Consider the following 230686-nt stretch of genomic DNA (forward strand, 5'->3'; position numbering starts at 1 on the left):
CACGGCTCAGCTGCAGGTCGGCCTGTTCCAGGTGATTGCTGTACAGATGGCAATCGCCGCCGGTCCAGATGAACTCACCGGGCTGCAGATCACATACCTGCGCGACCATCAGGGTCAATAATGCATAGCTGGCAATATTGAAAGGCACGCCGAGAAAAATATCCGCAGAGCGCTGATACAACTGACAGCTCAGCTTGCCGTCAGCCACATAGAACTGAAACAGCGCATGACAGGGCGGCAACGCCATCTGATCAACCAGTGCCGGATTCCAGGCCGACACCATCAGCCGGCGCGAATCCGGATGGGTGCGGATCATCTCGAGCAACTTGCTGATCTGGTCGATCGACTCGCCATTGGGTGCCGGCCAACTGCGCCACTGGTAACCGTATACCGGCCCCAGATCACCGTTCTCGTCGGCCCAGTCATCCCAGATCGAGACACCGTTTTCCTTCAGATAACGGATATTGGTATCGCCCTGCAGAAACCAGAGCAATTCATGAATGATGGATTTCAGGTGACATTTCTTGGTGGTGACCAGGGGGAAGCCCGCCGCCAGATCAAAACGCATCTGATAACCGAAAACACTCCGGGTGCCGGTACCCGTCCGGTCAGACTTGACGGCGCCGTTTTCGCGCACGTGGCGCATCAGATCCAGGTACTCTTTCATTGCTTGTGTCCTTCACGCTGGTAGGCCACCAGCATCATGATGGCCCCGAGCAGAATCATCGGCAGGCTGAGCACCTGCCCCATGGTAAGCCAGCCAAAAGCCAGATAACCAATATGCGCGTCGGGCTCGCGAACAAACTCGACGAGAAAACGAAAAATGCCATAAAACACGGCAAACAAACCACTGACGGCCATCATCGGCCGTGGTTTGCTGGAATACAGCCAGAGAATGACAAACAGGGCTACCCCTTCCAGGGCAAATTGATACAGCTGCGAAGGGTGGCGGGCAAGTTGCAGCGGATCGGTGGGAAACACCATGGCCCAGGGCACGTCACTGGCACGCCCCCACAGCTCGGCATTGATGAAATTGCCGATTCGGCCGGCCCCCAGGCCAATAGGCACCAGCGGTGCGACAAAATCCATCAACTGGAAAAACGGCTTGCCATTGCGACGGGCAAACCACCAGACCGCCAGCAACACACCAATCAGGCCGCCATGGAAAGACATACCGCCACGCCAGATTTGCAATATCAGACCTGGGTCGTTGAAGTAGGACGCCAGATCGTAGAACAACACATAGCCGAGGCGGCCACCGGCAATCACCCCCAACGCGACCCAGAATACCAGGTCAGACAGCTTGTCCTGGTTCCACTGCGGATCCAGCCGATGCAGCCGCAAGCTGGCCAACCACCAGGCCCCACCAATACCCACCAGATACATCAGGCCATACCAATATATCTGGATGGGGCCGAGACTGAGCGCTACTGGATCAATCGCAGGGTAATTCATCGGCTATCCCTAAAAGAGTAGAAAGTTGATACCTACGCACAACAGCAGTACAGCAAACAGTCGCTTGAGCAACTGTTGCGACAGGCGGTGGGCCAGACGCGCACCAAAACCGGCGAACAGCATACTGGTTGCAGCAATACCCACCATGGCGGGCAAGTATACATAGCCCAGACTCCATTCAGGCAGCGGTGACGCTGACCATCCGGTCCAGATAAAACTGATTGCTCCAGCCACCGCAATCGGCAAACCGCAGGCTGATGAGGTAGCGACCGCCTGTTGCATGGGCACACTGCGCCAGACCAGAAAAGGCACGGTCAAGGACCCACCCCCAATGCCAAAGATGGCCGAAGCCCAGCCAATCACACCGCCTGCGGCGGTCAGACCCGGCTTGCCGGGCACATCCAGCGCGGCTTTGGGCTGCAGCCTGAAACCCATCTGGATCGCTACGCAAATGGCAAACACGCCAATGATTTTTTGCAGCAGAGGACCGCTCAGCCAGGCTGCTGTCAACGCCCCAAGCACAGTACCAAAGACGATCCCCAGCGTCATCCAGACAAACAGCGGCCAACGCACCGCACCCTTGAGGTGGTGCGCGCGAATCGCATTGATCGAGGTAAAGGCAATGGTTGCCAACGAGGTGCCTACGGCCATATGCGTCAACACGCCGACATCGAAGCCTTGCAGGGCAAAACTGTAGACCAGCACCGGCACGATGATCATGCCGCCACCCACGCCAAACAGCCCGGCCAGGGTACCCGCGAAACCGCCCAGAATCAGATACAGCAGGAATTCCACACTCACCTCGGTAAACGCGCAGGCAGCAGCCCGCTAGAGAACAGCCGGTTAGTTTACCTGTTCTGACGGCTTTTGCCTGTACCCCTGAGGCAACCAAAGCAGAGCCCGTGGCGCATCTGGAAACATTATATACAACTTTTGTATAGCTTTTTTCGTGATCTGCACAAGAAAGAAGACTATTTTCGCTAAGGCTGTATTGAAACTTTCCAATCTTGCAACCCTGATCAAGAGGAATTGACAGTGAGAGCCCTTACCCTGTTTCTGGTGGCCACGGCCATCATACTGAGCGGCTGCCTTGGTGGTAGTGGTGGCAGCAGTTCAACTCCGGTCCCACCGGCCGGTGCCAGTGCCGATGTACGCGTTCTGCACGCAGCAGCTGATGCACCGTCAGTGGATATTTACATCAATGATGAACTTGCCATTCCCGATCTTGCTCGCTTCGAGGCCACCAGCTTCACCAGTGTGCCGGCAGAACTCCTGACTATCGATGTCCGCGCCTCAGGTAGCCCGGCGGACTCGGCACCGGTATTCAGTTCTGAGGTCACCCCGACTGCAGATGGCTTCTTTACCCTGGTTGCTTATGGTCTGCTCGACGACGACAGCTTTGACCTGCTGGTGATTGCCGATGACATCCAGACGCCGCCGACGGATACCGCCCGTGCCTTTGTGCTGCATGCCGCCCCGGCAACAGGCAATGTGGATGTGTATGTCGATGCCACGGACGAACTGGGAGCAGAGCCGCTGCTGGCTGATTTTGCTCCCGCTGCTGACAGTGCCGACTACGTCGAAGTCCCGGCCGGGGACTACCGTATCCGCATCACTCCGGCCGGCGACCGCGACACCATAGCCTACGACTCCGGCTTCGTGTCCCTGGAGAGCGGTCCATCGTATTTCCTCGCAGCCCTGGATCGTGCGTCGGGATTTGCCCCGGCCTCGGTGATCGCTCTGCTGGACAATCCGTCTTTTGTCCAGCTGGAAGACCAGCGTACGCGGGTTCGCGCCATGCACCTGTCTCCGGATGCGCCCAACGTAGACGTTCTGGTCGATGGTGCTGCGGCCGTGCCTGATGTTGCTTTCAGGGATGTCAGTGATTACCTGACGGTGCTTGCCGGTGAGTATGATATTGCGGTTGCTGCGGGAGGTAACGAAGTAGCCTCCCTGACCGTCAACGCTGAAGCCGGGGTTGCCTACAGCATTCTGGCAACCGGCTTTGTGTCCGTCACTGGCGAACAAGGCTTTGCCCTGCGCCCCCTGGTGGATGACCTGACCCCCGGCGAAGGTGCCAAGGTTCGGGTAATCCATGCTTCACCGGATGCACCGAATGTCGATGTACTGGTCAACGGTGCCATGTTTGCCGGACTCGCGGGTGTGCCCTACTTCACCGCGTCCGACTACGTTGAAGCACCCGCCGACACCTACGACATCGCCGTCAACGTGGCGGATACCCTGACCACGGTGATTGACCTGCCCGGCACCGGTTTGAACGCCGGTTCGAACTACACGGTCATTGCCATCAACGATGTGGCCAATATCGAACCACTGTTGGTGGTCGATCCCTGATAGACACGTGGCGGAAAAGGGCCAGTCATGGCTGGCCCTTTTTGTTTAACACAGCTTGATTTGCACGAAAGACACGATGCAGCAGCTTGACCAGCAACTGATCTACTGGTCAGCACCCGAGCCCCTTACGGCGTAAACGCCCGCACGCAGCGTGTTCTATTGCTAAGATACTTTAAATTTATAAAACTGTTCCCGTCGACGAAAAATTGAGCCCAGCTAGATAATGCTGGGTCAACGGAAAACTCGCTGGAGCTCCAGTAAAATCCTTCACTAAATCCACCAATAGCCACTCGACTGGTGTAAAGCGCATTCAGCTGATCGCGGGACGGCAGAAACCAGTCGTCATAACAGGCATTGCCGACCTGGCATGGTGTGTTGCCCTGCGAATCCACCTCGAAATCATTGCACTGCTGCGCTGCATAGGGCGTGCCACCATTGTTCCCGAGGGCCACAACAATCGCGGCCGTGTTACTGGCCCCGTCGCTGTCACTCTGTGCAACGACACCGACCGCAGTGCCATATCCGCCCCATTCAATCCCGGTAGAGTTGTCCGCCGCCGCCGCAATCAGATTTTCAAACCCGCCGTTCAGCGCGGCAATGGTGCCACCGAACGCGATTTGCCCCACTGCGGTAGGCTCGAACGTGTAGCCATCGACCAACGAAGCAGGGCCGGCCGGCGTGTCAATAACGACGTCAACCACGCCCGCTGCATGAACGGGCGTCACCGCGGTTACGACGGTGGAATTGACCACATTCACACTGGTGGCGGCGACGCCGTCAAAGGTAATGCCGGTGGCCCCTGTCAGGCCGGTACCGGTCAGGGTAATACCCGTGCCACCCGAGGCAGTGCCCAGCGTCGGGTTGATCGCCGTCAGCGTCGACCCCGACTGCACTTCGATTGTCGCCGTTAACGTATTGGTATTGTCGCCACTGATGGTCAAATCGGTGGCCGGCACTACGGCATTACCCGGGGTAAAGGTCAGGGTGCAGCTGCTGCCCGGCGCTACCGTGGCACAAGTGTTGCCCGTCTCGGAGACAGTGCCATCCAGCGCCGACCCGGTGAGGTTCGCGGCAATGTTGCTGGCGGTGACCTGGCTGGAAGTGTTGGTGATCGTCATTGCCGCCGCCGAGCCGTTGAAGGTAAGCGTCAGCGGCGAGCCGCTGAGCTCAAGCATGGCCAGACCAGCCTCGGCCGCGGCCCGGCAGATACTGTCCACATCCACTCGGCAGCTGGCCCCGTCAGCCAACACCCCGGTACAAGCGCCCGGCGACGCTCCGCCACCACCGCCAGCCGGCAACAGGTTGCCGCTCAGACCGCCCGGGAAACAGTCTTCGAGCACGGGCGGATCCAGGCTGACTATCAGCAAGGGAACACCGGAGTCGTTGCTGAAGTCAGCCAGCTCAAAACCAGCCACATCGCCGCCAGCGGGAATCTGCACAACGGGAATCGGCAGCGTCTCCCCCGCAGGATTGGTGAAGGCTGCCAGCAACTGCGCGCGCAGCGCCGGGCTCTGCCAGGTCGCAGCGACGACCGCTCCGACCAGCAGTAGAGACATCAGCGTGCGTTGTCGCCGCCCCGTGCGCAATATCCACAGCGCCAACGCCAGCAGCAATACCGCCATCAGCACCAACGCAACCGGACTGCTGACGGGTATCGGGGTTGGCTCCGCACCGGTCGTGATGCTCTGCGCAAATACCGGCCCGGCCAGCACCAGCATAAAAGCCCCTACCCCGCGGTGCAATAATCGACCTGATTCCATTCGGTGTCCCCCTTGCTTGTTGTGTGTACTTCGAGTAAGTCATCACAGACTAATCTATACCTCGCCTGAGCGTCGCTACAAGATACAATTTTTGCCATGCGCGACATTCTGCAGAGGCAGAACGCCAAGGTCGTGCCGATGACTGCTAGACTGCAGGCTGAATAAAGGAGCCACCATGTGCCTGATTGCCTTTGCCTGGCAGGTCAATGACCAGCCCTTGCTGTTGCTCGGCAACCGCGATGAATTTCACGCCCGCCCTACCCGTGCCGCGCAGTTCTGGACCGACGAGGGTCACCCCGACCTGCTCGCCGGCAAGGACCTGCAAGCAGGGGGCAGCTGGCTGGGAGTGACCCGAAGCGGACGCTTTGCCGCACTGACCAATGTGCGCGCACCCGGCGCCCAGCGTGACGGCAAATCACGCGGCCATCTGATTCACCGCTATCTGACCGGTGAATCGGGGCCGGAAGATTACCTGCATGAACTGCAGGCCGAGCTCGGCGCCTATGCCGACTTCAACCTGCTGGTCGGCAACCGCGAAGAACTCTGGCATTTGCACAGCCGTGACGGTCAGCTATTGCCAGTGCCACCGGGCATCCATGGTTTGTCGAACGCCAGCCTGGACAGTCCCTGGCCGAAGACCCGACGCCTGTGTCAGGACCTGGAAGCACATCTGGATGCGGATGACGCCAGCCTTTTGCAGCTTTTGGCCCGCCGTGAACGTTATCCGGACAAGCAGCTACCGGATACCGGTATCAGTCAGAATTGGGAACGCATGCTCTCGGCGGCCTTTATTGTCAGTGCCGACTACGGCACGCGGGCCAGCACCCTTGTGCGGCTGCAACCCGGCGGAGCAACAAGCTTCCGCGAGCGTCAATTCAATCCGGCTGGCGAGACGGTAGGCGAAAGTGCCTGGAGCCTCAGCGCGTCTGGCTGAGCACCTTGCCCAGGCCCATATTGCGCAGTGCCATATGCAGGGTGCTTTGCACCAGGAAGGGGTTATCGATTTCCAGCGCCTCGTTGAGCAGCGCCCGGGCATCGCTAAGTCGAATCTGACGCAACAGCCATTTCACCTTGGGCAGGTTGGTCGCGTTCATCGACAGCACATCACATCCCATGGCCATCAAGAGTACGGCCGCCGCCGGATCACCGGCCATTTCACCACAGACGCTCATCGGCTTGCCCGCATCACGGCAAGCGGTGGCAATCTTCATCAGTGCCTGCAGCACCGCTGGATGCAGTGAGTGATAGATATCCGCGACACGCGGATTGTTGCGATCCACAGCCAGCAGATACTGGGTCAGGTCGTTGGTACCCACCGACAGAAAATCAACCATCTGCACCAGTTCGCGCGCCTGGTAAACCGCTGCCGGCACCTCGATCATCACCCCAACCGGCGGCATCGGCACATCAAAGCCTTCGTCGCAGATTTCACTGTGCGCACGATGGATCAGATGCAATGCCTCTTCCACTTCATACACGCTGCTGATCATCGGCAGCATGATGCGCAGATTGTTCAGTCCCTGACTGGCCTTGAGCATGGCCCGCACCTGAACCAGAAAGATTTCCGGATGGTCCAGCGTTACCCGGATGCCGCGCCAGCCAAGGAAGGGGTTATCTTCTTTGATCGGGAAATAGGTCAACGCCTTGTCACCGCCGATATCCAGGGTTCGCATGGTTACCGGTAGCGGATGGAAAGCTTCAAGCTGTTCGCGGTAGGTGGCCTGCTGTTCCTTTTCACTGGGGAAGCGGTCCTGCACCATAAAAGGAACTTCGGTTCGATACAGACCAACGCCCTCGGCACCCCGGTCCAGCGAGCGGGCAACATCGGCAAACAACCCGGTATTCACCCACAGCGGCATCCGATGACCGTCAACGGTAACGCAGGGCACTTCACGGAGTTTTTCCAGCCCCTGGATCAGCTCTTTCTCTTCCTGGACCAGGTCAAGATAATGCCGACGCAATTCAGCCGACGGGTTGGAGTACACCTCGCCCTGGCTGCCGTCAACAATCAGCTCCATGCCGTCCATACGGGTATAGGGCAGGTCGACTGCACCCATCACTGTCGGCACGCCCATGGCACGGGCCAGGATGGCCACGTGGGAACTGCCGGAACCCAGAACCGAGACCAGGCCGACCAGCTTTTCCTTGGGCACTTCGCCAAGCATTGCCGGGGAGATTTCCTCGCTGACAAGAACCGTCTGATCGGGGTAGACACGATCCTCCTGACCTGATTCCTGCAAGTAGGCGAGAATGCGTCGCCCCAGATCCTTCACATCCGAGGCGCGCTCACGCAGGTAGGGGTCATCCATCATTTCAAAGCGATTGACGTGATCGCTTATCACCTGGCGCAAGGCCCCCTGGGCCCATTGACCGCTGCGGATAATGTCCACCACTTCACGGCCCAGCGCAGCGTCATCCAGCATCATCAGGTAAACGTCAAACAGCGCCAACTCTTCCGGACGCAACTGGGTCGAGAGCTTGCTCGACAGGTCCTGCATATCTCCGCGCACGGAACTGATGGCGCTGCGGAACAGTTCCAGCTCGGCAGTCACATCACTGACGGTTTTATCCGGGACGGCACCCAGGTCGGCGGGCGGCAGGATAACCACCGCCTGGCCAATGGCAAAGCCGGGGGCCCCGGGGACAGCGTCAAAGCGGGTATCCTGCACCGCTTCACCACCCCAACCGAGCCCGCCAATCGAGCCGGTCGCTTCGGCATGCGCAATCACCCCGGCCAGCTGGGCGCTCATGGTAACCAGGAACGACTCTTCCCCTTCGTCAAACTGGCGGCGCTCTTTCTGCTGCACCACCAGGACGCCCATGACCCGACGATGGTGAATGATGGGAACGCCAAGGAAAGAGGCAAAACGTTCTTCGCCCGTTTCGGCGAAATAACGGAAGCGCGGGTGCATGGCGGCATCTTCCAGGTTGACCGGCTCTTCGCGCGCGCCAACATAGCCGATCAGACCCTCATTGGAAGCCAGGCTGACAAGACCCACCGCATCCTTGTTGAGACCTTCAGTGGCCATCAACACATAACGTGCAGTATCCGGGTTGTACAGATAAACCGAGCATACCTCGGTCCCCATGGCCTCCTTGACCCGCTGCACGATAATGTCCAGGGCTGCTGTCAGATCTCTGGCAACATTGACTTCCTGAACGATACGACGCAGCGTATTCAGCATATTCAACCGCTCCGGGGACAGTTCAGTGGCAGGCGGGGTGCCAGCTCTTTCATTGCCCGCCGGTAGACATCGCGCTTGAAGGCGACCACCTGACCGAGCGGGTACCAGTAACTGACCCAGCGCCAGCCATCAAATTCAGGCTTGGGCGTGCGTGTCATGCACACCTGCTCGTCGGCCGTTTTCAGCTGCAGCAGAAACCACTTCTGCTTCTGGCCAATGCACACGGGTTGCGAATGATTGCGCACCAGGCGCTGTGGCAGACGGTAACGCAACCAGCCGCGGGTACAGGCGAGAATATCGACATCTTCAGGCATCAACCCGACTTCTTCATGCAGTTCACGAAACAGCGCCTGTTCAGGACTTTCATTGCGCTGAATACCACCCTGCGGAAATTGCCAGGCGTCCTGCCCGATGCGTCGCGCCCACAGCACCTGACCCAACCCGTTGGTCAGGATAATGCCTACATTGGGACGAAAACCATCGGAGTCGATCACAACCGCCACCCTTCTTTTATATATCTTCTGCATTGTTCCACAAAGACGCGCGGCGCAGCAATTGCATATAATGCCCACTGGGTCACAACCTGCGATTTATTCCCCTTCCCTTACCAACGGAGTCTGCCGTGGCGCTTGCTATTTTCGATCTCGACAACACCCTGCTAGGCGGTGACAGCGATCATCTGTGGGGCGAGTTCATTGTTGAACAACGGATTGTCGATCCGGCTGTCTACAAGGAGCGCAATGATGCTTTCTTCAATGATTACCTGGCCGGCCGGCTGGATATTCAGATCTATCTGAGTTTCTGTCTGCAGCCCCTGGCGGAGCACTCCGCCGAGCAACTGGTAGCCTGGCATGCGCAATTCATGCGCGAGAAAATCGAGCCCATCATGCTGCCGGCGGCACGTGAACTGATCCGGAAACACCGCGATGCCGGCGATACGCTGATGATCATTACCGCGACCAACCGCTTCATCACCGCTCCGATTGCCAGGGCGTTCGGTATTGATATCCTGCTGGCAACAGAGTGCGAAAAGGCTGACGGCCGCTATACCGGTCACAGCACCGACATCCCCTGCTTTCGCGACGGCAAGGTCACGCGTCTGGACCGCTGGATGCTGGAGAATAGCCAGTCTCTGGATGACAGCTGGTTCTACAGTGACTCGATCAACGACCTGCCCCTGCTCTCCCTGGTCGACCACCCCGTCGCCGTCGACCCCGACGACAAACTCCGCGCCCACGCTGAAGCCAATGGTTGGCAGGTGTTGAGTTTGCGTTGATCTTCGGTTTTTAGTTTCCAAGCGAACACCGATGACTTCTGGCTTTGTGCCTTGGCGGCATCAGGGCGGGCCCTGGCTGGACACGCGGTGAATACGTCCCTGTAGCTCGTCTGCGGCGTCCCTGCCGCAGACGGTCCAGCCAGGGCCCGCCCCGACACCGCCTTGCCAGATTTGTGCGCGCCGCACCCAAACCCAAGTAGAAACCAGAGCATAACTCCGCGCCTACCTAAAGGTTTAGAAAATCGGCACACAAAAACGATCCGGGTATGGCGGGGTTGCCCACTACGGGACCGTCGATGGCAGGGACGCCATCGACGAGCTACATGGACGTACTTGCCGCGTGTCCTGTAGTGGGCAACCCCGCCATAGCGAGCTCACAAATCAAAACGCCGATTTTCAGCCGGGCAACGACCGGCCGCTTTAAACAGAGGACGACGGAACAAGAGCTAAACCGGCAACACCCGACAAAACAGCGACTTGATATAACCTGTTTCCGGAATAGCCGGATGCAGCGGGTGATCCGGGCCCTGGAAGCCGCGTTCGGTAATGACCAGGTGGCGGTCGAGATGACGCGCTGAGGCATTGAGGATGTCGCGCAGGGTATTTTCTTCCAGGTGCATGGAGCAGGAGGCGGACACCAGAATGCCGTCCTTGTTGAGCAAGCGCATGGCCTGCTCGTTCAGGCGCCGGTAAGCCTGCTCACCGTTGCGCTTGTCCTTGCGTTTCTTGATGAAGGCAGGCGGGTCAGCAATGATCACGTCGAACTTCTCATCGGCCTGTTTCAGCTCGCGCAGGGCGTCCAGCACATTGCCCTCAACCACCGCCATCCTGTCTGCCACACCATTGAGCGCCGCATTGTGCTCCACCAGATCCAGTGCGGGTGCCGAACTGTCCACGCACATCACCTCGGAGGCACCAAAGACCGCCGCCTGCACACCCCAGCCACCGATGTAGCTGAACAGATCCAGCACCCGCTTGCCCTCAACATAAGGCGCCAGACGTGCACGGTTCATGCGGTGATCGTAGAACCAGCCGGTTTTCTGCCCGCTCCAGACTGGCGCCTCAAAGCGTACACCATTCTCTTCCAGCGCTACCCGTTCCGGCACCTCACCATAAGCGGCTTCAACATAGCTGGGCAGATCTTCTTGTGCTCGCGCACCGCTATCGTTCTTGAACAGAATGCCCACCGGCTTCAGCACCTGTACCAAAGCCTCAGTGATCTCGGCCCGCACCCGCTCCATCCCCGGCGTCGCAATCTGCACCACCAGATAGTCGCCAAAACGATCGACGACCAGGCCGGGTAGCAGATCGGCATCGCCATAGACCAAGCGATAGAACGGCTGCGGGAATAAACGCTCGCGCAGTGCCAGCGCCACCTTGAAGCGGTGCACCAGCAACGGCTTGTCCAGCGGGTGACGCACATCGCGGTTGTGCACGCGGGCGCAGATCAGGTTGTTCGGGCTCATGCAGGCCAGACCCAGCGGTTTGCCGCTGGCGGTTTCAACCTGCACTTCCTGACCGGCCGTGAAAGCCGTCAGCGGCGTCTGGGCAATGTCGACCTCATTGCTGAACACCCACAGGTGGCCTCCTTTGAGACGGCGATCGCTGTTGGCTTTCAAACGCAAACTGGGCAAGCTCATAACACACTCCGGAATCTGTCAGACCGAGAAATTCGACTGCATCGGCATTATACAGGGTGCCAAGGCAGTCAGTCTGCGGCTACACTCAGAGGCTAAGTCCAATTCAATGGAAGCAGTCATGATCGAGGACCTGACCGAAGAACAGATCCGCAATGCCCTGCAGGGCATCAGTGTGCCGCCACAGCCCCAGATCATGGTCGACCTGCAAATGGAGCAGGTGATGCCCGACCCGGACCTGAAGGCCATTGCCCGACTGATCAGCCAGGATCCGGGGCTGTCCGGCAGCCTGCTTAAAATCGTCAACTCACCCTTTTTCGGCCTGGCCAACAAGATCAGTTCGATCCAGCAGGCAGTCAATCTGCTGGGCGCCAACAAGGTAGTAAACATCGTCAATGCCCAGTCGATTCGTGGCGAACTGACCGACGAAAACATCGTCAACCTGAACCGTTTCTGGGACAGCGCGCAGGACATTGCCATGACCTGCATGACACTGGCCAAGCAGCTCGGCTGCCTGCCTCCGGATGAAGCCTATGCCCTTGGCCTGTTTCATAACTGCGGCATCCCGCTGATGCTCAGCCGTTTCCCCGGCTATATTCAGGTCGTGGAAGATTCCTATGCCCAGAGTGATGCCCGCATCGTCGATGTGGAGAATCAGCGACTGAACACCAACCATGCCGTAGTGGGTTATTTCACCGCCAAGTCCTGGCTTCTGCCACGTCACCTGTGCGAAGCCATTGCCAGTCATCACAACGCACGACAGATCTTTCTGGAAGAGGGCAGCAAGGATGCGGCACTGAAAAACCAGTTGGCCGTACTGAAAATGGCCGAACATATTTGCCGGGCTTACCGCACACTCGGCAACCAGTCGGTTGACCATGAATGGAACCTGGTCGGCAACAGCATTCTGGAATACATCGGCCTGTCCGAGTACGACTTTGAAAATCTTGAAGCCACTTGCCGCGAGATGATGGCCAGTGGCGACGGCCTTTATTATCAAGACTGACAGCCTACAAGGTTGACTGCGCCCACTGCGCCAAGGAGATATACATGACCACCCCATTGGTACTCACCGTCATATCCGCCGACAAACCCGGCCTGGTGGAAAGCATCGCTCAGGTCATTACCCAACATGGCGGCAACTGGCTGGAAAGCCGCATGGCGCGCATGGCCGGTCAGTTTGCCGGGATTTTGCGAGTCGATATCGCCGCTGATGCCGTCGAAGCCTTGCGGGTCGATCTGGAAAACCTGACCAGCCTGGGCATCAACGTGCAGGTAGCAATCAGTGGTCAAGCGGACGAGCCGGCCCAGCAGCATCTGCTGATGACCCTGCTGGGCAATGACCGGCCGGGGATTGTGCATGAGGTATCACAGGTTCTTGCGCGCCACGGGGTCAACGTAGAACAGCTGGAAACGGAATGTACTGCCGCCCCGATGAGTGCTGACACGCTGTTCAAGGCCCGTGCGCAACTGGGTATCTGGCCGCAGACCGATCTGGACAGTCTGCGCGCTGATCTGGAAGGCCTGGCAGATGACCTGATGGTTGAACTGCTCGATTTCGAACTCGACTGACCTGCTGACATTGCTGGTAGACCCCGGTACGGCCAGACTCAACCCGTTGCGTTTGATCTCGGTCAGTATCGGGTCAGGCACTTTGGTTACCATTAGCAAACTGCTCTGGATTGGCTTGTCAATACCGTGAAACCACTGCTTGCGTTCTGGCACACCTTGCGCCACTCGTTCAACAATCTGCTACCCATCATACTGGTAGTGGGCGTTTTTCAGGCCCTGGTCATTCGACAGGTGCCCGATGGACTGGTCGGCATGGTAATCGGCCTGGGCATTGTAGTGTTCGGAGTGGCGATTTTCCTGCAAGGACTGGAACTGGGGATTTTCCCGGTCGGCAAGAACCTGTCGAACAGCTTTGCTCGTCGTGGCTCGCTGCCACTGCTGATGATCTTCGGCTTCAGCCTCGGCTTTGCTGCGGTGATCGCCGAACCGGCACTGATTGCCGTCGCCGAACAGGCAGAGAGTATCAGTGAAGGACGAATCAACGCCTTTACATTACGCCTGCTGGTGGCTTTTTCTGTCGGTCTGGTCGTGGCACTGGGGGTTGTCCGCACCCTGCTCGGCCAACCCCTGCACTGGTACATGATCATTGGCTACTTGCTGGTGGTCACCGTGACCTTCTTTGCCCCGGAAGAAATTGTCGGCCTGGCCTATGACTCCGGCGGCGTGACCACCAACATTGTCACCGTGCCCCTGATTGCCGCGTTGGGTATTGGACTGGCAACCTCAATCAAGGGCCGCAACGCGCTGGCCCACGGCTTTGGCCTGGTCGCCCTGGCGGTGATGGTGCCCATGATCGCCGTGCAGTTCTACGGCATTGTCGTCTACACCCTCTTCCCGTCAGACCCCGGCCTGGTCAATGCCGCCGGCGGCATGGCACAGGTAAAGGATGTCGATACGGCCGTGCAGACAAACGCCGGCAGCTATATGCTGGGCATGCTCAAGGATCTCGCATTGATGCTGCGCGATGTCCTGCCGATCATCGCTGTCATTCTGTTTTTCCAGTATGCGGTGATTCGCAAGAAGCTGCCTTATCTGCAGCGCACCGTGATCGGTTTCAGCATGGTCATCATCGGCCTCTACGCCTTTGTCGTTGGGCTCAAGCTGGGTTTGTTTCCAGTTGGCACCAGCATGGCCGAGCAATTGATCGAGCTGGATAACCTGCTTTTCGTCTATCTGTTTGCCTTTTGCATCGGTTTTGCCACCACCATGGCAGAACCAGCGCTGATCGCCATCGGCGAGCAAGCCGAGGAAGCCGCCAACGGCAAACTGGCCGGCAGTCATATCCGGCTGCTGGTTGCCGGTGGGGTCGCTATCGGCATCACCATCGGGGTGCACCGAATCATCACCGGTGACTCGATCCATTACTACATCATGGGCGGCTATGCCTTGGTCATCCTGCTTACCTTGCTGGCCCCCAAGTTCATCGTCCCGCTGGCCTTTGATCTCGGCGGGGTAACCACCTCGGAGGTGACCGTCCCCCTGGTGACAGCGCTGGGCATTGGCCTGGCGACGCAGATTGAAGGCCGTAACGTACTGATCGACGGCTTTGGCCTGATTGCCTTCGCCTCGATATTTCCCATTGTGACCGTATTGCTCTATGCCATCATCATGGAGCATTTCAACCCAGCCAAAGGAGCAAGCTCATGAAGTTCTCGGTACTGGTGGCCATGCTGGCCGAGGATCTGGAAGAAGATGCCATTGCCTCGGCCAAAGCTGCTGGCGCGGGTGGCGTGACCATTCTCAACGGTCGCGGCCTTGGCGCAGAACGGAAAAAGACCTTTTTCGGTCTCACCTACGAAGGCAGCCAGACAGTGATGATATTCGTACTCGAGCGCAAACTGTCGCTGCGGGTGATGAAACAGCTGGTCAAGGATCTGGACCTGAAGAACCACACCCGTGGTGTGGTATTTACCCTGCCGCTGGAACATATCGCCGGCATTGACCATTTACAGATTGAGCAGTTCGAAGAACTGATCAAAGACGACATCTGACCCTGGAGAGCCAACCATGCTGGTCAAAGACATCATGAAACCACAGGTAGTCACTATTGCTGCCCGCGCTACTGTGCGTGAAGCCATGACTGCCATGCGCAAACAAGGCATCAAATCGCTGGTAGTCGAGAAGGGCAATGAGCACGATGCCTACGGTCTGATTACCTACAACGACATCCTCAAGACCATCGTCGCCGAGGAAGGTGATATCGACCTGCTCAACGTCTATGACATCTGTGCCAAACCGGCACTGATCGTTTCCCGTGAGCTTGAGGTCAAACATGTAGCCCGTTTGATGGTAAACATGAATATCCACCGGATCGTGGTGACCAATGCCAATGAACTGGCCGGCCTGATCACCATGAACGACATCGTCAGCGCCATTCTCGAGCTTGCAGACGGGGAAGAGTGACCCTCCCCGCGGTAACAAGCCATGACTGACTGATGTTTACTGGCGTCCGATATAGCCCGGGTTGAACACCACATCGTCGCCCTGAATCATATCGAAGATGTCACGCGCCGGGATTGCCGGATCTTCCCAGTTGGCGGCGCGGTCCTCTTCCGGATTGGCTGCAGGACCTACCGAATGCTTGCTGATGTGGGTACGCATGCCTGCCGGAGCAGCCACGAAGACCTTGATATTGTCGTCCGCCACTTCCTGAGCAGTGCTCTGGAACAGACCATGCAAGGCATGCTTGGTCGCTGCGTAATGGCCCATGTTTGCCGGCGCGGCACGCATGCCAAGAATGGAAGAGACGTTGAGAATAGTGCCGCCACCCTGCTCGCGCATGTGCGGAATGACCCGCTGTGCCAGATCGGCATAGGCCCAGTAGTTCACTTCCATCAAGCGCTTGGCCGCATCAACGTCCATCTCTTCCAGCGTGGCCAGGTAGGAATAACCAGCGTTGTTGAACAGGTAATCAATGCGGCCATATTCTTCCAGCGTGCGCTCGACAATCTGTGGTCGCTGATCCGCTTCAGCCAGATCAGCCTCAATCACGATGGCGTCTACACCCTGCGAGCGCAACTGTTCGGCCAGTTCATGCGACGGGTCGGGGCGATAATCCACCATGACCAGTTTCATCTCTTTGGCTGCCGCCAATAACGCCAACTCACGACCAAGGCCGTAACTGGTGCCGGTGATGATGGCCACCTTGTCCTTGAACACATGCTCATCGGCCTGGGCCGGCTTGCTGACAGACAACAAATAGATGCAGGCAACCACGGACATAACCAACAGCGCCAGGCTGCGACGCGAGGCTAACCAACGAATAGACGACATGACAGGGCTCCTTGTGGGATTCACGAGAACAAAAGGGGTACTGTACTGGTAAACAGAGTTACCAATGCAGCATTGAAACATCTCGCAGCAGTTCCATCCACAGGACTATGCCGCATGATTTCTGGCCTGAATGGCCATGACCGGATATACAGCGAATAGCGTAAACTGCGACAGCACCCACAGTACAGGCTTGATCCATGTTCTCACGCAGCTTGTTGGCGTTAACCACGGCTACCTGTGCCGTCGGTACCCAGACGTTTGTATTCGCCGGACTGTTGATCGAGCTGGCCGCCGATCTGGACGTCAGCGTTGCAGTCGCCGGTTATCTGGCCGTCGCCTATGCCATTACCTATGCCTTTACCGCCCCCCTGATTGCGTTGAAAACGGGCCGCCTGGAGCGTCGTCGGCTGCTGTGGATGGCCATGCTGGCGTTGGCAGCCATCAATTTGCTGGCGGCGCTGGCGAGCAGCTTTTCCGGCTTGATCATCCTGCGAATCGTCGCCGGACTGACCGCCACGCTGATCATGCCCGTGGTGCCCGCGGTAATCGGCAGTTTGTTGCCGGTGGAAAAACGTGGTCCGGCACTGGCTCTGGTCACCGGCGGTATGGTTGTCGCCTTTCTGTTCGGCATGCCATTGGGCAGCCTGGTGGGCGCGGCTTTCGACTGGCGTGCGACCTTCTTGCTGGCTGCTGGCATCTGCCTGTTCTCAGCGATTGCCATTCGCATGACCTTGCCGCCCATCCGCAGCGAGGATGGCGTCGGCTGGCACTTGCTCATGCAGGGCTGGAAACCCGAAATCCGGCGCTTGCTGTTGATGACCGCCACGGCCTTTTGCGCCACTTTCTGCGTTATTCCGTTTATTGCCCCGGTGATGGAATTGATCGTCGGCAATACCCGTCAGGTTGCGCTGATCCAGATGCTGGTCGGGGTTGGCGCCTTGCTGGGCATTCTGGTTGCCGGCAAGCTGGGTAGTCCAAGCCACCCGCGGCAGGTATTGATCGCGATCTTTGCCGTACTGGCCCTGACCCAGGTGCTCTATACCCTGGCCATGTTGGTATTGCCGCAACAGGGTGCTATCAGCTGGGTGCTGCTGGGCAGCGCCGTATTGCTCAGTTCCGCCGCTCTGTTTGCCTTGACGCCGTTGATTCAGGCGCAGTTGCTGGAAGCCGCACCCCACGCCCGCCAGGTGGCGATCGCCTTGAACGGTTCGATGATGTTTCTCGGCCAGGGGAGTGGAGCAGCACTTGGAGCCTGGATTACCCAGAGCCTGTCTCTGTCATTCATTGCCCTGGCTGGACTGACCGTTGCCGCGCTTGGCGGCTTCAGTGCCTGGCACCTGCACGACCGCGCGCCGAGTGCGCAGCCTCAAGCCTGATCCTGTACGCTGGCCCGCGGCAAGGCGAGGGAAATCAGTGTTGCCGAGAGCAGGAAAGCCGCGGAAACCCAGAGGCAGGCCTCCAGCCCGTAAGCCTGATAAACCCAGCCGGACAGTACCGTACCCAACAGCCGACCCAGCGCATTGGACATATAGTAAAATCCGACATCCAGTGACACGCCATCAGCCTTGGCATAAGACACAATCAGATAACTGTGCAAGGACGAGTTCACCGCAAAGAGCACACCGAACACCAGCAAGCCCCCGAGCAAGACCACATAGGGATTGGCCCCCTGCCACAGGCCCAGAGCAATGGCCGCCGGCAACAGGGCCAGAGCGCCGGCCCAGGCACTGGCCGCCAGACCACCGGGCACCCGCCCGCTGCGCTTGCCGGTAAAGGCCGGGGCCTGCGATTGCACCACCCCGTAGCCAATCACCCAGACCGCCATAAAGCCGCCGACCAGCCAGAAATCCCAACCGAACACCGAACTCAGATACACCGGCAAGGCAATCACGAACCAGACATCGCGGGCGGCAAACAGGAACATCCGCGCAGCCGAGAGAATATTGATCTGCCGACTCTTGGAGAGTATCTCCCGGAACTTCGGCTTGGCCCTGGCCTTGCCCAGATCTCGCTTGAGCAGAAACAGGCTGGCCAGCCAGACGAGCCCCAATACCAGGGCCATGGCCAGCACCGCACCGGCAAAACCGAGTAGCGCCAGCAAGCCACCACCAAGAAAGAAACCCACCCCTTTGAGCGCATTCTTCGACCCGGTCAGAACGGCCACCCAGTGATACAACTGGCTTTGCTGGTTATCCGGCACCAGTAACTTGATCGAGCTTTTTGCGCTCATCTTGTTCAGGTCCTTGGCGACCCCCGACAAGGCCTGCGCTGCCATCACCCAGACCACCGTCAGCCAGGCCGCCGGCACCGTCAGCATCAAGAGCGCGATCACCTGCAGGGCCAGACCGATATTCATGGTCCGGTTCAGCCCGATGCGCGCGCCCAGATAACCGCCCACCAGATTGGTGATCACGCCAAAGATTTCGTAGAACAGGAACAGCGCCGCAATCTGCAGTGGGCTATACCCCAGGCTATGAAAATGCAGCACCACCAACATGCGCAGCGCGCCATCGGTCAGGGTAAAGGCCCAGTAATTCCCGGTCACCACCAGATACTGGCGAATATCGGGCGACAGATTTTTCAATGCCTGCATCAGGATTCCGCTCAAGATTGTGCGTTAAAGCCTCAGCTCGCGACACCCACCAGGCGCGCCAACTCCACGGTCCGGTTGGCATAGCCCCATTCATTGTCATACCAGGTATAGATCTTCACCTGAGTGCCGTTCACCACCAGGGTCGACAGCGCATCGACAATGGAGGAGCGCGGGTCGGTGCGGTAATCGATCGATACCAGGGGGCGCTCTTCATAGCCGAGAATATCTTTCATCTCGCCTTCAGCCGCCGCCTTGAGCATGGCATTCACCTCCTCCACAGTGGTTGGCTGTTCAACTTCGAACACGCAATCGGTGAGGGAGGCATTGGCCAGGGGTACCCGCACGGCATGACCGTCCAGCTTGCCGCGCAGCTCGGGGAAAATTTCCGCAATGGCCGTTGCCGACCCGGTGGTCGTCGGAATCAGGCTCATGCCGCAGGCCCGGGCCCGGCGCAGATCCTTGTGCGGCTGATCCAGAATGCTCTGGGTGTTGGTGACATCATGAATGGTGGTAATCGACCCATGGCGAATGCGCAGCTTCTCGTGAATCACCTTGACCACCGGAGCCAGACAGTTGGTAGTGCAGGAGGCGGCAGTCACAATCGGGTGTTTTTCCGGGTCGTACAGATGCTGATTGACGCCCATAACCACATTGAGTACACCCGCCTCCTTGACCGGCGCACTGACCACCACGCGTTTGACACCCTGATCCAGGTAGGCCTGCAATGCCTTGCTGGTCTTGTTCACCCCACTGGCTTCAATCACCAGATCACAGCCCGACCAGTCGGTGTCAGCGATTGCGCGATTGGCGGTCAGGGCCAGGCGCTGATCGCCTATGACAATGTCATTGCCCTCGGCTCGCGCCTCATGCTGCCAGCGGCCGTGAACAGAATCGAAGTTAAGCAAATGTGCGTGGGTTGCCGCATCGCCCGCTGGATCATTGATCTGCACAAACGTCAGCTCCGGCCAGTCCCAGGCGGCACGAATCAGCAGCTTGCCGATACGTCCAAAACCGTTGATACCTACCTTGATAGTCATAGTGCTCTCCCAGATTGATTTGCCCTGACCAGCGCAGCGCACATGGTCTGTAAACTTTCAGTATGGCAGCTGGATGCTGCGCTGGTTGACGCGGGCAGACAGCCGCTCAAACGAGTATCAGCAGCAGCGGGATAGTCGAACGGGGCGATCACCCATGTCCTGCAACTGCTGCAGATTAGTGGCCAGCCAGTCGCTATTGGCCGCCAGGCTGGTGTGCAGTACCTCGCTTACCCAGTCCGGCAGATCCGCTGGCAAGCTGTAATACACCCATTGCCCCTGCCTGCGGTCCTGTAACAACCCGCACTGGCGCAGCTCGGCCAGATGCCGGGAAATCTTCGGTTGGCTGGCTTGCAGCGCGCAGGTCAGCTCGCAGACACAGAGCTCCTGCTCACGGGTAACCAGCAGCATCACGCGGGCGCGGGTCTCGTCAGCCAGACATTTGAACAATACCGGTGGGGTCAGAGCAGTTGGCATGGGTCATCATTCCTCTGTGATGACGACAGCATATACGCTATTCCATATATATGGAATAGCGTATATCTCGACAGTCGATTACCGCTCGGTCAGAGCAGGATCAGGGTTGCCAGCCCAAGGAAGGCGGAAAAGCCGATTACATCGGTGACTGCCATCAGCACCATGCTGCCCGCCAGGGCAGGGTCAATGCCAAAACGCTTGAGAATCATGGGGATCGACAGCCCGGCGAGCGCAGCGCACAGCAGATTGATGCAGATAGCCATGGCAATGATGCCGCCAATCGCCCAGCTACCGAACCAGACGATCGCCAGTGCAGCAATAACCGTGGCCCAGAGCATGCCGTTGAGCACCGCAATGCCGACCTCCTTGACCAGCAGGACACGAAAGTTACCGGTTTCCACCTGCCCCAGCGCCATGCCGCGAATCACCAGGGTCAGCGTCTGGCTGCCGGCAATCCCACCCATGCTGGCAACAATCGGCATGAGTACGGCCAGGGCAACGATTTGCTCCAGTGAGGCCTGGAACTGACCGATCACCGATGCCGCCAGGAACGCCGTAATCAGGTTGACCCCCAGCCACACCGAGCGACGGCGCGTGCTGGTCAGGATCGGCGCAAACATGTCCGCCTCATCATCCAGACCGGCCATATTCATCAGCGTACGCTCGGAATCCTCACGGATGATATCGACCACATCATCCACCGTGATGCGCCCCAGCAGCTCACCTTCGTCGTTCACTACCGCTGCCGAGAGCATATCCAGGTCCTCGAACTGCCGGGCGACTTCAAGGCTGGTCATGGTCACCGGCAAGGCGGCAAAGTCGGTATCCATGACCTCACTGATTTTGGTATCAGCGGCGGTAGTTACCAGTCGGCTCAGCCGCAGCACACCCTGATAGCGGTTCTTGCGGTCAACCACCATGACCTTGTCAGTCTGATCAGGCAGGTCTTCCAGCAGCCGCAGGTACCTGAGGATAGAGCCCGCCTTGATATCGGCCCGAACGGAAATATGGTCGGTATTCATCAGGCCGCCCGCGCTGTCTTCCGGATAGGCCAACATGGCCACCAGTTGCTGGCGTTTTATTTCATCCATGGATAACAGCAGTTGCCGGCCCGGTCCGGTCGGCAATGCCTGAATGAGGTCGACCAGATCATCCAGCGCGAGCGTGCGCGCCGCTGTCAGCAGCCGGTCTTCGTCCATCTCCAGCGCCAGCTTGGCACGCACTTCCTCATGCAGGTGCACCAGCACCCTGGCCGCCCGCTCGGTATCCAGTGTCTGCCAGACGGTGCTGCGCTCATCCGGCGGCAAAGCCTCCAAAAGGCCTGCCGCCTTGGCCGGATGCATGCTCCGGAAAACCTTGCCAACACGCTTCAGTTTGCCCGCTGCAAGGGCCTCACGCACGTTACCGGTGTGGGTGAAGACCTGTTCACCCCCTGCGTCCAGCTCTGAACCGACCGCCTCGGCGTCGCGCTGCAGCAGTGCTGCCAGCTGCGGATCCAGGTGACGCAATACGGCTTGCTCTCGCTCATCCGCGACTTCTTGCCATACCGCCTGGCGCTGCTGGCTATCCAGCGCTTCCAGCAGGCTGGCCAGTTTGCCCGGGTGCATGGAGCGCGCCAGTTTGCGCAGCTTCTTGCGCTTGCCCTTGGCCAGCGCATCAAGCACCGCATTCTGGGCAGTGTGAACGTTGTTGCCACTGTCTTTACTGCTCAAGCATGCGTCTCCTGACCTGACGGTTAGAATGGAAGTGCACAGCGCTATGCTGTAAGCACAACACAATCAAGCACTGTACTCGCGAAGTTCATCGGGCTGCCTGATGATCAATCACAGCATACGGGATATTGATGACCGCCGATTGACTATCGCCACCTGAAGCCGGCCGCTGCCTGATTCGCTGTGACCGACACTATGCAGCTTAGCTGACCAGTAGCGGTCGCAAAACCTCAGCAAGCATAGGCGCCATGGCGATGGCATTACTCGGATGGGCAATGCAGTCGGTACTCCAGACCTCACCGACGCCAGCCTCCCTGATGACCACCAGTGCATCGCCGGCAAAGAGCGCGTGAGTCACCGCCACATCCACCGAGGTGGCACCCGCCTCGAGCAGCAAAGTAGCGGCCCCGGCGAGCGTTCGCCCGGAACTGGCAACATCATCCATCAATACCACCGCCCGCCCGCGCACATCCCTATCCGGCAACTGGATCTGCACCTGGGTATCGCCGCTGCGTACCTTGGTGCACACCGCATAGTCAAAGCCGTGCGCCTGGGCAGCGCTTTCCACCCATTGCAGGGATTCGGCGTCCGGGCCCATCAGGATCGGGTTAGCAGTTTTTTCCGCGATCAGGTCTGCCAGGCGCTCGGCGCCCGATAGCGCAATGGCGTGTTCAATGGGTATCGCCTGCTGCAAATGACTGATGCGATGCAGGTGCGGATCAACGGTGATAACCGCACTGAACAGCTCTCCGAGGAAATTACCGATAATGGTCTGGCTGACAATTTCCCCCGGATTGAAAGCGATATCCTGGCGCATGTAGGCCAGATAGGGCGCAACCAGAATCAGCGTCTTGATACCCAGCTGCTGCGCGTGGCGGGCTATCAGCAAGAGTTCGACCAACTTGTCATTTGGCCGGTCGAGGCTGCGATACAGCACCAGAGTGTCCGGTATTGACGTCTCCGTGGCAAAAGGCAGCGTCAATCGCAGCTCATCGTCCGGAAAGCGATGACTCACAACCTGTGCCGCTGTCAGGTTCAGACTGTCGGCCAGACGCTTGGCCGGTTCAGCTTCATCGGCAAAGTGCAGCAACCAGGCAGCCATGATCAGAACTCCACGTTGAGGGTTTGCAATTGTTCTGCGCCGCCAAGGGTGAATCCGCTATGCCGCTCAGAAGCCTGCCGAGCAAAATTCTGCTCTGATCGGTAAGCGGCATAGACCCGATACAACGGCTGCCCTGCACTCACCGTATCACCAATTCGCGCCAGCATATCGACCCCGGCACCGGCGGCCTTGGGCGCACCGGCAACGCGCGCAATACGCGCCAGTTTGAGATTGTCGATGCCCAGCACCACACCATCCTCCGGGGCCAGCACGTCAAAACTGTGCGGTGCCAAGGGTGGATTCTCCGGATCAAAGGGTTTTCCGCCCTGGGCCTGGATAATCGCCTGCATTTTCTCCAGCGCACGGCCGGAATCAAGGATATCGCGGGCAATGGCAAAGCCGTCACCACCGCGCACATCGGGATCAAATTCAAGCATGCGCCCTGCTAGTCGCAGGGATTTCTGTCGAAGATCCATCGGGGCCTCCGGATGATTTTGCAGCACACGCATGACATCACGCGCCTCGAGCACGGGCCCGATACCCCGGCCAATCGGCTGGCGGCCATCGGTAACCACCACTTCGATCACCAGGCCCATACATCCGGCGACATATTCGAACAACTTACGCAAACGCCTTGCCTCGGGCATGCTGCGCACCTTGGCATGCGGTCCAACCGGAATATCCAGCAGCAAATGGGTGGAACCGGCAGCGACCTTTTTTGACAGGATGGAAGCGACCATCTGGCCCGGCGAGTCGATCGACAGCGGGCGCTCAACGGCAATCAGTACATCATCGGCCGGCGACAGGTCACTGGTGCCGCCCCAGGCCAGACACCCCCGGTGCGTGCGCACCAGCGCGTTCAAATCGTCAAAGGGCAACTCGACATTGGCCAGTACTTCCATGGTATCCGCCGTACCGGCGGGCGACGTAATCGCCCGCGAAGAGGTCTTCGGGCAGAGCATGCCGTGGGCGGCAACAATAGGCACCACCAGCATTGAGGTGCGATTACCGGGGATACCGCCAATACAGTGCTTGTCGACCACGGGATGTTCCTGCCAATCCAGCCGCCGACCGACCCGACTCATGGCATCACTGAGATAGAACACTTCTTCACGGTCGAGCTCGCCCTGGTTGCAGGCAACCACAAAGGCGGTCAGTTCGATTTTCGAGTAACGATGCTCGGCAATGTCCTGCACGATGCGACGAAAGTCATCCCGCGTCAGGCGTTCGCCGGCTATCTTGCGGTGCAGGGCCGGAATCGAACTGGCCGGCTCAGCCTGCGAAACGCTGACTGCAAAGCCCTCCTGCAGCCCAAGCTGGGCGAAGGCGTCTTCAGACAGGCCCAGCTGATCGCCCTCGACGATGCTGCTGTCGTCCACCACATTCAGGCTGGCGAGAATACGCTGCCCATTGCCACGCACCTCGACCTTGGCCAGCGCCTGGAAACCTTCAGCGCGATAGAGCGCACAATCACGATGCAGGTAGGCAACATTCTCCCGGTAGGTATCGATACCGATCCAGCGTAAACGCAACGTCTGAGCGGGTGCTTCGTTTGAATTGTTCGAGTCCATTGATGCTCTCCGGCCAATCAGACACCACTCTAACTCCGCCTCCGGACGACGCCAATGACTTCGATCACACAGAAACCACATCAAGGTCACAAACAGCCCGGCGACACTGCATGCGTCAATTACTCAGGGAGATACACCATGCAGACAAGATTCGGATGGCTATTGATCATTGTTGGCCTGTTTGCCGCAATGACGCAGGCACAGGCACAGGAGTCGCGTGCAGCGCTGCGCGACGCAGCAGGCACGGGCGTATTCCTGCTGCGCAGCGATACCCGGAGCGAGTGGGTTCCGGCCCTGCTGCTGAATACCGAGATGGACGTCGATATCAGCGGCCCACTGGTTCAGGTACGCATTCGCCAGGAGTTTGCCAACCCTGGTCTGGCCTTTGCCGAAGGCCAGTATGTGCTGCCGATATCAGAACAGGCGGCCGTGCATGGCATGCTGCTGGAAATCGGCGAGCGGAAAATCCGTGGCCAGGTTCGCGAGCGTCAGGAGGCTCGGGCGCTATACCAGCAGGCGCGCGACAGTGGCCAACGCACCGGCCTGGTGGAACAGAACCGACCCAACCTGTTCCGTACCTCGGTGGCCAATATCGGTGCCGGCGAAAGCATTGCCGTAACGCTCGAATATACCGAACTGCTGACGCCAGATGCCGGGCGCTTCAACCTGCGCCTGCCGCTGACCATGACACCGCGCTATACCCCGCAGCCCCAGCCCAGTGATTCGCCCGTTGCCGCCCCGGGACAACAACACGCCGTGGAGGGCCCGATAGTTGCCAACCTGCGACGGGAGGGTCCGTCACATCAGGCGCGACTGGATATCTACCTGGATAGCGGCATGCAGCTCGACAACGTACATAGCCCCAGCCATCAGATCGAGCATGACTACGATGGGCGTGGCTATCAGGTTGAACTGACCCGAAACCCGGTGATCATGGACAGCGATTTTATTCTCGAGTGGGCATTGCCGGCTGACGCTGGCAACCAGGCCGCTCTGTTCAGTGAAACGCTTGATGACGGACACTACGCGCTGTTGATGCTCTCTCCCGCTGACCGCCCGGTCAGTCAGGAGCGGCAGCCACGCGAGGTGCTATTGATCGTCGACACCTCCGGTTCCATGCAGGGCGAGCGTATGCGCCAGGCACGGCAAAGCCTGATCCATGCTCTGGGCCGGCTGCAACCGGACGATCGCTTCAACGTGCTGGAATTCAATCATCAGCATTCCCTGCTGTTCCGCCAACCGATGCCCGCCACCAGTGATCATCTCGCCGAGGCCCGCGACTGGATCACAGCCCTGCAAGCTGGTGGCGGTACCGAGATGCTGCCGGTGCTGCATGATGCACTGACCCAGCCGACTGAAGCCGGCTATCTGCGCCAGCTGGTCTTCATCACTGACGGCTCGGTGAGCAATGAGCAGGCCATTCTCAATTTGATTCAACGGCGTTTGCACAATGCCCGGGTGTTTACTGTCGGCATTGGTGCCGCACCCAACAGCTACCTGCTGCGCAAGGCAGCCGAAATGGGTCGCGGGCAGTTTACCCCGGTCAATGAGCGGGACGGCGTAGCCGACTCGATCAACCGCCTGTTCGACAAGCTCGAGGCTCCGGTCCTCACCGATTTGCGCATCGAACTGGAAGAGGGTATCCAGGCAGACATCTGGCCCGAGCGCCTGCCCGACCTGTATGCCGGACAGCCTCTGGTGGTGGCACTGAAGCTCAACCGCCTGCCGGAATCCATCACGCTGCACGGTCACCAACCCGAGCCCTGGCAACAACAACTGTGGCTGCCCGAGTCGCAGCAGAACCCGGGAACGGCCAGGCTCTGGGCCCAGCGCAAGATCGATTCACTGATGGACCGCCTGACCCAGGGGACAGCCGAATCAGAGGTACGCGAAGCTGTACTTGACGTGGCGCTGCAGCACCAGTTGATGAGCCGCTATACCAGTTTTATCGCCATCGAAGAAACCCCGGTGCGCTCACCCGATGAGCCGCTACTGAGCCAGCAGGTCCCGAACCTCAACCCGGCGGACCATCATATGTATCCGCAAACTTCTCTGGGCTTGCTGCGCCTGTGGGTTTTGGCACTGGCCCTGTTTGCCGCTGCGCTGGCCCTGCTGCTCCACCGCCGGCCCAGCCATGCGTAAGTTGTTGATCGCCGCCCTGCTGCTCGCGGCTCTGGGACTGAGCGGTCAGGCCCTGTGGCTGCAGGCCAAAGCCGAAGTGGCGCAATGGCTGATCGCCCACGCCTGGCAGCAGCAACTGGTCGAAGGCCGGGTGGTGAAGCCCTGGTCCTGGGCTGACACCTGGCCAGTCGCGCGGCTGACCACCCCGCAAGGTGAAGACCACTACGTCCTCGCCAGCCTCAGCGGTCAGGCGCTGGCATTCGGTCCGGGGCAACTCGACAATGGTGTCGCGCCCGGGCAGCTGGGCACTCTGCTGCTGGCGGGACACCAGGACAGCCACTTTGCTTTCCTGCAGCACCTCCAGCCCGGCGAGGTGCTGCAAGTCGAGGCACTTGACGGCCAACGCTACCGCTACCGGGTCGGCCAGACCGACGTGGTCGACAGCCGCTACCGACAAATTGAATTGCAGCACGCCAGGGCTGAGCTGCGCCTGGTCACCTGCTACCCATTTGCCGCCCTCAGCAGTGGCGGCCCGCTACGTTATGTGGTCAGCGCCTGGCTGGAGCACGAGGAATGATTGCGCGCGTGCCGCCAATAGCGCCACAATCGGGGCTCGCAGTTCAGGATGAGCAGCCCATGGGCGATAGAATACTGATCATCGAGGATGAGCCGGCAATTGCCGATGCCCTGCTCTATGCCCTCGCTACCGAAGGTTTTGACACCCACTGGTGTGCATTGGCCGGTGACGGCATGGCCTGGCTGCAGCAGCAGCCGGTAGACTTGATCATGCTGGATGTGGGCCTGCCGGATGAAAGCGGCTTCGAGCTGTGTCGGCGCATTCGGCAATTTTCCAATGTCCCGGTGATGTTTCTGACCGCCCGCAAGGAAGAGGTCGACCGCATCGTCGGGCTGGAAATCGGCGCTGACGACTATGTCGTCAAGCCATTCAGCCCACGCGAGATATCTGCCCGGGTGCGTGCCATCCTGCGGCGTACCCGCGCACAGTCCCAACCGGAACACGAGCCTGACAGCGCCCTTTTCGAGCATGATGCCGAGCGTCGGCGTATCCGCTATCAGCAGCAGTGGCTGGAGTTGACCCGCTACGAATACCTGATTCTCAGCGCCCTGTTGCGCCATCCCGAACATGTACTCAGTCGCGAGCAGTTGATGGATGCCGCCTGGGAAGATCCGGGCGCCAGCCTGGACCGCGTGGTCGACACCCATATCAAGGGTATCCGAGTGAAGCTGAAAAAGATCCGCCCCGACCTCGACCCGATCATCACCCACCGAGGCCTCGGCTACAGCCTCGACCCACAGGCCGGCAGACAGCATCCATGAGCCTGAGCATCCGCATTCTGGTGGCCTGGTTCGTACTTGCCGGGCTGGCCACGGTGCTGTTCCTCAACAGCATCCTCAACCAGCTGCCATCCTCGGTACGTCAGGCCAGTGAAGAGGTGCTGGTTGACAGCAGCAATCTGCTGGCCGAAGTTGCCGGCCTGCACTGGGATCAGGGCTTTGCCCAGGGTTCACCCTTTGCAGAAGCCGTCCAGCGCTATCAACAGCGTCAGCTGGACGCACTCATCTGGTCGCACCACAAAACCCGCCCCGAACTGCTAGTCTATCTCACCGACAGCCAGGGGCGGGTGCTGTTTCATACCGACCCGGCACTGATCGGTGAAGACTTCTCGAATTGGCGTGATGTTGCCCTGACCCTGCGCGGCGAATACGGTGCCCGCACTACCCGGACCACACCAGAGGACGAAAGCAGCAGTCACATGTATGTGGCTGCTCCGATCTACCATAATGACGAGCTCAGGGGGGTAGTTGCCCTGGGCCAGCCAACCTCCAGCCTGCAACCCTTTATCACTCTGGCGCACGGTTATTTCTGGCAGCGCGGCGGGCTGATTCTGCTCGGCGCCCTGCTACTGGGTGCGGCCCTGTCGATCTGGATCACCCGCTCTATCCGCCGCCTGGTCGAATACGTCGAACGGGTCCGAAATGGTGAACGGGTCAGTGCCCCCAGACTCGGCGAGCGGGAGCTTGATCGTCTGGCTCGGGCTACCGAAGCGATGCGCGCGGAAATTGATGGCAAGGCGTACGTCGAGCAGTACGTGCATACCCTGACCCATGAGATGAAGTCCCCCTTGTCGGCCATCCGCGGGGCCGCCGAATTGCTTCAGGAAGGGGATGTACCGGCTCTGGCACGGGAACGCTTTCTGGCCAATATCGACAGTGAGTCTCAACGCCTGCAGCGGCTGGTTGAGCGGCTGCTGTCGCTGGCCAGCGTGGAAAAGCGACAGCATCTGGAGCAGGCCGAATCACTCGACCTGGCTGAGCTGGCCGCTCGCGAACTGGAGTCCAAGCAACCGTTGGCGGAAAAAAAACAGCTTGCTTTGCAATTGATCCGGACTGATGACTGTCACCTGCGCGGCGAGGCGTTTCTGCTCGAACAAGCCATCAGCAACCTGCTCGACAACGCCATCGAATTCAGCCTGTCCGGCGGCCAGGTGACCTTGCGGATCAGCGCGCACGCTCAACAGTTACGCCTGACGGTCAGCAACGACGGCCCGCCGGTGCCGGACTACGCAATGGATCGGGTGTTCGAACGGTTCTACTCACTGCCGCGCCCGGACGGACAACGCAAGAGTACCGGGCTCGGGCTGAGCTTCGTCCGCGAAGTTGCCCAGCTGCATCAGGGATCCGTTGAGCTGCGCAATCGCCCTGAAGGGGGTGTGGAGGTCTGCCTGAACCTGCCACGCCAGCCACAGCAAGGCCGTCGCTAGGCGGGCAGAACAGACAGCAGCGCCACCCGGCGGATGGCGCTTTGCGCTTCAGCCTTCGTAGGACTCGATCGGCGGGCAGGCGCAGAACAGGTTGCGATCGCCGTAGACGTTATCGATACGGTTCACCGACGGCCAGAATTTGTTGGCCGCCACCCAGGCTTGCGGAAATACCGCCTGTTGCCGGGAATAAGGCCGCTCCCAGTCACCAGTGATGTCGGCCAGGGTGTGCGGGGCATGGCGCAACGGATTATCGTCTTCCGGCCACTCGCCCTGCTCGACCTGGCTGATTTCACTGCGGATGCTCAACATGGCATCGACAAAACGATCCAGCTCGGCCTTGGACTCGCTCTCGGTCGGCTCGATCATCAGCGTGCCGGCGACCGGGAAAGACATGGTCGGCGCGTGGAAGCCAAAATCCATCAGCCGTTTGGCAACATCTTCCTCGGTAATACCCGAGGCCGCCTTGAGCGGGCGAATATCAATGATGCATTCATGCGCTACACGTCCATTTCGACCGCTGTAGAGCACCGGATAGGCCTCGCCGAGCCGCTTGGCCAGGTAGTTGGCATTCAGAATCGCCACTTCGGTGGCCTGGCGCAGGCCAGACGCCCCCATCAACGCAATATAGGTCCAACTGATCGGCAGAATGCTCGCGCTGCCCCAGGGCGCGGCGCTGACTGCGCCATTGCCCGGGTGCGGACCGTCCAGCGGCACCACCGGATGGTTGGCAACGAAGCGCGCCAGATGCGCCTTGACTCCGATCGGCCCCATACCCGGGCCGCCGCCGCCATGCGGGATACAGAACGTCTTGTGCAGGTTCATGTGTGATACGTCGGCACCAATATCTGCCGGACGGGTCAGCGCGACCTGAGCATTCAGGTTGGCGCCATCCATGTACACCTGACCGCCATGCTCGTGGGTTATAGCGCAGATCTCACGGATTCCCTCTTCGTATACGCCGTGGGTCGACGGGTAGGTAATCATCAGACAGGACAGGTTGGCCGCGTTGTCAGCCGCTTTTTGCCGCAGGTCCGCAACATCCACATTGCCCTGCTCGTCGCAGTTGACCAGCACTACGCGCATGCTGGCCATCATCGCTGAAGCCGGGTTGGTGCCGTGCGCCGACGTCGGAATCAGACAGATATTGCGATGCCCTTCCCCGTTTGCCTCATGGAATTTCCGAATGGCCAACAGCCCGGCATACTCGCCCTGCGCGCCGGAATTGGGTTGCATGCAAATGGCATCGAAACCGGTAATCTCGCGCAGCATGGCTTCCAGCTCGGCAATCATCACCTGATAGCCTTCAGCCTGGGCCAGTGGCGCGAAGGGGTGCAACTGACCGAACTCGGGCCAGGTAATCGGGATCATTTCCGTGGTCGCGTTCAACTTCATGGTGCAGGAACCGAGCGGAATCATCGAGTGGTTCAACGCCAGGTCCTTGTTTTCCAGCGACTTGATATAGCGCAGCATCTCGGTTTCCGAGTGATAGCTGTTGAACACCGGATGAGCGAGGAATGCAGACTGGCGCTGCAACCCGGCCGGTATGCCCGGCTCGCCAGTGATCGCAGCATCCAGCTCGGCTACGGCCAGGCCGTGGCTATCACCAACGAAACAGGCCAGCAGGGTCTGGACCGTGCTGCGCGTGGTGCTTTCATCCAGGCTTGCGCCCAGCGTGTCGGCATCGATCAGCCGCAGGTTGATCCGGGCATTGCGAGCGCGCTCGACAATGGATCCGGCACGGCCTGGCACCTTGAGCGTCAAGGTATCGAAAAAGTGCTGATTGACGCGCTCGATGCCGGCCGCAGCCAGCCCCTCAGCCAGAATCGCAGTCAGCCGCTGGACCCGACGCGCAATGGTCCGCAAGCCTTCCGGGCCATGGTAGACCGCATAGAAGCTGGCAATATTGGCCAGCAGTACCTGGGCGGTACAGATATTCGAGTTGGCCTTCTCGCGGCGAATGTGCTGCTCGCGGGTTTGCAGTGCCATACGCAGTGCACGGTTGCCGCGGGTATCCACCGAAACGCCGATGATCCGGCCGGGCATGGCCCGCTTGTAGGCATCACGGGTAGCAAAGAAAGCGGCGTGCGGGCCGCCGTACCCCATGGGCACACCGAAGCGCTGGGCACTGCCAAACACCACATCGGCCCCCAGCTCACCCGGCGGCGTCAGCAGGACCAGGCTGAGCAGATCCGCACCGACGCAAGCGAGGCCTTTCTGTGCCTGGACCTGCTCGATCAATGGTTTGAGATCACGAATGTCGCCCCATGTCGTCGGATACTGGAACAACGCCCCGAAGACCTCATGCTCACCCAGGGTCGACACATCGGCAACCACGGTTTCGAAACCAAAAGCCTCGGCACGGTTGCAGACTACCGAGATGGTCTGCGGGTGGCAGTCATGGTCGACAAAGAACAGGTTGCTCTTGCTCTTGGCCACTCGCTTGGCCAGCGCCATCGCTTCGGCCGCAGCCGTGGCTTCATCCAGCAAGGAGGCGCTGGCCAGCTCCATGCCGGTGAGGTCGATGGTCACCTGCTGGAAGTTCAGCAAGGCTTCCAGGCGGCCCTGGGCAATTTCCGGCTGATAAGGCGTGTAGGCGGTATACCAGCCCGGGTTTTCCAGCACATTGCGCAGAATCACTGTCGGCGTCAGGGTGTTGTGATATCCCATACCAATGCACGAGGTGTACACCTGATTCTTGCTCGCGATCCCCTTCAGGTAGGTCAGCACCTCGGCTTCACTGCGGGGGCCAGCCAAACCGAGCAGGTCATCGCGCAGAATGCTCTGTGGCACCGTTTGTCGAATCAGCTCAGCCAGCGAGGGCGCACCCAGGGTGTCCAGCATGGCTTGTTGTTCGGCTGCATCCGGGCCGATATGGCGGCGAATGAAGTCGTCAGTCTGTTCGAGGTCAGTAAGGCTTGGGGTATGACTCATCGGGGTACCTGCTCGGGGTAATAAATACAAAAGCCCTGAAATAGCTCAGGGCTTTGCAGCAAGATCGGACCATGGATCAGATCGAGGCGCCGTAGGCCTCGGCATCCAGCAACTTGTCCAGTTCACTACTGTCACTGGGCTTGATTCTGAAGAACCAGGCCTCGCCATAGGGGTCGCCATTGACGGCTTCCGGGGCCTCATCCAGGCTGTCATTGATGGCAATTACTTCGCCACTCACCGGTGCGTAGATGTCGGAAGCGGCTTTGACCGATTCCACTACCGCACACTCTTCACCAGCGCTGACCGTGCGGCCAACCTCGGGCAACTCGACAAAAACCACGTCACCGAGCAGATCCTGGGCATGGTCGGTAATGCCGATGGTCAGAGTGCCATCAGACTCTTCGCGTACCCATTCATGACTGCTGGCGTAGCGCAATTCGGCGGGAATAGTGCTCATGTTGATATCCTCGAAACAGTAAAAAAATACTTGGCTCAACCGTGCAACGGTTGCCCATGACGGACGAAACCGGGTTTGACCACCTGTACATCCAGTAATTTGCCGCGAATTTCGACCTGAGCCGTGCTGCCGGTTTCCCGCGGCACACGCGCCAGCGCAATCGAACAGCCCAGCGTCGGCGAGAAGCTGCCACTGGTGATTTCACCCTCGCCAACACCGGGCACAATCACTGTCTGGTGGCCGCGCAAAACCGCGCGCTGCTGCAGAATCAGCCCCACCTGTTTCGGCTGATCACCGGCGGCGCGCTGGGCTGCCAGTGCTTCCCGACCGATAAACTCGCGCTCGGCCGGTTCCCAGGCGATGGTCCAGGCCATATTGGCCGCCAGCGGCGAAACGCTTTCATCCATATCCGACCCGTACAGGTTCATACCGGCCTCCAACCGCAGGGTATCGCGAGCTCCCAGGCCACAAGGGGCACAACCCGCTTTCAGCAAAGCATCCCAGAACGCCGGCGCCTCCTCGGCAGGCAAGATGATTTCCAGACCGTCTTCGCCGGTATAGCCGGTGCGCCCGATAAACCAGTCACCTTCCGGCAGCCCCTGGAAGGGTTTCAGATCATTGATCAAGGCGGCGCGCGCATCAGTCACCACGCTCTTGCATACATCCAGTGCGCGCGGCCCCTGCACAGCCAGCATGGCCAGATCATCCCGCTCGCGCAGGGTAACCGCAAAGCCCTCCGCCTGCTGCTGCATCCAGGCCAGGTCCTTGTCCCGCGTGGCGGCATTGACTACCACCCGATACCCGCTGGCGAACAGATAGACGATGAGATCATCAATCACCCCGCCCTGCTCATTGAGCATGCCACTGTACAGCGCCTTGCCGTCGATGCTCAGCCGCGCCACGTCATTGGCCAGCAAGTATTGCAGATAGGCTTTGGCCTCGCTGCCGCTGACATCCACCACCGTCATGTGCGACACATCGAACACGCCCAGTTCACGCCGTACCTGGTGATGTTCTTCCAGCTGTGAACCATAGTGCAAAGGCATGTCCCAACCACCAAAATCAACCATTTTGCCGCCGGCGGCCAGGTGTTTGTCATACAGCGGAGTGCGCATACCCATTCGGACATCCTTCAGATCGGGGGTCGGAAAGGCGCAATTGTAGCCGCATTCAGGGGGCTTTGTGCAGTCCGGCGTGACAGCCGGCGGTACAAAGCCGCATCCCGGGCCTAGCCGTTGTGCACGCTGCGGCCGGAACGCCGGATCAGAATGATCACCGGCAACAGGCCGACGACGACCAGCGTCAGCGCCGGCAGGGAGGCACGAGCCCACTGCCCTTCCACGGTCAGGCCGTGGATACGCACGGCCAGGGTGTCCCAGCCGAAAGGCCGCATCAGCAGGGTTGCCGGCATCTCCTTGAGTACATCGACAAAGACCAGCAGGGCTGCACTGAGCACACCGGGCAGCAGCAACGGCAGGTAGACCCGCCAGAACACGGCAAAGCCCGACTGCCCCAGGCTCTGCGCCGCCTCCGGCAAAGATGGCCGAATGCGCGCCAGTGACGTATCCAGTGGACCGTAGGCAACCGCCATAAAACGGATCAGGTAGGCCAGCAACAAGGCAAACAGGCTTCCCATCAGCAAAGGGCCGGCTGCGTCATTGCCCAGCCACTGACGCAGCGGAATGAGCAACTGGTTGTCCAGAAAACTGAAGGCAAACATGATGCCTACTGCCAACACAGAGCCGGGTAACGCGTAGCCGAGGTTGGCTACCGAAACCGCGCTCTTCACCCGACGACTGGGCTGCAGGCGCCGGCCAAGCACCAGCAGAGTCGCTCCGAGCACGGTAATGAAGGCCGCAATAGCGCCCAGAATCAGCGTGTTGCGGATCAGTCGCAAATAACGCTGATCCAGCTCCTGCAAACCGCCTTCAAACAGCCAGAAGATCAGTTGCGTCAGCGGAATGACAAAGGCAATCGCCAATATCAGCAGGCAATAGCCGGTAGCCAGCCAGGCTTTGGGCCCGCTCAGGCGATAAAGCACGCCCTGACGAGGCTTGTCAGCTCCGGGGAAACGTTTGCTGCCCTGCGCACGGCGCTCGGCGAACAAGGCCAGGACCACGAACAGCAACAAGACGCTGGCCAGCTGAGTGGCGGTAGACAAGCTGTAAAAGCCATACCAGGTCTTGTAGATAGCGGTGGTAAAGGTATCGAAATTGAATACCGAGACGGCACCGAAATCAGCCAGGGTCTCCATGATCGCCAGAGCCACGCCGGCACCTATGGCCGGACGCGCCATCGGCAAGGCCACTCGCCAAAAGGCTTTCCACGGAGTCATGCCGAGAATTCGCGAGGCTTCCATCAGCCCGCGCCCCTGGGCCAGAAAGGCACTGCGCGCGAGCAAATAGACGTAAGGATAGAACACCAGAACCAGCACACCGATGACGCCACCAGTGGAACGGATCGGCGGCAGCCCGGCCTGCGGGCCAAGCCACTCACGCATCAGGCTTTGCACCGGGCCGGAGAAGTCCAGCAGACCGATCATGACAAAAGCCAGAACATAGGCGGGAATCGCAAAGGGCAGCATCAGCGCCCAATCCAGCCAGCGTCGACCGGGAAACTCACAGAGACTGACCAGCCAGGCGAGGCTGACCCCCAACAGGGTAACCCCGACCCCGACGCCCAATACCAGCACCACAGTATTGGTTACCAGCCGCCACAGCTGGGTTTGCAGCAGATGACTCCAAATCTGGTTGTCCACGCTTTGCCAACTCAGCAGTATCACTGCAATCGGCATCAGCACCAGTGCGGCCAGACCGTATACAGTCAGGCGCCAGCGGCGGTTAGAGGTCAGAGGGTGACGGGACACAGGCTCTCCGCGTTAAATACAATCGCCCGGCGCATGGCCGGGCGAGCAGTATAGCGGAATTGATCAGCGGCTAGCAGCGTGATTCAGTTCCAGTTCAGCCGATCCATCAGCATGATGGCTTCCGGCTGACGGCGACCGGCAACTTCGACATTGATGGTGTCAGCCTTGAATTCACCCCAGGCAGCAACATCTTCTGCAGGCGCCAGCGCCTCATTGGCGGGGAACTCCATGTTGACATCGGCAAAGACTCGCTGAGCCTCTTCAGTAGTCAACCACTCGAGGAACTTGACCGCTTCTTCCGGCTGCTTGGCATGACGGGTAACCCCGGCACCGGAAATGTTCACGTGGACGCCACGGTCATCCTGATTGGGCCAGAACAGCGCGACATTGATATCCGGGTCGGCTTTTTCCAGACGACCGAAATAGTAGGTGTTGACGATGCCCAGGTCACACTGCCCAGCGTCAATCGCCTCCAGCAGAGAGGTATCGTTGGAGAAAATCGGCACTGTCGTATTGGCCACCCAGCCGCCGATCACGTCAGCGGTTTTGTCTTCACCCAGCGTTTCCAGCATGGTGGCAGTCAGCGACTGGTTGTAGACCTTTTTCGAAGTGCGCAGACACAGGCGACCGTGCCACTGCTCGTCAGCCAGGGCTTCATAGGTACTCAACATCTCCGGATCGACGCGTTCGGTAGAGTAGGCAATGGTCCGGGCGCGCAGTGACAGGCCGGTCCAATGTCCGTTGGAAGACCGGTACTGACTCGGGATGTTGGACTCGATCACGTCCGACTTCACCGAACGCAACAGCCCCATTTCCTCAGCCTGCCAGAGGTTGCCGGCATCAACGGTTATGAACAGGTCAGCCGGGGTGTTGGCGCCTTCGGCACTCAAGCGAGCCATCAAAGGCGCCTCGCTGTCGGTGATGTAGTTGATTTCAACCCCGGTTTTCTCCGTATACAACTCGAACACCGGCCGGATCAGGTGCTCCTGGCGCGACGAGTAGACCACCAGCTCCTTGGCTTGGGCAAAACCGGCAAAAGCAGTCAGGGCAAGCGTGGCGGCAGCGACAACAGGTTTGCAAGACATGGAAGAACCTCAGGTCAGATAAGCGATACACAGATGATAATGATTGGCATTAAAATTAGCAACAGCTTATCTTTTTGCAGTTCCGTCAGTTCTACCCATGTTCAGTATCCGCTGGCTACCGACAGTGCCGGGTCCCGCGCCAGCGGCGGCAAATCGCCCTGCAGCCCCATCGCCTGTCGCATCAAACGGGCCTTGACCTGGCTATGCTGATCGACCAGGTTCATCCCCGCGTTGCGCAGCCAGCGCAACGGCAAGGCATCGGCATGAAAGAGTCGCTGAAACCCTTCCATCGCCGCCATCATTGCCAGATTACTGCCCATCCGCTGCCGCTCGTAGCGTCGCAAAACGGCCAGCCCGGACAGTGCTTCGCCACGACGACCTGCCTGCATGAGCACATCGGCCAATACCGCCACGTCGAGAAACCCCAGATTCACCCCCTGCCCGGCCAGCGGGTGGATGCTGTGCGCAGCATCACCAATCAGTGCCAGCCCCGGCATCACATACGTTTTGGCATGCCGCTGGCGCAGCGCAATACGCTGACGCGGATCAGCCGATAAAACCGGTCCCAGACGCTGCTCAAAAGCATCACCCAGGGCGCGGCAGAACGCGGCATCATCCATTGCCATAACCGCATCCGCCGCATCCGGCAACAACGACCAGACTATCGAGCAATAATGCCGGCCGCCACGCGAAGGTAGTGGCAGAAAGGCCAACGGGCCACTAGGCAAAAAGCGCTGCCAGGCAGTCGCCTGATGGGCTTCGGTGGTTTCTACTGTGGTTACCAGCGCGTGATGCAGATAATCCCACTCACGGGTGGCCATGCCGGCCAGGTCCCGCAGGCGCGAACGAGCACCATCGGCAGCAATGATCAGCGGTGCGCGCAGTGATTCTCCGGTCTCCAGATTGAGCCGCCATGCATCGTCCTCGCGCACCAGCGTGATGACCTTGCGCCCGCCCAGCAGGCTGACCCGGGTGTTATCGATACTGGCCTGCAACGCCTGCTGTATATGTCGATTCTCAATGATATGGCCCAGCCGCGGCTCATTCAGCGCCGCCGCGGTAAAGCCGATATGCCCGGTACCCTCAGCATCCCATACCTGCATTTGCTGATAGGCGAAAGCGGTATCTGCCGGCAGACGCTGCCAGGCACCCAGGTGACGCAAGAGGTGCTCCGAGGCAGCGCTCAGGGCGCTGACCCGCGCATCGAATCCCGACGCCACCGCCGGCTCCGGGAAATCACTCGGCAGTGCTTGCGCGTCGAGCAGGGCCACCCGCAGGCGAGCATCCTGCAAGGCACTGGCCAGAGCACTACCGACCATGCCCGCTCCGACAATTATCAGATCATAGTCCGACGCCATACGCGCTCCTTGAGTCATCAGGCTTTCAGCCCCATTGCCTGACGCGCCAGCAGGTGCTTGACCGGCGGCAGCAAATCCAGGCCAAGCAGGCCAAGATTGCGCCCGGCAGTCAGCAGTGGCTGGCGATTGCTGAACAACCGGGTCAGACGATCACTGAAAGCCACTGTCAGTTGCTGGTCGCCTTGCTGCTGTTGCCAGTAGCTCTGCAGCAGGGACAAGTCACCAGGATTTTTTCTTTGGTCAGCGGCAGCCAACAAGTGCTCGGCCAGCGCAAGCGTATCGCGCAGTGACAGATTGAACCCCTGACCGGCAATTGGGTGCAGGCTGTGAGCGGCATTGCCGAGCACCACCAGGTGAGGGCGTACCTGCTCGGCAGCCTCAATCAGGCTGAGCGGATAGGCATGACGCTCGCCAACCCGGATCAGGCCGCCCAGGCGATAGCCAAAGGCTTGCTGCAGCTGCTGCAGGAATTCATTATCCGCCAGCGCCAGGACATCGTTCGCCTGATCTTCCGGCAGGGTCCAGACCAGCGCACTGCGCTGGTCACTGAGCGGCAACAAGGCCAGCGGCCCATTGGGAGTAAAGCGCTCATAGGCTACGCCCTGATGGCCCTTGCTGCTGGTGATATTGGCGATGATCGCGGTCTGACCGTACCGGCGCTGGTGGCGGTGCACACCGAGGCTGTCGAGCAGGCCGGAGCGCCCGCCATCTGCGACGACCAGCAGGTCGGTTTCCAGGGTCTGCTCGCCCTCTGCGGCATTGAGCGTCAGCTGATAGCCTCCCGCCCGGGGCTGGGCAGCAGTCACCTGCATCGGTGCCAGCCATTGAACCACCGAGGTATCCAGCGCCTGCAGCAGCACCTCGCCCAACCAGGTATTGTCCACTACATAGCCCAAGGCCGGCACACCTTCATCACGCGCGGCCAGCCGGGTAATGCCCGGATGGCCCTGGTCAGAGACGTGAATATGCGCAATCGGCTCGACACGCTCGGACAGTCGCTTCCAGATACCCAATTGCTCGAACAGGCGACAGCTACCCTGAGACAATGCCGTAGAGCGGGCATCGTAACTGGGCTGATAACCACCGGCTTTGGGTGGCTGTGCCTCAATCAGATTGATCTGCCAACCTGCATCCCTGGCGCCGGCCTGCAGGGCCAGCGCCAGGCTGGCGCCGACCATGCCGCCACCGACGATACTGATGCTGGTCACGCCGCCACCCCGGCAGCAGCCATGCTGGCCTCGACCTCGTCCGCCGTGCGCGGCAGCCCGCTCGTCAGCAGTTGATAGCCATCCCGGGTCACCAGCACATCATCTTCTATTCGCACACCGATGCCGCGCCACTTGCGCGGCACGGCCGTGTTATCGGGAGAAATATAGATACCCGGCTCGACCGTCATCACCATGCCGGGCTCCAGCACGCGCCACTCTCCACCCACACGGTAGTCACCCACATCATGGACATCCATACCCAGCCAGTGGCCAGCACGGTGCATGTAAAAGGGCTTGTAGGCTTCGCTGGCGATCAGGTTATCCAGCTCGCCCTGCAGCAATCCCAGGTCAATCAGTCCCTGGGTAATGACCCGTACCGTGGCTTCATGGGATTCATTCCAGTGGCGCTCCGGCGCAATGGCCTCGAAGGCAGCTTCCTGGGCTGCCAGCACAATGTCATAGATAGCTCTCTGCTCGGCACTGAATCGGCCGCTGGCCGGAAAAGTCCGAGTTATGTCGCTGGCATAGCAATCCAGCTCGCAGCCGGCATCAATCAACACCAGATCGCCATCACGAAGTTGTCGGGTGTTTTCGGTGTAGTGCAGGATGCAGGCATTGCGCCCGGAAGCGACAATCGAAGCATAGGCGGGGGAGCGGCTACCGTGGTGCATGAACGTATGTTGCAGCTCGGCCTCCAACTGATACTCGAAGAGGCCGGGGCGACAGATCTGCATGGCACGGATATGTGCTTCGACAGAAATCTGTGCTGCCGCCTGCATGACCTTGATCTCGTTGGCGCTTTTGTACAGGCGCATATCATGCAGCAGATGGTCCAGCGCAACGAATTCGTTCGGCGGTTGAGCGCCCAGGCGCGCCTTGCTGCGAATGACATTGATCCAGCCGGTCAGGCGACGATCGAAATCGGCATTGGCGCCCATGGCGTAATACACCCTTTCACGCCCTTCGATCAGACCGGGGAGAATGTCATCGATGTCATTGATCGGAAAGGCATCATCGGCGCCATACTCGGTCACCGCCCCCTCCTGACCAGCGCGATAGCCATCCCAGAGTTCACGCTCAATGTCTTTTTCCCGACAGAACAACACATACTCGCCATGCTCACGACCAGGCAGCAAGACCGCGACGGCTTCCGGCTCGGGAAAACCGGTCATGTACTGGAAGTCGCTGTCCTGGCGGTAATTGTGCTCCACATCACGGTTGCGAATATATACCGGTGCGGCTGGGAGCACAGCAATACTGTTGGGCTCCATCTGTTTCATCAACGCTTTGCGCCGGCGACTGAACTCCTGCTTGCTGATCTGCATGCGTACCTCGGTTTGTTTCAATGCAATGCGGCGGGCGGTTCTGGCTGCCCCTTGTCGGCTGGCTGGCACTCACTGAACAACATCAATGAGGCCATGCGCACGTACTCCATGACTTCCATGTAATCACTTTCATTGGCTTCACTGTCGTCAGCCTCGGCCTGAATCTGTGCTATGGCAGCAAAATCATGCAGCACACCATTGGCCTCTTCACTCAGTTCGGCTTCCCGCTCAACCAGTCCAAAGCCGCCGAGAAAACCATTACACCACTGCCCCAGTGCCTGGCTGCGCAAGGCAATGGGCGAATCATCATCAGGTAACAGCAGAGTAATCTCAAAGCCGCTGCCTGTCAGTTGCGCCAAAGTGGCATCATGTAACTGAATCAGCATGACCTTGCCGGCTTCTGCCAGACTGGCCCGGCCATCCAGCAGCTCTTGCGCCACGCGCAACCAGCTTGCATGATCCAGTCGCGTGCCGGCCGCCAGACGGCCAACCAGGTGGCCGTGCAGCTCGGCCGGGTGACCAACTGCAGCCAGATCATTGCAGAGTTCAGCATAACGGTCATACTCGTAAACGGCGGGCATCAGTGCCATAGGGTGCGGGCCTCTCATTGCCGGATGCATGGATAGGTGGATATTCTATAGGTCTGCCTCAACAATTGGCCAATTCCAGGGAAAACAAGATGGCGCCAACGGATCAACCGGATATCAACACCCTGAGCCTGCGGGTGAGCGAACTGATTGCGCTATGCGATCGTCTGCAACAGCAGAATCAGCACTTGCTGGCGCAGGAACGCAGTTGGCGTGAAGAACGATTGCAGTTAATTGAAAAGAACGATTTGGCCCGCCAGAAGGTCGAAGCCATGATTCTTCGTCTGAAATCTCTGGAGCATGACTCATGAGCGAGCCACAAACCGTCATCCTGCATATCCTCGATAAAGAGTATCGCGTCAGCTGCCCGCCGGAAGAACGCAGCAACCTGGAACAGGCTGCCCGCCACCTGGACCAGACCATGCGTGACATTCGCAACAGCGGCAAAGTCATCGGCGTCGAACGCATTGCGGTCATGGCAGCCCTGAATATCAGCCATGACATGCTCACTGGCGGACGGCAGAAAGACGTTGAACTGAACAGCCAGCAACAGCAGATTACCGACCTGGTCAGCCGTCTGGATCAGGCCCTGGCCCGCCATCAGGCGTGATGCGCACATGAATCCATGGTGAAAATGCTGTACAGTAACGCTTGTCCCTGGGGTGTTTGCCAGTCGGAGATGTCCCTGAGCCGATACTTCTGTACCAGGGGGCTGCTTGCCACAGCCAGTGTGCATGTCCGCATGACGGAAAGCCTTAGGCCTGGCGGCATCCTCCGCCTTGAACTTTCGGGTTCAAGGGCTAACCCGACAGCGGCATTCCCGGGGACTCTTTCATGACTCGCGGCCAATGGCGGCGCACCTTGCGCCAACGCCGACGCAGCCTGAGCAAGGCTCAGCAGGCACGCGCCAGTCGCGACCTGTGTCGCCGCATTGCACAGCTGCCGAGCTTTCAGCGCAGCCGACGCATTGGCCTGTACCTGCCCAATGATGGCGAAATCGACCCCACTCCCTTGCTGTACCTGGCACAACGCCGGGGCAAACACTGCTACCTGCCGGTCGTCTCTGGATGGCCACGCCAGCAGATGCGCTTGCAGCGGTTGCGCCCGGGACAACGCTGGGCGCGCAACCGTTTCGGTATAAACGAACCCGCGTCTGCCCCGCACTGGCAAGTGAAGGCCTGGCAACTGGATTTACTGTTACTGCCACTGGTCGGTTTTGATCGGCAAGGCAATCGGCTGGGCATGGGTGGCGGCTTCTATGACCGCTGCCTGGCCTACAGGCAACGTCGGCGGCATTGGCGGCGCCCACAACTGCTGGGGCTGGCCCACCAATGCCAGGAAGTGCCGCAACTGCCAATTGCCGACTGGGATATTCCGCTGGACGGCATTGTTACCGACCGGTACAGCCTGTTTTTACAAGAATCAGGGTTGGGCACTGATACCCGGCGGTGAGTCATTGCGATCCAGATAACTCTGGGTATATCCGGTTGTCACTACTCCCAGGGTAAAAACCAGTACGAGAATCCACATGGGATCCAACTTACGGCGCATCGCTGCCTCTCCTTGCTAATATCAATGGGCAATCTTGTTGTGAATGCGAATGACGCGTCAAATCAGGCCCGAACAGTTGCTTGCCAGTCAAATTGTCAGGCAACCCATGAGACTATTGACGCCGTTTCGCAAAACACTCTGTTTAAAACATGCAACAAAACATGTCAAATCTGATACAGGAATTTCCCCATGGCCTACTGGCTACTCAAATCCGAGCCTGATGCATTTTCCATAGACGATCTGCACCAACAGGGCGAAGCCACGTGGGACGGGGTCCGCAACCATCAAGCAAAAAACTATATCGCCCGCATGCAACCGGGCGATCTGTTCCTGTTCTATCATTCCAGCTGTACCCCACCAGGGCTGGCCGGTTGCGGCGAAATCATCAGCACGGCCTACCCCGACCTCAGCGCTCTTGATCCGCACAGCCCGGGTCATGACCCTCGCAGCAGCAAGAGCAAATTGCCCTGGTTATGTGTAGACGTACGTTGGCGCGAAAAGTTTCCGCGTTTTGTTTCACTGCAAACGCTGAAAGCATCCAGCGCCCTGCAACACCTGCCACTGCTCAAGCGCGGCAACCGGCTCTCGGTCATGCCTGTCAATAGCGAAGACTTTACCTGCATGGTCGAACTCGCCGGTGGCAAAACCCATGCCTGCTAGCAGAGCCAGCGCTGGCATGCCGACAAGCGATGTGCTATCACATAGGCAGTATCTCTGAGGCCATCCATGCTACTTCGCACCTTTGCACGCAATCCGGGGCTATCCCGGGTGCTGATCGCCACCCTATGCGGGCTGCTGATCGCGGCCAATCTGTTGATTTGGCAAGCCCTGACCAATGCGGAAAAGCAGCAGGCCAAGTCGCGTCTGAAACTTGAGACCCATGCGCTCGCACTGCAACTTGAGGCGCGCTTCGAGAGCCAGGCCAGCAGCTTGCGTCGCCTCGCCAATCGCTGGCCCTACCATCATGACGATTATCAACAATGGTTGCTGGATGTAGAGCGCCTGCTCGATGACGTCGGCAACTATCAGGCAATAGAGTGGCTGGATGCCGATTACCGCATGCAGTGGATTGAACCTCTGGCCGGCAACGAAGCGGTGATTGGCTTCGAGTACCCGCTTGACCATCCTAACTACCCTTTTCTCGAGCGTGTGCGCGGCTCCAGCGAACCAGAGTTGAGTGACAGTTTCGAATTGCAACAGGGCGGTCCCGGCCTTGCCTACTACGTCCCGGTATACCGTGAAATTGACGGTCAGAAGCGTTTTGACGGCTTCCTGCTGGCAGTTTTCCGCGTGGAAGTGCTGCTCGAAGACTTGCTGCGCGACCTGGCTGAAGAGCGTCTGAGCCTGGTGTTCTATGACCAGCGGGCTGAATTGTTCAATCGCCAGCGCCCGGACGCCCTGGAGCTGGACTGGGCGGTTGAAAGCCAGGTTGTGCTGGGCGGGAATAGCGGTTTCGTACTGCGCAGCAAACCCACCCGACAACTACTGCAGGAAACCACCACCCGCTTGCCGGCAATGATCCTTGGGGCTGGGCTCCTGGCCAGTTTTAGCCTTTGCCTGGCTCTGTGGCTTGCCATGCTCAGCGGCCAGCGCTCGCAACAACTGAAACAGAGCAATCAGAGCCTGCAGCGGGAGGTGGTCCGTCGCCAGGCAACCGAAGAGCGCATGCAGCAACAGTCAGCGCGGCTGAAGCTGATCCTCGACCTGACCGATCATAGCCATGATGCCCTCTTCATCATCGGGCTGGATCCGCAGGAGCTGATCTATATGAACCGGGCTTGCTGGCAGACCCTTGGTTATGACCAGAAAGAACTCGCCAGCATACTGGCCATTGCCCCCGAAGACGTAATGCCGGACTACCAGGCCTGGGCCGACCTGCTGCAGCAACAGGTCGAATCACAAGGCAATGCCATTTATCAGCAGAATGCCCGCCATCGCAATGGCGACCTGATTCCGATGGAAATCAGTGTCAGCTATCTGCAGCGTTACGGCCGCGACCACCTGATCTGCGTCGGCCGCAACAACAGCGTGCAACTGGCTGTCACCCATCGACTGGAAGCACTATCCAACCAGGATGGCCTGACCGGTCTGTTCAATCGCCGCTACTTTGACGAGACCCTGCACAGTGAGTGGCGCCGCATGCGTCGCGGCAGTGAGCCCTTGGGGCTGCTGATGCTTGATGTCGATCACTTCAAACCCTTCAATGACCAACTTGGCCACCAGGCGGGTGACGAAGCCCTGCAAAAACTGGCCGTGGCATTGCGGGAGAATCTGCTGCGCGAAGGAGACTGCGCCTGCCGCTATGGTGGCGAGGAGTTTGCGGTCATTCTGCCGGGCGCCGACCTGGAACAGTGCGAGCGGGTAGCACATCACTTGCATCAGGCAGTGCAAGATCTGCACATCAGCCATCCGGAAACAGAGATAAAGTACCTGACCATCAGTATCGGGGCAGCCAGCCTGATCCCCGACGCCGACAACAGCCCCCACGATCTGGTTCAGATTGCCGACCGGATGCTCTATCAGGCCAAAAGCTCCGGGCGCAACCGGACCTGCAGCGCAGATCAGGCGGCCAGCTGATTCAGCCGAGAAACAGGCGGTAAGCCGGGTTTTCCGATTCATCCCAATAGGGGTAGCCAATCTTGTCCAGGGCCTCATCAACCTGGTGGCGCTCGTCTTCCGGCACCTGCAAGCCGACCACCACGCGACCATAGGCCGCACCATGGTTGCGGTAATGGAACATGGAAATATTCCAGCGCCCGCCCAGATTGCGCAGAAAGTTGAACAAGGCTCCCGGCCGCTCGGGAAACTCGAAACGGTAGATCACCTCATCGCGCACATGGTCGGCATGGCCGCCCACCAGATGGCGGATGTGCAGTTTGGCCAACTCATTGTCGGTCATATCCAGCACCGGGAAACCCAGTTCACGCAGGTTGCCGACCAGTGCATCGCGTGGATCAGACTCCGGATGAGTCTGCACGCCGACAAAGATCTGTGCTTCTGCACGGTCGTAAAAGCGGTAATTGAACTCGGTGATCGAGCGTTTGCCCAGCGCCTCGCAGAACGCCTTGAAACTGCCGGGGCGCTCCGGAATGGTCACCGCAAGAATGGCTTCACGCCGCTCACCGATCTCCGCCCTCTCGGCAACATGGCGCAAACGATCAAAGTTGACGTTGGCACCCGAATCAATGGCGATATAAACCTGCCCTTCACAGCCTTCACGCTCGACGTACTTCTTGATTCCGGCCACGCCAAGACAGCCCGCTGGCTCGCAGATGGAACGGGTATCGTCGTAGATATCCTTGATCGCCGCACACATCTCGTCGGTAGTCACGGTGATGACTTCATCCACGTAATGCCGACACACTTCAAAAGTGTGCTCGCCGATCTGAGCCACTGCCACACCATCGGCAAACAGCCCGACCTGACTCAGCACCACGCGCTCGTCCGCCGCCATGGCCGCTTGCAGACAGGCCGCTTCTGTCGGCTCGACACCAATGACCTTGATATCCGGACGCAGGTATTTCACATAGGCAGCAATCCCGGCAACCAGACCACCGCCCCCAACCGGAACGAAAATCGCATCCAGCGGACCCTGATGCTGGCGCAGGATCTCCATCGCCACCGTGCCCTGGCCAGCAATGGTGTCCGGGTCATCATAGGGATGAATGTAGGTGTAGCCTTTTTCTTCGATCAGCTTTCGCGAGTAGGCCAGGGCTTCATCAAAAGCATCGCCATGCAGAATGACCTTGGCACCACGCGCGCGCACCGCCTTGACCTTGATCTCCGGCGTGGTGCGCGGCATGACAATGGTTGCCTTTACACCCAGATGGCGCGCAGCATAGGCCAATCCCTGGGCATGGTTACCCGCTGAGGCGGCCACTACGCCCTTGGCCCGCTGTTCGTCAGACAGCTGCGACAGCTTGTTATACGCACCACGAATCTTGAACGAGAAAACTGGCTGCAGGTCTTCACGCTTGAGCAACACGGTGTTGCCCAGGCGTTCGGACAGAAAGGGCGCGGCATGAATAGGCGTTTCAACCGCCACATCATAGACCGGCGAGCAGAGGATTTTCTTGACGTAGGATTCCAGCATGGGATTTCGGCTTGACCAGGGTGAAAACGACCAGTCTAGCGAATTGACTGCGGTACGACTACACGTTGCCCGCGGCAAACCCGTATAATTCGTAACTTTACTACCGGCCAAGGGGAACATCGGCATGAACCAGGACCAACTCAAACAGGCTGTCGGCCAGGCGGCCGTCGACCTGCTACTGCCTGATCTGGAAGACAGCAGCATCATCGGCATCGGCACCGGTTCCACGGCCAACTGTTTTATTGATGCTCTGGCCAAACACAAGGGATTCTTTGACGGCGCCGTCGCCAGCTCGGAAGCCACGGCTGCGCGCCTGAAAGAGCACGGCATTCCGGTCTACGAACTGAACAATGTATTCGAGCTGGCTTTTTACATTGACGGCGCGGATGAGACCAACCGCCATCTGGAACTGATCAAGGGTGGCGGCGCAGCCCTGACCCGCGAGAAGATCGTTGCTGCGGTGGCGAAAACCTTTATCTGCATTGCCGACGACAGCAAGCTGGTCGACACTCTGGGCAGCTTTCCGCTCCCGGTCGAGGTAATCCCCATGGCACGCAGCCATGTGGCCCGCGAGATCGTCAAACTGGGCGGTGATCCGGTTTACCGGGACGGCTGCGTGACCGATAACGGCAATGTGATTCTGGATGTGCACAACATGCAGATCCACGATCCGCGCAAACTGGAAGACCAGCTCAACAGCATCGTTGGCGTGGTCTGCAACGGTCTGTTTGCCCACCGCCCGGCAGATATTCTGCTGTTGGGCACCAGTTCCGGTGTGGAAACACTGAAGCGCAGTTGAACGTCCTTTATTGCCGCAGACACTCAGTCTGCGGCAGCTTCACCAGCAATTTCAGCCGACTGTTCCAGCGCGCCCGGGATCGCCAGCTCCAGCACATCGCCGGCTTGCAGTTCGCCAACACCTGCCGGTGTGCCGGTAATGACGACATCACCCGGTTGCAGGGTAAACACACAGGCGATCTGCTGCAGCAGGCTGAGGATCGGCGTAATCATCTCGGCACTGGAACCCTGCTGGCGTACTTCGCCATTGACCACCAGGCGCAAGGGCAGCTCAGTCAGCGCCGGGGCCTGTTCAGGACGAATAAATACCGAGAGCGGGCAGGCTCCATCAAATGACTTGGCGCGCTCCCAGGGGTGCCCCTTGGCTTTCAGCTGGTCCTGCAATTCACGCAGCGTCAGATCCAGCGCCAGCCCAACCCCGATGATCGACTGCCGGGCCTGCTCGATGCTTACCTCACCGCGCAGTGGCTGGCCGATCAGCAAGGCAATTTCCGTTTCATAGTGCACCGGACCCTTGCCTGTCGGCAGCTGCAAGGGGGCATCACTGAGCGGTACCACGGCAGTGGCCGGCTTGATAAACAGCAATGGCTCACTGGGCACCGGATTGTTCAGTTCACGCGCATGTTCGGCATAATTGCGCCCGACACAGACGACCTTGCCCAGTGGCAGGTCGATGGTGGTGCCGTCAGCGAAGTGGTGTTGGTAGGACATGCAGACTCCACGCAAGAGATGGGTAGAAACACGGCTTGCTGCACTAGATCTGGCAAGCGGTGTTGCCTGGCCCTGATCTGGACCGTCTATAGCCAAGGACGGCTATAGACGAGCGTACAGGGACGTATTTACAGCGTGTCCAGGTCAGGGGCCAGGCAATACCGCACAACTCAGAACCTTTCCTATCAGTGTTTCTAACCAATAGTTTTACAAACACACTCTTTTAAGCCGCGTAAATGGACGGCATCACCAGGCACCGACCCCTGGGACGGGTTCACGGCGTGTCCGCTGCGGGTGAACCCTGCCTGAGCTGACACGCTGATGACTGGCCAGTTTTTTACAACGTCAGGCAAAAATCTTGCCTGGATTCATAATCCCATTCGGGTCAAATACAGCCTTGACCGCTTTCATCACGGCAATTTCTTCCGGGCTGCGACTGTAATGCAGGTAGTCACGCTTGGTCATGCCCACGCCGTGCTCAGCGGAAATCGAGCCGTTGTATTTCTGCACGATCTCGAACACCCACTTGTTCACGCTGGCGCACTTGCCGAAGAACTCATCCTTGTCCATGCCTTCCGGCTTGAGGATATTCAGGTGCAGGTTGCCGTCACCGATATGGCCGAACCAGACGATCTCGAAGTCCGGGTAGTGTTCCGCGACGATGGCATCAATATCATGCAGGAAGGCCGGTACCTTGGCGACAGTGACCGAGATGTCATTCTTGTACGGCGTCCAGTGCGAGATGGTTTCCGAGATAAATTCGCGCAGCTTCCACAGGTTCTGCAATTGCTGGTCGCTCTGGCTCATCACCCCGTCCAGCACCCAACCCTGCTCCACGCAATGCTCAAATATCTCCAGTGCCTGATTGGCGATATCCTCGTTCAGCGCCTCGAATTCCAGCAACGCATAGAAGGGGCACTCGGTGGCGAAGGGTGCCGGCACGTCGCCGCGAGCCATGATCTTGGCCATCGCCTTGTCAGAGAAAAACTCGAAGGCAGTCAGGTCCAGCTTGCTCTGGAAGGCGTGCAGCACCGGCATGATGGAATCGAAGTCGGCGGTGCCCAGCACCATGGCAGTCAGGTTCTTTGGCGCGCGCTCCAGGCGCATGGTCGCCTCGACCACAAAACCCAGGGTCCCTTCTGCGCCGATGAAGAGTTGGCGCAGATCATAGCCGGTCGCGTTCTTGATCAGGTCCTTGTTCAGCTCCAGCAGCTCGCCAGTGCCGGTGACCACTTTCAGGCCCGCCACCCAATTACGCGTCATACCGTAGCGAATGACCTTGATACCGCCGGCATTGGTGCCGATATTGCCGCCAATGTTGCTTGAACCGGCCGAGGCAAAGTCGACTGGATAATACAGCCCCTGCTCTTCGGCGAACTGCTGCAGTTGCGCCGTGACCACGCCGGGCTGACAGACCACGGTGCGGTCAAACTCATTGAAGGACACAATCTTGTTCATGTAATCGAAAGAGACCACAATTTCGCCGTTGGCGGCGACTGCGCCGGCGGACAGACCCGTGCGCCCGCCGGAAGGTACCAGGGCGACCTGATGCTGATTGGCGAAACGCACGATTGCCTGCACCTGCTCGGCATTTTTCGGGAACACGATAGCCAGCGGAGCGGGCGCAAAGTGCTTGGTCCAATCCTTGCCCCAATTATCCAGGGACTCGGGATCGGTGCGTACCTTGTCCGCATCAACCAGGGTTTTCAATTGCTCGATCAGGGCTTCGGGGGTCATCAACCAGGCTCTCTCACAGAATTCATGCTGCCGATGAATAGAATTCGTGCAGCAATAAGCATCAAAAAGACAGATTATGCTAGCATACGCGGCTTCCGAAACAGGACGCTTTTGTGGCAATTCATGCCCGACAGCGTCGGCACTGCTTCATCGCAGCCGCCCGGAGCACTTAACCCGCGCCCCAGGCGCTACCAGTATTGCGGATACCACAGACCATGGCCAAGACCTCACTGGACAAGAGCAAGATCAAGTTCCTTCTGCTCGAGGGCGTACATCAGAACGCCGTCGATACGCTGAAGGCTGCTGGTTACACCAACATTGACTACCGTACCGGCTCACTGCCGGAAGAGGAACTCAAGGCGGCCGTGGCCGATGCCCACTTTATCGGCATCCGTTCGCGCACCCAGCTGACCGAAGAGATTTTCCAGAGTGCTCCCAAGCTGATTGCCGTCGGCTGTTTCTGCATCGGCACCAATCAGGTGGACCTCAATGCGGCCATGGAACGCGGCATTGCAGTGTTCAATGCGCCCTTTTCCAACACCCGCTCAGTGGCGGAACTGGTACTCGCCGAAGCTATTCTGTTGCTGCGTGGCGTGCCGGAAAAGAATGCGTCCTGCCACCGCGGCGGCTGGTTGAAAAGCGCAACCAATTCCTACGAAGTACGTGGCAAGAAGCTGGGTATCGTGGGTTATGGCTCGATCGGGACTCAGCTGTCAGTGCTGGCCGAGGGCCTTGGCATGCAAGTGCTGTTCTACGATGTCGTCACCAAACTGCCCCTGGGCAACGCTTCTCAGGTTGGCTCCCTGAACGAGCTTCTGAGTCAGGCTGACGTGGTCACTCTGCATGTGCCGGAAACTGCCGCAACCAAGTGGATGATGGGCGAAGAGGAAATTCGCGCCATGAAACCCGGCAGCATTCTGATCAACGCGGCACGCGGCACGGTAGTGGATATCGAAGCCCTGGCTGGCGCCCTGGCCGACAAGCACCTGGGTGGCGCGGCCATCGATGTGTTCCCGGTTGAACCACGCTCGAACAATGACGAGTTCATCAGCCCGCTGCGTGAATTCGACAACTGCATCCTGACCCCGCACGTCGGCGGCTCGACCATGGAAGCGCAAGCCAACATCGGCCTTGAAGTGGCGGAAAAGCTGGTCCGCTACAGCGACAACGGCACCTCGATCACCTCGGTCAACTTCCCCGAAGTGGCGCTGCCATCGCACCCCGGCCAACATCGCTTGCTGCACATCCACCAGAACATTCCCGGCGTGATGAGCGAAATCAACCAGGTGTTCGCGGAAAACGGCATCAACATCTGTGGCCAGTATTTGCAGACCAACGAAAAAGTCGGTTATGTGGTGGTCGATGTCGATGCCGAATATTCCGACCTGGCCCAGGAAAAGCTGCAAAAGGTCAAAGGGACCATTCGCTGCCGCATCCTCTTCTAGCCGGACGTTCCGGTGCCGTCGCCAACCATCAGGCGAACGACGGCACCGGCCTGTCATCTCGTAGAAACCTGGCGCTGGTTTAATGACGACTTCGTTCACAGCCAGTCGCTTACCATGTCCAGCAACAAGACCCTCGCCGACCTGTGCCACAGCGTTGATCCGCTGAGTGCGGAACTGACCATCAACGATGTCGCCGACCGCCTGCTTGAGCCGGCTTACAAAGGCTTCCTCTCACTCCCCGTAGTGGATGCCGACAACCGCCCCCTGGGCCTGGTCAGTCGCTATCGCCTGCAGAACATCTTCATGCAGCGCTTTGGCCGCGACCTGTGGGGCCGGCACCCGGTGACAGAGGCCAGCAACCCGGATTCACTGATCATCAAGGCAAGTACGGCACTGGATCGTGCAGCCAATATCATCACGGGCCAGCTGCAGTATCCGATTACCGAGGACTTCATCCTGGTGGACGGCGACGGCCGTTATCTAGGACTGGGGACGGTGATGGACCTGTTGCGCGCCATGGAACACCGCATTGAGCAGCGCAACCAGGCGCTGCAACAGGCGCTCAAGCAGCTCAAGCAATCGCAAAGCCATCTGGTCCAGGCAGAAAAAATGGCCTCGCTCGGGCAAATGGTCGCCGGTGTAGCCCACGAGCTGAATACCCCCTTGGGCTACATAAAAAACAACGTGCAACTACTGGGCGATCTGGTCAGGCCGGTGCTGGAGCTGGCTGACCAGCAAGATCATCTGATGCAGCTGCTCAATGACCCCCAAGCCAGTGACGAACAACTCGCCGAGTCCTTTGCCGCCACCCGCGTAGCGGCCGATGCCGCCGCGCCGGCGCAATTGGCGGAAGATCTGGGGCCATTGCTTGAAGATACTCAGTTCGGGCTTGAGCAAATCGCCGAACTGGCCATCAGCCTGAAGGATTTTGCCCGGCTGGATCGCGCCATGACCGAAGCTGTTGATCTCAATGAGTGCGTCCACAACGCCTTGGTCATTGCCCGCAATGTGCTCAAGGACAACGCTGAAGTGATCACCCGGCTTGGCGATCTGCCGGTAATTACCTGCACCCCTTCGCAGATCAACCAGGTGCTGCTCAACCTTCTGACCAACGCCGCCCAGGCCATGGAGCGGCCGGGGCAAATCCTGATACGCACCTGGTCAGAGCAGGATCAGGTTCACCTGTCGGTACAGGACAATGGGCGCGGCATACCCGAAGCCGCACAAAAAAGAATTTTCGACCCCTTCTTTACCACCAAGAGTGTTGGCCAGGGCACCGGACTGGGGCTTTCGATCTGTTATCAGATCATTCGCGACCACGGCGGCCGCATCCGTTTCAAGTCCGAACCCGGACGCGGCACGCGCTTTCTCATCAGCTTGCCCATAAGTCAGGACCTGGCCCTGTCAAGGAGCGCCTGAAATGACCCAACCCATCCGCATCATGTTTGTTGACGACGAAGAACGCATTTTGCGCAGCCTGGCCTTGCAGTTTCGGCGCCACTACCAGGTGCTGACCGAGTCCAACCCGCTGCGAGCCTTGCAACGACTGCAGCAGGAACCCGTTGATATCATTGTCAGCGATCAGCGCATGCCGCAGATGAGTGGCAGCCAACTGCTTGCCCAGGTTCAGGAACGCTACCCGCAGACCTTGCGAATTCTGCTCACGGGTTACTCCGACCTGGACGCCGCCGTGGATGCGCTCAATAGCGGTGGTATTTTCCGCTACCTGACCAAACCCTGGGATCCGCAGGCAATGGCGGGAACATTGCGCCAGGCCGCTCAACTGGTGCATGAGCAACGCTCACTCGGGGTCCCTACCAGACCGCAGGTGCCCGCAAATGCAGTGCGCCAGCCTTCCCTGCTGCTGCTGGACCCTGATCCTGACACGGTCAGGCACACCAGCGAACTCTGCCGCAACTGTGGCATTCTGATGCATCAGGCACACAGCCTGAACGAAGCACTCGACCTGTTGAACGACCAGCCACTGGATATTCTGGTCAGCGACATTCGCCTGCGCAATGAAGACATGCGCCCACTGCTGATGAGCCTGGCCCAGGCCCATCCGCGCATGCTGAGCATTATTATCACGCCCTTCCAGGACACTCAGGTATTGCTCAAACTGATCAATCAGGCACAGATTTTCCGCTACCTGCCCAAGCCGATTCGCAGCGGCATGTACGAGCGCGCCATTCGCACGGCAGCCGACAAGGCGAGGCATTGGCAAAACCAGCCACAGCACCGGGTCCAGCGGGCCGCGGAAATCCCCGACCTGGCTGCCGAACAAAGCCTGGTCGGCAATCTGCTGGGCCGCCTGGGTCGTTTGCGACAGCGGCTGATTGCCTGATCAGCGCAGCAAGGGATTGTCCGGTCGGCGACGAAACCAGCCCACCAGACTGGCGCGGTCGCAACGCGCCGGCAGCACTTCATGTTCGATCAGGTCACTGAGAAAGACCACCAACGTGCCCGCACGGGGGGCAACATCACGCACACCTTCCGGCAAATACAGTCGCAGCTCGCCACCATCACCGGGTTGCCATTGCTGGTTGAGGTAACTGACCACAGACACCGTGCGCAGAGGGTTGTCCTGGAAACGATCCAGATGCCGCTCATAGCCAGCACCCGGCGGGTACAGGGCATAATGGGTTTCAAAGGTATCCAGACCGAGAAACAGACTGCGGTTGAGCGTCAATCGCAACACATCCATCCACAGCAAATAGTCATCCTGGGCTGCATGTGGCGGGCAGTCATCCAGCCACCGCGTGTAATCACCGCGTCGCTCGGGGACCACCTGCTGTTCGCTGCCGCGGCCAATGGCTGCCGGCGTCAGATCATCCGCCTGCCACAGAGCACGACATTGCCCTGCCAACTGAGCAACCAGCGCGTCAGGCAGCGAATCGGCCAGCACCGACCAACCACGCGCCACCAGATCATCCGCCACCACCTGAAAAGGTTCGGGCAACGGCACCGACACTTCTGTCATCCTGCAATCTCGTATCAGCAAGCAATTGGAAGGCTCCGCACCCGGGCGGAGGTACTCACTCAAACACCCGGAGGATGGGCGTCTTCTTCGCGGCAACGGGCATTGCCTGCAGCGATGCATTTTAAGAAGCAAGCCCGGTCAGCGACAAGCTTTTAATTCACTATCTGACCGGGCGCTACTGCAGCTCAGGTGTGCAGTCGTGCGTCCAGCCATTGCAGGTATTGCGCACGCATCGAGGCTTGTTCATTGGCCAGGTGATGACGAGCGCCGGGCAGGTACAGCAGCTGTGGCTGGGCAAACTTGTCGGCAAGGACCTGCATATTGTGTTGCCAGTCGACGGTATTGTCGTCCTGCCCCTGGATGATCAGCGGCGAATACACAGACTCCCCGGCCTGTTCGATGCGCGGAATCCAGGCATCCAACGCCTGCACCCAGGCCACCGGCAAGACCTTCGGCTGCAGCGGATCACGGGTGCGAACAAAATCGAGGAACGCCTGATCGGTAGAGTTCTCGGTAAAGCGCCTACCCAGTTGACGCACCATGCCACCGAGCATGCGCAAGCCCATTTGTGACAACAGCCATTGCCTGGGCCGCACCAGCGGGGCCATAAGAATGGTCTGACCGACTTGCTCCGGCACCGGACCATGCAGCAAACGGTCGACCAGAATACCACCCCCGGTGCTTTGCCCGAGCAGATGCCAGGGCTCTGGCAAGGCCCATACCTGCGCCTGTGCAAAGGCCGCATCCAACGCCGTCTGGTAACTGAGAAAACAATCAATGCTGGCACGCTCACCGGATGACAGGCCATGTCCGGGCAGATCCATACCGAGCACGGCCAGCTGCTGATCCAGCGCCCACTCAATCACATGCCGGTAGAGCCCCATGTGATCATAATAGCCGTGCAAAATAAGCAGCGTGCCGCGCGGCTGCGCTGGTCGCCAGACCTGCAAGGCCAGATCAAAGCCTTCAATGGGTACCCGCCCGAGGTGCTGCTGGGCACGGTCGGAGAAATCAATGCCGTAATAGCCCGCATACCTCAACCCCAGGGCATCCAGCGGCCGCCCCGGCTCCAACAGCGGCAAGTCGGTAACAAGTTGATGCAGTAACGCCTGATCCATTGAATGACCACTCTAAAAAGCCCAACTAGCGGCAACAGATCAGCGGCTAGCGCAAGGCGCACAGAATTCCATGCTTTGGGCATGATTTGCAACCGATCATCGTGTAACATGCTGCATCGCTAAATACCACGTCCAAATGCGCCAGTTCACGCGGCGCAACCTGCTCATACTGTGAGGGTTTTCATGACTGAACGCGTACAAGTCGGCAGCCTGCAAGTTGCCAAGGTGCTCCACGACTTTATCAACGATCACGCCATTCCGGGCAGCGGCGTCGACGCCAAGGCTTTCTGGAGCGGCTTTGAAGCCCTGATCACTGACCTGGCGCCAAAGAACAAGGCTCTGCTGGCCAAGCGCGACGACCTGCAAGCCCAGATTGACGCCTGGCATCAGGCGCGAGCCGGTCAGGCGTTCAACTTCCCCGAGTACAAGGCTTTCCTGCAAGACATCGGCTATCTGCTGCCCGAGCCGGCTGACTTCCAGGCCACCACCGAGAATGTCGACGAAGAGATTGCCCAGCTGGCTGGCCCGCAGTTGGTTGTTCCGGTGATGAACGCCCGCTTTGCCCTGAATGCGGCCAATGCCCGCTGGGGTTCACTGTATGATGCCCTCTACGGGACCGACGCCATTTCCGAAGCCGATGGCGCTACCAAGGGCCCGGGTTACAACGAAATCCGTGGTGACAAGGTCATCGCCTATGCCCGCGCCTTTCTTGATGAGGCGGCACCGCTGGCCACAGGTTCCCATGTTGACTCCATCGCCTATGTCATCGACAACGGGCAACTGCAAGTCAGCCTGAAGGATGGCAGCCACACGGGCCTGCAGGACCCGAACAGGTTCGTTGGCTACGTCGGCAACCCGTCCAATCCCGATGGCATACTGCTGAAAAACAACGGCCTGCATTTCGAAATCCAGATCGACCCGTCCAGCAATGTCGGCCAGACCGATGCAGCCGGGGTCAAGGACATCCTCATGGAGTCCGCACTGACCACCATCATGGACTGTGAAGATTCGGTAGCCGCCGTCGATGCCGACGACAAGACCGTTGTTTACCGCAACTGGCTCGGCCTGATGAAAGGTGATCTGGCGGAAAACGTCAGCAAGGGCGGCAGCAGCTTCACCCGCACCATGAACCCGGACCGGGAATACACCGCCGCCGACGGTTCAACGCTGACCCTGCACGGTCGCTCACTGCTGTTTGTGCGCAATGTGGGTCACCTGATGACCAATAACGCCATTCTCGACAAGGACGGCAACGAGGTCCCCGAAGGCATCATGGACGGCGCGGTTACCAGCCTGATTGCCCTGCACAACCTGAATGGCAATACCGCGCGCAAGAACACCCGCACCGGTTCGGTCTATATCGTCAAGCCGAAAATGCATGGTCCGGAAGAAGTCGAATTCACCACCGAACTCTTCGGCCGCGTGGAAGACATGCTGGGCATGACCCGCAACACGCTGAAAGTCGGCATCATGGATGAAGAGCGCCGCACCACCATCAACCTGAAAGCCTGCATCAAGGCTGCCAGTGAGCGCGTGGTCTTCATCAATACCGGCTTTCTCGATCGTACCGGTGATGAAATCCATACCTCGATGGAAGCCGGCGCCTTTATCCGCAAGGGCGACATCAAGGGCGCCGTATGGATTGGTGCCTACGAAAACAGCAACGTCGACATCGGCCTGGCTACCGGCCTCAAGGGTCGCGCGCAGATCGGCAAGGGCATGTGGGCCATGCCCGATCTGATGGCGGCCATGCTGGAACAGAAAATCGGCCACCCGATGGCGGGCGCCAATACTGCCTGGGTACCCTCCCCGACAGCCGCTACCCTGCACGCCATGCACTACCACAAGGTGAATGTCGCCGAACGCCAGAATGAACTGGCCAAGCGCACGCCGGCATCCGTGGATGACATCCTGACCATTCCGCTGGCGGAAAACACCAACTGGAGTGCCGAAGAAATCCAGCAGGAACTGGACAACAACGTTCAGGGCATTCTGGGTTACGTTGTACGCTGGATTGATCATGGTGTTGGTTGTTCCAAGGTACCGGATATCAACGATATCGGCCTGATGGAAGACCGTGCCACCCTGCGTATCTCCAGCCAACATATCGCCAACTGGCTGCGTCATGGCATCTGCACCGAAGAGCAGGTAATGGAGACCTTCAAACGCATGGCTCCGGTGGTTGACCGGCAGAATGCCAATGACCCGGACTACCTGCCGATGGCGCCGGACTTCGCTGACAGCGTCGCCTTCCAGGCCGCCGTCGAACTGTGCATCGAAGGCTGCAAACAACCCAACGGTTACACCGAGCCGGTTCTGCATCGCCGCCGCCGCGAGTTCAAGGCCAAACACGGCCGCTGATCCCGCAACAACCCAGAGCCCCGGCCAGCCTAGCTGCCCGGGGCTTTTTTGTGCTCTGGGCAAGGCGCCGAACAAAAAAGGAATGAATGTTCGGTTTTTATTGACTGCGTTAGCGCGCCTGACTAGTGTAGAGACGCGCTCAAAAATGAGCCGCTTGGACAGATGGGACCACCCCTGGTGCACTTACCCCCTTTGATCCAGTCATATCCAGAATAAGAAATGGAGATAAACCTCATGACGCGCTTCGCATCGCGCAGCTTCCCCGCGCTCGGCCTGCTCGGCCTAAGCACACTGCTTATCAGCGGTTGTTTGTCCGGATCGGGCTCAAGCTCCGACGACGGCCCGCTCAGCGGCCAATTTATAGACAGCCCGGTTGCAGGGCTCTCGTTTCGTACCGACAGCACCAATGGCCTGACCGACGCTGACGGCAACTTCCAATACCTCCGCGGCGAAACCGTCCATTTCGCCATTGGTGATCTCGACCTGGGTAGCGCAACCGGCCAGCCGGTACTCAGCCCGGTGGACCTGATTGCCGAAGCGGATGACAGCAGCCACCCTGCGGCAATCAATCTGGCGCGCCTGCTTCAGAGCCTGGATGCGGACGGCAATCTGAACAATGGCATTCAACTGGATGCCGCCTTGCATGACGCTATCAGTGACTATCTCGCCAACAACCCCGGCTTCGACCTGAGCCTGATGGATAACGGCGACTTTGCTGTCGCGGCCAATGCCTTGCTTGGGTATCTGAACGACCAGGACCTGTTTGCTGCAGGAGACCGCATCCTGCGCGACCGCCTGAATGCCTGGCTGCATCTGCAGGACTCCCTCGATGCAACCGATGGCGAAGAGGTCGACTTTGACAAGCGCCCCGTTGTGTTCGTGCATGGCGGTGCCGGCTCCGCCGGTCAGTTCGAGTCGCAAGCGCAGCGCTTTATCGCCAATGGTTACCCGCGCAGCCATCTGGCCACCTACGAATACGACACCAATCCACCGGATTTTACCCGGACCACAATGGAACTGAATGCCCTGATTGATGCTCTGCGCCAAAGCACGGGTTTCGAGCAGGTCAACCTGATGGGGCACTCCATGGGAACCGAGGTCAGCCGGATCTATCTGGCCGACCCTTCACGTGCAGCCAAGGTCGCAGCCTATGTCAACCTGGATGGCCGTGATGGCGAGGCACCGCCCGGCGGCGTGCCCAACCTGGTGCTCTGGGGGCAATATGTTGATCGCGAGGTCGTCGGTGCCGACAACGTCTACCCGAGTGAGGAAGATCCGGTAGGTCATATTGAAGTGGCTACCTCGGCGGATTCCTTTGCGCGCATGTACCGTTTCTTCAATGACGGCGCCGAACCGGCCACAACGGCCATTCCTGCCGCCGAAGGCGAGCATCTGTGGATCGCCGGGCGCGCCAACCTGTTTCCTTCCAATAGCGGCGCTGCGGGTTCGATACTGGAAATCAGCGAAGTGGATCCAACCACAGGGCGCAGCCTGGCCGACCTGCCGCAACATACCCAGGCGATTGGCAGTGATGGACACTGGGGACCCTTCCAGATCAACAACGGCGGTACTTACGAATTCGTTCTGCGCCGGCCCGATGCGGCCAATGCCGACCACTACTTTTACCGCGAAGCCTATACCCAGCATAGCTACCAGATTCGCCTGAATACCTCCGAACCCGGTGAAGGGCTTGGCGCCCGTCTGGCCCGCAGCCCCAATCACAGCAATCTGTCTATCAGCCGTGACATGGAGCTTTGGGGTGACCAGGGTGACAGCAACGACCAGCTCCTCGTGAACGGCACCAATGTCATTACCGCCCAGACCGGACCACTGTTGAAACGGCTGAGCAATATATTTCTGCATGACCGCAATACCGACGGGGTCAGCAACCTGACCGCACCGGACCCGGTGTTCCACCTCTTTCCCTTTATTTCCGGGCTGGATCTGTTCATACCCGGTGCGGCTGAGCCCGATTCGGTCATTGAGCTGGAACTGATATCGCGCCGGGGCGGCGAACCGCGGCGGGTCAATGTACCCAACTGGTCATCCGACAAGGTGCGTTCAATCTCGGTGCATTTCCGCGATTACGTGGAATAACCTCAACAAGGACCGATGCCACCTGTAACAGCCTGCCCTGCCGGCAGGCTGTTATCTCCCCTCCCGTTCGCCGGCGACCAACGGCAGATATCCAGTGACCGGCTACCCGCTGGCCAAACCCGACCGGCTTGCTTTCATCAGCAGCTAGGATACTATCGACAGGTAATTCAAATTTCCGACTGGCAATGACTGCCGGCCGCCACTTGCCCGGATGCAGAAGATCTCCTGTAAGGGGAGCTGTATGACCAAAAAGCGCGCGGCAGTACCTAGTGATGTTCACCGCCAGCGATTGCTGGCCATACAGGCCAAACTGGCTGAACAGAAGATCGAGATCACCGAAGCCCCGATCGAGGAAGTCGAGCTTTCTCCGATCGAGCAGCGTGAACTGCACTTGTTGCGGGCTCACATTGACACCATGGTCGATCACGGTTGGCGCATCATCAGCCGCGAACCCATCACCCTGAAACGCGGTGCCCAGACCTGCTTTGTGCAGCAGGGCATGCTGATCAGCCCCGACCTGGGCAGCAGCAAAACCGGCTGAACCAGAGCCAGGTCGCGCCAGCCGGCGGTTCTACCCCTGCCCCATTCCACGCTATAGTGACTCCCGCGCGCGACTCTGCGCGCTGCCATCAGTGCTCAAGGAGTCCGCATGTCCGCGCAGGAACTTGCCCCCAAACGGGAAATATTTGGCTGGGCCATGTTCGATTTTGCCAACCAGGGCTATACCCTGCTCATCATCACCGTTATCTACGGTGATCTGTTTACCCGGGTAATTGTTGGCGACAGCCCTGATTACCGTCTGGGTAATCTGCTCTGGAGCCTGGCACTGGCATTCAGCTATTTTCTGGTGGTGGTGGCCAACCCCCTGTGCGGGGCGATCATGGACTATTCGCGCAGCCGCAAACGCTTCCTGTTTATCAGCTACCTGCTCACCGTAGGCGCTACCGCGCTGCTGTATTTCGTCGAGCCCGGCTGGCTGATACCCGCGATGCTGCTGATTGTTGCATCGAATTTTGCCTATGCCATCGGTGAGGGCTTTATTGCCAGCTTTCTGCCTGATCTGGGTCCACGCAAAGCCCTCGGCTGGATCTCCGGGCTCGGCTGGGGCCTGGGTTATATTGGTGGTCTGGTGGCTACCGCTTTCACCCTGTTTTTTCTTGGCGAGGTCTCTGCCGAGAACTATGACACCATTCGCTGGGTCGGTCCTTTTGCGGCCGGCTTCTTCCTGCTGGCCGCGATCCCGACCTTCCTCTGGGTCCGCGAGCGGGGCAGCAAGCAACATTTGCCATCAGGGCAAAGCCTGATTGGCGTCGGCTTGCAACGATTGCAGACCACATGGCGACAGGTTCACCAGTTCCGTGACCTGCGCGCGCTGCTGATTTCGGTCTTCTTTGCCATGGCCGGCATCTATATCATCATCTCTTTTTCCTTTATCTACGGCGCTCAGGTGATTGGCTGGGATGAGCAGGTTCGCATCTACATGTTCATCACCGTGCAGATTACTGCCGCGCTCGGGGCCATCGGTTTTGGCTGGCTACAAAGCCATATTGGTGCTCGTACCACCTACTTGATAACACTTGGCCTCTGGTTGCTGGCCATTCTGGCGATCTGGCAGACTCCGACCCTGACGGCAAGGCTTAGCCACTGGTTTGGCGTCGACTGGCAGGCGCAATACGTATTTCTGTTTGCCGGAGTGCTGGCCGGCGCCAGCCTGGGTTCTTCGCAATCCGCAACGCGGGCCCTGGTCGGGGTGCTGACGCCCAGCGGCAAAGCGGCAGAATTCTTCGGTCTGTGGGGGATGGCGTCCAAACTCGCCGCCATCTTCGGTATTTTGGGACTGGGTCTGATTCAGTGGGGTTTCGGCCTGGCCAACGCCATCCTGTTCTGTCTGGCCCTGTTCATTGTCGCCATCCTGGCCGTGCTACCCGTCGATGAACGGCGCGGTGAACAAGTCGCCGATGGCTGGCGCGACCCGGGTCAGGAATGATCCGCATCGCCCTCATCAGCGGCCAGCGGTAGCTGCAAGATGCTATCGCTGAATACCCAGTCGACCCCACGATTGATCTCGCGATTGAGGATCAGCCGGTTTTCGACGAAGCCGGTGCCGACCCTGCGACCAGCGTCACGAAGTTGCTGCAGGGTACTGGCGCCGATAAGCGCAAAAGAGCCTGCCACGGCGCCATGCCCCAAGGCCAGGTTCTGCCGCACGATATGCGCGGTATTCGCCTGGGCGACATCAACATAGGCCGCTTTGGGTATCTCGCGAAAACCTTCCAGATGCTCTGGTTCCAGACTCAACAGATGAAAGTCGGTCGTCGGTGTCAACGCCTGCAGGCGCTCACTCACCCGTTGCGGCAGTTCGGCACGCTGCTGCCAGGATTCCTTGATTTCGATCATCAGGTGCAAGCGTCCGCGCGCCAGGTGCACCACTTCATCCAGGTGCGGAATCTCCGGCACGGCAGCGCGCAGGTCACGGTAACGGGTCTCTGCAATAACCAGATCGGGACGCTGAAACAACCGCCCGCAATGCGGATCATGATGCACGACCGGTTCGCCATCACGGGTCAGCTGAATGTCCAGCTCGGCTCCCCATACCCCGAGTTGCAGGCACAGCTCAAAGGCCTCAAGCGTATTCTCTACCACTACACCGGCTGGCCCACGGCCGTGCGCCCCCCGGTGCGCCACCAGATTGCTCACCACCGGCACCGGCCGTCGTGCAGCAGGTGACAAACTCCAGAGATAATTGGCCAGGGTGTTCAGGTGTCCGGACAAATCCGCCATGCGCCGCTCCGAATTGTATTGTCATGCGATGTACCTGTCATTCTAGCCTGCTGCATGATCTGTTTATCCAGGTTCAGCCCCGGCCCGGCATGACGACAACCCACGCGTTTCTATGCCGGCGAATCAGCAAGACTGATGCCGCTTGCTTTTCCGCTGCCTGCTCGCTAGCGTCAGGGTTTTGTTTCAGCCCAATCCTGTACGAGGTGTGCTTCCGTGAAAACCCGAATTACTGAACTCTTTGGCATCCAGCATCCGATCATTCAAGGCGGCATGCATTTTGTCGGTCTTGCCGACCTGGCAGCGGCCGTATCCAACGCCGGTGGTCTGGGCACCATTACCGGGCTGACCCAGCGAACGCCTGCCGATCTGGCCAATGAGATCGCCCGCTGCCACGACATGACCGACAAACCCTTTGCGGTCAACCTGACCTTCCTGCCCACGGTCAACGCCCCCGACTATCCGGGTTACATCAAAGCCATCATTGAAGGCGGGGTGAAGTTCGTGGAAACCGCCGGCCGCAGTCCGGAGCAATATATGCCCGCGCTCAAGGATGCGGGCATCAAGGTCATTCACAAGTGCACTTCGGTACGCCATTCGCTGAAAGCCCAGGCGATTGGCTGCGATGCGGTGTCCGTCGATGGCTTCGAGTGTGGCGGGCACCCGGGGGAAGACGATATTCCCAATATGATTTTGCTGCCCCGCGCTGCTGAAGAACTGGAGATCCCCTTTGTCGCCTCCGGCGGTATGGCCGATGCCCGCTCGCTGGTTGCCGCTCTGGCTCTCGGTGCCGAGGGCATGAACATGGGTACACGCTTTATCGCTACTCAGGAAGCGCCAGTGCACGATAACGTCAAACAAGCCATTGTTGCCGCCAGCGAGCTGGACACCCGCCTGGTCATGCGTCCGCTGCGCAATACCGAGCGTGTGCTCAACAATGCCGCCGTGGAGCGCATCATCGAGAAAGAGAAAAGACTGGGCAAGGACCTGCAATTCAGCGACATCATTGATGAAGTTGCTGGCGTCTACCCGCGCATCATGCAGGAAGGTGATATGGAAATCGGTGCCTGGTCCTGCGGCATGGTCGCTGGTCTGATTCACGACGTACCTACCTGCGAACAGCTGATTTCCGGCATCATGCGCGATGCCGACGACCTGATTCGCCAACGCCTTGCAGGCTTTCTGTAAAGGGCTCTGCCCCGCTTAACGTGGCGCCTTGATCTGCTGGACCTCGTGCAACCAGGCCGGGTCCAGCTGATACAGGTCAACGGGCAAGCCGAGCTCATGCAGTGCCTGCTCATGGGCCAGCTTGTCGGCAGCCAGCGTATCCAGGGCTTCCTGATTGCCATCCAGCCGGTACATTTCGCTCAGTCCCAGATGATAGAAACGCTGCAGTTTCATGGCTGCAGGGTGCTGTGCGGTCACCCCGGCCTTGAGCTGATGCTGGCAGTTGGTAATGCGCAGCATGCAGCGCTTGAGCTGCCAGCCGTAGGCAGCCGAGCCCATCCATGGCTGCTGCCAGAAAACCTGGCGGACCAGGATGACTGTCAGCATCAGCGCCAGGAGCACGCCCAGCAGGTTCCAGCGAAAATTACTCATCCCCGGCTGGCCAAACAGAGCAACCAGGCCCATGGACATGAGCATGCCCAGCACGGCAAACAGTACAATCAGGCGAATAGTACTCTGGCGCGTATCGCGCCGGTAGCTCAGCGGGTCACGCTGCTCGATGACAAACATGCTGACAAACTCCGCAGTCAAAAACGGGAAAAAACTGCCATAGCAGACTAGGCTGATCATGGTAGCGCAGATTGCACGGGGCAGGTGCGCGGACATGGAGGGAACCCATGGAAAATAGCGGGAAACGCCTGTTTATCGGTCTGGAGTTACCCGGTAGCCTGCAAAGGCTGCTCGCGCGCCTGACCACTGACTTGCCCGGCGCACGCTGGCACCTTCCGCAAGACCTGCACATCACGGTTCGCTTTCTCGGCCAACTGGACCCGGTGCGTCAGCAGGATATCCATCAATTGCTGAAGCAGTCTGCGATCACCCCCTTCAGCCTGCAGGTCAGCGGCATCGGCCACTTTGACCAACGCATCCTCTGGGCTGGCCTGGCACCCAGCCCATCGCTGCAAGCAATGAAGCAACAACTCGACCAGAGCCTGCAGGCCCTGAACCTGCCAGCGGAGATGCATGACTATCATCCGCATATCACGCTGGCACGCATCAGAGCCGGACATCAGTCCAGTTTGAACGACTTTGTCGAGGCACATCATGAACTGGCATTGCCGGCCTGGGGCGTCACCCATGTCAGCTTGTTTGAAAGTCGCAATAATGGTCAGGGGCGTTATCATGTGCTTGGACGCTATCCGTTACGCCAACCTCATCATGCCTGAGTACGCCTTGCCGCCGCCGGGCAAACCAACCATGTCATTTCTCGAGTACAGGAGTCAGCATGTCGCTGAGCAGTCTGCAAGGCAAACGAATTCTGGTCACCCACGCCGACGCCTTTATGGGACCAGCCATCTGCCAGACCCTTCGCGCGCAGGGGGCCGAGGTCATCGCCGATACGGACCCTCTGCTCGACATTGACGCTCCCGCCCAGCTGATCGGACGGGTTGGCACTCCGGATGTACTGGTGGCCAATCTGGCACTGCCGGCACCCAACACCCGTGCTCCCGACGTCGACGAACAGGAATGGCAGGCCGTGTTCGACACCATGGTTCATCCGTTGATGCGTCTGTGCAAAGCGGTATTGCCCAGGATGCAGTCACGTCAGGCGGGCAAGATACTGCTGATCGGCAGTGCCGCAGCCTTGCGCGGCATGAAGCGAGCATCAAGCTACAGCGCTGCGCGTGGCGCGCAGCTGGCCTATATACAGGCAATCGGCGTGGAAATGGCCCCAGACAACATCCAGATCAACGCCATCGCGCAGAACTTTGTCGACAACCCGACCTACTTCCCACCCGAAGTACAGGCCAACCCCCGCTTTCAGCAGCGGCTGGCCAACGAAGTACCTCTGGGCCGTCTGGTCAGCGCGGAAGAAGATGCCGAATTTGTCGCCTACCTGTGCAGTGACGCCGCCAACTGTTTCGTTGGCCAGGTATTTCCACTCAGCGGTGGCTGGGCAACGCGCTAGAGCTCAGGGCAGGCTAGAGGGCAAAGTTCAGCTGATTGCCGAACAGGCCCACCAGCCCGACGATGATCAGGTAAGCCGCAACAATATAGTTCAGCAGGCGCGGTACGATCAAAATCAGGATACCGGCAATCAGTGACAGCAAGGGTGCAAGGGCAATAGTCATGAACAAACTCCAGATGTTGGTTGGAAACAACTACCAGTCTAGACCATGCCGGGATCAAGCAGTGACCTCATTGGCAGCCGCTGCAGTTTCGGCCTGGTGACCACCCGGTTTGCGGTCATGACAGAGCGGCCTGGCCAGCCTGACTCTCTGTCAAGGGTTCGCACACCACACTGAAGCCACTGATTTTTTTCGCGGCATGCTTGGCATGCGAGGCCCGTTCAGCCAGTTGCGCCGGGTCATAAATACCATGCCCACTGGCCGGCAGACTGACCACACCCACCGATAGTTGCAGCAAACCGTGCTGCCGCCAGCGTCCTTCACGGTCCGGCGCAGAAAAGCCCCCGGCAGCCAGATGCGCCGGTTGGTACATTGACCGGCACAGCTGCTGGAAACGCTGATCCAGAAGCTGCAAACGCTCGCGCCAATCATCACTGCGCAACACCAGCATAAAATCATCACCACCAATGTGACCGACAAAATCACAGCGCGGATCACACAGGCTGCGCAGGATCTGAGCCAGACCCAGTAACACCTCATCGCCCTTGCCATAGCCATAGATATCGTTGAACGGCTTGAAAGCATCCAGATCGACATAACACAGCTGTGCCGCCTGTTGATTGGCCAACAGGCGAGACAGGCACTCCTGAATCGGAATATTGCCCGGCAACAGCGTCAGCGGATTGGCATGCCGCGCCTGGCGTATTTTCAATTCGGTAATCTGCCGCAGCACATCAATCACCCGGCCAAGGCCCAGATACTGACCATTGCGCACGATGATGAAATCCTCTTCCATCCGCTGCCTCGCCCGGCTGGTCAACAGGCGACTGACCCGCTCCAGGCTCTGCTGTACATCAACCACCAGGTAATCACGGTCCATTAACTGGCTGATTGGCTTGCGTCCGTGCAGCTCGGAAGCAAAGGGTTTCAGCATCGTCTGGCTGAGGCTGTGGCAATGCACCGTACCGACCGGTTCACCACTGTCATTCAGCACCGCCAGGCTGTTCAGACTGGCCTGCTGATGAAAGCGTGCCAGTACCGCACTGACCTTTTCGCTCTGATGCACCCCGGGCACCGACAACAGGAGTGAATCCAGGGCCTGCTCGGGCTCCAGCTGTACCTGGTCAACCGGGGCCTGCAGGCGCACGTCCCAGTCCGCCAGTTGCCGCAAGGGCTCAACAGCCGGGCGCCCGAGCAGGTAGCCCTGAACCCAGTCAACTCCCATATCCTCCAGCACCCTGAGTTCTTCCGGCTGCTCGATCCCTTCAGCAATAATATGCGCCTTGGAAGCATTCGCCAGGCTCAGTATGGAGCCGACGAATTCGCGTTTCAGCGGATCACGATGCAAACCATCGATAAAATGCCGGTCGATCTTGACGAAATCAGGGCGCAACTCCGACCACAGGCGCAAACTGGAATAGCCGGCACCCAGGTCATCCAGAGCGATGGAAAACCCCATATCCCGGTAATGGAAAAGGGCACTGTGCAACAAGCCGAAATTATCGATGGGGGCCTGCTCGGTCAGTTCGATCACCACCTGTTCTGGCGACATGCCGACGGCTTTCAACATGGCCAGAGTGCGCCCGGGATAATGCTGTTTTTCCAGCAGGCTTTCCGGTGAGACATTCAGGAACAGCCTGCCCGGCAGTTGCATGCGGCTGAAGGCTTCGACCGCCTTGCCACGGCACAGCATTTCCAGTTCGGTCAACAACCCCCAGTGACGTGCTGCGGAAAACAGGGTCAGCGGAGAATGCAGCGGGCTGTTGGATGGCCCCCGGGTAAGGGCCTCATAACCCATAATCCGCCTCTGCATGGTGGACACGATAGGCTGAAACAGAATTGACACCGCGCCCTCAGCCAGGATGGCGAGTAACGCCTCACGTTGTTCATTGACGGTCATGGAGAGTTCCAGCAGCAAAACAGGGAGTATCAGGCCGCCGCCCTGGCAGGTGATGCTTGTAACTTCCATGCTGACAGTCAGCAATGACAATTCGATGACAACCCGCTCGGCAGATGGCGGGCTCAGAGTCCGCCGGTCAACTGCTGCATTTGCCGTACCGGCACCCCCAGGTCCTGCCATTTGTCAGCGTGGCAGGTAAACAGGAGGATCTGATGCCGCCGTGCGGCATCAAACAGGATTCGCTTCATGTCATCCAGGCGCTGGTTGTCACTGTGCACCAGGGCATCATCCAGGATGATCAGGGTTGGCCGTCCGGCGGCCTGCAGCAGGTCGGCATAGGCCAGACGACTGATCAGCCCCATCTGCTCCCGCGCGCCATAACTGAGTGTTTCCAAAGGATCATTGATCGCACCACCAGCTTGCTGCCGTACCAACTGTCGGGGCTGCAGTTGCTCGTCAACGAGCAAATCCGCCTGCGGAAACAACAAACGCAAATAGTGCTGGATATGCGCCTGCAACGGAGCCTGCAAACGTCTGGTCAACGCCTGTCGCTGCTCGGCAAGCAAGTCTTTCAGAAGACTCAGGGCAGCTACGCGGCGCTCAACCTCGTGCAAACGCTGCACGGATTGTTCTGCGGCCTGACGCGCAACAGCCAACTGCTCCTCAAGGGCTTCTGCATTGAGGGCCTGCAAAGCACTGCGCAAGCCGACAATGACGGTTTTACGCTCGGCAAAGGCCTGCTCCAGCTGCTCAGCCGTGCGAGTAAAACGCAACCGGTCATCCCGCAGAATATCCGGACGTGCCGCTGCAATCTGTTCGGCACGTTCACTGAGCCGTTGTTGAATCGTCTGCGCAATATCCAGCTGCGCCCGCAGCTGGTCGGTTAACCCCTGCTCCTGTTGTTGACTGTGCAGATCGGCAATATGGGTTTGCAATCGACTCAGTTCAGCTTGAGCGGTAGTCTTCTCGCGCTCGGCAGCCAACAACTGCTGCTGAAGGTCGCGGCAACGCTGCTCTGCCTGACGCCACTGCTGCTCGGCTGCGGCAAACAGGCTTTCCGCTTGATGCAGAGAGATATCGGTCAGTTGCCGGGGAGCTTCTGTGGGCAATTCGGGCAACGCAGCCAACTGCTGCTGGCAGTCGGCCAACTCCTGCTCCAATGCGGCCACCCCCTGTGGAGCCAAACCCGCCAGACGGGTTTGCGCTGACGCCAGCTCCCGCTCTGCGAGCTGCGCCTGTTCCTGGCGTTGTTCGGCTGCGTTCAGATCGCTGACGCCGAGCTGCCGACACAGTAACGCATACTCGTCCTGCAGGCGCTGTTGCTCACGCATCAACTCACCCAGATCACTGCCACCGGGCAAAATGCGCAACCGGCCCAGTGTCCCCAGGTCCAGCTCAGCCGACTGCGTCAGCGCCTGGGCACCTTTGCCTTGCAAGGTGTGCCCATTCAGGCTGACAGCCCCGTTGCTCAAGTCATACTCCAGTCGTGTCGCCGCCTGCTGTTGTCGCGCCAGCACCTGATCCAGGGTAATGCGCGACTGGCGAAGTTGCTTGAGGTCCGCACCGGGCAACTGACTCTGCTGCAGCCTGCGTTGCCAGTCAGCCACGTCTGCTGCGCAGCGCATGGCCGTTTCAACTTGTGGCTGCAGTTGTTCCAGCCGTGCCTGCAAGGCAGCACGCTCGGATGCTTGTTGTTGCCGTTGCACCTGTTCCCGCACCTGACTCAGCTGCGCTCGGGCGACGACATGCTCCTGTTCGGCACGCTGCTGGTCGGCGGCGGCTTCTTGCCTGTGCTGCTCCAGGGCCTGACAGTTGGCCGTCGCATTGGCCAGCGCTTGCTCGCGACGCTCACGCTCTTCCAGCTGGTGTTTGAAGCCGGCGATCTGTTCACGAATCAGACGCAAAGTGTTGCCACACTGCTCCTGCAGCTGCAGATCCTGTTCCTGCTGTTGTTGCAAGCGCGCCACCTGATCCAGCGCTTGCTGGGTTTCGCGCTCGCGGCGGCGATACTCCAACCAGGGTTGCTGCTGTTCATCGGCAGCCTGTTGTTGAACCAGCAGACCCAACTGATCGACTTCGGAGCGATACTGCGCAACCCGCTCCGTCAGTACTGCCACTTTTTCCGCCTGTTCCCTGGACGTTTGCACAAGCTGGGCGTAGCGACCCGTTGGCTTGCCGGTTTTTGTCTGCAATTCTGCCAATTGTGCAGTCACGGCATCCACGACACGGTCACCGCCGCTACTGGCCAGCTCACCCAGGGTATCGCCCAGTGCTGCCTGCAGATGCTCACTGGCGTGGCTCACCGCGCCGCTGATTTCATGCCCGCTGCCCTGTTCAATCCACAACAGGCCGGGAATCCCCCAGTGTTCAGCCTTGCTGACCCCCTTGCCGGGGAACTCGTAGCCGAGCAGCGCAGCCAGTCTTTCTTCTGCTTCACTGCCACTCCAGTGCTGGTTTTCTATGTGCAGGTCGCAGCGCTTCTGTTTGAGAAATCGCTTGTGCAAGTGCCAGCTTTCACCTTGCCAGAGAAAGCGCAGGCTGATTTCCGGTGCCGCCGAGCTGTCTCCCCAAGGCTGCAGGTCGGTCACCACACTGGAACCATGCCGCTCGAAGAATGCGGCACGAATTGCTCGTACCAGGGTACTTTTGCCCGATTCGTTGGGTCCGGCAATCACGTTCAGGCCGGGCTGCAATTCCGTCAGCCGCAAGGGCTTGCGAAACTGACGGAACTGATTGACCTCCAGCTCGATCAGTTGCATGTCTTGCTTCCTGCCGGGGCATGATCACGCATCAGAGTGGCCAGAATCATCAACGCTTCTCGAGCCACCTCGGCATCCGGGCCCGCTTGCCGCTGTTGCAATTGCTCCACCACCTCGGCCAGATAGCCATCGGCCTGCAAGCTGACCAGGTCTTCAGCGCTTGGCGCCAGCGTCAATTCCCCCCAATGACAGGCCAGGCTGCGAAAACGGCCGGCAGCCACCGACAACGCTTGCTGCAATCGCTGCAAGCCGCTCAGGTCAGTGGTTCCACGCAAGGCAAGATCGAGTACGCTGGTATCCGGCAGCGCATCCAGGTCTGCGATGCATTGATCGATATCGCTGGCCAGTTGAATATCCCGCTGCCACTGCTGCCATTGATAACCGCCCACCTCATGGGCGCTAACCTGCACCGCAGCCCCCGGCCCGGGAATCTCGACCTTGAGTACCTGACCCGCCCCATTGGCCTTGAAGCGCTCCTGCTCGGGAGTACCGCTATACCAGGTGCGCGCATCAACCTGTTTCAAACCATGCCAGTCACCCAGTGCCAGGTAATCCAGGCGCGCCTGCTCGGCGCGACCTGCTGCAATCGGGTTGGGGGAGTCGATATCAGCCGCCAGAATGCCCTGTACGCTACCGTGCGCCAGCCCGATTCGCAGCAGAGCAGCCGGTGTATCAGCGCTGTCAAACCAGTCGGTCAGGTCGCGGTTGGTTTGGCGCTGGGTCAGGGGGGCGGGCAATACCGCAAAACCGGCAGCGGGAAAACGGTGAACCTCCGGGCGCAACAACAGGTGTACGTTGTCCGGTACCGCCTGCAGACGCACGGCACGGCTCCAGACACTTTCCACCAGCGCAGCATCATGGTTGCCGGGCAGCAGCAACCATGGCCCGGCATAGGCTTGCAGCGCATTGAACAGGCGACGGATGATGCGATCGGATACGGTTTGTGCGTCAAAGACATCACCCGCAACCAGCACTGCATCAACCTGCCACTCGCTCGCCAGGGCAGCTATACGCTCGACACAGCTAAAACGGGCTTCAGCAAGAGCAACCGCATCATCGCTGGCAAAACGGCCGTATTGACGACCGATTTGCCAGTCTGCGGTATGCAGAAAACTGGGCATGACGGGATAACTCCTTGGGTACTGGATCGCAGCACTATGATGTCAAGGCCACACCCTAGCCGCGCCAGGCAGGCGTTGTCCAGCCAGCCGACTAGCCAACCTTGTCCATGGCCTCCAGTTCACGCCACAGTGCATCAGCCTCCTGACTGAGCGTGGAATAGGTCCGTATATCACCATTGCGCTGTGCCGTCATGGCCGCTTCAAGCTTGGCATCATAGGCCTTGCGCAGTTTTTTTCGTGGATCCTGGCGTAAGAAGCCGAACATGGTTTGCCCTCAATTGAATTTATCGCTGGTTATCGGAATGTCCACCTTTGGCGTTTTTGGTCAGCGCATCCAGCAGATCAATGGGTAACGGGAACACAATGGTCGAAGCATTGGTGTTACTCATATCCGCCAGTGTCTGCAGATAACGCAACTGCATGGCGCCGGGCTCACGGGACATCACATTGGCGGCCTCGACCAGTTTTTCCGAAGCCTGCAGTTCGCCTTCGGCATGAATCACCTTGGCCCGACGCTCCCGTTCTGCCTCAGCCTGCCGGGCAATCGCGCGGATCATGTTTTCATTCAGGTCGACGTGCTTGATTTCCACATTGGCTACCTTGACACCCCATTCTTCGGTCTGGGCATCAATGATTTCCTGAATATCCGCATTCAACTTGTCACGTTCGGAGAGCATTTCATCCAGGTCGTGTTTGCCGAGTACTGAACGCAAGGTGGTTTGCGCCAATTGGCTGGTGGCCTCGGAAAAATTCTCTACCCGGATAATCGAGCGCTCCGGGTCGACTACCCGGTAATACAGTACCGCGTTGACCCTGACCGTGACGTTGTCGCGGGAGATAACATCCTGGCTCGGTACATCCAGCGCGACCACACGCAAATCCACCCGGGTCATTTGCTGCAGACCGGGAATCACAATAATCAGGCCCGGTCCTTTGACACCCTGAAAGCGACCGAGAAAGAACACCACGCCACGTTGATACTCGGGCAGGATACGTATCGCCGACGCGATGATGATGAGGAAAAAGACGATGGGAGTGATATAGGGAATTATATCGCCAAGCATACAACCTCCTGTAATTTGAGTGCAGACACCGCCGATAGCGGCTATCCGCTGTTACCGCTCGGGGCTGACCTCCAGCGTCAAGCCGTCGAGATGTCGAATAGTCAACCAGGTACCGGCCTTGACCGGCTGTCCGGCACGGGCATTCCAGCGTTCGCCACTGACTTGCACATGCCCGAGATAACTGTCACCGCCAGCGACAAAATCATCCAGTGCCAGAGCACGTTCACGCAACAGGTGTTCTGCACCACTGGCAGCCGGGCTGCGACGCAACCCCACCAGCCGGTAAAGCGCCCAGAGCATGAAACCCGCCGCTATCGCCGCGACGCCCCCGATGGTAGGCAGTGAAATATCCTGATGACTGCCATCCATGAGAATCACTGAACCGACAACAAAAGCGACAATCCCGCCAATACCCAGAATGCCGAAACTGGGCGCAAAGGCCTCGGCAATAATAAAAACCAGCCCCAGAATGATCAGCACCAGCCCGGCGTAATTGACCGACAACACCTGAAAGGCAAACAGAGCCAGCACCAGACTGATCACGCCGATCACCCCGGGAAAGATACTGCCCGGGTTGGACAGCTCAAAAATGATGCCGTAAAAACCGATCAGCATCAGAAAGTAGGCAATGTTCGGGTTGGTGATTACCGCCAAAAGCTGCGTGCGCCAGTTGGGATCAACGCGGACCATCTCGAGTTCGGCAGTATCCAGCGTCAGCTCTCCCCCGGCCATCGCAACAGTGCGACCATGAATTTGCTGCAGCAAGTCATCAATGTCACGCGCCACCACGTCCACTACATTTTTTTCCAGGGCCTCCTGCGAGCCCAGATTGACCGCTTCGCGCACGGCCTCTTCAGCCCAGTCAGCATTCCGGCCATGCCGTTCGGCCAACTCGCGAATGTAAGCGACCGAGTCTTCCAGCATCTTGCGCTCCATGGCGCTGCCACCCCGACGCGGACTGGACGACTCTTCAGTCTTGCCAGCCTCCTCGGCAGCGTCGTCGCCGACATCCTCTTCGCTGGGGGATGCGGGCTCCGGCTCATCACTGCCGGGCATACCCCCCATCTGGACCGGTGTTGCCGAGCCCAGATGGGTCGCCGGGGCCATCGCAGCGATATGACTGGCATACAGAATATAGGTACCAGCGCTCGCGGCCCGGCTTCCCGAGGGGCTCACATAGGTAGCAACCGGCACCGGGGAAGCAAGTATCCGCTTGTTGATCAGGCGCATGGAGTCAACCAGCCCGCCCGGTGTATCCAGCTCGATTACCACCAGAGCAGCATTGTCAGCAGCGGCCTGCTCGAACCCCCGCACCAGGTAGTCCATGGTTGCCGGTCCGATGGCATCGTTCACGCTGAGCACAATGCCACTGCGTCGCTCACTGCTTTCGCTGGCCATCGCCTGATAATTGTGGACAAACAGCGCCATGAATACACCCACGACAACTGTCATGACACTGCTCAAGGCCAACCAGCCCGAAGCTAGACCCCGGGTGCGACCATGTTGCTTGTACAGGGACACGCCTAGCCCTCCAATACCTGATCTGATGATGTCAGATTAGCAGAGTCGGTTGCTGTCGGCAGACTGCCAAACCTGGCAATACGTGACACCGTATGACCGGGTTCCGGGTTGCACCGCCGACAGGCCATGCTGCATGCGCTATAGTGAGTCATAAAATTGCCATGGAGCACCCAGCGCTTGTCTGACCGTCTTTCCCTCCTGCTTCAGCAGGCTTACCTGTTCTGGACCAGCCCCCTGGTGGTCTATCAAGTAATCATTCTGCTGTTTGCCGCAGGCATTACCCTGTTTTTACGCAAAACGCTGTCGCCACGCCTGGAGTCGCTGGCCGGTATCGACGGCACCCGCCAGTTACGGCACCTGCTCAGCCGCTCCGGGCAACGTCTGCTGGCTCCACTGAGTCTGCTGTTGTGGGTGATGATCGGGCGCAGTCTGCTGCTCGGCAGTGAGCTGGAAACACAATTGCTGGACCTGGCCATACCACTGTTGCTATCCATGGCTGGTGTCCGCCTTGTGGTCTATCTGTTGCGCAAGGGTTTCCCGGTCACGCCGGCACTCAAGACCTGGGAAAACATCATCAGCTTCAGCATATGGACGCTGGTAGCCCTGCACCTGGTAGGTATTCTGCCGCACATGCTGCAGTTGCTGGATAGTCTGGCAGTTACGCTTGGCGAAACCCGTATTTCACTGCTTTATGTGCTCAAACTGCTGTTGCTGGTAGCCTTGATGCTCTCGCTGGCATTCTGGCTGTCCGCGCTGATTGAACGCCGCATGCGCGGCTTCACACATGTCTCGCCGGGACTTCAGGTTGCACTGGGCAAATTCAGCCGGGTTTTCCTGCTTACCCTGGCCGTGCTTCTGTCACTCAACCTTGTTGGCATAGACCTCACCACATTGACGGTTTTTGGCGGCGCACTCGGGGTCGGGCTGGGCTTTGGCCTGCAACGAATAACCAGTAACTTCATCAGCGGCTTCATCCTGATTCTCGACCGCTCGATCAAACCCGGTGATGTAGTCACCATCGGTGAAAGTTTTGGTTGGGTACAGGAACTGCGGGCACGTTACATCGTGGTGCGCAACCGGGATGGTGTGGACACCCTGATTCCGAACGAAAACGTGATCACCAATGAAGTCATCAACTGGAGCTATGCCGACCGTAATATCCGCCTGCGTATTCAGGTCGAAATCAGCTATGACGACGACCCGGAACAGGCCATGGAACTCATGCAGCAAGCTGCCAGCGTGTCGCCACGTGCTCTGCAGGAGCCCCCGGCATTGGTCAATCTGGTCGAGTTTGGTGACAACGGTATTCTGCTCGAACTGCGAGTATGGATTGCCGACCCTGAGGCCGGCGTCGGCAGCGTGCGTTCCGCCATCAACCTGGCTATCTGGCGCGCATTCAAGCAAGCCAACATCACTATTCCTTACCCGCAACGCGACCTGCATATAAAGGGCCCCTTGCCACGCCAGGAATAGCCCGGGGCTCCCTGCAAGCCGATGTGCTTCTGCCCACGAGTGTTCTAGACTCTGGGCAGTAGACGTTTTGCGTACACCACTGTCGAGCCATGCCATGCAGATTGAACTGATCGAAATTCGTGATCACCTGAGCCGTTTTCCACCCTTCGAACAACTCCCCGAAGAGACCCTGGAACAGCTCGCCAGCCAGGTGGAAATCAGTTACTTTCAGGCTGGTAGCGAGATCCTGGCGTTTGATCAACCCATTCATCAACTGCACTATGTGCGCAGCGGCGCGGTCGAGGTTTATCGGCGCAACGGCGAACTCTACAACCGTCTCAGTGAAGGCGATATTTTTGGCCACTTTGGCCTGCTACGCAGCAATCGGGTACGTTTCCCGGCCAAGGCGCTGGAAGACTGCCTGATCTACCTGCTGCCAGACAGCCAGTTCCACCAGCTCTGCGAGCAGTTCGACAACTTTGCCGATTTTGTCGAGGCCGAGGGTCAGAGCCGCCTGCAAAAAGCGGTCGCCGATCAGGATCAGGCCGCCGAGCGCATGCAAGTGCGGATCAGCAAATTACTCAGCCGACGCGCAGTCAGCGTAACCGTCAATGACAGCGTACAGACCGCCGCCCAGGCCATGAGCGAAGCCGGGGTATCGTCACTCCTGGTGATGGATGACAACGTGGACACTCCCCACGCATCCAATATGATCGGGATTATTACCGACCGTGACTTTCGCAACCGTGTGGTTGCGCCGGGGCTGGGCTACGAGACGCCCATCAGCGAGGTGATGACCAGCAACCCGGTTACCTTGCAAAGCACTGATTCCGTATTTGAAGCCATGTTGACCATGTTGCGCTTCAATATTCATCACCTGCCCATCATGCACCGTCGCCGTCCACTCGGCGTTGTCAGCCTGGCAGACATCACACGTTTCGAAACCCAGAGCAGCCTGTACCTGGTCAACAATATCTTCAATTGCCAGTCGGCCAATGAGCTGCAGGCGTTACTGCCCGACGTGCGCGCCACCTTTGCCCGCATGGTCAAGGAAGGCGCCACGGCGCATATGATCGGGCGTGCGCTATCAAGCATCGGACGCAACTTTTCTCAGCGCCTGATTGAGCTTGCGGAAGCAGAGCTGGGCCCACCTCCGGTACCCTATTGCTTTATGGCATTGGGCTCAATGGCGCGGGATGAGCAACTGATCGTCACCGATCAGGACAACGCCCTGGTATTGGATGATCGCTTTGACCCTGCCCGGCATGATGCCTATTTCATTCAGTTGGCAACTCGCGTCAGTGATGGTCTGGCCGCTTGTGGTTACAGCTACTGCAAGGGAGGCATCATGGCCACCAATCGCGACTGGCGACAGCCACTCAGCGTCTGGAAGAACTATTTCCAGCAGTGGATTGCCAAACCCAATCCGCAGACATTGCTGAACAGCTGTATTTTCTTTGATCTGGACGCTGTGCACGGTGAAACCGAGCTGGTCTCGCAGCTGCAACAACAAGTTGCCGATCAGGCCAGCCAGAGCCCGGCCTTTCTTGCCAGCCTGGCTCGCAACGCGTTGAATCGCACGCCACCGCTGGGCTTTTTTCGTACATTCGTGATGGAGCAGGATGGCAAACAGAACAACATCATCAATCTCAAGGGGCGAGGCACAGCGCCACTGACCGACCTGATCCGTGTCCATGCACTGGCCTGCGGCTCCACCACGCAGAACAGCAATGAGCGGCTGGATGCCATCGCGCAGACCAAGCTATTACCCGCCGAAGCCATCGAAAGCTTGCGTGCCGCACTGGAATTTCTCTCCAGCGTGCGCATCCGCCATCAAGCCTGGCAACTGGAGCACGATGATGAGCCAAACAATTATATCGAACCGGAAGCGCTCACACCCAGCCAGAGACACAGCCTGAAAGAAGCCTTTCAGGTGCTCAGCAATGCGCAGAAATTCCTGCGTTTTCGCTACCCACCCGGCGGCGCGGAGCGCAGCCCGTGAGTAAAACCAGGACCGAATGGCCCGAGCTGATGGCTGCCCATGCGGCACATGCCAGCCACCCGGCATTGGCCGACTTTTACCGGGCATTCGATATTGCTCCGGATACGCCGCTGAGCGAGATACCTCTGGTGGCACTGGATATCGAAACCACCGGGCTGGACCCGACGCGCGATGCGATTGTCAGCATCGGACTGGTTAACTGCAGCAGCCAACGCGTGCGCTGTGCCGAGCACTGGTATCAGGTAGTGCGTCCACGCCATCTGAGCATCGACAGCATCCCGCTGCACCGTATCACCCACGCCGAGGTTCGTCATGCCCCACCGCTGACCGACGTCCTGCCCATGCTTTTGCAGCATTTACAGGGCAAGGTTGCACTGGTGCATTACCACCCGATCGAACGTGAGTTTCTTGCGCATGCGGTCAAACAATTGCTGGGGCAGGCGCTGTACTTTCCGCTGATTGATACCATGCAGCTGGAAGCCCGTCAGCACCCACGGCAATCACGCAGCTGGCTCGACCGTTTGCGTGGCAAGGGTCCGGCATCCCTGCGCCTGGCTGACTGTCGTTCGCGTTATCACTTGCCCGCCTATCAACCGCATCATGCGCTGACCGATGCGATCGCCAGCGCCGAGTTGCTGCAAGCCCAATGCAGCAGGCATGTGGATGCCGGCCGCGCGGTCAAAGAGTTCTGGTCGTAAACCAAAACGGGGCGCCATGGTTACCCATAACGCCCCGCGGTTGTGGTGCGATAACTACCTAGCGTGGCTCACTGAGCAAGCCTTTCACAATGGCGATACAACCCACCAGCAACACCACGGTAAAGGGTAGCCCGGTAGACACTGCCATCGCCTGCAAGGCGACCAGGCCACCACCGAGCAACAGGGCAATGGCAATTACCCCTTCGATCAGCACCCAGAATACACGCTGCGGCACCGGCGCATTGACCTTGCCTCCGGCGGTAATGGTATCAATCACCAATGAGCCGGAATCTGACGAGGTGACAAAGAACACAATGACCAGAACGATACCGATAAAGGAGGTAATTGCGGCCAGCGGCAACTCTGCCAACATGGCAAACAGCTGAATTTCCAGCGCCGCCTCCTGAACGCCGGTAAAACCACCGAGCAGCTGACTGATCGCAGTGCCACCAAAGGTGGTCATCCACAGTACGGATACCAGCGAAGGTACCAGCAATACCGCAATCAGGAACTCACGCACACTGCGGCCACGGCTTACCCGGGCGATAAACATGCCGACGAAGGGTGACCAGCTGATCCACCAGGCCCAATAGAAGGCAGTCCAGCCCTGGCTGAAGTTGGCATCTTCACGGCCGATCGGGTTCGACAGGGCCGGCAGGTACTGCAAATAAGCGCCCAGATTGTCGAAGAAACCGGTCAGAATCGCCAGCGTGGGTCCGACCACAATGACAAACAGCAGGAGCAACACGGCCAGGCCCATATTGATCTGTGACAGAAACTTTACGCCCTTTTCCAGACCCGCCAGCACCGACAACAACGCAATGAAGGTAATGCCGATGATCAGCAGCACCATGCTGGCGTTTCCACCACCGATATTGAACAGATGGCTGATCCCCCCGGCTGCCTGTTGCGCCCCCAGGCCCAGCGAGGTTGCCAGACCGAACAGAGTGGCAAACACGGCGAGAATATCGATCACATGCCCGGGCCAACCCCATACACGCTCACCCAGCAACGGATAGAAAATCGAACGGATACTCAGCGGCAAACCCTTGTTGAAGGAAAACAGCGCCAGTGCCAGGGCCACAATGGCGTAAATCGCCCAGGGATGTAGCCCCCAATGGAAAATGGTCGCTGCCATACCCAGCCGTGCGGCTGCTTCCGCATCGCCAATGGCTCCGCCCAGTGGCGCCCAGTCGGTCCGTGCACCTGCTTCACCGACACTGGTACCCCCCATGGCTGCCGAGAAATGCCCCATGGGTTCGGCAACACCGTAGAACATCAGACCGATGCCCATACCGGCGGCAAACAGCATCGAGAACCAGCCGAGATAGGAATGATCTGCCACAGCCTCTTTGCCGCCCAGACGCACCTTGCCCAACGGAGTAAAAATCAGCACCAGACATAGCAACACGAAAATATTTGCGGCGCTGATAAAGAACCAGGCCATATGGCCGGTCAACCAGTCACGGATTGCGGTAAAAATGGGGGCGACTTCATTCTGCAACGCCAGGGTAAGCACCACAAAGAGCAGAATGGTGATTGCCGAGATACTGAATACCTTGCCGTGAATATCCAGTGCGATGGAGAACTGTCCCTTGATGTTGTCTTGCCCGATCACATAATCCGTGTCGATCAGGTTGGCATCACCGGACGGGGCCGGGATCGGCGGTCCGCCATCATGATGCGGGTCCGTGGTGGCCGGTTGGATGGGATCGTTACCCATGGGTTGTGCTCCCTAGCAGAGGTTATGCCTGCACGCAGGCAAATTGGATGATGGGTTGCTTGGCGGGCCAGGTTAGCCCGGCAACACTTCTAGTGAAACTGGCCGCTGGCCAGCGTGCTGTTAGTATGGGAAGCAGAATGTGATTTGGCAAAAAAAACGGGGCAATAAATTACCATCGCCGTTGAATATCGGCATTAATGAACAGAAAAACAGAGTCATCGAACAGAGCGGTATCTAGCTTGCAGAGTGAAGAATCGCCACCACCTCGCGCTTGCTCAGACCATAGGCCTTGATCAGGGCCTTGAGTTCATCATTGAATGCCAGCTCGGCATTGAGCTGGTCATCCTGTTTCAAGGTTTCCAGCTGCGCCAGTTGATCCGCCAGTTGGCGTTCAATCGCGCGAAAATCGGCAAGTTTGGACATGCGGCTCCTACACACGGTGAAATAGAAGAAGTTCGCAGATTATTCTACCTCAAAATGCATGGCAACTATGCTGTACCCGCAGATATATGCACTGCATAAACGACAAGGATGACTGCACATGCACAAATACGTCGCCCTGCCACTGCTGTCCCTGCTTGTCGCCTGCAGTGGCAGCGATCCGGCAACCGATACACCAGCAATGCAAAGCCGTGCCGAACGCGAAGCCAGCCGACACATGATCAGTGCTCCGCACCCGCTGGCCGCCGAAGCTGGACGCGAAATACTGCGTCAGGGGGGCAGCGCGGCAGATGCTGCGATTGCCGCCAAGCTGGTGTTGGGCCTGGTCGAGGCACCGGAAACCGGCATTGGCGGTGGCGGTTTTATCCTGCTGCACGATGCAAACCGAGGCCAAAGCCGTTTTTACGATGGTCGCGAAACCGCACCCCGGGCAGCAACTGCCGATCGCTTTCGTTGGCCGGGATTGAACAAACCCTTCATTCTGGCCATGACCAGTGGCGACGCAGTAGGGGTGCCCGGCATGCTCGCATTGATGGCCAAGGTACATGCCGAGCATGGCCAGCTCGCCTGGGCCAGCCTGTTTGTTCCAGCCATTGAGCTGGCCGAGCAGGGCATTCCCATGCCGTCTCGCTTGCAAAGGCAAATCAAACACGATTGGTCGCTGCGCCTGTTCGCCGATACACGTCAGTACTTCCGCCGTCAGGCAGCTGGCGAGCCACCCCGATTGCACAACCCGAAACTGGCAGCCACCCTGCGGCAACTGGCCGAAGAAGGCCCAGACAGCTTCTATCACGGCGCGATTGGTGAACAATTTGTGCAGCGCGTTCAGGATGCACGCTGGGGCAGCGGTGACATGCAGCTCAGTGACCTGCACGACTATGCTGCCTTCGAACGCCCACCGGTCTGTGCCACCTACCGGCAATGGACCCTGTGCGGCCCGCCACCCCCTTCCTCGGGTGGGCTCACCGTATTGCAGATCCTCGGCATCCTCGAACATTTCCCCATGGACGAACTGTCTGCCGATGATCCCCAGTCCTGGCACCTGATTGCCGAGGCCAGCCGTCTGGCCTTTGCCGACCGCGATTACTACATAGGTGATCCGGACTTTGTACAGGTACCGCTTGCGGAGCTGCTGGAGCGTGATTATCTGGCCCGGCGTGCCCACCTGATTGATCCTCGGCAAGCCATGGCTGAGCCGCTTCCCGGAGTCGCCGGTAGCGCTGCCGAACACCCCGACGCCGAACTGCCGGTTCCGGAGCCGGAATATGGCACCTCGCACCTGAGCGTGGTCGACAGCGCCGGCAACCTGGTCGCTTTTACCGGCTCCAACGAGGCACCCTTTGGCAGCCGCATGCTCAGCCAGGGTTTTGTGCTCAACAGCCAGTTGACCGATTTCAATTTCAATCCGCGCCTGGGTGACCGTGAACACCCGAACGCAGTGGCGGGCGGTAAACGCCCGCGCAGCTCAATGTCACCCTTTATCGTCTATGACGCCGACGACAAGCCCATCATGGTCATTGGCTCACGCGGCGGCAGCCGGATTATCGGCTATGTGGTGAAAAGCCTGGTCGCCAGCCTCGATTGGGAGATGGAACTGGCCGAGGCTCTGGCCATGCCGAACATGGTCGAGCGTCGCCAGGGTATCGAGCTTGAAGCCGACACCTGGCTGGCGGATCACGCCGAAGCCCTGCGGTCCATGGGGCACCGGGTACGCCTGAAATCCATGACCAGCGGCGTGCATGCCATTCAGCGTATCGACGGCGGCTGGCGAGGAGCCGCTGACCCGAGGCTGGATGGTGTGGTGCTTGGCGACTGACACCGGGCTGACACCCCGGTATGTTAAAGTCATTCATTACTTTTGAAGGGATAGTCCATGCCAACTGAATTTCCCATGCCTCCGGTACAGAAAAATACCGATGGCGCGCTACGTCGGGTAGGCGTCGAGCTGGAAATGAACGGCTTGACGCTGGACCAGCTGGCTCGGCTGGCGGCCGACTTTCTCGGCTGCCAGGTCGAGCAGACCAGCCGCTATGAACGCACCCTGGTCGGTGACGACGCCGGCGACTGGGTGGTGGAGTTCGACTTCCGCCTGCTGAAAAAACTCGGGCGCGAAGAGCGCAGGAAGCATGACCTGGGAGACGAGCTGATGAACTCGGCCGAGGATGCCCTCAAGTGGGTTTCCGAGGGTCTGGTGCCAATGGAGCTGGTCAGCCCGCCACTGCCGCTCGACCGCCTCGGGCAGGTGAATGATCTCATCGCTCACCTGCGTCGCGCCGGCGCCAAGGGCACCGGTGACCGCATTACCAACGCCTTTGGCATGCAGTTCAACCCGGAAGTGCCGGACTCGGAAGCCGACACCATCACGGCATACCTGAAGGCCTTTCTCTGCCTGTATGACTGGATCAAGACACGCGCCGACATCAACATTGCCCGGCGACTGACCGGTTATGTCGACCCCTTCCCCAAGGACTATGTGCGCAAGGTAATCGACACCGATTACTGGCCGCCGATGAACCAACTGATCGACGATTACCTGCGTGACAATCCGACCCGTAATCGTGCCCTGGATATGCTCCCCCTGTTCAAGCATATCGACGAAAAACGGGTACTGGCCAGAGCCGATGACCAACTGATCAAAGAACGTCCGACCTTTCACTACCGCCTGCCCGACTGCCTGATCGACCAGGCCGGCTGGGGCTTGCATGTGGCCTGGAATGACTGGCTTCAGGTAGAGCACCTGGCCTATGATCGCCAACGTTTGCAGGCCTGCTGCGAAGCCTATGGCGAATATTGGGACCAGGGTATTGGCGGCCGCTTGCTGGACAATTGGGAACACCGGGTCAGCCGCGACTGGCTGTGCGAGATCAAATGAGCAAACCTGTTGTCGCCATCACCGGCCCGCAAAAGGGCGCCTTTGGCCCACGCTTTCTGGTTGCCTGCGCCGTGCGCTGGTACGGCGCAACACCGTTGCAGGTGCGCCCCGGTGACGACTGGCAGCAGTTACGCTATGACGCTGTCGTCGTCACCGGCGGGCATGATATTGACCCGGTGCTCTACGCGGCCGAACCTGAAGTGCATCCGAAGTACGATCCCGAGCGTGATGCACTGGAAGCTGCGGTGATCGACGATGCACTGAACACCGGCCTGCCATTGCTGGGTATTTGTCGGGGTGCCCAACTGCTCAATGCCCGGCGCGGCGGCAACCTGTTCCAGGAGCTGAAGTCACACCGCAAGATGACCTCCAACCGCTGGACGGTGCTGCCGCTGAAAACGCTCAAGGTCGCTGCCGACAGCCATCTCTGCAAGCTGATGCGCGCCGACAACTGCCGCATCAACAGTCTGCATAATCAAGCCATTGATCGGGCTGGAGACGGCCTGGTCGTCACCGGCCGCGACCTGGATGGCATCGTGCAGGCAATTGAGGACCCGAGTCGCCCCTTCCTCGTCGGCGTGCAATGGCACCCTGAATTTCTGATCTTCAGCCCACGCCAGCGGCGGCTTTTCGGGGCTCTGATCGAGGCGGCCGAAGAGCGGCGGCCGACAAAGCCCTGATGTACGGTCTGACCCACCCTGTCAGTTGCACCCTGGAAATCCGCAAAAGTCGCTTTATCGGCTGCGTGGAACCGGTCAGCGATCGTGCCGCAGCGCAGCAACGGGTTGCCGAATTACGTGCGCAACACCCGGATGCGGCGCATGTGTGCTGGGCCCTGTTGGCTGGTGGGCATAGTGCAGCCGTGGATGATGGCGAGCCCTCGGGGACTGCCGGGCGGCCAATGCTGGAAGTGTTGCGTCATCAGCAGCTGGATGGCGTACTGGCCACCGTGGTGCGCTATTTCGGTGGCACCAAACTCGGCGCGGGCGGCCTGGTGCGTGCCTATACCGAGGCCATTGCCCAGGCCCTGCAACAGGCTGATCTGATCCCGGTACAGCGCATGCGCACCTTGCACTGCCAACTGCCCTTTGCCCAGGAAAGCACCGCGCGGCGCTTGCTCGATCAGCTCGGCGGTGAATTGCTCACGGTCAGTCACAGCGATGGCGTACAGCTGGATGTGCGCCTTGAGGAAAAGGCGGCCGAGGACTTTCTGCAGCAATTGCAGACGACCTGTCGTGGTGATGTTAGCTGGCAGGATGCGGTGGATGAGGATTGAGTCTGATCTAGCGCACAGTGCTCTGACCAAGCCCCTGTGACAGACCGTCGATGCACAAGGACGTGCATCGATGAGCCCCAGGGATGGCTCGTAGCGTGTCTGTCACAGGGGCTTGGTCAGGGCGCAACACCAATATCTGCGAGCTTGATTACTGCGCAGCAGCAATCAGGCAAACACCCAAAACCTTAATTCAACAACAACCCACTGATCCGCCGCACAGGTGTACGCACTGCCTCTTCAAACACCCCGGCGCGGCTTTCCAGCAGGGTGAAGTGCTTGCTGGCGCGGGTGATCGCGGTATAGACCAGTTCCTTGGTCAGTACCGGATTGCGCGCCGGTGGCAGCACCAGCACCGCATGGCTGAACTCCGAGCCCTGGGACTTGTGCACTGTCATGGCAAACACACTGTCCACCTCCGGCAGGCGGCTAGGCAACACAAAACGAATGCCGCCGCTGCCGTCGTTGCGCGGAAAAGCCACGCGCAGGGCCGTGCGTTCGGGGTCGCCCGGTTTCAGCGCCGGCTCGGCGATGCGCAGGGCGATACCGATATCACCGTTCATCAGCCCCAGCGCATAGTCATTGCGGGTGACCAGTACCGGCCGGCCCTCGTACCAGCCCTGCGCCGCCGGCAACAGGCCACGCGCATGCAAAAGACCGGTGATGCGCTGGTTGATCGCGTCCACCCCCCAGTCCCCCTTGCGCACTGCACACAGCAGCTGACACTGATCAAACACATTCAGCACCGCACGCGCCCAGGCCTGCCAGGCGTCACTCTCGGCCGGTGTGTCCGCCGACGGTCGTTGCGACTTGAGCAACTGCAGATAGGCCTGATAGCCCGGCAATGCATCCGTGCCCAGCACGCAGGCGGCAAAGGCCGGATCAGCAGGCTGGTTCAGGCTGCGCTGATGAATATCGGCAAACTGCCCGCTGTGCAGCAGTTGCCGGGCACCAGGCGCATCGCAGCGGTTGACCGCACGCGCCAGCTCACCGATACCGCTGTCACTGCCAAAGCGATGAGAGAAGCGCAGCATGGCCGTTTGTTGCTCGATCAGATGCTGCTCGGCATCGCCGGTTGCCAGGCCGGCCGCGGCCAGTGACTGGCCACTGACCGCTTCCAGCCAGTCGCGGGTTTGCTCACTGTAATAGCCCTGCTCGGCCTGCCGGCACAGATCACCCAGCACGGCGCCAGCCTCCACCGACGCCAGCTGGTCCTTGTCACCCAGCAGGATCAAACGGCTATGGGCCGGCAATGCGGCCAGTACGCAGGCCATCATTTCCAGATCGATCATCGAGGCTTCGTCGATCACCAGCACATCCAGCGCCAGCGGGTTATCGCGGTGGTGACGGAAATGACGGCTGTGCGGCTGGCTGCCGAGCAGCCGATGCAGGGTGCTGACTGCAGTGGGGATGGCATCGCGCAACTCATCCTTCAGTTGCAACTGGCCGACCTGACGGCCAATGGATTCGGTTAGCCGTGCGGCGGCCTTGCCGGTCGGCGCCGCCAGGCGGATGCGCAGTGGCTGGCCGGCTGCTACCGCCGGTGCCTGCAACAGCGCCAGCAGGCGCACCACAGTGGTGGTCTTGCCGGTTCCCGGCCCGCCGGTGATGATGCTGAAGCGCCCGCGTGCCGCCAGCGCACAGGCCAGCCGCTGCCAGTCCGGCGCGTGCTTGCTGTCGGTAAACAGCTGCTGCAGTTGCTCGGCAAAGTCATCGCTGACCGGCAGCGGTGCCTGCAAGCGTTCACTCAGGGCACTCACCACATCACGTTCATAGTGCCAGTAACGGCGCAAGTACAGCCGCTGGCCGACCAGTACCAGTGGCCGCACGCCCTCGGCCGGTTGTTCGCTATCGACCACCAGGCTACGGGCCAGCGCTACCTGCCAGTCGGTTAGCGCCACGCTTTGTAGTAATTCGGAGGGCAGCGGCGCATCGACACTTTCCGCGCCCTCCGGCGGCAGCGACAGGGCAAAATCAGGAGTCTGCAGGGTGGCGGCCAGATCCAGACAGACATGCCCGTGACCCAGTTGGTGACTGACCAGCGCCGCCGCCAGCAGCACCAGCGGTGGGCAGTCGGGCGCCTGCTCGCGCAGAAAACCGGCCAGTGCCCGGTCCAGTGGACGCAACCAGCCGGCGGCCTGCCAGCTGTCAAGCAGCGCCAGCAGCGCGGCGCTGTCCTCCAATTCGGGCCTGACGGGTGTTTCATTCAACAGATCAAATTGCTCAGGCATGATTGATCTCCTGCGGCTGACTGGCAAACAGTTGATCCAGCGTTTCGATCAATGCACGGGACGGGCGCGCCTGCCAGAGACCGCCGCTGGGTGCATCCACACCACGCAGGAACCAGTACACCGCCCCGCCGACATGCTGATCGTAATCGTAGCCCGGCAGCCGCGCCTTCAGCTGGCGGTGCAGCGCCAGCACATAGAACACGTACTGCAGATCGTAGCGGTGCGCCTGCACGCTCTGGTACATGGCTGCCTGGCTGTAGCTGCCAGCATCCGGCCCCAGCCAGTTGGACTTGTAGTCGACCACCCAGTAGCGGCCCTGGTGTTCGAACACCAGATCGATATAGCCTTTGAACAGGCCATTGAGCATGTCCGCGCCCAGTTGCGGATAATCCCCGCCATCCAGCGTTTCCGCACGTACCAGGGCATCAATTCTGGCCGCCTTGACGCCCTGGGCGGCAAACAGAAACTGCAACTCGCTCTGGTATTGCCCCGGCTGCAACTGCGTCAGACTGAAGGGCTCGCCGTCCAGTGACCAGGATTGCACCAGCAGGCGACCGAGCCAGTCCTGCAGGCAGTCGGTCCATTCCTCCCAGTTGCGTCGCTGACAACGCGGGGCCAGCCATTGCAGGCGGCGCTCCGGTTCAGCCGAGCAGGCAAAGCCGTCTTCCGCCATCTTTTCCAGCAGGCTGTGCAGAAAGACCCCCGGCTGCGGACCGCGCGGGAAGTTATGCGGACTGTGCGCCCGGCCAAGGCCCGGCGGCAGAAAAATCGCCGGCACATCGTGATCCAGCGAGTAGCTGTCCTGGCCGTTGAGCAGGGCACTGTAAGAGCCGATCCACCAGTGTTCGAAGGGCTGATGGCCGGGTTGACGTTCACTGATGCTGGTCGGCGCCGGGGCTTCTGCCTGATAGGCCAGTTCGCTGGCCTCGGGGGCCGGCAGTACAGTGATCTCCGGTGGCTGTTGCAAGGCCTGCAACCACTGGCCGAGTTGCTCTGTTGACGGCAGTCGCTCGCCACCCGCCAGCAACCAGGCCAGCGCGCTCTGATGCAGTACCGATGCCTTGCCGTTACCACGTTTCAGGTCGGCCACACCCAGCCAGCAGGCATGCCGAGCCCGGGTCAGGGCTACGTAGAGCAGACGTATATCTTCACCCAGACGTTCGGCATCGGCCTGCGCCACCGCCTGTTCGTCCGGTTTCAGCTGCAGACGCCGCGCTTCACCATCATGCAGCCGCAGCGGGTGCTTGCCATCCTCGGGACGGCTATGGGCGATAAAAGGCAGGAACACCAAGGGGTATTCCAGCCCCTTGGATTTGTGGATGGTCACCACCTTGACCAGCTCGGCATCGCTCTCCAGCCGCAACACCTGGTCCTCGGCGCCATTGCCGGCGGCATCCTCCAGCAATTCAGCCAGATGACGGATCAACGCCTGTTCGCCGTCCAGCTCACGACTGGCGGCCTGCAGCAGTTCGGCCAGATGCAGCAGGTTGGTCAGCCTGCGCTCGCCGTCGGCTTGTTGCAGCAGTCGCGCCGGCAACTGGAACTGGTGCAGCAACTGCTGCAACATCGGCAGCACGCCCTGGCGCAACCCTACCCGGCGCAGGCCGTGAAACTGCTCGACCTTGTTCTCCCAGTAACGCTCATCCTGATTCAGCTGTTCCAGCTCGGCCCAGCGCAGGCCCAGCCCCGGACTGGCCAGCGCCGCGCGCAGCAGGCTGTCGTTGCCGGGATCGGCGCAGGCGCGCAGCCAGCGCAACACATCAGCCGCTTCCGCACTGGCAAACACCGAATCCTTGTCTGACAGGTAGACGCTGCGCACCCCGCGCGCGGCCAGCGCCTGACGAATGCACTGCGCTTCCTTGCCGGTGCGCACCAGGACAGCCATGTCCGCCGGCTTGACGGCCCTGAGGCCCTGCTGCGGATGGGCAAAACCGGCGTCACCGGCCTGCCCGGCGTTCAGCAGCTCGACCATGGCCGTGGCACAGCGCTCAGCCATCTGCTGACGATAGGCATCACCGGTCAGTGGCTTTTCGCTGTCCAGCTGCCACACCGTGAGCGCCGGAGCATCCACGCCCTGATACTGCCAGATGTCCTTGCGCCCTTGCGCCAGCACCGGCTGGAAGGGCAAGGGGTGGTCCTCGCCCTGACGGAAATGGAAAGCGCCCTTGGGGTTGTTCGCCTCGGCCAGACTGAACACCCGGTTGACCGCAGCCACCATGGACTGGCTGGAGCGGTAGTTGGTCTCCAGGTTTTCATGCCGCCCGGTGGTATCGCGCCGGGCCTGGAGATAGGTGTGAATGTCTGCGCCACGGAAACTGTAGATCGCCTGCTTGGGGTCGCCAATCAGCAACAGGGCGCTGTCCTGATCATTGGCGGCGACCTGATAGACCGCATTGAAGATACGGTACTGCAGGGGATCGGTATCCTGGAATTCATCAATCATCGCCACCGGAAACTGCTGACGGATCACCTCGGCCAGGCGAGCGCCATTGTGGCCCTGCAGGGCCACATCCAGACGCTTGAGCATGTCGTCAAAGCCCATCTGCGCGCGGCGGCGCTGCTCCTGCTCGAAGCGCGCAGCGATCCAGTTGGCGGCCTGGGTCAGGCCAGTCTGTTCCGGGGAAGGCAGCTCCGCCAGTGCCTGCTTGAGTGCGATTATTGCTGTCATCGCCGGATGGGTGGGTGGTGGACTGCCCCCCTTCCAGGCTTCAGCCAGCCCCTCCTCGCTGAGGCGATGCCAGGCCGAATCAGTCAGATCGAGTTTTTCCTGTTCCGGGGTATTGGCCCACTCGCGCAGACTGACAAACCAGGGCGCAAAATAGCGGCGTTGCAGCTTTTTACCATTAACCAGTTTTTGCTCGACCGCCTGCTCCAGCAACTGTTCCAGCTCATCGGCCCAAACGGTCCAGGGCGCTTTCAGCGCAGCCAGGGTGTCAGCGCGTTGCTCCAGGGTATCGGCAATCAGCGCCTGCAAATCGCTGCCGGCGTCGGGCAAGGACTCCGCCAGCAAAGGCGTAACCTTGGTCAGCAAACCCTCGGGCGTACCCCAGTGTTCGGCTACCCAGGCCAGCGCTGCGCCCTGCAGCGGGTAGCAATGCTGACGCCAGTAATCCCGCGTCACCTCGGCACGCAGCTCGCGCTGGTCAGTTTCCAGCGTCTGCTCGAACAGGCTGCCACTGTCGAAAGCATGTTCACGCAGCATGCGCTGGCACCAACTGTGGATGGTCGATACTGCAGCCTGATCCATCCACTGAGCGGCAATCTCCAGCCTGCGCGCACTGGCTGGCCAGTGCTCTGTCGGAGTCTGCTGGCAGAGCGCAGTAATGATCGGGTCCGGGTCGGGCAATTCTTCGCGGAAGGCGCTGGCCGCATCCACCAGCCGGGCACGAATGCGATCGCGCAGCTCCTGGGTGGCGGCCTCGGTAAAGGTCACGACCAGAATCTCCGGCGGCAGCAGGGCGTGGGGGAAATCCGCCTCGCCGCCTTGGCCGAGCACCAGCCGCAAATACAGCGCGGAGATGGTAAAGGTTTTGCCGGTACCAGCACTGGCTTCGATCAGCCGGCTGCCACGCAACGGGCAGCGCAGCGCCAGCGGCAGACTGGAATGCGTCATGCATCATCCTCCACGGGGGTAAGCACCAGCAATTCACGGGTCTGCAAATCCAGCAAGGGGCGGTACAGCTGCTCGGCCCAATCGCTGAATCCTGCCGCCTGCAGGCTGGCAAAATCAGGGAAGCTGCGCTGCAGGGCAACACTCTTGTCCACCTCGCCCAACTGACGCTCACTGCCCTCATAGTATTTGCCGGCCTTGTCCAGATCGTCATCCTTGAGCCAGAGCATGGCGGTTTCCAGCGCCAGCGGCAGCGGCTGACAGAGTCCCTGCTGAAAGCCGGCCAGCCATCGCTGCAGGATGTCCTGCGCCGTCTCTGGCTGCAGCGGATATAGCGTCAGGCTGGCATCCTCAGCGATCAGACAGACTTGCGCTGCCGCACCGCTGGCACTGGCCAGCAAGTGCTGACACACAGCCCCCAGTGCGCGCCGCCAACGCAGGCTTTGCTGCTTGCCCTTGCCGCTCAGCAGACGGCCGGTTTCCAGCTGCAACAGCATCTGGCCACCCAGGCTGCTGGCGCTGCGCCAACCGCCCAACCAGTCCTGCAGTTCAATGCCCGGCGCCGCTGCACTGACGGCCAAGGGCTGCTCCAGCGGCGTATCCCACAGTTCCAGCAATTGCTGGTAGCGCACCAGCTGGCCCCGCAGCGGGGCAATCAGCGCTTCCCGTTCGCGCTCGCCAAAGCCGGCCAGCGGCAGGCTGCCGCGCTGGTTCAGGCGCAATGATTCCTGCTCCAGCACCTGCGTCCAGTCTGCCTCGACGCCACTGGCCAGGGTGCGCTGCAACAGCCACTGGCTCAGCTCAAAGCGTTGCAGGCCATCGAGGGCAAAGGGTTCATCATCCTCGGCCTGCAGCTCGGCAGTGCGGAACCAGACCTTCAGACGCTGGCCAAAGAAATGCTCGACCGGGCTGCGCAAGAAACGCTGCAGCGCCGTGACATCAATGGGCTCGCTCAGGTCAGGTGGGGGCAGTGGGTTATCAGCCACGGTGTTCAACGGCGCCTCATGCAGTACTCGCCAATCGCTGGCATAACTGAACAGGCGCGGGTTGCTGCCATCGAAATAGTGCCGACTGAAAGGCTGCAAGGGATGCTCGGTGGTCAGTGCTGCCAGCAGGTCCTGCTCCGGGTCGGCGCAGCGCCAGCCGGCAGCCAGATGGTCACGCAACTGACCGATCAATACCGAGGGCGGGCGTTCGCCATTGTCGCGGATGCTGCGCCCGACCCAGCTGATATACAGACTATCGCGGGCCGACAGCAGCGCCTCGAGCAGCAGGTAGCGGTCGTCCTCGCGTCGCGAACGGTCACCGGGACGGTAGTCATGGGCCATCAGGTCAAAATCCAGCGGCGGCTGGGCTCGCGGGTAGTCGCCATCGTTCATGCCCAACAGACAGACCATGCGGAAGGGAATCGCACGCATGGGCATCAGGGTGCAGACATTGACCGCACCAGCGAGAAAACGCTGGCTCAGTTGCTGCTGGCCTATGCCCTCCAACCAGGCCTCGGCCACCACATTCAGCGGCAACTCTTCATCCAGCCCGACCTCGCTGGTCAGCTCCAGCCACTGATCCAGACTCTGGTGCAACTGGCCAACCAGTAACTGATCCGTTTCGCTGGCGGCAGTAAAGAAATCGGCTAGCAACAGGCGCAGACGCTCCCCCCAGACCGCCGGTGCCGCTGCGCTGGCCAAAGCCTGCTCATGCCGGTCCAGCGTCTGCAACAGCTGGTCCAGCGGGCCAATCAGGGCCGCATCCAGACCACCGACCTCGTCATAGGGTTCAATCTCGCCCCAGGCACCCTGCTGGCCACTGGCATAGCCGAGCAGCATGCGTCGCCAGCCAAAGCGCCAGCTGTTGTGTTCCAACCCGGCGGGCAAGCCGCGCGCCATGCGCCGCTGCTGATCCAGCCCCCAGCGAATGCCGGCGCCCTCAATCCAGCGCTGCAGGGTCGGCAAGTCCGCTTCGGTCAGATCAAAACGGTTACGCAGTGCCGGTACATCGAGCAAATCCAGCACCTCGCTGACCGGCAAGCGGCTGTGGGGCAGCTGCAGCAGATGCTCCAGCGCAATCAGCAGGGGTTCACGACCGCGCTGGTTCTGATCCGCCAGGGTAAAGGGGATGTAGCGCGGGTCATCCGCCGCATACTGGCCGAACACGGCCTGGATATGCGCTGCATAGGTATCCACATCCGGCACCATGACAATCACATCCCGCGGGCGCAGGATTGGATGACGACCAAAGGCATCCAGTAGCTGGTCATGCAGGATTTCCACCTCACGCTGCGCGCTGTGGGCAATATGCATGCGGATCGAGGTATCTGCGCTCAGTTGCGGCGGCGCACCGTGATGGGGTGATTCGCTGGCCAGTGGCGGCCAGACACTGCGCGTTTCTGCCAGGGGGCGCAGTTCAAGAATATCCTGCTGTAGCTGTTGCAGCAGGGTGTCACCCGGTGGCGGTTCAAACAGGTCAACCCGGCCACCGTTAATGGCGGCAAAGCGCTGCTCGTAGCTGGCGCGCTCGTCATGGACATCGAGCAGGTTGATATAGTCACGGCCTTGCTTGCCCCAGGCCGCCAGCAAGGGGTGGGCATGCTGGTGCAGGGTGCTTTCATCCAGCTGCACGGGTGTGTCGGGCTTGGCCGCCTGCCGACGGTATTGATGGCGCAAGAGTTCTCGGTCAGCAACGATATCGCCCCAGTAGAACTGGCAGGGGTTGAGCACGGCCAGCAGCACCTGACTGAAACGCCCGAGCGCCGCCAGGGCCTCCAGGGTCTGGGCTGGTAGCGACGAAATGCCGAATACAATCACCCGCCGCGGCAAGCCTGCAGGGCGTTCATCGGTGTTGAGCAGAGCGTCTAGTGCACGCGGATGAACCCCCGCGCGACTATTACTGACATGCTCGCTACCCACATCGGCCAACACCGCACGCCACAAAGCCGGCTGCCACAGCTCATGTTCGTTCAGTGCCCGACCGCCATTACGCGACAGGCTGATGTAGTCTTGCCCGGCTGCCCAATCATTCAACCAGTCAGCGCGATACACCTGATACTGATCGAACAGGTCGGCCAGGCGTTCGGCCAGTTGGTAGCGTTTGCGACAGTCATCATCGTCGGCAAGAAATCGCTGCAAGGGCGCAAAGGCAGGATCATCGAGCAAGGCGGGAAGCAAACGCAGCAAACGCCAGGTCAGCGGTTGCTTGTCCAGTGGCGAGCTGCCCGGCACGCTCTCGGCACCCAGCACGCCACGATACAATTGCCAGAGAAACTGTGCCGGCAGCTGCACATCCTGCGCGGCAGCAATGCCACAACCGCCCTGCTCCGGGTCGGCCGCCAGCGCCATTTCAAGCCACTGGCCAATACCGTTGCTCTGCACCAGCACCACTTCATTTTCCAATGGTGCCAGGGGATTTTCCCGCATCCAGTCGACCACCAGCTGTCGCAGGCTTTCCAGGCGATTGCCATGCAGAATCATGAATCCGGGGCTGAGACTGGCGGCGTCCTGCATGACTTCTCCCATGTTGAGCGAGACTGCATGCTCGCGATGCAGATCATTCAACATAGTATCAGGGAGCTGTGCGACAGGTCAGGTCGCAGATATAGAATAAGGGAACCTTTGAAAACGTAGGCGACGCAGCTGCGGCAACGCAGGTAGTTTTCAGAAGCTCCCTATACCTGAGACCCAAGAAATGTCCGCTCCCACGGGCTGATCTGCTGCATATAGCTGTCCAGCTCCATGCGTTTGGTGGCAAGAAAGCCGGCAACAAACTCCTCACCCAGCCAGTCGCGGGCAAAGCGACTGCGTTGCAGACGATGCAACGCCTGATGCAGGGTCACCGGCAGCAAAAGCTCATCGGCCGCAACAAATTCGCCGTGCACTTCAGCAGCCGGCAGGCATTCGTCTTCAATGCCCTGCAGGCCGGCAGCCAGGCTGGCGGCAATCGCCAGATAGGGATTGGCATCGGCGCCAGGCAAGCGATTTTCCACCCGACGATCAACCGGACCGCTGTGCGGCACGCGCAACCCCGCCATGCGATTGTCAGTCGACCAGCACAGGCTGTTGGGCGAGGCATAAGGGCTGTAATAGCGCTGGTAACTGTTGACGTAGGGCGCCATCAGCGCCGTCAGATCGGCCAGCCAGGCCTGCTGGCCACCGATGTAATGCCGGAAGCTCAAGGTCGGCTCACCGCTCTGCGGGTCGGTGAAAATATTCTTGCCGGAACTGCGCGCGATGATGCTCTGGTGCACATGCATCGAGCTGCCCGGCATGTCGGCCAGCGGCTTGGCCATGCAGACCGCCTTGAGGCCGTGCTTGAGGGCCAGCTCGCCCAGCATGAACTTGAACAGGAAAGTCTGATCGGCCACCTGCAGGGCATCACCGTGCACAAAGTTCAATTCGAACTGACTCAGGCCCATTTCATTCATGAAGGTATCGCGCGGAATACCCAGCGCATCCATCGCGATTTTCAGCTCATCAAAAAAGGCCTGCAAACCATTGGCACTACCGACGCTAAAGGCAGAAATACCCGCTTCGCGCTGGCCACCAATACCCCGTGGCGCCAAAAAGCCCTGTTGCGGATCGGATGCCGCATCAAACAGATAGAACTCCAGCTCGGTCGCTACCACCGGCTGCCAGCCACGCTCCGCGTAGCGATTCAGCACTGTTGCCAGCAATGCGCGCGATGACAGGCCACAGGCGCTGCCATCCAGCTCTTCCGGTTGGCAAATAACCAGCCCACGGGCCTCAGCCCAGGGCAAGCGATGAATCTGATTCGCTACCGGCTGCATCACCAGGTCGCCGTCATCATGGCCATAGAACTCGGGCTCGGGATAGCCACCCATGATGCACTGCAACAATACCCCGCGGGCCAGGTGCAGTCTTCGTCCTGCCACAAAGCCTTCCCGGGTCATCACCTTGCCCCGAGGCACACCATTCAGGTCAGCGGTGACGCAAGCAATATCGCTGACACCAGCCAGGCGCTGGGCAAGAGAAAGGCTGGATGGTGCAGAGGTCATGGCAGGCTCGCTAACAGGGCTGGGCAACATTGGCAAGTCGACGATGATACCTGAACAGTGCCTGATGTCGATGGCGGGCTGGACCTGCTGGCTGGAGTCGGCTAGCATTCACCTACGAATGAACGTTCATTCAATAACAGCAAACAGGGATTCTCCGATGCTACGACACATCCTTCTCTCATCCGTCTTACTGCTGGGCGCCAGCATGCTCACCGCTTGCCTTGGCGGCAGTGGCGGGTCCAGCCAGCCCACTGCCGAGCCACCCACAGACAAGGCGCAGCCGCCACTGGTGTATCTTGCCAGTGCCGCCATTGGCGTCAGTGACCTTGAGGCATCCCTTGACCTGTATACCCAGGGTCTGGGCATGCAAGAGGTTGAACGACTACAACGCAGTGATCGCACCGAAGTTATCCTGCGCTCGGCGGACCGTCGCGGGTCGCACCTGGTACTGATGGATTTTACCGATGGCGTCGGTCGCAACGTCCAGCAGAACCCCGGGAAACTGGTGTTTTACGTCGCAGACATGGCCAGTTATCTGGCGGACTTTACCGCCCAGGGCGGCCGCATCACCCTGCCCCCGAGCGTGCAGCCGGATCTGGGTAATGTACTGGTTGGCTTCGGTCGCGATACCGACAACAACCTGATCGAGTTTGTCGGTGAACCCGACGCCGAGCATTCTTTTTTCGGCGCCTTCGGTATCGGCGTCAGTGATTTGCCGGCCGCCCGCGATTTTTATGTCGAGCAACTCGGTTTCGAGGAACAACTGTTTCTCGAACTTCCCGGCTTATACGACGAATACGTTCTGCAGTCGCCAGTCCCCGGCGACTCGGCGTTGGTGCTGATGAACTGGACCAATGACGGTAACCAGAATTACACCGACAACCCGGTCAAGCTGCAACTGGAGCTGGATGACCCGGTCACTGCGGCCGAACAGCTGCAGCAGCAGGATGTGACTGTCAGCCAGTTTCCGGCACCCAGCGGCGAACCGGACCTGAATCAGGCAGTGGTCGGCTATGCAGCGGATGCCGATGGCACCTCCCTTGAACTGCGCCAGGGCCTGCGTAGCTATCTCGCCGCCGGCGCTATAGGCGTGGCCGATCTGGACGCCGCTTTGCACTTCTATACCAACGCGCTGGATCTGCAGGAAGTAACCCGCCGGCAACGCGATAATCGTCTTGAGGTGGTCTTGCAAGCGGCTGAAGGGCGTGGTGGCGAGCTGGTGTTGATGGCGTTCACCGATGGCCAGCAACGCCAGTATGACCGCAACCCCGGCAAGCTGGTGTTCTACGTCAATGACCCGGATGCCATAGCCATGGACATTGTCGCCGCCGGAGGGCGCGTTACTCTGCCACCCGCCCTGCAGCCAGGCCTTGGTGCCGTGGTCGGTTTTGCCCGTGATCCGGATAATAATCTGGTGGAAATTGTCGGTAGCCCGGATGCATCTCCAGCCTATCTCAGCGCCTTCGGTATTGGCGTCAGTGACCTTGGCGCCGCAAGGGATTTCTATGTTGAGCAACTCGGTTTCCGGCAACAACTGTTCCTGCCCATCCCCGGCATGTACAACGAATACATTCTGCAGGGCCAGGGCGGCGTGGCATTGGTGCTGATGAACTGGGTTGACGGTCAGCCACGCAACTACGCGGACAACCCGGTCAAGCTGGAAATCCGCAGCATGGCACCAGCAGCCCAATTGCAAGCGATCAGTGACAGTGGCGAGCAGGTAATCCAGACACCCGAGCCAGATGCCAGCCGGGACGATGAAAAGGTTGCCTATGCACTGGATAGTGACGGTAGCCTGCTGGAAATCCTTCATGCTCCCTGGAGACAGGCAGCCGAATAGCTACCCGGACATAAACAAGCCGGCTATCAAAGCCGGCTTGTTTATCAACCTCAGAAGCTCAGGGCTCGATCGCCCTGCTCGTCCCTGATCCGGGTCGGCAGACCCATATCGTTGAGCAGGTTGATAAAGGGCTTGGGGTCCAGCTCTTCGATGTTGACCATCTTGTTTACATCCCACTCGCCCGTCGCGATCAGCAGTGCCGCAGCAACAGGCGGTACACCAGCCGTGTAGGAGATGCCCTGGCTGCCCACTTCGGCGTAGGCTTCGGCGTGGTCGGCAACGTTGTAGATGAACACTTCCTTGTCCTTGCCGTCTTTCTTGCCTTTGACCACATCGCCAATACAGGTCTTTCCGCTGTAGGTCGGCGCCAGCGAAGAGGGGTCCGGCAGTACTGCCTTGACCACCTTGAGCGGCACCACTTCCAGACCCTCAGCCGTAGTCACCGGCTGCTCGGACAGCAAACCCAGGTTTTTCAGCACGGTGAAGACGTTGATGTAATGCTCACCAAAGCCCATCCAGAAGCGAATGTTAGGGACATCCAGATTCTTCGACAGCGAATGCAGCTCATCATGCCCGGTCATGTAGCTGGTCTGGGCACCGACCACGGGCAGGTCATCGGTGCGTTTGACCTCGAACATGCTTTTGCTGACCCACTCACGGTTCTGCCAGGACCAGACGGTGCCGGTAAACTCGCGGAAATTGATTTCCGGGTCAAAGTTGGTGGCAAAGTAACGGCCGTGACTGCCCGCATTGATATCGATAATGTCGATATCGCTGACGCTGTCAAAATACTCGTTCACTGCGATAGCCGCGTAGGCGTTGACCACGCCCGGATCAAAACCGGCGCCCAGAATGGCCGTAACGCCTTTCTCAGCACACAATTCCTTGCGTTTCCACTCGTAGTTGGCGTACCACGGCGGGGTTTCACAGATCTTTTCCGGCTCTTCGTGAATCGCTGTATCCATATAGGCAGCACCGGTTTCGATACAGGCCTGCAATACGGACATATTGATGAAAGCCGATCCGACATTGATGACGATCCGGGATTGGGTCTGCTCGATCAGGGCCTTGGTGGCCGCAATATCCAGCGCATCCAGTGCATGCGCCTGCAATTCCCCTGCAACCTTGAGGCTGCCCTTTTCCTGCACGCTGTCGACGATCTGCTGACATTTCTCGACCGTACGTGAGGCGATATGGATATTTCCCAATATATCGTTATGCTGCGCACACTTGTGGGCAACCACTTGGGCAACACCCCCGGCACCAACAATCAGAACGTTTTTCTTCATTGCTCTTCCTCGAAACGCCTCCTTCAAAGGCTTTGGTGGTTATCAAACCTCAAGAGAGGCTGCCAACAAAATCATCAAACCCGAACTCGCGCACCAGTTCAACCTCACCGTCCAGGCGCTTGACCGCTATGGAAGGCATTTGCACGCCATTGAACCAGTTCTTCTTCACCATGGTGTAACCGGCCGCATCGATGAACGACAGCCGATCACCAATCTGCAACGGCTGATCAAACCTGAACTCACCGAAAATATCACCTGCCAGGCAGGATTTGCCACAGACCATATACTCATGCGGCCCGTCGCAAGGGGCCATGCGCGCGGGCTGACGGTAGATCAGCAGATCGAGCATGTGGGCTTCGATCGAGCTGTCGACAATCGCCAGCTGCTTGCCGTTGAACAGGGTGTCCAGCACGGTGACTTGCAGTGAGCTGCTCAGGGTAATGGCTGCTTCGCCCGGTTCCAGGTACACCTGTACGCCGAAGCGTTCGGCAAAGGCCTTGAGTCGCGCGCAAAAGATGTCCAGCGGATAGCCTTCGCCGGTGAAGTGAATGCCGCCACCCAGGCTGACCCACTCGACCTTCTCCAGCAGTGCACCAAAGCGCTCTTCAATCTGGCTGAGCATGCGGTCGAACAGCTCGAAGTCGCTGTTCTCGCAATTGTTGTGAATCATGAAGCCGGAGATCTTGTCGATCACGCCCATGACCTTGTCCGCATCCCACTCGCCAAGGCGGCTGAATGGCCGCGACGGATCGGCGATAATGAACTCGGAACTGGACACGCCGGGATTCAGACGCAGGCCACGCACGTGCTCACTCGACGCCTGCTCAAAGCGCTCAAGCTGGCTGATCGAATTGAAAATGATCTTGTCCGAGTGACCGAGCACCTCGGCAATCTCGTCGTCCGCGTAAGCCACACTGTAGGCATGAGTTTCACCGGGGAATTTGAGTTTGCCCAGTTTTACCTCGTTGAGCGACGACGAGGTAGTGCCATCCATATAACGGCTCATCAAACCGAACACCGACCAGGTGGCAAAGCATTTCAGTGCCAGTAGCGCCTTGGCTCCAGAGTGTTCGCGCACATAGGCGATCCGCTCAAGGTTGCGAAGCAGCTTGCTTTCATCGATCAGATAATACGGCGTTTTGATCACCAGGATAGTACCCCTCTGCCCATGACGAGGTTCCGGCACTGGCCGGATGAGAAAGCGCGCGATTATAAGGTATAGGGAGCGTCGCTTCGAGCAAAATCACGCATGTGACTTTGCATATGGTAGCAGTTCGGGCTTGGCAAATTGACTACGTTTGAATGACAAAGGGTGACCGTCCGCAACCCCGTCACCCGGGCAGGCAGCGAGCGACCCTGATACCCGGGCAGAAAAATAGTATCAATCCGGCAACCATGAACGCCGCATGTGTTGCAGAAAAAACGCTTTCTCTGCCGCCAGATCAAACAGGTCCGGGGCAAACAACCAGCTTTGGGTAATCCCCATCAGCTGGCTGTAGACCAACAAGGCCAAACGTCTTGGTGAGTCTGTCGCAGGCAGCATGGCCGCCTGCTGAGCCGCAACAAAGCTGTTACGCAAACCGTCGATAATTGTCAGGGTCAATCCACGCTCACGCTCGAGAGTCGGCACCATCTGCTCGGTCAACTCGGTCTTGTTCAACAAAATCTCGAAAGACTGGCGGAACCAGGCATCCTCAACCAGCAGGTCCAGCCAGCGGCAAATGAACTGCTCGATCGCCTGCAGCGGTTGTGCATTGGCGACCTGCATTTCCGCCACCAGCTGTTCAAGCGGCTCCTGAGACACCGCCAATACGGCCTGATAAAGATCATCCTTGTTCTTGAAGTGCCAGTAGATCGGTCCGCGACTGTATCCTGCTTCAGCGGCGATCATGGCCAGGGTAGTATTCGAGTAGCCATTGCGACTGAACAGAGTCAGCGCGGCATCAATGACTTTCAAACGGGTTTTTTCGGCATCTTGCTTGCTGCGACGCATGGAGGCTTCCGTGAGCAGGCGCGGCGGGGCAGGCCCGCCGCGTCGTTGGTATTACAGCTCGCCATCGGCCGCCATCTGCATGTAGCTGGGGTCGAAGCGCAGCTTGATGTTAGCACTGTCACCCAGGATGACGTCACCCGGAAAACTGATGCCGACAAAGTCTGCCGAGGGCGCACCATCACCCAGCAGGCCACGTTCAAAGGAGAACTGGCGTACATCTTCCATGGCCGTGACCGCCTCTTTGCTGGAGATAAAACTCACAGCATCAGCCGGCTCCCAGAACATTTTCATGCCATCCAGCTGCATTTCATAACCCGCCTGATCGGTACCGGACGCTTCACCCAGGAAGGCACGAATCTCGGCACCTTCTTCAGTGTCAGTGCCCATTATCGCCATCAGCTCGAACCAGGCACCCGTCAAGGCTTTGCCCAGTGCCGGGTTGGCCGCCAGAGTCTCGGTATTGACGATGGTCAGGTCCTTGATATGACCCGGAATATGCGAAGAATCAAACACCAGGTTGGCACCCGGCACACTCATCACATCGGTCAGTTGCGGGTTCCAGGCCGCGACATTGCGCACACCGTCGGTATTGAAAGCGGCAACAATGTCAGCGTCACCGGTATTCACCACAGTTACGTCGCGCTCACTGAGACCGACGCTGTCCAGCGCCTGGGCCAACAGGTAATGCGATACTGACAGCTCAACCAGGTTGATCGACTGGCCCTTGAGGTCAGCGATATCGTCGCTGTCTTTCATCACCAGACCGTCATTGCCGTTGGAGTAGTCGCCAACGATCAGCGCCGTGGTATCCACACCGCCAGCAGCCGGAATCGACAGCGCATCCATGCTGGTCGCCACCACACCATCAAACTGGCCAGCGGTGTACTGGTTGATGGACTCGATATAGTCGTTGATCTGTACAATCTCGACGTCAATATCATATTTGTCCGCCCATTTTTCCATGATGCCGGACTCATCAATGTACTGCCAGGGCATCCAGCCCGCATAGATGCTCCAGGCAAGGCGGAAACTGTCACGCTCCTCGGCAGTGGCCGCCGCCGGAAGAATCATGGTACTGGCGGCAATGGTCAGCAAAGAACCGGTCAGCATTTGCTTGCAACGCTGGGTAAAGCGGGTTGATTTTTTCATCGTTAGACTCCTGAAGTTAATAACCGTTGGCAAAGTGACAGCAAGAGTCGCGCCACTTCACCCTTGACTCGCATTCAGAACATTTTCAGATAACGCTTGAGCTCCCAGTCAGACACGTACGTGTGGTAGCTGGTCCACTCTTCGCGCTTGAGCGCGACAAAACTGTCAAACATGGCCTCACCAAAAACGGCTTTCGACAGCGGGTCCTCGGCAAAGGCATCCACCGCCTCACCCAGGTTCTGCGGCAGCATCTCGATACCCTGTTCACGCACTTCGGCATCGCTGTAGTTGTACATGTTTTCGCGCCGTGGCTGACCCGGGTCCATGCCCTCGCGAATACCTTCCAGTCCGGCCGCCAGCATCATCGCTGCGCCCAGATAGGGGTTGCAGGCGATGTCCGCCGCGCGACACTCGACCCGGGCACCCTGAGAGGGAATGCGCAACATATTGGTGCGGTTGTTATTGCCGTAACAGGCGAACACCGGAGCCCAGGTTGAGCCCGACATGGCCCCCTTGCGCACCAATCGCTTGTAGCTGTTGACCGTCGGCGCAATCACCGCACTGATCGCCTGTGCATGTTTGATGATGCCGGCAATAAAGTGATAACCCATGGCGGTGACACCGCAACCGTGGGGATCTTCACCATGTGCCGGATCGAACAGGTTGCGTCCGGTTTCCCGGTCGGCCAGCGACATGTTGTAGTGCGCGCCACTGCCGGTGCGATTGGCCGAAGGCTTGGGCATAAAGCTGGCAAAGGCACCGTGCTTGCGAGCGATTTCATTGGCCATCAGACGGAAGAACACCAGGCGGTCGGCCATGTTCAGCGCATCGGTATAGGTAAAATCAGTCTCGAACTGGCCGTTGGCGTCTTCGTGATCAAAGGAGTACACATCCCAGCCCAGTTGGTTCATCGCATCGACCAGCTCATCAATAATCGGCAGATTATCGAACATGGTGCGCGGGTCATAACAGGGTTTCGCCTGATCATCGCGGTCACTGACCGGCGCAAAGCCACCGTCTTCCGTGTCCTTGAACAGGAAGAACTCGGTTTCTATGCCCAGATTGAAGGTCAGTCCCATGGCTTCCGCTGCAGCAATCTGGCGCTTGAGAATATTGCGTGAGCAAGCTTCGAAGGGAGCCCCCTCCAGGTACAGGTCACTGGCAAACCAGGCCAGCTGCGGGTTCCAGGGACAGATTGCCAGCGACTTTTCATCCGGCATCGCAGCCACTTCATTGTCGCTGATGTCCTGCGGTACACCGTCAAGCGCGGCACCCGTAAACAATTCCGAACCCTTGAACATTCGGTCGAGGTGCTGCAAGGGAACGAACTTGCCCTTGATGATGCCATGAATATCAACATAACCAGCCAGCGCGTGTTTGACGCCTTTGTCGGCCAGGGATTGCTGCAAGGTGTGACTGCTCATCGGGTACTCCTCTGATGGCTGTGAGCCGTGTTCGGGTTGGTACGAATCTTCCATTCAACATACATGCCAGCATGCATGTATAAATTCATTGCCAGCCTGTTTACAGGCTTGCGCACCCGGGAAAACACATTTGGCAGGGGATATTAAATGACATCAAATCAGGCACTTAAGAAGACATTCCAGCTGCATGACTTTCCGCTCGACAGCGGAGAAAAGCTGGCTTCAGGCTGGCTCAGTTACCTGCAGATCGGCGAACTGAACGCCGCTGGCGACAACCTTATCCTGCTGCCAACGTACTATGGTGGAACACATGAGGGCATATTGCCCTGGATTGGTGCAGACTCACCGCTCAATCCTGCGCAGTATTGCCTGGTGATCCCCAACCTGATCGGCAATGGTGTTTCGGTGTCGCCATCCAATGCCGAGCATTTCCAGGCCGGGCCGCACTTTCCGGCCATCAGCCTGTATGACAATGTGCGCGCACAAAAGCGCTTGCTGGAAAGCTGCTTCGACGATGCTGCCCCGGCGCTGGTCATGGGCTGGTCCATGGGTGGCATGCAGGCCTTGCACTGGGGAGCGCTGTACCCGGATCGGGTGCAGCGTCTGCTGAGCATCTGCGCCACCGCACGCTGCTGGCCGCACAACCAGATCTTTCTGGCCGGCGTAAAAGCTGCCTTGACCTGCGATGCCGCCTGGCAGGACGGGGGCTACCAGTCACCGCCCGACAAGGGTCTGAAAGCCTTTGGCCGGGTTTATGCCGGCTGGGCCTACAGTCAGGCGTTTTTCCGCAAACAACTGCATCGCGAGCTGGGCCTGGAGACCCTGCAGGATGTACTCGACTATTGGGAAGAGGATCATCTGCAACAGGATGCCAATAACCTGCTGTGTGTACTGGAGAGCTGGCAACAGGCCGATATCAGTCAACTGCCCGCCTTTGCCGGGGACCCTGAACAGGCACTGGCCAGCATTCGTGCGCCGAGCATTATCATGCCCTCCAGCACGGACCTGTATTTCACCGCAGAAGATGCTGCCTGGGAGGCCGCCCGGATGCCACATGCCGAGTTACGCGTACTGGAATCTGACTGGGGACATATTGCCGGCGCACCGGGCCGCAGCCCGGTTGATCACCAGCAGATCATGACGGCGTGTGCCGACTTGCTCACACGAAGGGGGCTGGCCAGTTGAGCGTTTTCGATTGGCCATCAGCGCTGAACAAGTGGCCCACTGTTGGCACGGCATAACAGCGCTGACCCCGCTCCGGGTGCCAGGCATTGTACTGCGCGTGACTGATGCCCACTTCCCAGAGGTCATCACTGGCCCAGCCAACCGGCTTGAGTTCGATCCGCACTTCAGCGCCAATGAGACTGATCGCCTCTATCTGCATCGGCAGGTTGGCATGACCGGCCGGCGCATTGTGCAAACCCAGCTCATGTGGACGCAGGAAGAGCTGCAGCTCCTCACCATGCTCAGGCTCGGGTAGCTCAACCCAGGCATCGCCCTGGGTGAGCCGCTTGCCGTCAACACGGCCAGTCAGCACATTGACCTGGCCTAGAAAGTTGAACACAAAACGGCTATCCGGTTTGGCATACAGCGCTTGCGGGGCATCCACCTGTTCAATCTGACCGGCGCTCATCACTACAACCTGATCAGACAGCTCAAGCGCCTCCTCCTGATCATGGGTGACGAACACACTGGTAAAGTGCAACTCGTCATGCAGGCTGCGTAACCAGCGACGCAACTCCTTGCGTACCTTGGCGTCCAGAGCGCCAAAGGGCTCGTCCAGCAGCAGTATTTGCGGCTGTGTTGCCATGGCCCGGGCAAGCGCAATCCGCTGTTTCTGCCCACCCGAGAGTTGTGCCGGATAACGCTTGGCGAGATGATCGAGCTGAACCATCTCCAGCAGGTCGGCCACCCGCCGCTTGATGTCGGCACGCGGCGGTCGCTGCTTGCGCGGTAAAACATCCAGACCAAAAGCAACGTTGTCTGCGACCGTCATGTGCCGGAACAAGGCATAGTGCTGGAACACAAAACCAACCCGACGCTCACGTACATGCAGCTTGCTGACATCCTCGCCGTGAAACAGAATGCGCCCCTTGTCTGCTGTTTCCAGGCCGGCGATGATGCGCAGCAATGTGGTTTTGCCCGAACCGGAGGGCCCCAGCAGACCCGTCAGTTGGCCATCGGCAATCTCCAGACGTATATCATCCAGCGCCTTGAAGCGACCAAACGACTTATCGATACCTTGCAGACTGATACTCATTGACGACCATCCACAGTCAGATCCAGGGATTCACGTTGCCGGGACTGGCGCCACTCGACAAAACTTTTTACCAGCAGGGTAACCAGGGCGATCCCGGCCAGTAGCGAGGCACTGGTGAAAGCACCCACCACGTTGTAATCCTGATACAGCAGCTCGACGTGCAACGGCAGCGTATTGGTTTCCCCACGGATATTGCCCGACACAACAGACACCGCACCAAATTCACCGACTGCCCTCGCATTGGTCAGTACCACGCCGTAAATCAGAGCCCATTGAATATTCGGCAGGGTCACACGGCGGAACAGCTGCCAACCTGAAGCCCCGAGAATCACCCCGGCCTCCTCTTCTTCATGACCCTGCTGCTGCATAAGGGGGATCAGTTCCCGCGCCACAAAGGGACAGGTAACAAAGACCGTCACCATGACAATGCCCGGCCAGGAAAACATCAACTGCACATCACGGTCCATCAACCAGCCACCCAACCAACCGTTACTGCCATACAGCAGCAGATACAAGAGACCGGCAACCACTGGCGACACCGCAAAGGGTATATCGATCAGGGTAATCAGCGCCTTGCGTCCGGGAAATTCGAAACGGGTCACCAACCAGGCAAGAAAGACACCGAACACCAAATTGATGGGTACTGTCAGCCCGGCCACCAGCAGGGTGAGCATAATCGCGTGACGGGTATAGCTATCAGTCAGATTATTCCAGAAGGTTTCCGCTCCACCGGAAAACGCCTGAATAAAAATCGCCGCCACTGGCACCACCAATATCAGTGCGGTCAGTGCGGCAGCCAGACTAATCAGACTCCATTTGACCAAGGGGGTGTCGCCGATGCGCAATTTGCCGTGTGTTCGCATTATCCGCTCCTATCGACCGTGCAGACGGCGCAGGTAACGCGCTTGCCAGAGATTGATGCTCAACAACAACACCAGCGAAGCAACCAGTACGACGGCCGCAATAGCGCTGGCCGCCGCATAATCATATTCCTGCAGCCGCACGAAGATCATCAGACTGGTCACTTCACTGACATAAGGCATATTGCCGGCAATAAAGATAATCGCGCCGAATTCGCCAAGGCTGCGAGTAAACGACAGGGCGATGCCGGTCATCAGCGCCGGCCAGATACTTGGAAACAAGATGCGGGTGAACACGGTCAGATCGGAAGCGCCCAGGGTAACAGCGGCCTCTTCGTCTTCCGGGGCAAAATCTTCCAGCACCGGCTGCACCGTGCGCACAACAAAGGGCAAACTGGTAAACGACATGGCGACAATAATACCAATCGGGGTAAAAGCAACCTCGATACCCAGTTCAGCCAACAGCGAACCATACCATCCATTTTGCGAAAACAGTGCCGCCAGGGTGATCCCGGCAACCGCTGTCGGCAAGGCAAAAGGCAGGTCCATCAGGGCATCCATGATGCTTTTGCCGGGGAATTCGTAACGCACCAGAACCCAGGCCAGGAGCAGGCCGACCACCCCATTGAACAATGAGGCTATAAACGCGGCCCACAGAGTCACTTTGTAGGACGCCATCACACGCTCATCGGTAACCACCGCCCAGAACTCGCCCAGGCTCATGTCGGCTGTCTGCATGACCAGACCGGTCAGTGGCAACAACAATACGATGCTGATGAACAGCAACGACATGCCCATGCTCAAGGCAAACCCCGGCAAGACACGTTTGCCGGGGCTACCGAGTCCTGCCAGCTTGCGGCTGACGACTGATTGACTCATTGGACGGGGTTATCCTGTTCAGCGACGCTGCAATTGATCCAGTTTGGCGCCATTGGCAAAATGCTCTTCCATTGCAGTCGGCCAGTCGCCCGCAATCTCTTCGATAGGCAACAGCTGCAACTCGGGAAAGCGCTCGGCAAACTCGGCCTGTACGGTTTCATTGTGAACCCGATAGTTAAACCCAGCCAGCAAGCGCTGGGAGTCTTCACTGTAGAGATACTCAAGGTAAGTCTTGGCCAGTTCTTCATTGCCATTGCGTTCAACGTTGCTGTCTATCCAGGTAACCGGAAATTCAGCCAGGAAACTGACCTTGGGCACCACTACCTGGAAACCATGTTCCGGGTGGGTATCTGCAATATTGTTCACCTCTGACTCAAAAGTCAGCAACACATCGCCAATACCGCGCTCGACGAAGGTAGTGGTAGCGCCCCGACCGCCGGTATCGAATACCGCGACGTTACCCAGCATGGTGCGCAGGAAGTTGTCGATCTTTTCCTGGTCGTCACCGAAAGTCTGCTGCGCATAACCCAGCGCTGCCAGATAGGTATAGCGCCCATTCCCGGAAGTCTTTGGATTGGGCAGCACGGAGCTGACATCTTCACGCGCCAGATCATCCCAGTTCTGGATATTCTTCGGGTTACCTTCGCGAACCATGAAGGCCATGGTCGAGTAGTAAGGAGAGCTGGCATTCGGCAGACGTTCACGCCAGTCAGCCGGAATAAGATTCCCGCGCTCGTGCAAGATATCGACATCAGTTACCTGATTGTATGTGACGATGTCGGCACGCAACCCCTGGATAATTGCCTGTGCCTGACGCGAAGAACCACCATGTGACTGGCGCACTTCCAGCGTCTCACCGGTCTCACCGAGCCAGTACTCGGCAAACTTCTCGTTATAGGCCGCGAAGAGTTCGCGTGCAATGTCATAGGAGGAGTTGAGCAGTTGACGGTCGGCCGCCTGGACCGAGCTCATGGCCGCCCCAGCCAGCAACAACACACCAGCCCAGCGTCCGGAACGTTTGATGAAACCTGACATACAGCCTCCTGTTTGCGGCAATGATCAGCCGACAAAACATCGACTGAAAGAGCAGCAAAGGGTACTGAATTCGGCAGGTTAGAACAATAACTGGTTTAGACGGATTAGCTTATTACTTCAAACTATAACGAATAAGCTACTACTGGCGGGAAGGCAGCCTCGGGGGAGCGGATGCCGCAGGTAGAGGGGTAGTTATCAGGCTTGAGCCTGAGACGGCAGCCAGATATCAGAGCCAATAAAAAACCGGACACTAGGTCCGGTTTTTTACAACTCAGCTAACTCACTCTTCGCCGGCAGCAGCCAGCTCGGGACGGTCAACCAGTTCCACGTAAGCCATGGGGGCAGCATCACCAGCGCGATAACCGCACTTGAGAATACGCACATAACCGCCGGGACGATCGGCATAACGCTTGCCCAGATCGTTGAACAGTTTACCGACCGCTTCTTTGCTGCGGGTACGGTCAAATGCCAGGCGGCGGTTGGCAACCGTGTCATCCTTGGCCAAAGTGATCAGCGGCTCGGCAACGCGGCGCAGTTCCTTGGCTTTCGGCAGGGTTGTTTTGATCATTTCATTCTCGAACAGCGACACCGCCATGTTCTGGAACATGGCCTTGCGGTGTGAACTGGTCCGATTCAGGTGGCGACCACTTTTACGATGACGCATCTCTTAATTCCTCGATGTCGGGACGATCAGGCCGAAACCTTGTCGTCCTTCTTCAAACTAGCAGGCGGCCAGTTATCCAGACGCATACCCAGGGACAGACCACGCGAAGCCAGCACATCCTTGATCTCGGTCAGGGATTTCTTGCCCAGGTTCGGGGTCTTCAGCAGCTCCACTTCGGTACGCTGGATCAGATCGCCAATGTAGTAAATATTTTCCGCTTTCAGACAGTTCGCTGAACGTACAGTCAGCTCCAGGTCATCCACCGGGCGCAACAGGATAGGATCAATTTCATCTTCCTGCTGTTCAACCACCGGCTCCTGATCACCCTTGAGATCAACGAAGGCAGCCAACTGCTGTTGCAGAATAGTGGCTGCGCGACGAATCGCTTCTTCCGGGTCCAGAGTACCGTTGGTTTCCAGATCGATAACCAGTTTGTCCAGGTTGGTGCGCTGCTCAACCCGAGCGCTTTCAACGACGTAGGCCACACGGCGAACGGGGGTGAAGGCTGCATCGAGCTGCAGACGACCAATGGAACGGGTTTCATCGTCATCCGACTGGCGCGCATCCGCCGGCTCGTAACCACGGCCACGGGCAACGCTGATCTTCATGTTCAGAGCGCCATTGTCAGACAAATGCGCAATGAGATGATCCGGATTGACGATTTCGACATCATGATCCACCTGAATGTCAGCGCCAGTCACCGGACCCGGTCCTTTTTTGGACAGAGTCAGAGTCACATGGTCGCGGCCATTCATGATGATTGCCAACCCTTTCAGGTTGAGCAGGATCTCGATGACATCTTCCTGTACGCCTTCGATGGCGCTGTACTCATGCAATACGCCGTCGATTTCCGCCTCTACCACGGCACAACCGGGCATGGACGAGAGCAAAATGCGACGCAGCGCATTGCCCAGGGTATGGCCGAAACCACGCTCCAGCGGCTCAAGAGTGATCTTGGCACGCGTGGGCGAGGATTCCTTTACGTCAATATGACGTGGTGTTAGAAACTCGGTAACCGAACTTTGCATGGGGCACCTTTATGCTGTCTGTCGCTTACTTGGAGTACAGCTCGACGATCAGGTTTTCGTTGATGTCAGCTGACAGGTCACTGCGGCTTGGCAGGTTCTTGAAGACACCTTCCTTCTTGCTGCTGTCGACCTCAATCCACTCCATTTGACCGCGCTGTGCAGCCAGTTCGAGGGCGCTGCTGATACGCAGTTGGTTCTTGGCCTTTTCACGAACCGCAACCACGTCACCAGGGGATACCTGATAAGACGCTACGTTGACGGTCTTGCCGTTGACCATGATTGCCTTGTGCGATACCAGCTGACGTGCTTCGGAGCGGGTAGCACCAAAGCCCATGCGGTAGACCACATTGTCGAGACGACGCTCGAGCAGTTGCAGCAGGTTCTCACCGGTTGCACCTTTGATACGGGCAGCAGCCTTGTAGTAGTTGCTGAACTGACGCTCAAGCACACCGTACATACGACGTACTTTCTGTTTTTCACGAAGCTGTGTGCCGTATTCCGACAAGCGACCGCGACGCTGACCATGTACACCAGGCGGTGTTTCCAGTTTGCACTTGGAATCCAGAGAGCGAGCACCGCTCTTCAGGAACAGATCAGTGCCTTCGCGACGAGACAGCTTACACTTGGGACCAATATAACGAGCCATTTACCGTCTCCTGATTACACGCGGCGCTTTTTGGGCGGGCGACAGCCGTTGTGCGGGATGGGGGTGACATCGGTGATGCCGCTGATCTTGTAACCACAAGAGTTCAGCGCACGTACTGCCGATTCACGACCCGGGCCAGGGCCCTTGACGCACACGTCGAGATTTTTCAGACCGTATTCCAGTGCGGCCTGGCCGGCACGCTCAGCTGCAACCTGGGCAGCAAAGGGCGTGCTCTTGCGCGAGCCACGGAACCCGGAGCCACCAGAAGTGGCCCAGCTCAGGGCGTTGCCCTGGCGGTCAGTGATAGTGATGATTGTGTTGTTAAAAGACGCATGGATGTGCGCGATGCCATCCACGACTGTCTTTTTGACTTTTTTACGTACACGAGAAGCAGGCTTAGCCATATCTGTATATTCCTTCGCGATTACTTACGGATCGGCTTGCGCGGACCCTTGCGGGTACGAGCATTGGTCTTGGTGCGCTGACCACGAACAGGGAGACCCCGACGATGGCGCAGACCACGATAACAGCCAAGATCCATGAGACGCTTGACGTTCATATTGATTGTACGGCGCAGATCACCTTCAGTGGTCAATGAGCCCACCTCGCTGCGCAGCGAATCAATCTGCTCCTCGGACAGATCCTTGATTTTTACACTGGGCTCAATGCCAGTGGCGGCACAGATTTTCTGTGCCCGTGTCTGACCAATACCAAAGATATAGGTCAGTGAGATAACAGTATGTTTGTTATCCGGGATGTTGACGCCTGCAATACGGGCCATCCAATTTACTCCGTCTGACAGCTACCTGACTCAACCCACTCGGGCAGGTTGCGCGAAAAAGGGTGCAGTAGGGTAGCGCTAACAAAAACAAAAATCAACCACCCGGCCATTTTACTGGCCAGGTAGCGGTTATCCTGAGACGTAGTCTGCAATCAGCTAACGGGAAGTATTAACCCTGGCGCTGCTTGTGACGGGGCTCAGCACTGCAAATCACACGAACGCTACCATTGCGGCGGATGACTTTGCAGTTACGGCACAGCTTTTTGACTGATGCTCCAACTTTCATAACGCACTCCTGACATCTGAGTTCAGCGCAGCATGCCGCTGCCGTAGCCCTTCAGATTAGATTTCTTCATTAGAGATTCATACTGCTGCGAAACGAGGTGCGATTGTACTTGCGACATGAAGTCCATAACAACCACTACAACGATCAACAGTGAAGTCCCACCCAGGTAGAAAGGCACATTGGCCGATACCACCAGGAACTGCGGCAACAAACACACCGCTGTCATGTACAACGAACCGAACAGAGTCAAGCGGGTCAGTACGCCATCAATATAGCGCGCGGACTGCTCACCAGGCCGGATACCCGGAATGAAGGCGCCCGACTTCTTGAGGTTGTCGGCCACATCACGCGGGTTGAACATCAAGGCTGTATAGAAGAAGCAGAAGAAAATGATCCCCGCACTAAACAGAATGATATTCAGTGGCTGGCCCGGAGCCAGTGCCTGGGAAATGCCTTGCAGCCAACCCATGCTCTCGTTCTGACCGAACCAGGTTCCCAATGACGCCGGGAACAACAAAATACTGCTGGCAAAGATTGCCGGGATAACACCCGCCATATTCACCTTGAGCGGCAAATGACTGGTCTGCGCGGCAAATACCTTGCGACCTTGTTGCCGTTTGGCATAGTTCACCGTAATTCGGCGTTGCCCACGTTCAACAAAGACCACGAAAGCGACCATCGCAACCGCCAGCACAGCAATCACAATAAGCAGGAAAATATTGATATCCCCCTGCCTTGCCGACTCGAACGATTGCCCGACGGCCGTTGGCAGTCCGGCAACGATACCGGCGAAAATCAGCATCGAAATGCCGTTGCCGATCCCGCGCTCGGTAATCTGCTCACCCAGCCACATCATGAACATGGCACCGGATACAAAGGTCGTGATAGCGATGAAGTAGAAGCCGAACCCTGTGTTGAATGCAACACCCTGACTCGACAGCCCTACCGACATCCCGATCGCCTGGACAAACGCCAGTACCAGCGTCAGATAACGCGTGTACTGGGCAATTTTCCGCCGCCCCGACTCCCCTTCCTTCTTCAACTGTTCCAGTTGCGGATTCACCGCTGTCATCAACTGCATGATGATGGACGCGGAGATATACGGCATGATGCCCAGAGCGAAAATACTCATTCGCTCCAGGGCACCACCCGAGAACATGTTGAACAGGCTGAGGATAGTACCTTCGTTCTGCCTGAACAGCTCAGCAAGACGATCCGGATTGATACCGGGAACCGGGATATGCGCCCCGATCCGGTACACGATGATCGCCAGGAACAGGAAGCGCAAGCGCCCCCAGAGTTCGCTGAGCCCGCCTTGCTTCATTCCGGGAAGAGCGCCTTGCTTAGCCATTTATTCCTCGATTTTGCCGCCAGCTGCTTCGATTGCCGCGCGTGCACCTTTGGTGACACGGATCCCTTTCAGGGTAACGGCCTTGCTCACATCACCGGACAACACTACTTTGGCACGCAGGTAGTTGTTGCTAATGATGTCAGCATCCTTGAGTGCCTGCAGGTCGATGACATCGGCATCGACTGCATTCAACTCGCTGGTGCGAATTTCAGCGGTTACCGCTGCCAGCTTGGAAGTAAAACCAAACTTCGGCAGGCGACGGTGCAACGGCTGTTGACCACCCTCGAAACCGGGAGCAACAGTGCCGCCGGAACGCGAGGTCAAACCCTTGTGACCACGGCCGGCAGTTTTGCCCAAGCCGCTACCGATACCGCGACCAACGCGAAGCTTGTTGCGACGCGCGCCCGGAGCGGAACGCAGATCATTAAGTTTCATGTCTTAACCCTCTACCCGAACCATGTAGGAGACCTTGTTGATCAACCCACGTACGGACGGCGTATCTTCGACTTCAACGGTGTGACCGATGCGGCGCAGGCCCAGACCCTTGACACAGAGTTTGTGCTTGGGAAGGCGACCGGCGCTGCTTTTGGTCTGCGTAACTTTGATTGTTGCCTTAGCCATGACTGCTTACCCCACGATATCTTCAACAGTCTTGCCGCGTTTGGCAGCTACCGACTCGGGCGACTGCATGGCTTGCAGACCCTTGTAGGTCGCCTGGACGACGTTGACCGGGTTGGTAGAACCGTAGCACTTGGCCAGGACGTTATGTACGCCCGCAGCTTCCAGCACGGCACGCATGGCACCACCGGCAATAACCCCGGTACCTTCGGAAGCTGGCTGCATGAATACCTTGGAGGCACCGTGCGCAGCTTTGACCGGGTACTGCAGAGTCGAACCGTTCAGGTCTACCTGAATCATGTTGCGGCGCGCAGCTTCCATGGCTTTCTGAATTGCAGCTGGCACTTCACGCGCCTTGCCACGACCGAAACCCACACGACCTTTGCCATCGCCGACGACTGTCAGCGCGGTAAAGGCGAAGATGCGACCACCCTTAACTACTTTGGCGACGCGGTTAACCTGAACCAGCTTCTCAATATAACCTTCGTCGCGCTTCTGATCGAAATTAGCCATAGACCTGCCCCTTAGAATTCCAGCCCGCCTTCACGTGCGGCCTCGGCCAACGCTTTCACGCGACCATGATACTTGAAGCCGGAACGGTCAAAGGCGACCTGAGTAATACCGGCGGCCTTGGCGCGCTCAGCGACCAGTTGACCAACTTTCTTGGCGGCTTCAACGTTGCCAGTACTACCGCTGCGCAGATTTGCGTCCAGGGTAGAAGCGCTGGCCAGAACGGTGGAACCATCCGCAGAGATCACTTGCGCGTACATGTGCTGCGAAGAGCGGTGCACGCACAGACGTACGGCTTCCAGCTCACGCATTTTCAGACGCGAACGGCGAGCGCGACGGAGACGAATAACTTTTTTATCGCTCATTTGCTATGCCCTACTTCTTCTTGGCTTCTTTACGACGCACCATCTCGTTGACGTAGCGAACACCCTTGCCCTTGTAAGGCTCTGGGCGACGGAAATCACGAATTTCCGCGGCTACCTGACCAACCAGCTGCTTGTCGATACCTTTGATGAGAATGTCAGTCTGACTCGGAGTTTCGGCAGAAACACCTTCTGGCAGCTGATAGTCGATCGGGTGGGAGAAACCCAGGTTGAGAGTCAGAACCTGACCTTTAGCCTGAGCCTTGTAACCCACACCAACCAGCTGCAGCTTGCGCTCGAAACCTTGGCTGACACCTACCACCATATTGTTGACCAAAGCGCGGGTAGTACCGGCCATGGCCATGTTCGGGCTGCCTTCACGGGCATTGAAATGCAATGCGCCTTCTTTCTCGACAACCTCAACTGTCGGATGCAGGTTCAGATCCAGAGCACCTTTGGCACCCTTGACGTTGATTTCCTGACCGTTCAGTTTGACTTCTACGCCCTGTGGCAATTTGACAGGGTCTTTAGCGACGCGAGACATCGTAACCCCCTATCAGAATACAGTGCAGAGTACTTCGCCGCCGATACCGGCAGCACGTGCAGCACGATCTGTCATCACACCTTTATTGGTGGAGACAATAGAAACACCCAGGCCACCTTTGACCTTGGGCAACTCGCCAACCGGCTTGTACTGGCGCAGGCCAGGGCGGCTAACGCGCTTCAGCTCTTCAATGACCGGCTTGCCTTCGAAGTACTTCAATTCGATGGACAGGGTCGGCTTGGCGTCTGCGGTCACATCGTAACCGGAAACGTAACCTTCTTCCTTAAGTACCTTGGCGACAGCCACCTTCAGCTTTGCCGAAGGCATGCTGACAATGGACTTTTCAGCCATCTGGGCATTACGGATGCGGGTCAGCATATCTGCTAACGGGTCCTGCATACTCATGGGCTTTGTGCTCCTGAAACTGAGTAATAGTGGTTTGATCTTACCAGCTGGCCTTGACCAAACCAGGTACGTCACCGCGCATGGCGGCTTCACGCAACTTGATACGGCTCAAACCGAACTTGCGATACACGCCATGTGGACGACCAGTGATACGGCAGCGATTACGCTGACGGACCGGACTGGCATCACGCGGCAACTTTTGCAAAGCAACCTGAGCATTCCAACGGTCTTCAACAGACGCATTGACATTGCCGATGGTGGCTTTCAGCTCGGCACGCTTTTTTGCGTACTTGGCAACCAGGCGAGTGCGCTTGGCCTCGCGGTTTTTCATACTGATCTTTGCCATTGTGCCTGACTCCTAGTTACGGAACGGGAAGCTGAACGCGCGCAACAAGGCGCGGCCTTCTTCGTCGTTCCGAGCAGTAGTGGTCAGGGTGATGTCCAGACCACGCAGGGTATCGATCTTGTCGTAATCGATTTCCGGGAAGATGATCTGCTCTTTCACGCCCATGCTGTAGTTGCCACGGCCATCGAACGACTTGGCGTTCAGACCACGGAAGTCACGTACACGCGGCAGCGAGATCGCCAGCAGACGGTCGAGAAACTCGTACATCTGTTCGCGACGCAAGGTCACCTTGACACCGATCGGCCAGCCGTCACGGATCTTGAAGCCGGCAATCGACTTGCGTGCATAGGTAACGATACCTTTGCGACCAGTGATCTTTTCCAGATCGGCCATTGCGTTCTCGATGATCTTCTTGTCACCGACTGCCTCACCAAGGCCCATGTTCAGGGTAATCTTGGTGATCTTCGGAACCTCCATAACGTTCTTCAGGCCCAGCTCTTGCTGAATCTTCGGAACCAGGTTGGTCCGGTAATGCTCTTTCAATCTTGCCATGGTAAGCACCTAGATTCTCAAGCGTCGACGGCTTTTTGGGTCGACTTGAAAATACGCACCTTCTTGCCCTCTTCCACCTTGAAGCCAACACGGTCGGCCTTGCTGGTCTCGGGATTGAAGATAGCCACGTTGGAGACGTGGATTGGCGCCTCCTTTTCAACAATACCACCTTGCTGACCAGCCATGGGATTTGGCTTGGTATGCCGCTTGATAATGTTGACGCCGGAAATCAGCAGACGATTATCGGTCAGGACCTTGAGGACCTTGCCGCGTTTGCCTTTATCCTTGCCGGCGATGACGATGATATCGTCGTCACGTTTGATCTTTTGCATGACCGGGCTCCTTACAGCACTTCGGGCGCGAGGGAAACGATCTTCATGAACTGATCGTTACGCAGTTCACGCGTCACTGGCCCAAAGATGCGGGTACCGATCGGCTCATTCTTGTTGTTGAGCAGAACGGCTGCGTTGCCATCGAAACGAATCAGCGAACCATCGTTACGACGAACGCCGTGACGGGTACGCACGATGACTGCATTCAGCACCTGGCCTTTCTTTACTTTGCCGCGGGGAATCGCTTCCTTCACGGTCACTTTGATGATATCGCCAATGCCAGCGTAGCGGCGGTGAGAACCGCCCAGAACCTTGATGCACATCACACGACGTGCACCACTGTTGTCAGCCACATCCAGCATGGATTGAGTCTGAATCATAACTTTCTCCGACCCTTAAATAATCCGCTAAATCGCGCGGGGCTTATACTTGCGCCGCGCGCTCGTCAACCTGCACCAGGGTCCAGCTCTTGGTTTTAGCCAAGGGGCGGGTTTCCCGGATGGTGACCAGGTCACCGATGCGGCATTCGTTATTCTCGTCATGCGCATGCAGCTTGGTAGAGCGGCGTACGTACTTGCCGTACAGCGGATGCTTTACCTGACGCTCAATGAGCACAGTGACGGTCTTGTCCATCTTGTCACTGACCACCCGGCCGGTGACGCTACGTACTGTCTTGTTCTCGGCCATGATCAGTTACCACCTTTCTGGTTGAGCACGGTCTTTACTCGGGCGATATCACGCTTTGCCTGCTTCAGCAGGTGGCTCTGACCGAGCTGACCAGTGGCTTTCTGCATGCGCAGATTGAACTGATCACGCAGAAGGTTGAGGAGCTGCTCATTGAGCTGCTCGGCACTTTGTTCACGAAGTTCTGTTGCTTTCATCACATCACCGTCCGCTTGACGAAGGTGGTTGCGAGGGGCAGCTTGGCAGCAGCCAGAGCAAAGGCTTCACGTGCCAGCTCTTCCGGAACACCTTCAATTTCGTACAGGATCTTGCCCGGCTGAATCTGGGCAACCCAGTATTCAACGTTACCCTTACCTTTACCCATCCGCACCTCAAGGGGCTTCTTGGAAATCGGCTTGTCCGGGAAAACACGGATCCAGATTTTACCGCCACGCTTAACGTGACGAGTCAGAGCACGACGGGCGGCTTCAATCTGACGTGCAGTCAGACGGCCACGGCCAACGGCTTTCAATGCATATTCGCCAAAGCTCACTTTACTGCCGCGATGCGCCAGGCCACGGTTGCGGCCGGTCATTTGCTTGCGGAACTTCGTACGCTTGGGTTGTAACATGTGCGTACCCCTTACTTAGCAGCTTTTTTCTTGGGAGCGGCGGCTTTGGATTCTTCCAGCTGGCCACCAATGACCTCGCCTTTGAAAATCCAGACCTTGACACCGATCACACCATAAGTGGTGTGAGCTTCTGCCGTCGCATAATCAATGTCGGCGCGCAGGGTGTGCAGCGGCACACGACCTTCGCGGTACCATTCAGAGCGGGCAATTTCTGCACCACCCAGACGACCACCGACCTGAATCTTGATGCCCTTGGCGCCCAGACGCATGGCGTTCTGTACGGCACGCTTCATGGCGCGGCGGAACATCACACGACGCTCCAGCTGCTGGGCAACGCTCTGGGCAACCAGGGTACCATCGAGTTCCGGCTTGCGGATTTCTTCGATGTTGATGTGCACCGGCACACCCATCTGTTGCGTCAGATCCTGGCGCAGCTTCTCGACATCCTCGCCCTTCTTGCCAATCACGATGCCCGGACGGGCCGTGTGAATGGTAATGCGGGCGGTTTGTGCCGGGCGCTGAATTTCAACGCGGCTGACCGAGGCGCTTTTCAGTTTTTCCTGAATGTACGCACGTACCTTCAGATCAGTGTTCAGATAGTCAGCGTAAGTGCGACCATCCGCATACCACACCGAAGTGTGGTCCTTGACGATTCCGAGGCGAATACCCGTCGGATGTACTTTTTGACCCATGATCGACTCCTACTTTTCAGCAACCTTGACCGTGATATGGCAAGATCGCTTGATGATGCGATCAGCGCGGCCTTTGGCACGCGGCATGATGCGCTTCAGGGAGCGACCTTCGTTGACAAACACGGTGGTGACCTTAAGGTCATCCACGTCTGCACCTTCGTTGTGCTCAGCATTGGCAATTGCCGATTCGAGCACTTTCTTCATGATGCTGGCGGCCTTTTTGTTGCTGAAAGTCAGCAGATTCAAAGCCTCATCCACCTTTTTTCCGCGGATCTGGTCGGCGACCAAACGCGCTTTCTGGGCCGAGATGCGGGTGCCCTTGAGAGTAGCGGCTACTTCCATCGTCATACCCCTTAGCGCTTGGCTTTCTTGTCTGCAACGTGACCTTTATAGGTACGCGTGGCAGAGAATTCGCCTAACTTGTGGCCGACCATGTCTTCGGAAACCATCACCGGAACATGTTGACGACCGTTATGAACTGCAATGGTCAAACCAACCATTTGCGGCAGGATCATTGAACGGCGCGACCAGGTCTTGATTGGTTTGCGATCGTTCTTCTCAACTGCCACTTCGATCTTCTTGAGTAGGTGAAGATCAATAAAAGGACCTTTCTTTAGAGAACGCGGCACTGTCGTATCCCCTCTGATTACTTGCTGCGACGACGGACAATCATCTTGTCAGTGCGCTTGTTAGACCGGGTTTTAGCACCCTTGGTCGGGAAGCCCCACGGCGACACTGGATGACGACCACCAGATGTACGACCTTCACCACCACCATGTGGGTGATCAACCGGGTTCATGACAACACCACGAACGGTTGGGCGTACGCCACGCCAGCGCTTGGCGCCAGCTTTACCGAGGGAACGCAGACTGTGCTCACCGTTGGACACTTCGCCCAGGGTGGCGCGGCATTCTCCGAGCACCTTGCGCATTTCACCTGAACGCAGGCGAACTGTCACATAGGCACCTTCACGGGCCACCAGCTGTACGGCGGCACCAGCGCTACGAGCAACCTGGGCACCTTTGCCTGGCTTGAGCTCGACAGCGTGGATAGTGCTACCCAGCGGGATGTTGCGCAAAGGCAGGCAGTTGCCAGCCTTGATCGGCGCATCGGCACCCGAAATCACCTGGTCGCCAGCACTGACACCCTTGGGTGCAATGATGTAGCGACGCTCGCCGTCGGCATACTTCAGCAGAGCAATGTGAGCGGTACGGTTCGGATCATATTCGACGCGCTCAACAACGGCCTTGATGCCATCCTTGTTGCGACGAAAATCTACCAAACGGTAATGCTGCTTGTGACCGCCTCCACGATGACGCGTGGTGATGCGACCGTTGTTGTTACGTCCACCTGACTTGCCTTGCTTCTCGACCAGAGGGGCATATGGAGCACCCTTGTGCAGACCGTCATGAACGATCTTGACGACAAAGCGGCGGCCAGCGGAAGTAGGTTTACACTTAACAATAGCCATGATGTACCCCTCTCTTATTCAGCGCTGGCGAAGTCGATGTCCTGACCCGGCTCAAGGCTTACATAGGCCTTTTTCCAGTCAGCACGTTTACCCAGGCCACGCATGGTGCGCTTGGTCTTGCCCTTGACGTTCAGGGTCGCGACAGCTTTTACCTTGACATTGAACAACTGTTCAACGGCCTTTTTGATTTCCAGCTTGGTGGCAGTGGTATCGACCTTGAATACAATCTGGTCTTTACCGTCAGCCAGCACGGTAGCCTTCTCGGATACATGCGGGCCAAGCAGTACTTTGAAAATGCGCTCTTGGTTCATCCCAGCATCTCCTCGAACTTCTTAACAGCAGGTACGGTAATCAGTACCTTGTCGTAAGCGATCAGGCTGACCGGGTCCGAACCCTGTACATCACGCACATCAACGTGCGGCAGGTTGCGGGCCGCCAGATACAGGTTCTCGTCGACATTGTCAGTCACGATCAGCACGTTGCCCAGGTTCAGCTCATTCAGCTTGCCAACCAGACCTTTGGTCTTGGGGGCATCAAGGCCGAAGCTCTCAACCACAACCAGGCGCTCCTGGCGCACCAGCTCGGACAGAATAGAGCGCAGCGCGCCGCGGTACATCTTGCGGTTCAGCTTCTGCTCGTGATCACGCGGACGGGCAGCAAAGGTAGTACCGCCGCCGCGCCAGATCGGGCTGCGAATGGTACCAGCGCGGGCGCGGCCAGTGCCTTTCTGACGGAAAGGCTTCTTGCCACCACCAGAGACATCAGAGCGCGTCTTCTGCTGCTTGGTGCCCTGACGTGCGCCTGCCATATAGGCAACCACCGCCTGGTGCACCAGCGTCTCGTTAAATTCTGTGGCAAATGTCAGATCGGATACTTCGATCGCATTTGCACCAGCTACATTCAGATTCATGGCAACTCCCCCTTAACCCTTGGCCTTGACAGCCGGGCGGACGATAACGTCGCTACCGGTTGCACCAGGAACGGCGCCCTTGATGAGCAGCAGATTGCGTTCAGCATCAACGCGCACTACTTCCAGGGTCTGCACAGTCACCTGCTCGGCACCCATGTGACCGGCCATCTTCTTGCCTTTGAAGACGCGACCAGGCGTCTGGCATTGGCCGATGGAGCCAGGTACACGGTGAGAAACGGAGTTGCCGTGAGTATTGTCTTGTCCGCGGAAGTTCCAGCGCTTGATGGTACCGGCAAAGCCCTTACCCTTGGATTGGCCGGTAACATCGACTTTCTGGCCCGCTTCAAAAATACTGACGGTAACCTCTGCGCCAGCTTCGTATTCCGCGCTGTCATCCAGACGGAATTCGCATACGCGGCGACCTGCCGGCGTATTCGCTTTGGCAAAGTGCCCGGCCATTGGCTTGCTGACGCGATTGACGCGACGCTCACCAACAGTGATTTGAATGGCGCTGTAGCCATCCGCATCCTGGGACTTAACTTGTGTGACACGGTTCGGTTCTACTTCTACAACCGTTACCGGAATGGAAACACCATCTTCAGTGAAAACGCGGGTCATACCGCATTTTCGGCCGACTACACCAATAGTCATGTTGTAAACCTCATGAGTGCACGGGGCTATCTACCCGCTATGGCCGCCCATCTCAGGGCGTTACACGACATATAGCCCCCGTCGTGTGGGGCTATCAGCCGAGGCTGATCTGGACCTCAACACCTGCTGCCAGGTCCAGCTTCATCAACGCATCGACAGTTTTGTCGGTGGGTTGAACGATATCCAATACCCGCTTGTGGGTACGGATTTCATACTGATCACGCGCGTCTTTATTGACGTGCGGGGAGACCAGTACGGTAAAACGCTCTTTGCGCGTCGGCAAAGGGATCGGACCACGCACCTGAGCCCCAGTACGTTTCGCGGTATCCACGATTTCCTGGGTAGATTGATCGATCAGGCGATGGTCAAAAGCCTTCAACCGTATACGGATCTGTTGGTTCTGCATTTGACCAGAAACTCCACGTTACTTTTATCGGGCCGGCCCTGCTGTTGGGCAGGCCCATCCAAGGGAGGCGCAATTCTACTGATGCACCTGCCGACTGTCAACCTAAATGCAAAAGCCCCCGCAAGCGGGGGCTTTTGGCAACTCAGACCATCACTCGATGATCTTGGCAACCACGCCGGCACCAACGGTACGGCCGCCTTCGCGAATCGCGAAGCGCAGACCATCTTCCATGGCGATCGGAGCGATCAGGGTGACAACCAGCTTGACGTTGTCGCCCGGCATTACCATTTCAACACCTTCCGGCAGTTCGCAAGAACCAGTCACGTCAGTGGTACGGAAGTAGAACTGCGGACGGTAACCCTTGAAGAACGGGGTGTGACGACCACCTTCATCTTTGCCCAGTACGTAGACTTCAGCTTCGAACTTGGTGTGCGGAGTGATGGAACCCGGCTTGGCCAGTACCTGACCACGCTCAACGTCTTCACGCTTGGTACCACGCAGCAGTACACCAACGTTCTCACCGGCACGACCTTCGTCGAGCAGCTTGCGGAACATTTCAACACCGGTACAAACGGTCTTGGTGGTGTCCTTGATACCAACGATCTCGACTTCTTCCTGTACACGAACGATGCCGCGCTCAACACGACCAGTCACAACAGTACCGCGACCAGAGATGGAGAAAACGTCTTCGATCGGCATCAGGAACGGCTTGTCGATATCACGCTCGGGCTCTGGCAGGTAGCTGTCCAGAGTCTCGACCAGCTTGGTAACCGCAGTCACGCCAATGCCGTTGTCATCCTTGCCTTCCAACGCCATCAGCGCGGAACCAATGATGATCGGCGTGTCGTCACCCGGGAAGTCATAGGTGCTCAGCAGATCACGCACTTCCATTTCGACCAGCTCGAGCAGCTCTTCGTCATCGACCATGTCAGCCTTGTTCAGGAACACGACGATGTAAGGAACGCCTACCTGGCGAGACAGCAGGATGTGCTCGCGCGTCTGCGGCATCGGGCCGTCAGCAGCGGAACAAACTAGGATTGCGCCGTCCATCTGAGCGGCACCGGTGATCATGTTTTTCACATAGTCAGCGTGACCAGGGCAATCAACGTGCGCGTAGTGACGAGTCGGAGAATCGTACTCAACGTGCGAGGTGTTGATGGTGATACCACGAGCCTTCTCTTCCGGCGCGTTATCGATCTGATCGAAAGCGCGGGCAGAGCCGCCGTATACTTCAGCACAGACCTTGGTCAGAGCCGCAGTCAGGGTGGTCTTGCCATGGTCAACGTGACCAATGGTGCCCACGTTCAGGTGCGGTTTGCTGCGTTCAAATTTTTCTTTAGCCACGGTTGATAACCTCTTTGATTAGCTTAGGTTCAAGTTAGCCTTGCTTCTTGATGATTGCTTCGGCGATGTTCATAGGGGCCTCGGCATATTTGGAGAACTCCATGGAGTAGCTCGCGCGTCCCTGGGACATGGAGCGGACATCCGTGGCGTAGCCAAACATTTCACCAAGCGGAACCTCTGCGCGGATCACCTTACCGGAAACGGAATCTTCCATACCTTGTACCAGACCGCGACGACGGTTCAGGTCGCCCATGACGTCACCCATGTAATCTTCCGGAGTAACGACTTCGACCTTCATGACTGGCTCGAGCAGAACAGCACCGCCTTTCTGGGCCAACTGCTTGGTGGCCATGGAAGCAGCGATTTTAAACGCCATTTCGTTCGAGTCAACATCATGATAGGAACCGTCATAAACGGTTGCCTTCAGACCAAGCAGCGGATAGCCGGCAACAACACCGTTCTGCATCTGCTCCTCGATACCTTTCTGCACCGCCGGGATGTATTCACGCGGAACCACACCACCAACGATTTCATTCACAAACTCAAGCCCTTCAGCCTCGTCACCGGACGGCTCGAAGCGAATCCAGACATGACCATACTGGCCACGACCACCCGACTGACGCACGAACTTGCCTTCAATCTCACAGGTATTGCGGATCATCTCGCGATAAGCCACCTGCGGCTTGCCGATATTGGCTTCAACGTTGAATTCACGCTTCATGCGATCAACCAGGATGTCCAGATGCAGCTCGCCCATACCGGAAATAATGGTCTGGCCGGACTCTTCATCAGTACGCACGCGGAAAGAGGGATCTTCCTGGGCCAGTTTGCCCAGAGCGATACCCATTTTTTCCTGGTCGGCCTTGGTTTTCGGCTCGACCGCGACCGAGATAACCGGATCCGGAAACTCCATTCGCTCAAGGATGATCGGCTTGTTCAGATCACACAGAGTGTCACCCGTGGTCACATCCTTCATGCCGATGAGCGCGGCGATGTCACCCGCACGCACTTCCTTGATCTCTTCACGGGCGTTGGCATGCATCTGCACCATACGACCCACGCGCTCTTTCTTGCCCTTGACCGAGTTAAGCACCGAGTCACCGGAATTCAACACGCCGGAGTAAACCCGGGCGAAGGTCAGAGTACCGACGAAGGGGTCGGTAGCAATCTTGAACGCCAGCGCCGAGAAAGGCTGCTCGTCATCAGCAGAGCGGGTATCCGTCTTCTGGTCATCATCAGGATGGACACCACGAATGGCTTCAACCTGATCCGGTGCCGGCAGGAATTCGATGACCGCATCAAGTACCAGGGGAACACCCTTGTTCTTGAACGAAGTACCGCACACAGCCGGGACAATTTCGCAAGCCAGAGTACGCTGACGAAGACCAGCCTTGATCTCGTCCAGGGTCAATTCACCCCCTTCGAGATACTTGTTCATCAGCTCTTCGTTGGCTTCAGCGGCCGCCTCAACCATCTTCTCGCGGTACTCATTGGCCTGATCGACCAACTCAGCCGGAATCTCTTCCTCACGGAAGGTGGTGCCATTGTCTTCGTCGTTCCAGTAGATTGCCTTCATGCGCAGCAAGTCGACCTGACCTTCGAAGTTTTCTTCAGCACCGATAGCCAGCTGGACTGGAACCGGGGTATGACCCAGGCGCTTCCTGATCTGCTCGACAACACGCAGAAAGTCAGCACCCTGGCGATCCATCTTGTTGACGTAAACAATACGTGGCACGCCGTATTTGTTGGCTTGACGCCATACAGTTTCAGACTGAGGCTCAACACCTGAAGTACCACAGAAGACAACGACCGCACCATCAAGCACACGCAGTGAGCGCTCTACTTCGATGGTGAAGTCAACGTGACCAGGGGTATCGATAATGTTGACGCGGTGCTTACGGTATTGTTTCTCGGAACCTTCCCAAAAACAGGTAGTAGCAGCCGAGGTAATGGTAATACCACGCTCCTGCTCCTGCGCCATCCAGTCCATGGTCGCGGCACCATCATGCACCTCGCCCAGCTTGTGGTTGACACCTGTATATAACAGGATCCGTTCCGTGGTCGTGGTTTTACCCGCATCGACGTGCGCGCAAATACCAATGTTACGGTACAGATTGATCGGGGTTATACGAGCCACGATAGTCACCTGAGTCGTTTAGAAGCGGTAGTGAGAGAATGCCTTGTTGGCTTCAGCCATACGGTGCACATCTTCACGCTTCTTGACTGCCGCACCCTTGCCTTCAGCCGCATCAAGCAGCTCGCCGGCCAGGCGCAGAGCCATGGATTTTTCGCCACGCTTGCGGGCAGCATCAACCAGCCAGCGCATCGCCAAGGCGTTGCGACGGGAGGGACGCACTTCAACCGGAACCTGATAGGTGGCACCACCTACGCGGCGGGATTTAACTTCAACCAGGGGGGCAATGGCATCCAGGGCTTTTTCAAACACTTCGACCGGATCCTCGGTCTTGGTGCGCTCCTGTACTTTGTCCAACGCACCGTAAACGATACGCTCGGCAACTGCTTTCTTGCCGCTTTCCATTACATGGTTCATGAATTTGGCGAGGATCTGACTGCCGAACTTGGGTTCTGGCAGGATCTCACGCTTTGCCGCTACACGACGTCTTGGCATTGATAAGCCCTCAAACGGTCTTCAGGTTAGCCCAGAACTGTAACTGTTATGTTACGTCTGACCTTACTCTTATCGACTCAGGTTAAATGAATTCAAATTACTTGGGGCGCTTGGCGCCATACTTCGAACGACCCTGCTTACGATCCTTGACACCCGAGGTGTCCAGCGAACCGCGAACAGTGTGATAGCGCACACCGGGAAGGTCTTTTACACGACCGCCACGGATCAGCACAACACTGTGCTCCTGCAGGTTGTGACCTTCACCACCGATGTAGGAAGACACTTCGTAACCGTTGGTCAAACGGACACGGCAAACTTTACGCAGAGCCGAGTTCGGCTTCTTCGGCGTGGTGGTATACACACGAGTGCATACGCCACGACGCTGCGGGCAGTTCTGCAGTGCCGGCACGTCGCTCTTTTCAGCTACGCGCTTGCGCGGCTTGCGAACAAGCTGGTTGATTGTTGCCATCTAGCAAAACTCCAATTGATGTCTCGAAGACATAATAAAAAATGGCAGGACACCTTGCCCCGCCAATTTTAGGGGTACGGAATTCTATAGACCCCGTCCCCGCTCGTCAAGTTGCCGGGCGCCAAGGCGCCCGACAGACTCTCAGCTGTTGCTCGAGTTGAGCGCGTCGGACAGTGCCTGCTCGACATCACTGGCGCTGACCTTGGCGGGTACGTCAGCAAGGCGCTGCCGCTTGCGTTCCGCATGGTAAGCCAGACCCGTACCAGCCGGGATCAAGCGCCCGACAACGACGTTCTCTTTCAGGCCACGCAAGTGGTCGCTCTTGCCTGTCACTGCCGCTTCGGTCAATACCCGTGTGGTTTCCTGGAAGGAAGCCGCAGAAATGAACGACTCGGTCGACAGGGATGCCTTGGTGATACCCAGCAGCACACGCTCGTACTTGGCCGGGAACTTGTCCTGTGCTGACAGGCGCTCGTTCTCTTCCAGGACCTGGGTCAGCTCTACCTGGTCACCCTTGATAAAGCTGGAATCACCGGACTCGCTGATCTCGACCTTGCGCAGCATCTGGCGAATAGTCACTTCGATGTGCTTGTCGTTGATCTTGACGCCCTGCAGACGGTACACGTCCTGAATCTCGTTGACGATGTACTTGGCCAGTGCACTGACACCCAGCAGGCGCAGGATATCGTGCGGGTTGCTCGGACCATCCGAGATAACCTCACCCTTGGTCACCTGCTCGCCTTCAAAGACGTTGAGATGACGCCATTTCGGAATCAACTCTTCGTAGGGGTCACCACCATCAATCGGGGTAATCACCAGACGACGCTTGCCTTTGGTTTCCTTGCCGAAGGAAATTGCACCGCTGATTTCAGCCAGAATCGAGGCCTCTTTCGGACGGCGCGCTTCAAACAGGTCAGCCACGCGTGGCAGACCACCGGTGATATCGCGGGTTTTCGAGGTTTCCTGCGGAATCCTTGCTACCACGTCACCGATATTTACCTTGGCACCATCCGTCAGGTTGACCAGGGCGTTGGCCGGCAGGAAGTACTGAGCAGGCACGTCGGTGCCAGGCATCATCAATTCCTTGCCATTCTCGTCGACCAGCTTGACCGCGGGACGGATATCTTTACCCGCTGCCGGACGATCCTTGGGATCGATCACTTCGATATTGGTCAGACCGGTCAGCTCATCCGCAGTACGTTTGATGGTAATGCCATCATCCATACCAAAGAAGGCCACGGTACCCGCAATTTCGGTAACAATCGGGTGCGTGTGCGGATCCCACTTGGCAACCACGCTGCCGGCATCCACAACATCACCTTCCTTGACCGAAATGACCGCACCATAGGGCAGCTTGTAGCGCTCCCGCTCACGACCAAATTCATCGGCAATCGCCAGCTCACCAGAGCGCGATACGGCAACCAGCGCGCCATCGGTACGCTCGACGTGCTTCAGGTTGTGCAGGCGGATGGTACCGCCGTTCTTCACCTGAACACTGTCCGCTGCCGAGGTCCGGCTGGCCGCACCACCAATGTGGAAGGTACGCATGGTCAGCTGGGTACCCGGCTCACCGATCGACTGGGCCGCAATAACACCGACGGCCTCACCGATATTGATCTGGTGACCACGGGCCAGGTCACGACCATAACAGGTCGAGCAGACACCGTAGCGGGTATCACAGGTAATCGGCGAACGCACGATGACCTCATCAACACTGTTGCGCTCGAGGAACTCAACCCACTGTTCGTCGATCAGGGTACCGGCCGGAACAATGACTTCGTCATTACCGGGCTTGACCACATCACGTGCAACCACGCGACCAAGCACACGCTCACCCAGCGGCTCTACAATATCGCCACCTTCAATGTGCGGCGACATCAGCAGACCATTTTCGGTACCGCAATCAGGCTCGGTAATTACCAGATCCTGGGCCACGTCGACCAGGCGACGGGTCAGATAACCGGAGTTGGCGGTTTTCAGTGCGGTATCTGCCAGACCCTTACGGGCACCGTGAGTGGAGATGAAGTACTGGAGTACGTTCAGACCTTCACGGAAGTTGGCGGTAATCGGCGTCTCGATGATCGAGCCGTCCGGCTTGGCCATCAGGCCCCGCATACCCGCCAGCTGGCGAATCTGTGCGGCAGAACCCCGGGCACCGGAATCAGCCATCATGTACATGGAGTTGAATGATTCCTGCTCGACATCATTACCATCACGATCCTTGATCGTGGTGGACTTGAGGTTGTCCATCATGGCCTTGGAGATTTCGTCGTTGGCCTTGGACCAGAGGTCGATCACCTTGTTGTACTTCTCACCCTGGGTTACCAGACCCGAGGCGTACTGGTCTTCGATTTCTTTCACTTCATCAGTGGCGGCATCAATGATGCGGGCTTTCTCGTCGGGAATGACAAAGTCATTCACACCGATCGAGGCACCGGAAATCGTGGAATAGGCAAAGCCGGTATACATCAGCTGGTCAGCGAAAATAACGGTTTCCTTCAGACCCACCACGCGGTAGCACTGGTTGATCAGCTTGGAAATCGCCTTTTTCTTCAACGGCTGGTCAACCAGCTCGAAGGGCAAGCCATCAGGCAGAATCTGGAACAGCAGGGCACGACCGACCGTGGTATCGACGATACGGGTCTCGGTGCTCCAGCTTTCATCCTTGTGCTTGACGGTTTCAGTGATGCGCACCTTGACCAGGGCGTGCAAGGAAGCCTGGCCACTACGGTAGGCCATTTCGACTTCATTGACACCACTGAAGCGCATGCCTTCGCCCTTGGCGTTGATGTTGGTACGGGTCATGTAATACAGGCCCAGTACCACGTCCTGCGAGGGCACGATGATCGGTTCACCGGAGGCTGGCGAGAGGATGTTGTTGGTCGACATCATCAGCGCACGCGCTTCCAGCTGGGCTTCCAGCGTCAGCGGAACGTGCACGGCCATCTGGTCACCGTCAAAGTCGGCGTTGTAGGCAGCACAGACCAGCGGGTGCAGCTGGATGGCCTTGCCTTCAATCAGCACTGGCTCAAACGCCTGGATACCCAGACGGTGAAGGGTCGGTGCACGGTTGAGCAGTACCGGATGTTCGCGGATCACCTCAGCGAGAATGTCCCAGACTTCCGGCAGCTCGCGCTCGACCATCTTCTTCGCGGCCTTGATGGTCGTTGCCAGACCACGGTGCTCGAGCTTGCCGAAGATAAACGGCTTGAACAGCTCGAGGGCCATTTTCTTCGGCAGACCACACTGGTGCAAACGCAGGGTCGGGCCTACCACGATCACCGAACGACCGGAGTAGTCGACACGCTTACCGAGCAGGTTCTGACGGAAACGGCCCTGCTTGCCCTTGATCATGTCGGCCAGGGATTTCAGCGGACGCTTGTTGGTGCCGGTAATGGCACGACCACGACGACCGTTATCCAGCAGCGCGTCGACCGACTCTTGCAGCATGCGCTTTTCGTTGCGCACGATGATATCCGGCGCAGACAAATCCAGCAGACGCTTGAGGCGGTTGTTGCGGTTGATCACGCGGCGGTACAGATCGTTCAGGTCCGAGGTCGCGAAGCGGCCACCATCCAGAGGTACCAGCGGACGCAGGTCCGGCGGCAGTACTGGCAATACCGTCAGCACCATCCACTCCGGCTTGTTTCCGGAACCGTGGAAGGCTTCCATCAGTTTAAGGCGCTTGGAGAGCTTCTTGATCTTGGTTTCCGAGTTGGTTTGCGGAATCTCTTCGCGCAGGTGGCCAATCTCGTGCTCAAGGTCCATCGCAGTCAGCAATTCATAGACTGCTTCGGCGCCCATGCGGGCGTCGAATTCGTCACCGAATTCTTCCAGCGCTTCAAAGTACTGCTCGTCATTCAGCAGCTGACCTTTTTCCAGCGTGGTCATGCCCGGCTCGATAACGACAAAGCTTTCGAAATAGAGCACGCGCTCGATATCACGCAGGGTCATATCAAGCAGCAGGCCGATACGGGATGGCAGCGATTTCAGGAACCAGATGTGGGCTACCGGTGACGCCAGCTCGATATGACCCATGCGCTCGCGACGCACCTTGGCCAAGGCGACTTCAACGCCACACTTCTCACAGATCACGCCGCGGTGCTTGAGGCGCTTGTACTTGCCGCACAGGCACTCATAGTCTTTTACCGGGCCAAAAATCTTGGCGCAGAAGAGACCATCACGCTCCGGCTTGAAGGTACGGTAGTTGATGGTTTCCGGCTTTTTCACTTCGCCGTAGGACCAGGACCGGATCATGTCCGGCGATGCCAAGCCGATTCGAATGGAATCGAACTCTTCAATCTGTCCCTGGGACTTGAGCAGGTTCAATAAGTCTTTCAAGGCCTATACTCCTCGCAATGTCTCAAGGGCGGCACGTGCCGCCCGAGACGTGGGCAATGCTTACTCTGATTCCAGTTCGATGTCGATCCCGAGCGAGCGGATCTCCTTGACCAGCACGTTGAAGGACTCGGGCATGCCGGCCTCCATGCGATGGTCACCATCGACGATGTTCTTGTACATCTTGGTACGGCCGTTGACGTCGTCCGATTTCACCGTCAGCATTTCCTGCAGGGTGTAGGCGGCACCATAGGCTTCCAGCGCCCAGACCTCCATCTCCCCGAAACGCTGACCACCGAACTGCGCCTTGCCGCCCAGCGGTTGCTGGGTAACCAGGCTGTAGGAACCGGTAGAGCGAGCATGCATCTTGTCGTCAACCAGGTGGTTCAGTTTCAGCATGTACATGTAACCGACGGTAACCGGACGATCAAAGGTATTACCGGTACGGCCGTCGATCAGCATCATCTGACCGGAATCAGGCAGGTCTGCCAGGCGCAGCATATGCTTGACTTCACTTTCCTTGGCACCATCAAATACTGCCGTCGCCATGGGTACGCCACCGCGCAGGTTGTTCGCCAACTCGATGATTTCAGCATCGCTGAGCGCATTCAGGTCTTCCTGACGGCCACCCACCTTGTTATATACCTCATCGAGGAAACCACGCAGATCTGCAACCTTGCGCTGCTCTTCCAGCATGCGGTTGATCTTTTCGCCCAAGCCCTTGGCGGCGAGACCAAGATGCGTTTCCAGAATCTGACCAACGTTCATCCGCGAGGGTACGCCCAGCGGGTTAAGCACGATATCCACTGGATTACCGTTGCTGTCATGGGGCATATCTTCTATGGGCATGATGACCGAGATAACACCCTTGTTACCATGACGGCCGGCCATCTTGTCACCCGGCTGGATGCGACGCTTGATCGCCAGATAGACCTTGACGATTTTCAGCACGCCCGGCGCAAGGTCATCGCCCTGCTGCAGCTTGCGCTTCTTGTCTTCAAACTTCTCATCGAGCAACTGACGACGATCAGACAGATAGGCCTGGGCCTTTTCCAGCTGTTCGTTCAGGCTGTCTTCGCTCATGCGCAGCTTGAACCATTGGCCATGCTCGATACCATCAAGCACTGCATCAGTCAGCTTGGCGCCTTTCTTCACACCGGCACCACCTTCTGCAGTCTGGCCAACCAATGCTTCACGCAAGCGCTCGAAAGTGGCGGTTTCAACGATGCGGAACTCTTCCTGCAAGTTCTTGCGAATCTCGTCAAGCTGCTCTTTCTCGATCGCCAGCGCACGGGCATCACGCTCAACGCCGTCACGGGTGAAGACCTGCACATCGATCACGGTACCCTTGGTGCCAGTCGGCACACGCAGGGAGGTGTCCTTGACGTCGGACGCCTTTTCACCAAAGATCGCACGCAGCAACTTCTCTTCCGGCGTCAGCTGGGTCTCACCCTTGGGCGTCACCTTGCCGACCAGGATATCGCCAGGTCCGACTTCGGCACCCACATACACAATCCCGGCTTCATCCAGTTTGCCCAGTGCAGATTCGCCCACGTTGGGAATATCCGAACTGATCTCTTCAGGCCCCAGCTTGGTATCACGCGATACGCAGGTGAGCTCCTGAATGTGGATGGTTGTAAAGCGATCTTCTTTTACCACGCGCTCGGAGACCAGAATCGAGTCTTCGAAGTTGTAACCATTCCAGGGCATGAAGGCCACACGCATGTTCTGGCCCAGAGCCAGCTCACCCATATCGACCGACGAACCGTCAGCGAGGATATCTCTCCGGCTGATTACGTCACCCTTGCGCACCAGTGGGCGCTGGTTGATGCACGTGTTCTGGTTGGAGCGTGTATATTTGGTCAGGGAATAAATATCCACCCCGGCCTCACCCGCTTCGATCTCGTCAGGGTTGACGCGCACGACGATACGCCGGGCATCAACCGAGTCGATCACACCACCACGCAGAGCGGTAACACAGACCCCGGAATCCTGGGCAACGTTGCGCTCCATACCGGTACCCACCAGCGGCTTCTCGGCACGCAGAGTCGGCACAGCCTGACGCTGCATGTTCGAACCCATCAAGGCACGGTTGGCATCGTCATGCTCGAGGAACGGAATCAGCGATGCCGCGACCGAAACGACCTGACGTGGCGACACGTCCATCAGGGTCACTTCATGTGGCGCCTTGACGGTAAATTCATTTTGGTGACGTACTGCCACCAGATCATCAACCAGCTTGCCTTTTTCTACTGTGGCACTGGCCTGGGCGATGATGTGTTCGGCTTCCTCGATCGCCGAAAGGAAAACGATCTCGTCGGTAATGACGCCTTCTTTCACCCGGCGGTATGGACTTTCCAGGAAGCCGTACTTGTTGGTGCGAGCATAGGTCGCCAGCGAGTTGATCAGACCGATATTCGGACCTTCCGGCGTCTCGATCGGACAAACGCGGCCGTAATGCGTGGGATGCACGTCACGCACTTCAAAGCCGGCACGCTCACGGGTCAGACCGCCTGGCCCAAGGGCCGAGACGCGACGCTTGTGGGTAATCTCGGACAGCGGGTTGTTCTGGTCCATGAACTGGGACAGCTGGCTGGAACCGAAGAACTCCTTGACCGCAGCAGCCACCGGCTTGGCGTTGATCAGATCCTGCGGCATCAGGCCTTCGCTTTCAGCCATTGACAGACGTTCCTTGACCGCACGCTCAACACGTACCAAGCCCACCCGGAACTGGTTCTCGGCCATTTCACCAACCGAACGGATGCGGCGGTTACCCAAGTGATCGATATCATCGACCACGCCTTTACCGTTACGGATGTTGACCAGGGTCTTGAGCACATCAATGATGTCTTCCTTGCTCAGGACGCCCTCGCCTTCGATCTCATCACGACCGATGCGGCGGTTGAACTTCATCCGCCCCACGGCTGACAGGTCATAGCGCTCACTGGTAAAGAACAGGTTGCCGAACAGGGTTTCGGCTGCATCCTTGGTCGGCGGCTCGCCGGGACGCATCATGCGATAGATTTCCACCAGCGCATCGAGCTGCGAGTTGGTGTTATCAATCCGCAAGGTGTCGGAAACGAAAGGACCGCAGTCAATTTCGTTGGTGTACAAGGTCTCCAGTCGAGTGACCTTGGCCTTGACCAGCTTGTTGATGACCTCGGTGGTGATTTCAGCATTGCATTCAGCAATGATTTCACCCGTAGCCGGGTCGACGACAGGCTTGGCGATGGTGCGACCCACCACATAGTCAAAGGGTACTTCCAGGCTGTTGATACCGGCTTTTTCCAACAACTTGATGTGGCGCGCGGTTATCCGCCGGCCCGTCTCTACAATGACCTTGCCCTTGTCATCCTTGATGTCAAGGGTAGCAATCTCACCACGCAGGCGTTCCGGGACCAGCTCCAGCTCGAGCGAATCTTCCTGAACGGCAAACACGTTGGTGTCATAGAAAATATCCAGAATCTCGTCGGTCTGGTAACCCAGAGCACGCAGCAGCACACTCGCCGGCAACTTGCGGCGACGGTCGATACGGACGTAAACACAGTCCTTGGGATCGAACTCGAAGTCCAGCCACGAGCCGCGGTAAGGAATCACGCGGGCGGAATACAGCAGCTTGCCGGAACTGTGCGTCTTGCCACGATCATGGTCGAAGAACACACCCGGGCTACGGTGCAACTGGGAAACGATGACCCGCTCGGTACCATTGATGATGAAGGTACCGTTTTCGGTCATCAGCGGGATTTCTCCCATGTAGACTTCTTGTTCCTTGATATCCTTGATCGCTTTGTTCGATGACTCACGATCAAAGATAATCAGGCGAACCTTGACGCGCAGCGGCACTGCATAGGTAACCCCACGCAGGATACATTCCTTTACGTCAAAGGCCGGCTCGCCTAGGCGGTAGCCAACATATTCAAGGGCCGCATTACCTGAATAGCTGATAATGGGGAAGACAGATTTGAAGGCGGCATGCAAACCGATGTCGCGAACCTGCTCCTTGGGCATATCCGTCTGCAGGAATTCCCGGTAGGAATCCAGCTGGATAGCCAGCAAATAGGGCACGTCCATAACATGCGGCAGTTTGCCAAAGTCCTTGCGGATACGTTTTTTCTCAGTATATGAGTAAGCCATCAGCGTTCCCCAGCTTGGTCACCTGCTTGATTGGTTTGCCTGATCAGGCAAACCTGAAAATGCGTACAGACCCTTCCGGCCTGCTCACCCCTCGGGGTGCTGTTGCACAGGCCAGGCCTGTGACAACGGAAAAAGGCCGGTGGCGCAACGGCCACCAGCCACCAATCTGAGCCTGGGCGCAGATTGTCAACGCAAGGTCACTCGAATTACTTGAGCTCAACCTTGGCGCCTGCTTCTTCCAGCGCTTTCTGGGCTGCTTCAGCATCTTCCTTGGAAACGCCTTCCTTGATAGTAGCCGGCGCACCATCAACCATCGCCTTGGCTTCTTTCAGGCCCAGACCAGTCAATTCGCGAACAGCTTTGATCACGTTGACTTTCTTGTCGCCAGTTTCGGCCAGGATAACGTTGAATTCGGTTTGCTCTTCAGCGGCAGCAGCACCACCGGCAGCGGGGCCAGCAGCGACAGCAGCAGCGGCAGAAACGCCGAACTTTTCTTCCATTGCTGAAATCAGTTCAACAACCTGCATAACAGACATTTCGGATACTGCGTTGATGATATCTTCGTTGGTCAGAGCCATGACTCTAAATTCCTGTATTGGGGACGGCGTACAGGCCGTCTACATTAAAAGCGTGTAGGGAAACGGAAAGGCTGCTATCAGGCGGCCTCGGCTTCCTTCTGGTCGCGGACTGCGGCCAAAGTACGAACGAACTTGCTGGTTGCGCCCTGAATAACGCTCATCAGCTGGCTGATAGCCTCATCGTAAGTCGGCAGCGTAGCCAGTCGATCGATGTCATTAGCTGCAATAAAGTTGCCTTCAAAGGCAGCCGCCTTGATCTCGAACTTGTCCTGACCCTTGGCAAACTCCTTGAACAGGCGAGCGGCAGCGCCCGGATGTTCATTGGAGAAAGCAATCAGGGTAGGACCGACAAAGGTTTCCTGAAGGCAGGTGTAATCCGTACCTTCAATGGCACGACGCAGCAGGGTGTTACGTACAACACGTACGTAAACGCCAGCTTCGCGTGCTTCTTTGCGCAGCCCGGTCATGGCAGCAACGCTTACGCCGCGGGCATCAACCACAACGGCAGACAGCGCACCTTTAGCAGCTTCGTTGACTTCAGCGACGATGGCCTTTTTGTCTTCGAGCTTAATTGCCACGGGTTTCACTCCTGGATTTACCATTGACCACCCTTGCGGATGGCATGTTTTGGTGTCTGATCCAGCCTGTACTGAATCGGGAGCACCATCTGCGTAGGCTGCTGGTTTAAGGCTTGCGCCGCCTACGGTCTTGGACAGCCCCCGCATAACAGGGACCCCAATCGGTTTGGCGCACCCAAGGGTGCGCCGGAATACTTAGATGTCCAGCGAAGCCTGATCAATTTTCACGCCCGGGCCCATGGTGGTGCTGAGGGCAACGCCCTGCAGATAGACACCCTTGGAAGTGGACGGCTTGGCCTTTTTCAGGTCGGCCAGCAGGGCTTCAACATTCTCTTTCAGCTTGTCAGCATCGAATCCGACCTTGCCAACCGAGCAATGAATGATGCCGTTCTTGTCGGTACGGTAGCGAACCTGACCAGCCTTGGCATTTTTCACTGCAGTGCCCACGTCAGCGGCAACGGTACCGACTTTCGGGTTCGGCATCAGACCACGCGGGCCCAGCAGCTGACCCAACTGACCGACAACGCGCATGGCGTCCGGAGAAGCGATAACCACGTCATAGTTGAGGTCACCGGCTTTCATTTCTGCAGCCAGATCATCCATACCGACCTTGTCGGCACCGGCAGCCAGTGCAGCTTCTGCATTGGCACCCTGGGTGAAAACAGCAACACGAACGGTCTTGCCTGTGCCGTGCGGCAACAGGGTAGCGCCACGCACAACCTGATCGGATTTACGCGGATCAACACCGAGGTTAACGGCGACATCAAAGGATTCGGTAAACTTGACGCTGGACACTTCAGCCAGCAGCGCGGCTGCTTCTTCGAAGCTATAAGCCTTGTTTGGCGCAACTTTTTCGTTGATCGCCTTTTGACGCTTGCTCAACTTAGCCATTTACACACCCTCCACGTTCAGACCCATGCTGCGCGCGGAGCCAGCGATGGTACGTACGGCAGCATCCATATCAGCAGCGGTCAGATCCGCTTGCTTGGTCTGGACGATCTCTTCCAGCTGGGCACGGGTTACAGTGCCGACTTTCTGGCTGTTGGGGCGGGCCGAACCACTCTTCAGGCCAGCAGCTTTGAGCAGCAGGACTGCAGCCGGCGGACTCTTGGTTTCAAAGGTAAAGCTGCGGTCAGCGTATACAGTAATAACCACAGGTGTCGGCAGACCCGGCTCCATGCCCTGGGTCTTGGCGTTGAACGCCTTGCAGAATTCCATGATGTTAACGCCATGTTGACCCAGAGCCGGACCTACCGGCGGACTCGGGTTGGCCTGGCCGGCCTTGACTTGCAGCTTGATATAAGCCTGAATCTTCTTCGCCATGTGTACTCTCCAATGGGTGCAAACGCCGCTGCGCGGCTCCCCGTTTTAACTATATTTCCCACTGACAACAAAACCCCGCACCGCCCGAAGGCACTGCAGGGTTCAGGGGATCGGTCGAACTCAGCCTTTTTCTACCTGACTGAATTCCAGCTCCACCGGTGTGGGGCGGCCAAAAATGAGAACAGCCACCTGAACACGGCTCTTCTCATAATTCACTTCTTCGACAACCCCATTGAAATCAGCAAAAGGACCATCGGTAACACGTACCACTTCACCCGGCTCGAACAGTGTTTTCGGCCGCGGCTTGTCAGTACCATCAGCAACGCGGCGCAGAATGATATCCGCTTCCTTGTCGCTGATCGGCGCTGGCTTGTCGGCGGTGCCGCCGATAAAACCCAGCACCCGCGAAGTATCCTTGACCAAATGCCAGGATGCTTCACTCATATCCATCTGAACCAGCACGTAGCCGGGAAAGAACTTTCGTTCGCTCTTGCGCTTCTGGCCATTACGCATTTCAACCACTTCTTCAGTGGGCACCAGAATTTCGCCGAACAGATCCTCCATGCCGGCAAGCTTTACACGCTCTTGAAGAGCGCGCATGACATGCTTTTCGTAACCCGAATAGGCATGTACGACGTACCAACGCTTAGCCACGGAGCACCTTTAACCAATAAAGAAAGAAATAATCCAACCCAGAAATGTATCCAGACCCCAGAGAATCAATGCCATGACCAACACAACGGCCAGCACGATCAAAGTTGTCTGTATAGTTTCCGGCCGGGTCGGCCACACTACTTTGCGGATCTCGATGCGCGCTTCTTTCAGCAATGCCCAGAATGACTTGCCTTTGGCGGTTTGCAGGGCAACAAAGCCCGCAAGAGCACCAAGGACAACCAGGACAATAGCGCGGTACAGGACGGGCTCGCTGGAATACATGTAATTACCAACAACGCCGACGACTACAAGAGCAGTGACCAATACCCACTTGATGGTATCCAAGCGACTATCGTGGTTTTCAACCTTCGTACTCATGAATCATCCAGTCCTGTTTTTGCTATGCCAGAAAAATCTGGCAGGCCAGGAGGGAATCGAACCCCCAACCTGCGGTTTTGGAGACCGCCGCTCTGCCAATTGAGCTACTGGCCTGTAATCGCGATCGAGCCGGGCATTCTACCGGCTCGATCAGTCAAGATCAAACGTTATTACTCGATGATCTTGGCAACCACGCCGGCACCAACGGTACGGCCGCCTTCGCGAATCGCGAAGCGCAGACCATCTTCCATGGCGATCGGAGCGATCAGGGTGACAACCAGCTTGACGTTGTCGCCCGGCATTACCATTTCAACACCTTCCGGCAGTTCGCAAGAACCAGTCACGTCAGTGGTACGGAAGTAGAACTGCGGACGGTAACCCTTGAAGAACGGGGTGTGACGACCACCTTCATCTTTGCCCAGTACGTAGACTTCAGCTTCGAACTTGGTGTGCGGAGTGATGGAACCCGGCTTGGCCAGTACCTGACCACGCTCAACGTCTTCACGCTTGGTACCACGCAGCAGTACACCAACGTTCTCACCGGCACGACCTTCGTCGAGCAGCTTGCGGAACATTTCAACACCGGTACAAACGGTCTTGGTGGTGTCCTTGATACCAACGATCTCGACTTCTTCCTGTACACGAACGATGCCGCGCTCAACACGACCAGTCACAACAGTACCGCGACCAGAGATGGAGAAAACGTCTTCGATCGGCATCAGGAACGGCTTGTCGATATCACGCTCGGGCTCTGGCAGGTAGCTGTCCAGAGTCTCGACCAGCTTGGTAACCGCAGTCACGCCAATGCCGTTGTCATCCTTGCCTTCCAACGCCATCAGCGCGGAACCAATGATGATCGGCGTGTCGTCACCCGGGAAGTCATAGGTGCTCAGCAGATCACGCACTTCCATTTCGACCAGCTCGAGCAGCTCTTCGTCATCGACCATGTCAGCCTTGTTCAGGAACACGACGATGTAAGGAACGCCTACCTGGCGAGACAGCAGGATGTGCTCGCGCGTCTGCGGCATCGGGCCGTCAGCAGCGGAACAAACTAGGATTGCGCCGTCCATCTGAGCGGCACCGGTGATCATGTTTTTCACATAGTCAGCGTGACCAGGGCAATCAACGTGCGCGTAGTGACGAGTCGGAGAATCGTACTCAACGTGCGAGGTGTTGATGGTGATACCACGAGCCTTCTCTTCCGGCGCGTTATCGATCTGATCGAAAGCGCGGGCAGAGCCGCCGTATACTTCAGCACAGACCTTGGTCAGAGCCGCAGTCAGGGTGGTCTTGCCATGGTCAACGTGACCAATGGTGCCCACGTTCAGGTGCGGTTTGCTGCGTTCGAACTTCTCTTTAGCCATCGAGAGATCCCCTTTCGTGAGTGTAATGCGCGAGTCACGCGACCATTAAATAAAAGGCAGATATTCACATATCTGCCTTGAACTGGAGCTCATGAGCGGATTTGAACCGCTGACCTCACCCTTACCAAGGGTGTGCTCTACCAACTGAGCTACATGAGCTTACACCGGGTGCAAGGACCAAGATTGGAGCGGGTAGCGGGAATCGAACCCGCACCATCAGCTTGGAAGGCTGAGGTTCTACCGTTGAACTATACCCGCCAGGCACTTGGCATTGCGAAAACTGGTGGAGGGGGAAGGATTCGAACCTTCGAAGCTTGCGCGTCAGATTTACAGTCTGATCCCTTTGGCCACTCGGGAACCCCTCCGCAAGAGGGCGCCATTTTCGTCACTTGGCATCCGGCTGTCAACACTTTTCTCTGCAAAAACCGCAACTTGAAAGCAAAGCCTGTAAACCGCAGTACAGACCCGGCAAAGCAACGTTTGAACGACATATATTTCAGGCCAATATCCGGGGGACAGCAAGGCTTGATCAGACACCGGCAGGCGGAAGACTGCCGCAAGGACGATAGTGGTGCACCAGACCAGGAAAGACATCACGCAGGCGCTGCAGCATATTCGCATCGACCAGTCGACGCGCTTCACTATCGACCTCCAGCCAGACCTGAGTGACATAGCGCTCCAGCTGCTCAATCTCACTATCGTAACCTTGCAACTGGAGCTGCTCGCGACGATTCCTGGCGGACTCGACACTGGAAAAAACACCAAGAGCAATCTTGCCAGCCATGGCGCCGTCGCCAATCATGTAACTCTCGATACCGCTATCCTGCAACAAGCGCAGCGCAGCCAGCACTTCAGAGCGCCCGCCCGGAACCGTTTTGACCAACAGATAGTCTTCCTCGGCCACACTATCCAGAGCAACCATGCGCGCCGCCACACCCAGCGCCAACAGCCGCTGGCGCAGCGCGCCAAGATCCTCGCCATCCTCAAGACCACCCAGATGCATGCATAACCCGGCCGCAACATCAGTCCTGTTTTCAGGAGCCGTGCCGGCACGCTCCGACAACTGCGCAACAGGTGTCGCAGGCCGACCGGCATCCCACTGCAGATTGCCCTGTTGAACTTGCCACAAGGCATACAGAATATTGATCAGCAGCAGGCTCAAAAATACCCAGCGCATTAATCCGACTCCATCGGGCAGGCAAGCGCGAGACCTTCAAATACCAGGTCATTGATCACATTGCATTCACTGGGCAACATTTCCGCCATGCGCGTAGCGTCTCCTCCGGTAAGAATCACCAGCACTTTATTACCCAGCAGCTGGGTGGCAATACGCAGCTGCTCGCGCACGAAACCGGCGAGCATCAGCTCGCAGCCATATTCCACAGCCTCGGCCGTATTGCTTCCCGGTGTCGGCGAACGCAAATCACTATGCAAGCCCTGATCATAACGGATCAATCGAGTGTGACGCTGCAGGCTGCTACGCAACAACCCGGTACCGGGCGCTATAAAACCGCCCATGTGCTGGCCGTCGGCAGCGACGAAATCGACAGTAACCGCCGTCCCCAAATCAATCACCACGCAGGCACGCTGACAGATACTGTAGCCCGCGACCAATGCCAGCCAACGATCCATGCCCAGCCGCGTAACATCACTGTAGCCATTTCGCACCCCGGCCAGCTCGGTTGTACTGCGGGCCAGTACAGGGTGGAGCTTCAACCAACTGGTCAACTGATCCATGACCACACGGGTTTCTTCCTCCGAGCGCACACTAACCAATCTGCAACCGCGTATTTCACGCTCCTGCCCACCAAGCAAGCGTTGCAACTCCACCAGATCGGGCGCCATATCACGGTCACGCACCCGCCCCTCGCGATCAAGCAAGCGCCATTTGATCAGTGTGTTACCGCAATCCAGCTCAAGTAGCATCTTTCAACCCCAGGCTCACCTCGCCACCATTGGGCGACCGCTCACCAGACAAAGATATTGATAACTGCTGCACCATACGCTTACACCACGACCTGAAACGACCCGCATCATAACGCCCAGTGCGCCCGGAATGAATGGAAAACATGCTTATATAGCAGCGTTTTTCATGATACCGCCATGATTCTATCAGCCCGCACACCCGGCAGCGCCTGCGCCATTCGTCCGAGTTATTGTTTAACGCGTAAAAACAGAGCGCGGATCCACATATTCCTGTAGTATATGGCGCTATTTTCCAACCAAACCGGCTATCAGGGAATGCAATGACTGATCTATCTCTCTACCGCAATATTGGTATCTTCGCCCACGTTGATGCCGGCAAAACCACTACCACAGAGCGCATCCTCAAGCTCACCGGGCGTATTCACAAACTCGGCGAGGTCCACGAAGGCGAATCCACTACCGACTTCATGGATCAGGAAGCCGAGCGCGGGATTACCATCCAGTCCGCAGCGGTCAGCTGCTTCTGGAAAGACCATCGCTTCAATGTAATCGACACCCCCGGCCACGTTGACTTCACTGTTGAAGTGTATCGTTCGCTGAAAGTGCTCGATGGCGGCATCGGCGTATTCTGTGGTTCCGGCGGCGTTGAGCCCCAGTCTGAAACCAACTGGCGCTATGCTAACGACTCCAAGGTCTCGCGTCTGATCTTCGTCAACAAGCTGGACCGCATCGGTGCTGACTTCATTCGCGTGACCGATCAGGTCAAGAAAGTGCTGGGCGCAAAACCACTGATCATGACCCTGCCGATCGGTCGTGAAGACACCTTCTCCGGCGTTGTCGACCTGCTGACTCGCCAGGCCTATGTCTGGGATGATACCGGCAAGCCGGAAAACTACAGTGTGCAGGAGATTCCGGCCGAGATGGTCGACGACGTTGAAGCCTATCGCGAGCAGTTGATTGAATCGGCTGTCGAAATGGACGACGACCTGATGATGGCTTATATGGAAGGCGAAGAACCTGCCATCGATGATATCAAGCGCTGCATTCGCAAGGGCACGCTGGAATTGGCTTTCTTCCCGACCTATTGCGGCTCTGCGTTCAAGAACAAGGGCATGCAGTTGCTGCTTGACGCCGTAGTCGATTACCTGCCTGCACCGCAGGAAGTCAATCCGCAGCCGCTGACTGACGAAGAAGGCAACCCGACCGGCAAGCACGCCATCGTGTCCGCCGACGAGCCCTTCCGCGCGCTGGCGTTCAAGATCATGGACGACCGTTTTGGCGCCCTGACTTTCGTACGTATTTACTCCGGTAATTTGAACAAGGGTGACACCATCCTCAACTCGTTCACCGGTAAGACCGAGCGCGTCGGCCGCATGGTCGAAATGCAGGCTGACGAGCGCAACGAACTGAGCTTTGCCACCGCTGGTGATATTATTGCCATCGTCGGCATGAAGAACGTGCAGACCGGTCACACCCTGTGTGATCCCAAGCATCCTTGCACGCTGGAAGCCATGGTGTTCCCCGAGCCAGTGATCTCCATCTCCGTTGAGCCCAAGGACAAGGGCTCCACCGAGAAGATGGGTGTTGCCATCGGCAAGATGGTTGCTGAGGATCCGACCTTCCGTGTTGAGACGGACATCGATTCCGGTGAAACCATCCTCAAGGGCATGGGCGAACTGCACCTGGACATCAAGGTCGACATCCTCAAGCGTACCTACGGCGTTGAACTCGTAGTCGGTCAGCCACAGGTTGCCTACCGCGAAACCATTACCCGCGAAGTGACCGACAGCTACACACACAAGAAGCAATCGGGTGGTTCCGGTCAGTACGGCAAGATCGATTACACCATCAAGCCTGGCGAACCAAACTCCGGCTTTACCTTCCACTCCAGTGTGGTCGGCGGTAACGTTCCCAAGGAATATTTCCCCGCGATCGAGAAGGGCTTCGCCTCTCTGATGGGAACTGGCCCGCTGGCTGGCTTCCCGGTACTGGATGTTCACTTTGAGCTGACCGATGGTGGCTACCATGCGGTTGACTCCTCGGCCATTGCCTTTGAAATCGCCGCCAAGGGTGCATTCCGTCAGTCCATGCCCAAGGCATCTCCACAGCTGCTTGAGCCAGTCATGAAGGTTGATGTATTCACACCGGAAGATCATGTTGGCGACGTCATCGGTGACCTTAACCGCCGCCGCGGCATGATTGCTGGCCAAGAGCCTGGTTCAACCGGCATTCGCATCAAGGCCGATGTACCGCTGGCAGAAATGTTCGGCTACATCAGCACCTTGCGGACCATGACCTCAGGTCGCGGTCAATTCTCAATGTCGTTCTCGCACTACGCACCGTGCCCGGCTAACGTAGCCGAAGCCGTTATCGCCAAAGAGAAAGAAAAAGCTGCCCAGAAGTAAGAGCGGCTGCACGTCAAAAAACGCCTGATGCGAATGTATCAGGCGTTTTTTTATGGGCGATGTCCGGGCGCAAATGCTTTTTTCACGTCAGATGGCTCAAGAAGTCGACTGCAATCGCAGGCTGAGCTCACCACCGTTCAATACCACTATGTCCTGATCAACCTGCAAGCGCAGACCGCCATTGGCATCGACACCCTGCTCGGTACCCGCTAACACTCGCTCACCCGACTGCACCTGCACAGCACATCCCAACCAGGCATCGTGTGCTTCCCAGGCCGAGCGAAAAGGAATGAAACCTTCTACACGAAAGCGTTCAAGCGCCAGATGCAGGCGACTGAGGAAAATGGCTATCAGGTGATTGCGGTTGAGATCACCCTGGCCTGCATGCTGCGCCAGTGACGTCCAGGGCTGATTGATCTCATCACCCGCATTGCGCATATGCACGTTAATGCCCACGCCGATGATGGCCACGCAGTCTGCCGTCAGGTCGCCACCAATTTCTATCAGGATGCCGGCCAGCTTGCGATTGCGATACAGCACATCGTTCGGCCATTTCAGCTGACAGTCATTGAAACCTGCTTCTGCCAATGTTTCCACCAGCACCAGACCCACGACGAGACTCAGCCCTTCCAACGCCTGGGCACCACCGGTGAATGGCTCTACCAGTGTCAGATAGATATTTTGTGCATAGGGACTGGACCAGGCACGTCCACGGCGACCGCGACCGCTGCTTTGCTGCTCCGCCAGGCAAATCAGCGGTCGAGGACCTTCCAGGCTGATTAAATGATGGGCTCGTGTATTGGTTGAATCTGCTCGATCAAACAGATGCCATCGCCAACGCTCGGCGCATTCGGCAGGCAAAGCGGCCTGGATCACACCCTCATCCAGCAATGCCGCTCCGCGTGGAATGCGGTAGCCACGACCGCGTACGCGTTGCAGCGGGAACCCTTCATCAACCAGCGGCTGCAAAGCCTTCCATACCGCCGCACGACTAACACCCAGGTCAGCAGCCAGAACTTCACCGGAGTGAAACTCGCCATCAGCCATCAACGCCAGCAACTTTTTCAGCATCGAACCTTACTCAATATTTGCAAGGCACGCATCATACCGCCGCTCTGCTCGAGAATGAATGCTTGCGGTTGTTATTAACGACGAGATTGATGCAGGAAGCTGCTTGTTGCTTATTTGTTTTCGCTGAAGGCGGGAGGTATCGGGAGTGGCTAGGTGTAGGGGGCTGTTTTCTGCTGGTGGGTTTCGCTGGAAGCTGGAAGCTTTCCGTTAACCACTTTCCTGCGCACAAAGATAAAACCCCGACCATCTTTCGATAATCGGGGTTTTGGTATAGGCGCTTGACGATGACCTACTCTCACATGGGGAAACCCCACACTACCATCGGCGATACGTCGTTTCACTGCTGAGTTCGGAATGGGATCAGGTGGTTCCAACGCTCTATGGTCGTCAAGCAATTCTTTTGCACTGTCGTGGATTACCACGCCAGGGCCAATAGGGTTGTGATAGATGTTTAGTAACAGTGATCGCACAAGTCCGTCTTGTCGTTCATCTGTCCATACACACCAGATTGCTTGGGTGTTATATGGTCAAGCCACACGGGCAATTAGTACTGGTTAGCTCAACGCCTCACAACGCTTACACACCCAGCCTATCAACGTCGTAGTCTTCGACGGCCCTTTAGGGGAGTCAAGCTCCCGGTGAGATCTCATCTCAAGGCAAGTTTCCCGCTTAGATGCTTTCAGCGGTTATCTCTTCCGAACGTAGCTACCCGGCAATGCCACTGGCGTGACAACCGGAACACCAGAGGTTCGTCCACTCCGGTCCTCTCGTACTAGGAGCAGCCCCTCTCAAATCTCAAACGTCCACGGCAGATAGGGACCGAACTGTCTCACGACGTTCTAAACCCAGCTCGCGTACCACTTTAAATGGCGAACAGCCATACCCTTGGGACCGGCTTCAGCCCCAGGATGTGATGAGCCGACATCGAGGTGCCAAACACCGCCGTCGATATGAACTCTTGGGCGGTATCAGCCTGTTATCCCCGGAGTACCTTTTATCCGTTGAGCGATGGCCCTTCCATACAGAACCACCGGATCACTAAGACCTACTTTCGTACCTGCTCGACGTGTTGGTCTCGCAGTCAAGCGCGCTTTTGCCTTTATACTCTACGCACGATTTCCGACCGTGCTGAGCGCACCTTCGTACTCCTCCGTTACTCTTTGGGAGGAGACCGCCCCAGTCAAACTACCCACCATACACTGTCCTCGATCCGGATAACGGACCAGAGTTAGAACCTCAAAGTTGCCAGGGTGGTATTTCAAGGTTGGCTCCACGCGAACTAGCGTCCACGCTTCAAAGCCTCCCACCTATCCTACACAAACAAATTCAAAGTCCAGTGCAAAGCTATAGTAAAGGTTCACGGGGTCTTTCCGTCTAGCCGCGGATACACTGCATCTTCACAGCGATTTCAATTTCACTGAGTCTCGGGTGGAGACAGCGCCGCCATCATTACGCCATTCGTGCAGGTCGGAACTTACCCGACAAGGAATTTCGCTACCTTAGGACCGTTATAGTTACGGCCGCCGTTTACCGGGGCTTCGATCAAGAGCTTCGCCGAAGCTAACCCCATCAATTAACCTTCCGGCACCGGGCAGGCGTCACACCCTATACGTCCACTTTCGTGTTTGCAGAGTGCTGTGTTTTTAATAAACAGTTGCAGCGGCCTGGTATCTTCGACTGGCATGGGCTTACGTAGTAAATACTTCACCCTCACCAGCGCACCTTCTCCCGAAGTTACGGTGCCATTTTGCCTAGTTCCTTCACCCGAGTTCTCTCAAGCGCCTTGGTATTCTCTACCTGACCACCTGTGTCGGTTTGGGGTACGATTTCTAGTTACCTGAAGCTTAGAGGCTTTTCCTGGAAGCTTGGCATCAACCACTTCGCCTTCATAAAAGAAAGCTCGTCATCGGTTCTCGGCCTTAAGATCCCGGATTTTCCTAAGATCTCAGCCTACCGCCTTAAACAAGGACAACCAACGCCTTGCTGGCCTAGCCTTCTCCGTCCCCCCATCGCAGTAACTAGAAGTACGGGAATATTAACCCGTTTCCCATCGACTACGCCTTTCGGCCTCGCCTTAGGGGTCGACTCACCCTGCGTCGATTAACGTTGCGCAGGAACCCTTGGTCTTCCGGCGTGGGAGTTTTTCACTCCCATTGTCGTTACTCATGTCAGCATTCGCACTTCTGATACCTCCAGCCAACTTCTCAATTGACCTTCACAGGCTTACAGAACGCTCCTCTACCGCTCATCCTAAGATGAACCCGTAGCTTCGGTGTATGGTTTGAGCCCCGTTACATCTTCCGCGCAGGCCGACTCGACTAGTGAGCTATTACGCTTTCTTTAAAGGATGGCTGCTTCTAAGCCAACCTCCTAGCTGTCTAAGCCTTCCCACATCGTTTCCCACTTAACCATAACTTTGGGACCTTAGCTGACGGTCTGGGTTGTTTCCCTTTTCACGACGGACGTTAGCACCCGCCGTGTGTCTCCCGTGCTGACACTCACTGGTATTCGGAGTTTGCATCGGTTTGGTAAGTCGGGATGACCCCCTAGCCGAAACAGTGCTCTACCCCCAGTGGTGATACACGAGGCGCTACCTAAATAGCTTTCGAGGAGAACCAGCTATCTCCGAGCTTGATTAGCCTTTCACTCCTATCCACAAGTCATCCGCTAACTTTTCAACGGTAGTCGGTTCGGTCCTCCAGTGCCTGTTACGGCACCTTCAACCTGCCCATGGATAGATCGCCCGGTTTCGGGTCTATACCTTGCGACTAAACGCCCTATTAAGACTCGGTTTCCCTACGCCTCCCCTATACGGTTAAGCTTGCCACAAAATATAAGTCGCTGACCCATTATACAAAAGGTACGCAGTCACGGAACAAGTCCGCTCCCACTGCTTGTACGCATACGGTTTCAGGTTCTATTTCACTCCCCTCACAGGGGTTCTTTTCGCCTTTCCCTCACGGTACTGGTTCACTATCGGTCAGTCAGGAGTATTTAGCCTTGGAGGATGGTCCCCCCATGTTCAGTCAACGTTTCACGTGCGCCGACCTACTCGATTTCACAGCTAAGAGCTTTTCGTGTACGGGGCTATCACCCACTATGGCGGAACTTTCCAGAACCTTTCACTAAACTCAAAACTGCTTAAGGGCTAGTCCCCGTTCGCTCGCCGCTACTTGGGGAATCTCGGTTGATTTCTTTTCCTCCGGGTACTTAGATGTTTCAGTTCCCCGGGTTCGCCTCACACACCTATGTATTCAGTGTGTGATACCCAACTTGTGTTGGGTGGGTTTCCCCATTCAGACATCTCCGGATCAAAGGTTGTTTGCCACCTCCCCGAAGCTTTTCGCAGGCTACCACGTCTTTCATCGCCTCTGACTGCCAAGGCATCCACCGTATGCGCTTATTCACTTGACCATATAACCCCAAACAATCTGCACACCCGCCAGGTAAACCCGTGGGTAAGCCGATCATTCGCTGTCATAGGTATTTGACATGATTCACGACAATCCGGAACTTGCTTGAGATCACAAGTTACCTTAGCTGTATACAATGCAGTGAAACACTGTATACGCTGTACTTCTATCACAAACCCTAATTGTTAAAGAACGTCTGGCGCAAAGACCAGACAGCAATGATCGATTCTAATGGAGCAAGCTCCCAGGATCATTCCTGTCTGTACTCTGTGTCATATCCGGTTTTTGTGCGGCGATGGTGGAGCCAAGCGGGATCGAACCGCTGACCTCCTGCGTGCAAGGCAGGCGCTCTCCCAGCTGAGCTATGGCCCCTTCAGACCTTCACACCTCGACAATTGGTGGGTCTGGGCAGATTCGAACTGCCGACCTCACCCTTATCAGGGGTGCGCTCTAACCAACTGAGCTACAGACCCAATTGCCTCGGGCTTTTCACCACCCAATCATCTGGGCTTGTTGCAGCTCACAGAGCCACATGCCAATCGCCAAAACCAGGGAATCAAGTAATTCGTGTGAGTGCTTGAACAGCGTTTGTGATCTTTCGATTAAGGAGGTGATCCAGCCGCAGGTTCCCCTACGGCTACCTTGTTACGACTTCACCCCAGTCATGAATCACTCCGTGGTAACCGTCCTCTCGAAAGTTAGACTAGCTACTTCTGGAGCAACCCACTCCCATGGTGTGACGGGCGGTGTGTACAAGGCCCGGGAACGTATTCACCGCGACATTCTGATTCGCGATTACTAGCGATTCCGACTTCATGGAGTCGAGTTGCAGACTCCAATCCGGACTACGAACGGTTTTGAGAGATTAGCTCCACCTCGCGGCTTGGCAACCCTCTGTACCGCCCATTGTAGCACGTGTGTAGCCCTGGCCGTAAGGGCCATGATGACTTGACGTCATCCCCACCTTCCTCCGGTTTGTCACCGGCAGTCTCCTTAGAGTGCCCACCATAACGTGCTGGTAACTAAGGACAAGGGTTGCGCTCGTTACGGGACTTAACCCAACATCTCACGACACGAGCTGACGACAGCCATGCAGCACCTGTGTCTGAGTTCCCGAAGGCACCAATCCATCTCTGGAAAGTTCTCAGCATGTCAAGGCCAGGTAAGGTTCTTCGCGTTGCTTCGAATTAAACCACATGCTCCACCGCTTGTGCGGGCCCCCGTCAATTCATTTGAGTTTTAACCTTGCGGCCGTACTCCCCAGGCGGTCAACTTAGTGCGTTAGCTGCGCCACTAAAGACTCAAGGTCCCCAACGGCTAGTTGACATCGTTTACGGCGTGGACTACCAGGGTATCTAATCCTGTTTGCTCCCCACGCTTTCGCACCTCAGCGTCAGTATCAGTCCAGGTGGTCGCCTTCGCCACTGGTGTTCCTTCCTATATCTACGCATTTCACCGCTACACAGGAAATTCCACCACCCTCTACTGTACTCTAGTCAAGCAGTTATGGATGCAGTTCCCAGGTTGAGCCCGGGGATTTCACACCCATCTTACTTGACCGCCTACGCGCGCTTTACGCCCAGTAATTCCGATTAACGCTTGCACCCTCTGTATTACCGCGGCTGCTGGCACAGAGTTAGCCGGTGCTTATTCTGTTGGTAACGTCAAAATTGCACGCTATTAACGTACAACCCTTCCTCCCAACTTAAAGTGCTTTACAATCCGAAGACCTTCTTCACACACGCGGCATGGCTGGATCAGGGTTGCCCCCATTGTCCAATATTCCCCACTGCTGCCTCCCGTAGGAGTCTGGACCGTGTCTCAGTTCCAGTGTGACTGATCATCCTCTCAGACCAGTTACGGATCGCTGCCTTGGTGAGCCGTTACCTCACCAACAAGCTAATCCGACCTAGGCTCATCTGATAGCGTGAGGTCCGAAGATCCCCCACTTTCTCCCGTAGGACGTATGCGGTATTAGCTCGGGTTTCCCCGAGTTGTCCCCCACTACCAGGCAGATTCCTAGGCATTACTCACCCGTCCGCCGCTAAATCAGGGAGCAAGCTCCCTTCAATCGCTCGACTTGCATGTGTTAGGCCTGCCGCCAGCGTTCAATCTGAGCCATGATCAAACTCTTCAGTTTTAAATCAATTCGGATTTTGAAAAAATCCTAAACTTGGCTCAGCCTTTACAAATAAACTCATGAATTCACAGAGTAACTTGCTTGGCTGATAATCTGTCGATCATCAAGACCCTGAGCAAGCACCCACACGAATTACTTGATTCCAATTTTTTAAAGAGCGATTCGGTCTGCGTTTCCGCTGGACCAGGCCGCGCATTCTACGCTAAGCCTCTAATTCGTCAAGCTTTTTTTGAACATTTCGTTGCGAGCAACTGAACTTCAAATCCGGCTTGTCCGACCCGCCAGGCCAAGGCCTTGTGCGTGTCAGGGAGGCGTATTCTACAGCAGAAACCCTGCTCGTCAACACCTCTTTGCAACCTTTTTTTACTGCCTGGAGACGCTTCAACCTGAAGCACTCCGGCAACCTCCAAAGAGGTGGTTGCGAGCGGCGTATTCTACTGCGCCGCACCTTGCTGTCAACTGTTATTGCAACACGAAAGAAGACGTAACCTATTGATAAAAAAGAGCTTTTACAAAACAGCCCCGCTCAGCAAGACGCGCATTATAGGCCGCTCAGGTTTGCCGTCAAGGCTTTCTTCACCCGGGGACGCAAATAATAGCCGCCGCCGTGCGACAGAAACACAAAAACCCCGCAGAGCGGGGCTTTTGTGTTCAGCGGCAAGACTTACTTGACGTCTTCAACCGATTTCAGCGGGTAGTGAGCCGGATAGGGCTGTGTCGCCACACCGGAATCAATGGCTGCCTGGGCAACGGCCGCCGGCACACGCTCAATCAGGCGTACGTCCATCGGCTTGGGAATGATGTACTCACGGCCAAACTCCAGCGGGATGCCGCCATAGGCTGCAGAGACATACTCCGGCACCGGCTCTTTCGCCAGCTCGCGAATCGCATGCACGGCCGCAATCTTCATTTCTTCATTGATCGTGGTAGCACGCACATCCAGCGCACCACGGAAGATGAAGGGGAAGCCCAGTACGTTATTCACCTGGTTCGGGTAATCCGAACGACCCGTCGCCATGATCACGTCAGGGCGAGAAGCCTTGGCCAGCTCCGGCTTGATTTCCGGATCCGGATTGGAGCAGGCAAACACGATCGGATTTTCAGCCATCAGCTTGAGATCAGCTGGTGGCAGCAGGTCAGGGCCCGACAGACCAACAAAGACATCGGCACCTTTCAGTGCATCGGTCAGCGTGCGCTTGTCAGTCTCGGTAGCGAAGATTGCCTTGTATTCGTTCAGGTCTTCACGGCCGGAATGGATCACACCCTTGCGATCGAGCATATAGATGTTCTCGACCTTGGAGCCCATGCTGACCAGCAGCTTCATACAGGCAATCGCTGCAGCACCAGCGCCCAGGCAAACGATCTTGGCGTCTTCCAGGGTCTTGTCAGCCAGCTCCAGCGCGTTAACCATGGCCGCGGCAGTCACAATGGCGGTGCCATGCTGGTCATCGTGGAATACCGGAATGTCGCACTGCTCGATCAGTGCACGCTCGATTTCAAAGCACTCGGGCGCCTTGATATCTTCCAGGTTGATACCACCAAAGGTGCAAGAGATTCGCTTGACGGTATCGATGAAAGCCTGCGGGCTTTCAGATTCCACTTCAATGTCGAACACATCAATGCCGGCGAACCGCTTGAACAACACACCCTTGCCTTCCATTACCGGCTTGCTGGCCAGCGGACCCAGATTACCCAGCCCCAGAATGGCGGTGCCGTCGGAAATAACGGCGACCAGGTTACCCTTGCCGGTGTATTTGTAGGCGTTATTCAGATCTTTGGCGATCTCCCGCACCGGCTCGGCAACACCCGGGCTGTAAGCCAGGGCAAGATCACGGGCGGTAGCGGTAGGCTTGGTCAGTTCAACGCTCAGTTTGCCGGGACGCGGTTCTGCGTGATAGGCAAGTGCATCGGTTCTCAGATCAGACATGGTCAATAGTTCCAGTCAGGTTGCTCATGCGGACGGGCGACAATACAGGAAAAGCCCGACAGCTCACAAGGCCATTCACTGCATCTATGTAAAGCCCACAAGCATACTACTTTTGGTTATCCCAACACTAGGGCGTCAGTAATTTCAGCATCCCGGGGTGTTCCAGAGGTAGCAGCAAGGGTTTGCGCCCCGGGCGCCGGCTGCCGCGTTCGATAACCCAGCCACGCACTTCCATTTCGCGACCCTGCCATGCCTCCGGGCGCAATCCGGCAAAGTGCTGCCGATCAGTATCACGCAAACGCAACACCAAGGGCCCATCCAGCTCAATCCACAACTGTTTGCCGGCGCGATCAATGCTGGTTACCTTGCCACGAATCAGGGCAAAGCCGCCGGATCGCAACTGACTCGCGGGGCGAACCGGATCAACACCCCATAGCGCAAGCCCCTGCTGACGTGCCTGCGCTTCAGCTGCCGCCTGGCAGCGCCACAGCGCTGTATTGGGTGGAACAGCCAGCGCAAAACCCAGGCCTTCAGCCAGCAAGCGCGCCTCGACATTACTGCCATTGGCGGTAAACAGGTGCCCCAGTGTGCGTCCGTAGCGATCCTCGGCCTCTTCGCCGACCTGCATACGCAGCTCGCCGGCAACCACCAGTTCACGCAAGCGGTCGCGGGCAGCCAGCGCAAAGGGCTCGGAGGGCTCGCCGCGATAACCGATTTCCGGCGTATCAAGGCCGATCAAGCGTACGCGCCGCCCATCTGACAATTCAACGGTGTCGCCGTCAATCACGCGCATCAGCTTGACCGGCTCGGTGGTTGCCGTTGCCTGACAACGGGTATCGGCGACGCCCCACTGACAAATTGCAGACAAGAAAAAGGCGCTCATAATGAGCGCCTTTTTCACTAACCGGACTGACATGGTCAGGCGGGCTGGCAACAATTTACTTGCTGCTGATCGCGCCGAAACGCTGCTTGAAGCGCTCGATGCGGCCGCCGGTGTCGAGAACTTTCTGCTTGCCGGTATAGAAAGGATGGCACTCAGAGCAAACGTCCAGGTGGATAGTTGAGCACAGGGTGGAACGTGTCTTGATCACGTTGCCGCAGCTGCAGGTCGCTTCGATTTCTTCGTACTTGGGATGCAGATCAGCTTTCATCGGTAAATCCTCGTGTCTTGTGCCGCCACCAAACCAACCTGGCCTGGCACCGCACCATATCAATGTTCAACCACCAGACCCGATACATGCGCAGAGGGACCGGAAAATAGGCCGGCGATAATAACAGAATCCGGCACAGACGCAAGCATCACGCATGCCGCCCGTCAATGCTACCATCTTCGTGCGGAAATGCCGTCCGCTGTAACCCTTTATAAAGGAACAATGGATGTCTGAAGTCATCCTGCAGGTTGCTCTGCCTTCACCACTGCGTCGCTTGTTCGATTACCGTGCTCCCCGCGGAATCGCCAGCGAGGGCTTGCGCCCGGGCGTGCGGGTTCGGGTCCCCTTTGGTCGGCGACAACTGGTGGGATTTGTCGCCGCCATCACCGACCAGAGCACAATACCGCGGGACAAGCTGAAAGCCGCCAGCGAGGTGCTCGACATTGAGCCCATTCTGCCCGACACACTATGGCAACTCTGTCGCTGGACCGCCAATTATTATCAACACAGCCTGGGTGATACTCTCAGTTGCGCCCTGCCGACACTGTTGCGCCAGGGCGAACCTGCGCTGGCGCGCCAGCAATTGCTCTGGCAACTATTGCCCGGCGCCTACCCGGAACACCCGGCAATCAGCCGAGCCCCTCGACAGAAGCAGGCAGTACAGATCCTCGGCCAGCATCCGCACGGGCTATCCCATGCACTGCTCGGGCAGTGGGGCTTGCAGCGCGATACTCTGGACACCCTGGAAAAGAAGGGTCTGGTACAGCAAATACGACAATCGCCACACCACAGCAACGAACCCCTGCCCCTGCTACGCGAAGCTCCGCTTACCGCAAATGCCGAACAGCAAGCCGCGCTGGACGCGATCATTGCCAGCAAAGGCTTTACCTGCTGGTTGCTCGAAGGGGTGACCGGCAGCGGCAAGACCGAAGTTTACCTGCAGGCGATTGAACACTGTCTACGCCATGGCAAACAGGCCCTGGTGCTTATTCCGGAGATCGGCCTGACGCCGCAAACCCTGGAACGCTTTCGTCAACGCTTCAGTGTGCCGGTGGTTATCCTGCATTCCGGGCTGAATGACCGCGAACGCATGGATGCCTGGCTGGCCGCGCGCAATGGCGAAGTGGGCATTGTCATTGGCACCCGCTCAGCGGTGTTTACCCCGCTGGCCAACCCCGGGCTGGTCATTATCGATGAAGAGCATGACCTGTCCTATAAACAGCAGGACGGCTTGCGTTACAACGCGCGCGATCTGGCCGTGTATCGCGCACGCCTGGACAATTGCGGCATCATCCTTGGCTCAGCCACCCCCGCACTGGAAAGCCTGCATAATGCCGACACTGGACGCTACCAGCATCTGCGCCTGCAGCAACGTGCCGGAGATGCCCAGCCACCGCAGATGCACTGCCTGGATATTCGCAGCCGGCCACTGCAGGGTGGCCTGTCGCAACCCATGCTGCAGGCCATTGGCGAGCACCTGGGCAAGGGCAATCAGGTGCTGGTATTTCTCAACCGCCGTGGTTTTGCACCGACCCTGATGTGCCATGACTGTGGCTGGATTGCCGAGTGTTCACGCTGCGATGCACGCATGACCGTGCATCAATCGCCCACCTACCTGCAATGCCATCACTGCGACAGCCAGCGCCCGCTGGACCGCCATTGCCCCAAATGCAACAGCGAGGATTTGCGCCCGGTCGGGGCCGGCACCGAGCGCAGTGAAGAACACCTGAAGCAGTGTTTTCCACATACCCCGGTAGTGCGTATTGACCGCGACAGCACCTCGCGCAAGCAGGCCATGCAGCAACTGCTCAAGCAGGTTCATGCTGGCGGTCCCTGCCTGCTGGTTGGCACCCAGATGCTCGCCAAGGGACATCATTTCCCGAACGTTACACTGGTTGCCATTCTGGATGCCGACGGCGGACTCTTCTCGGCCGACTTTCGCGGCCCCGAGCGCATGGCACAGCTGATTACCCAGGTTGCCGGTCGCGCGGGCCGTGCCGACAAACCGGGGCAGGTGCTGATCCAGACCCATATGGCCGATCATCCGCTCTTGCTCGACCTCACCGAGCAGGGCTATGCGGCGATTGCCCACAGCGAGCTGGCAGCCCGACGCAGCGCAAACCTGCCGCCCTTCAGTTTTATGGCCTTGCTGCGGGCCGAGTCCACTGCGCCGGAGCAAGTCAACAGTTTCCTCGAGCAAGCCAGCGTCAGTGCCGAAAATCTGCAAGCGTCGCAGCAGCTGTCCGTCGAGCTGCTCGGTCCCGTACCCTCACCCATGGAGCGTCGTGCCGGGCGCTATCGTGCACAGCTGTTGCTGCAAGCCAATCAACGCGCACCGCTGCACAACCTGCTGCATCAGTTGCTGCCGCTGCTGGAACAAGCCCCCCAGGGTCGCAAAGTACGCTGGTCACTGGATATCGATCCGCTGGATATGTTCTGAATGTTTGGCATCTGCCTGCCAAGCGCGGATAATAGCGGGTTTTCTTCAAGGCCCAGCGGATCCGTCAAACGCCCATGAAAAACCTTATCAGTCAGTTGCTCGCCCAAGCCGTCAGCACCCTGCAACAGCAGGGAGAGTTGCCCGCCGACCTCAGCCCGCGCATTCAGGTCGAAAATGCCCGCGACAAAACGCACGGTGACTTCGCCAGCAACCTCGCCTTGATGTTGGCCAAGCCAGCCGGCCTGAAGCCGCGTGAGCTTGCGGAAAAACTGGTCGCCGCCCTGCCCAGCGACCCGGCCATTGCCGATATCAACATTGCCGGCCCTGGCTTTATCAACTTTTTCCAGGCCCGCGACTGGCTCGCCGAGCAATTGCAACAGGCACTCGACGACCCGCTACTGGGTGCTCCGCCGCCTAACCCGAAGCAGCGGGTGGTGATCGACTACTCCTCGCCCAACCTGGCCAAGGAAATGCACGTCGGGCACCTGCGTTCGACCATTATCGGGGACGCCATTACCCGCATTCTCGGCTTTCTTGGTCACGAGGTAATCCGCCAGAATCATGTTGGCGATTGGGGCACCCAGTTCGGCATGTTGCTGGCCTACCTGGAAGAATACAGCGTGGACGACCAGGCCGAGCTGGGCGACCTGGAGAATTTCTACCGCCAGGCCAAGCAACGCTTTGACCAGAGCCCCGAGTTTGCCGAGCGCGCACGTCAGCGGGTGGTGCAACTGCAGGCTGGCGACCCTGAGTGCCTGGCCCTGTGGCAACGCTTCAACCAGATCTCCCTCGGTCACTGCCAGGCAGTATATGACCGCCTGGGTGTTAGCCTCACCACCGCTGACGTCCGCGGTGAAAGCGCCTATAACGATCAGCTGGCCGACATCGTTACGCAATTACGCAACAAGGGACTACTGACCGAAGACGCCGGGGCCCAATGCGTATTCCTCGACGAATTCAAAAACAGCGAAGGCAAGGCATTGCCGGTGATTGTGCAGAAAGCCGGTGGCGGCTACCTGTATGCCACCACCGACCTGGCTGCCATGCGTTACCGTGCGAAAGAATTGCAGGCCGACCGCGCGTTGTATCTCGTCGATCAGCGGCAGGCCCTGCATTTCCAGCAGGTGTTTGCCGTCGCACGCAAGGCCGGCTTTGTGCCGCCGGAGATGCAACTGGAGCATATGGGCTTTGGCACCATGAATGGTGCCGACGGCAAGCCGTTCAAGACCCGCGATGGTGGCACGGTCAAACTGACTGATCTGCTGGATGAGGCAGAAGAGCGCGCCTACGGTCTGGTGCAGAGCAAGAACCCGCAGCTGGCCGAAGACGAACTGCGCCAGATCGCCCGTGCCGTGGGCATCGGCGCGGTCAAATATGCCGACCTGTCCAAGCACCGCAGCAGCGATTACAGCTTCAATTTTGAACAGATGCTCAGCTTTGATGGCAACACCGCACCCTACCTGATGTATGCCTACACCCGCGTCGCCAGTGTCTTTCGCAAGTGTGAACGCAGTATGCAGCAGCTGGATGATCTGGCGCCATTGAAGCTCGAGGCCGACGCAGAAGTGGATCTCGGCGCGCACTTGGCACAGTTCCTCCCCACGCTGGAATACGCCGCCCGTGAGGGCACGCCCCACGTACTCTGTACCTACCTGTACGAACTGGCCGGGCGCTTCTCCAGCTTTTACGAACAATGCCCGATTCTGGCGGCTGAACAACCCGAGCAACGCGACAGCCGACTGCGCCTGGCCGCACTGACTGGACGAACATTGGCCCAAGGCCTTAATCTTCTTGGAATCAACACGCTGGAGCGCATGTAAAGCCCATGGCCAAAGGACGCAAACCCGCACCCCGCCGCGGTGCCAGCCGCGCGCAAGCCGCCCCCAGGCGTGCCCTGCCAGGTTGGGCCTGGCTGCTTGGCGGGCTGATTATAGGGGTATTTGCCACCCTGTTACTGCAGCTGGAACCGGGCAATCAATCGGTCCAGCGAGACCGTACGCCTCCGCGTCCGGCCGTGCAGCCAGCGCAACCCAACCCACCGCCACGCAGCGAAACCCGCTACGAGTTCTACACCTTGCTTCCCGAGTCGGAGGTTATGGTGCCGGAATCCGCTGTACCGGAAAAACCTGCCAGCACAGCCGAGACACGGGACGACGAGACAAGCGAGTCCAGCGCACCCGCGCCAAGCGACACCCGCTTCTTTCTTCAGGCCGGCTCCTTCCGCCAGCAGAGCGATGCTGATCGGGTGCGTGCGCAAATCCTGTTGCTCGGACTCAGCGTCCAGCTGGAGCCAGCACGGCTGAACGATGGCGATACCTGGTACCGGGTGCAGGTCGGCCCCTTCCATGACCGCGAAAAACTCAATCAGGCTCAGAGCATGCTGGCCGGCAACGGCTTCGACAATCTGCTGCTGCAACGGCGCAACGCGAACCAGTAATCCTGGCCGTACTGGCTGACCGGGCTTGAAATGCCCGGTCATGCCCCAATACTTGTCTTTCGGATCCGCATTTCCCCCATTCAATCCAGCAGGAGTTGCGCGTGACTACTATTGTTTCCGTCCGCCGTCAGGGCAAAGTCGTTATCGGCGGCGATGGCCAGGTTTCCCTTGGCAATACCGTGATGAAAGGCAATGCCCGCAAGGTACGCCGACTGTACAAGGATCAGGTGATTGCCGGTTTTGCCGGTGGTACCGCCGATGCTTTCACCTTGTTCGAGCGCTTCGAAGCGCAGCTTGAAAAGCATCAGGGCAACCTGGTTCGTGCCGCTGTCGAACTGGCCAAAGACTGGCGTACCGACCGCGCCCTGCGCAAGCTTGAAGCCTTGCTTGCGGTCGCCAACAAGGATGCTTCGCTGATCATCACCGGCAATGGCGACGTTATCGAACCGGAACATGGCCTGATTGCCATCGGCTCCGGTGGCCCCTTTGCTCAGGCCGCCGCCACCGCATTGCTGCAGCATACCGAACTGTCGGCGCGGGAGATTGTTGAAACCAGCCTGAACATCGCCGGCGACATCTGCATTTATACCAATCGTAACCAGACCATCGAGGAGCTGGACGCCAATACCTGAGGCGTCCGGAAACCAACACCATGTCCATGACACCCCGAGAGATCGTGCATGAGCTAGACCGCCACATCATTGGCCAGCAGGATGCCAAGCGTGCGGTAGCCATTGCATTGCGCAACCGCTGGCGCCGCCAGCAACTGCCTGACAGCCTGCGCGCCGAGGTAACCCCGAAGAATATCCTGATGATCGGCCCGACCGGGGTCGGCAAGACCGAAATTGCCCGCCGTCTGGCGAAACTGGCCCAGGCCCCCTTTATCAAGGTAGAAGCGACCAAGTTCACCGAAGTAGGCTATGTTGGCCGTGATGTCGAATCGATCATCCGCGACCTTATTGATGCCGCCATCAAGATGCTGCGTGAACAGGCCATGGCCAAGGTCGGCCATCGCGCCGAAGACCTTGCTGAAGATCGTATTCTCGACGCGCTCTTGACCCCGGCGCGGCAGGGCACCGGTGACGAACCGGTACGGGAAGACAACAACACCCGCCAGCTGTTTCGCAAGCGCCTGCGTGAAGGTCAGCTGGATGACAAGGATATCGAGATCGAAGTCAATGACATGCCGGTCGGCGTCGACATCATGGCCCCGCCAGGCATGGAAGAAATGACCAGCCAGCTGCAGAACATGTTCTCCAGCATGGGCAAAGGGCGCAAGAAAACCCGCACCCTCAAGGTACGCGATGCGTTCAAGCTGATTCGTGATGAAGAGGCCGCCAAGCTGGTCAATGAAGACGAACTGAAGAGCCGTGCCATCGATGTGGTCGAGCAGAATGGCATTGTATTTCTCGACGAAATCGACAAAGTCAGCAAGCGCGCCGACAGCGGCAGCGGGGCCGATGTTTCGCGGGAAGGTGTGCAGCGTGACCTGCTGCCGCTGATCGAAGGCTGCACGGTCAACACCAAGTTCGGCATGGTGAAAACCGACCACATCCTTTTCATTGCTTCCGGCGCCTTCCACCTGACCAAGCCCTCGGACCTGATCCCTGAACTGCAGGGCCGTCTGCCTATCCGGGTCGAACTGCAATCACTGTCGCCGGGCGACTTCGAACGTATCCTGACCGAGCCCGATGCTTCGCTGACCGAGCAATATCGTGCCCTCATGGCGACAGAGGGTCTGACCCTGGAATTTGCTCCGGATGCCATTTCCCGACTGGCTGAAATCGCCTGGCAGGTCAACGAAAAGACCGAGAACATCGGCGCCCGCCGTTTGCATACGGTGCTGGAACGCTTGCTTGAAGAGGTCTCTTACAGCGCCGCAGATCTCGCCAGCCAACAGAAAGAGCAGCCACTGGTGATCGATGCCGCTTATGTCGACGAACACCTGGGGGAACTGGCAGTGAACGAAGATCTGTCGCGTTATATCCTCTGAATGAAGTAACAAGCCACCAGCCGCAAGCGACCGGTACAGCCTGATGCCGGGGGCTTGCAGCTGGTAGCCCAAGGAGTTTCCCATGCCCGTCCCCACCACCATCAAGCTGCACAAAGCCTCTCGATTGCTGGAGTTGGGTTATAACGACGGGCAGGTTTTTCAGTTGCCAGCCGAATATCTGCGCGTCATGTCGCCCTCTGCCGAAGTTCGCGGTCACGGACGCCCGGTGCTGCAAACCGGCAAGCTGAATGTCGCGCTTGTGAACGTGGAAGCAGCGGGGCGCTACGCCCTCAAGCTGACCTTTGACGACGGCCACGACTCCGGCCTGTACAGCTGGGATTACCTGTTCCAGCTGGCCAACGAATACTCCCGGCGCTGGCAGGATTACCTTGACCAGTTAGCCGCTGCCGGTGCCAGTCGTGACCCTGAAGTCTCGGTCGTTCGCTTTACTCCCTGACCCGTCTTTTTGCGTCAGCCATCTGAAAACTGACTAAAAAGCCACTATTGGGCTAAAAAGTCGGTTAACAGGTCCCTCTGCGCGTGCTAATTTGTCTCACAGATGCAACAGCTTATTGCCAGAATTCACTTGCGGGCCATTGGCTCGCCGCGATGTATGCCCTATCCCTTTGATGGAGTCGCCCCATGGCCCAGGAAAAAAACCAAGAAGAAGTTGCCAAAAAGGCCAGCGAGAACATTCTCGGCCCCAATCCGGTGGTCGGTATTCCGACCAAGGACCTGATCAGTACCGCACGTCAGGTACTGCGGCAAACTGTGCGCCAACCGGTGCACAGCCTCAAGCATATGGGCCGCCTGAGTCTGGCGATCAAGGACGTCATGCTCGGCAAGTCAGAGCTGGCACCGACACCGGATGACAAACGCTTCAACGATCCGACCTGGAACCAGAACCCACTGTATCGCCGCTATATGCAGAGCTACCTGGCCTGGCGTAAAGAACTGCAGACCTGGATCAGCACCGCAGACCTGTCTCCAGAGGATATCAGTCGGGGGCAGTTCGTGATTTCTTTGCTGACCGAAGCCATGGCGCCAACCAACACAGCAGCCAACCCGGCAGCGATCAAGCGCTTCTTCGAGACCGGTGGCAAAAGCGTTTTCGACGGCCTGACCCACCTGGCCCAAGACATCGTGCACAACGGCGGCATGCCCAGCCAGGTCAATATGAATGCTTTCGAAGTCGGCAAAAACCTGGCCGTTACCAAGGGCGCGGTGGTGTTTCGCAATGAAGTGCTTGAACTGATCCAGTACAAGCCATTGACCGAAGAAGTCTGCGAACGTCCGGTTCTGGTGGTGCCACCCCAGATCAACAAGTTCTACGTCTTTGACCTGTCGCCGGAAAAAAGCCTGGCACGCTTTCTCACCAGCAATCACCTGTCGACCTTCGTGGTCAGTTGGCGCAACCCGACCAAGGCGCAGCGCGAATGGGGCCTGTCGACCTACATTGACGCCCTGAAAGAAGCCATTGATGTGGTACTCGACATCAGCGGCAGCAAGGACCTGAGCATGCTTGGCGCCTGCTCCGGTGGTTTGACCACTGTCTCCCTCCTTGGACACCTGGCCGCCATCAAGCAGAAAAAAGTACACTCGTTCAGCTTGCTGGTCAGTGTGCTGGATACGGACGTTAAAACCCAGGTCGCCCTGTTTGCCGATGAGAAAACGCTTGAAGCGGCCCGCCGCAATACCTACCAGAATGGCGTTCTCGAAGGCAAGGACATGGCCAAGGTGTTTGCCTGGATGCGGCCGAACGACCTGATCTGGAATTACTGGGTGAACAATTACCTGCTCGGCAATGAGCCGCCGATTTTCGACATCCTGTTCTGGAACAATGACACCACTCGCCTGCCGGCTGCGCTGCATGGCGAGTTCCTGGAAATGTACAAGACCAACCCCTTGACCCGACCCGGGGCGCTGGAAGTCTGTGGTACACCGATTGATCTCAAACAAGTGAAATGTGACTTCTTCTGCATCGCCGGCTTGACCGATCACATCACGCCATGGGAAGCCTGCTATCGCTCGGCCAACCTGATGGGTGGCAAATGCGAATTCGTCTTGTCTTCCAGCGGGCATATCCAGAGTATTCTCAATCCGCCGGGCAACCCCAAGGGGCGTTTCTTTACCAACAGCGAAATGCACGCCGACCCGAAAAAGTGGCTGGAAGGCGCCACCAAGCATCCGGACTCCTGGTGGCTCTACTGGCGAGACTGGCTGCATGCGCGCGGCGGCAAACGCGTCCCGGCAGCAACTGAACTCGGCAATGCCAAGTACCCGGCCATGGAAGAGGCCCCTGGCACCTATGTGCACGAGCGCTAGGAGGCGACACCCACTACGGGTGGATATTAATCGGGCTTCGCTGCGAAGCCCCAGGCGGATATAACCATGCCCCAAGCTTTTATTTTTCGCACGCTAGACCTGGACGGCCAGTTTCTGCGTACTGCAGTGCGTCCCGGCAAGCCGGGCACAACTCCGCTGCTGATCTTCAACGGCATCGGCGCCAACCTGGAGCTGGTCATGCCCTTCGTTAGAGCGCTGGACCCGGAGCTGGAAGTTATCGCTTTTGACGTGCCCGGGGTCGGCGGGTCATCGACGCCGGCAACACCTTTCCGTTTTCCCGGCCTGGCCAAACTTGCTGCACGCATGCTCGATTACCTCGACTACGGTCAGGTCAATGCCATCGGTGTTTCCTGGGGCGGGGCGCTGGCGCAGCAATTTGCCCGTGACTATCCCGAGCGTTGCAAGAAACTGATCCTTGCCGCCACGTCGGCTGGTGCCGTGATGGTGCCTGGCAGGCCCAAGGTACTGCTGAAAATGGCCAGCCCACGACGTTACATCCAACCCTCACATGGGGTAAAGATTGCCGCCGATATCTATGGCGGCGCTTTCCGCCGCGACCCGAACCTGGCCAAGGCGCACGCTGCCAAGGTACGCTCATCCGGCAAAATCGGTTATTACTGGCAACTGTTTGCCGGTCTTGGCTGGACCAGCGTGCACTGGCTGCACAAGATTCAGCAACCAACCCTGATCCTGGCCGGCGATGATGACCCGATCATTCCGCTGGTCAACATGCGCCTGCTGGCCTGGCGGATCCCCAACTCCGAGCTGCACGTGATTGATGACGGTCACCTGTTCCTGATTACCCGTGCAGATACCGTGGCACCGATCATTTCCCGTTTCCTTGCCGAAGAACGGCAACGTGCGGTGATTCGTCCGGCCATGGGCAAGGCCCTCGGCAAGTCATAATTGGGGTAGACTGAGCGCAGCCTCATTGTCGTATCCAATCAAGGACTGCTGGATGCCCGAACGCCATTACGTGCCTGCGCCACAACAACCCGGACTGGATCTCCGGCAGTTGGCCGCCGCCGTGGTGCGCGACCTTCTGGAGCAACCGGGCTACCACGCACAGCACCTGGTAGCCCTGTTCCAGCGGCTCTGTCCAGAAACCAGCCAACGGCTGTCTCCCAGTCCGGCTGACCGGCGCTTCCAACACCCGGATTGGCAGCAAGGCATCACGGGGTATCTGCTGCACTGCTGGCTGGCGGCTTGTGCCCAGGGACGTGAGTGGCTAAGCGGGCTGCAGATCAATGAACAGGAGCGCCAGGCACTGGCCTGGCTAGGGCGGCAACTGGCTGCTGCCAGCGCACCCAGCAACAGCCTGCTGAATCCCGAGCTTATTGCCAGGCTGAAGGCCACCCGGGGACACAGCCTGTGCCAGGGCATGCAGCACCTGCTGGCTGACCTGAGCCTGAATCGACCGCTGGCACCGCTGAATGACGACACCGCCTTTCACCTCGGCCAAGACCTGGCTACTACCCCCGGCGCCGTTGTCAGTCGCCAACCCCTGTATGAACTGATCCAGTATCAACCGACCACTGCCAAGGTACAGAGCACGCCTTTACTGATCATTCCACCACCACTCAATCGCTTCTATCTGCTGGACCTGGCACGCGACAATAGCCTGGTACGACACGCCCTGGATCAAGGGCAACAAGTATTCCTGATCAGCTGGCGCAACCCCAACCCGAGTCACTGCAACTGGGGGATGGATACCTATATTGCCGGTATCAGACAAGCCAGTGACCAGGTCCGTTTGATGTGTGTCAGTCCACAGCTCAATCTGCTTGGCGTGTGTAGCGGCGGCCTGCTGAGCCTGCTGTTTCAAGCCTGGCTTGCCGCCCGCGACGAACTGCACACACTGGCCAGTGCCAGCTACCTGATTACCCCTCTGGCAAGCGGGTTGCGCAGTGAGCTACTGCACCTGGCGGGGCCTCGCACCCTGCAACGCCTGCGCCAGCGTATCTGGCGCCAGGGCTATTTGAGTGCCCGGCAACTCAATGCTGCCTTCGCCTGGCTACGCCCCGAGCAGCTGGTCTGGCCACAGGCAGTGCAACGCTATGCACTGGGACAAACCCCGGATGACCGCGCCACACTGTTCTGGAGTCAGGACAACACCCGAGTGCCGGCCCGCCTGGTGGATGATTTCCTGCATCTGTTCGAACACGACCCGCTGACCAGCCCTGGCGCATTGCAATTGCATGGCTGCCCACTGGATATCAGCCAGATCACCCTGCCCAGTTGGCACATGGGCGCTGAGCGCGACCATATCGTCCCCTGGCAGCAGGCCTATCCCACAGCGCGATTAGGTGGTGAAAAGCATTTCGTGCTCGCCAGTGGAGGGCATATCCAGTGCCTGCTGAATCCGGCTGACTGCCAACGCAGCTATTACCATAGCGGTCCTGTCAGCGCGGGCAGCGCCAGTGACTGGCAACATCTGCAACGCGTGCAACCGGGTGACTGGAAGGCCGACTGGCTGGCCTGGCTTGCGCCCTTCAGCGGTGACCAGCAATCAGCGCCCAGGCAACTGGGTAGCACCCACTTTCCGGTTTTACAGGCGGCTCCCGGCCGCTATGTCCATGAATTGTGAGGCCCATCGATGAAAACCCGTGAACGCATCCTGCACTGCGCCCTGGAGCTGTTCAACGAACAGGGCGAACCCACAGTAACCACGCTGGACATGGCCAATGAACTGGATATCAGCCCCGGCAACCTGTATTACCACTTCAAGGGCAAAGAGCCCATCATCGCAGAATTGCTGGAACACTTCATGGCCACGACGCGCGGCCTGTTGCTCCCGGAAGAAGAACCCGACACACAGGAACCGGAAGACTACTGGTTGTTTCTGCACTTGTTGTTCGAAGCCATCATCCAGTACCGCTTTCTGTTCCGTGACCTGTCCAGCCTGATGGGCCGCTATGATGCAGTCGAGCAAGGCATGCAGCTCTGGTTGCTGGCTTTGCGTCGGCGCTTTGATCAGCAATTGGTTGCCCTGGAAAGTGACGGCCACTTGCTGACTGACAGCGCCAGCCGACAGCGCCTGCTCGACAGCCAGTGTCAGACGCTGGTGTATTGGCTGGACTACTGTCGCCTCGGCGGCAACAGCTCCGATGCCGAAGAAGAACCCAGTCAGGGCGTGATTCAAGTACTCGGCCTTATCCTGCCCTGGCTGGATGAACCGACCCGCGACTGGCTGCAAGCGCTGATAGAACGTTACGAGCAAGCATAAAAAAGCCCGGCACGAAGCCGGGCTTTTTCACAGTAACAGCAAACCAGATTCAGCTACCCGCTGGCTTGTCCGCCGCCGGGGTTGCCTTGGGCGTAGCCGGCTTGGTTGCCGCCGGAGTTGCCTTGGGCTTGGCCGGTGCTTTGGGCTTAGCCGAAGTTGCCCGCGGTTTGGCAGGCGCCCTTGGCTTGGCCGGGGCCTTGGGTTTGGCCGGTGTCGCTGGCTTGCTCGCCGCTGCACTGGCCGCCGGTTTGGCGGCTGGCTTGCGCCGGGCAGTTGCCGAAGGTGTTGCTTTCGGTGCAGCCTTGGCGGCTGCCGGTTTTTTTGCTGCCAGCGCACTGATCTGCTTGGTCAGCTCATCGATCTTGCTGTCCAGCTGTTGAATCTCACCACGGGTCGGAACACCCAGGCGGGATACAGCGCTGTTCAGGCGCTGCTCGAAAGCAGATTCCAGCTCATTCCATTTGCCGGTCAGCTTGCCCTTGGCCTGATCAGCCTTGGACCTGGCATCATCCAGCGTTTCCTTGCCAGACTTGCGTTTGCCTTTCAGCGTATCGACCTGCTTGTCGATTTCGGTTTTGGCTGCTTTTTCTGCAGCTTCGCCGTCCTTGATCAAGCCTTCGAACAATTTGACGCCTTCCTTGCCAGCCTTGGCATAAGCGCCAAGACCAGCCAGCCAGATCTGCCGCGAGTAATTCTCGATCTCGCTGACCCAACCGGAACCTGTTGCTGTTTTATCTGCTTTCTTCTTACCCGCCATGGGAACACTCCTCTGTGGCTTTACTTGCTCAGTGATTTGAGTGCAGCACTCAGATCATCAAGCTTAGCAGAAAGCTGGTCAACATCCTTCTTGCTCGGGATACCCATGCGTGACAGGGTAGAAGCAACACGGTCGTCGAACACTTCTTCAACCTTGTTCAGGCGGCCGCCAGTCTTGGCCTGGAACTTTTCCTTGAAGCTCTCAACCTTGCTGTTGGCAGCTTCGACACGGCCAGCAATCAGTTCCTTGCCTTGCTTTTCGGCAGACTCGCCTTCTTCAACCAGCTTCTTGAAATACTCAGCGCCTTCCTTGCCTGCTTTGGCATAGGCACCGAGGCCGGCCAACCAGATCTGATGCGCGTAGTTTTTTACGTCAGCAGCGAAAGTGGCGGCGTTGTCTTCGATTTTTGCAGCAGTAGTAGATTTGCTCATGATCAATCTCCAGTACGTAGATTTAAAAGGTACTTGCAATGGATCAAACAGCGATCCTTGATGCATAAGCTACGCAGGAGAATTAGAAAACACATACTAATCGGGAAAAAAGTTGCGGAAGATGCAAAAAAAAGTCTGGGCACGGAAATACTGATCAATTTGATTCCGTGCCAAGCGGCGTTGCCCGCCACTTCCAAAGCAATGTGCAGTTGATCAGCGTTTCTTCTGAATGCCCTCAAGCCAGATACTTGTCCAGCGCCTTCTCGACCTCGCCTTTGACCATACCGGCCATCGGCGTCAGCATCAGGCCCAGCTTGACCTTGACCCGCACCTGATCCTCACTGACCACAATACAACCATCAGCGCCACTGCGCTTGAAGGTCAGTTCATCACCCTGCCAGCTGCATTTGGCATCCAGCTTCTGCGCCAACTTGTCAGCCAGCTGCTGAGCCCGTTCACGGGCTTTCTCTTTGCCCAGTTGATGATCGCGGGTAATGTCTACTGTCGCCATGTTGCTCTCTCTTGATAACGTAATATTCCTGCAAGGATGCCGCAAAGGACGACACAGGTCATCCCCTGACAGGTGAAAACCCCGCCAACGACAAAAAACGGGTAGAATGACCAGCGTCTGTTGACGCTGTATTGCATGTTGCAGCAAGCGCAACAGACCCTGACGGTTTCACCAGCCCAGAGGCCCGCAATGAGCGACAAGCAACAAGAGCAGAGCACCACCCACTTTGGTTACCAGACCGTGCCCGAAGCCGAAAAGGTGCACAAGGTCGCAGAAGTGTTTCACTCCGTCGCCGCCAAATATGACCTGATGAACGACCTCATGTCAGCGGGCATCCATCGCCTGTGGAAACGCTTTACCATTGAGCTCTCCGGCGTGCGCAGCGGCAACCGGGTGCTCGACATTGCCGGTGGCACCGGCGACTTGACGCGCAAATTCTCGCGCCTGGTCGGCCCCACAGGTGAAGTGGTACTGGCTGACATCAATGCCTCCATGCTCAAGGTTGGCCGTGATCGTCTGCTCGATCAGGGTATTGCCGGCAATGTGCGCTTTGTCCAGGCCGATGCGGAAACCCTGCCCTTTCCTGACAACCACTTTGATTGCATCACCATTGCCTTCGGTTTGCGCAATGTGACCAACAAGGAGCGCGCACTGGAGTCCATGCTGCGTGTACTCAAACCCGGTGGTCGCCTGCTGGTGCTGGAGTTTTCCAAACCCGGCAACAAGCTGCTCTCCACCGCCTACGACCAGTATTCGTTCAAGCTGCTGCCCTTTATGGGCAAGCTGGTGACTCAGGATGCCGATAGTTATCGCTACCTGGCAGAATCCATTCGCATGCATCCGGACCAGGAAACCCTCAAGGCCATGCTTGAACAGGCCGGCTTTGCCCGCGTCAGCTATCACAACATGACCGGCGGTATCGTTGCCCTGCACCGGGGCATCAAGCCCTGATGTTGTCGCAGGCCTTGCTAGCCGGCGCGGAACGCAGCATCGCTGCAGCCGTGAGCCGCGACCCACTGACCGGACAACGCCTGGGCCAGCTAGAAGGCAAGGTGCTGTTCGTGCAAGCCAGTGACCCGGACTGGCAGCTCTATCTGCTACCCGATGCGCACGGCATACAGTTGCTGGGCCAGAGTGAACGGGAGCCTGACTGCAGCCTGCAAGCGCCCAGCAGCCTGCTGATACGACTGGCTTTCAGTAGCCAACGCCAGCAGCTGTTGCAGGACCCGGCACTGCAACTGAGCGGTGACAGCCAGGTATTGATCAGTCTGCAACGCATCATTGCTGATCTGCGGCTGGACGGAGAAGCCGAACTGGCGCGTTGGCTGGGCCCGGTTCCTGCGCACATCATCGGCAGCAGCCTGCACAAGGGCTGGCAATGGGGTCAGAGCACGGGCCGCAGCCTGAGCCAGAGTCTGGGCGAATACCTGACCGAGGAAAGCCGTCACCTGGTCGGCAACAATGAAGCCGCCTATAGTGGCGAGCAGATTCACGCCCTGCGCCTGCAACTGGATCGTCTGGAAGCGCGCATCCAACGTCTGGAAATGGACCCGGAAGACCGCGACGCATGAATTTAACCGCCATTTTTCGCCTGTTTCGTATCCTGCATATCTTTGCCCGCTATCGGCTCGACCAGTTGCTGACCACTCTGCCGTTACCCTGGATTGTGCGCCTGCTGCTGGCTCTCGGCCCCTGGCGTTTGCGACCGGCCCCACGTGACCTGAACCGTGGTGAACGCCTGCGCCGAGCCTGCGAGGATCTGGGGCCGGTATTTATCAAGTTTGGCCAGATTCTCTCGACCCGCCGGGACCTGCTGCCTGATGATATCGCCCTTGAGCTGGCTCGCCTGCAAGACAAGGTCCCTCCGTTCTCCTCGGACGCCGCCCGCACACGTATCGAGCAGCAACTGGGGCAGCCGATCGAGCAGGTGTTCAGCCGCTTTGATCACCAGCCACTGGCGTCCGCCTCGGTCGCCCAGGTACACAGTGCTTGTCTCAAGGATGGAACCGAGGTGGTGGTCAAGGTGATTCGCCCGGGTATTGGCGACACCATCAATCAGGATATCCAATGGCTGTTTCTCGCCGCCCGTCTGCTTGCCCGGGTCTCCACGGAGGGCCGCCGCCTGCGGCCGGTAGAAGTGGTCAGTGATTACGAAAAAACCATTTTTGACGAACTGGATCTGCTGCGTGAGGCCGCCAACGCCTCACAATTGCGGCGCAATTTTGCTGACTCACCGCTGCTCTATGTACCCCAGGTGTACTGGGACTGGTGTCGCCACAAGGTATTGGTGATGGAGCGCATTGACGGCATTCAGGTGACTGACATGGCGGCGTTGCAAGACCAGCGCACCGACATGAAAAAACTGGCTGAGCGCGGGGTCGAAATCTTTTTCACCCAGGTGTTCCGCGACAGCTTCTTTCACGCCGACATGCACCCAGGGAATATTTTTGTCGCGCGCAAGCACCCCTGGGAGCCACAATATATTGCTATCGATTTCGGCATTGTCGGCAGCCTGAACCCGGAAGACCAGGATTACCTGGCGCGCAACCTGATGGCTTTTTTCCAGCGTGACTACCGCCGCGTTGCCCAACTGCACATTGATTCTGGCTGGGTGCCGGCGGAAACCCGCATCAACGAATTCGAGGCGGCCATCCGCAGTGTCTGCGAGCCGATCTTCGAGCGCCCACTGAAGGATATTTCCTTCGGCCAGTTGCTGCTGCGCCTGTTCCAGACCGCGCGCCGCTTCAATATGGAAGTCCAGCCCCAATTGGTGTTGCTACAGAAAACCCTGCTCAATATCGAAGGCCTGGGTCGCCAGCTGTATCCCGACCTGGACCTGTGGACTACCGGCCAGCCTTACCTGGAACGCTGGATGCGCGAACGCGCCATGCCGCAGGCGCAATTGCGCAAGCTCAACCTGCAACTGGAGCAAGTCCCCGGCATGCTCGAGAAGGCACGCCTGCTGCTGGACAAGCACAGCAAAGCGGAGCAAAGTAAGCCGCCCGCACGCAACCCCTGGCCCCTGCGCCTGCTCGGCCTGGCGTTGGCTGCAACCGCAGCTGCCAGCCTGGGAGCCGAGCCGGACGCCTGGGTGCAGGCACAACCCTTGCATTGGCTAAGCCTGGCGCTCGGTGTCTGGCTTGTCCTGCGCCCTGACGGCCGGTAATCAAGGCCAGGATAGCGCAGACGCACCGAAAACTGGCACACTGAATTCATGACAGACAAGACTGACAATACCGATTGGCTTGACGCCATCAAATGGAACGAAGACGGGCTGATTCCTGCCATCGCTCAGGATGTGCACAGCCAGCGCATCCTTATGGTCGCGTGGATGAACCGCGAAGCACTGCAGTTGACGGTTGCCGAAAGCCGTGCAATCTATTGGTCACGATCGCGTAATAGACTCTGGCGCAAAGGCGAAGAGTCGGGCCATGTGCAACGGCTGCATGAGTTGCGTCTGGACTGTGATGCCGACGTGGTCACCCTGCAGGTGGAGCAGTTGGGCGGTATCGCCTGTCATACCGGTAGGCAAAGCTGTTTTTATCGGGTCTATCGCGACGGTGCCTGGCACAGCGTCGACCCGGTCCTGAAAGATCCGGCACGCATCTATGAGGCGCCCCATGAGTGATACCTTGCACCGTCTGGCAGCGGTTCTGGAACAACGTAAAGCGGCCGCAGCGGATTCATCCTATGTCGCCAGCCTGCATGCCAAAGGACTGAACAAGATTCTGGAAAAGGTCGGCGAGGAATGCACGGAAACCCTGCTTGCCGCCAAGGACTGCGCCAACCGCGCGGACAAGTCCGAACTGATTTACGAGACGGCCGACCTGTGGTTTCACAGCCTGGTCATGCTCAGTCATCTGGGCCTCGGCCCGGATGATATCCTGAACGAACTGGAACGCCGCTTCGACCTTTCCGGTCTGGCTGAAAAGGCGTCCCGCCAACAGTAACGGGCAAAAGCCCGGGAGGACAGCATGGGTTTTGGCGGCATAAGCATCTGGCAACTGGCGATCGTACTGGTCATCGTCATTCTGCTGTTTGGTACCAAACGCCTGAAAGGCGTTGGCAGTGACCTTGGGGAAGCCATCAAGGGCTTTCGCAAGTCGGTCAACACCGAAGAAGACGATAAACGCAAACCCGAGCTGGATGACAAGGGTGAGACCCTGGACGTGAACGCCCAGGAAAAACGTCAGGATTCCCAATCCCGAGACTGATGCCCCATGTTTGACATCGGCTTTATCGAAATGCTGGCGGTGGCGATCATTGCCCTGTTGGTGCTTGGCCCAGAGCGTCTCCCGGTCGCTGTGCGCGCCGTAGGATTGACTCTCGGGCGCATCAAGCGCGGGTTTGCCGATGTGAAGAAACAGATTGAAAAGGAAGTCGGCGCCGACGAAATACGCCAACAGCTGCATAACGAGAAGATTCTGGCCAACCTGGAAAAGCAGGAGCGGGAAGCCGGGGAGGCAACCCGACGCGCCGAGGCGCTGGACCAGCAGCCTGCGCCAAAAACAGCCAGCAATGTGCGCAAGCGTGCCTCCTCTGATGACACCCGGGATGACCGAACGGCAGCACCTGATGCGGCAAGTGAAACCGCCACTCCACCCGTAAATGACACCCAGGCTGGCAATGAAGAAAAAGGCTGACCTCTCTGGGCTGGCGGAAAACATGCCGCTGGTCGCACACCTGACTGAATTACGCTCGCGTCTGCTGCGAATCGTACTGGTGTGGATGCTGATCTTTGCCGGTCTGTTCTATTTCGCCAACGATCTCTACGCGTTCATTTCAGAGCCCTTGCGGGTTTTCCTCCCGGAAGGCACCAGCATGATTGCCACCGATGTGGCTTCGCCCTTCCTGACGCCGTTCAAACTCGCGCTGATCTCGGCGTTGTTTCTGGCCATGCCCTTTGTACTGCACCAGCTGTGGAGTTTTATTGCACCTGGCCTGTACAAGCACGAGAAGCGTATTGCCATACCCTTGCTGGCTTCGAGCATCGTGCTCTTCTATGCCGGCATGGCCTTTGCCTACTTTGTCGTTTTCCCGCTGGTTTTCGGTTTTTTCACCAGCACTGCGCCCGCCGGTGTGGCCGTGATGACCGACATCAACAAGTACCTTGATTTCGTGTTGACCCTGTTTCTGGCCTTCGGTTTTGCTTTCGAGATTCCGGTTGCCACCGTGTTATTGGTCCTTGCTGGCGTCGTTGATGTGGCCAAGCTGCGCCATATCCGCCCCTATGTTCTGGTCGGCTGCTTCGTCACCGGTATGGTGCTGACACCCCCGGATGTCATCTCTCAAACCCTGCTGGCATTGCCGATGTGGTTGCTTTACGAGGTCGGCATTCTGTTCAGCCTGTTGATCAAGCCGGTGAAGAAACCAGCCGACGCGGACACCAGGGCCACGGAGCAGGAATGAACCTGCTGCTGTTGGATACCGATGATTTTGTCGCAGAGGATCAAGTTGTTCTGCGTGGCCGGCGCTTGCAACATCTGCACGAGGTGCATCAGGCAAGCGCAGGCGATCATGTTCGAGTTGGTCAGATCGACGGCCTGATGGGCAGTGGTGCACTGCTTGAACTGACGGCTGATCAGGCCCGCCTGCACGTGCAGCTCGATCAGTCACCCCCGGCAAAGCTGCCACTGACCCTGTTGTTGGCCATGCCCCGGCCAAAAATGTTTCGCCGCATCCTGCAGCACTGTGCGACCCTGGGCGTCGACGAGCTCATACTGCTCAACAGCTACCGGGTAGAGAAAAGCTTCTGGCAAACACCCTTCCTGCAACCCGCCAACATCCGCGAAAACTTGCTGCTGGGTCTGGAACAGGCGCGTGACACTCGACTACCCACTGTGCGCATCGAAAAGCGCTTCAAACCCTTCGTCGAAGATCATCTACCCGCGCTCAGCAGTGACATACTCAGCCTGCTCGCACATCCCGGTTCCGCGACTGCCTGTCCGCGAGACGTGCAACAGCCGACCCTGCTGGCTATCGGCCCGGAAGGCGGCTGGATACCCTATGAAGTCGAGAAGCTGCAAGCAGCGGGCCTGCAACCCGTGCATCTGGGTGATCGCATTCTGCGGGTGGAAACCGCCGTCACTGCACTGATTGGTCGATTGTTCTGAGCAACGGTCAGCGACTACACTGGACTGTCTGCCATCCCCCCCACGCAAGGAACCGACCATGTCACTGCCGTTGTATCACGCCGACGATGGCCAGCCGCGCTGTGGCTGGTGCGCCAGCACGCCGGACTTTCTGCCCTACCACGACAACGAATGGGGTTATCCGGTAGACGATGACCAGCGTTTGTTTGAAAAGCTCTGTCTGGAAGGTTTTCAGGCCGGCCTGAGCTGGCGCACCATCCTTGCCAAGCGTGACAACCTGCGGGCAGCCTTTGCCGACTTCGATTATCAGCGCATCGCCGCTTTTACCCCGGCGGATGTTGAACGACTACTGCAGGATGCCGGCATCATTCGTCATCGCGGCAAGATCGAAGCGGTGATCAACAATGCCCGCCGGATGCCGGAACTGCTCGCCGAAGCCGGCTCGCTGGCTGCCTTTGTCTGGTCCTTCGAACCTGACCCGCACAGTTTGCCGGCACCCCAGAGCCAGACCACCTCAGCCGAATCCATCGCCTTGTCGAAAGCGCTGAAAAAGCGCGGTTGGGCTTTTGTCGGCCCGACCACAATGTATGCCTTCATGCAGGCCATGGGCCTGATCAACGACCACCTGCCCGGCTGCGCCTGGCGTGATGCCGCAACCCGCGCCCGCGCTGCCTTTCAGCCGCCACGCTGAGACGCTTGCGGCAGCACCTCGGTCGCCGGCCAGCCAGCACCCACCTCAACGCGGATATCCCGCGCACCGACCGCCTCACCGCAACAGGAGCAGGTCATGACTGGCTGCATTATCTGGCCGCACTCCCTGTGCACATGGACAACCGGTGGCCCCTGCTCGTCGGCCATCATATAGGTATCACCCCAATGCACCAGCGCCAGAATCACCGGATGCAGCGCCAGGCCTTTCTCGGTCAAACGGTACTCTTCCCGCAGGGGCCGCTGCTGGTAGGCCTGCTTGCACAGCACACCATGCTCGACCAGCTTCTTCAGCCTGTCGGTCAGAATATGCCGGGTAATCCCCAGGCGCTTTTCGAAGGCTTCGAACCGCCGTACCCCCAGAAAGCAGTCGCGCAACACCAGCAAGGTCCAGCGGTCACCGACCACCGCCATACTGCGTGCCAGTGAGCAGGGTTGCTGATCCAGTTCTTCCCAACGCATAAGAAACTCCTGTGTGATGCGTGCAGAATAACTTGACAGGTTCTAAAAAGGAACCCACTATCCCTATAGGTTCCTTAAAGGAACTTATGTGTATACGGCACAGCTACTGAGCACTGTTAAGGAAACACTGATTAATTACACATTTCGGCAACAGGCTGGTTGTCGCTGGCCGGTGCTGGACCGTTAGATGCCAGGGATGGCATCTACGAGCCCCCAGGGATGGGTTCACGGCGTGTCCAGCACCGGCCAGCGACAACCGGACTGCAACGCTGAACTGATTGAATCAGTGTTTCCTTAATCAGCGCCCACCAATACGTCCATGGCTGACAAAAGAGGCCTTTATGTCTACCGCACCTGCAGCTCTGATCATCGGCGCCGGCGACGCCACCGGTGGCGCCATCGCCCAGCGTTTTGCCCGTGAGGGCTATAGCGTCTGCGTCACCCGCCGCCAGCGTGACGCTCTGCAACCCCTGATAGACAGTATTCAGTCTGCGGGGGGCGTGGCCCACGGCTTTGGCTGTGATGCCCGCGATGAAGAGGCCATGATCGCGCTGTTCAACCAGATTGAAGCCGAGATCGGCCCATTGGACGTGGTGGTGTTCAATATCGGCGCCAATGTGCGTTTCAGTATCACCGACACCACAGCACGGGTGTATCGCAAGGTCTGGGAAATGGCCGCCTTCGCCGGCTTTCTGACCGGCCGCCAAGCCGCCAAAGCCATGCTGCCGCGCGGGCACGGCAGCATTATCTTTACCGGCGCCACCGCCTCATTGCGCGGCAGTAGTGGGTTTGCCGCCTTTTCCAGCGCCAAATTTGCCCTGCGCGCATTGGCCCAGAGCATGGCCCGCGAGCTGGGCCCGCAGGGGATCCACGTCGCCCACAGTATTATTGATGGTGCTATTGATACCGATTTTATCCGCGACAATTTTCCCGAACGTTATGCCTTGAAAGACCAGGGCGGCATCCTCGACCCTGAGCACATCGCCGAGCAATACTGGCAGCTGCATTGCCAGCCAAAAGATTGCTGGACCCACGAGCTGGATCTGCGGCCCTGGATGGAAACTTTCTGAAGGAGCCACCATGAGCAAAAGCATTGATTTCTATTTTGATGTCGGCAGTCCGGCCAGTTATCTGGCCTGGACCCAGTTACCCGCGCTGGCTGAGAACCATCAGGCACAACTGAACTACAAGCCGATGCTGCTGGGTGCCGTGTTTCAGGCTACCGGCAACAGTTCACCCGGCACTGTGGCCGCCAAGGGAAATTACACCCGGCAGGACTTCCAGCGCTTCGCCAAGCGCTATGGCGTGGCCCTCAAGCATAACCCCCACTTTCCGATCAACACCCTGATGCTCATGCGCGGAGCCACAGCCTATTTGCATACCGCTGATTTCGAGCGTTACCTGGAAGCCATCTTCAGGGCCATGTGGGTCGAGGAGCTGGATATGGGCAAACCAGAGGTCGTTGCGGGCGTATTGCACAAAGCCGGCTTTGATGGCGCGGAAGTCATGACCCGAGTGCAAGATCCGGCAGTCAAGGATCAACTCAAGGCCACTACAGCAGAAGCCATCGAGCGTGGGGTGTTCGGCGCACCCACTCTGTTTGTTGGCGAGAACATGTTCTTTGGTCAGGACCGGCTGGACTTTGTGGCCGAAGCTCTGGCAAACGAAGACTGAGGTTTCAGACTTCCAGCAGAAAGGTAACCGGGCCGTCGTTGACCAGATGCACCTGCATAGTGGCGGCAAAACGCCCGCTGGCCACTGGCGCATGTGACTGCTCAGCCTGCGCCAGCATATAAGTGAAGAGCGCCTCGGCGTCTGCCGGGGCAGCTGCAGTGGAAAACCCCGGACGCAGCCCTTTACGGGTATCAGCTGCCAGGGTGAACTGTGAAACCAGTAACAGCCCGCCCCGGACATCGCGCAATGAACAATTCATGCGGCCTTCGGCATCGTTGAATACCCGGTAATCGAGCAAGCGGCGCAGCATCTTGTCAGCCTTGGCCTGATCATCACCCGGCTCAACCCCGACCAGCACCAGCAGCCCCTGATCAATGCAGCCGACCACTTCCCCGGCGACTTCGACACGGGCAGTGGTCACCCGCTGCAACAATGCTTTCATCCGTTACTCGGCTACCGGCGTCAGGTCGAGCAGCTGTTGCGCCATACTTTCGGTAGCGCGAACCAGTGCATCGGCGATGCCTGGCTCGGAGGCCGCATGCCCGGCATCACGGATGATCTGCAACTCGCTGCCAGGCCAAAGCTGATGCACCGCCAGGGCGTTGTCCAACGGGCACACCATGTCATAACGGCCATGCACAATCACACCGGGGATGTGCGCAATCTTGTGCATATTGGCAAGCAGCTGATCCTGCTCGAGGAATGATTGATGCTGGAAATAATGGCACTCAATGCGTGCCAACGCATAGGCTCGACGGGCCTCGCTGAAGCGCTCTACGACCTTGCTGCTGGGCCGTAACGTGGCGCAGCGCCCTTCCCAGGTCGACCAGGCCTTGGCCGCGTGCATGCGACAGATCTCATCATCACCCGTCAGACGGCGATAATAGGCTGCGACCATGTCATCACGCTCCTCAGTCGGAATCAGTGCCTGATAATCCTCCCAGTAATCCGGGAAAACCCGACTGGCCCCTTGCTGATAAAACCAGTGAATATCACTCGGCCGGCAAAGGAAAATCCCCCGCAACACCATACCCAGAACCCGCTCGGGATGCGATTGCGCATAAGCCAGCGCCAGGGTTGACCCCCATGAGCCGCCAAAGAGTACCCACTGCTGAATACCCAGGTGCTCGCGCAACCTTTCCAGGTCAGCCACCAGGTCGGCAGTGGTGTTTTTTTCCAGGCTGCCATGTGGGGTTGAGCGCCCGGCACCCCGCTGATCAAAGGTGACAATGCGATACAGTGAAGGATCAAAGAAGCGCCGGCTCAGGCTATCGCAGCCAGCGCCCGGACCGCCGTGAATGAAAACCACCGGCAGGCCATCCGGCTCACCACTTTCATCGGCATAGAGCACATGCGGCGACTCAACCGCCAGCTCATGCCGGGCATAAGGCTTGATCTCGGGGTACAGCAGTTGCATGCAAGGCTCCTGGCCAGTTCAGGGAAAGATGACGCTGATCGTTACTCTACCTTACCCAGCGCCAAACCAGCTGTCACTCGGATTTCAGCCCATGGCAAACGGCATCCGACCAATCAGCCAGAGGTGTAACCACATAGCAAATATCACCCAGAACACCAGGCCGACAATCACTACCAGAATATCCCGCGTCACCTTGCCCGCAGGAGGCACATAACCGCTCGCGCGGTCATCCCGGCGTGAGGCAATATAAAGGACCACAGCCCAGACAAGAAAGCCACCAAACAACAACAGATCGGCCAGCGTGCCATTGGCCAGCAAATGCGCGATGGCCCAGAATTTCACTGCCAGCAGCATCGGGTGGCCAACCCGTGCCTTGATGTGTGACCCCGGTATATAGGTCGCTACCAGAAGAATAAACGCCGGGATGGTCAGCAAGGCGGCCAGGTGGCGGGTCCAGGTGGGTGACTCCCAGAGCCAGACCGGCGCCATACGTGCCTGGCCGTAGCCCCAGACAATCAGCACCAGGCCCAGCAGCGCAACCAGCGAATACAGCCCTTTCCAGGGCAGCAGGCCTATCCGCGAAATCTGTTGCTGGCGCCAGGCCGGAGCCAGCATTTTGGTTGAATGAATACCGAGAAAAATCACCAGGCCAAGTATCAGCGCCAGCATAGAGGGTTTCCTTGTGTGCGGGTGTCAGCAAAGGGCGCAGCCATTCAGTCCGCTTGTCGCGCTGTCAGGCTTTGCTCTTCAGCACTATACAACACCAGCTCGCCATCTTCGTTAATATTGAAACCTTGCACGCCCTGCAAGAATGCCAGCACCGTCTGCTCCTGGTCCATCAGCGCCGATTCACAGGCTTTCTTGGTTGTTGCCACCTGCTGCAGGCTCAAGCCTTCCCCGCTCAGTTGGTAGCCGGCCATAAAGTTATTGCAGGAGGCAACGCCGGACAGGCGTTGCTCCGGTGCAAAGCGCAAGGTCACCCGTGATCCGTCCAGCGGTGCAGCGCTGTTGATCGATTCGACCACCCAGGTTGTGCCCTGCAGCAGCTGTTCGGGATCACCGGCGCAACCGGAATGGGTGGTACCAGACCGGGTCAGTTCGGCCCGATAGGGATAAGGCATCCCGCTCATACTGTCGTGACACAGGCTACGGTGCAGACGTAGCTCAAGGCCGAGATCAAGCGACCTGATCAGTGACTCGTCGCCACTCAGGCGCTCGACCTCATAGGGCAGTTCCCGCACCTCTTCATCAGGCGTACGGAGCGTCAACTGGTCGTCCAGGTCAATACGCCAGAAGGGTTCGTTTCCCCGCGCCTGGAGTGGGCGCGGCAAGGCACCCTGGGCAACGCAGAGCGGGTATTCCTCGCCCTTGAGCGTCAGCAGGGCCTGCTCGCCCTTACTCCAGAAACGGGTATCCGGGTCCCCTTTCGCTTCATAGCGGGCCCCGGATGCGGCCACTACGGGCAAGAGCACAATGCGTTCATCCGCGACATCCAGCACCAGGTTTTCACCATCATGACCGGCCCGTATCTGTCGTTGGCCGCAATTCATCACACTGGTCATGGCCGTATCACGATATGGCATCAACTCCAGGTCACCCAATGCCTGATCACCGCTGGCCGGATCCAGCATCAGCGCCTCCGACAGCCAACGCGTTCGTCCACCGTCTTCAATCCGCGCTTGCAGGCGCCAGTCTTCAGCCTGCGCCAGAGTCTCGGCATCGACCTCCAGCGCAAAGGCAATCGGCACCTGCCGACCTTCCAGCTGGATACGCTGCTCGGCCAGCACCAGATCGTCGCTATCTTCGGCGCCGGTAACCTGCACCACTGCGACCACATCGGGTGAGAGGGCAATTCGCGCGGAATAGGTCAAATTGCCACTGATCCGGGTCAATGCCGGCAAGCTCACCTCAGGCTGAGCCGTCGCCTGACCATTGCCCTGTTCGCCACTGCAGCCGCCCAGCAAACCCACTGCCAGCATCACGCTCAGCACCCCGGTTACCTTGTTCATTGAATGTCTCCTAGAATGCTTGTCCAATTGCCTGCTCAGACCCACGCATCATGCCGTCCGTTCCCGACGCCATCTTTATTGCCAATAGGCGTGGGGCACTCCAGTATAGGCTGTGAGCTTCCCCATCGGATAAACAGATGTTCGCCAACCATCGGCCACGCTGGCCCCTGTATGCATTACTTGGACTGCTGGCCTTGCTGCTGCTCGGGCTACTTCAGCCGATCGGTATTGATGAGCTGCTGCACTGGGGCATCGCCCTCGCCGGGCATTCCGCGACGCTGCCTACATTGTTGTTGCTGATGGCGGCGCTGATGTCTTTCGGCTTGCCGGGTAGCCTGTGTTTCTGGCTGATCGCGCCCTTTTACTCTCCTCTGATCAGCGTGCCGGTACTGGTTATGGGGAGCGTCGCCGGGGCAGCAGGCGCCTATGCGCTGGGACACCGGGTGGGCTCGGCCGTGCGTCCGAACCGCCTGGCCCGCCAGGTTCTGACACTACTGGCCAGACGCAGTGATTTTCTTACCCAGTGCGCCCTGCGCATATTGCCGGCTTTTCCGCATGCCTTTATCAACCTGGCTGCCGGGGTGCTGCATTTACCACTGACCAGTTTCCTACTGGCCGCTGTACTAGGCCTGAGCATCAAATGGCTGGTGTATGCCTACGCCGTTCACGGCATGGTCAGCGCACGACTCGCCGAGCAGTCGCTGGATCTATCCACTCTGCTGCCGTTGTTTGGACTGGCCGGCCTGCTGCTGACCGGCTCTCTGGTTCGACGCCACTGGCTGCGCGCTGACGACCATGCCCCCCTCCGTTGATCAGATGAATGATCTCGGCCAGCCATTGTTTAGACATAAAACAGCTTATCTGGTAAATTAACCGGCTAACCAAATTGATCGCCAAGTCCAACGGGCGCCTGAAATCAGCCTTGCCGCCCTGTAATCATCCTGCAATATCGCGCCGGACTGGCTCTGCAGAGACCTTTCTGCTTCAGGGCACGCCAACGGTTTGCCACACATTTTCTGACTAACAATATTAAGTGTACTAACTATGACTAGACAGAACATTGTTGCTATTTCCCGTGACGACACGACCCCGAACGTCGAGCCCCAGCGCTTCAAGGTCTATACCGCCCGCCAGCTGCAGCAGATACCGCAACTGGCGCAATTGAGCGAAGAGCAGCGTTTTGACATGCAGGTCGTGGCCAGCGTGCTGCCGTTCCGGGTCAATGAGTATGTGATCAACGAACTGATCGATTGGCAGAATATTCCGGCCGACCCGATCTTCCAGCTGACCTTTCCGCAGCGCGGTATGCTCAAACCCGAGCACTTTGAGCGTGTGGCCAGCAAGATGCGCGATGGTGCCGATCAGGCCAGCCTGAATCAGGTCATCAACGAGGTGCGCGCCGACCTCAACCCGCACCCGGCCGGCCAGCTGGAACACAACATTCCGCAGATTGACGGCGAAACCGTGCAGGGCCTGCAACACAAATACCGGGAAACCGTCTTGTTCTTCCCCAGCTCGGGCCAGGTCTGCCACAGTTACTGCACCTTCTGCTTCCGTTGGGCGCAGTTTGTCGGCGACAAGGACCTGAAAATTGCCGCGCGGGAAAGCGGTCAACTGCAGGAATACCTGCGTGCGCACCCGGAAGTGACCGATGTACTGGTAACCGGCGGTGACCCGCTGGTGATGAAAACCAAGAACCTGCGCGCGCATCTGGAACCTCTGCTGACCGAAGAGTTTGCCCATGTGCGCACCATTCGCATCGGCTCCAAGGCACTGACATTCTGGCCTCAGCGTTTTGTCAGCGATGAAGACGCCGATGACCTGCTGGCACTGTTCAGCGAAATACAGGCGGCCGGCAAGCACCTGGCGCTGATGGCCCACTACAACCACTGGCGTGAGCTGGAGCCTGCTATTGCGCGTGAGGCGATCCGCCGCGTGCGGGCGACCGGAGCCCAAATTCGCGCCCAGGGCCCACTGCTGGCCCACATCAACGATGACGCCGCCACCTGGGCACGCATGTGGCAGACTCAGGTCGAGCTGGGCATTATTCCCTATTACATGTTTGTCGAGCGTGATACTGGCGCCCAGCATTACTTCGAAGTGCCGCTGATCAAAGCCTGGGAGATCTACCGTGATGCCATGCAGCAGGTGTCCGGCATTGCCCGCACCGCGCGCGGTCCATCAATGAGCTCGCACCCCGGCAAGGTGGAGATCCAGGGCGTCGCCGAGATCAATGGTGAGAAAGTGCTGGCGCTGCGCATGATTCAGGGCCGCAATCCGGACTGGGTACAACGCCCCTTCTTTGCCGAATACAACGAGCAAGCCACCTGGCTGAACCACCTCAAGCCCGCTTTTGGTGCAGACAAGTTTTTCTTCGACGCCTGATATGCCGGGCCCTGCAGCCAACAGGGCCCATCTCTCCCGCATTACCCCTACATAATCATGGTTATATGGTCTAGGCTGGTAACATCTGGTTACCGGTAGTCTGGGAGCGCGCATGGCCGATAACGATGAATTGAATCGCCAGCACAGCAAAGGTGCCGAAGCTCGCGCCTTTGCATTCATTACCGTCTTTCTGTTCCCTTTGCTGGCCGTTGCCCTGGTAGGCGGCTACGGTTTCGTCATCTGGATGATGCATACCTTTATCGGCCCGCCCGGGCCACCCCTGTAGAGGGAGGCATCCATGTCTGTCAGTCTCAGCCGGCGGCGACTCCTGCGCGGCCAACTGGATTCCCGACCACACCTTGATCCACCCTGGAGTGGCAGTGATTTCAATGACTGCTGCAGCCGCTGTGATGCCTGCATAAAGGCCTGCCCCGAGCAGGTCTTGCGCCGCGGCGACGGCGGTTTCCCGCAAATGGACTTCAGCCAGAACGGCTGCAGCTTGTGTCAGGCTTGCGTGCAAGCCTGCCCCGAACCGGTGTTTGATCTCAGCCGCCAGGCATTCGACTGGCGAGCACAGATCAATACCGCCTGCCTGGTCAACCAGGGTATTCATTGCCAAAGCTGTGACGATGCCTGCGAACCACGAGCCATCCGCTTTCGTCCCCGCCTTGGCCAGCCCCCGTCTCCTGAGCTCGACACTACGGCCTGCACTGGCTGTGGCGCCTGCCTGGCCAGCTGCCCGGCCGATGCCATCAGCCTGGAGACGCCACATGGCTGACTACGTCCATATCGCCAGCCTGCTGGTGCAGGTCAAACCGGAGAGCATGAGCGAACTGCAACTGGATCTGACCGGTCAGCCAGGCATTGAGGTCCGTGCTCAAAGCCCCCAAGGCAAACTGGTCGTGGTCATGGAAACCGACCAACAAAAACGCATTCTTGATTTTCAGGCCAGTCTGCATGACCGGCCTGGCGTACTGAGTTGCAATCTGGTTTATCACGAAGTAGTCGCAACCGAGGAAGCGGACCGCCCACTGGATGATCTCGACATTAGCGCCGATTAGCCCGCAAGACCTACGCCTGGCGCATGACGTCGGCGAGTAAATAACAAAACAGGTGACGCCCATGAAACTGACCCGACGTGAGTTCGTTAAAGCCAACGCTGCGGCTGCTGCAGCCGCCGCCGCAGGCATCAGCCTGCCAACCAATGCCAGCAATCTGATCACCCACAGCGATCGCACCCAACTGAAATGGGACAAGGCACCTTGTCGTTTCTGCGGCACCGGCTGCAGCGTCATGGTCGCTACCCGGGATAATCAGATAGTAGCCACCCACGGCGATGTGCAGTCACCGGTGAACAAGGGCTTGAACTGCGTCAAAGGCTATTTCCTGTCAAAAATCCTTTATGGCCGGGACCGCTTGACCCAGCCCTTGCTGCGCAAACGCAACGGCGTCTATGACAAGAACGGCAGCTTCGAACCGGTCAGCTGGGACGAGGCCCTGGACCTGATGGCAGACAAGTTCACCGAGGCTATCCGCGAACACGGACCAGAAAGTGTCGCCATGTTCGGTTCCGGCCAGTGGACTATCTGGGAGGGCTATGCTGCCAGCAAACTGTTCAAGGGCGGCCTGCGCAGCAACAACATCGACCCCAATGCGCGACATTGCATGGCATCGGCAGTAGCCGGCTTCATGCGTACTTTCGGCGCCGATGAGCCCATGGGCGTCTATGACGACATCGAGCATGCGGATGCCTTTGTACTCTGGGGCGCCAATATGGCCGAAATGCACCCCATCCTGTGGACCCGGGTGACCGACCGCAGGCTATCGCACCCGGGCACTGAAGTGGCCGTGCTCTCGACCTATGAACATCGCTGTTTTGATCTGGCTGACCTGCCGATGGTCATGCACCCGCATGCCGACGTGGCGATTCTCAACTTTATTGCCAATTACATCATCGAAAATGACGTCGTCGACCAGAACTTCGTTGACCGGCACGTCAACTTCGTCAAAGGCGCGGAAGATATCGGTTATGGCCTGCGGCCGGAAGACCCGCGTCAACAACAAGCCAGGAACGCCGACAACCCGAACAGCTGGGAGGCAATGAGTTTCAGCGCCTTTGCCGAGTACGTCAAACCCTACACCCTGCAAAAGGCGGCGGAGATTTCCGGGGTGGCGGAAAACCGCCTGCTCAAGCTGGCCCAGTTGTATGCCGACCCGGAGAAAAAGGTCACCACCTTCTGGACCATGGGCGTCAATCAACATACACGCGGTGTCTGGGTCAATAACCTGATCTACAACCTGCATCTGCTTACTGGCAAGATTGCCACACCCGGCAACAGCCCCTTCTCACTGACCGGACAACCCTCTGCCTGCGGTACCGCACGCGAAGTAGGGACATTCGCACATCGCTTGCCGGCCGACATGGTAGTCGCCAATCCGGAGCACCGGGCCAAGGCCGAAGCCATCTGGCAACTGCCGGCCGGCACCATACCGCCCAAACCCGGGTACCACGCTGTACAACAAAGTCGCATGCTCAAGGACGGAAAGATCAAGGTGTACTGGACCCAGGTCACCAACAATGTACAGGCCGGGCCGAACACCCAGCAGGAAATCCTCCCTGGCTGGCGCAATCCGGAAGCCTTCGTCATCGTTTCGGATATTTATCCTACCGTTTCCGCCCAGGCAGCCGACCTGATTTTGCCCGCCGCCAGCTGGGTAGAAAAGGAAGGCGCCTACGGTAATGCCGAGCGGCGCACCCAATTCTGGTACCAGTTGGTATCACCGCCCGGTGAGGCGAGGTCCGACCTGTGGCAGACCATGGAGCTTTCCAAGCGTATCCGGGTAGCCGATGTCTGGCCGCAAGAACTGCTCGATAAAGCCCCGGAGTTCAGCGAACGCACCCTGTTCGACATCCTGTTTGCCAATGGCTCGTCCAATCGCTTCGGCCTGGACGAGACCAATCCCGACCAGCTCAACGAAGAATCGCAGCATTTCGGCTTTTATGTGCACAAGAGCCTGTTCGAGGAATACCGCCAGTTCGGCGCCGGCAAAGGCAAGGACATGGCACCCTTCGATACCTACCACCAGGTGCGTGGCCTGCGCTGGCCGGTGGTCGATGGCCAGGAGACCCTTTGGCGTTACCGCGAAGGCAGTGACCCCTATGTGCCCGCTGGCAGCGGTTTTGCCTTTTACGGCACGCCGGACAGCAAGGCTCGCATCTTTGCCGTACCACACGAACCGCCAGCGGAATCACCGGATGAGGAGTACCCCTACTGGTTGTCCACTGGCCGGGTGCTCGAACACTGGCATACCGGCAGCATGACCCGACGGGTCAGTGAACTGCACAAGGCCGTGCCTGACGCCCTGCTCTACATGAACGTCGATGATGCCCGCGAGAAGGGTTTCCGACGTGGCAGTGAAGTACGCATTGTCAGTCGCCGGGGTGAATTGCGTGCCCGGGTAGAAACCCGTGGCCGGGTACGCATGCCACGCGGCATGGTCTATGTACCCTTCTTTGATGCCAGCAAGCTGGTCAACAATCTGACCCTGGACGCTACCGACCCGATATCCCTGCAAACCGATTTCAAGAAATGCGCTGTACGTCTTGAACTGGTCAATCTGGCATAAGGAGGCTCACCATGAATCGCTTGCTCACTCTACTCCTGACCGCCAGCGTTGTACTCTCCAGTCAGGCTGATGAAAGACCCCATGTTCCGGCACCGGATGGCCTGCGTGCTGGTGGTACCCTGTATCAAACCCTGCCGGCACCCCCGATTGCAGGGGAACCCAGGGCCAGTGGCCGGGAGGTGCGCAACTACCCGGAACAACCACCGGTGATTCCGCACAGTATCCGTAATTATCAGGTCGATGCACGCTTCAACCGCTGCCTGGAATGCCACAACCGCAATGCCGCTCCGGCAGCCGGGGCACCCATGGTCAGCATTACCCACTATGTCGACCGCAATGGGCAAACCCGCGCTGCAGTAACCCCTGGCCGCTACTTTTGCACGCAGTGTCACGTACCCCAGACCGATGCCGACCCCCTGGTGCAATCCGACTTCCAGTCGATTGATCAATTGCTGCAACGCGACCAGCAGGGAGGTCAACCATGAAACGCTGGCTGCAAGGTTATTGGCGGGTATTGAGCCGCCCGAGCGTGCATTTCAGCTTCGGGTTTCTGACCCTTGGAGGCTTTGTCGCCGGGATCATTTTCTGGGGTGGCTTCAATACCGCACTGGAAGCGACCAACACCGAAGCCTTCTGTATCACCTGCCATGAAATGCAGGCCAACCCCTACCAGGAGCTGAAAAATACCGTGCACTACAGCAACCGTTCAGGTGTGCGTGCGACCTGTTCCGACTGCCATGTACCGCATGACTGGACCAACAAGATCGGGCGCAAGATGGAAGCGTCAAAGGAAGTCTGGGGCTGGCTGTTCGGCACCATAGACACCCCGGAAAAATTTGAAGAGAAACGCCGTGAGCTCGCCGAACGGGAATGGCGTCGACTGAAAGCCAATGACTCACTGGAGTGTCGCAATTGTCATCAGTTTGATTCCATGGATTTCACCCTGCAGGCGCCACGGGCACGCCAGGCCCACTCAACTGCCCTGACCTCGGATGGTACCTGTATTGACTGCCACAAGGGCATTGCCCACCAGCTACCGGATATGACTGGCGTTCCAGCCCACTGAATGTCCGCGCGACCCACTGAACCTGCGGGCACAAAAAACGCCGACCCCTTTCAGGATCGGCGTTTTTTATGCTACCCGAATCTTAGTAAGGGCAGTTACCACGATACTCGGAGATCTGGCGATCCGAAGTATGGTTGGGACCACACAGGAACTGGCTGTAGCGCGTATCTTCATCGAGGAAACGCTTCATCCAGGAGACACCCATACGACCCAGCACCGCATCATAGCGACCACGGTCATTGCCGCCATTGGCACAGTAGTGGTTACCGTTATCCAGCTCGACAAAGGCTTTGTCGATGCTGCCCGAGATGCTGTTATAGAAGGGTGAAGCATGGCTGCCAACACGGGCGACAGTGTCTGACTCGCAGGCAAAGATCAGCGTCGGCGCTGCGACCTGACGTGACGGGAAGTTTGAAGTATCCCAGGGAGCCAGCGGAATGGCTGCCTTGATACGGCCTTCACCAGCCACACGGATAGTACCGCCGCCACCCATGGACCAACCGATCACACCCAGACGCTGGGTATCAATCATGCCACGGACCGGGCTGTTACGGCTGTTGTTCTGGTCCACCAGGTAGTCCAGTGCACTGTTGATCTGACGCGCACGGCTCGGCGGCTGATCAAAACCACTGTTGGTATCGATGGTCATAACGACGAAACCATAGGAAGCCAGTTTCGGCCCCCACCACTGGATAGAAGACTCGGAAGAGACATAGCCCGGGATGACGACGATCGCAGCCATGCTGCCGGAAGCGTTGCTCGGATAGTGAATAGTGCCACCACCGAAACCGCTGACAAAGCTGGATACGTTCGAGGTCGCCACACGGTACTGACCGCGGCTGCCTTCAAGGAAAGAGGTAGTCGGGTTCGGACCACGCTGATAGGGGCTGCCAGCACCCGGATCAGTGGGCTCGGAAGGCGGCGGTGGCGGTGGCGGCGTCGGGTTGGATGCCATAACCGAAGTCGAAAACAGAAGTGCGCTGGCGGCAACCACAGAAAACAACGTTTTGCCGATAGACTGAGTTTTCATAATTTCTCCAGGATCATTTCTTGTATTTGTTGTACTGAATGCTCGTGGCGGCCACAGGCAACCAACTGCCGAGCTCATTACTTCACGCCCATTTATTAGACCCAAGTGAGCCCTGCACTCCTATCCCCCTTACAGGTGAAATTTTGATCAATGCTGTTCTTCTCGGCTGCTATTGCACTAACCCACATTTGCAAGAGCCACGAACAAAAAGCCCCGCGACTGTTTCCAGTCGCGGGGCTGTTCACAACAACCGCACTCAGTAAGGGCAGTTACCGCGATATTCGGAGATATCACGATCGGACTCGTGACTTGGTCCACACAGGAACTGGCTGTAGCGGGTATCTTCGTCCAGGAAACGCTTCATCCAGGACACACCGAAGCGGCTCAGCACATCATCATAAGCGCCGAAAGAACTACCACCATTGCCGCAGTAATGACTGCCACCATCCAGTTCTACAAAAGCCTTGTCGATGCTGCTCGGTATGTTGTTGTAGAAAGGCGAGGCATGGCTGCCTACCGGAGCAACGATATCCGACTCACAGGCAAAGATCAGCGTCGGTGCTGCTACGTCACGAGCGGGGAAGTTGGAGGTATCCCAGGGGGCCAACGGAATGGCTGCCTTGATTCGGCCTTCACCAGCGACTCGAATGGTACCACCACCACCCATGGACCAACCGACAACACCCAGGCGAGAGGTATCAATCATGCCGCGTACCGGGCTTCTCCGGCTGGAATTCTGGTCAATCAGATAATCCAGTGCGTTGTTGATCTGACGCGCACGGCTTGGCGGCTGATCGAAACCACTGTTGGTATCGATGGTCAACACAACGAAACCATAGGAAGCCAGTTTGGGGCCCCACCACTCAATCGAGGATTCAGCCGAAACGTAGCCTGGAATAACGACGACTGCCGCCATGGTACCTGATGCATCGCTCGGGTAATGGATAGTGCCACCACCAAAACCGCTGACCCAGCTGGACACATTCGAAGTGGCTACCCGGTGCTGACCACGATCGCCTTCCAGGAAAGACACCGTCGGGTTTGGTCCGCGCTGATAAGGGCTGGAACCACCCGGATCGGTCGGATCGGTTGGTTCAGAAGGTGGTGGCGGAGTCGGATTGGATGCCATAACCGAGGCCGAGAACAGCAGTGCGCTGACAGCAACGGCAGAAAACAGCGTTTTGCCGATAGACAGAGTTTTCATAGAGTCTCCAGAATTATTGTTGTACTTGCTTGAGCATGCAACCGCTGCGATCAGAACGACCCAACACCTCTGATGAAAGCTGCATGCTGCGCAATGTAATGCTGCTGTGCCGACACGCCAATCGCCTTGATGGGTGACCCACCAGTCAGCCCAATAAAAAACCCCGCCAGATCACTCTGACGGGGTTTGCTTTTTACTGTCGCTAGACGCAGCGCAACTCGCCAGGGTTAACCCTTGGCGGCACGCTTGCGCTGGTTCTCGTCGAGAATCTTCTTGCGCAGACGCAGCGACTTTGGCGTCACTTCGACCAGCTCGTCATCCTCGATAAATTCCAGCGCCTGCTCCAGGGTGAACTTGATCGGTGGTACCAGCTGGATGGTTTCATCCTTGCCGGAGGCGCGCATGTTGTCGAGCTTCTTCGCCTTGGTCGGGTTGATCACCAGATCGTTGTCACGGCTGTGAATACCGGCCAGTTGACCCTCATAGATCTCGTCGCCCGGCGACAGGAACAGCTTGCCGCGATCCTGCAGGGTTTCCAGCGAGTAGGTCAGCGCCGTACCTTTGGCCATGGACACCAGCACGCCGTTCTGACGACTGGTCATTTCACCGCCCTTGATCGCGCCGTAATGGCTGAAGGTCGAGGTCAGAATGCCGCTGCCCGAGGTCAGGGTCAGGAAGCTGTTACGGAAGCCGATCAGGCCACGTGCAGGAATGGTGTATTCCAGACGAATACGACCCTTGCCATCGGGAATCATGTTGGTCAGGTCACCACGGCGCAGACCCATCTGCTCCATGATCGGGCCCTGATGCTGCTCTTCCACGTCGATGGTGACGTTCTCGTAAGGCTCCTGCTTTTCGCCGTCGACTTCGATGATCACCACTTCCGGACGACCTACAGCCAGTTCGAAACCTTCACGACGCATGTTCTCGATCAGTACCGACAGGTGCAACTCGCCACGGCCGGATACCTTGAACTTGTCCGGGCTGCCGGTTTCTTCCACACGCAGCGCCACGTTGTGCAGCAGTTCCTTTTCCAGACGCTCCTTGATGTTACGGCTGGTGACGAACTTGCCTTCTTTACCGGCGAAGGGCGAGTCATTGACCTGGAAGGTCATGCTAACGGTCGGCTGGTCAACAGTCAGCGCAGGCAGAGCTTCGACGTTTTGTTGATCACACAGGGTGTCGGAAATGAACAGCGCATCCATACCGCTGACGCAAATGATGTCACCGGCCTGGGCCGATTCCACTTCAACGCGCTGCAGGCCACTGTGACCCATGATCTTGAGGATACGACCGTTGCGCTTCTTGCCGTCGGCGCCAATGGCGGTGATCGGCGAGTTGGCGTTGATGGTGCCGCGAGCAATACGACCAATACCGATCACACCGAGGAAACTGTTGTAGTCCAGCTGCGAGATCTGCATCTGGAACGGGCCATCGACATCCACCTGCGGGGCCGGCACATGGTCAATGATCGACTGGAAGATCGCATCCATGTTGTCGCCCATATCTTCATGGTCGAGGCCAGAGATGCCGTTCAGGGCGCTGGCATACACAATCGGGAAGTCCAGCTGCTCATCGGTGGCACCCAGATTGTCGAACAGATCAAAAATCTGATCCACCACCCAGTCCGGACGCGCGCCCGGACGGTCAATCTTGTTGACCACCACAATCGGCTTCAGGCCGGCGTTGAAGGCCTTCTGGGTCACAAAGCGGGTTTGTGGCATCGGGCCATCCTGGGCATCAACCACCAGCAGGACCGAGTCAACCATCGACATGACGCGCTCGACTTCACCACCGAAGTCGGCGTGACCGGGGGTATCAACGATGTTGATGTGATAGCCATTCCACTCGATGGCGGTATTCTTGGCCAGAATGGTAATGCCGCGCTCTTTCTCCTGGTCGTTGGAGTCCATCACCCGCTCGCCTTCGGCTTCTTTGCGGTCCAGCGTGCCGGAGAGTTTGAGCAGCTTGTCGACCAGTGTGGTTTTACCGTGGTCAACGTGGGCAATAATGGCGATGTTGCGGAGATTCTCGATCACTTTGAACGTCCTGGATAGCGCGGCGACTGGCCGGCATACTGAAAAAATGAGGTACGCATTATACAGACACTGACGTGACAGTGTATGTTTTTTGCGCAGCAGGGAAAATCAATTGCTCGGCCGCAGCACCCGCACATGCCCGAAACCCGCATCCAGCAGATGCTGGGCATGCATCTGACTCATCAGCCCCTTGTCGCAATACAGTAAATAGACCCGCGCTGGATCGAGTTCGGCGAAGGAGGCTTTCAATTCATAGAATGGAATTGCCCTGACCTCGACACCTTCCAGTTGCAAAGGACTGTTCTCGCGTTCATCCGGTGCGCGGATATCGATCACAACCTGACCGGGCTGCGCGGAGCTGACCAGCTCCAGCTCATCAATGCCCTCCAGCGGCTGATCCAGCAAATGGCAGTCGGTGTAACGCGCTTTATCTACGGCACGCTCAAGCACGGAAAAATCGAACTGCGCCTCGGCCTCGGCGACCCGACCATGGGTGGTATAGATCGCCGGACTGACCGAGATAACCCCGCAGTATTCCGGAATACTGCTGCACATGGCTTCCACACCGATCTGTCGCGCCTGGGCGATAATCGTCTGCTTGCTGGTGGTGATCAACGGGCGCAGCACCAGGCGGTCCACCGCGCGATCAATCACGGCCAGGTTAGGCAGTGTCTGACTGGCCACCTGGGCAATTGCCTCACCGGTTACCAGGGCCTGAAACCCCAATTGATGTGCGACCCGGTCAGCAGCGCGCAACATCATGCGCTTGAGCACCACACCCATCTGACTGTCATCCACATTGCGAATCAGCTCACCCACCACTTCCTCAAAGGGCACGCTGATAAAGCGCAAGCGATGGCTACCGGCATACTGGCGCCAGAGGTGATGGGCAATCTGGCGTACACCGATCTCATGCGCACGCCCACCCATATTGAAAAAAATGAAGTGCGGCAGAAGCCCCCGTTGCAGCAACTGATAACTCGCCACGGTGGAATCAAAACCACCTGACATCAGGCTCAGCACTGGCTCCATGGTACCCAGCGGAAAGCCGCCCATACCTGCATGCCGCGCCTGAATCAGGAAAACCCGCTCATGACGAATTTCCACTTCTGCACGGACCTCCGGTGCGGACAGCGAAATACCTGCGGCCCCACAGCGCTCGAACAACTGGCTTCCCAGATAGCTGGCCACTTCCGGCGAGCTGAAGGGGTGCCTGCCCACCCGCTTGCAGCGCACGGCAAATACCTTGCCGGCCAGCTGCGCACCAAGATGCTGCACGCACAGATCGGCCAGCGTGGGCAAATCGGTGAGTGGGTATTCGTGCACTTCCTGGATTTGTGAAATACCCGGCGTACGCTGCAGACAGTCCAGGGCGGCAGCCAGGTTCTCCGTCTGCACCCCTTCGATTTCCAGACTGTCCCAGGCACCGTGAACACGCAACGCCGGATCAATCTCTGCCAGCAAGCTGCGCAAGTTCACTTTGAGCTGTTTGACAAAGCGCTTGCGCACTGGCGTGGTCTTGATAGTGATTTCGGCAAAGAACTTGATTAACAGCTTCATAGGCTTCAGCTACGCAAAAGCGCATTATTATACGTTGCTCAGGCAAGCCTGACGATGCAGCCTCATTAAAGGTACAATAGCTGGCCCGCACACGAAAATGATCCAATATGGTGCATATCAATGTCACGACGCACTATATTGGATCATATTCGTGTTTTGCATGCGCACTGAAAAGGCAGAAATGCTGCTAAAACGTGCACTTGCGCGCTTGTTTAAAGCTGGCATAGCTTTTGCTCTACTAATCGCCAAGCGGATCGCTGGACTCTCCGCTCTTGTTCATTATTCCGGTCGGCATATAGCCGGCAATTCGATTCCCATTGGAGGAAACCATGTCGAAAACGATTCAACTGATCAAAGAATTTGACGTGAAGTGGGTTGACCTGCGCTTCACCGACAGCAAAGGCAAGCAGCAACATGTGACCATTCCTGCTCGCGACGTGAATGACGAATTCTTTGAAGACGGCAAAATGTTCGATGGTTCTTCTATCGCCGGCTGGAAAGGTATTGAAGCATCCGACATGATCCTGATGCCCGATGACGAAACAGCGGTTATGGACCCCTTCACCGAAGACCCGACGCTGATCATCATCTGCGACATCATCGAGCCCTCTACCATGCAGGGTTACGAGCGCGATCCGCGCGGCATCGCCAAGCGCGCTGAAGAGTACATGAAGTCCACCGGCGTCGGTGACACTGTATTCGTTGGTCCTGAACCCGAGTTTTTCGTTTTTGACGAAGTCAAATACAAGTCCGACATTTCCGGCGCCATGTTCAAGATCATCTCCGAACAGGGCTCCTGGAACACCGATGCCGATTATGAAACCGGCAACAAGGGCCACCGCCCTGGCGTCAAGGGTGGTTACTTCCCGGTACCGCCGGTCGATCACGACCACGAAGTCCGTACCGCCATGTGTAATGCCATGGAAGAAATGGGCCTGACCATTGAAGTGCATCACCACGAAGTGGCCACTGCCGGTCAGAACGAAATCGGCGTGCTGTTCAACACTCTGGTGAAGAAAGCCGACGAAGTACAAACCCTCAAGTACTGCGTGCACAATGTTGCTGATGCCTTCGGCAAAACCGCGACCTTCATGCCCAAGCCGCTGTACGGCGATAACGGCTCCGGCATGCACGTACACATGTCTATCAGCAAGGATGGCAAGAATACCTTTGCTGGCGAAGGTTACTCCGGCCTGTCCGATACCGCCCTGTTCTTTATTGGCGGCATCATCAAGCACGGCAAGGCACTGAACGCTTTCACCAACCCGTCGACCAACTCCTACAAGCGTCTGGTTCCCGGTTTTGAAGCCCCGGTCATGCTGGCCTACTCGGCACGCAACCGCTCTGCTTCAATCCGTATTCCTTACGTTTCCAGCCCGAAAGCACGCCGCATTGAAGCCCGCTTCCCGGATCCGGCAGCCAACCCCTACTTGGCCTTCGCCGCTCTGTTGATGGCTGGCCTCGACGGCATCCAGAACAAGATTCATCCTGGCGATGCAGCGGACAAGAACCTGTATGACCTGCCGCCGGAAGAGGCCAGCCAGATTCCGCAAGTCTGTGGCAGCCTGAAAGAAGCACTGGAGTCTCTGGACGCCGACCGCGAGTTCCTGACCAAGGGCGATGTGTTCACTGAAGAATTCATCGACGCTTACATCGAACTCAAAGCAGCTGAAGAGATCAAGGTACGCACCTTCGTTCACCCGCTGGAATACGAACTGTACTACAGCGTCTGAGACTGGCCACAAGCCGGAATCAGGGAATCAGGGGCGCCTCTCGGGCGCCCCTTTTTTTCGTCTGTCCGATAGCCATGGGGATTACTTGCCTTTCCCGACCAGCGATGCAAGGCTTGGATTATCAGTCACAGAGGAGTGATGGTCATGAAACGCATGCTCAGCACAGGATTGCTGACCAGCCTGTTGGCGTTCGGCGCACAGGCACAGATCTACAGCTGGACCGATGCCGACGGCAACCGGATGTTTTCGGACAAACCGCACCCCGGTGCGGAGAGCATCCAGATAGGCCCGACCAACACCATCGAACCACCGGAGAAGCCATCTGCCGCTGAGCCCGATTCAGCGCAAACGGACCCTGGCAACAGTCAGTCAGCGCCATATCAACAAATCAGCATCCGCAGTCCGGGCAATGATGAGGCCGTGCGCAGCAATGAAGGTGAATTGACCCTTCAGGTGAGGTTTGACCCGCCGCTCAGCAACAATCACCTGCTTCGCGCCGATATCGACGGTGAACTGAGCAGTCAGGGTGTGCCCGGCAATGGCGACCCCGACATCAGCCTCAATCTGCCCGGCATGGATCGTGGTACGCACCAAATCAGCGCGGTGGTGGTTGATGCCCGTGGCCAGGAACTGCAACGCAGCAGCCCCATTACAGTGCATTTGCAGCGCACCTCATTGCTGCAACCCGGCCGACAGGGATCAGGGCAGTCGTCCCAGCCACCCAGCGCGCAGCCTGCGCCCAACGTCCCTGGCGGCAACAACTGATTCGGCGCCGCTCTCCCCCGCCATCCGGCAACGTTATCAACGCCCCCACCCATGACAGCACCTGCGCACTATAATAGTGCGCAGGTGCTGCTGACATCCCGCAAGCAGTGCACGCCCCTCTTGTGGGCGTCACGCCAATAACCGGCGCACCCGGCCGTCAGCTCCCTGATTCTGCGGCCTGAACACCGAAATAAAAGCTGTGCGGATAATATCGTGCACCAATAAGAAGCTGGTTCGGTTTTTGCATTATCCAGGGGAACCAATGGATACCACTATGCTCTCAGACGCTTTTCACCGCCAATTGCTCGACAATCTGACCACGGCTGTATTGCTGCTGGATCAGGAGTTGCGCGTCGAGTATCTCAACCCAGCCGCCGAGATGCTGCTGGCGGTCAGTGGCCAGCGGGTACAGCAGCAACCACTGGAAAGCCTGTTCAATGACAGCAAACAAACCGTGGCTTCCTTGTACCGGGCGATTGAAACAGCACACCCTTTTACCAAGCGCGAAGCCCAGCTCAACCTCAACAACGGCCAACAGCTCATGGTCGACTATTCGGTAACGCCGCTGACCGGTAAACAGGCCAGCTGGGTTCTGATGGAAATCTATCCCCGCGACCGCCTGCAGCGCATCACCAAGGAAGAGGCCCAACTGTCAAAACAGGAAGTCACCAAGCTACTGGTGCGCGGATTGGCGCATGAAATCAAGAATCCGCTGGGCGGCATACGCGGCGCCGCACAATTGCTGGCGCGCGAACTGCCGGATATCGAACTGCGTGACTATACCGATGTCATCATTGAAGAGTCTGACCGCCTGCGCAATCTTGTCGACAGCATGCTCGGCCCCTATCGACCGCCCAACCTGCGCGCTATCAATATTCATGAAATTACCGAACGCGTATGTAGTCTGATCGAGGCGGAGACACATGGCCGTTTACGCATGCTGCGTGATTATGATCCAAGCATTCCAGAGCTGATTGCTGATCGCGAGCAGCTGATTCAGGCAGTACTGAATATTGTTCGCAATGCCATGCAGGCCATTGCCGGTCAGGGCGACCTCTCGGCCGGCCTGATCACCCTGCGTACTCGCACCCTGCGTCAGTTCACCATTGGTCAGGTTCGTCACCGGCTGGTGTGCAAGTTGCAGATCATTGATAACGGACCTGGTATCAGTCGCGACATTGTCGAAAGTATTTTTTATCCCATGGTCAGTGGGCGTGCCGAAGGTACCGGCCTGGGTCTGTCCATTACGCAAAATATCGTTACCCAGCATCAGGGGCTGATCGAATGCGACAGCCAACCTGGGCGCACCGTATTCACCCTGTTCCTGCCGCTGGAACCCACTTCTGGAGAAGCCCCGTCATGAGCCGTGCCGATAATATCTGGATTGTTGATGATGACCGTTCGATTCGCTGGGTCCTGGAAAAGGCCCTGCAACAGGAAGGCATGGAGCCGGTCAGCTTTGATAATGCCGATACCGCGCTGAGCCGGCTGCAACGCCAGTGCCCTGATGTTCTGGTCAGTGACATACGCATGCCCGGTAGCAGCGGCCTTGATTTGCTGGCTGCAGCGCGCGAGCAGCACCCCAACCTGCCAGTCATCATCATGACGGCGCATTCTGATCTGGACAGCGCCGTTGCCTCCTACCAGGGCGGAGCCTTCGAATACCTGCCCAAGCCATTTGACGTGGATGAAGCCGTTGCCCTGGTGCGTCGCGCCTTGGCGCATACCCGCGAGCAGGAAGCCCTGGCCCCCGAACAGGAATTGGGCCGCACGCCGGAAATCATTGGCGAAGCCCCCGCCATGCAGGAAGTCTTTCGTGCCATCGGCCGTCTGTCCCACTCCAACATCACCGTACTGATCAACGGTGAGTCCGGCACCGGCAAAGAGCTGGTCGCCCAGGCCCTGCATCGCCATAGCCCCCGTGCGCGCAATCCTTTCATTGCGCTGAACATGGCGGCGATACCCAAAGATCTGATGGAGTCGGAGCTGTTCGGACACGAGAAGGGTGCTTTCACCGGGGCTGCCAGTCAGCGCCGCGGCCGCTTCGAGCAGGCCGATGGTGGCACCCTGTTTCTTGATGAGATCGGTGACATGCCGGCGGAAACCCAGACCCGCCTGCTGCGGGTACTGGCCGATGGCGAGTTCTACCGGGTTGGCGGTCACACCCCGATCAAGGTCGATGTGCGCATCATTGCCGCCACCCATCAGAATCTGGAAGGTCTGGTTCAGTCCGGCAAGTTCCGTGAAGATTTGTTCCATCGCCTGAATGTCATTCGCATTCATATTCCCAAGCTGGCGGAGCGCCGCGAGGACATCCCCGCCCTGGCTCAGCACTTTTTGACCAAGGCCGCACTGGAACTCAGCGTCGAACCCAAAGTACTCAAACCGCAGACCCAGGACTACATGCGCAGCCTGGCGTGGCCAGGCAATGTGCGGCAACTGGAAAATACCTGCCGCTGGATCACCGTCATGGCCTCCAGTCGCGAAGTTCTGGTCGACGACCTGCCGCCGGAACTGCTCAACCAGCACCAGGAAAGTGCACCCGATGGGCATTGGGAGCACAGTTTGCGCACGTGGGCGGACCAGGAGCTGGCTCGCGGAACCACTGACCTGCTGGATATTGCCGTGCCTGCCTTCGAGCGCATCATGATTGAAACTGCCCTCAAGCATACCGCTGGCAGACGCCGGGATGCCGCGCAGTTACTGGGCTGGGGGCGAAACACCCTGACCCGGAAAATCAAAGAGCTGGGCATGAATATGGACGGCAACGATGATGATGACACGGAATAAAACCCGTTCCGTACATAATTGGCACGCTTGATGCTTTAGTTATAGTGGGTGTATTTGAGGCGATCACAGTTCAGGCAGGCTGTGATCGCCTTTTTTTTCGCCAGCTGCAAGCAACACCGCACCTGATACCGACCTGGAGTGCTTGTAGCGTGCAGCGTGTAGCTGCCATACACTGTGCGCTTTGCCACAGCCTGCAGCCTGCCATGTTCCATATCACTCTGCTTGAACCCGAAATCCCGCCAAATACCGGCAACATCATTCGCCTGTGCGCCAATACCGGTTGCCAACTGCACCTGATCGAACCTCTGGGGTTTGTGCTGGATGACAAACGCCTGCGTCGCGCCGGGCTGGATTACCATGAGTTTGCCGACTTGCAGGTGCATGCCGACTGGGCCAGTTGCCTCGCCAGTGTTCAACCGCAGCGAGTGTTTGCCCTGAGCACCAAAGGCACGCGCAACTTTGCCGACGTCAGCTTTCAACCAGGGGATATGTTTCTGTTTGGGCCCGAGAGTCGCGGCTTGCCGGCAACACTGCGCGAAAGCCTACCCGCCGAGCAGGTACTGCGTATTCCCATGCGCACGGATAGCCGCAGCCTGAACCTGTCCAACAGTGCAGCGATTCTGGTCTATGAAGCTTGGCGCCAACAGGGGTTTGCCGGTGCAAGCTGATAGCTGCGGCTACCGGCAAGAGGGTCGCCAGCAGCCGCAGCCAAGCCTCAAATCAACGCGTCTTGATCACCACCTTGCCGACCGCCTTGCGTGAGGTCAGCATGGCCAGGGCGTCTTCGTACTCGTCCAGGTTATAGGTCTTGGATACCAGCGGCTTGAGCTTGCCTTCGCTGAACCAGGCGAACAGCTGCTTGAAGTTGTCCAGGTTGTTTTGCGGCTCGCGGGCAGCAAATGACCCCCAGAACACCCCAACCACGGCAGCACCCTTGAGCAGGGGCAGGTTGGCCGGCATTTCCGGAATCCGGCCGCTGGCAAAGCCGACGACCAGCAAACGGCCGTTCCAGTTGATGCAGCGCAGTGACTGATCGAACAGGTCACCACCGACCGGATCATAGATGACATCCGCACCCTTGCCGTTGGTCAGCGCCTTGACCTTCTCTTTCAGCTCGCCATCGGCGTAATTGACCAATTCATCCGCACCGGCATCTTTGGCCACTTGCAGCTTTTCGTCGCTGGAGGCAGCGGCAATCACCCGTGCACCCATGGCCTTGCCGATTTCTACCGCAGCCAGGCCCACACCACCGGAAGCGCCCAGCACCAACAGGGTTTCACCCGGCTGCAGATTGGCACGCTGCTTCAGTGCATGCATGGAGGTACCATAGGTCATACTGAAACCCGAGGCAGTGACAAACTCCATATCGTCAGGCATCGGCAGTACCCGCATGGCGTCAACCGCGATTTTTTCGGCAAAGCTGCCAAAACCGGTCAGACCCATGACGCGATCGCCCGGCTTGAGGTGTTTGACCTTTTCGCCTACGCTCGAGACAACACCGGCTGCTTCACCACCTGGCGAGAACGGAAAAGGCGGCTTGACCTGATACTTGCCTTCAATGATCAGCGTATCGGGAAAGTTGACCCCGGCAGCGTGGATGTCGAGAACAACTTCATTGGGTTTGGCAACCGGATCGGTTGTCTCTTCCAGCACCAGACTGCTGGCCGGACCGTAGGCTTTGCACAAGACGGCTTTCATGATGTCTCCCTTGTTTGGGTATTTGTGGGTTACAGTCTAGCTGCAACCCGGGTTGGCGGGTCAATGACCATACCGCTGGTTGATCTGAACCCATAAGGCCGGGCTTGTACGGCCATTCCCCTGATTGTCAGATGAGGACTCCAGGTATGCGCACACGATTTCTGACTTCAGCCCTGCTACTGCTCGCCGGGCTGCAAGTAACTGCCACCCTTCAGGCAGCCGAGTATGTCGAACTGACGCCCTCTTTTGTTGGCACCATAGGCTCTGGGCCGCGCATTCAGTATTTGCGTGCCGATGTGGCGCTGCGCGCGACCGATGCCGACGCCGTCAGCCGCATTGAGCATCATGACCCTCTGATCCGCAACGCCCTGGTCAGCCTGTTTGCTCGCCAGACTGCCGAAGACCTGACCAGCATGCAAGGCAAGGAAGACTTGCGTAATGAAGCACTCGCCAGGGTTCAGGCGGTGCTTGAGGAAGAGGAAGGCCAACCATTGGTCAGCGACCTGCTGTTTACCAACCTGTTGACCCAGTAACCCGTCGTGACAACTCAGTGTCGCGGGTCCTGGGCCATATAAGCAGCGACGAAGCTGTCAAAGTCTACGTCATCCGCGGCCTCGATCGCCTGTTGCTCCACCAGTGATTCCCGTGCTTCAGCCTGCATGGCCGCCTGTTGCTCAGCCGGCAAGGGGCGTGCGGAAAAATGTGCCTGATGCGCTGCCGACTGTGCCAGGGCAAAGCGGAAGAAACTGTCACCATGTGCTTTGATTCCGGCCAGGACCCTGGCCGAGGGGGTCAGTTCCGGGTCGACCAGCTTGGCCGTCTGGGCACTCAGACTGGCGCTGTAGTCGTTGCCACCATGCACCTGATCCAGCAGGGCCGCACAAGGCGCCATGGCAGTGACCAATTGCTGTCCCCAGGTCGTCAGCGTCCGCGCGACGCCGCGCTGGTGCAACTGCAACCCCGGCTCACGCCCGCGACGCACGGCAAGCGAAAAGTTCTCCACCACTTCAAGGCATTCGGCCTGCTCCAGCGGCGGGCTTTCTTCCAGCGCGCAATACAGCAGGAACACATCCAGGAAGCGGGCGGTTTCCAGGCTGATCCCCAGTGGTTCGAAGGGATCGATGTCCATGCAGCGCACTTCGATATACTCGACGCCGCGCGCAGCCAGTGCATGCACGGGCTTTTCACCACTCAGGGTGACCCGCTTGGGGCGGATCGGGCTGTAGAATTCGTTTTCGATCTGGAGCAGGTTGGTATTCAGTTGCTGCCACTCGCCATTGGCGTCATGGGTGCCCAGCTCGGCGTAGCGCGCAAAAGGCAGGCTGGTGGCTCTGATCATGCTTTCAATGTAATTGTCGAGGCTGTTGTAGCAGATATTCAGGCCAGCCTGCGCGTTGTTGTTGTACCCCAGGTCGCTCATGCGCAAGCTGGTGGCCCAGGGCAGATAAAGCGTCTTTTCACCCATCAGCTGCAAATTGTGCTGACGTCCTTGCAGGAAGGTGCTGCACAATGCCGGTGAGGCACCAAACAGATACATCAGCAACCAGGAATAACGTCGAAAGTTGCGGATCATGCCGAAATAGCTGGCTGACTGCCAATCCTGGGCTGAACTCTGATCTCCCGCCGTTTGCTGCAACAGCTGCCACACGGCAGGCGACAGGGAGAAGTTGTAGTGGATGCCGGCAATGCACTGCATCGCTTTCCCGTAGCGTATCGCCAGGCCACGCCGGTAGACGTGCTTCAGCGTGCCCACATTCGAACTGCCATACCAGGCGATCGGAATGTCGTTATCAGTGGCCGGCAAACGGCAGGGCATGCTCTCGGTCCATAGCCATTCGTCGCCGATCTGGCTATAGGTGTAACGGTGAATATCATCCAGCTGGCGCAGCAAATCGGGTACCGCGCGGCATACCGGCGTAATCAACTCCACCAGGGCTTCTGAATAATCCGTGGTTATCTGCGGATGCGTCAGGGCTGAGCCCAGGCCCGGAGGGTGTGCCGTCATGGCCAGTCGGCCATCCGCGCTGATGCGCAGACTTTCCTTCTCGATACCGTGGCGGCAGTCACGCAGACTGTCGGCCCACTGAGGGTGTTGCAGTACGTCCAGATGACGCTTCAAAGTCGGTGACAAGGCTGTCACTCCCTGGCAGATGGGCGCCAGTCGCGCCCGAAAAACTAAAGGTCAGATTCGCGCGAAAGTGCCCAGGGCCTTGGCCACCAGGGCATCGTCCTGCCACACCTCACCATCTACCACCACGGTGCGGGTACCGGCGTGCACGACTTTACCCCGGCCTTCCAGCGCACCACCGGTCACCGCTCGAGTGTAGTTTATTTTGCACTCGACAGTCGCGGTCACCTCATGCGGTTCCAGCACGCTGAATGCAGCAGCGCCCATGGCCGAGTCCAGCAGAGTGAATACCACGCCGCCATGCACACGCCCTGTGGAGTTGAAATGATGCGCTACGATATCCAGGTGCAGAAAGCATTCTCCGCGGCTGATGTGGCGAAATTCCAGCCCGACCAGGCGGGTGAAATCGCTCATGCGCTGGTCAGCAAAATTCTTCAGATAAGGGTGATCGACCATATTCAGGGCTTCTTCAGATGCTTCGCATTGGCGAACAGATCGGCAAAAGTACCACCTGAGGCCGCCTTTGTACCAGAGTGAGACGCTGCAGGTTGGCGCCCGCTGCTCTTTTTGCGTTCTGCTGGCGGCTTGCCTGCCGTCGCGCTGGCCTGGCCTGGCTGGTCGTCAAGGCGCATGGTCAGGCTGATGCGCTGACGCGGAATATCCACCTCCATCACCTTGACCTTGACGATGTCGCCGGCCTTGACCACATCACGCGGGTCCTTGATGAACTGGTGCGACAGCATGGAGATGTGCACCAGACCGTCCTGATGCACGCCGATGTCAACAAAAGCGCCAAAGTTGGCCACGTTGGTCACCACTCCCTCCAGCGTCATGCCCGGCTTGAGGTCGCTGAGCTTTTCCACCCCGTCCTGGAACACGGCCGCCTTGAATTCCGGACGCGGGTCACGGCCGGGCTTGTCCAGCTCCTTGAGGATGTCGCTGATGGTCGGAATACCGAAGCGCTCATCGGTAAAGCTGGCTGGTTCCAGCCTGCGCAGAAACGCCGAATCACCGATCAGGCTGCGAATATCGCGGGAGGTGTCAGCGGCAATCCGCTCGACCAGCGGGTAGGCTTCCGGATGCACAGCCGACGCATCCAGCGGATTGCTGCCATTCATCACACGCAGGAAGCCAGCGGCCTGCTCGAAGGTTTTGTCACCCAGCCGGCTGACCTTGAGCAGCTCGCGCCGGTTGCCGAAGGCGCCATGCTGGTCACGGTAATCAACGATATTCTGCGCGATCGCCGGGTTCAGGCCGGAGACCCGGGTCAGCAGCGGTGCCGAGGCGGTATTCAGATCGACGCCGACGGCATTCACGCAGTCTTCCACCACCGCATTCAGGCTGCGCGCCAGCTTCAGCTGGGACACATCGTGCTGGTACTGGCCAACGCCAATGGCCTTGGGTTCGATTTTTACCAGCTCGGCCAACGGGTCCTGCAAGCGACGGGCGATGGATACCGCGCCACGGTAGGTCACGTCCAGATCGGGGAACTCCTTGGCCGCCAACTCGGAGGCGGAATAGACCGACGCGCCGGCTTCCGAGACCATGATCTTGGTCATTTTCAGCGGCGCCTGCTGACGCAGGAGATCACCCGCCAGCTTGTCGGTTTCACGGGAAGCCGTGCCATTGCCAATGGCGATCAGATCGACCTGATGCTTCTGGCACAGGGCACCAAGTGCCGCCAGTGACTGGTCCCACTGGTTGCGCGGCGCATGCGGAAAGATGGTCACCTTGTCGACCAGCTTGCCGGTGGCATCGACCACCACCACCTTGACCCCGGTGCGCAGACCCGGGTCCAGCGCCAGCGTTACCCGCGGACCCGCCGGAGCGGCCAGCAGCAAGTCTTTCAGGTTACTGGCGAATACGCGGATGGCCTCGTCCTCGGCCAGTTCACGCAGGTCACCCAGCAACTCGGTTTCCAGGTGACCGAGAAGCTTGACCCGCCAGGTCCAGCGCACCACCTCGGCCAGCCATTTATCGGCTGCCCGGCCCTGCTGGCGAATGCCCACCGCCTCGGCAATGATGCCTTCGCAGGGATGCAGACTGCCGGCTGCCGGCTCTTCGTCACCCAGTTCAAGGCCAATGGACAGTACACCTTCATTGCGCCCGCGCAGGATGGCCAGGGCCCGGTGTGAAGGAACGCGCGCCAGCGGCTCGCTGTATTCGAAATAATCGCGGAATTTCGCCCCTTCGTTTTCCTTGCCGGCGACCAGGCGTGACACCACGCGCCCTTCCTGTTGCAGGGTGCGACGCAGCCGGTCGAGCAGGTTGGCGTCTTCACTGAACTGCTCCATCAGGATGTACTTGGCACCATCCAGCGCCGCCTTGATATCGGCCACGCCCCGGTCAAGGTCCACAAACCCGGCGGCCTGTTGGTCGGGATCCAGTGTCGGGTCGGCAAACAGCTGCTCGGCCAACGGGCCGAGGCCGGCTTCCAGGGCAATCTGCCCCTTGGTCCGGCGCTTGGGCTTGTAGGGCAAGTAGAGATCTTCCAGCCGCGTTTTGGTGTCGGCCGCCCGGATATCGCGCTCCAGTTCAGCGCTCAACTTGCCCTGCTCACTGATACTGTCGAGGATAGTGTTGCGACGGTCTTCCAGCTCCCGCAGATAACGCAGCCGCTCTTCCAGTTGGCGCAACTGGGTGTCATCCAGACTGCCGGTTACCTCTTTGCGGTAGCGGGCAATAAAGGGAACACTGGCGCCTTCGTCGAGCAGGCTGATGGTGGCACTGACCTGTTGCGGTCTGACCGCCAGTTCGGTCGCCAAACGCGAGACGATGGATTCCATGCAACTCTTCCTCTGGGCAGAACAAAAGGGCGCAGTATAACCGACTCGGCTACAGGGTGCGGCTCGGGCATCACCCGGGCAGGATTGTTCTGATCGGCTGCAGATGCTTGACTGAAGGCAGGAATTTGCCTGCAGTGCTAGCCAAAAGCCTACAAAACTTGTACAAAAGACATCTGATGTAACACTACATCAACCCAGAGTCGGCGGCGATCAGCCACAATAGGCGAAACAAACAAGGTAGAGCAGTTATGACCACAACCACTGAAGGCGAAAAAATCCTGATCGTTGATGACGATGTCCGCTTGCGCCGACTGTTGGAGCGCTTTCTCAGCGAACAGGGTTACCGTGTTCGCGCGGTCGAGAATACCGAGCAGATGGATCGTTTGCTGTCGCGCGAACTTTACTCATTGCTGGTACTCGATCTGATGCTCCCCGGCGAAGACGGCATGAGCGCCTGCAAGCGCCTGCGCGAGCAGGATGACAAGACCCCGATCATCATGCTCACCGCCAAAGGAGACGAAGCCAGCCGCATTCAGGGGCTGGAGTCTGGCGCTGATGATTACCTGCCGAAGCCGTTCAATCCGCGTGAACTGGTTGCCCGCATCAAGGCCGTGTTGCGGCGTCAGGCCCCCCAGGTTCCCGGCGCACCCAGCGCGGAAGACGACCAGGTCAGTTTCGGCGAGTTCGTTCTCAGCCTGGCTACCCGTGAATTGAGCAAGGGTGAAGAAGTCCACATGCTGACCACCGGCGAATTTGCCGTGCTCAAGGCTCTGGTGCAGCACCCGCGCCAGCCCCTGACCCGTGACAAGTTGATGCAACTGGCCCGCGGTCGCGAGTGGGATGCATTGGAGCGTTCGATTGACGTACAGATTTCCCGCCTGCGGCGCATGCTCGAACCCGATCCGTCCAAACCGCGCTATATCCAGACCGTATGGGGTGTTGGCTACGTCTTCGTGCCGGACGGCAAGGCAGCGTGAAAGGAGGGCCCGGCTGGCATCCATTGCTGCCCCGAAGTTTCTTTGCCCGCAGTATTCTGGTGCTCATGGTCGTGGTGCTGTTCGCCATGTTCCTCACCCTGGTCTACCTGCTGAGTAACGAAGACCTGCTGGTTGACCGCCAGTACAGCCATGGCACGGCCATGCTGGTGAAAACCTACTGGAGCAGTGACGCAGACACTCGCCGTGAAATCGAACAGATTACCGGCTTGCACATGGTCAGTCCGGATGCGGTACCGAGGGGCGAGTTTCACTGGCCCTACAGCGATATATTTACCCGACAGCTGCGCAACGAACTGGGAGACCAGACCCAGGTTCGCGTTCGCGTCAGTCAGAACCCGGCCATCTGGATTCACCAGCCCGGCTACTACCGCGACCATTGGCTAAAGATCCCCCTGCTCGCCCATCCACTTCGCGGGCAGCGTATCTGGATGGTCATAACCTGGTTGCTGTCGATTGCCATGCTGTCGATCGGTGCCGCCTGGGTACTGGTGCGACAGTTGATTCGTCCGCTGAAAGCACTTGAACGAGCGGCCGAACGCATCGGCCAGGGTCGCAACGTGCGGCTGCTGGATACCGGTGGGCCCGCTGAAATTGCTCAGGTTTATCATGCTTTCAACCAGATGGCGCAGGATGTCGAGCAAGCCAGCCGTGAACGCGGCCTGCTGCTGGCCGGCATCTCCCATGACCTGCGGACCCCCTTGACGCGCATGCGACTGTCTACCGAGCTGCTGTCAAGTGCCGAGCCGGAGCTGACCGAAGGCATGATCCGCGATATTGAGGATATGGATGCGATTCTCGACCAGTTCATGACCTACATCCGGGACGGCAGCGCCGAACCACTGGAACAAACCGATGTGAATGAATTGATCTGTGAGGTCGTGGCACCGCTGAATACCGGTGAAGAGCAGGTTCGTCTGTGCCTGCAACCTCTACCCGGCCTTCCACTGCGCCGCCTGTCGATCAAGCGGGTGCTGACCAATCTGATCGAGAATGCATTGCGCCACGGTGGCCATGAAGTCGAAGTAGCCACCTATGTGACCCGTGCGGCCGCTCAACCCTATCTGGTGATCAGCGTGCTGGACCGTGGGCCGGGGATTGATCCGATCGAGAGTGAAACCCTGTTTACGCCTTTTATCCGAGGCGATCGCGCGCGCACCACCAAAGGCACCGGGCTCGGCCTTGCCATCGTCAAACGGGTTGCCGACAGCCACGGCGCCACCGTGCAGTTGCTTAATCGCAGCGGTGGCGGTACCGAAGCCCGATTGAGCTTTCCGGTTTAGCCAAACGCCCCGACATCGGCCAGCTGTTGCTCCAGTGCTTGCAGGTCGGGAATAAGCAGCGGTTGCTCCACCTCGGCCAACCGCACCTGCTGAAGTATGCCGGGCAGTACCGGTTGCTCGGATTCGGCGCTGATTTCACCGCGCAACACCTTGCGGGAACGGGGAATACCGGATACCCGCAAGGCAAAGAAGTGCACACCACCGCGACCACCGATGGCATTCATCACCAGTGCCTGATCGCGACTGGTATCGTTGGAGCTGGGCAGCCCAAACAGACTGGCCGGATCCATCACCGCCACGCGTTGATCACGCCAGCGCATCCAGCCAAGAAACCAGTCCGGACTGCTGGCCGGTGGTGCTTCATGGCGGCGATAACCACTCAACTCGGCAACTGCCACGTTGGGCAGCAGCAAACCTCGGTCGGCCAATGGAACTATCAACCCATTGAGACTTTCCAGTGCATCTGACATCAACCGACTCCTCTTTCAAGTGCCGACTCTCAGGGAGCCGCCACTGATTCCTGTTTCATCCAGTGCTGCATGGCTGCTGCCAGTTGCTCCGGGGTCCCCTGCAGGCTACACACACCGGCCTGACGCACGGCTTCCGGCATGGTTGCACAGGCAGCACTCTCGGCATTCTGCGTCCACACCGGCATCCCCTGATCACGCAAGCGGGTGCAGGCATCCACGCCATCTTCCCCCATCCCACTGAACACGATGGCACCACAGGCCGGAGCAAAGACCTGGCTTACCTCATCGATCACTGCTGCAATCGACGGCTGGTAGGGGCCCGGCCAGGCCTCGGGACTCAAGCGCACGCGCCCTTCGGGAGTGAATCGCAAGCGTTGATCAACCGGTACCACCAATACCTCGCCATGATACAGAGGGCGCTCGGGCACACAGGTATGGATATGCCACTGATTGTGGCGGCCAACGATCTGCGGCAATTGCTGTTCAAAACCGGCATCGATATGTTGGGCATAGACCAGAGCCAACGGTAAGCTGGCCGGCAAATGATCGAGAAACGCCTTGACCGCTGCCGGCCCCCCCAGTGAAGCGGCCAGCACCCAGACGCAGGATGCACTGGGTATACCCGGTGAGCCAACGTCCAGCGGTACGTCAAACAACCGGTGCAATTCGGGTTTACCCCGAGGTGACTCACCGACCAGACCTGCCAGCTTGGCGTACAAGCGACGCAGGCAACGGGGATAATCCTCGCTGTCGCGCTGCGGAATCTGCCCGACGCCGAGCAGAACAGGCGCCTGGCTATACTCCAGCAACCAGTCGGTCAAGGCTGACTCCTCGGCCAACTCAACCAGCCAGGCCGCCGCCAACTGCTCTGGCAACAGCATCAATGCGTCGGGCTGATCCGGATCGAAGCAATTGACCGCATACCCCAACTGGCTGACCGCATCAGCCAGGGCTGCCCGCTTGGGTTCACGGGCGACCAGTACTACAGGTGCCGAACAATCTGGCTCAGACACGCTCGGGCACCAGTTTGGCAATCGCCTCCAGCAACTGACTTTCCTGATAGGGCTTGCCCAGATAATCGTTTACGCCGATCCCTTTTGCCCGCTCACGGTGCTTCTCACCGGTACGCGAGGTAATCATCACGATGGGCAGCTCTTTCAGCTCCTCGTCGTGGCGTACCAGGGTAGCCACTTCGAAGCCATCCATGCGCGGCATTTCGATATCCAGCAGCATGATGTCAGGCTTCACATCCTGCAATTTGGCAATCGCATCGACCCCGTCCTTGGCGGTGACGACCTCCATGCCATGGCGCTCGAGCAGGCGGCTGGTGACCTTGCGTACAGTGATCGAATCATCGACGACCATGACCAGGGTAGCACGCTGCTCCGGTATCCGTTCGAGCTGCGCACGCTCACTGGCGAGACGCTGCTGCGACAACTGGGCATGCTGGGCCCGGATGATCGCCAACAGATCCAGAATCACTACCACGCGACCATCACCAAGAATGGTCGCCCCGGAAATACCCGAAACCACGGCAAACTGTTTACCCAGGTTTTTCACCACGATTTCACGCGAACCGGCCAGAGCATCTACCTGCACCGCAACACTGTGCTCACTCCCGCGTACCAGAATGACCGGCAACGGCAAGGTATGCCCGGTCAGTTTGGGTTGCTGACCGGTCGCCAGCAGGTCGCCCAGATAGCTCAGTTCATACGTCTTGCCCGCATACTCGAAGGGCGGTGCATCTTCGGCGTAATAGGCTTCCAGTTCGTAGCCCGATACGCGGACAATACCTTCAATGGTGTTCAACGGAATGGCATAGAGGTCATCACCGGAATACACCATCAGGGCGCGGTTGACCGATACGGTAAAGGGCAGGCGGATGGTTATCTGACTGCCCTCACCGGCTTTGGTATGGAGCAGAATACCGCCGCCAAGCTGTTTCACTTCGGCATTGACCACATCCATGCCCACACCACGCCCGGAAACCTGAGTTACCTTGGCTGCCGTCGAGAAGCCGGCTTCCAGAGTAAAGTCGAGCAACTCCTGGTCGGTCAGGTCGGTGTCGGCGTCAATCAATCCACGTTCGAGCGCTTTCTCACGGATGCGCTGCAAGTTGATCCCGGCGCCGTCATCCTGGATCGACAGAATGATTTCGCTCCCTTCACGGTGCAGGTCGATACTGATCAGGCCGGTTTCCGCTTTACCCGCTTCACGGCGTTGTTGCGGCAACTCGATACCGTGGTCGACCGCATTGCGCAACATGTGCTCCAGCGGGCCGATCATGCGCTCGAGTACGCTACGGTCCATCTCGCCGTCAGCCTGCTCGACAACCAGTTCGACCTGCTTGCCAAGTTCGTTCGACACCTGGCGTACGATACGCCGCAGGCGTGGCAACAAACGCTCGAAGGGCACCATGCGCGTACGCATCAGACCTTCCTGCAATTCAGTATTCACCCGCGCCTGTTGCAGCAACAGGGTTTCCGCATCCCTGGCTTTGGCCGCCATGGTTTCTTTCAGGTCGAACAAGTCAGACGCAGACTCGAAGAGTGATCGCGACAGTTGCTGGAGCTGGGAATAACGGTCCATTTCCAGTGGATCAAAGTCTTCGTAGCTGTGCTCGATCTCTTCCTGGTGACGGGACAGAATCTGTGCCTGCGTCTCCATGTCCAATCGGCGCAACTGGTCACGTACCCGTTCGATGGTGCTTTCCATTTCCCCGAGGGTATAACCCAGATCACTGACCTGCTGCTCGATACGGCCACGGAAAATCGAGGTTTCCCCGGCCAGGTTGACCAGATCCTCAAGCAGGTCAGCTGGCACCTTGACGCTTTCCTGCGTAGCACCACGGCTGCGCCCACCACTGCTGGTTCGCTCCATCGCCTGCTGCAGGATCGACTTGACCTCAGCCAGTGTCTGCGATGCCGGACGTGGCGCGGTTGCTTCAGCCGGTTGCAAGGCAACCGGCTCCGCTGAAGCGGGTACTGGCTCAGGCGGTGCTGATTCCGCGCTCTCGGCAGGACCGGGGTCAGCCGGCTCAGCAACCGACGGCGATTGACCAGAACTCAATGCAGCAATCCGTTCCTGCAGGTCGCTCAATTGCTTCAGCAGGCTGGCGCTGTCGGTTTGCGCATTGTCCAGAGCCTGCTCCAGGGCCCATGCCTGATCAGCCAGTGCCTGTTCGCCGGCCATGCGCGCACCGCCCTTGACTGCCTGAATCTGATGCTTGGCCTGGGCACGCTCCTGCTCATCCTCGCTACCAATCCATGCGGTACAGGGCTGCAACAACTCCTGCGCTTCCTCGAGGAAGATCCCCAACATCCCCGCTGCCGGATCCACCCCTACCGGCGCTGCCGGGGCAGCTTCCGTGACATCGGTGGTTGATTGGGCATCTGCATCCGGCATAGTCACCGGCTGGCTCGGATCGGCACGGAAACGACGAATACTGTCAATCAGGCCACGTCCATCGCTGATCGCCTGACCAGCAACCACGCCATCAATCATATCGGCAAGGCTGTCGTGGCAGGCATGCAGCAGCTGCATCAGTCCGGGGTTGGCGCCGTATCGCTGATTACACAGATCTTCGTAAAGGAATTCCAGTTCATGCGCCAGATCACCCACCGGGGTAATCTCGGCCATGCGCGCACCACCCTTGAGGGTGTGCAAGTCACGCTGCAGCTCTTCTACGGGCAGGGTATTGCTGGTGTCTTCGCCCCATTGCTGCAGGCTGCTCGCCGAACTGTCGATAATTTCCTGGGCTTCTTCGAGGAAAATCTCCACCAGTTCAGCGTCAGTGCCAGCACTTTCAGGGTGCCAGCTACCGGCAACATCCTTGCGGGGCGGAGCAGGCGTCTCAACCGCCGTCGGCTCACTATCAATGGTCGGCAGTTGCGCACGCGGCAACAGACCTTCGAGCCGAGCAATTTCCTGTGTCGCAGGCACCACCAGTTGATGTGCAGCAACCTGATCCATCATGCCGATCAGCCGTTCATGCCCGTCCATCAGGGCATCACGCACGCTGTCGGTCATTTCCAGACGCTCTTGCTGCAACAGATGGTGCACCTGTTCCAGCGCCTCGCTCAGACGTTCGATCGGGGGCAGTTCGACATCGCCAGCCACCTCGGCCAAGGCGCGCAAACTGTTCTGGGTGCGAACATGGTCCAGTTCGTTCCCGGCCTGCATTTCATCAGCGGCATCCAGCAGCAAATCAACCCCCTCGGTGAGGAAGATTGACATCAGACCCGGGCCACTGCCCGGCTCCAGATCACTGCGGCTGCTGTCACGCAACTGCATGCCCTGCTGTTCCAGCATGGTTATCTGGTCAAGGAATTCTGCACTGCCGGCAATCGTTTGCTGAGGGGTCGAATAGAGCTGCTGCAAACCACTGTCAAACAGGGTAACCGCAACCGAGAGCAGATCGACCAGCGCCTGATCAGCCGGCACCAGATTGGCCTTGAAGGTCTTGATCAGTTTTTCCAGCGGCGTGGCCAGGTCGGCGATCGGTGCAATACCCGCCATGTGTGCACTGCCCTTGAGGGTGTGCAGGGCTCGCTGCAAGGCATCACTTATCGGACGCGGCAAACCTTGCTGACACTGCTCGATGAAGGCATTGATCTGTGCAATGTGGCTTTGCGTTTCGTTGTGGAAAATATCCAGCAGGATCGGGTCAAGGCCTTCCTCGTCATCCGCTTCTGCTGCCGCCTGTAGTTCGTTCAGGCCAGCCTCGGGGGCAACCAGCTCCGGCGTCGCTGGCGTCTCGTCGGTGTCTTCTGGCAGCACGTCGGGCTGATCGGATTGAACATCCGCGATGCTGTCGCTGTCGTCTACCGAGGTCACCTCGGCAACATCATTCGGCAGCTCATCCAGCTCGTCCAGTTCCGGCACCGGCAATGCCGCATCGCTATCCGTTTCTGCCTCTGCCCCGGGCGATTGCTCTGCAGGCTCCAACGGCTGCTCATGCTCAGTCGCGGGCTCGTCTGCCGGCAGCGGAGTCTCACCCCGCGACAGGGCGTCGGCCTGGGCACTCAACTGTGCAACCTCGGGCAACATCTGCGACTGACTGCTGGCAAAATCCTCGACCAGCCGCGGCATCAAGGCCCGCACCGCATTCACCGTGGAAAAGACCGCCGGGGTCAATTCAATACTGCGATCAATGACCCGGTTGAGCATATTCTCGACCGACCAGGCCAGCTCGGCAAGCACACTGGCCTGTACCATGCGCCCACTGCCCTTGAGCGTATGGAAAGCGCGGCGAACTTCGGCGCAAGCCTTGTCATCCTGATTGTCGGCTTCCCATTGCGGCGTGAACTCGGTCAGTGTTTCCAGCACTTCGCCCGCTTCTTCGACGAAGATTTCAACCAGCTCGGGGTCAATCAGATCATCGTCGTCATCCGTGTCGGCTTCTGCTGCGCCGGCAATGGGCGCATCCGGCAAGTCAGTATCGTCGCTGTCTTCCGCGCCTGACGCAGGCTCAGTGATGTCGTCTTCGACGGCTTCGGCAGGCAACTCGGCCGACAGCTCGGGCTCGACCGAGATCGACTCTGGCTCAGAGGCATCCGCCTCGGCGGATGGCTCCTCCAGCGGGGCGGTCTCGGCATCGGCTTCTGGCGTCTCAGGTGCTGCTGCCGGCAATTGCGCCGGATGGAAGCCCAGGTCCTGCAAGCGCTCTTCGGCGACAACCAGGATGCTGTCACTGCGCTCAGGATCATCCTCGGCCAGACGCTCAAGATAATAATCAATGCTGGTAACCACGTCTGCCAGGCTATCCAGCGCCTGCCACTGCGGCCTCGCACCCTCCTGAACCAGACTCTCCAGCAGATAACGGCGGCACGCATTCACCGCCGCAGCCGGACGCTCCAGGCCCAGCATGGACAAGCCACCCCGGACACTGGTCAGCAGGTCATCGACCGGGGCCAGCTGTGCATGATCCCACTGATTGATGATGAAGGCATTGATGCAATCGCGGGTCTGCTCCAGTGCATTACGGGCTTCCTGCACGACCTGACGCTGCACCAGCGCCATATCCTGCGCCGACGCCAGCCGCTCCACATCACTGTCCGCGTTGTCCTTGCTGCCACTGAGTCCGGCAATACCGTGCAGGCTGGCTTCGACAAAGAGAATACCGCCCGCAACATCCATCAACGCGGCGTCGGTCAGGTTGCTCTTCCCGGTCGCCATGCGCTCGACCTGTTCGATCTGTTCCAGCAGCACTCGCCGTGGCTGGCCCAGACCCAGCATGGCCAACGTATCGGCAACCTGTTTGATGGTCGGCAGCAAGTCGTGCAAGCGCTCGGGACTACTGCGATCACCACGCACAAAGAGGTCTAGCTGATCCTTGATCTGCAGCAGTTCTTCAGACAGGGCCTGGGCCACCGACTGCATGGCCGACCGGTCAGGGCCCACCAGCTGGCGGCTACCACTCGCCGGTTCATCCTCGGCTTTCCACAACTCCTGCAATTGATAGCGCTGTTTCAGTGCATCCAGCCGCGGACTGCCGCCCGGGCTCTTGGCCACATAGAAGAGCAGATTGCGCAGCAGTTCATTGGCCGGAGGCACACTGATACTGGCAGGCTCGTCCTTGAGTTGACGCAGTTCGCGGTCAGCCTGACGCAACAACTGGCGAATCGAGCTGCCATTGCTGATACTGCCGGTGGCCAGGCCTTCGGCAATCCCGGCAAACACGCGCCAGAGCTCCGCCCAGTCACTGCCCTGACACAGCCGTTCCAGGCGAGCAAACACCTTGACCAGTTGCTCGCTGTTGGCGCTCACATCACGATCACGGATAACCCCCAGCTGCGCCACTTGCAAGACTTGTCGCAACTTGCGCAATTGCTGCCGGCTGGCCTCACTGGTGAAGTCAGGCAAGCCATCATCGGACGGGGCCTCGGGCTCCAGACGCTCGGCACTGAATACCGCGCTTTCCGACAACAGTTTTTCGCCACGCGCGCTGCGCATATCGTTCAACAGGGGCAATAGCAACATGGGCAGGTCACGCCGGCCACTTTGTACCTTGTCGAGGTAGACCGGCATTTGCAGGATGGCCTGCATCAGAACTTCCAGTGCCTCATCAATATTGCTGGCCTGGCCATGCATCATTGCCTGGGCGAGCTTTTCCATTTCTTCGGCCAGCAAGGCTGCGCCGTAGAACTCGACCATCTGCAGCGTGCCATGCACCTGATGGATATAGGTGAGGCAAAACCGCAAGCGGGTGGAGTCATCCGGTTGCGCTACATAGGCCTCCAGCGCCTGCCGGGCCTGCTGCAACGTTGCGGAAATTTCACCTTTGACCCAGTCGAGGGCAACATAATCATGCCGATCACCCATATTCACTCCTGATCCGCGTTGTCATCCCGCCGCACCCAGGCCTGGACCCGGTCGTCGGCTACAGGAATAAGCAGGGGGTTGTGCCAGTCTGTTATCTCACCAAGGCCAATCACCAGCATGCCGCCCGGTACCAGGCGGCGAGCCAGCATGTTGAGCAAGTCTCGGCGCCGCCAACGGCGGAAGTAGATCAACAGGTTCTGACAAAAAATGATGTCCATATCCTGAATGGGTGCCTGGGCCAACTCAAGAATGTTGAGGCGGCTGAAACACACCCGTTCACGCAGGTTTTCACTGATCTGCAATTGACCATTCTCACGGCCACTCAACCAGCGGCGTATTTCCGCTTCCTGCAAGCCTCCCATGCGTGAAGCCGGGTAGGTCGCAGCACGCCCCTGCTCCAGGGCCTTGAGGCTGATATCGGTCGCCCAGATACCATAATTCTGGCGTTTGCCGACCTGAGCCATGGCCTGCTCCAGAGTAATTGCCAGTGACCAGGCTTCTTCGCCACTGGCACACCCCAGGCTCCATAACTGCAGCGGTTGGCCGCCATCACTCTGCTGCAAGCGCTGTTGCAAGTGACGACCAACACAGTCAAACGATGGCCGGTGGCGCATAAAGCTGGTTTCGCGCACGGTGAGGTGGTCAATCAATGCCGACCACTCGATGGTTCCGGTCAGGCCGTCGGTGACGTAATCGTAGTAACGTTGATAATCATCGATCTGCAATGCACGCATGCGGCTACACAGGCTGGTTTGCAAATAAACCCGGCGCTGATCACTGACGCATACACCGGTGCGCGCCTCCAGCAGCATCTGCCACTGGCGGAACTGTTCCGCATCCATATCCGGTACTTGTTGCAGCGACCAGTTGGGTGTTGTCTGCACGACTGCTACCTCGCCCTTGTCGACCGACCGGTCACCCGCAGGCAACCGGTCGAATCAGCTTAGTCTTGTGACTCGGGCAGGGTAAAGCCTGCTGCCGATTGCCGCATGTCTTCGGCCAGCTTGGCCAAATCACCAATGCTGCGTGCGGTAGTGGTCGTACCCGTCGAGGTTTGCGTGGTGATTTCCTGAATGACGTTCATCGTGTTGGAAATGTGGCCCGCCGAGGATGCTTGCTGACGGGCAGCGTTGGAGATGTTCTGAATCAAGGCAGCAAGACTGGTTGATACCTTCTCGATTTCTTCCAGGGCAACACCCGCGTCCTGCGCCAGGCGAGCACCACGAACAACCTCCGAGGTGGTTTGCTCCATCGAGATAACCGCTTCGTTGGTATCGGTCTGAATGGTTTTGACCAGCGCTTCAATCTGCTTGGTCGCCCCGGAGGAACGTTCCGCCAGACGCTGTACTTCGTCGGCAACTACCGCGAAGCCACGACCGGCATCACCCGCCATGGAAGCCTGAATCGCTGCGTTCAGTGCCAGGATGTTGGTCTGGTCGGCAATATCGTTAATCAGACTTACGATGTCACCAATCTCCTGCGAGGACTCACCCAGACGCTTGATCCGCTTCGAGGTGTCCTGAATCTGCTCACGAATGGTATCCATGCCGGTAATGGTGTTCTGCACCACTTCGTTACCCTTGTTGGCAATGGCAACCGAACGTTCTGCTACCGCGGAGGATTCCGCGGCGTTGGCTGATACCTGGTCAATCGACACGGCCATCTCGTTCACCGCCGCCGAGGCGCCGGCAATTTCCTGCGCCTGGTGCTCGGACGCTTCAGCCAGATGCATCGCCGTACCCTGGGTTTCCTGCGCGGCATCGGCTACTTTCTGCGCGGTTTCGTTAATGGTTGCTACCAGTGCACGCAGTTGGTCAATGGAGAAGTTGATCGAGTCGGCAATCGCCCCGGTGAAGTCCTCGGTAACCGTGGCCTCCGCCGTCAGGTCACCATCCGCAAGGTCGGCGATCTCATCCAGCAGACGCAGAATCGCCGCCTGGTTACGCTCGTTTTTCTCGGCAGTTTCGGCCAGACGTTCACGCGTTTCCTGTGCCCGTTCACGGCTCTCACGGGTCATCTGCACACCGATCAGAAGAATACTGACAAGCGCAATCAGGCCCAGCACATAACCAATCAGGGTGTTGATCCAGCGAGCGTCTGCACGTGCCTGGAAGCCGGCATTCAATTCGGAAACGTTCTGCAGCACCTGACCGGAATCGGTAAAGATCTGGTTGGCCGATTGGCGTACCTGATACAACTCCGGCGACGTCAGCAGGATCTCGTCGACCGAGTCGGACACGAAGCGGAACAGGCCATCAATTTCTTCCAGCAGGAACACGGCCTCGGGGTTGGTTACCTGGGTGACACCCATGACATCGTCACCTTCCAGCATGCCCTGAAGTACGCGACCAAAGAGGCTGGCGTCACGACCAAAGCTTTCTGCTGCCAGCACGGCATCGAAGTCACCGGTCAGTACCCGGTTGACCGAGCCCAGAATCCGTTGCGCGAGGAGTGACTGACGCTGGGCGATGGCCACCTGTTCGGCGGTAGCGCCACTGGCAATCAACACATCTACCACATCCTCATATTCTACCTGCAACTGCGGCACGGTATCCGACAGGGTAGCGGCTACCGCATGCAAGGAGATGACCGTGCTCTGGCTGGCCAGAATGCTGTCCGCATTGGCACGCACCTGATCCCAGTCTGCCTGCACACTGGCCATCTGTGGGGACAGGCTGCTCGGAGCGGCAGGCAGGCCGGTTTCATCGTGCCCGGAAACCAGGTAATCCCAGCGCTCCTGGAAATCGTTGCGAGCTCGCAGCAATAGCGGGAAGGCTTCTTCGGTACCCGTAGCCGCCTCAGTCGCCGAGGTCGACAACTGCTGCGACAGTACCCGCAGCTCCCCGGTATGGGCAATGTATTCGGCATCGTACCCGGTCTGGATATTCAGGTAGACGAAGTTGACGAACAGCAACAGCAGCGACAGGATCAGCGCGGCAAACAGGCCGGTAATCCTCCGGTTGCTGAGCATGGTATTGAATATCTGTTTATCGAGCTTCTTCATTCGGTCTGGCCCCTACCTGGCCTGCAGCCTGCTACTTTGTTTTACCTTGTTTGTGACCACCACCGGCAGCCACCCCTGCATCAGATTGCTACATCAAGAAATGCCTGATCATGCGCCAGCGCACGAAAGTTGAACACCATGGCGTTGCCCGTCTCACTGGCGTAACTGCCAACCACGAAGGGTGCCAGTACACCGGCTTCGGCCGGCACCAGGGTGGAGAATTGATTGACGGGGAAATGCTGCATGCCGAGCACTTCGTCGACCAGGAGCCCGGCAAAGACATCGTCACGATCAAGAACCAGCACCCGGCGCTGCTTGCGTGGCACCGTGTTGCTGGCAGCAAAGAAACGGCTCAGGTCAATGATGGGCAACAAACGCCCACGCACGTTGGCTACCCCGCGCACCCAGGACTTGACCCTGGGCAAGGCGGTATAACGAGGTTCATGCAGGATTTCACTGACTTCGCCCATTGCCGCAACCAGATGCTGGCCGGCAAGGCGGAAACCGACACCACTCCAGGTCTCGCTGACCACTTCCTGGGCCGGCAGACCAGCAGCTTGCTGCCGACAAGCGGCAGCCAGTTGCATGAGTTGGTCGAAGGGATGAAGAGTGTCTGACATGCCGGTCCTGTTCTGATTATTGTACGGCGCTTTGTTTTTCCAACTAGCCGCCCAGGACCGCCTTGAGGGTCCGGATCAATGTGTCTTCCTCGACCGGCTTGGTCAGGTAGTCCTTGGCGCCCTGGCGCTTGCCCCAGACCTTGTCGGTTTCCTGGTCCTTGGTGGTCACGATAATCACCGGGATAGCGGCGGTTTCCGGGTCCTTGGTCAGTTGCCGGGTGGCCTGAAAGCCGTTGAGACCAGGCATGACGATATCCATCAGTACCGCATCAGGCTTTTCCTGCCGCGCCAGTGCGACGCCATCGGCGCCATTTTCCGCCTTGAGTACTTCATGGCCATGCTTTTCCAGCATGCCCGTGAGCTTGTACAGCTCGGTTGGCGAATCATCAACTACAAGAATACGGGCCATCGGACTCCCCCAAAAAAATTGAACGTCAGCGCGCGTCAGGCGTCAGCCGCACCGGCGACGTGATCACTGCTTGGAATGTGGGCGCGGATTGCGCTCAACAGCTCTTCCTTGCTGAATGGCTTGGTCAGATACTGATCGGAACCGACAATTCGGCCTTTCGCCTTGTCAAACAGACCGTCCTTGCTCGACAGCATGATGACAGGTGTACCACGGAAGGCGCTGTTGTTCTTGATCAGTGCACAGGTTTGATAACCATCCAGGCGCGGCATCATGATATCGACAAAAATGATGTCGGGATGATTGTCGGCAATCTTGGCCAACGCATCAAAACCATCGACCGCCGTGATGACGGTACAGCCAACTTTTTTCAGCAAGGTCTCCGCCGTACGACGAATAGTCTTGCTGTCATCAATGACCATGACCTTGAGGCTTTCAAAATTTTCTTCCATAAGACCAGCCTTTATTTTTGCGTTGGGCCAGGGAGAATGGCGGCATGGTGCCACCTCCAGACCAGCCAATCCCTTTTCCGGGTACTTTTAACACAGTTTTTCAGGGCAATCTATAAAGCCAACCGAATCATGCCACTTCCAAGCGCTGCCAGACAGACGTTACACTGCCGCCTCAGCCCTTTTCTGTACCGGAGAAACCAGCCAGATGACCGTTCGCGTCGGCGTTGTGATGGACCCTATTCAAACCATTCACTACAAGAAGGATAGCACTCTGGCGATGTTGCTGGCAGCGCAAAATCGCGGTTGGCAACTTGAGTACCTGGAACCACAGGACCTGTACCTGGAAAACGGGCGTGCCATGGGCGTGATGAGCCCGTTGCAGGTGTTTGCCGATCCCCAGCACTGGTTCGATTTGCAACCCGCCAGCCAACGCCCCCTGAGCGATCTGGATGTGATCCTGATGCGCAAGGACCCGCCCTTCGACAACGAATTTCTCTACGCCACTCATCTGCTCGAAGCCGCCGAGCGCGAGGGCGTACTGATCGTCAACCGTCCTCGCAGCTTGCGCGACTGCAACGAAAAACTCTTTGCCACCCAGTTTCCCCAATGCACGCCTGAGCTGGTCGTCAGTCGCCGCGCCGACATCTTGCGCGATTTCGTCCGCGAGCACGGCGACACCATTCTCAAACCACTGGATGGCATGGGCGGCAGTCAGATCTTCCGCGTGCGCGCCGACGACCCCAACATCAGCGTGATTATCGAATCCCTGACCCTGCACGGCCAACAGCAGATCATGGCGCAGCGCTATCTGCCGGAAATTGCGCTCGGCGACAAACGCATTCTGATGATCGAGGGCGAGCCGGTCCCCTATTGTCTGGCACGGATTCCCTCACAGGGCGAAACCCGTGGCAACCTGGCCGCTGGCGGCCGAGGCGAAGCACGCCCGCTGAGCGAGCGTGACCGCTGGATTGCTGCCGAGGTTGGCCCCAGCCTGCGTGAACGCGGCCTGTTGTTTGTCGGCCTGGATGTGATCGGCGATTACCTGACCGAAATCAACGTCACCAGTCCGACCTGTATCCGCGAAATCGATGCTGCGCAGGGCACCGATATCGGTGGTCAACTGATGGATGCCATTGCCCGACAGCTGGCCTGAGTCGGCGCTGAGAATGGACATTCTCGGCCCGGGACGGCAGACTGCGTGCAAGCAGCCGCCACGCAACCCGGGCCAGTGATTCGCATGCAACAGACAGCCAGTGCCACCCCCACACCGATACCGCCACAAGCCAGTGCGCGGGACCGGCTCGGTTTTACCCTGTTCCTGGCCGCAGTCCTGCACGCGCTGGTCATTCTCGGCATCACCTTTGACTTGCCCAGCCCCAGCGATGTTGCCCGCTCACTGGAAATCACTCTGGCCACCCAACCCAGTGAAGCACGCCCGGAAGAAGCTGACTTTCTCGCCCAGCATGACCAGCAGGGTAGCGGCACCCTGGACGAGCTTGCCGCCCCGAGCACTACGGAAGAGTCGCCGTTTCAAGCCAGCGAAATCCATGAAGTCACGCCGCCCAGCGAACCCGCCGCACCCGACCCCGTCACCGACACCAGTGAATCGGTTGTCACCAGCACGCAAGTCAGCCGTGACCAGGTGTCCCGGCAAGAGCCCACCCCGGAGCCCGTCGAGCAAACGCGCAACGTACAACGCTTCGATATGTCACAACTGTCGGAAGAGATTGCCAGCCTGGAAGCACAACTGGCCGAGGAACGGCAACTGTATGCCAAACGCCCCCGCATTCATCGCTTGAATGCGGCCTCGACCATGCAAGACAAAGGCGCCTATTACAAGGACTCCTGGCGGCGCAAGGTTGAACGTGTCGGCAATCAGAACTACCCCGCCGAAGCCCGCGAGAACAAAGTCTATGGCAGCTTGCGTCTGCTCGTCTCGATCAACCGCGACGGCACCCTGCGTGAGGTACAAGTGCTGGAATCGTCGGGACACGATATTCTTGACCAGGCCGCCATTCGCATCGTCCGCCTGTCGGCCCCCTTTGCTCCCTTTACCGGGGATCTGATGGATGTCGACGTGCTGGAAATCATCCGCACCTGGCGCTTCGAACGCGGGGATCGGGTTTCCAGTCGTTGAGCGCTTGCCCTGAGCCGGGCTGACGCCCGATACTACACCCATGAATACGACCAGCCCGAGTTACCTCAAGCACCACTTCCTGCTCGCCATGCCCCACATGGCCGACGAGAATTTCGCGCACACCCTGATTTATCTCTGTGAGCATAATGCTGACGGCGCCATGGGCCTGATTATCAACCAACCCAGTGAACTCAACCTGGCCGAAGTCATCAGCCAATTGGCCCCGGAGCAACAATCCTTGCCAGCTGCGCTGTACGAGCAGAGTGTATTTGCTGGCGGGCCGGTGGAAACCGAGCGCGGCTTTGTGCTGCACGACGATCCGCGCCCCTGGGATGCCACTGCCGAACTCGGTGAGCTGCGCCTGACCACATCCCGTGACATCCTGCTGGCGATGGCCGATGGCGATGGCCCGGACCATACCCTGATCGCCCTGGGGTATGCTGGCTGGGATGCCGGCCAACTGGATCAGGAGCTGATTGACAATGTCTGGCTCAGCTGCCCGGCCGACCAGCACATCCTGTTTGATCTGGCACCCACGCAACGACTGCAGGCTGCCGCACGCAGCCTGGGGATTGACCTGGGCCAGCTCAGCAGCCAGGCGGGACATGCCTGATGGCTGAGCTGCAACGGGCGCTTGGCTTTGATTACGGCACCCGCCAGATCGGCGTCGCCGTTGGCCAGACCCTGACCGGCAGCGCCGAACCGCTGACCAATCTGCGTGCCCGAGACGGTATCCCCGACTGGGACGAGATTGGCGCGCTGATCAAGGAGTGGCGTCCGCAGGTGCTGATCGTGGGTCTGCCGCTGAACATGGATGGCACCGAGAGCGCCATGAGCATTCGTGCCGAAAAGTTTGCCCGGCGCCTGCATGGCCGCTTCCAGCTACCGGTGCACACCGTGGACGAACGCCTGAGCACCTTTGCCGCCAAGCAGAGCTTGCGCGACAATGGCCAAAGCCCCCAGAGTTACCGGGACAATCCGGTCGACAGCCTAGCCGCAGCGCTGCTGCTGGAAACCTGGCTGGCCGACCCACACAAGGAGACACCATGAGCAGCCTGCCTGCGGTGGAAACCCTGCTCGACAGCATGGCCGCCGACCTGACCCGCTACCTGGCCCAGCGCGGCCGCCAGGAGGTTGCCTTTGTCGGCATCCATACCGGCGGCGTCTGGGTTGCCGAAGCCCTGCGTCAGCGCAGCCTGCCCGACGCGCCGATGGGCACACTGGACATTGCCTTCTACCGCGATGACTACGAACAAAACGGCCTGCCTCAGCGTGTGCGCCCGTCCGAGCTCCCCTTTGATCTGGATGGTCGTCATCTGGTTCTGGTCGACGACGTTCTGATGACCGGCCGCACCATTCGCGCTGCGCTCAACGAGATCTTCGATTACGGTCGTCCGGCCTCGGTAACCCTGGTTACGCTGATCGATATTGAAGCCCGCGATCTGCCGATTCGTGCCGATGTGCTGGGTCGCAGCCTGTCGTTGGCTCCCGGCCAGCGGGTCAAGCTGACCGGGCCCGAACCACTGCAACTGACCCTGACCATGCCCACCGCGAGCACCCAGTGACCATGAGCCAGACGCACAGCCACCTGCAGCTCAACCAGCAGGGCCAATTGCGCCACTTCCTTACCGTGGAAGGGCTATCGGAAACCCTGTTGACCGAGCTGCTGGATACCGCCGATTCCTTCCTCGAAGTGGGTGAACGGGCAGTAAAGAAAGTCCCCTTGCTGCGCGGCAAGACCGTGTGCAACGTGTTCTTCGAGAACTCCACACGCACCCGCACCACCTTCGAGCTGGCCGCCAAGCGCCTGTCCGCCGACGTACTCAACCTGAACATCTCCACCTCCTCGACCAGCAAGGGCGAAACCCTGTTCGACACCCTGCAGAACCTCGAGGCCATGGCCGCCGACATGTTTATCGTACGTCACGGCGATTCCGGTGCGGCGCACTTCATTGCCCAGCAGGTCTGCCCGGAGGTTGCCATCATCAATGCCGGGGATGGCAACCACGCGCACCCGACCCAGGCCATGCTCGACATGCTGACCATCCGCCGCCATCGCGGGGATTTCCGTCAGCTGTCGGTGGCCATCGTCGGCGACATTCTGCACTCACGTGTCGCGCGTTCGAACATGCTCGCCCTGCAGACCCTGGGGTGTCCGGATATCCGCGTCATCGCGCCACGCACCCTGCTGCCCGCGGGCATCGAAGACTACGGTGTGCGGGTTTTCAATGACCTGCGCATCGGACTGCGTGATGTTGATGTGGTGATCATGCTGCGCTTGCAGAAAGAACGCATGCAAAGCGGCCTGTTACCCAGCGAAGGCGAGTTCTATCGCCTCTACGGCCTGACCCCGGAATCCTTGGCCCTGGCCAAACCCGGCGCACTGGTGATGCACCCGGGGCCGATCAATCGCGGGGTGGAAATTGCCTCGGAAGTGGCTGACGGTCCGCAATCGGTGATCCTCAATCAGGTCACTTACGGTATCGCCGTGCGCATGGCCGTCATGTCCATGGCCATGGCCGGCCAGACCACCCAGCGCCAGCTCAACCAGGAAGCCGAGTAACCATGCGACTGACCATTGAAGGCGCCCGGGTGATTGACCCGGCCAGCCAACTCGACAGCATCACCGACCTGCATATCGACGCCGGACTGCTGCACGCCATTGGCGAAGCGCCGGCGGGTTTCGTTGCCGAACGTACCATCGACGCCCGCGGCCTGATTGCCTGTCCCGGACTGGTCGACCTGAACGCCAGTCTGCGCGAGCCCGGGTACAGCCGCAAAGGCAGCATTGCCAGTGAGACCCGGGCTGCTGCCGCTGGCGGCGTCACCAGTCTGTGCAGCACCCCGGACAGTCGCCCGGTACTGGATACCCCGGCAGTCGCCGAACTGATCCTCGATCGCGCTGCCCAGGCCGGCAATTGCCGCGTATTCCCTCTGGCCGCCCTGACCCGGAATCTGGATGGCGAACACCTGAGCGAACTGGTCGCCCTGCGGGATGCCGGCTGTGTCGGCTTTACCCAGGGTCTGGCGCCAATGAACAGCAACCGCATCCTGCGTCGTGCCCTGGAATACGCCGCCGGATTTGATCTGCCGGTGATTTTTACGCCACAGGACCCGGAGCTGGCGGAAGGCGGTATGGCCCATGAAGGCCGCACCGCGACCCGACTTGGGCTGGTTGGCATTCCGGAAAGTGCAGAAACCGTAGCCCTGGCGCGCGACCTGTTGCTGGTCGAACAGACCGGAGTACGCGCCCATTTCAGCGGCCTGACCAGCGCCCGCGCCATGGACATGCTGGCCGATGCCCAGGCCCGAGGCCTGGCGGTCAGTGCCGACGTCGCCATGTACCAGCTGTTGCTGTGCGATGAGAATCTCAGCGACTTTTCCAGCATCCTGCATGTTCTGCCGCCGCTGCGCAGCGACAACGACCGCAGCGCCCTGCGGGCGGCAGTACAGGATGGCGTGGTGCAGGCAATTGCCTCGCATCATCGCCCACATGAACAAGAAGCCACCCGCATGCCCTTTGCCACAGCAGCCAGCGGTATCAGCAGTATCGAAGTGCTGCTGCCGCTGGCGCTGACACTGGTCGCTGATGGCTTGCTGGAATTGCCGGCCCTGCTCAGTCGCCTGACCGTTGGCCCTGCCCAGGCACTGGACCTGCCGGCTGGCCGCTTGCATGTGGGCGACAGCGCCGATATCACCCTGTTCGATCCGGCCGCTGCCAGCCTGATTGGCGAACACTGGCTATCACGCGGACGCAACTGCCCCTTCTTCGGCCAGGGCGTACCCGGCACGGTTACCCATACCCTGTGCAGGGGTCGATTGGTATACCAGAAAAACGTCTAGGGTGAACCCGCGGTCACGGCAGATCTGCCGTGACCGCAGAACAGCTGACTAGCGACGCCGACGCTCGTGGGATTCTTCCTCTTCCTGCAAGGACAGATCCGGGTTGCTGTCCATCAACTGTTTGCCGTCGGTTTCGGAACCCAGCTTGATCATCAGGCGCAAATCGTTGGCGGAATCAGCGTGCAACAAGGCGTCTTCGTAGGTGATTTCACCGGCGCTGTACAACTTGTAAAGCGCCTGATCAAAGGTCTGCATACCCAGCTCATTGGAGCGGGCCATCAGCGGCTTGAGTTCATGCACCTCGCCTTTGCGGATCATGTCGGCCGCCAGCGGCGTATTGATCATCACCTCGATGGCCGCACGCCGTCCCTTGCCATCCGGCAAGGGAATCAGTTGCTGGGCGACAATCGCCTTGAGGTTGAGCGACAGATCCATCCACACCTGCTGATGCATCTCGGTGGGGAAGAAGTGAATGATACGGTCCAGCGCCTGGTTGGCGTTGTTGGCGTGCAGGGTAGCCAGACACAGGTGACCGGTTTCGGCAAAGGCCACGGCATGGTCCATGGTTTCTTTGGTCCGCACCTCACCAATCAGGATCACATCCGGCGCCTGGCGCAAGGTATTTTTCAGCGCGGTTTCAAAGGAGTCGGTATCAATACCGACCTCACGCTGGGTCACGATGCAATTCTGGTGCTGGTGGATAAATTCGATCGGATCTTCGATGGAGATGATATGCCCGCTGGAGTTCTTGTTGCGGTAACCGATCATCGAGGCCAGCGAGGTGGATTTACCGGTACCGGTTGCACCCACAAAGATCACCAGGCCACGCTTGGTCATCGCCAGATCCTTGAGGATCGGCGGCAGACGCAGGTCTTCCATGGTCGGAATATTGATCTCGATACGCCGCAACACCATACCGACCAGGTTGCGCTGGTAAAAGGCACTGACACGGAAACGACCAATACCCCGGGCGCTGATGGCGAAGTTGCACTCGTGTTTTTCGGCAAACTCGCGACGCTGGGCTTCAGACATAACCCCGAGCACCGTCTCGCGGGTCTGTTCCGGCGACAAGGGAGATTTGGTCACGGGCAGGATACGCCCATTGACCTTCATGCTCGGTGCAACACCTGCAGTGATAAACAGATCAGAGGCGCCCTTTTCCACCATCAGACGCAACAGTTTTTCAAAATCCATGATAATCCTCGAATAACAATCTGACCGGCATCCCTATGCCGGCCAGCAACAACCAGCGGTTCAGAAGCCGTCTGTTGTCTTGGCTTTCTCACGCGCCGCATCTTTGGTGACCAGGCCCTGTTGCACCAGCTTTTTCAGGCACATGTCCAGCGTCTGCATACCCAGATTACCGCCGGTCTGGATCGCCGAATACATCTGCGCCACCTTGTCTTCGCGGATCAGGTTACGGATCGCCGGGGTACCAATCATGATTTCATGCGCAGCTACCCGACCGCCACCAATCTTTTTCAGCAGGGTCTGGGAGATAACCGCCTGCAATGACTCGGAGAGCATCGAACGCACCATGGATTTTTCTTCGCCCGGGAATACGTCAACGATACGGTCAATGGTTTTCGCCGCCGAGGTGGTGTGCAGGGTACCGAACACCAGGTGACCGGTTTCCGCTGCGGTCAGTGCCAGGCGAATGGTTTCCAGGTCACGCATCTCACCGACCAGAATGATGTCCGGGTCTTCCCGCAGTGCCGAGCGCAAGGCTTCGGCAAAACCGAGGGTATCGCGGTGCACTTCACGCTGGTTGACCAGACACTTCTTCGATTCGTGAACGAATTCGATCGGATCCTCGATGGTCAGAATATGCTCGTAGCGTGTGTTGTTCAGGTAATCCAGCAAGGCCGCCAGGGTAGTCGACTTGCCCGAACCGGTCGGCCCGGTGACCAGCACCAGCCCGCGGGGAGCATCGGCGATCTTCTTGAAGGTATCGCCCAGACCCAGTTCTTCCATGGTCAGCACCTTGGAAGGAATGGTCCGGAACACCGCCGAGGCGCCACGGTGCTGATTGAAGGCGTTGACCCGGAAACGGGCGACACCAGGCACTTCGAAGGAGAAGTCAGTCTCCAGAAATTCCTCGTAATCCTTACGCTGCTTGTCATTCATGATGTCGTAGATCAGCGCGTGCACTTGCTTGTGCTCCATGGCGGGCACATTGATGCGCCGCACGTCGCCGTCCACACGAATCATGGGTGGCAGTCCTGCCGCCAGGTGCAAGTCCGACGCGCCCTGCTTGGCGCTGAAGGCTAACAGCTCGGTAATATCCATAGGGTTCCCCATTGGGCCTTGCAAGCATGTAGAATGCCGTCAAGGTCACTTCGATTGGCAAGGTATCCAGATTAGTAATGTCAACGATAGCAGATAATATTGCAAACGTTCGTGAACGTATTCAGCGCGCGGCAGAAAATGTCGGCCGCGACGCCGAACAAGTCACCCTGATCGCGGTGAGTAAAACCCGCCCTGCGGCAGCCATTCGCGAAGCCTGGGCGGCGGGTGTCCGCAATGTCGGCGAAAACTACCTGCAAGAGGCGCTGGACAAACAGGCCGAGTTGCCCGACCTGCCCTTGACCTGGCATTTTATTGGCCCGATCCAGTCGAACAAGACCAAGGCCCTGGCCGAGCATTTTGACTGGGTACACAGTGTCGACCGGCTGAAGATTGCTCGCCGCCTGTCCGAGCAACGCCCTGCCGGGTTGGAGCCGCTGAATATCTGCCTGCAGGTGAATATCAGCGGTGAAGACAGCAAGTCCGGCGTCAGCCTGGCCGAGTTGCCCGAGCTGGCCGCTGCGGTCGCTGAACTGCCCAACCTGCGATTGCGCGGGCTGATGGCCATTCCGGCACCGGCCGACGACAGTGAAAGCCGCCGGCAACCGCTCAAGGCCCTGCGTACTGCGCTGCAGGGTCTGGATATGTCGCTGGACACCTTGTCCATGGGCATGACCGACGACCTTACCGAAGCCGTGCAGGAAGGCGCCACTCAGGTGCGCATCGGCACTGCCCTGTTTGGCCAGCGCCACACGACTACCCCCGGCTCCGACTCGACACAAGGATAAGCATATGTCTGCACCTGTTATTGGTTTTATCGGCGCCGGCAACATGGCCACCAGTCTGATCGGCGGCATGTTGCAACAGAACGTGAAACCTGCCCGACTACTGGCCAGTGACCACAATCCTGAACAGGCGGCCAAGCTGGCACGCCAGTTCGGCATTCAGGCGCATACGGACAATGCCCGGCTGGCAGAGGACTGTGACGTGCTGTTGCTGGCCGTCAAACCTCAGGTCATGCAACAGGTTTGCCGTGCACTACCCGCACGCAAACCAGGGCAACTGATCATCTCCATCGCCGCCGGTATCGACTGCCGCAGCCTGGCTGACTGGCTCGGCACCGATGCCGCGATCGTGCGCTGCATGCCGAATACACCCTCATTGCGCCGCCAGGGCGTCAGCGGGCTGTTCGCCAATGCCAACGTCAGCGCCACCCAGAAGCAGCAGGCCGAGCAGATTCTCAACGCCGTAGGCATCAGTCTGTGGCTGGAAGAAGAACAGCTGATCGATGCTGTCACCGCCGTTTCAGGCAGCGGCCCGGCCTACTTCTTCTATTTGATCGAGGCCATGACCGCCGCTGGCGAACAACTTGGCCTGCCGCGCGACACCGCTGAACGCCTGACCCTGTTCACTGCCCTGGGTGCTGCCGATATGGCGGTACACAGTGATGTCGATGCCAGCGAGCTGCGCCGCCGTGTCAGCTCTCCCGGCGGCACCACCGAACAGGCAATCAAGAGTTTTGCCAATGACGACTTCCCGGCGATCATCGCTCGCGGTATGCAGGCGGCCAGCCGTCGCGCTGCCGAACTGGCTGTTGAACTGGGCAGCTCCGATAACGCCACCTCCGAGGACACCCCATGACCGGACTTGATTCTGCCGCCAGCTACCTGATCCAGACTCTCGGCAGCCTCTACCTGCTAGTGGTTTTGCTGCGCTTTATCCTGCAAACCGTGCGCGCCGACTTCTACAACCCGCTGACCCAGTTCATCGTGCGCGCCACGGCGCCGCTA

General features: G+C 58.4%; 213 protein-coding genes, 6 tRNA genes, 3 rRNA genes and 1 other RNA gene (2 of these 223 running past the window's edge). 88 read left to right on the forward strand and 135 right to left on the reverse strand.

Annotation, left to right across the window (positions count from 1 at the left end; genetic code table 11):
- The 3 genes in view from BLU07_RS13255 to BLU07_RS13265 are tightly spaced (at most 9 nt apart) and all read right to left on the reverse strand, a layout consistent with a single transcriptional unit that may run on beyond the window.
- Positions 1 to 667, reverse strand: the 5' portion of a protein-coding gene (locus tag BLU07_RS13255) for a thymidylate synthase (RefSeq protein WP_092387689.1). Its footprint begins 128 nt before the window's first position; 667 of the gene's 795 nt are visible here — the first part of the coding sequence; the start codon lies at positions 665 to 667; its stop codon lies off the left edge, out of view.
- Positions 664 to 1455, reverse strand: a complete 792-nt coding sequence (gene lgt, locus BLU07_RS13260) for a prolipoprotein diacylglyceryl transferase (RefSeq protein ID WP_092387691.1) — start codon at positions 1453 to 1455, stop codon at positions 664 to 666. The genes BLU07_RS13255 and lgt overlap by 4 nt, the downstream gene beginning before the upstream one ends.
- A gap of 9 nt (positions 1456 to 1464) precedes the next feature.
- The gene (locus BLU07_RS13265; RefSeq protein ID WP_092387693.1) at positions 1465 to 2250 is read right to left on the reverse strand and encodes a sulfite exporter TauE/SafE family protein; all 786 of its coding nucleotides are present in this window, start codon (positions 2248 to 2250) and stop codon (positions 1465 to 1467) included.
- Positions 2251 to 2490: 240 nt separating this feature from the next.
- Between BLU07_RS13265 and BLU07_RS13270 the strand changes: the two genes are divergently transcribed.
- Positions 2491 to 3810, forward strand: coding sequence for a DUF4397 domain-containing protein (locus BLU07_RS13270; RefSeq protein WP_157719202.1), 1320 nt, complete (start codon positions 2491 to 2493; stop codon positions 3808 to 3810).
- Positions 3811 to 3935: 125 nt separating this feature from the next.
- Here the strand turns inward: BLU07_RS13270 and BLU07_RS13275 are convergent, their stop codons facing one another.
- Positions 3936 to 5570 carry a midcut-by-XrtH protein gene (locus BLU07_RS13275; protein WP_157719203.1) on the reverse strand — a complete coding sequence of 545 codons (1635 nt, stop codon included), beginning with the start codon at positions 5568 to 5570 and terminating at the stop codon, positions 3936 to 3938.
- A gap of 175 nt (positions 5571 to 5745) precedes the next feature.
- On the opposite strand from BLU07_RS13275, the gene BLU07_RS13280 reads away from it, so the two are divergent.
- Positions 5746 to 6504: an NRDE family protein gene (locus BLU07_RS13280; protein WP_092387697.1), complete on the forward strand. Its 759-nt coding sequence runs from the start codon at positions 5746 to 5748 to the stop codon at positions 6502 to 6504.
- Here BLU07_RS13280 and ptsP read toward each other — a convergent pair.
- Together ptsP and rppH are read right to left on the reverse strand one after the other, a co-directional pair.
- Entirely contained in the window at positions 6488 to 8755 is a 2268-nt protein-coding gene (ptsP, locus tag BLU07_RS13285; RefSeq protein ID WP_092387699.1) for a phosphoenolpyruvate--protein phosphotransferase, read from the reverse strand. The two genes, BLU07_RS13280 and ptsP, sit on opposite strands and share 17 nt — an antisense overlap.
- Before the next feature lie 2 nt (positions 8756 to 8757).
- Complete coding sequence (gene rppH / locus BLU07_RS13290) at positions 8758 to 9249, reverse strand: RNA pyrophosphohydrolase (protein ID WP_092389865.1); 492 nt, start codon at positions 9247 to 9249, stop codon at positions 8758 to 8760.
- 128 nt (positions 9250 to 9377) lie between these two features.
- On the opposite strand from rppH, the gene BLU07_RS13295 reads away from it, so the two are divergent.
- Positions 9378 to 10031 (forward strand): histidinol-phosphatase, encoded by a 654-nt coding sequence (locus BLU07_RS13295; RefSeq protein WP_092387701.1) that lies wholly within the window; start codon positions 9378 to 9380, stop codon positions 10029 to 10031.
- A gap of 446 nt (positions 10032 to 10477) precedes the next feature.
- Here BLU07_RS13295 and BLU07_RS13300 read toward each other — a convergent pair whose 3' ends face one another.
- Positions 10478 to 11671, reverse strand: coding sequence for a class I SAM-dependent rRNA methyltransferase (locus BLU07_RS13300; protein WP_092387703.1), 1194 nt, complete (start codon positions 11669 to 11671; stop codon positions 10478 to 10480).
- A 118-nt stretch (positions 11672 to 11789) separates the two neighbouring features.
- Here BLU07_RS13300 and BLU07_RS13305 point away from each other — a divergent pair, with 118 nt between their 5' ends.
- The 5 genes from BLU07_RS13305 (at position 11790) to BLU07_RS13325 (ending at position 15643) form a co-directional block, all read left to right on the forward strand.
- Positions 11790 to 12674 carry an HDOD domain-containing protein gene (locus BLU07_RS13305; protein ID WP_092387705.1) on the forward strand — a complete coding sequence of 295 codons (885 nt, stop codon included), beginning with the start codon at positions 11790 to 11792 and terminating at the stop codon, positions 12672 to 12674.
- Between the two features lie 44 nt (positions 12675 to 12718).
- The gene (locus BLU07_RS13310; protein WP_092387707.1) at positions 12719 to 13240 is read left to right on the forward strand and encodes a glycine cleavage system protein R; all 522 of its coding nucleotides are present in this window, start codon (positions 12719 to 12721) and stop codon (positions 13238 to 13240) included.
- Between the two features lie 126 nt (positions 13241 to 13366).
- On the forward strand, positions 13367 to 14887 hold the full coding sequence (locus BLU07_RS13315) for a DUF1538 domain-containing protein (protein WP_092387709.1): 1521 nt from the start codon (positions 13367 to 13369) through the stop codon (positions 14885 to 14887).
- Positions 14884 to 15231 carry a P-II family nitrogen regulator gene (locus tag BLU07_RS13320; RefSeq protein WP_092387711.1) on the forward strand — a complete coding sequence of 116 codons (348 nt, stop codon included), beginning with the start codon at positions 14884 to 14886 and terminating at the stop codon, positions 15229 to 15231. The genes BLU07_RS13315 and BLU07_RS13320 overlap by 4 nt, the downstream gene beginning before the upstream one ends.
- Positions 15232 to 15247: 16 nt before the next feature.
- Entirely contained in the window at positions 15248 to 15643 is a 396-nt protein-coding gene (locus BLU07_RS13325; protein WP_092387713.1) for a CBS domain-containing protein, read from the forward strand.
- 36 nt (positions 15644 to 15679) lie between these two features.
- Here BLU07_RS13325 and BLU07_RS13330 read toward each other — a convergent pair whose 3' ends face one another.
- Complete coding sequence (locus BLU07_RS13330) at positions 15680 to 16513, reverse strand: SDR family NAD(P)-dependent oxidoreductase (RefSeq protein ID WP_197675011.1); 834 nt, start codon at positions 16511 to 16513, stop codon at positions 15680 to 15682.
- A 197-nt stretch (positions 16514 to 16710) separates the two neighbouring features.
- Between BLU07_RS13330 and BLU07_RS13335 the strand changes: the two genes are divergently transcribed.
- Positions 16711 to 17889: an MFS transporter gene (locus BLU07_RS13335; protein WP_092387715.1), complete on the forward strand. Its 1179-nt coding sequence runs from the start codon at positions 16711 to 16713 to the stop codon at positions 17887 to 17889.
- Here the strand turns inward: BLU07_RS13335 and arsJ are convergent.
- The 6 genes from arsJ to BLU07_RS13365 all read right to left on the reverse strand — a co-directional run bounded on the left by arsJ (position 17880) and on the right by BLU07_RS13365 (position 25002).
- Complete coding sequence (gene arsJ, locus BLU07_RS13340) at positions 17880 to 19106, reverse strand: organoarsenical effux MFS transporter ArsJ (RefSeq protein ID WP_092387717.1); 1227 nt, start codon at positions 19104 to 19106, stop codon at positions 17880 to 17882. The two genes, BLU07_RS13335 and arsJ, sit on opposite strands and share 10 nt — an antisense overlap.
- 32 nt (positions 19107 to 19138) lie before the next feature.
- Entirely contained in the window at positions 19139 to 20143 is a 1005-nt protein-coding gene (locus BLU07_RS13345) for an ArsJ-associated glyceraldehyde-3-phosphate dehydrogenase (protein ID WP_092387719.1), read from the reverse strand.
- A gap of 117 nt (positions 20144 to 20260) precedes the next feature.
- Positions 20261 to 20617, reverse strand: a complete 357-nt coding sequence (locus tag BLU07_RS13350) for a metalloregulator ArsR/SmtB family transcription factor (RefSeq protein WP_092387721.1) — start codon at positions 20615 to 20617, stop codon at positions 20261 to 20263.
- A gap of 89 nt (positions 20618 to 20706) precedes the next feature.
- A complete protein-coding gene (gene mgtE, locus BLU07_RS13355) occupies positions 20707 to 22329 on the reverse strand; it encodes a magnesium transporter (RefSeq protein WP_231701638.1) in 1623 nt (540 codons plus the stop codon).
- A gap of 202 nt (positions 22330 to 22531) precedes the next feature.
- Entirely contained in the window at positions 22532 to 23431 is a 900-nt protein-coding gene (locus tag BLU07_RS13360; protein WP_092387723.1) for a ribose-phosphate diphosphokinase, read from the reverse strand.
- A 2-nt stretch (positions 23432 to 23433) separates the two neighbouring features.
- Positions 23434 to 25002 (reverse strand): thymidine phosphorylase family protein, encoded by a 1569-nt coding sequence (locus BLU07_RS13365; RefSeq protein ID WP_092387725.1) that lies wholly within the window; start codon positions 25000 to 25002, stop codon positions 23434 to 23436.
- A 138-nt stretch (positions 25003 to 25140) separates the two neighbouring features.
- Here BLU07_RS13365 and BLU07_RS13370 point away from each other — a divergent pair, with 138 nt between their 5' ends.
- Genes BLU07_RS13370 through creC form a run of 4 tightly spaced genes read left to right on the forward strand, consistent with a single transcriptional unit; the run spans position 25141 to position 29906 of the window.
- Positions 25141 to 27144, forward strand: coding sequence for a marine proteobacterial sortase target protein (locus tag BLU07_RS13370; protein WP_157719204.1), 2004 nt, complete (start codon positions 25141 to 25143; stop codon positions 27142 to 27144).
- Complete coding sequence (locus BLU07_RS13375) at positions 27137 to 27700, forward strand: class GN sortase (RefSeq protein WP_092387729.1); 564 nt, start codon at positions 27137 to 27139, stop codon at positions 27698 to 27700. Before BLU07_RS13370 ends, BLU07_RS13375 begins: the two co-directional genes overlap by 8 nt.
- 59 nt (positions 27701 to 27759) lie before the next feature.
- The gene (creB, locus tag BLU07_RS13380) at positions 27760 to 28461 is read left to right on the forward strand and encodes a two-component system response regulator CreB (protein WP_092389871.1); all 702 of its coding nucleotides are present in this window, start codon (positions 27760 to 27762) and stop codon (positions 28459 to 28461) included.
- Complete coding sequence (creC, locus tag BLU07_RS13385) at positions 28458 to 29906, forward strand: two-component system sensor histidine kinase CreC (protein ID WP_092387731.1); 1449 nt, start codon at positions 28458 to 28460, stop codon at positions 29904 to 29906. Before creB ends, creC begins: the two co-directional genes overlap by 4 nt.
- 48 nt (positions 29907 to 29954) lie before the next feature.
- On the opposite strand, the gene gcvP is transcribed toward creC, so the two are convergent.
- From gcvP to BLU07_RS13430, 9 genes are all read right to left on the reverse strand, one after another.
- A complete protein-coding gene (gene gcvP, locus BLU07_RS13390; RefSeq protein WP_092387733.1) occupies positions 29955 to 32837 on the reverse strand; it encodes an aminomethyl-transferring glycine dehydrogenase in 2883 nt (960 codons plus the stop codon).
- 76 nt (positions 32838 to 32913) lie between these two features.
- The gene (gene gcvH / locus BLU07_RS13395) at positions 32914 to 33294 is read right to left on the reverse strand and encodes a glycine cleavage system protein GcvH (RefSeq protein ID WP_092387735.1); all 381 of its coding nucleotides are present in this window, start codon (positions 33292 to 33294) and stop codon (positions 32914 to 32916) included.
- Between the two features lie 35 nt (positions 33295 to 33329).
- Complete coding sequence (gcvT, locus tag BLU07_RS13400; protein WP_092387737.1) at positions 33330 to 34415, reverse strand: glycine cleavage system aminomethyltransferase GcvT; 1086 nt, start codon at positions 34413 to 34415, stop codon at positions 33330 to 33332.
- 107 nt (positions 34416 to 34522) lie between these two features.
- Positions 34523 to 36160: an ABC transporter permease gene (locus tag BLU07_RS13405; RefSeq protein ID WP_231701639.1), complete on the reverse strand. Its 1638-nt coding sequence runs from the start codon at positions 36158 to 36160 to the stop codon at positions 34523 to 34525.
- 83 nt (positions 36161 to 36243) lie between these two features.
- Positions 36244 to 37245 (reverse strand): extracellular solute-binding protein, encoded by a 1002-nt coding sequence (locus BLU07_RS13410; protein ID WP_092387739.1) that lies wholly within the window; start codon positions 37243 to 37245, stop codon positions 36244 to 36246.
- Between the two features lie 101 nt (positions 37246 to 37346).
- A complete protein-coding gene (locus BLU07_RS13415; RefSeq protein ID WP_092387741.1) occupies positions 37347 to 38603 on the reverse strand; it encodes an FAD-dependent monooxygenase in 1257 nt (418 codons plus the stop codon).
- A 17-nt stretch (positions 38604 to 38620) separates the two neighbouring features.
- Positions 38621 to 39811, reverse strand: a complete 1191-nt coding sequence (gene ubiH, locus BLU07_RS13420; protein WP_092387743.1) for a 2-octaprenyl-6-methoxyphenyl hydroxylase — start codon at positions 39809 to 39811, stop codon at positions 38621 to 38623.
- Entirely contained in the window at positions 39808 to 41136 is a 1329-nt protein-coding gene (gene pepP / locus BLU07_RS13425) for a Xaa-Pro aminopeptidase (protein WP_092389874.1), read from the reverse strand. The genes ubiH and pepP overlap by 4 nt, the downstream gene beginning before the upstream one ends.
- Positions 41137 to 41153: 17 nt before the next feature.
- Positions 41154 to 41726 carry a UPF0149 family protein gene (locus BLU07_RS13430; RefSeq protein ID WP_231701640.1) on the reverse strand — a complete coding sequence of 191 codons (573 nt, stop codon included), beginning with the start codon at positions 41724 to 41726 and terminating at the stop codon, positions 41154 to 41156.
- 89 nt (positions 41727 to 41815) lie between these two features.
- On the opposite strand from BLU07_RS13430, the gene BLU07_RS13435 reads away from it, so the two are divergent.
- The 4 genes from BLU07_RS13435 to BLU07_RS13450 all read left to right on the forward strand — a co-directional run bounded on the left by BLU07_RS13435 (position 41816) and on the right by BLU07_RS13450 (position 43175).
- Entirely contained in the window at positions 41816 to 42034 is a 219-nt protein-coding gene (locus BLU07_RS13435; RefSeq protein WP_092387745.1) for a TIGR02449 family protein, read from the forward strand.
- The gene (locus tag BLU07_RS13440; RefSeq protein ID WP_092387747.1) at positions 42031 to 42333 is read left to right on the forward strand and encodes a cell division protein ZapA; all 303 of its coding nucleotides are present in this window, start codon (positions 42031 to 42033) and stop codon (positions 42331 to 42333) included. The genes BLU07_RS13435 and BLU07_RS13440 overlap by 4 nt, the downstream gene beginning before the upstream one ends.
- A gap of 41 nt (positions 42334 to 42374) precedes the next feature.
- A non-coding RNA gene (gene ssrS / locus BLU07_RS13445) (6S RNA) lies at positions 42375 to 42554 on the forward strand.
- A gap of 3 nt (positions 42555 to 42557) precedes the next feature.
- Positions 42558 to 43175: a 5-formyltetrahydrofolate cyclo-ligase gene (locus BLU07_RS13450; RefSeq protein WP_231701641.1), complete on the forward strand. Its 618-nt coding sequence runs from the start codon at positions 42558 to 42560 to the stop codon at positions 43173 to 43175.
- Here BLU07_RS13450 and BLU07_RS17985 read toward each other — a convergent pair.
- Positions 43146 to 43274, reverse strand: a complete 129-nt coding sequence (locus BLU07_RS17985) for a hypothetical protein (protein ID WP_269434158.1) — start codon at positions 43272 to 43274, stop codon at positions 43146 to 43148. The genes BLU07_RS13450 and BLU07_RS17985 overlap by 30 nt on opposite strands.
- A 189-nt stretch (positions 43275 to 43463) precedes the next feature.
- Between BLU07_RS17985 and BLU07_RS13455 the strand changes: the two genes are divergently transcribed.
- Positions 43464 to 43934: an EVE domain-containing protein gene (locus BLU07_RS13455; protein ID WP_092387751.1), complete on the forward strand. Its 471-nt coding sequence runs from the start codon at positions 43464 to 43466 to the stop codon at positions 43932 to 43934.
- A gap of 66 nt (positions 43935 to 44000) precedes the next feature.
- Positions 44001 to 45851 carry a diguanylate cyclase gene (locus BLU07_RS13460; RefSeq protein WP_092387753.1) on the forward strand — a complete coding sequence of 617 codons (1851 nt, stop codon included), beginning with the start codon at positions 44001 to 44003 and terminating at the stop codon, positions 45849 to 45851.
- Between the two features lies 1 nt (position 45852).
- Here BLU07_RS13460 and ilvA read toward each other — a convergent pair whose 3' ends face one another.
- Positions 45853 to 47367 carry a threonine ammonia-lyase, biosynthetic gene (gene ilvA, locus BLU07_RS13465; protein ID WP_092387755.1) on the reverse strand — a complete coding sequence of 505 codons (1515 nt, stop codon included), beginning with the start codon at positions 47365 to 47367 and terminating at the stop codon, positions 45853 to 45855.
- 124 nt (positions 47368 to 47491) lie between these two features.
- Between ilvA and rpiA the strand changes: the two genes are divergently transcribed.
- Positions 47492 to 48166, forward strand: a complete 675-nt coding sequence (rpiA, locus tag BLU07_RS13470) for a ribose-5-phosphate isomerase RpiA (RefSeq protein WP_092387757.1) — start codon at positions 47492 to 47494, stop codon at positions 48164 to 48166.
- 23 nt (positions 48167 to 48189) lie between these two features.
- On the opposite strand, the gene BLU07_RS13475 is transcribed toward rpiA, so the two are convergent.
- Complete coding sequence (locus BLU07_RS13475; protein WP_092387759.1) at positions 48190 to 48876, reverse strand: fumarylacetoacetate hydrolase family protein; 687 nt, start codon at positions 48874 to 48876, stop codon at positions 48190 to 48192.
- Positions 48877 to 49221: 345 nt separating this feature from the next.
- A complete protein-coding gene (locus tag BLU07_RS13480) occupies positions 49222 to 50613 on the reverse strand; it encodes an FAD-binding oxidoreductase (protein WP_092387761.1) in 1392 nt (463 codons plus the stop codon).
- A gap of 215 nt (positions 50614 to 50828) precedes the next feature.
- On the opposite strand from BLU07_RS13480, the gene serA reads away from it, so the two are divergent.
- From serA to BLU07_RS13495, 3 genes are all read left to right on the forward strand, one after another.
- Positions 50829 to 52058 (forward strand): phosphoglycerate dehydrogenase, encoded by a 1230-nt coding sequence (gene serA, locus BLU07_RS13485; RefSeq protein ID WP_092387763.1) that lies wholly within the window; start codon positions 50829 to 50831, stop codon positions 52056 to 52058.
- A 114-nt stretch (positions 52059 to 52172) separates the two neighbouring features.
- Positions 52173 to 53477: a sensor histidine kinase gene (locus BLU07_RS13490; protein ID WP_092387765.1), complete on the forward strand. Its 1305-nt coding sequence runs from the start codon at positions 52173 to 52175 to the stop codon at positions 53475 to 53477.
- A 1-nt stretch (position 53478) separates the two neighbouring features.
- A complete protein-coding gene (locus BLU07_RS13495) occupies positions 53479 to 54402 on the forward strand; it encodes a response regulator (protein WP_092387767.1) in 924 nt (307 codons plus the stop codon).
- On the opposite strand, the gene BLU07_RS13500 is transcribed toward BLU07_RS13495, so the two are convergent.
- On the reverse strand, positions 54403 to 55038 hold the full coding sequence (locus BLU07_RS13500) for a 2OG-Fe(II) oxygenase (RefSeq protein WP_092387769.1): 636 nt from the start codon (positions 55036 to 55038) through the stop codon (positions 54403 to 54405).
- Between the two features lie 185 nt (positions 55039 to 55223).
- Positions 55224 to 56156 (reverse strand): phospholipase BipL, encoded by a 933-nt coding sequence (locus tag BLU07_RS13505; RefSeq protein ID WP_092387771.1) that lies wholly within the window; start codon positions 56154 to 56156, stop codon positions 55224 to 55226.
- Positions 56157 to 56339: 183 nt separating this feature from the next.
- Here BLU07_RS13505 and BLU07_RS13510 point away from each other — a divergent pair, with 183 nt between their 5' ends.
- The 4 genes from BLU07_RS13510 to BLU07_RS13525 all read left to right on the forward strand — a co-directional run bounded on the left by BLU07_RS13510 (position 56340) and on the right by BLU07_RS13525 (position 62601).
- A complete protein-coding gene (locus BLU07_RS13510) occupies positions 56340 to 58517 on the forward strand; it encodes a malate synthase G (protein ID WP_092387773.1) in 2178 nt (725 codons plus the stop codon).
- Positions 58518 to 58751: 234 nt separating this feature from the next.
- On the forward strand, positions 58752 to 60614 hold the full coding sequence (locus BLU07_RS13515) for an alpha/beta fold hydrolase (protein WP_157719205.1): 1863 nt from the start codon (positions 58752 to 58754) through the stop codon (positions 60612 to 60614).
- A gap of 241 nt (positions 60615 to 60855) precedes the next feature.
- Positions 60856 to 61155 (forward strand): hypothetical protein, encoded by a 300-nt coding sequence (locus tag BLU07_RS13520; protein ID WP_092387777.1) that lies wholly within the window; start codon positions 60856 to 60858, stop codon positions 61153 to 61155.
- 108 nt (positions 61156 to 61263) lie between these two features.
- Positions 61264 to 62601, forward strand: a complete 1338-nt coding sequence (locus BLU07_RS13525) for an MFS transporter (RefSeq protein ID WP_092387779.1) — start codon at positions 61264 to 61266, stop codon at positions 62599 to 62601.
- Here BLU07_RS13525 and BLU07_RS13530 read toward each other — a convergent pair.
- A complete protein-coding gene (locus tag BLU07_RS13530; RefSeq protein WP_092387781.1) occupies positions 62592 to 63395 on the reverse strand; it encodes a glycerophosphodiester phosphodiesterase in 804 nt (267 codons plus the stop codon). The two genes, BLU07_RS13525 and BLU07_RS13530, sit on opposite strands and share 10 nt — an antisense overlap.
- Before the next feature lie 213 nt (positions 63396 to 63608).
- Between BLU07_RS13530 and BLU07_RS13535 the strand changes: the two genes are divergently transcribed.
- Entirely contained in the window at positions 63609 to 64580 is a 972-nt protein-coding gene (locus tag BLU07_RS13535; RefSeq protein ID WP_092387783.1) for an NAD(P)H-dependent flavin oxidoreductase, read from the forward strand.
- A 15-nt stretch (positions 64581 to 64595) separates the two neighbouring features.
- Here the strand turns inward: BLU07_RS13535 and BLU07_RS13540 are convergent, their stop codons facing one another.
- Positions 64596 to 65129, reverse strand: coding sequence for a DUF3087 family protein (locus BLU07_RS13540; RefSeq protein WP_092389878.1), 534 nt, complete (start codon positions 65127 to 65129; stop codon positions 64596 to 64598).
- 107 nt (positions 65130 to 65236) lie between these two features.
- Between BLU07_RS13540 and thpR the strand changes: the two genes are divergently transcribed.
- Positions 65237 to 65785: an RNA 2',3'-cyclic phosphodiesterase gene (gene thpR, locus BLU07_RS13545; RefSeq protein WP_092387785.1), complete on the forward strand. Its 549-nt coding sequence runs from the start codon at positions 65237 to 65239 to the stop codon at positions 65783 to 65785.
- Between the two features lie 59 nt (positions 65786 to 65844).
- Complete coding sequence (locus tag BLU07_RS13550; protein ID WP_092387787.1) at positions 65845 to 66528, forward strand: SDR family NAD(P)-dependent oxidoreductase; 684 nt, start codon at positions 65845 to 65847, stop codon at positions 66526 to 66528.
- Positions 66529 to 66541: 13 nt separating this feature from the next.
- Here BLU07_RS13550 and BLU07_RS13555 read toward each other — a convergent pair whose 3' ends face one another.
- The 7 genes from BLU07_RS13555 to BLU07_RS13580 all read right to left on the reverse strand — a co-directional run bounded on the left by BLU07_RS13555 (position 66542) and on the right by BLU07_RS13580 (position 74984).
- Entirely contained in the window at positions 66542 to 66691 is a 150-nt protein-coding gene (locus BLU07_RS13555; RefSeq protein WP_172830118.1) for a DUF3096 domain-containing protein, read from the reverse strand.
- Between the two features lie 115 nt (positions 66692 to 66806).
- Positions 66807 to 68588 (reverse strand): GGDEF domain-containing protein, encoded by a 1782-nt coding sequence (locus BLU07_RS13560; RefSeq protein ID WP_092389880.1) that lies wholly within the window; start codon positions 68586 to 68588, stop codon positions 66807 to 66809.
- Positions 68589 to 68710: 122 nt separating this feature from the next.
- The gene (locus tag BLU07_RS13565) at positions 68711 to 71347 is read right to left on the reverse strand and encodes an AAA family ATPase (protein WP_092387791.1); all 2637 of its coding nucleotides are present in this window, start codon (positions 71345 to 71347) and stop codon (positions 68711 to 68713) included.
- A complete protein-coding gene (locus BLU07_RS13570; RefSeq protein ID WP_092387793.1) occupies positions 71338 to 72468 on the reverse strand; it encodes a metallophosphoesterase family protein in 1131 nt (376 codons plus the stop codon). Before BLU07_RS13570 ends, BLU07_RS13565 begins: the two co-directional genes overlap by 10 nt.
- Before the next feature lie 91 nt (positions 72469 to 72559).
- The gene (locus BLU07_RS17630; protein WP_157719206.1) at positions 72560 to 72733 is read right to left on the reverse strand and encodes a DUF6435 family protein; all 174 of its coding nucleotides are present in this window, start codon (positions 72731 to 72733) and stop codon (positions 72560 to 72562) included.
- Positions 72734 to 72752: 19 nt separating this feature from the next.
- Positions 72753 to 73532: a slipin family protein gene (locus BLU07_RS13575; RefSeq protein ID WP_092387795.1), complete on the reverse strand. Its 780-nt coding sequence runs from the start codon at positions 73530 to 73532 to the stop codon at positions 72753 to 72755.
- Positions 73533 to 73583: 51 nt separating this feature from the next.
- On the reverse strand, positions 73584 to 74984 hold the full coding sequence (locus tag BLU07_RS13580; RefSeq protein WP_092387797.1) for an NfeD family protein: 1401 nt from the start codon (positions 74982 to 74984) through the stop codon (positions 73584 to 73586).
- 246 nt (positions 74985 to 75230) lie between these two features.
- Here BLU07_RS13580 and BLU07_RS13585 point away from each other — a divergent pair, with 246 nt between their 5' ends.
- From BLU07_RS13585 to BLU07_RS13595, 3 genes are all read left to right on the forward strand, one after another.
- The gene (locus BLU07_RS13585; protein WP_197675012.1) at positions 75231 to 76526 is read left to right on the forward strand and encodes a mechanosensitive ion channel family protein; all 1296 of its coding nucleotides are present in this window, start codon (positions 75231 to 75233) and stop codon (positions 76524 to 76526) included.
- Positions 76527 to 76620: 94 nt separating this feature from the next.
- On the forward strand, positions 76621 to 78507 hold the full coding sequence (locus BLU07_RS13590; RefSeq protein WP_092387799.1) for a DUF294 nucleotidyltransferase-like domain-containing protein: 1887 nt from the start codon (positions 76621 to 76623) through the stop codon (positions 78505 to 78507).
- Complete coding sequence (locus tag BLU07_RS13595; protein WP_231701643.1) at positions 78504 to 79205, forward strand: 3'-5' exonuclease; 702 nt, start codon at positions 78504 to 78506, stop codon at positions 79203 to 79205. The genes BLU07_RS13590 and BLU07_RS13595 overlap by 4 nt, the downstream gene beginning before the upstream one ends.
- Before the next feature lie 58 nt (positions 79206 to 79263).
- On the opposite strand, the gene BLU07_RS13600 is transcribed toward BLU07_RS13595, so the two are convergent.
- Positions 79264 to 80928: a BCCT family transporter gene (locus tag BLU07_RS13600; RefSeq protein WP_092387801.1), complete on the reverse strand. Its 1665-nt coding sequence runs from the start codon at positions 80926 to 80928 to the stop codon at positions 79264 to 79266.
- Between the two features lie 234 nt (positions 80929 to 81162).
- Positions 81163 to 81351, reverse strand: a complete 189-nt coding sequence (locus BLU07_RS13605; RefSeq protein WP_092387803.1) for a hypothetical protein — start codon at positions 81349 to 81351, stop codon at positions 81163 to 81165.
- 118 nt (positions 81352 to 81469) lie between these two features.
- Here BLU07_RS13605 and ggt point away from each other — a divergent pair, with 118 nt between their 5' ends.
- From ggt to BLU07_RS13625, 4 genes are read left to right on the forward strand one after another with little or no spacing between them, the layout of a single operon-like run.
- Entirely contained in the window at positions 81470 to 83185 is a 1716-nt protein-coding gene (gene ggt / locus BLU07_RS13610; RefSeq protein ID WP_092387805.1) for a gamma-glutamyltransferase, read from the forward strand.
- Positions 83186 to 83242: 57 nt separating this feature from the next.
- Entirely contained in the window at positions 83243 to 84241 is a 999-nt protein-coding gene (locus BLU07_RS13615) for an amidoligase family protein (protein WP_092387807.1), read from the forward strand.
- The gene (locus BLU07_RS13620; RefSeq protein ID WP_092387809.1) at positions 84238 to 84921 is read left to right on the forward strand and encodes a gamma-glutamyl-gamma-aminobutyrate hydrolase family protein; all 684 of its coding nucleotides are present in this window, start codon (positions 84238 to 84240) and stop codon (positions 84919 to 84921) included. Before BLU07_RS13615 ends, BLU07_RS13620 begins: the two co-directional genes overlap by 4 nt.
- Positions 84921 to 85517, forward strand: a complete 597-nt coding sequence (locus tag BLU07_RS13625) for an IMPACT family protein (RefSeq protein WP_092387811.1) — start codon at positions 84921 to 84923, stop codon at positions 85515 to 85517. Before BLU07_RS13620 ends, BLU07_RS13625 begins: the two co-directional genes overlap by 1 nt.
- Before the next feature lie 185 nt (positions 85518 to 85702).
- Here the strand turns inward: BLU07_RS13625 and recD are convergent, their stop codons facing one another.
- From recD to BLU07_RS13645, 4 genes are all read right to left on the reverse strand, one after another.
- Complete coding sequence (recD, locus tag BLU07_RS13630; RefSeq protein WP_092387813.1) at positions 85703 to 87745, reverse strand: exodeoxyribonuclease V subunit alpha; 2043 nt, start codon at positions 87743 to 87745, stop codon at positions 85703 to 85705.
- On the reverse strand, positions 87738 to 91358 hold the full coding sequence (gene recB / locus BLU07_RS13635; protein ID WP_092387815.1) for an exodeoxyribonuclease V subunit beta: 3621 nt from the start codon (positions 91356 to 91358) through the stop codon (positions 87738 to 87740). Before recB ends, recD begins: the two co-directional genes overlap by 8 nt.
- Positions 91355 to 94855, reverse strand: a complete 3501-nt coding sequence (gene recC, locus BLU07_RS13640; RefSeq protein ID WP_092389886.1) for an exodeoxyribonuclease V subunit gamma — start codon at positions 94853 to 94855, stop codon at positions 91355 to 91357. The genes recB and recC overlap by 4 nt, the downstream gene beginning before the upstream one ends.
- A 161-nt stretch (positions 94856 to 95016) precedes the next feature.
- Positions 95017 to 96363, reverse strand: a complete 1347-nt coding sequence (locus BLU07_RS13645; protein ID WP_092387817.1) for a glutamine synthetase family protein — start codon at positions 96361 to 96363, stop codon at positions 95017 to 95019.
- Between the two features lie 157 nt (positions 96364 to 96520).
- Here BLU07_RS13645 and BLU07_RS13650 point away from each other — a divergent pair, with 157 nt between their 5' ends.
- Positions 96521 to 98203: a VOC family protein gene (locus BLU07_RS13650; protein ID WP_172830119.1), complete on the forward strand. Its 1683-nt coding sequence runs from the start codon at positions 96521 to 96523 to the stop codon at positions 98201 to 98203.
- A 50-nt stretch (positions 98204 to 98253) separates the two neighbouring features.
- On the opposite strand, the gene BLU07_RS13655 is transcribed toward BLU07_RS13650, so the two are convergent.
- The 5 genes from BLU07_RS13655 to glnT form a co-directional block, all read right to left on the reverse strand.
- Positions 98254 to 99492: a saccharopine dehydrogenase family protein gene (locus BLU07_RS13655; protein WP_092387821.1), complete on the reverse strand. Its 1239-nt coding sequence runs from the start codon at positions 99490 to 99492 to the stop codon at positions 98254 to 98256.
- Between the two features lie 49 nt (positions 99493 to 99541).
- Positions 99542 to 100639, reverse strand: coding sequence for a carboxynorspermidine decarboxylase (locus tag BLU07_RS13660; RefSeq protein ID WP_092387823.1), 1098 nt, complete (start codon positions 100637 to 100639; stop codon positions 99542 to 99544).
- 234 nt (positions 100640 to 100873) lie between these two features.
- On the reverse strand, positions 100874 to 101485 hold the full coding sequence (locus tag BLU07_RS13665) for a TetR family transcriptional regulator (protein ID WP_092387825.1): 612 nt from the start codon (positions 101483 to 101485) through the stop codon (positions 100874 to 100876).
- 51 nt (positions 101486 to 101536) lie between these two features.
- Positions 101537 to 102595, reverse strand: a complete 1059-nt coding sequence (locus tag BLU07_RS13670) for a putative urea ABC transporter substrate-binding protein (RefSeq protein WP_092389888.1) — start codon at positions 102593 to 102595, stop codon at positions 101537 to 101539.
- Between the two features lie 113 nt (positions 102596 to 102708).
- Positions 102709 to 104058, reverse strand: coding sequence for a type III glutamate--ammonia ligase (gene glnT, locus BLU07_RS13675; RefSeq protein WP_092387827.1), 1350 nt, complete (start codon positions 104056 to 104058; stop codon positions 102709 to 102711).
- Positions 104059 to 104205: 147 nt separating this feature from the next.
- On the opposite strand from glnT, the gene BLU07_RS13680 reads away from it, so the two are divergent.
- On the forward strand, positions 104206 to 105243 hold the full coding sequence (locus tag BLU07_RS13680; protein ID WP_092387829.1) for an alpha/beta fold hydrolase: 1038 nt from the start codon (positions 104206 to 104208) through the stop codon (positions 105241 to 105243).
- On the opposite strand, the gene BLU07_RS13685 is transcribed toward BLU07_RS13680, so the two are convergent.
- From BLU07_RS13685 to BLU07_RS13935, 51 genes are all read right to left on the reverse strand, one after another.
- Positions 105218 to 106318: a sulfate/molybdate ABC transporter ATP-binding protein gene (locus BLU07_RS13685; protein WP_092387831.1), complete on the reverse strand. Its 1101-nt coding sequence runs from the start codon at positions 106316 to 106318 to the stop codon at positions 105218 to 105220. The two genes, BLU07_RS13680 and BLU07_RS13685, sit on opposite strands and share 26 nt — an antisense overlap.
- On the reverse strand, positions 106315 to 107181 hold the full coding sequence (cysW, locus tag BLU07_RS13690; RefSeq protein WP_092387833.1) for a sulfate ABC transporter permease subunit CysW: 867 nt from the start codon (positions 107179 to 107181) through the stop codon (positions 106315 to 106317). The genes BLU07_RS13685 and cysW overlap by 4 nt, the downstream gene beginning before the upstream one ends.
- Before the next feature lie 9 nt (positions 107182 to 107190).
- The gene (gene cysT, locus BLU07_RS13695) at positions 107191 to 108057 is read right to left on the reverse strand and encodes a sulfate/thiosulfate ABC transporter permease CysT (RefSeq protein ID WP_092387835.1); all 867 of its coding nucleotides are present in this window, start codon (positions 108055 to 108057) and stop codon (positions 107191 to 107193) included.
- Between the two features lie 18 nt (positions 108058 to 108075).
- Complete coding sequence (gene cysP / locus BLU07_RS13700; RefSeq protein ID WP_407920114.1) at positions 108076 to 109029, reverse strand: thiosulfate ABC transporter substrate-binding protein CysP; 954 nt, start codon at positions 109027 to 109029, stop codon at positions 108076 to 108078.
- Positions 109030 to 109372: 343 nt separating this feature from the next.
- Complete coding sequence (gene rplQ, locus BLU07_RS13705) at positions 109373 to 109756, reverse strand: 50S ribosomal protein L17 (RefSeq protein WP_092387839.1); 384 nt, start codon at positions 109754 to 109756, stop codon at positions 109373 to 109375.
- A gap of 26 nt (positions 109757 to 109782) precedes the next feature.
- Entirely contained in the window at positions 109783 to 110784 is a 1002-nt protein-coding gene (locus BLU07_RS13710; protein ID WP_092387842.1) for a DNA-directed RNA polymerase subunit alpha, read from the reverse strand.
- Between the two features lie 25 nt (positions 110785 to 110809).
- A complete protein-coding gene (gene rpsD / locus BLU07_RS13715) occupies positions 110810 to 111430 on the reverse strand; it encodes a 30S ribosomal protein S4 (protein ID WP_092387845.1) in 621 nt (206 codons plus the stop codon).
- A gap of 14 nt (positions 111431 to 111444) precedes the next feature.
- A complete protein-coding gene (gene rpsK / locus BLU07_RS13720) occupies positions 111445 to 111834 on the reverse strand; it encodes a 30S ribosomal protein S11 (RefSeq protein ID WP_092387848.1) in 390 nt (129 codons plus the stop codon).
- 20 nt (positions 111835 to 111854) lie between these two features.
- Positions 111855 to 112211, reverse strand: a complete 357-nt coding sequence (gene rpsM / locus BLU07_RS13725; RefSeq protein WP_092387851.1) for a 30S ribosomal protein S13 — start codon at positions 112209 to 112211, stop codon at positions 111855 to 111857.
- A 169-nt stretch (positions 112212 to 112380) separates the two neighbouring features.
- Complete coding sequence (gene rpmJ / locus BLU07_RS13730; RefSeq protein WP_092387854.1) at positions 112381 to 112497, reverse strand: 50S ribosomal protein L36; 117 nt, start codon at positions 112495 to 112497, stop codon at positions 112381 to 112383.
- A gap of 22 nt (positions 112498 to 112519) precedes the next feature.
- Entirely contained in the window at positions 112520 to 113848 is a 1329-nt protein-coding gene (gene secY, locus BLU07_RS13735) for a preprotein translocase subunit SecY (RefSeq protein ID WP_092387857.1), read from the reverse strand.
- Complete coding sequence (rplO, locus tag BLU07_RS13740) at positions 113849 to 114283, reverse strand: 50S ribosomal protein L15 (protein WP_092387860.1); 435 nt, start codon at positions 114281 to 114283, stop codon at positions 113849 to 113851.
- Between the two features lie 3 nt (positions 114284 to 114286).
- On the reverse strand, positions 114287 to 114469 hold the full coding sequence (rpmD, locus tag BLU07_RS13745; RefSeq protein ID WP_092387863.1) for a 50S ribosomal protein L30: 183 nt from the start codon (positions 114467 to 114469) through the stop codon (positions 114287 to 114289).
- Positions 114470 to 114475: 6 nt separating this feature from the next.
- Entirely contained in the window at positions 114476 to 114979 is a 504-nt protein-coding gene (gene rpsE, locus BLU07_RS13750; RefSeq protein ID WP_092387866.1) for a 30S ribosomal protein S5, read from the reverse strand.
- An 11-nt stretch (positions 114980 to 114990) separates the two neighbouring features.
- The gene (gene rplR, locus BLU07_RS13755; protein WP_092387869.1) at positions 114991 to 115341 is read right to left on the reverse strand and encodes a 50S ribosomal protein L18; all 351 of its coding nucleotides are present in this window, start codon (positions 115339 to 115341) and stop codon (positions 114991 to 114993) included.
- Positions 115342 to 115351: 10 nt separating this feature from the next.
- A complete protein-coding gene (gene rplF / locus BLU07_RS13760; protein ID WP_092387872.1) occupies positions 115352 to 115882 on the reverse strand; it encodes a 50S ribosomal protein L6 in 531 nt (176 codons plus the stop codon).
- A 12-nt stretch (positions 115883 to 115894) separates the two neighbouring features.
- Entirely contained in the window at positions 115895 to 116287 is a 393-nt protein-coding gene (rpsH, locus tag BLU07_RS13765; RefSeq protein ID WP_092387875.1) for a 30S ribosomal protein S8, read from the reverse strand.
- Between the two features lie 40 nt (positions 116288 to 116327).
- On the reverse strand, positions 116328 to 116633 hold the full coding sequence (rpsN, locus tag BLU07_RS13770; RefSeq protein ID WP_092387878.1) for a 30S ribosomal protein S14: 306 nt from the start codon (positions 116631 to 116633) through the stop codon (positions 116328 to 116330).
- A gap of 12 nt (positions 116634 to 116645) precedes the next feature.
- Entirely contained in the window at positions 116646 to 117185 is a 540-nt protein-coding gene (gene rplE, locus BLU07_RS13775; protein ID WP_092387881.1) for a 50S ribosomal protein L5, read from the reverse strand.
- Positions 117186 to 117202: 17 nt separating this feature from the next.
- Entirely contained in the window at positions 117203 to 117517 is a 315-nt protein-coding gene (rplX, locus tag BLU07_RS13780) for a 50S ribosomal protein L24 (protein ID WP_092387883.1), read from the reverse strand.
- An 11-nt stretch (positions 117518 to 117528) separates the two neighbouring features.
- Positions 117529 to 117897 carry a 50S ribosomal protein L14 gene (rplN, locus tag BLU07_RS13785; protein ID WP_092387885.1) on the reverse strand — a complete coding sequence of 123 codons (369 nt, stop codon included), beginning with the start codon at positions 117895 to 117897 and terminating at the stop codon, positions 117529 to 117531.
- 43 nt (positions 117898 to 117940) lie between these two features.
- Entirely contained in the window at positions 117941 to 118204 is a 264-nt protein-coding gene (rpsQ, locus tag BLU07_RS13790) for a 30S ribosomal protein S17 (RefSeq protein WP_092387888.1), read from the reverse strand.
- Between the two features lie 2 nt (positions 118205 to 118206).
- Entirely contained in the window at positions 118207 to 118398 is a 192-nt protein-coding gene (gene rpmC, locus BLU07_RS13795) for a 50S ribosomal protein L29 (protein ID WP_092387891.1), read from the reverse strand.
- Positions 118398 to 118811 (reverse strand): 50S ribosomal protein L16, encoded by a 414-nt coding sequence (gene rplP, locus BLU07_RS13800; protein ID WP_092387894.1) that lies wholly within the window; start codon positions 118809 to 118811, stop codon positions 118398 to 118400. The genes rpmC and rplP overlap by 1 nt, the downstream gene beginning before the upstream one ends.
- An 11-nt stretch (positions 118812 to 118822) precedes the next feature.
- The gene (gene rpsC / locus BLU07_RS13805; RefSeq protein WP_092387897.1) at positions 118823 to 119503 is read right to left on the reverse strand and encodes a 30S ribosomal protein S3; all 681 of its coding nucleotides are present in this window, start codon (positions 119501 to 119503) and stop codon (positions 118823 to 118825) included.
- A 9-nt stretch (positions 119504 to 119512) separates the two neighbouring features.
- Positions 119513 to 119845 carry a 50S ribosomal protein L22 gene (gene rplV, locus BLU07_RS13810; RefSeq protein WP_092387900.1) on the reverse strand — a complete coding sequence of 111 codons (333 nt, stop codon included), beginning with the start codon at positions 119843 to 119845 and terminating at the stop codon, positions 119513 to 119515.
- Between the two features lie 11 nt (positions 119846 to 119856).
- Complete coding sequence (rpsS, locus tag BLU07_RS13815) at positions 119857 to 120132, reverse strand: 30S ribosomal protein S19 (RefSeq protein WP_092387903.1); 276 nt, start codon at positions 120130 to 120132, stop codon at positions 119857 to 119859.
- A gap of 17 nt (positions 120133 to 120149) precedes the next feature.
- Positions 120150 to 120974 carry a 50S ribosomal protein L2 gene (rplB, locus tag BLU07_RS13820; RefSeq protein ID WP_092387906.1) on the reverse strand — a complete coding sequence of 275 codons (825 nt, stop codon included), beginning with the start codon at positions 120972 to 120974 and terminating at the stop codon, positions 120150 to 120152.
- A gap of 14 nt (positions 120975 to 120988) precedes the next feature.
- A complete protein-coding gene (gene rplW / locus BLU07_RS13825) occupies positions 120989 to 121285 on the reverse strand; it encodes a 50S ribosomal protein L23 (protein WP_092387909.1) in 297 nt (98 codons plus the stop codon).
- Positions 121282 to 121884 carry a 50S ribosomal protein L4 gene (rplD, locus tag BLU07_RS13830; RefSeq protein WP_092387912.1) on the reverse strand — a complete coding sequence of 201 codons (603 nt, stop codon included), beginning with the start codon at positions 121882 to 121884 and terminating at the stop codon, positions 121282 to 121284. The genes rplW and rplD overlap by 4 nt, the downstream gene beginning before the upstream one ends.
- A 12-nt stretch (positions 121885 to 121896) precedes the next feature.
- Positions 121897 to 122535 carry a 50S ribosomal protein L3 gene (rplC, locus tag BLU07_RS13835; protein WP_092387915.1) on the reverse strand — a complete coding sequence of 213 codons (639 nt, stop codon included), beginning with the start codon at positions 122533 to 122535 and terminating at the stop codon, positions 121897 to 121899.
- Positions 122536 to 122629: 94 nt separating this feature from the next.
- The gene (rpsJ, locus tag BLU07_RS13840; protein WP_028614853.1) at positions 122630 to 122941 is read right to left on the reverse strand and encodes a 30S ribosomal protein S10; all 312 of its coding nucleotides are present in this window, start codon (positions 122939 to 122941) and stop codon (positions 122630 to 122632) included.
- 150 nt (positions 122942 to 123091) lie between these two features.
- Complete coding sequence (gene tuf, locus BLU07_RS13845) at positions 123092 to 124285, reverse strand: elongation factor Tu (RefSeq protein ID WP_092387918.1); 1194 nt, start codon at positions 124283 to 124285, stop codon at positions 123092 to 123094.
- 34 nt (positions 124286 to 124319) lie between these two features.
- On the reverse strand, positions 124320 to 126422 hold the full coding sequence (gene fusA, locus BLU07_RS13850; RefSeq protein WP_092387921.1) for an elongation factor G: 2103 nt from the start codon (positions 126420 to 126422) through the stop codon (positions 124320 to 124322).
- A gap of 18 nt (positions 126423 to 126440) precedes the next feature.
- Complete coding sequence (gene rpsG / locus BLU07_RS13855; protein ID WP_092387923.1) at positions 126441 to 126914, reverse strand: 30S ribosomal protein S7; 474 nt, start codon at positions 126912 to 126914, stop codon at positions 126441 to 126443.
- Positions 126915 to 127011: 97 nt separating this feature from the next.
- Entirely contained in the window at positions 127012 to 127383 is a 372-nt protein-coding gene (gene rpsL, locus BLU07_RS13860; RefSeq protein ID WP_080048726.1) for a 30S ribosomal protein S12, read from the reverse strand.
- Between the two features lie 141 nt (positions 127384 to 127524).
- Positions 127525 to 131724, reverse strand: a complete 4200-nt coding sequence (gene rpoC, locus BLU07_RS13865) for a DNA-directed RNA polymerase subunit beta' (RefSeq protein WP_092387926.1) — start codon at positions 131722 to 131724, stop codon at positions 127525 to 127527.
- 60 nt (positions 131725 to 131784) lie between these two features.
- Positions 131785 to 135855 carry a DNA-directed RNA polymerase subunit beta gene (gene rpoB, locus BLU07_RS13870; protein WP_092387929.1) on the reverse strand — a complete coding sequence of 1357 codons (4071 nt, stop codon included), beginning with the start codon at positions 135853 to 135855 and terminating at the stop codon, positions 131785 to 131787.
- Between the two features lie 206 nt (positions 135856 to 136061).
- Positions 136062 to 136433 carry a 50S ribosomal protein L7/L12 gene (gene rplL, locus BLU07_RS13875; RefSeq protein ID WP_092387932.1) on the reverse strand — a complete coding sequence of 124 codons (372 nt, stop codon included), beginning with the start codon at positions 136431 to 136433 and terminating at the stop codon, positions 136062 to 136064.
- A 77-nt stretch (positions 136434 to 136510) separates the two neighbouring features.
- Positions 136511 to 137011, reverse strand: coding sequence for a 50S ribosomal protein L10 (gene rplJ, locus BLU07_RS13880; protein ID WP_092387935.1), 501 nt, complete (start codon positions 137009 to 137011; stop codon positions 136511 to 136513).
- A 195-nt stretch (positions 137012 to 137206) separates the two neighbouring features.
- Entirely contained in the window at positions 137207 to 137902 is a 696-nt protein-coding gene (rplA, locus tag BLU07_RS13885) for a 50S ribosomal protein L1 (protein ID WP_092387938.1), read from the reverse strand.
- A complete protein-coding gene (gene rplK / locus BLU07_RS13890) occupies positions 137903 to 138334 on the reverse strand; it encodes a 50S ribosomal protein L11 (protein ID WP_092387941.1) in 432 nt (143 codons plus the stop codon).
- A gap of 120 nt (positions 138335 to 138454) precedes the next feature.
- Complete coding sequence (gene nusG, locus BLU07_RS13895) at positions 138455 to 138988, reverse strand: transcription termination/antitermination protein NusG (RefSeq protein ID WP_092387944.1); 534 nt, start codon at positions 138986 to 138988, stop codon at positions 138455 to 138457.
- Positions 138989 to 138997: 9 nt separating this feature from the next.
- On the reverse strand, positions 138998 to 139366 hold the full coding sequence (secE, locus tag BLU07_RS13900) for a preprotein translocase subunit SecE (RefSeq protein WP_092387947.1): 369 nt from the start codon (positions 139364 to 139366) through the stop codon (positions 138998 to 139000).
- Positions 139367 to 139404: 38 nt separating this feature from the next.
- Positions 139405 to 139480, reverse strand: a tRNA-Trp gene (locus tag BLU07_RS13905).
- A 56-nt stretch (positions 139481 to 139536) separates the two neighbouring features.
- Positions 139537 to 140730, reverse strand: a complete 1194-nt coding sequence (gene tuf, locus BLU07_RS13910) for an elongation factor Tu (protein WP_092387918.1) — start codon at positions 140728 to 140730, stop codon at positions 139537 to 139539.
- Positions 140731 to 140813: 83 nt separating this feature from the next.
- Positions 140814 to 140889, reverse strand: a tRNA-Thr gene (locus BLU07_RS13915).
- 25 nt (positions 140890 to 140914) lie between these two features.
- Positions 140915 to 140988 (reverse strand) — tRNA-Gly (locus BLU07_RS13920).
- Positions 140989 to 141011: 23 nt separating this feature from the next.
- Positions 141012 to 141095 (reverse strand) — tRNA-Tyr (locus BLU07_RS13925).
- A gap of 164 nt (positions 141096 to 141259) precedes the next feature.
- Positions 141260 to 141907: a hypothetical protein gene (locus BLU07_RS13930; RefSeq protein ID WP_092387950.1), complete on the reverse strand. Its 648-nt coding sequence runs from the start codon at positions 141905 to 141907 to the stop codon at positions 141260 to 141262.
- Positions 141907 to 142656: a type III pantothenate kinase gene (locus tag BLU07_RS13935; protein WP_092387953.1), complete on the reverse strand. Its 750-nt coding sequence runs from the start codon at positions 142654 to 142656 to the stop codon at positions 141907 to 141909. The genes BLU07_RS13930 and BLU07_RS13935 overlap by 1 nt, the downstream gene beginning before the upstream one ends.
- 320 nt (positions 142657 to 142976) lie before the next feature.
- Here BLU07_RS13935 and fusA (BLU07_RS13940) point away from each other — a divergent pair, with 320 nt between their 5' ends.
- Positions 142977 to 145061 carry an elongation factor G gene (fusA, locus tag BLU07_RS13940; protein WP_092387956.1) on the forward strand — a complete coding sequence of 695 codons (2085 nt, stop codon included), beginning with the start codon at positions 142977 to 142979 and terminating at the stop codon, positions 145059 to 145061.
- A 96-nt stretch (positions 145062 to 145157) separates the two neighbouring features.
- Here fusA (BLU07_RS13940) and birA read toward each other — a convergent pair whose 3' ends face one another.
- From birA to rpmE, 9 genes are all read right to left on the reverse strand, one after another.
- Positions 145158 to 146132: a bifunctional biotin--[acetyl-CoA-carboxylase] ligase/biotin operon repressor BirA gene (gene birA / locus BLU07_RS13945; protein ID WP_092387959.1), complete on the reverse strand. Its 975-nt coding sequence runs from the start codon at positions 146130 to 146132 to the stop codon at positions 145158 to 145160.
- Between the two features lie 276 nt (positions 146133 to 146408).
- Positions 146409 to 146524 (reverse strand): 5S ribosomal RNA (gene rrf / locus BLU07_RS13950).
- A 131-nt stretch (positions 146525 to 146655) separates the two neighbouring features.
- Positions 146656 to 149546 (reverse strand): 23S ribosomal RNA (locus BLU07_RS13955).
- 295 nt (positions 149547 to 149841) lie between these two features.
- Positions 149842 to 149917 (reverse strand) — tRNA-Ala (locus BLU07_RS13960).
- Positions 149918 to 149941: 24 nt separating this feature from the next.
- Positions 149942 to 150018: transfer RNA gene (locus tag BLU07_RS13965), tRNA-Ile, on the reverse strand.
- Between the two features lie 130 nt (positions 150019 to 150148).
- A 16S ribosomal RNA gene (locus BLU07_RS13970) occupies positions 150149 to 151685 on the reverse strand.
- The 16S, 23S and 5S rRNA genes sit together here with 2 tRNA genes alongside, the layout of an rRNA operon.
- A 664-nt stretch (positions 151686 to 152349) precedes the next feature.
- Positions 152350 to 153612, reverse strand: a complete 1263-nt coding sequence (locus tag BLU07_RS13975) for a malic enzyme-like NAD(P)-binding protein (protein ID WP_092387962.1) — start codon at positions 153610 to 153612, stop codon at positions 152350 to 152352.
- Between the two features lie 127 nt (positions 153613 to 153739).
- A complete protein-coding gene (locus BLU07_RS13980; RefSeq protein WP_231701644.1) occupies positions 153740 to 154495 on the reverse strand; it encodes a thermonuclease family protein in 756 nt (251 codons plus the stop codon).
- A gap of 55 nt (positions 154496 to 154550) precedes the next feature.
- Positions 154551 to 154763: a 50S ribosomal protein L31 gene (gene rpmE, locus BLU07_RS13985; protein ID WP_092387965.1), complete on the reverse strand. Its 213-nt coding sequence runs from the start codon at positions 154761 to 154763 to the stop codon at positions 154551 to 154553.
- Between the two features lie 226 nt (positions 154764 to 154989).
- Here rpmE and BLU07_RS13990 point away from each other — a divergent pair, with 226 nt between their 5' ends.
- From BLU07_RS13990 to BLU07_RS14035, 10 genes are all read left to right on the forward strand, one after another.
- On the forward strand, positions 154990 to 157203 hold the full coding sequence (locus BLU07_RS13990) for a primosomal protein N' (RefSeq protein ID WP_092387968.1): 2214 nt from the start codon (positions 154990 to 154992) through the stop codon (positions 157201 to 157203).
- A gap of 74 nt (positions 157204 to 157277) precedes the next feature.
- A complete protein-coding gene (gene argS / locus BLU07_RS13995) occupies positions 157278 to 159023 on the forward strand; it encodes an arginine--tRNA ligase (protein WP_092387970.1) in 1746 nt (581 codons plus the stop codon).
- A 5-nt stretch (positions 159024 to 159028) separates the two neighbouring features.
- Positions 159029 to 159640 carry an SPOR domain-containing protein gene (locus BLU07_RS14000; protein WP_092387973.1) on the forward strand — a complete coding sequence of 204 codons (612 nt, stop codon included), beginning with the start codon at positions 159029 to 159031 and terminating at the stop codon, positions 159638 to 159640.
- 101 nt (positions 159641 to 159741) lie between these two features.
- Positions 159742 to 160272 (forward strand): ATP-dependent protease subunit HslV, encoded by a 531-nt coding sequence (gene hslV / locus BLU07_RS14005; RefSeq protein WP_092387976.1) that lies wholly within the window; start codon positions 159742 to 159744, stop codon positions 160270 to 160272.
- 20 nt (positions 160273 to 160292) lie between these two features.
- Positions 160293 to 161633, forward strand: coding sequence for an ATP-dependent protease ATPase subunit HslU (gene hslU, locus BLU07_RS14010; protein ID WP_092387979.1), 1341 nt, complete (start codon positions 160293 to 160295; stop codon positions 161631 to 161633).
- Positions 161634 to 161715: 82 nt separating this feature from the next.
- Positions 161716 to 162090: a gamma-butyrobetaine hydroxylase-like domain-containing protein gene (locus BLU07_RS14015; protein ID WP_092387982.1), complete on the forward strand. Its 375-nt coding sequence runs from the start codon at positions 161716 to 161718 to the stop codon at positions 162088 to 162090.
- 185 nt (positions 162091 to 162275) lie between these two features.
- A complete protein-coding gene (gene phaC, locus BLU07_RS14020; protein WP_092387985.1) occupies positions 162276 to 163958 on the forward strand; it encodes a class II poly(R)-hydroxyalkanoic acid synthase in 1683 nt (560 codons plus the stop codon).
- Positions 163959 to 164024: 66 nt separating this feature from the next.
- Positions 164025 to 164885 carry a poly(3-hydroxyalkanoate) depolymerase gene (gene phaZ / locus BLU07_RS14025; protein ID WP_092387988.1) on the forward strand — a complete coding sequence of 287 codons (861 nt, stop codon included), beginning with the start codon at positions 164025 to 164027 and terminating at the stop codon, positions 164883 to 164885.
- Between the two features lie 52 nt (positions 164886 to 164937).
- A complete protein-coding gene (locus tag BLU07_RS14030; RefSeq protein WP_092387991.1) occupies positions 164938 to 166566 on the forward strand; it encodes a PHA/PHB synthase family protein in 1629 nt (542 codons plus the stop codon).
- 9 nt (positions 166567 to 166575) lie between these two features.
- Positions 166576 to 167205 carry a TetR/AcrR family transcriptional regulator gene (locus BLU07_RS14035; protein WP_092387994.1) on the forward strand — a complete coding sequence of 210 codons (630 nt, stop codon included), beginning with the start codon at positions 166576 to 166578 and terminating at the stop codon, positions 167203 to 167205.
- Between the two features lie 49 nt (positions 167206 to 167254).
- Here the strand turns inward: BLU07_RS14035 and BLU07_RS14040 are convergent, their stop codons facing one another.
- From BLU07_RS14040 to BLU07_RS14050, 3 genes are all read right to left on the reverse strand, one after another.
- Positions 167255 to 167962 (reverse strand): phasin family protein, encoded by a 708-nt coding sequence (locus tag BLU07_RS14040; protein WP_092387997.1) that lies wholly within the window; start codon positions 167960 to 167962, stop codon positions 167255 to 167257.
- Positions 167963 to 167982: 20 nt separating this feature from the next.
- Complete coding sequence (locus tag BLU07_RS14045; RefSeq protein ID WP_092388000.1) at positions 167983 to 168393, reverse strand: phasin family protein; 411 nt, start codon at positions 168391 to 168393, stop codon at positions 167983 to 167985.
- Between the two features lie 235 nt (positions 168394 to 168628).
- Positions 168629 to 168904 carry a polyhydroxyalkanoic acid system family protein gene (locus BLU07_RS14050; protein ID WP_092388003.1) on the reverse strand — a complete coding sequence of 92 codons (276 nt, stop codon included), beginning with the start codon at positions 168902 to 168904 and terminating at the stop codon, positions 168629 to 168631.
- A 189-nt stretch (positions 168905 to 169093) separates the two neighbouring features.
- Here BLU07_RS14050 and ubiE point away from each other — a divergent pair, with 189 nt between their 5' ends.
- From ubiE to BLU07_RS14100, 10 genes are read left to right on the forward strand one after another with little or no spacing between them, the layout of a single operon-like run.
- Entirely contained in the window at positions 169094 to 169855 is a 762-nt protein-coding gene (gene ubiE / locus BLU07_RS14055; protein WP_092388006.1) for a bifunctional demethylmenaquinone methyltransferase/2-methoxy-6-polyprenyl-1,4-benzoquinol methylase UbiE, read from the forward strand.
- Positions 169856 to 169905: 50 nt separating this feature from the next.
- Positions 169906 to 170475 (forward strand): ubiquinone biosynthesis accessory factor UbiJ, encoded by a 570-nt coding sequence (locus BLU07_RS14060; protein WP_157719207.1) that lies wholly within the window; start codon positions 169906 to 169908, stop codon positions 170473 to 170475.
- Positions 170472 to 172070 (forward strand): ubiquinone biosynthesis regulatory protein kinase UbiB, encoded by a 1599-nt coding sequence (gene ubiB / locus BLU07_RS14065; protein WP_092388012.1) that lies wholly within the window; start codon positions 170472 to 170474, stop codon positions 172068 to 172070. The genes BLU07_RS14060 and ubiB overlap by 4 nt, the downstream gene beginning before the upstream one ends.
- 48 nt (positions 172071 to 172118) lie before the next feature.
- Positions 172119 to 172532 carry a phosphoribosyl-AMP cyclohydrolase gene (hisI, locus tag BLU07_RS14070; protein ID WP_092388015.1) on the forward strand — a complete coding sequence of 138 codons (414 nt, stop codon included), beginning with the start codon at positions 172119 to 172121 and terminating at the stop codon, positions 172530 to 172532.
- Positions 172525 to 172854: a phosphoribosyl-ATP diphosphatase gene (locus tag BLU07_RS14075; RefSeq protein ID WP_092388018.1), complete on the forward strand. Its 330-nt coding sequence runs from the start codon at positions 172525 to 172527 to the stop codon at positions 172852 to 172854. The genes hisI and BLU07_RS14075 overlap by 8 nt, the downstream gene beginning before the upstream one ends.
- 24 nt (positions 172855 to 172878) lie before the next feature.
- Positions 172879 to 173118, forward strand: a complete 240-nt coding sequence (gene tatA / locus BLU07_RS14080; protein ID WP_092388021.1) for a twin-arginine translocase TatA/TatE family subunit — start codon at positions 172879 to 172881, stop codon at positions 173116 to 173118.
- A gap of 6 nt (positions 173119 to 173124) precedes the next feature.
- On the forward strand, positions 173125 to 173547 hold the full coding sequence (gene tatB, locus BLU07_RS14085; protein ID WP_092388024.1) for a Sec-independent protein translocase protein TatB: 423 nt from the start codon (positions 173125 to 173127) through the stop codon (positions 173545 to 173547).
- Positions 173531 to 174313, forward strand: coding sequence for a twin-arginine translocase subunit TatC (gene tatC, locus BLU07_RS14090; RefSeq protein ID WP_197675014.1), 783 nt, complete (start codon positions 173531 to 173533; stop codon positions 174311 to 174313). The genes tatB and tatC overlap by 17 nt, the downstream gene beginning before the upstream one ends.
- A complete protein-coding gene (locus BLU07_RS14095; RefSeq protein WP_092388027.1) occupies positions 174310 to 175017 on the forward strand; it encodes a 16S rRNA (uracil(1498)-N(3))-methyltransferase in 708 nt (235 codons plus the stop codon). Before tatC ends, BLU07_RS14095 begins: the two co-directional genes overlap by 4 nt.
- A gap of 58 nt (positions 175018 to 175075) precedes the next feature.
- Positions 175076 to 175687, forward strand: a complete 612-nt coding sequence (locus BLU07_RS14100) for a DNA-3-methyladenine glycosylase I (RefSeq protein WP_092388029.1) — start codon at positions 175076 to 175078, stop codon at positions 175685 to 175687.
- Here the strand turns inward: BLU07_RS14100 and BLU07_RS14105 are convergent.
- On the reverse strand, positions 175672 to 176166 hold the full coding sequence (locus BLU07_RS14105; protein ID WP_092388032.1) for a winged helix-turn-helix transcriptional regulator: 495 nt from the start codon (positions 176164 to 176166) through the stop codon (positions 175672 to 175674). The two genes, BLU07_RS14100 and BLU07_RS14105, sit on opposite strands and share 16 nt — an antisense overlap.
- Positions 176167 to 176507: 341 nt before the next feature.
- Between BLU07_RS14105 and BLU07_RS14110 the strand changes: the two genes are divergently transcribed.
- A complete protein-coding gene (locus BLU07_RS14110; protein ID WP_092388035.1) occupies positions 176508 to 177236 on the forward strand; it encodes an SDR family oxidoreductase in 729 nt (242 codons plus the stop codon).
- Positions 177237 to 177246: 10 nt separating this feature from the next.
- The gene (locus BLU07_RS14115; protein ID WP_092388039.1) at positions 177247 to 177840 is read left to right on the forward strand and encodes a 2-hydroxychromene-2-carboxylate isomerase; all 594 of its coding nucleotides are present in this window, start codon (positions 177247 to 177249) and stop codon (positions 177838 to 177840) included.
- 4 nt (positions 177841 to 177844) lie between these two features.
- Here the strand turns inward: BLU07_RS14115 and dtd are convergent, their stop codons facing one another.
- The 4 genes from dtd to BLU07_RS14135 form a co-directional block, all read right to left on the reverse strand.
- Positions 177845 to 178282: a D-aminoacyl-tRNA deacylase gene (gene dtd, locus BLU07_RS14120; protein ID WP_092388041.1), complete on the reverse strand. Its 438-nt coding sequence runs from the start codon at positions 178280 to 178282 to the stop codon at positions 177845 to 177847.
- Between the two features lie 3 nt (positions 178283 to 178285).
- Positions 178286 to 179257: a prolyl aminopeptidase gene (gene pip / locus BLU07_RS14125; protein ID WP_092388044.1), complete on the reverse strand. Its 972-nt coding sequence runs from the start codon at positions 179255 to 179257 to the stop codon at positions 178286 to 178288.
- A gap of 84 nt (positions 179258 to 179341) precedes the next feature.
- Positions 179342 to 179926 carry an NnrU family protein gene (locus BLU07_RS14130; RefSeq protein ID WP_092388047.1) on the reverse strand — a complete coding sequence of 195 codons (585 nt, stop codon included), beginning with the start codon at positions 179924 to 179926 and terminating at the stop codon, positions 179342 to 179344.
- A 44-nt stretch (positions 179927 to 179970) separates the two neighbouring features.
- Complete coding sequence (locus tag BLU07_RS14135; protein ID WP_092388050.1) at positions 179971 to 181266, reverse strand: META domain-containing protein; 1296 nt, start codon at positions 181264 to 181266, stop codon at positions 179971 to 179973.
- A gap of 137 nt (positions 181267 to 181403) precedes the next feature.
- Between BLU07_RS14135 and BLU07_RS14140 the strand changes: the two genes are divergently transcribed.
- The 8 genes from BLU07_RS14140 (at position 181404) to BLU07_RS14175 (ending at position 188344) form a co-directional block, all read left to right on the forward strand.
- Positions 181404 to 182078, forward strand: coding sequence for a VTT domain-containing protein (locus BLU07_RS14140; protein ID WP_092388053.1), 675 nt, complete (start codon positions 181404 to 181406; stop codon positions 182076 to 182078).
- Between the two features lie 232 nt (positions 182079 to 182310).
- Positions 182311 to 183651: a KamA family radical SAM protein gene (locus BLU07_RS14145; protein WP_092388056.1), complete on the forward strand. Its 1341-nt coding sequence runs from the start codon at positions 182311 to 182313 to the stop codon at positions 183649 to 183651.
- Between the two features lie 112 nt (positions 183652 to 183763).
- On the forward strand, positions 183764 to 183937 hold the full coding sequence (locus BLU07_RS14150; protein WP_092388059.1) for a periplasmic nitrate reductase, NapE protein: 174 nt from the start codon (positions 183764 to 183766) through the stop codon (positions 183935 to 183937).
- A gap of 12 nt (positions 183938 to 183949) precedes the next feature.
- Complete coding sequence (napF, locus tag BLU07_RS14155; RefSeq protein WP_092388062.1) at positions 183950 to 184429, forward strand: ferredoxin-type protein NapF; 480 nt, start codon at positions 183950 to 183952, stop codon at positions 184427 to 184429.
- Positions 184422 to 184712, forward strand: a complete 291-nt coding sequence (locus BLU07_RS14160; RefSeq protein ID WP_157719208.1) for a chaperone NapD — start codon at positions 184422 to 184424, stop codon at positions 184710 to 184712. Before napF ends, BLU07_RS14160 begins: the two co-directional genes overlap by 8 nt.
- Before the next feature lie 61 nt (positions 184713 to 184773).
- On the forward strand, positions 184774 to 187278 hold the full coding sequence (napA, locus tag BLU07_RS14165) for a nitrate reductase catalytic subunit NapA (RefSeq protein WP_092388068.1): 2505 nt from the start codon (positions 184774 to 184776) through the stop codon (positions 187276 to 187278).
- Between the two features lie 11 nt (positions 187279 to 187289).
- Positions 187290 to 187763 (forward strand): nitrate reductase cytochrome c-type subunit, encoded by a 474-nt coding sequence (locus BLU07_RS14170; protein ID WP_092388071.1) that lies wholly within the window; start codon positions 187290 to 187292, stop codon positions 187761 to 187763.
- Positions 187760 to 188344: a cytochrome c3 family protein gene (locus tag BLU07_RS14175; RefSeq protein ID WP_092388074.1), complete on the forward strand. Its 585-nt coding sequence runs from the start codon at positions 187760 to 187762 to the stop codon at positions 188342 to 188344. The genes BLU07_RS14170 and BLU07_RS14175 overlap by 4 nt, the downstream gene beginning before the upstream one ends.
- 82 nt (positions 188345 to 188426) lie before the next feature.
- Here the strand turns inward: BLU07_RS14175 and BLU07_RS14180 are convergent, their stop codons facing one another.
- From BLU07_RS14180 to thiI, 4 genes are all read right to left on the reverse strand, one after another.
- A complete protein-coding gene (locus BLU07_RS14180) occupies positions 188427 to 189374 on the reverse strand; it encodes an alpha/beta hydrolase family protein (RefSeq protein WP_092388077.1) in 948 nt (315 codons plus the stop codon).
- A 256-nt stretch (positions 189375 to 189630) separates the two neighbouring features.
- The gene (locus BLU07_RS14185) at positions 189631 to 190578 is read right to left on the reverse strand and encodes an alpha/beta hydrolase family protein (RefSeq protein ID WP_092388080.1); all 948 of its coding nucleotides are present in this window, start codon (positions 190576 to 190578) and stop codon (positions 189631 to 189633) included.
- 227 nt (positions 190579 to 190805) lie between these two features.
- Positions 190806 to 192617, reverse strand: a complete 1812-nt coding sequence (gene typA, locus BLU07_RS14190) for a translational GTPase TypA (RefSeq protein ID WP_092388083.1) — start codon at positions 192615 to 192617, stop codon at positions 190806 to 190808.
- A gap of 108 nt (positions 192618 to 192725) precedes the next feature.
- A complete protein-coding gene (gene thiI / locus BLU07_RS14195; RefSeq protein WP_092388086.1) occupies positions 192726 to 194177 on the reverse strand; it encodes a tRNA uracil 4-sulfurtransferase ThiI in 1452 nt (483 codons plus the stop codon).
- 329 nt (positions 194178 to 194506) lie between these two features.
- Here thiI and glnA point away from each other — a divergent pair, with 329 nt between their 5' ends.
- The 5 genes from glnA to trmL all read left to right on the forward strand — a co-directional run bounded on the left by glnA (position 194507) and on the right by trmL (position 200133).
- Positions 194507 to 195910, forward strand: coding sequence for a glutamate--ammonia ligase (gene glnA, locus BLU07_RS14200; protein WP_092388089.1), 1404 nt, complete (start codon positions 194507 to 194509; stop codon positions 195908 to 195910).
- Between the two features lie 144 nt (positions 195911 to 196054).
- Positions 196055 to 196675: a DUF4124 domain-containing protein gene (locus BLU07_RS14205; protein WP_157719209.1), complete on the forward strand. Its 621-nt coding sequence runs from the start codon at positions 196055 to 196057 to the stop codon at positions 196673 to 196675.
- A gap of 274 nt (positions 196676 to 196949) precedes the next feature.
- The gene (glnL, locus tag BLU07_RS14210; protein WP_092388095.1) at positions 196950 to 198038 is read left to right on the forward strand and encodes a nitrogen regulation protein NR(II); all 1089 of its coding nucleotides are present in this window, start codon (positions 196950 to 196952) and stop codon (positions 198036 to 198038) included.
- Positions 198035 to 199465, forward strand: coding sequence for a nitrogen regulation protein NR(I) (gene ntrC, locus BLU07_RS14215; RefSeq protein WP_092388098.1), 1431 nt, complete (start codon positions 198035 to 198037; stop codon positions 199463 to 199465). Before glnL ends, ntrC begins: the two co-directional genes overlap by 4 nt.
- Before the next feature lie 203 nt (positions 199466 to 199668).
- On the forward strand, positions 199669 to 200133 hold the full coding sequence (trmL, locus tag BLU07_RS14220; protein WP_092388101.1) for a tRNA (uridine(34)/cytosine(34)/5-carboxymethylaminomethyluridine(34)-2'-O)-methyltransferase TrmL: 465 nt from the start codon (positions 199669 to 199671) through the stop codon (positions 200131 to 200133).
- Positions 200134 to 200185: 52 nt separating this feature from the next.
- On the opposite strand, the gene BLU07_RS14225 is transcribed toward trmL, so the two are convergent.
- Positions 200186 to 201163 carry an NADPH:quinone oxidoreductase family protein gene (locus BLU07_RS14225; RefSeq protein WP_092388104.1) on the reverse strand — a complete coding sequence of 326 codons (978 nt, stop codon included), beginning with the start codon at positions 201161 to 201163 and terminating at the stop codon, positions 200186 to 200188.
- A 146-nt stretch (positions 201164 to 201309) separates the two neighbouring features.
- Between BLU07_RS14225 and BLU07_RS14230 the strand changes: the two genes are divergently transcribed.
- On the forward strand, positions 201310 to 201696 hold the full coding sequence (locus BLU07_RS14230; RefSeq protein ID WP_092388107.1) for a flagellar basal body-associated FliL family protein: 387 nt from the start codon (positions 201310 to 201312) through the stop codon (positions 201694 to 201696).
- 14 nt (positions 201697 to 201710) lie between these two features.
- On the opposite strand, the gene gshA is transcribed toward BLU07_RS14230, so the two are convergent.
- From gshA to BLU07_RS14245, 3 genes are read right to left on the reverse strand one after another with little or no spacing between them, the layout of a single operon-like run.
- Positions 201711 to 203294 carry a glutamate--cysteine ligase gene (gene gshA, locus BLU07_RS14235; protein WP_092388110.1) on the reverse strand — a complete coding sequence of 528 codons (1584 nt, stop codon included), beginning with the start codon at positions 203292 to 203294 and terminating at the stop codon, positions 201711 to 201713.
- A 51-nt stretch (positions 203295 to 203345) separates the two neighbouring features.
- Positions 203346 to 203747: a PaaI family thioesterase gene (locus BLU07_RS14240; RefSeq protein WP_092388113.1), complete on the reverse strand. Its 402-nt coding sequence runs from the start codon at positions 203745 to 203747 to the stop codon at positions 203346 to 203348.
- A gap of 2 nt (positions 203748 to 203749) precedes the next feature.
- Positions 203750 to 206077 (reverse strand): Tex family protein, encoded by a 2328-nt coding sequence (locus tag BLU07_RS14245; protein ID WP_092388116.1) that lies wholly within the window; start codon positions 206075 to 206077, stop codon positions 203750 to 203752.
- Positions 206078 to 206325: 248 nt separating this feature from the next.
- On the opposite strand from BLU07_RS14245, the gene ompR reads away from it, so the two are divergent.
- Positions 206326 to 207054, forward strand: a complete 729-nt coding sequence (gene ompR / locus BLU07_RS14250) for an osmolarity response regulator transcription factor OmpR (RefSeq protein ID WP_092388119.1) — start codon at positions 206326 to 206328, stop codon at positions 207052 to 207054.
- A 65-nt stretch (positions 207055 to 207119) separates the two neighbouring features.
- Positions 207120 to 208355, forward strand: a complete 1236-nt coding sequence (locus tag BLU07_RS14255) for an ATP-binding protein (RefSeq protein WP_231701752.1) — start codon at positions 207120 to 207122, stop codon at positions 208353 to 208355.
- Here the strand turns inward: BLU07_RS14255 and BLU07_RS14260 are convergent.
- From BLU07_RS14260 to pilG, 8 genes are all read right to left on the reverse strand, one after another.
- Complete coding sequence (locus BLU07_RS14260; protein ID WP_092388125.1) at positions 208352 to 208825, reverse strand: chemotaxis protein CheW; 474 nt, start codon at positions 208823 to 208825, stop codon at positions 208352 to 208354. The two genes, BLU07_RS14255 and BLU07_RS14260, sit on opposite strands and share 4 nt — an antisense overlap.
- Positions 208826 to 208854: 29 nt before the next feature.
- Positions 208855 to 209838 (reverse strand): chemotaxis protein CheB, encoded by a 984-nt coding sequence (locus BLU07_RS14265; RefSeq protein ID WP_092388128.1) that lies wholly within the window; start codon positions 209836 to 209838, stop codon positions 208855 to 208857.
- Positions 209831 to 216148: a hybrid sensor histidine kinase/response regulator gene (locus tag BLU07_RS14270; RefSeq protein ID WP_092388131.1), complete on the reverse strand. Its 6318-nt coding sequence runs from the start codon at positions 216146 to 216148 to the stop codon at positions 209831 to 209833. Before BLU07_RS14270 ends, BLU07_RS14265 begins: the two co-directional genes overlap by 8 nt.
- 2 nt (positions 216149 to 216150) lie before the next feature.
- On the reverse strand, positions 216151 to 217032 hold the full coding sequence (locus BLU07_RS14275; RefSeq protein WP_407920078.1) for a CheR family methyltransferase: 882 nt from the start codon (positions 217030 to 217032) through the stop codon (positions 216151 to 216153).
- A 59-nt stretch (positions 217033 to 217091) separates the two neighbouring features.
- The gene (locus BLU07_RS14280; RefSeq protein WP_092388134.1) at positions 217092 to 219152 is read right to left on the reverse strand and encodes a methyl-accepting chemotaxis protein; all 2061 of its coding nucleotides are present in this window, start codon (positions 219150 to 219152) and stop codon (positions 217092 to 217094) included.
- 80 nt (positions 219153 to 219232) lie between these two features.
- Complete coding sequence (locus BLU07_RS14285) at positions 219233 to 219772, reverse strand: chemotaxis protein CheW (RefSeq protein ID WP_092388137.1); 540 nt, start codon at positions 219770 to 219772, stop codon at positions 219233 to 219235.
- 43 nt (positions 219773 to 219815) lie between these two features.
- The gene (gene pilH / locus BLU07_RS14290) at positions 219816 to 220181 is read right to left on the reverse strand and encodes a twitching motility response regulator PilH (RefSeq protein WP_092388140.1); all 366 of its coding nucleotides are present in this window, start codon (positions 220179 to 220181) and stop codon (positions 219816 to 219818) included.
- Positions 220182 to 220216: 35 nt separating this feature from the next.
- On the reverse strand, positions 220217 to 220630 hold the full coding sequence (pilG, locus tag BLU07_RS14295) for a twitching motility response regulator PilG (protein ID WP_092388143.1): 414 nt from the start codon (positions 220628 to 220630) through the stop codon (positions 220217 to 220219).
- Positions 220631 to 220835: 205 nt separating this feature from the next.
- On the opposite strand from pilG, the gene gshB reads away from it, so the two are divergent.
- The 7 genes from gshB (at position 220836) to BLU07_RS14330 (ending at position 226610) form a co-directional block, all read left to right on the forward strand.
- Positions 220836 to 221783 (forward strand): glutathione synthase, encoded by a 948-nt coding sequence (gshB, locus tag BLU07_RS14300; RefSeq protein WP_092388146.1) that lies wholly within the window; start codon positions 220836 to 220838, stop codon positions 221781 to 221783.
- Positions 221784 to 221867: 84 nt separating this feature from the next.
- Positions 221868 to 222767: an energy transducer TonB gene (locus BLU07_RS14305; RefSeq protein WP_092388149.1), complete on the forward strand. Its 900-nt coding sequence runs from the start codon at positions 221868 to 221870 to the stop codon at positions 222765 to 222767.
- Between the two features lie 40 nt (positions 222768 to 222807).
- Positions 222808 to 223380: a YqgE/AlgH family protein gene (locus BLU07_RS14310; RefSeq protein ID WP_092388152.1), complete on the forward strand. Its 573-nt coding sequence runs from the start codon at positions 222808 to 222810 to the stop codon at positions 223378 to 223380.
- Positions 223380 to 223817, forward strand: a complete 438-nt coding sequence (gene ruvX, locus BLU07_RS14315; RefSeq protein WP_092388155.1) for a Holliday junction resolvase RuvX — start codon at positions 223380 to 223382, stop codon at positions 223815 to 223817. Before BLU07_RS14310 ends, ruvX begins: the two co-directional genes overlap by 1 nt.
- Positions 223814 to 224332, forward strand: a complete 519-nt coding sequence (gene pyrR / locus BLU07_RS14320) for a bifunctional pyr operon transcriptional regulator/uracil phosphoribosyltransferase PyrR (RefSeq protein ID WP_092388158.1) — start codon at positions 223814 to 223816, stop codon at positions 224330 to 224332. Before ruvX ends, pyrR begins: the two co-directional genes overlap by 4 nt.
- Before the next feature lie 2 nt (positions 224333 to 224334).
- Positions 224335 to 225330 carry an aspartate carbamoyltransferase catalytic subunit gene (locus tag BLU07_RS14325; protein WP_092388161.1) on the forward strand — a complete coding sequence of 332 codons (996 nt, stop codon included), beginning with the start codon at positions 224335 to 224337 and terminating at the stop codon, positions 225328 to 225330.
- A 2-nt stretch (positions 225331 to 225332) separates the two neighbouring features.
- Positions 225333 to 226610, forward strand: a complete 1278-nt coding sequence (locus BLU07_RS14330; RefSeq protein ID WP_092388164.1) for a dihydroorotase — start codon at positions 225333 to 225335, stop codon at positions 226608 to 226610.
- 48 nt (positions 226611 to 226658) lie between these two features.
- On the opposite strand, the gene BLU07_RS14335 is transcribed toward BLU07_RS14330, so the two are convergent.
- Both BLU07_RS14335 and BLU07_RS14340 read right to left on the reverse strand, forming a co-directional pair.
- Positions 226659 to 227804, reverse strand: coding sequence for a PilT/PilU family type 4a pilus ATPase (locus BLU07_RS14335; protein ID WP_092388167.1), 1146 nt, complete (start codon positions 227802 to 227804; stop codon positions 226659 to 226661).
- A 60-nt stretch (positions 227805 to 227864) separates the two neighbouring features.
- Positions 227865 to 228899 carry a type IV pilus twitching motility protein PilT gene (locus tag BLU07_RS14340; protein ID WP_092388169.1) on the reverse strand — a complete coding sequence of 345 codons (1035 nt, stop codon included), beginning with the start codon at positions 228897 to 228899 and terminating at the stop codon, positions 227865 to 227867.
- A gap of 77 nt (positions 228900 to 228976) precedes the next feature.
- Between BLU07_RS14340 and BLU07_RS14345 the strand changes: the two genes are divergently transcribed.
- The 3 genes in view from BLU07_RS14345 to BLU07_RS14355 are tightly spaced (at most 4 nt apart) and all read left to right on the forward strand, a layout consistent with a single transcriptional unit that may run on beyond the window.
- Positions 228977 to 229684 carry a YggS family pyridoxal phosphate-dependent enzyme gene (locus BLU07_RS14345; protein ID WP_092388172.1) on the forward strand — a complete coding sequence of 236 codons (708 nt, stop codon included), beginning with the start codon at positions 228977 to 228979 and terminating at the stop codon, positions 229682 to 229684.
- 4 nt (positions 229685 to 229688) lie between these two features.
- The gene (gene proC, locus BLU07_RS14350) at positions 229689 to 230537 is read left to right on the forward strand and encodes a pyrroline-5-carboxylate reductase (protein ID WP_092388175.1); all 849 of its coding nucleotides are present in this window, start codon (positions 229689 to 229691) and stop codon (positions 230535 to 230537) included.
- Positions 230534 to 230686: the start of a YggT family protein gene (locus tag BLU07_RS14355; protein ID WP_092388178.1), read on the forward strand. It continues 438 nt past the right edge of the window; only the first 153 of its 591 coding nucleotides appear in the window; the start codon lies at positions 230534 to 230536; the stop codon falls past the right edge of the window. The genes proC and BLU07_RS14355 overlap by 4 nt, the downstream gene beginning before the upstream one ends.

This window comes from Halopseudomonas salegens, assembly GCF_900105655.1.
Taxonomy (GTDB): Bacteria; Pseudomonadota; Gammaproteobacteria; order Pseudomonadales; family Pseudomonadaceae; genus Halopseudomonas; species Halopseudomonas salegens.

Coding starts and splice junctions, on each gene's coding strand:
- BLU07_RS14145 (WP_092388056.1), top strand. CDS start 182,311: ATGACTAGACAGAACATTGTTGCTATTTCCCGTGACGACACGACCCCG.
- rplX (WP_092387883.1), bottom strand. CDS start 117,517: ATGCAAAAGATCAAACGTGACGACGATATCATCGTCATCGCCGGCAAG.
- rplD (WP_092387912.1), bottom strand. CDS start 121,884: ATGAATCTGAATGTAGCTGGTGCAAATGCGATCGAAGTATCCGATCTG.
- rpsN (WP_092387878.1), bottom strand. CDS start 116,633: ATGGCAAAGATCAGTATGAAAAACCGCGAGGCCAAGCGCACTCGCCTG.
- BLU07_RS13580 (WP_092387797.1), bottom strand. CDS start 74,984: ATGACAGTTGTCGTGGGTGTATTCATGGCGCTGTTTGTCCACAATTAT.
- BLU07_RS14280 (WP_092388134.1), bottom strand. CDS start 219,152: ATGAAGAAGCTCGATAAACAGATATTCAATACCATGCTCAGCAACCGG.
- BLU07_RS13460 (WP_092387753.1), top strand. CDS start 44,001: ATGCTACTTCGCACCTTTGCACGCAATCCGGGGCTATCCCGGGTGCTG.
- BLU07_RS14310 (WP_092388152.1), top strand. CDS start 222,808: ATGAATACGACCAGCCCGAGTTACCTCAAGCACCACTTCCTGCTCGCC.
- BLU07_RS14000 (WP_092387973.1), top strand. CDS start 159,029: ATGGCCAAAGGACGCAAACCCGCACCCCGCCGCGGTGCCAGCCGCGCG.
- BLU07_RS13500 (WP_092387769.1), bottom strand. CDS start 55,038: ATGACAGAAGTGTCGGTGCCGTTGCCCGAACCTTTTCAGGTGGTGGCG.
- pyrR (WP_092388158.1), top strand. CDS start 223,814: ATGAGCAGCCTGCCTGCGGTGGAAACCCTGCTCGACAGCATGGCCGCC.
- rplE (WP_092387881.1), bottom strand. CDS start 117,185: ATGGCAAGATTGAAAGAGCATTACCGGACCAACCTGGTTCCGAAGATT.
- BLU07_RS13495 (WP_092387767.1), top strand. CDS start 53,479: ATGACCCAACCCATCCGCATCATGTTTGTTGACGACGAAGAACGCATT.
- BLU07_RS13370 (WP_157719204.1), top strand. CDS start 25,141: ATGCAGACAAGATTCGGATGGCTATTGATCATTGTTGGCCTGTTTGCC.
- hisI (WP_092388015.1), top strand. CDS start 172,119: ATGACAGACAAGACTGACAATACCGATTGGCTTGACGCCATCAAATGG.
- tatC (WP_197675014.1), top strand. CDS start 173,531: ATGAAGAAAAAGGCTGACCTCTCTGGGCTGGCGGAAAACATGCCGCTG.
- BLU07_RS13520 (WP_092387777.1), top strand. CDS start 60,856: ATGACCAAAAAGCGCGCGGCAGTACCTAGTGATGTTCACCGCCAGCGA.
- BLU07_RS13600 (WP_092387801.1), bottom strand. CDS start 80,928: ATGGGTAACGATCCCATCCAACCGGCCACCACGGACCCGCATCATGAT.
- BLU07_RS14105 (WP_092388032.1), bottom strand. CDS start 176,166: ATGCGTTGGGAAGAACTGGATCAGCAACCCTGCTCACTGGCACGCAGT.
- BLU07_RS14330 (WP_092388164.1), top strand. CDS start 225,333: ATGCGACTGACCATTGAAGGCGCCCGGGTGATTGACCCGGCCAGCCAA.
- BLU07_RS13505 (WP_092387771.1), bottom strand. CDS start 56,156: ATGGATCAGGCGTTACTGCATCAACTTGTTACCGACTTGCCGCTGTTG.
- BLU07_RS13670 (WP_092389888.1), bottom strand. CDS start 102,595: ATGCTGACCGGTTCTTTGCTGACCATTGCCGCCAGTACCATGATTCTT.
- hslU (WP_092387979.1), top strand. CDS start 160,293: ATGTCCATGACACCCCGAGAGATCGTGCATGAGCTAGACCGCCACATC.
- BLU07_RS14270 (WP_092388131.1), bottom strand. CDS start 216,148: ATGGGTGATCGGCATGATTATGTTGCCCTCGACTGGGTCAAAGGTGAA.
- thpR (WP_092387785.1), top strand. CDS start 65,237: ATGGAAAATAGCGGGAAACGCCTGTTTATCGGTCTGGAGTTACCCGGT.
- BLU07_RS14075 (WP_092388018.1), top strand. CDS start 172,525: ATGAGTGATACCTTGCACCGTCTGGCAGCGGTTCTGGAACAACGTAAA.
- BLU07_RS13550 (WP_092387787.1), top strand. CDS start 65,845: ATGTCGCTGAGCAGTCTGCAAGGCAAACGAATTCTGGTCACCCACGCC.
- thiI (WP_092388086.1), bottom strand. CDS start 194,177: ATGAAGCTGTTAATCAAGTTCTTTGCCGAAATCACTATCAAGACCACG.
- BLU07_RS14110 (WP_092388035.1), top strand. CDS start 176,508: ATGTCTACCGCACCTGCAGCTCTGATCATCGGCGCCGGCGACGCCACC.
- napA (WP_092388068.1), top strand. CDS start 184,774: ATGAAACTGACCCGACGTGAGTTCGTTAAAGCCAACGCTGCGGCTGCT.
- rpmE (WP_092387965.1), bottom strand. CDS start 154,763: ATGAAAGCTGATCTGCATCCCAAGTACGAAGAAATCGAAGCGACCTGC.
- creC (WP_092387731.1), top strand. CDS start 28,458: ATGAGCCTGAGCATCCGCATTCTGGTGGCCTGGTTCGTACTTGCCGGG.
- rpsQ (WP_092387888.1), bottom strand. CDS start 118,204: ATGGCCGAGAACAAGACAGTACGTAGCGTCACCGGCCGGGTGGTCAGT.
- ilvA (WP_092387755.1), bottom strand. CDS start 47,367: ATGCTGGAATCCTACGTCAAGAAAATCCTCTGCTCGCCGGTCTATGAT.
- rpsG (WP_092387923.1), bottom strand. CDS start 126,914: ATGCCAAGACGTCGTGTAGCGGCAAAGCGTGAGATCCTGCCAGAACCC.
- recC (WP_092389886.1), bottom strand. CDS start 94,855: ATGCAGGACGCCGCCAGTCTCAGCCCCGGATTCATGATTCTGCATGGC.
- rplQ (WP_092387839.1), bottom strand. CDS start 109,756: ATGCGTCATCGTAAAAGTGGTCGCCACCTGAATCGGACCAGTTCACAC.
- BLU07_RS14130 (WP_092388047.1), bottom strand. CDS start 179,926: ATGCTGGCGCTGATACTTGGCCTGGTGATTTTTCTCGGTATTCATTCA.
- BLU07_RS13625 (WP_092387811.1), top strand. CDS start 84,921: ATGTACGGTCTGACCCACCCTGTCAGTTGCACCCTGGAAATCCGCAAA.
- BLU07_RS14115 (WP_092388039.1), top strand. CDS start 177,247: ATGAGCAAAAGCATTGATTTCTATTTTGATGTCGGCAGTCCGGCCAGT.
- arsJ (WP_092387717.1), bottom strand. CDS start 19,106: ATGCAGGCATTGAAAAATCTGTCGCCCGATATTCGCCAGTATCTGGTG.
- BLU07_RS14175 (WP_092388074.1), top strand. CDS start 187,760: ATGAAACGCTGGCTGCAAGGTTATTGGCGGGTATTGAGCCGCCCGAGC.
- rpoB (WP_092387929.1), bottom strand. CDS start 135,855: ATGGCTTACTCATATACTGAGAAAAAACGTATCCGCAAGGACTTTGGC.
- BLU07_RS13360 (WP_092387723.1), bottom strand. CDS start 23,431: ATGGCTGCCTGGTTGCTGCACTTTGCCGATGAAGCTGAACCGGCCAAG.
- rplV (WP_092387900.1), bottom strand. CDS start 119,845: ATGGAAGTAGCCGCTACTCTCAAGGGCACCCGCATCTCGGCCCAGAAA.
- lgt (WP_092387691.1), bottom strand. CDS start 1,455: ATGAATTACCCTGCGATTGATCCAGTAGCGCTCAGTCTCGGCCCCATC.
- secE (WP_092387947.1), bottom strand. CDS start 139,366: ATGAGTACGAAGGTTGAAAACCACGATAGTCGCTTGGATACCATCAAG.
- argS (WP_092387970.1), top strand. CDS start 157,278: ATGAAAAACCTTATCAGTCAGTTGCTCGCCCAAGCCGTCAGCACCCTG.
- ubiB (WP_092388012.1), top strand. CDS start 170,472: ATGAATTTAACCGCCATTTTTCGCCTGTTTCGTATCCTGCATATCTTT.
- rpsJ (WP_028614853.1), bottom strand. CDS start 122,941: ATGCAGAACCAACAGATCCGTATACGGTTGAAGGCTTTTGACCATCGC.
- BLU07_RS13345 (WP_092387719.1), bottom strand. CDS start 20,143: ATGACTATCAAGGTAGGTATCAACGGTTTTGGACGTATCGGCAAGCTG.
- BLU07_RS14160 (WP_157719208.1), top strand. CDS start 184,422: ATGGCTGACTACGTCCATATCGCCAGCCTGCTGGTGCAGGTCAAACCG.
- phaC (WP_092387985.1), top strand. CDS start 162,276: ATGGCCCAGGAAAAAAACCAAGAAGAAGTTGCCAAAAAGGCCAGCGAG.
- BLU07_RS14305 (WP_092388149.1), top strand. CDS start 221,868: ATGCAACAGACAGCCAGTGCCACCCCCACACCGATACCGCCACAAGCC.
- BLU07_RS13710 (WP_092387842.1), bottom strand. CDS start 110,784: ATGCAAAGTTCGGTTACCGAGTTTCTAACACCACGTCATATTGACGTA.
- BLU07_RS13620 (WP_092387809.1), top strand. CDS start 84,238: ATGAGCAAACCTGTTGTCGCCATCACCGGCCCGCAAAAGGGCGCCTTT.
- gcvT (WP_092387737.1), bottom strand. CDS start 34,415: ATGGGTATGCGCACTCCGCTGTATGACAAACACCTGGCCGCCGGCGGC.
- BLU07_RS13335 (WP_092387715.1), top strand. CDS start 16,711: ATGTTCTCACGCAGCTTGTTGGCGTTAACCACGGCTACCTGTGCCGTC.
- BLU07_RS13455 (WP_092387751.1), top strand. CDS start 43,464: ATGGCCTACTGGCTACTCAAATCCGAGCCTGATGCATTTTCCATAGAC.
- BLU07_RS13300 (WP_092387703.1), bottom strand. CDS start 11,671: ATGAGCTTGCCCAGTTTGCGTTTGAAAGCCAACAGCGATCGCCGTCTC.
- BLU07_RS13280 (WP_092387697.1), top strand. CDS start 5,746: ATGTGCCTGATTGCCTTTGCCTGGCAGGTCAATGACCAGCCCTTGCTG.
- BLU07_RS14285 (WP_092388137.1), bottom strand. CDS start 219,772: ATGTCAGACACTCTTCATCCCTTCGACCAACTCATGCAACTGGCTGCC.
- BLU07_RS13510 (WP_092387773.1), top strand. CDS start 56,340: ATGACTGAACGCGTACAAGTCGGCAGCCTGCAAGTTGCCAAGGTGCTC.
- ruvX (WP_092388155.1), top strand. CDS start 223,380: ATGGCTGAGCTGCAACGGGCGCTTGGCTTTGATTACGGCACCCGCCAG.
- rpiA (WP_092387757.1), top strand. CDS start 47,492: ATGAACCAGGACCAACTCAAACAGGCTGTCGGCCAGGCGGCCGTCGAC.
- phaZ (WP_092387988.1), top strand. CDS start 164,025: ATGCCCCAAGCTTTTATTTTTCGCACGCTAGACCTGGACGGCCAGTTT.
- recB (WP_092387815.1), bottom strand. CDS start 91,358: ATGACGCATTCCAGTCTGCCGCTGGCGCTGCGCTGCCCGTTGCGTGGC.
- ggt (WP_092387805.1), top strand. CDS start 81,470: ATGCACAAATACGTCGCCCTGCCACTGCTGTCCCTGCTTGTCGCCTGC.
- BLU07_RS14030 (WP_092387991.1), top strand. CDS start 164,938: ATGCCCGAACGCCATTACGTGCCTGCGCCACAACAACCCGGACTGGAT.
- BLU07_RS13680 (WP_092387829.1), top strand. CDS start 104,206: ATGACATCAAATCAGGCACTTAAGAAGACATTCCAGCTGCATGACTTT.
- BLU07_RS13975 (WP_092387962.1), bottom strand. CDS start 153,612: ATGTCTGATCTGAGAACCGATGCACTTGCCTATCACGCAGAACCGCGT.
- BLU07_RS14240 (WP_092388113.1), bottom strand. CDS start 203,747: ATGGTCGATCACCCTTATCTGAAGAATTTTGCTGACCAGCGCATGAGC.
- BLU07_RS13525 (WP_092387779.1), top strand. CDS start 61,264: ATGTCCGCGCAGGAACTTGCCCCCAAACGGGAAATATTTGGCTGGGCC.
- BLU07_RS13375 (WP_092387729.1), top strand. CDS start 27,137: ATGCGTAAGTTGTTGATCGCCGCCCTGCTGCTCGCGGCTCTGGGACTG.
- rpsD (WP_092387845.1), bottom strand. CDS start 111,430: ATGGCTCGTTATATTGGTCCCAAGTGTAAGCTGTCTCGTCGCGAAGGC.
- BLU07_RS13980 (WP_231701644.1), bottom strand. CDS start 154,495: ATGAGCGCCTTTTTCTTGTCTGCAATTTGTCAGTGGGGCGTCGCCGAT.
- BLU07_RS14100 (WP_092388029.1), top strand. CDS start 175,076: ATGTCACTGCCGTTGTATCACGCCGACGATGGCCAGCCGCGCTGTGGC.
- BLU07_RS13685 (WP_092387831.1), bottom strand. CDS start 106,318: ATGAGTATCAGTCTGCAAGGTATCGATAAGTCGTTTGGTCGCTTCAAG.
- rpsH (WP_092387875.1), bottom strand. CDS start 116,287: ATGAGTATGCAGGACCCGTTAGCAGATATGCTGACCCGCATCCGTAAT.
- cysW (WP_092387833.1), bottom strand. CDS start 107,181: ATGCGAACACACGGCAAATTGCGCATCGGCGACACCCCCTTGGTCAAA.
- BLU07_RS13490 (WP_092387765.1), top strand. CDS start 52,173: ATGTCCAGCAACAAGACCCTCGCCGACCTGTGCCACAGCGTTGATCCG.
- BLU07_RS14340 (WP_092388169.1), bottom strand. CDS start 228,899: ATGGATATTACCGAGCTGTTAGCCTTCAGCGCCAAGCAGGGCGCGTCG.
- ntrC (WP_092388098.1), top strand. CDS start 198,035: ATGAGCCGTGCCGATAATATCTGGATTGTTGATGATGACCGTTCGATT.
- rpmD (WP_092387863.1), bottom strand. CDS start 114,469: ATGGCTAAGGCAACAATCAAAGTTACGCAGACCAAAAGCAGCGCCGGT.
- serA (WP_092387763.1), top strand. CDS start 50,829: ATGGCCAAGACCTCACTGGACAAGAGCAAGATCAAGTTCCTTCTGCTC.
- BLU07_RS14255 (WP_231701752.1), top strand. CDS start 207,120: ATGGTCGTGGTGCTGTTCGCCATGTTCCTCACCCTGGTCTACCTGCTG.
- pip (WP_092388044.1), bottom strand. CDS start 179,257: ATGCAACTGCTGTACCCCGAGATCAAGCCTTATGCCCGGCATGAGCTG.
- BLU07_RS14230 (WP_092388107.1), top strand. CDS start 201,310: ATGCGCACACGATTTCTGACTTCAGCCCTGCTACTGCTCGCCGGGCTG.
- BLU07_RS14035 (WP_092387994.1), top strand. CDS start 166,576: ATGAAAACCCGTGAACGCATCCTGCACTGCGCCCTGGAGCTGTTCAAC.
- proC (WP_092388175.1), top strand. CDS start 229,689: ATGTCTGCACCTGTTATTGGTTTTATCGGCGCCGGCAACATGGCCACC.
- rplC (WP_092387915.1), bottom strand. CDS start 122,535: ATGACTATTGGTGTAGTCGGCCGAAAATGCGGTATGACCCGCGTTTTC.
- BLU07_RS13305 (WP_092387705.1), top strand. CDS start 11,790: ATGATCGAGGACCTGACCGAAGAACAGATCCGCAATGCCCTGCAGGGC.
- rplK (WP_092387941.1), bottom strand. CDS start 138,334: ATGGCGAAGAAGATTCAGGCTTATATCAAGCTGCAAGTCAAGGCCGGC.
- rplP (WP_092387894.1), bottom strand. CDS start 118,811: ATGTTACAACCCAAGCGTACGAAGTTCCGCAAGCAAATGACCGGCCGC.
- recD (WP_092387813.1), bottom strand. CDS start 87,745: ATGCCTGAGCAATTTGATCTGTTGAATGAAACACCCGTCAGGCCCGAA.
- BLU07_RS14260 (WP_092388125.1), bottom strand. CDS start 208,825: ATGTCAGATGCACTGGAAAGTCTCAATGGGTTGATAGTTCCATTGGCC.
- BLU07_RS13650 (WP_172830119.1), top strand. CDS start 96,521: ATGCTACGACACATCCTTCTCTCATCCGTCTTACTGCTGGGCGCCAGC.
- cysP (WP_407920114.1), bottom strand. CDS start 109,029: ATGAGCTCGGTCCAGGCGGCCGACCGTCAACTGCTCAACTCCTCCTAT.
- secY (WP_092387857.1), bottom strand. CDS start 113,848: ATGGCTAAGCAAGGCGCTCTTCCCGGAATGAAGCAAGGCGGGCTCAGC.
- BLU07_RS14185 (WP_092388080.1), bottom strand. CDS start 190,578: ATGAAAACTCTGTCTATCGGCAAAACGCTGTTTTCTGCCGTTGCTGTC.
- rpmC (WP_092387891.1), bottom strand. CDS start 118,398: ATGAAAGCAACAGAACTTCGTGAACAAAGTGCCGAGCAGCTCAATGAG.
- BLU07_RS13515 (WP_157719205.1), top strand. CDS start 58,752: ATGACGCGCTTCGCATCGCGCAGCTTCCCCGCGCTCGGCCTGCTCGGC.
- ubiE (WP_092388006.1), top strand. CDS start 169,094: ATGAGCGACAAGCAACAAGAGCAGAGCACCACCCACTTTGGTTACCAG.
- rplA (WP_092387938.1), bottom strand. CDS start 137,902: ATGGCTAAGTTGAGCAAGCGTCAAAAGGCGATCAACGAAAAAGTTGCG.
- BLU07_RS14135 (WP_092388050.1), bottom strand. CDS start 181,266: ATGAACAAGGTAACCGGGGTGCTGAGCGTGATGCTGGCAGTGGGTTTG.
- BLU07_RS13570 (WP_092387793.1), bottom strand. CDS start 72,468: ATGCCCAGTTTTCTGCATACCGCAGACTGGCAAATCGGTCGTCAATAC.
- dtd (WP_092388041.1), bottom strand. CDS start 178,282: ATGAAAGCATTGTTGCAGCGGGTGACCACTGCCCGTGTCGAAGTCGCC.
- rpsC (WP_092387897.1), bottom strand. CDS start 119,503: ATGGGTCAAAAAGTACATCCGACGGGTATTCGCCTCGGAATCGTCAAG.
- rplR (WP_092387869.1), bottom strand. CDS start 115,341: ATGAGCGATAAAAAAGTTATTCGTCTCCGTCGCGCTCGCCGTTCGCGT.
- BLU07_RS14245 (WP_092388116.1), bottom strand. CDS start 206,077: ATGGAATCCATCGTCTCGCGTTTGGCGACCGAACTGGCGGTCAGACCG.
- BLU07_RS13440 (WP_092387747.1), top strand. CDS start 42,031: ATGAGCGAGCCACAAACCGTCATCCTGCATATCCTCGATAAAGAGTAT.
- BLU07_RS13930 (WP_092387950.1), bottom strand. CDS start 141,907: ATGCGCTGGGTATTTTTGAGCCTGCTGCTGATCAATATTCTGTATGCC.
- glnA (WP_092388089.1), top strand. CDS start 194,507: ATGTCGAAAACGATTCAACTGATCAAAGAATTTGACGTGAAGTGGGTT.
- fusA (WP_092387956.1), top strand. CDS start 142,977: ATGACTGATCTATCTCTCTACCGCAATATTGGTATCTTCGCCCACGTT.
- rplB (WP_092387906.1), bottom strand. CDS start 120,974: ATGGCTATTGTTAAGTGTAAACCTACTTCCGCTGGCCGCCGCTTTGTC.
- BLU07_RS13475 (WP_092387759.1), bottom strand. CDS start 48,876: ATGTCCTACCAACACCACTTCGCTGACGGCACCACCATCGACCTGCCA.
- BLU07_RS14205 (WP_157719209.1), top strand. CDS start 196,055: ATGAAACGCATGCTCAGCACAGGATTGCTGACCAGCCTGTTGGCGTTC.
- BLU07_RS14325 (WP_092388161.1), top strand. CDS start 224,335: ATGAGCCAGACGCACAGCCACCTGCAGCTCAACCAGCAGGGCCAATTG.
- rpsL (WP_080048726.1), bottom strand. CDS start 127,383: ATGGCAACAATCAACCAGCTTGTTCGCAAGCCGCGCAAGCGCGTAGCT.
- BLU07_RS14170 (WP_092388071.1), top strand. CDS start 187,290: ATGAATCGCTTGCTCACTCTACTCCTGACCGCCAGCGTTGTACTCTCC.
- gshB (WP_092388146.1), top strand. CDS start 220,836: ATGACCGTTCGCGTCGGCGTTGTGATGGACCCTATTCAAACCATTCAC.
- BLU07_RS13565 (WP_092387791.1), bottom strand. CDS start 71,347: ATGCAACTGATCGAGCTGGAGGTCAATCAGTTCCGTCAGTTTCGCAAG.
- BLU07_RS14040 (WP_092387997.1), bottom strand. CDS start 167,962: ATGGCGGGTAAGAAGAAAGCAGATAAAACAGCAACAGGTTCCGGTTGG.
- rplN (WP_092387885.1), bottom strand. CDS start 117,897: ATGATTCAGACTCAATCCATGCTGGATGTGGCTGACAACAGTGGTGCA.
- BLU07_RS13605 (WP_092387803.1), bottom strand. CDS start 81,351: ATGTCCAAACTTGCCGATTTTCGCGCGATTGAACGCCAACTGGCGGAT.
- rplO (WP_092387860.1), bottom strand. CDS start 114,283: ATGAAACTTAATGATCTGCGTTCCGCTCCGGGCGCGCGTCGCAACAAG.
- glnL (WP_092388095.1), top strand. CDS start 196,950: ATGCTCTCAGACGCTTTTCACCGCCAATTGCTCGACAATCTGACCACG.
- trmL (WP_092388101.1), top strand. CDS start 199,669: ATGTTCCATATCACTCTGCTTGAACCCGAAATCCCGCCAAATACCGGC.
- rpsM (WP_092387851.1), bottom strand. CDS start 112,211: ATGGCCCGTATTGCAGGCGTCAACATCCCGGATAACAAACATACTGTT.
- rplF (WP_092387872.1), bottom strand. CDS start 115,882: ATGTCTCGCGTCGCTAAAGACCCTGTCAAATTGCCACAGGGCGTAGAA.
- BLU07_RS13990 (WP_092387968.1), top strand. CDS start 154,990: ATGTCTGAAGTCATCCTGCAGGTTGCTCTGCCTTCACCACTGCGTCGC.
- tuf (WP_092387918.1), bottom strand. CDS start 140,730: ATGGCTAAAGAGAAGTTCGAACGCAGCAAACCGCACCTGAACGTGGGC.
- BLU07_RS14015 (WP_092387982.1), top strand. CDS start 161,716: ATGCCCGTCCCCACCACCATCAAGCTGCACAAAGCCTCTCGATTGCTG.
- birA (WP_092387959.1), bottom strand. CDS start 146,132: ATGCTGAAAAAGTTGCTGGCGTTGATGGCTGATGGCGAGTTTCACTCC.
- gcvP (WP_092387733.1), bottom strand. CDS start 32,837: ATGAGTCATACCCCAAGCCTTACTGACCTCGAACAGACTGACGACTTC.
- napF (WP_092388062.1), top strand. CDS start 183,950: ATGTCTGTCAGTCTCAGCCGGCGGCGACTCCTGCGCGGCCAACTGGAT.
- BLU07_RS13480 (WP_092387761.1), bottom strand. CDS start 50,613: ATGACCCCCGAAGCCCTGATCGAGCAATTGAAAACCCTGGTTGATGCG.
- BLU07_RS13655 (WP_092387821.1), bottom strand. CDS start 99,492: ATGAAGAAAAACGTTCTGATTGTTGGTGCCGGGGGTGTTGCCCAAGTG.
- BLU07_RS14095 (WP_092388027.1), top strand. CDS start 174,310: ATGAACCTGCTGCTGTTGGATACCGATGATTTTGTCGCAGAGGATCAA.
- BLU07_RS13665 (WP_092387825.1), bottom strand. CDS start 101,485: ATGCGTCGCAGCAAGCAAGATGCCGAAAAAACCCGTTTGAAAGTCATT.
- BLU07_RS13320 (WP_092387711.1), top strand. CDS start 14,884: ATGAAGTTCTCGGTACTGGTGGCCATGCTGGCCGAGGATCTGGAAGAA.
- ompR (WP_092388119.1), top strand. CDS start 206,326: ATGACCACAACCACTGAAGGCGAAAAAATCCTGATCGTTGATGACGAT.
- BLU07_RS13615 (WP_092387807.1), top strand. CDS start 83,243: ATGCCAACTGAATTTCCCATGCCTCCGGTACAGAAAAATACCGATGGC.
- BLU07_RS13555 (WP_172830118.1), bottom strand. CDS start 66,691: ATGACTATTGCCCTTGCACCCTTGCTGTCACTGATTGCCGGTATCCTG.
- BLU07_RS14225 (WP_092388104.1), bottom strand. CDS start 201,163: ATGAAAGCCGTCTTGTGCAAAGCCTACGGTCCGGCCAGCAGTCTGGTG.
- BLU07_RS17630 (WP_157719206.1), bottom strand. CDS start 72,733: ATGTTCGGCTTCTTACGCCAGGATCCACGAAAAAAACTGCGCAAGGCC.
- BLU07_RS13575 (WP_092387795.1), bottom strand. CDS start 73,532: ATGCTTGGCGATATAATTCCCTATATCACTCCCATCGTCTTTTTCCTC.
- BLU07_RS13590 (WP_092387799.1), top strand. CDS start 76,621: ATGCAGATTGAACTGATCGAAATTCGTGATCACCTGAGCCGTTTTCCA.
- BLU07_RS14140 (WP_092388053.1), top strand. CDS start 181,404: ATGTTCGCCAACCATCGGCCACGCTGGCCCCTGTATGCATTACTTGGA.
- pilG (WP_092388143.1), bottom strand. CDS start 220,630: ATGGAAGAAAATTTTGAAAGCCTCAAGGTCATGGTCATTGATGACAGC.
- pepP (WP_092389874.1), bottom strand. CDS start 41,136: ATGCAGATCAGCAAGCAGGAGTTCAGTCGCCGGCGCAAAGCGTTGATG.
- BLU07_RS14045 (WP_092388000.1), bottom strand. CDS start 168,393: ATGAGCAAATCTACTACTGCTGCAAAAATCGAAGACAACGCCGCCACT.
- BLU07_RS13935 (WP_092387953.1), bottom strand. CDS start 142,656: ATGCTACTTGAGCTGGATTGCGGTAACACACTGATCAAATGGCGCTTG.
- BLU07_RS13645 (WP_092387817.1), bottom strand. CDS start 96,363: ATGACCTCTGCACCATCCAGCCTTTCTCTTGCCCAGCGCCTGGCTGGT.
- tatA (WP_092388021.1), top strand. CDS start 172,879: ATGGGTTTTGGCGGCATAAGCATCTGGCAACTGGCGATCGTACTGGTC.
- BLU07_RS13410 (WP_092387739.1), bottom strand. CDS start 37,245: ATGTCTTGCAAACCTGTTGTCGCTGCCGCCACGCTTGCCCTGACTGCT.
- BLU07_RS13560 (WP_092389880.1), bottom strand. CDS start 68,588: ATGACCGTCAATGAACAACGTGAGGCGTTACTCGCCATCCTGGCTGAG.
- cysT (WP_092387835.1), bottom strand. CDS start 108,057: ATGAGTCAATCAGTCGTCAGCCGCAAGCTGGCAGGACTCGGTAGCCCC.
- glnT (WP_092387827.1), bottom strand. CDS start 104,058: ATGAGCAGTCACACCTTGCAGCAATCCCTGGCCGACAAAGGCGTCAAA.
- ptsP (WP_092387699.1), bottom strand. CDS start 8,755: ATGCTGAATACGCTGCGTCGTATCGTTCAGGAAGTCAATGTTGCCAGA.
- BLU07_RS14150 (WP_092388059.1), top strand. CDS start 183,764: ATGGCCGATAACGATGAATTGAATCGCCAGCACAGCAAAGGTGCCGAA.
- BLU07_RS13365 (WP_092387725.1), bottom strand. CDS start 25,002: ATGGACTCGAACAATTCAAACGAAGCACCCGCTCAGACGTTGCGTTTA.
- gcvH (WP_092387735.1), bottom strand. CDS start 33,294: ATGAGCACTATTCCCGCCGAATTGCGCTACGCCAGCAGTCATGAATGG.
- BLU07_RS13415 (WP_092387741.1), bottom strand. CDS start 38,603: ATGGCGTCGGACTATGATCTGATAATTGTCGGAGCGGGCATGGTCGGT.
- BLU07_RS17985 (WP_269434158.1), bottom strand. CDS start 43,274: ATGCGCCGTAAGTTGGATCCCATGTGGATTCTCGTACTGGTTTTTACC.
- rplW (WP_092387909.1), bottom strand. CDS start 121,285: ATGAACCAAGAGCGCATTTTCAAAGTACTGCTTGGCCCGCATGTATCC.
- creB (WP_092389871.1), top strand. CDS start 27,760: ATGGGCGATAGAATACTGATCATCGAGGATGAGCCGGCAATTGCCGAT.
- BLU07_RS14335 (WP_092388167.1), bottom strand. CDS start 227,804: ATGGATTTTGAAAAACTGTTGCGTCTGATGGTGGAAAAGGGCGCCTCT.
- rplL (WP_092387932.1), bottom strand. CDS start 136,433: ATGGCTCTGACCAACGAAGATATCATCAACGCAGTATCCGAAATGTCT.
- rpmJ (WP_092387854.1), bottom strand. CDS start 112,497: ATGAAAGTTGGAGCATCAGTCAAAAAGCTGTGCCGTAACTGCAAAGTC.
- rpsK (WP_092387848.1), bottom strand. CDS start 111,834: ATGGCTAAGCCTGCTTCTCGTGTACGTAAAAAAGTCAAAAAGACAGTC.
- BLU07_RS13530 (WP_092387781.1), bottom strand. CDS start 63,395: ATGGCGGATTTGTCCGGACACCTGAACACCCTGGCCAATTATCTCTGG.
- tatB (WP_092388024.1), top strand. CDS start 173,125: ATGTTTGACATCGGCTTTATCGAAATGCTGGCGGTGGCGATCATTGCC.
- BLU07_RS13310 (WP_092387707.1), top strand. CDS start 12,719: ATGACCACCCCATTGGTACTCACCGTCATATCCGCCGACAAACCCGGC.
- BLU07_RS13350 (WP_092387721.1), bottom strand. CDS start 20,617: ATGCCAACTGCTCTGACCCCACCGGTATTGTTCAAATGTCTGGCTGAC.
- rpsE (WP_092387866.1), bottom strand. CDS start 114,979: ATGGCTAATTTCGATCAGAAGCGCGACGAAGGTTATATTGAGAAGCTG.
- BLU07_RS14180 (WP_092388077.1), bottom strand. CDS start 189,374: ATGAAAACTCAGTCTATCGGCAAAACGTTGTTTTCTGTGGTTGCCGCC.
- BLU07_RS13435 (WP_092387745.1), top strand. CDS start 41,816: ATGGCGCCAACGGATCAACCGGATATCAACACCCTGAGCCTGCGGGTG.
- BLU07_RS13430 (WP_231701640.1), bottom strand. CDS start 41,726: ATGGCACTGATGCCCGCCGTTTACGAGTATGACCGTTATGCTGAACTC.
- BLU07_RS14345 (WP_092388172.1), top strand. CDS start 228,977: ATGTCAACGATAGCAGATAATATTGCAAACGTTCGTGAACGTATTCAG.
- BLU07_RS13330 (WP_197675011.1), bottom strand. CDS start 16,513: ATGTCGTCTATTCGTTGGTTAGCCTCGCGTCGCAGCCTGGCGCTGTTG.
- BLU07_RS13275 (WP_157719203.1), bottom strand. CDS start 5,570: ATGGAATCAGGTCGATTATTGCACCGCGGGGTAGGGGCTTTTATGCTG.
- BLU07_RS13540 (WP_092389878.1), bottom strand. CDS start 65,129: ATGTTTGTCATCGAGCAGCGTGACCCGCTGAGCTACCGGCGCGATACG.
- BLU07_RS13450 (WP_231701641.1), top strand. CDS start 42,558: ATGACTCGCGGCCAATGGCGGCGCACCTTGCGCCAACGCCGACGCAGC.
- BLU07_RS14050 (WP_092388003.1), bottom strand. CDS start 168,904: ATGGCGACAGTAGACATTACCCGCGATCATCAACTGGGCAAAGAGAAA.
- BLU07_RS13325 (WP_092387713.1), top strand. CDS start 15,248: ATGCTGGTCAAAGACATCATGAAACCACAGGTAGTCACTATTGCTGCC.
- pilH (WP_092388140.1), bottom strand. CDS start 220,181: ATGGCCCGTATTCTTGTAGTTGATGATTCGCCAACCGAGCTGTACAAG.